The following is a 230686-nucleotide window of genomic DNA, read 5'->3' on the forward strand; positions in this document are numbered from 1 at the left end:
GGCAAAGTTTCCGGAGGAATGTGTTACTACTCCTTTTTCTCGGGCTTCTTTTGGTAATTGTAGGATTGCATTGGCGGCGCCGCGCATTTTAAAGGCACCCATACGTTGAAAGTTTTCACACTTGAAAAATAGTTGTGCTCCAACCATAGCATTCAAAAGACGGGAGGTTAGTACAGGGGTGTTATGAATGTAAGGTTTGATGCGTTCGTGGCAATCTATCAATTCTTGTTTTTCCATCCTGAGGACATTATTTCCCCTAAAGATAGAAAAGCAACCCAAATGGGTCTACCAGAAATGCGAACCCTTTAATTATAAAGTGCGCTCTCTTCCTCTACTGGTGGAGATATTCCGTTCATGCCGAGTTCCGGAATTACGAATAATGGTATCTGGGTATGGAAAGCTGTACGCTTTACAATGGGCTCGCGAGTCATTTTTTCCATATAGCTGTGCTGATAGTTCAGCATGGCCAATAAATGAATTTCCAGCTCTTCCGAGAACATCTCGAGCGTATGGGAAACTGAATTAAGCTCAGATACGGTATGAACATAATGCTCCGTATCCTTCATATAGCGCCTAAGCATATTCAGATTGAACTGCTGTAACTCTGAAAGCGCCTTCAACTTATATTGTACATGAACAATACGGATGGTAGCCTTGAACATTTCGGCCAAATCCAATAAGGGTTGCAGTTCTGAACTACTGTAGAAACGGTTAAAATCCGTGGCAAAAGCAATCTCCGAAGGAGTTACAAAATCGAAGTGCTGCGGAATGGCCAGAACAGGACATTTTTTGGTGTTTTTGATAATTCGAACAGTATTGCTACCCATAAAGACCTCTTCAATACCCGAAGCACCCTTGGTTCCAGTAATTACTAGATGGATGCCAAACTCTTCAACAACATCCTTGACCTCCTCTACCAACAAGTTAAAGGAAGAAATAGTTTCAAAAGTATGGTTAGGATTGTTGAACTCTTTTTTGACACGTTCAACAGTTTGTTGAAGGCCTTTTTCCGAAGCATCTCTCACAGCATCCACTATGCGGACACCATCCACTGCATTAGCCATAAAACGACTATTTGGAATCACCGGTGTATAGGTGTTTAGAAAGTAAAAAGTACACTTCCGGTAGCGGAACAAGTGCATGGCGTACGTAATGGCATTCCACGCATTTTCCGAAAAATCTGTAGGTATAAGAATCTTTTGCATTGTTCCAATAGTAAAAACAATGTAAAAGTAGAGTAGTCGTTAAAGGCGTACTATGACATTTGTCAGCTTCTTGGATTAGAAACCATCCACAAGTTCTTGAAGCTTCTTCTCATCTTGAATTCCAATCTTTTTGCCTGAGGTATGGATAAGACCTTTTTTCTTGAATTCAGATATGATTCGAATTGCGGATTCCGTGGCGGTTCCTACCACATTGGAGATATCTTCACGGGAGAGTGTCAGCGTCAGGAAACCATCTTCATCTTCTCCAAAATTGTTCTTTAAGTAAAGAAAAGCCTCTGCAACCCTTTGTTTTACCGTTTTTTGGGACATGTTTACGATAACATCATCGGCCTCCTTAAGATCGTGGGCCATGTGGCGCAGTACCTCCAAAGTAAAGTTGGGATTGCTTTGAAGTGTGGTATTTATACTTTCTTTCGGAATGAAACACAGTTCCATATCAGAAACCGCAATAGCCGATAAATTAGCAGACTCTTCCGCAATTACCGAGCGTTGTCCGATAACCTCGCCTTTGGTGGCCAGTTTTACAATTTGGTCCTTGCCGTTAGCGCTCAATTTGGATAGTTTGGATACTCCATTGCGGACACAAAAAACGCCATTGAGTTTTTCACCTTCTTCAAAAAGAGGCTCCCCCTTTTTGATTGTTTTGGTCGTCTTGGAATCGGAAACCTTCTTAAGCTCTTCTTTGCTCATGGCACGAAGAGAATTAAACTGCCTTATGATACAATTCTCACACCTGCTATTTTCCATAATTTGATTTTACCTGACCCCTAAAAATACGGTTTCTTTGGGAGAAAAAACCTGTAATTTTTTAGGAATTATGACGCCATAACTTCCAATCCTGATTTGGACAAAATGTATAATTCCCTTTTTTTGGTGTCAATTAGCCCTAAACCTCTGAACTTCTTCAGTAAATTGATTATATATTCTGGCGATGTTCCCAATACCGTCGCCATATCATCTCGCTTTAATTTTACGTTAAGCTTTCCATTCTCGTTGGTGCCAAACTTGTTCTGTATGTACAAAAGAAGTTTCGCCAATCTGGACTTGATATCTTTGCTGGAATGGAACAGCATTCGTGTGGATTCATTAATATCAGCATCGTTAATCAAGGAGTCCAAAAAATCCTGACAAAACTTTGGATTTTCTTCCAAATTCTTTTGTATTTCCAATTTATCCAAACAGCATAGCTCGGTTTCTGTCAGGGCGATTGCACTTACCCGAGCCCCCAAGTTGGTGACCACTGACCTTTTGCCCATTGCTTCACCCTCTCCCAAAAAACGTAAAATGTGCTCTTGTCCAGAGTTATCCATTTTACTGAACTTGCAAGCCCCTTTCTTAATACAAAAAAGCTTGTTCAACAACTGGGTTTCTTTAAACACTAGACTGCCTTTGGGGAGTCTTATGGATTCCGAGGTCGACCAAAGACGTTCTCTGGCTTTTTCGGAAAGTGAATCAAAGTCATTCAATTGCTTGTTCTGTATTTTGGAGCATTTTACCATGTAGCAAAGATACTTTGGGGCAATTCTGTAAAAGCTGACATAAATCATATTTTACCTGAGGCACATATACCACTTTTGTGTTAGGTAAAGCAAAAGTGTATGTTGGACGATACGTGCTATCATTGTGGGGATTCCTGCGAGAGCAATCCAGTCCATTTTGATGAAAAGGTTTTTTGTTGTCATGGTTGTAAAACCGTTTATGAAATCTTTTCCGATAATGGACTTTCCTACTTCTATGAGTTGGAAGCAAAAGCGGGTTCTACTCCCAATCCCATTCAGAAAAAATATGATTTCTTGGATAATCCTGAAATCGTTTCCCAATTGGTTGAGTTTGATGAAGAAGGAGTTCAAGTAATCAACCTTAACATTCCAAACATCCATTGTAGTTCCTGTATTTGGCTGTTGGAAAACTTGAACAAGTTGCATGAGTCCATTTCAGTCTCCCAGGTCAACTTTCCAGCAAAAACCATTCGGGTCACCTATAAAACGGATGGTTTTTCTCTAAAAGTATTGGTGCTTCTATTGGCAAGTATTGGATACGAACCCTATCTCTCTTTGGAGGATTACGCCAAAAAAGGGAAGAAGGTGGATAGATCTCTCCTATATAAATTAGGTGTGGCAGGCTTCGCCTTTGGGAATGTGATGTTGCTTTCCTTTCCGGAGTATTTTGAAGTTGAAGAGTTTTGGTTGGAACAATATAAGGTGGTGTTCAGATGGCTCATGTTCGCTTTCTCCATTCCAGTGGTTTTCTATGCAGCTCAAGATTACTTCAAGTCTGCCATTAAGGGATTACGGTCAAGAATGTTAAATATAGATGTGCCCATTGCCTTGGGTATATTGGTTCTTTTCCTAAGAAGTTCTGTGGACATTGTTTGGGATTTGGGTTCTGGTTTTTTTGACAGTCTTACCGGATTGGTGTTTTTCTTGTTATTGGGCAAGTTCTTTCAGCAAAAAACCTATGCCTTCCTATCATTTGAAAGAGATTATAAATCCTATTTCCCCATCGCGGTCACTCGTTTAGGTACCAAAAATGAGGAGGAAAACATTCAGATATTCAATGTGAGGAAAGGAGACCGTCTACTGATTCGTAATCAAGAGATTTTACCAGTGGATTGTGTTCTTATCAAAGGTGTGGCGGAGATTGATTATAGCTTTGTTACTGGAGAATCGAAACCCGTGACTAAGGAAAAAGGAGAAAGATTGTTTGCTGGGGGTAAGCAACTTTCTGGTGTTTTGGAAGTGGAAGTGCAAAAATCCGTGTCACAAAGTTATTTGACCCAGTTATGGGGAAACACTGTTTTTTCAAAGGACAAAGCCAGTAATTTCCAGACCTTGACGGATGGTATTGGTAGAAGGTTTACCCTGGCTGTGCTCACTATTGCAGTTTTGTCATCAATCTACTGGTTGGTTTTTGAGCCAAGTTTGGTTATGAACGTCTTCACGGCGGTCCTCATAATTGCATGCCCCTGTGCCATTGCATTGGCCGCACCCTTCACTTTGGGCAACATGCTTCGTATTTTCGGAAAACACAAGTTTTATCTCAAAAATACCAACGTTATCGAACGTTTGGCGAAGATTGACTCCGCCATATTTGATAAGACAGGAACCATAACCACAACCCAACAAGATGCTGTTTTTTATGAAGGCATTGAACTTACTGAAGCCGAAAAGAACATGCTCAAAACCACTTTACGTGCTTCGAGCCACCCATTGAGTCGTTCATTATATTCCATTTTACAATCCAATGATATTGTGACCTTGGATGAATTTCAAGAGTACGAGGGTAGGGGATTGGAAGCCAAGGCAGACCAGCGGACCATAAAAGTAGGTTCTGCTTCTTATGTTGGCCATGAGCAAAAATCAAAAGCATTGAATACCTCGGTGTATGTAAGCACGGATGAGGAAGTAAAAGGAAGGTTTGTATTTAAGAATCACTACCGGGAAGGTGTGGATGAAATGTTCAAAGAACTGCAGCAATCCATGGAATTGGGGATACTCTCAGGGGATAATGATGGCGAGAAACCGAGACTTCAAAAAATCTTACCACCCAATGCTAAAATAGCTTTCAATCAAAAACCTGAAGATAAACTGAATTTCATCAAAGGTCTGCAGCAATCCCATAAAGTCTTGATGGTAGGTGACGGGCTTAATGATGCAGGTGCATTAGCTCAAAGCGATGTGGGAATTGCTGTGTCCGAAAATATAAATGTGTTTTCTCCGGCCTGTGATGGTATTTTGGATGCAAAGGCATTGGATAGGTTGCCCCTGTTTATAGAACTGTCCCGAAAGTCGATTAAAATTATCAAGATAAGCTTCCTTTTATCGCTCTGTTACAACTTGGTTGGATTGTATTTCGCGGTAACAGGACAGCTTCAACCCGTTATTGCTGCTATTCTTATGCCTCTGAGTTCCATAAGTGTTGTGGCGTTTACTACGGTGTTTGTCAATTTGTTAGGAAGGAAATTAAAATAATTATAAAGCTGATATATGTCATTTTTTGACCGGTTGTGCGAATGTAGTTTTACACCAAATTCAGGTAGGTATGAGTGTTATTTATGTATTGCTGGCCATTAGTATATGTGTGGCTCTCGTGTTTTTTTTGGCCTTTATACGCTCGGTAAAAGCAGGCCAATATGATGACTCATACACTCCTTCCGTTCGCATGCTTTTTGAGGATGAATTGGTCCAAAATGAAGACGATGTACAGTTAAAAAAGTCGAAAAAAACGAATCAAATTAAAGATACTAATCAATAAATATGGAAATAGAACAGTTTCGGTACGATAACAAAATCGTTCAAAAGTTTTTGTATGCCACCATGCTTTGGGGCGTGGTAGGTATGTTGGTAGGTCTTTTGTTGGCCTTCATGTTTTTATTCCCTAACATCACGGATGGGATATCATGGTTAAGTTTTGGGCGTCTACGTCCATTGCACACCAATGCTGTGATTTTTGCTTTTGTGGGGAATGCCATTTTCGCAGGAGTTTATTATTCACTCCAGCGCTTGCTTAAAGCAAGAATGTTCAGCGATGCGCTAAGTAACATTAACTTTTGGGGATGGCAATTGATTATTGTGGCAGCAGCTTTGACGCTTCCGCTAGGATATACAACCTCAAAAGAATATGCGGAATTGGAATGGCCTATTGATTTGGCCATAGCAGTGGTCTGGGTGGTTTTTGGTTGGAATATGATTGGAACCATCCTAAAACGAAGACAACGCCATTTGTACGTGGCCGTTTGGTTCTACTTGGCCACCTTTGTTACTGTGGCTGTGCTGCATATTTTCAACAGTCTTGAGCTTCCTGTAGCCGCTTTGAAAAGTTATTCGGTATACGCCGGTGTTCAAGATGCTTTGGTACAATGGTGGTACGGGCACAATGCCGTGGCCTTTTTCTTGACCACACCCTTCCTGGGGTTGATGTACTACTTTGTTCCGAAAGCAGCAAATAGACCGGTCTATTCCTATAGATTATCCATCGTTCACTTCTGGTCCTTGATTTTTATATACATCTGGGCTGGACCACACCACTTGCTTTATTCAGCATTGCCAGATTGGGCACAAAACTTAGGTGTTGTCTTTTCCGTAATGTTGATTGCTCCTTCTTGGGGTGGTATGATTAATGGATTGTTGACCCTAAGAGGGGTATGGGATAAAGTAAGAAGTGACGCCACCTTGAAGTTTATGGTTGTTGCCATCACAGGTTATGGTATGGCCACCTTTGAAGGCCCCATGCTTTCCCTGAAAAACGTAAACGCCATTGCACACTTCAGTGACTGGATTATTGCCCACGTGCACGTTGGAGCCTTGGCATGGAATGGGTTCTTGACCTTTGGTATGATCTATTGGTTAGTACCCAAAATGTTCAAAACAACCTTGTACTCCAAAGGATTGGCCAACTTCCACTTTTGGATAGGCACCTTGGGAATCGTACTGTATGCCCTTCCTATGTATGTAGCTGGGTTTACCCAAGCCCTGATGTGGAAAGATTTCAATCCAGATGGAAGTTTGGTCTATGGTAACTTCTTGGAGACCGTGACTCAAATCATACCTATGTATTGGATGAGAGCCATTGGAGGTAGCCTTTATATAGTAGGTATGCTCATAATGGTGTACAATGTTGTGGTAACTATAAGAAAAGGAAGTAGTGTGGAGGATGAATTGGCAGAAGCAGCTCCACTTACCAAAGTGTCCAAGAGAAGACTAGCGGGAGAAACCTTCCACAACTGGTTGGAAAGAAAGCCTGTACAATTGACAATTTTGGCTACGGTGGCCATTTTGATTGGGGGAATCATTCAGATTGTACCTACCATTTTGGTAAAGTCCAATATTCCGACCATTACCAGTGTCAAGCCCTATACGCCACTTGAGTTGGAAGGTAGGGACCTCTATATCCGTGAAGGATGTGTGGGATGTCACTCCCAAATGATACGACCCTTTAGGAGTGAAGTGGAACGCTACGGCGAATATGCTAAAGCTGGCGAGTTCGTTTATGACCACCCATTCTTATGGGGAAGTAAACGAACAGGACCTGATTTGCTTCGCGTGGGAGGAAAGTACTCGGACAATTGGCACTTAAATCACATGTACGACCCTCAAAGTACATCCGCAGGTTCCATTATGCCGGCATACCAGTGGTTAGTGACCAATGAGCATGACAGGAGTGCCGTTCAGGCCAAGATGAGGGCTATGGTCAAATTAGGTGTTCCCTACACGGACGAAGACATAGAAATGGCCCAAGAGTCAATGGCGGAACAAGCTTTGCAGATTGAGAAGAACCTCTATGCCGACCCAGAATTTGTGAGAACCTATGAAGCTGATAAGAAGTTTGCCCAAGAGAATGGAGAAGAGTTTATCGATATGCGGGATAGGGAAGTTGTGGCTTTGATTGCATACTTACAACGTCTAGGGACGGATATTAAGGTGAAGGAAACAGATGAATTAATCTCCCAAAACAAATAGTCATGTTGAAATACGTAAAAAATCATATGGATAGTATTGAGGGAATTGCAAATTATCCCATGATATCCTTGCTTATATTTTTCATCTTCTTCGTTTTGTTGTTCTGGTGGGTGGCTACGGCCTCCAAAGAGCACATCAAAGAAATGGGAGAATTACCATTAGATAACGATTACAACAACAAACCATAAAATTATGAGTACTAGAACACCTTGGTGGATTCGCATACCGGTATTATTCTTTTTAATATTTGGCTTGATGGAGTATTTCATCGATTCTGGAGATAAACCGGCCATTATAGAATATCCCATTACCCAGTTTTTCATGCTGATGGTATTGATGATTCTTATTGCCATCGAACTCATTTTGAAGTCTATAGAAAATGTAATGTTCCAAACGCTTTCGGAAGAGGCAAAAGAACGGTATCTCCTTTCAAAAAATAAGAAAAGAGAATGGACTTGGGGTAAACAGATGTATCAAAGATTGACCCGTAGCCGAGCTATTGAAAAAGAAGAGGAAATCATACTGGACCATAATTATGATGGTATCCGGGAACTGGACAACGTACTGCCGCCCTGGTGGGTATATATGTTCTATGTAACCATCATTTTTGGAGTAATCTATTTGGTGCGATTCCATATTGCAGGAGATTATGATCAGGCATTGGAATATGAACAGGAGGTAGCTGCGGCAAAAATTGCCATTGAGGAGTATAAAAAAACCGCGAAAAACCTAGTTGATGTAAATACGGTTGAATACTTGACAGATGCTTCCGACTTGAATGCAGGGGAGAAAGTTTTCACAACAAATTGTGTGGTTTGCCACATGGCAGATGGAGGAGGGGGAATTGGCCCCAACCTTACCGATGAACATTGGATATTGGGTGGTGGCATAAAAAATGTCTTCAATACCATTTCCGAAGGAGGTAGAGATGGTAAGGGAATGGTGGCCTGGAAACAAAGTCTTAAACCTGTGGAAATGGCTCAGGTAGCCAGCTACATTTTAACATTGGGCGGAACTACACCTGCCAACCCAAAAGCGCCAGAGGGTGAAATATGGATAGACCCTGATGCTGAAGAAACAGAAACAGAGCTTCCAGAACAAGCGGTTGATTCTGTCGATGTGAGTTTGGAGTAGGAAGGCTTTAGGATTGTTTATCCGATTTGCTCGAAAAGAAATTAGGAAATGGAAGAAAACTTTAGGGATTCCATAGGGACGATTACAGAAGAAGGGAAGAGGGCATGGATATATCCTAAAAAGCCTAAGGGCAGGTTTTATGATTACAGAAAGTACGTGAGCTATACCCTTCTGCTTTTCCTTTTTGCTGCTCCTTTTATAAAAATCAATGGACATCAGTTTTTGATGTTCAATGTTCTGGAAAGGCGATTCAATATTTTTGGTTTCCCTTTTTGGCCGCAAGATTTTCATTTGGTAGTAATCTCCATGATTGCGGGAGTGATTTTTGTAGCCCTCTTCACGGTGGCTTATGGACGTATCTTTTGCGGATGGATGTGCCCTCAGACCATTTTTATGGAGATGGTTTTTCGTCGCATAGAGTATTGGATAGATGGCGATAGAGGAGCTCAGATGCGATTGGATAAATCACCTTGGAATGGAAAGAAAATTCGAAAAAGGGTTTTAAAGTGGAGTGTTTTTTTCATTATTTCTTTTCTTATCGCCAATATTTTTCTGGCGTATTTAATTGGAAGTGATAGGCTTATTCAATACATAACAGACGGCCCCGTAACCCATATGGGGACAATGATTCCACTACTCATATTTACAGGGGTCTTTTATTTCGTGTTCGCTTGGTTCCGGGAACAAGTATGTATTATCGCTTGTCCCTATGGCAGACTTCAAGGGGTTCTTTTGGATGATAAGTCCATTGTGGTTGCGTATGACCATAAAAGAGGGGAAGCCGAAAATGGCAGGAAAAAGTTCAGAAAGAATGAGGATAGAGACGCTCTAGGTTATGGAGATTGTATAGACTGTTTTCAATGTGTAAATGTTTGTCCTACAGGAATTGATATACGAAACGGTACTCAATTGGAATGTGTCAATTGCACCGCATGTATTGACGAGTGCGATCATATTATGGATAGTATCAACAAACCAAGGGGACTTATCCGATATGCCAGTGAGGATGAAATAACCAAAAAGGAAAAGTTCAGGTTTACTCCAAGAATGAAAGGCTACACGGCCGTGCTTGGAATTTTGATATCCGTTTTGATAGGAATGCTTTTTCTTAGAAATGAATTGGAGGCCAACATCTTGAGACTTCCCGGACAGCTTTATGAGCGAAAGGAAAATAACATTATCAGCAATGTATATACATACAAGCTCGTGAACAAAACCACTAAGGACATTGGGGATGTAAGCTTTAAGCTTTTGTCCCATAAAGGAACCATTAAACTGGTGTCCAAAGATAGCTTTGAGGTACCTGCAGAGGAATTAGCGGAGGGCACACTCTTTATAGAAATAAATAATTCAGCATTAAATGGCGACAAGGACCGATTGAAAATTGGGGTATACAGCGGTGAAGAACTCATCGAGACAACAATTACCCAATTCCTGGCACCGCGTAGCTATAATTAAAATATAAGGATATGAAAATAAATTGGGGAACAGGAATAGTTATTGCTTTCATCGCGTTCATCGCGTTCATTCTCTATTTTGTTGTTAGGATGAGCATGGATGACAGTGCCAATCACGACCTGGTCACAAAAGACTACTACAAAAGGGAATTAGCGTATCAAAAGGAAATTGACGCGGCAAATTCGGCATTGAAAAGCGAAGCAAAACTAAAAGTCGAAAAAACGGACGAAGGCGTGGTTATTGTATTCCCGAAACAATTTGATTTCAAAAAGATTACTGGTAAAGTGTCCCTATATAGACCGTCTAACAAGCACTTGGATTTTGACTTTCCCATAAGTTTGTCCAATACACATTTGCTCATACCTGACAATCGCTTGGTGGACGGTCGCTGGGACATTACTGTATCTTGGAATTACAAGAAACAGGTTTTTTTACATAAAGAAAAACTCACATATTAAATGTTGATTCTTACCGCAGTTGTATTTGGTTTTTTGGGAAGTCTGCACTGCCTTGGCATGTGCGGTCCAATAGCCTTTTTGCTTCCGGTGGATAAGAAAAACAACTTTCGCAAAGCAGGCCAACTTGCACTTTACCATGGAGGGAGACTCTTGGCTTACGGCATCATTGGATTGCTCTTTGGCTTTTTGGGTAAAAGTTTGGCCCTTTTTGGAATCCAACAGAAGTTGTCCATTGCAGTTGGCGCCATAATGGTCATTCTGGTATTATGGCCAAGAAGTGGTAGACAAACCAGTAAGCTGGCAGCTCCGGTTTACCGACTAATAGGAAAGGTAAAATCCAAATTGGGCACGGAACTTAAGAAGAAATCGGCAGACACTTTTTTAACCATAGGCTTTTTAAATGGTTTTCTACCATGCGGATTGGTTTATATGGCCACTCTAGGAGCAATTGCCATGGGAAATGAGCTTCAAGCAGGTCTTTATATGGTTTTGTTTGGAGCTGGAACTATCCCTTTGATGACTCTGGTGGTTTTTTCCAGCAAATGGTTAAAAGGACCCATCAAGGCAAAAGTTAAAAAAGCTATCCCTGTTTTTGTGATAGTAGTTGGTCTGTTGTTCATTGTTCGTGGTTTGGGTTTGGGGATTCCTTATGTTTCTCCAAAAATTTCCCAAAACAATATAACAACTGCAAAAATTGAATGCCATCAACCCTAAAAAACACGTATGAAAATTACATCGGCTGAAGAAGCGGTCCAACAGGTAAAATCTGGGGACCGTGTCTTTTTACAAGGGGCTGCTATGACCCCAAATGAACTCATAGATGCACTCTGCAATCGTCATGAAGAACTGGAGGATATTGAAATTGTCTCCATCCATACTGAGGGATCAGCTAAATACGTACAAGAGCCGTATTACAACACTTTTAAACTAAGTTCATGCTTTGTAGGAGGTAATGTTAGAAAAGCGGTAAACACTCCAAATGCGGGTTATATACCTATTTTTTTAAGTGAAATTCCTTGGCTTTTCAAGAATAACATTTTGCCTTTGGATGTAGCGATTGTCCAGGTCTCAAGCCCTGATAAACACGGATTTTGCTCGTTGGGGGTTTCAGTGGATGTCGCTTTGCCTGCAGTCAGAACAGCTAAAAAGATAATTGCACAGATTAATCCGCAGGTTCCTCGAACCCATGGAACAGGAATCATACATATTGATGAAATTGCAGCCGCTACAGAGGTTGATAGGCCCATTCACCAGCATGAAGCTGGAGAACTGTCTGAAGTTGAAAATAAGATTGGATTGAACGTAGCTTCGTTAATTGAGGATGGAGCAACATTGCAAATGGGAATTGGAAACATTCCCAATGCGGTACTTTCCAATTTGGAAAATCACAAGAATTTGGGTATTCATACGGAGATGTTTTCGGACGGCGTGTTGCCCCTGATTGAGAGTGGAGTGATTAATGGTGCTGAAAAAAAGATAAAAATGGGTAAAATTGTAAGTTGTTTTGCCGTAGGGTCACAAAAATTATATGATTTCATTGATGACAACCCCATTTGTGATTTTAGGGATTCTGGCTACACAAACGATACGGCCCGAATTCGAAGAAACCCCAAGGTAACGGCAATCAATAGCGCCATTGAAATCGATTTAACAGGTCAAATCTGTGCAGACACCATTGGCAGTTGGCAGTTTTCTGGAGTAGGGGGGCAAATGGATTTTATCCGGGGAGCTTCTTTATCAAGAGGAGGAAAACCGATTTTTGCAATGCCCTCTACAACAAACAAGGGAGTTTCCAAAATAGTTCCCTTTTTGAAAGAGGGTGCTGGTGTAACGACAACGCGTGCCCACGTGCATTATGTAGCCACAGAATATGGTGTGGTTAATTTATATGGTAAGAATCTTCAGGAGCGGGCCTATGCACTGATTTCAATAGCAAATCCTGATTTTAGGGAAGAATTGGAACAAGCGGCTCACAATCGGTTTAATGGAGTATAAAAATAAAAGGGAGGCTAAAAGCCTCCCTTTCTTGTTGAACTACTACTTAAATATTAAACTAACCAACCAAAAAAAGTTCAACCATTAGATTTTGAATGTTATTACAGGAATATTGGAGTGATTGGCTACATCTTCTCCAATGCTTCCCATGAAAAAGTGCGTCAAGCCTCTTCTCCCGTGAGTGGGTATACCGATTAAATCGGCACCAACAGTTTCACTGTAATTCAATATGCCTTTTTCAACTGAATAGTCATTGTAAATCTCCACGTTAAGGCCCTCTTTGGCAAGATTCAAGAACTTGGAAATTCGGTTGGAGATATCCTCTGTGCTCAAGAACTCGTCTCCTGGAGTATTGATATAAACCAACTTCAGGTCAGCTCCGAAAAGTTCGGCCATTTGCTTGGCCTTTTTCAAAGCGGGAATGCTCTCCTCCTTATAGTCACAAGCAAAAACAAAATTGCTCAAATCGAATTGCTCTATTTCTCCTTTTATTACCAAAACAGGAATCTCTGAGCTTCTAACCACGCGTTCGGTGTTGGAACCGATGAAGATTTCTTTTAATCCATCCGTACCATGAGAGCCCATCACAATTAAATCGGCATCATGCTTTTTTGCTATCTCATCAACTTCTTGGAAAACCTTGTAATGTTTGATTATGGGAACAATTTTAATGTCCTTTAAATATGGTTTATCCAAAAAGTCGTTGAATCGTTTTTCACCGATTTTGATGAGGTGCACCACTTGCTCTTGTGCAATGTATCCTGACTCACTCATAATGGATGGGGAGAGTTCCAGCATATGTAGCACAAATAGTTCGGCATCATGTTTTTTAGCCAAGGAAGCGGCTACCTTTAATGCATTCTCTGACTGTTCTGAAAAATCGACTGGGACAATTATACCTTTCATTTTTATGGTTTTTAAGTTAAACGGTCATCGAAAACAAACGTGTTTCCGGTTTTTTTCTATGTAATTTTAGGTCAAAAGCCATACAGATGTTTCTTATGTAGGGCCTTCCTTTATCAGTTACTTTTATCGTATTGGACTGTATCTTCACCAAGCCATCATCCACCATTTCTTTCAAGTTTTGTTTGATTTGCTCAAAAGCTTCTGAGTGATTTTCCTCTTCATTTAGGTCGGTTTTATATCTGCACATCAAATCAAGAATATGCTTTCGTATCAATTGATCTTCGGTGTTTAGGATATGACCCCTAAAAATAGGAAGAAGACCATGCGATGTCAGATTTTGATACTCTTCCAAACTCTTCACATTTTGGGCAAAACCATACCAGCTATCGCTGATGCTTGAAACGCCCAGGCCAATCATTAGGTTGGTCTTAGAGGGTGTGTAGCCCATAAAGTTTCTATGAAGTTTTCCTTGAACCATAGCTACGTGGAGGTTATCCGTAGGTAATGCGAAGTGATCCATACCAACGTCGCTATACCCATAATCTGTGAGCATTTTTTTGCCCATTTCATACTGAGCTCTTTTTTCACGACCACTGGGAAGGTCCTCATCCCTATAACCCCGTTGACCATTTCCTTTCATCCACGGAACATGGGCGTAACTATAGAAAGCAATTCGGTCAGGCTTTAACTCTTGGGTCATCAAAACCGTCTGTTCCACATCTTCCAAAGTTTGAAAAGGCAGTCCATAAATTATATCATGTCCTACGGATGTGTAACCTATTTCCCTAGCCCACTGAGTAACCCTTTTTACATGCTCAAAAGGTTGAATTCTATTTATAGCTTTTTGTACAGTTTCATTATAGTCTTGCACACCAAAACAGACTCTTTTGAACCCCACATTAAAAAGAGCCTGTAGGTGTGCTTTGGTTGTATTGTTTGGATGTCCTTCAAAACTGAACTCAGCATCTTCGGTCTTTTTTCCCTTTCTTAGAATTCCCGAAATCAATGTTGTAAGATTTTCAGGTGAGAAAAAAGTGGGTGTGCCCCCACCAAGATGTAATTCCTTTATCCTTGGTTTATCTTCCAAAAGATTCGTGTATAGCTCCCATTCCCTGAGTACCGCTTTAATGTAAGGTAATTCTAAATCATGCCTTTTGGTGATTCGTTTGTGGCAACCACAAAAAGTACACATGCTCTCACAGAAGGGGAGATGAATGTACAGACTGATACCTTCATCCTTATTTTCGTTGTAGACTTTGGTCACTGTAGACTTCCAGAGTTTCCCCGAAAAACCCTCCAAGTTCCAATAGGGTACAGTGGGATAACTGGTATACCGTGGTCCTGGCACATTATATTTTTGAATCAGATTGCACATAAACTATATTTTATTGAGCTAAAATAGTCTTGTGGAAATTGACAAAACATGACAATTATCATTAGGCGCTTCTTCAGCTATCTTATCATAAAGTTGATAGGGATGGCATATGAAATTTTAGTTGCCTTTCCACGTTGCATTCCTGGTTTCATTGTAGGTAGAGAAGCAATTAGGCGTTCTGCCTCATCCTCTAGCAAACGGTCAGGCCCTCTTTTTTGAATGTTGACCACTCGTCCTTTCGAATCAATATCGAATTGTATAAATACACGACCTGATATACGCATTTCTAGTGCAGAGGGAGGGTATTTTAGGTTCTTCCTAATATGTTCCTGTACCTTTTGATTGAAACACGCCCGTCTTTCTTCCTCTGTGGGACAAGTATCACAACCAGGAAATATCGGAGCATTTTCTATAATGGCGAAAGGAACCGATATTTCTTCTTCCTCTTCTCCAACTTGAACATCATCTATTTTTACTACGGCATCTTCAATATAAAGATCTTGACTACTCTCCGTACTTTCTATGACGGTCTCCTCAACATCTTCCATATCTTCAACAATCTCAATGACATCCGGTGCGGAAGGTGGAGGTGGTGGAGGTGCAGTAATAACATTTTTGGTAATGGGAACTTCTTCATCAAGATTGTCTGCAACCTGAACGACATCTAAAACTTCGGTCTCTTTTTCATATACTTTTACTTCTAGCGCTTGCCAGGTAACGAATAAAATCGAAGCTAGGCCTATCATGAAATAGAGGCTACTATTTCTGCCTATTTCTGCGTTGGGATTCTTTTTTGGTTTCATGACATTTAATATTTAATAACATAAATTTAACTATGTTGAAGAGCTTAAAACATGATAATCATCAGTTTACGGAAATCGGTTGGCCTACACCTTATCTTTAGGTTCTCCTTTTTTGGTAAAATCCTTCTGTCCTGAAACTATGTTTGTTTTGAAATGAATTCCCATTCGGGAGATGTTTTTTTGACAACTAGCGAAGGGGTTTAAGATACCCGAAGTCAACCTTTAGGTTTTGTGAAACCTTACATCCTATACCTATTATATATATGGGTCTTGTTGAAGAAGTTTTTATTGAGGTTTACGAATAACGCATCAAAGAGTTTTAGACAAACTCCTTCGTGCAGGTTTTGCATAAACTGTAATCTATAATGAACCTAGGAATTGAAGTGTACAGCTTGCTGTCGAGGTATTCAGCTATTTTCCAATATGCAGTGTTGAATAAATGGAGACCCTAATGGTTCTACGCCAAAAAGCTTTGGCTTTCACGGGCAAAGTTTTCGATTTTTAATATTGTGACAAATATCAAATTGTATTGGAAAGGTTTTAACTTTAGGAATGATTTTCCCAAATTAAAGCTGCAGCGCCACAGATTGCTGCGGTTTTACCCTGCATGCCAGAATGCATCAGTTTTACTTTTCCTTTGTAAACCTCCAAAAGAAATTCATTGAAGTACCGTTCCAAGGGTTCCATTATCCATTTGCCGCTATTAGTAAGTCCACCCATGAGAACAAAGGCTTCAGGTTGGGTAAATGCAGTAAAATTGGCAAGAGCTTGTGCCATAATTTTGGCAGTATAATCAAACGCCATCAAAGCAATTTCATCTCCTTCCTCGGCCGCTTTGGTGATATCTTCTCCATGTAGGTCGTTATATGCAATACTTCTAAACCGGCTGTCCACAAGATATTTCGCCTGCATATGCAAAATGGTCCTTTTTAATCCGGTGGCAGAAACATAAGCTTCCAATCCGCCCTTTACGCCCAATCCTGTTAACCTTCCGTCTCCCATGGTCATGTCCACATGGCCCAATTCTCCTGCAAAACCATCAAAGCCATCAATCAATTTTCCATTGGCCACAATTCCCGCCCCAAAACCGGTACCCAAGGTTATGGCAATAAAATCAGTCATGTCTTTTGCACTCCCAAAAAGCATTTCACCCAAGGCCGCGGCACTTGCATCGTTCATAATGCGCATGGGCATGGGCATTTTTTCGTGGAATTTTTCAATAAAGGGGACACTGCCCTTCCAAAGAAGGTTACTGGCGTTTTCAATAGTGCCATTTTTGCTGGATGCATTTGGTGCTCCAATTCCACATCCTAAAATGTTCAAGGGTGTATCCACACTACTGATAAGATTTTCTGAAGTCTTCTTCAGCTCATTCAGATAGTCGTCCAAGTCTGGAAACTCCTTAGTGCGGAAAAACGTTTTTTCGATACATTCTCCTTCTTTATTAACCAAACCTATTTTGGTTTTTGTACCTCCTATATCAATTCCGATAACAATATCCATTGTAGTAAAGCTGCCGATTGTTTATGTCTTAAAGGTAGCCAATTATCGAGCCAAAAAAAATGGTAAACCGCATAGAAAACAACCAAAAAGCAATCTATAATATTGAAGGTATGACTAAAGCTGATTTCTGTCATGTTTTAGGTCGAAGGGCAGATTTACATTTGATGTAAATATTAAAACTATTAGGTATGAGTACTATAAATAAAATTCTGATTCCCTTTGATTTCTCTGAAGCTTCCGTGAATGCATTGGAGTATACCATGAACTTTGTTGGTCCCAATAGGGATACCGATATTCTTGCTCTTTACGTTGGGGTAATTCCTTCGACTGAAAATGAAGAAAAAGAGCTAAAAGAGAATTTTAGGAAGGTCTTGGGTTCATTTAATGTGAAAACCAAAAAAGAACCTGTCTTTAACAGTGTTTCGGGAAATGTTATCGAAACAATTTTGGTCACGCAAATCAATCAGAAGACAGACTTGATAATTATGGGTACCATGGGAGATAAAACCACGGATGAAGCCATTACCCATACTTCAAAACTTGTTTTGGAGGCAAATTGCCCAGTAATATCCATTCCTTATGGATGTGAAATAAAACAACCGAAACAAATTGCCTTGGTTATGGGCAAAGAGGAAATTGAGGATAAAGAGGTGCTGAATATGCTGTTGAACGTGGCCAGAACGTTCAATTCCAAAGTTCATGTACTCACTATTTATAAAGAATCGGTATATGCGGAAGAAGCCATAGTGGATAGAACTGAAAATCTTTTAGAGTATTATTTGGAGCACTTCTATACGGAGCATTCATTTAGTAAGAATGAAGATATTGAGCAAGGGATACTGGATTATATCAATGGTAAGGACATTGATTTACTGGCCATTTTGCCAAGAAACCACTCTGTGACCGGTTCACCCTCTGAAGGTCGTTTGACAAAGCTCCTTACGCTTCATTCGGAGATTCCGGTACTGGCCTTGGACTGATTTATTCCATATTGTAATGTATACACTGCTGGTAATACTAGGTATTACGATTTTACTTTTCATTTGGGGAAAGTTCCCACCTGATGTAGTAGCACTAATGTCCATGATTTCGTTATTTCTTTTCGGAATCTTGGACATTGAAGAAACCCTGACCGGCTTTAGCAATACAACTGTGATTATGATTGCTGCTCTTTTCATCATAGGGGAGGGATTGGCAAGGACAGGTTGGACAGCGGTTTCGGGACGCTACTTTGTACAATGGGCTGAGAAAAATGTGCCTAGGCTTTTGGTGATTATCACAACTGGTTCCAGTTTGTTATCAGGATTTGTAAGTAACACCGGTACCGTGGCAGCGTTACTTCCTGTAACCGTTGCTGCCGCATGGAGTGCTGGGAGCTTACCTTCAAAATTGCTAATGCCGGTAGCATTCGGTTCTAATACAGGAGGGCTTTTGACCCTAACGGGCACACCTCCAAACATTATTGTGAGTAACTCATTGGTAGAAAATGGTTTTCAAGGATTTTCCTTTTTTGAGTTTAGTTTAATCGGTCTTCCCTTGTTGATTATTTCAATACTGTATTTCAGATATATCGGGTACAAGCTTTTACCAAGCCACACTACTGAAAATAGACCAGTGGCCATTGACGAAGAAATGCATAAATGGATAGAAAATTACAGTATAGCTGACAGTATTTATCGCCTAAGAATTCGTTCTATGTCCAACCTAATAGGTACTCAGATAAAGGATTGGGATTTTGAAGGCACTTATGATGTGTCGTTGATGCGATTAAAAAGAAGACACCCCAAACCACTAAGGGGAATACCAGAGTTTGTGGAAATGCCCGGTCCGGAAACGGAGATGCGCTATCACGATATTATCACCGTCAAGGGAGATGCAGCAGCAATTGACAGATTGATGCAAACCTTTCAGTTAGGGATTATCCCCCTTAAACCAGAGATGGATACGCTTAAAAAGGAATTCATAAACCAAGAAGTGGGTATGGCAGAAATGATCATTACCCCAAAATCGATTTTAGTTGGCAAAACCATTGGCCTCGGCTACTATCTCAATCAAATGGAAGTACAACTTTTGGCAGCATCAAGAAATAATAGACCCCTTAAAGGAAGAATTAAAATTGAAGCAGGGGATGCCTTTATTATTCGAGGACAATGGAAAAAGATTGAAAACTTGAAATCCCTATATGAAAATGTTGTGATTTCGGGAAGTCCAGAGGCACTTTCAAAGAATGTGGATACGCTTACATTCCGAAGCTACATTGCCTTAGGTACTTTAATTCTAATGGTTTTGCTTTTGGTGTTGAATATCCTTCCCGGTGCCATTGCGGCCCTAATTTGTGCCGGCATTATGATGCTTACCGGTTGTGTTCCTATTTCAAAAGCATATAAGGGAATAAGTTGGACCAGTGTGGTGATGATTGCGGCTATGATTCCTATGGGGTTGGCCCTTCAAAAAACAGGGTTGGCCCAAATAGCTGCTACCAGTTTGGTAGATACTCTCGGTGCATTGAGTCCGGTAGCTCTATTGGCGGGGATTTTCCTTTTGACCACCATGTTCAGTCAAACAATTAACAACTCGGCAACAGCGGTGTTAATGGCACCGATAGCAATAATGGCATCCACAACACTAGGGGTGTCTCCGGAGCCTTTTATGATAGCCGTGGCAGTAAGTGCTTCCACTGCTTTTCTGACCCCGGTAGGTACAACCACCAATGCGATGGTGATGACTGCTGGCGGATATCAATTTATGGATTATGTGAAGGTAGGAGGTCCATTGCTCCTTCTATTTTTCATTGCAACAATATTTCTGGTTCCATGGATATGGAGCTTCTAATCTTTTAAAACAATAGTTATGAGTCAAGTTATGGAAAAAGCAAAAGATTTAACCAAGTATGGTTTAGAGAACGTAACGGCGCATTGGAATCTAGATGCCGAGACCTTGCAAAAAATCACTCTTGAAAAAGGGATGGGAGTGGAGACTGAAAACGGGACATTGAGTATTAACACCGGAAAGTTTACGGGGAGGTCTCCTAAAGACCGATTTTTGGTGAAGGATGATTATACGAAAGACAGAATTTGGTGGGGACGCATAAATAAGCCCATTTCTCCTGAAAATTTTGACAAACTTTATAATGAGGTGGTTAACTACATGTCCGGAAAAGAAATCTATGTTAGGGATGCAGCGGTGTGTGCCGACCCTGAATACAGAACTAATGTGCGTACAATTACGGAGTACCCTTGGTCCAATTACTTTATAAAGAACATGTTTTTAAGGCTTCCTGAAGAAGAATTAAAAGGTTTTGATGAAGATTGGCTGGTTCTTTGTGCACCTGGTTATGAGTGCCCAAATCCCTCTGAATTTGGAATCATTGCTGGCAACTTCTCTATTTTGAACTACACTAGAAAGGTAGCGCTGGTTGGAGGGTCCGAATATCCCGGAGAGATGAAGAAAGGGGTCTTTACCGCTTTAAATCTAATTCTGCCAGTAGATAGGAACGTACTTCCCATGCACTGTTCTGCCAATGTAGGAAAAGATGGGGATACCGCCATTTATTTCGGACTTTCAGGAACGGGTAAGACCACCCTTTCTGCAGATCCGGATAGAAAACTGATAGGGGATGATGAACATGGTTGGACCGCAGACAATACCATCTTTAACTTTGAAGGAGGTTGCTATGCAAAAGTAATTGACCTGACCGAAGAAAAAGAACCGGATATTTATCGCGCAATTCGACCTGGAGCATTATTGGAGAACGTGGTTTTCAAGGAAGGTACCAAGGAAGTGGATTATTTTGATAGCTCCATTACACAAAACACACGTGTAAGTTATCCAATTGACCATATTGACAACATCCAAAACCCTTCTTATGCGTCCAATCCAAAAAATATCTTTTTCTTAACCTGTGATGCATTTGGAGTTTTACCCCCTGTGTCTAAATTGACACCAGGCCAAGCTGCCTATCACTTTATTTCTGGATATACGGCCAAGGTGGCGGGTACAGAGGCAGGTATTAATGAGCCAGTGCCTTCATTCTCCGCTTGTTTTGGGGAACCCTTTATGCCATTGCACCCAGCAGTTTATGCTGAAATGCTCAGTAAGAAAATGATGGAAGCAGGCGTGAACGTTTGGTTAATAAATACAGGTTGGAGCGGTGGCCCTTATGGGGTAGGTTCTAGGATTAAGCTTAAATATACCAGAGCTATGATCTCTGCCATTCTGGACGGAAAGTTGGATGCTGTGGAATATGAAGCACACCCAATCTTTGGGTTGTATATGCCAAAATACTGTCCTGGAGTTCCTACAGAAATGTTAGATCCAATGAATACGTGGCTACAGAAAGGTGCATATGTAAGTAAAGCCATCCAATTGGCACATTCGTTCCATATAAATTTTGATAAATTCGCAAGTGAGTCTTCTGAGGAAATTCTTAATGGTGGACCTCTTATTGACTCGCATCATAATTTGAATGAAGTTTTTTAATCTAAAAATCACTTGAAAGGGAATATGGAATTTCAAAACAGAAATTTAGGTATCCCAAAATTTAAATCTCCCCTGCAGCTCAGCACTGTCAGGGGAGATAAAATTTTCAATTTTGTGGGAGAAGAGGAGAAATTTGTTTTCGACCTTTCAAATGACAACTACACCCAATGCCTTGAAAAAGGTGTAGAACCTCTTTGCTTGGAGAAAGCAGGGCCAAGGCAGGATTTGTTTTTTGACCCTTCCAATACCACAGCTGCCATAGTGACTTGCGGGGGTCTTTGCCCAGGAATAAACAATGTAATTCGAGGCATAGTGATGGCATTGCATTATTTCTATGGCATAAAAAGAATATTAGGAGTTCCCTACGGTTATGAAGGCCTTAATCCCGCTATGGGTCATGGTTTTGTAGATTTAACACCTAATAAAGTAAAGGACATTCACTTATTTGGAGGTACGTTTTTAGGGTCTTCCCGGGGTGCTCAAGATGTGTCGCTTATGGTGAATACCTTAGCTGAAAACAAGATTGACATTCTGTTTGCCATAGGAGGTGATGGAACCTTGAAGGGAGTGGATGCCATTGGTGAAGAGATTGCCAAACAGGGCTTGGACATAGGTGTGGTGGGAATCCCTAAGACCATAGATAATGATATTGATATTATCGATAAGTCTTTCGGATTTGAAACATCCTTTGATGTGGCTGGGTCCATTTTAAGGGATGCGCATAATGAGGCTGCTGGTGCCTATAATGGCATCGCGATTATCAAATTAATGGGAAGGGATAGCGGTTTTATAGCTGCATCTGCGGCTTTGGCCATGCCAGTTGTCAATCTAGTATTAATTCCTGAGATGGAGTTTCACTTGGAAGGACCCAATGGTTTTTTTGAAGTGCTTGAACAGCGTCTTTCAGAAAAAAGGCACGCGGTTATTGTTGTTGCCGAGGGTGCGGGACAACACTTGTTTGAAAAGAAGGATGTGGTTAAAGATGCTTCCGGAAATGTGCAGCATCAAGATATAGGTCTTTTCTTGAAGGATAGAATCAAAGAGCATTTTAAAGACACCTCAGTCACCATAAAGTATATAGACCCTAGCTATATCATTAGAAGTGCTCCGGCCAATTCAAGTGATAGTGTGTATTGCAGCAGGTTGGCCTATCATGCGGTACATGGAGCAATGGCTGGTAAGACGCGCTTTGTGGTTAGCAAGGTCAATAATCAGTATGTGTATGTGCCCATTTCCCAAGTGACACAAAAAAGAAAAAAAATAGACCTGGAAAGTGAATTTTGGTTCTCCGTATTGCAAAGTACAGGTCAACCTTTCCACCTTGGATAATACCATAAACTGACAATTGTCATTTCTTTTCGGTTGTTTCCCGTGTAGTTTTGAGTGTATTTAAAATCAATAACAAATGGTAGTCAACATTCAGTATCAAAAAATGAGTACAAGTGAATCCTTAAACAAGCTTTTATTGAAGAAGTTGGATAGGCTTGGAAATAAATATCAGTGGGTGATTAAGGCAAATGTGCTTTTTAAGGAAGAGAACGATAGAACTGGAGAGGGAAAAGTGTGTGAAATTGAACTGAGTGCTCCAGGGCCAAGATTGTTTGCCAAAGCAAATACGGATAACTTTGAAAAATCTATGGCCGAGACCATTAACGACCTTAAAAGACAACTTGAGAAAAGGCAAGGTGTGTTTGTAAAGCATTGATATAATTAAAAGAATCAAAAGAATCCTGAAATGAAATATTTTGTCATAACCCTAATAGCAGTTCTTTTTTTAGGTTGCGCTTCCCCAAAACTGATAAGCTCTTGGAAAAGCCCAGATGCGGATTCCTATGCGGTTTACAAGGTGTTGGTAGTGGGAATGACACAGGATGAAGAAGTTAGAACAGCTTTTGAGACTCGGCTACGCGATGCTTTGCGAGCCAAAGGTTTTGAGGCTGAAAGAAGTATGGAGTTGTTTGACAAAGAATTCACAGCCTCGGAAAAAACCGAAGCAGACTTGAATGAAGTCGAACAGCGCTTGTTGGCTGAAGGTTTCGATGCCATTCTCTTGACCAAAATAATAGGTTCGGAGAACAGAGAAACCTTCAGACAACGTATTGGGAATATAGATAATCTATACAATCAATTCAGTAATGATTATCTAGACAACCAAAGCGTGTATTACGACACGGATTATTACGAGACTTTCAAAATATATACGGCCGAGACCTCCCTTTACTGTATTTGTTTGGAAAGGGAACGGGCTTTGGTGTGGAGAGGCAATATCAACGTTGCTGAGCCTGTTAAACTTGAAAAAACCATCGATTCTTACATAAAGGTCATTGAAGACGCAATGCAGAAAGAGGATATCCTATTTTAAGCTATAGAAGGCCAATTAAATCGAGCAAAATACAGACGGGGATTGCCACAAGTATTACAACAAGAACAAAGACCATAAGACGCAAAAATCCCACCAGCAACTTGTTGCCAAAAGAAATTCCATCATTCATAATAGTGTAATTTTCATCAATTTACGGAATTATTCGGTTATGGATTGTGGTGTAGACGAGCTAATTCGACCAACGGTGTTGTTTTACGTTTGTAGTGTAAAAATTGGATTAGACTTCCTCTCTACTTAGACTTTTTCCGAGTTCTTCAAGACTGATTCCTTTCGTTTCCGGCATCATGAAGAAAACCCAAAGCAGTTGTAAAATCATCATGAATGCAAAAAATCCAAATACAACGCCAGGACCTATCTCTCCAAATAGAAAAGGTACAAAAGACGGAATCAAAGCAGCGAGAACCCAATGTGTGGAGCTACCAAAAGCTTGGCCTGAGCCCCGTAGGTGATTTGGGAATATTTCCGAAATGAACACCCAGATTACTGCACCTTGCCCAATGGCATGCGAAGCGATAAAAACAAATAAAAAGATGGGCACGGCCATCCCCGTCCAGTTGAAAAAGAAAGCAGCAGAAACCAACGATAAAGAAACAATGTAACCAACGGATCCAAAATACATTAATTGCTTTCTTCCCAACCTATCAATAAGATAGATGCCGATGAGTGTAAACAAAAGGTTGGTTACACCGATGCCAATACTGCTCAATAACGCAGTACTTTCACCCAAACCGGCCAGCTCAAAAATTCGGGGAGCATAATATAAAAACGCATTTATTCCGGACCATTGGTTGAAAAAAGCTATCAGGAAAGCCAAGATTAATGGCAAACGATATTTTTTGATAAAAATGGTTTCACTGCTACCGGCGGAAACTGTATTGGTCACGTCTTTTTTTAGTTCATCCAAACTTAGGTCTAATATTAAGGATTGAATCACCTTCTCAGCTTCATCAAATTTGCCTTGAACCACCAGCCAGCGTGGACTTTTGGGTACATAAAAGACTAAAACGGTATATAAGATGGCAGGAATGGCTTCAGCTCCAATCATAAACCGCCAATCCTGGTCGCCGATTCCACTCAATAGATAGTTGGACAAATAGGCTATCAAAATTCCAAACACAATGTTGAATTGGTACATGCCCACCAGTTTACCTCTATTTTTGGCTGGAGCAATCTCGGAAATGTATGCTGGAGCAGCAATTGTAGAAGCTCCAACACCCAAACCTCCTATAAATCTGAAAACTGCAAAACTAATTGGGTCGTTTGCTAAAGCAGAACCAAGCGCGGAAATGGAATACAGAATGCCAATCCATATCAAGGTTTTTTTTCTACCTAACTTATTTGTTGGAATAGCACCAAAAAGCGCTCCAATTACAGTGCCCCATAGTGCCATGCCCATTACAACCACACCGTGAAATGTATTTGAGGAATTCCAAAGTTCCTGTAGTTTTTTGTCCGCTCCTGAAATTACCACGGTATCAAAGCCAAAAAGAAATCCAGCAAGCGCCACGATAATGGCAATCCATAAAATTTTGCGTTCCATAATTGGATGGTTGATTTTTTTAAAGCTAAGGAAAATTATAGAATCGAATGGATATGCTCCATAATCTGTTTTGAAGCACCTTGCTTGCCCTTGATATAAGAGGCGTTTATCTGACCCGTTTCCGATAAAAAGATGGTCTCGTTCAAGAATCTAGACATTAGTTCGGTAAATGAATCGAGTGTATCAATAGAGAAGATTCCTTTTTTCTCAACCAATTCTTCCGCTTCTTTAAATCCAAGATATTCAGGTCCGATGATTACGGGAATCCCAAAAACTGCGGGCTCCAAGGTGTTGTGCAGCCCTGTAGCAAACCCTCCTCCTACGTAGGCAATGTCTGCATAACTATATATTTTGGTGAGTAGTCCTATCGTGTCAATAATCAGAACATTAATAGTGGAAACGTCCCTTGATCCCAACTCGGAGTATTTTATCACAGGTTTTGAAATACTTTGGACCAGTTTATCCAGTTGGGCAGCTTTCATTGTATGCGGGGCTAGAATAAACTTTATGGCTTCATTGCTGGAATTAATGTATTCGACGAGGATTTTTTCATCTTCGGGCCACGTACTTCCAGCTACGAAACAGGGTCGTTCTTTCTTGAAGGTATCCATGAAATCCAATTGATTGTCCCTATTCAAGATTTCAGACACTCTATCAAAACGAGTATCCCCGCTAACAGATACATTATCCAAATCAATCGATGCAAGAAGCTTTTTGGAATTTTCATTCTGGACGAAGAAATGGTCAAAAGCTTTAAGGGATTTACGCATAAATCCACCGTAGGATTTGAAAAAAATCTGCCTTTCAGAAAATAAAGCAGACACTAGTAGCACCGGAATTTTTCTTTTCTTAAGCTCTTTTAATTGATTGGGCCATATTTCATATTTAATAAAAATGGCCAAGGATGGACTGACCAAGTCCAAAAAACGTTTGGCATTAGAACGAGAATCCATAGGGAGGTAGGCCACAACATCTGCTGACGTACTATCTTTCTTTATCTCATAACCTGATGGAGAAAAAAAGGTCAATACTATTTTAAAATTAGGATAGTCTTTTTTGATGCGTTCCAGTACGGGAAGTCCCTGTTCATATTCACCTAAGGAAGCGGCATGTATCCAAATAACTTTGTCCTGTTCCCTTATGTTATCCCTTAGGATAGAATAGGTTTGCTTTCTGCCTGAAACGAACAATCGAATCTTTTCATTGAACAAGGAAACCACGTTAAGTGCAAACCAAACAATTGGGATAAGAAGATTATAAATCAATCGCACTGAAAGGTATTTTCCGCTAAAATACATTCTTTCCCACTTAGGTGATTACCGCATCTTTATTTCTTAATTTTGAGCCACAAACCTTTTTCATGAAAAAAATACAGATGGTTGACCTCAAGGGTCAATATGAGGAAATCAGGGAAGAAGTAAATAACTCGATTTCAGAAGTTTTAGATTCTTCAGCATTCATCAACGGACCCAAGGTTCATGAGTTTCAAAAAAGTTTGGAGGAATATTTAGGTGTGAAACACGTTATTCCCTGCGCCAATGGTACGGATGCACTTCAGATTTGTATGATGGGTTTAGGTTTGAAACCTGACGACGAGGTAATCACAGCTGATTTTACCTTTGCAGCCACCGTGGAAGTGATAGCTCTACTCAATCTTACACCGGTTTTGGTAGATGTTGACAAGGATACATTCAATATTGATATAAAGGCCATTGAAAAAGCGATTACCCCAAAAACAAAAGCGATTGTTCCTGTACATCTATTTGGTCAGTGTGCGGATATGGACGCTATTCTGGAATTGGCCGAAAAACATGATTTGTATGTGATTGAAGACAATGCCCAAGGAATTGGAGCGGTCCATACTTCAAAAGATGGCACCAAGCAAAAAGCGGGAACCATTGGGCATGTGGCCTCTACATCTTTTTTTCCGTCGAAGAATTTAGGTTGTTATGGTGATGGTGGAGCTATTTTTACGAATGATGATGATTTGGCACATACTATCCGAGGAATGGTCAATCATGGTATGTATAAGCGCTATCATCATGATGTTATTGGAGTGAATTCCAGATTGGATTCTATTCAGGCAGCGGTTCTAAATGCAAAATTGCCTAAGCTTGATGAGTATAACAACAAACGACGGGAAGCTGCTCGTAAGTACTCAAAAGCATTGTCCGGTCAAGAGCATATTGTCTTACCTAAAACTGTAAATGGGTGTGAGGGTATTTGTGAAACTTGTGATTGTCATGTATTTCATCAGTATACTGTAAGAATTTTAAACGGAAAAAGGGATAGTTTGGCACAACATCTCTCTGAAAACAACGTTCCTTGTGGAGTATATTATCCAATTCCGTTGCATAGGCAAAAGGCCTATATAGATGAGCGTTACGATGAAGCGGATTTCCCCGTAACCAATCAGTTGGTGAAAGAGGTTATTTCCTTACCAATGCACACCGAACTGGATGACGAACAGATAGAATTCATAACCGGATTAGTCATTGACTTCGTAAACGCATAACTATGAAAATATTGGTAACCGGCGGTTTGGGATTTATAGGTTCCCATACCGTAGTTGAACTTCAAAACAAAGGTTTTGAAGTTGTCATTATAGATAATCTTTCCAATTCTTCAATAAATGTATTGGATGGTATTGTGGCCATCAGCGGAAAGAAACCACTTTTTGAAAAGATGGACTTAAGAGATAAATCGGCAGTCCAAAGTTTTTTCAAGAAACATGGGGATATTGAGGGTGTTATTCATTTTGCGGCTTCAAAAGCTGTAGGTGAAAGCGTGGAAAATCCCTTGTTGTACTACGAAAACAATTTGGGGGTTTTGGTCTATATCCTTCAAGAATTGACCAAGAAAGATAGGGCAAGACTTATTTTTAGTTCCTCATGTACGGTTTACGGTCAGGCGGATGAAATGCCTATTACAGAAAATGCTCCTGTGAAACCGGCCGAATCTCCTTATGGAAACACTAAGCAGATTGGAGAGGAAATCATAAAAGATACCTGTAAGGTTAATCCATCCTTGGCTACCATAGCTTTACGTTATTTTAACCCAATTGGCGCCCACCCTAGTGTTGAAATAGGTGAATTACCCATAGGAGTACCTCAAAATTTAGTACCATTTATTACCCAAACGGGTGTGGGTCTTAGAGAAGAATTGTCTGTATTTGGTGATGATTATCCTACTGAGGATGGGACCTGTATTCGTGATTACATTCATGTGGTAGATGTTGCAAAGGCACATGTTGTAGCACTGGAGAGATTGCTTGAGAATAAAAATGAAGCAAATTACGAGGTCTTTAATCTGGGTACGGGAAAGGGAAGTTCGGTTTTGGAGGTTATACACAGTTTTGAAAAAGTATCCGGACAAAAATTGAATTACAAAATTGCAAATAGAAGACCAGGAGACGTGATCCAAGCTTATGCTGATACTCAAAAAGCCAATGAGATATTGGGCTGGAAAGCATACTCCTCTTTAGATGAAGCCATGAAATCCGCTTGGGACTGGGAGCAAAAAATAAGAGCGTAGCCTTAATTTATAAACTCGCTGAATAGCGAGTTTTTTTGTGCTTGTTATTTGTTTTCCTTCTTATCTTAGTTGGATGTATTTACCCAGTTAGGTTTTTAATAATTGTGCAAATGGCTAGCTCTCAATTTGAAGATAGCATACGTGTTCTTGAAGAAGCAAAACGTTCAAAATTATATGAAAAACTGGTAGCCCAGTTGAAAAAAGATTTTGAATTGGCCAATATCCGTTTGAATATTTCAGACAATCCTTCACCGGAAAAGCTTAAAACCGAACTTCATGAAAAAGTATACCGTCTTATTTTGGAACAATTTCCAGAGTATCTTAACCTGCTATACATCGTGGACGTTTCGGAAGATAAGGTGAAACAGATTGAAACGACTGATGTGGTCGATATGGCTGGGGCAGTTTCTTTTCTGATTTTGAAAAGGGAGTGGATGAAGGTTAGTTTGAGACGGCGGTTTGAAACATAAAGTTTTATTTGTCACTAAGTTTGTTCAATAACCACGGGTATTTATTGTATTTTTGTGTTAATTTTTTAGATTGATTTTAGTTAAAGGCGGTCAATGGATAAATATTCCTTTTTAAACGCTGCACATACTTCTTTTTTTGCAGAGTTGTATGACAGATACCTAACAAGCCCGGATAGTATTGAGCCCAGTTGGAGGGCTTTTTTTCAGGGATTTGATTTCGGATTGGAAAGCTCTTTGGATGAGTTGGATTTGGCATCTTCCAATGGAACTCTGGCACTTTCCAATGGACAACAACTGGAGGTCCCTCAATCCCTTCAAAAAGAATTTCAAGTTATCAAGCTTATAGATGGCTACCGTTCCAGGGGGCATCTATTTACCCAGACCAACCCAGTTAGGGAAAGAAGAAAATACGAACCCACTTTGGAGCTAGCCAATTTCGGACTATCTGAGGCTGATTTGGAAACCACCTTTGATGCAGGAAAGGTCATTGGAATCGGGCCGAGCCCACTTAAAAATATTATTGGCCATTTAGAACGTATATATTGCGATGCCATTGGAGTGGAATACATGTACATCCGTACCCCAGAGCGTATCCAATGGATTCAGGATTGGCTCAATGTAAATGACAATCATCCCAATTTTTCTGCGGATGAAAAAAAGAATATTCTGCGCAAATTGAATGAGGCGGTATCCTTTGAAAGCTTCCTTCATACAAAATACGTGGGTCAAAAAAGGTTCTCTCTGGAAGGTGGAGAAACTTTGATTCCTGCTCTGGATGTCATCATTGAAAAAGCTGCGGATGCTGGTGTAAAGCAATTTGTGATGGGAATGGCCCATCGGGGTCGCTTGAATGTATTGACGAATATTTTTGGGAAGTCTCCTAAAGATATTTTTAGTGAATTTGATGGAAAGGACTATGAAGAAACCATCTTTGATGGGGACGTAAAATATCACCTCGGATGGACTTCCAGAAGAGAAACGGATTCAGGTAAGATCGTCAATATGAACATTGCGCCCAATCCTTCACACCTGGAAACCGTAAACTCCATTGTTGAAGGTATAACAAGAGCAAAACAGGACAGGGACCATCAAGAAAATGTATCCGAAGTGCTGCCTATTTTGGTCCATGGAGATGCTGCTTTTGCAGGCCAGGGTGTGGTTTATGAAGTGATTCAAATGGCACGTTTGGATGGATATCAGACAGGGGGTACCATCCATATTGTGGTGAATAATCAGATAGGTTTTACTACTAATTATTTGGATGCCAGGTCATCAACTTATTGCACGGATGTGGGGAAAGTAACTCTGTCGCCCGTACTTCATGTTAACGCTGATGACGCTGAGGCCGTGGTGCATGCATCAACCTTTGCTTTGGAATATCGTATGCGGTACAAACGAGATGTTTTCTTGGATTTGTTGGGATATAGAAAGTATGGACATAATGAAGGGGATGAACCTAAGTTTACTCAACCTTTATTATACAAAGCGATTTCAAAACACAAGAATCCAAGAGACATTTATGCCGAGAAATTATTAGCCGAGGGGATTATTGATGCTGATTATGTAAAAAATCTTGAGGTTGAATACAAAAAGAATCTGGAAGAGGATTTATTGGATTCCCGAAAAATAGAGAAAACCGTTATTACGCCTTTCATGCAAGACGAGTGGGAAGGTTTTGGACAAGTGGTGGAAGATACCATGCTGGCTCCAATGGACACTTCCTACGATTTGAAAAAGTTGGATGAGGTCGCGCAAAGTATTACCGTTCTTCCAGAAGGAAAAAAATTCCTGAGAAAATTGGAGCGGTTGGTACAAGGACGGCATAAGATGTATTTTGACGATAATCAGTTGGATTGGGCGATGGGAGAACTATTAGCCTATGGTTCCTTAATTGAGGAAGGATTTGATGTTCGAATGACAGGCCAGGATGTGGAACGGGGAACGTTCTCGCACCGTCACGCGGTGATCAAAACTGAAATGCATGAGGAAGAGGTTACCCTATTGAATGCTTTAGGGGAAAACCAAAACGGTAAGTTCCATATATATAATTCACTGCTTTCGGAATATGCGGTAATGGGCTTTGATTATGGCTATGCCATGGCTAGTCCAAAAACCTTGACCATTTGGGAGGCACAGTTTGGGGATTTCAGTAATGGAGCCCAAATCATTATTGACCAATACCTTTCGTCAGCAGAAGACAAGTGGAAATTGCAGAACGGATTGGTTTTGTTGCTGCCACATGGATACGAAGGCCAGGGTGCAGAACACTCTTCGGCCCGAATGGAAAGATATCTTCAACTTTGTGCCAAGGACAATATGTTTGTGGCTGATGTCACTACCCCAGCAAATATGTTTCATTTGTTACGCAGGCAAATGAAAGCGGATTTTAGAAAACCATTGGTGGTGTTCACGCCGAAAAGTTTATTGCGTCATCCAAAGGTGCTTTCAACCAAAGAAGAAATGGCCAATGGAAGTTTCCAAATGGTAATTGATGATAAGGAAGCAACAGCTTCAAAAACCAAAACCTTGGTATTCTGTACCGGTAAATTCTATTATGATTTGCTGGATAAAAAAGAAAAGTTGGAGAGGGACGATGTAGCCTTGGTTCGTGTGGAACAATTGTTTCCGTTACCAGCAGAAGAAATCAGAAAAGTCATTAAGAAGTACAAATCAGCTAAAGATATTGTTTGGGCCCAAGAAGAACCACGAAATATGGGAGCTTGGGGGCATTTGTTGATGCATTTGGATGAGGCCAAACAATTTAGAGTAGCTTCACGAAGATTTTACGGAGCACCCGCCGCAGGAAGCGCGGTTCGTTCTCAAAGACGCCATGCTCAGGTATTGGAATACGTTTTTGATAAGAGTAAGGACAATATGTTAATTCAATAATATAAAAGCATAAACACATATAGGAATGGTTTTAGAAATGAAAGTCCCTTCACCGGGAGAATCCATAACCGAGGTTGAAATTGCAGAGTGGTTGGTGCAGGATGGCGATTACGTCGAAAAAGATCAAGCGATTGCTGAAGTCGATTCGGATAAAGCGACTTTAGAACTTCCTGCAGAAGAAAGCGGGATTATCACCCTAAAGGCCGAGGAAGGTGACGCGGTAGCAGTTGGAGAGGTAGTTTGTCTTATTGATACTAGTGCTGCAAAACCAGAAGGAGGAGATTCGCCTAAAACTGAAGAAAAGGAAGCTCCAAAAGAAGAGCCCAAAGCCGTTGAGCCTTCTAAACCTGTTGAAACGAAAACGGAAACCTACGCTTCAAGAACACCATCACCTGCGGCAAAGAAGATATTGGACGAAAAGGGAATTGAGCCTTCATCGGTAAGTGGAACGGGCAGGGATGGTAGAATTACCAAAGAAGATGCCGTACAGGCAGTGCCTTCCATGGGCACACCTACTGGAGGTAGTAGGGGAGAATCCCGTTCCAAACTTTCCATGCTCCGTAGGAAAGTGGCTGAAAGATTGGTCTCCGCTAAGAATGAGACGGCTATGTTGACCACTTTCAATGAGGTGGATATGTCGCCAATTTTCGCACTACGTAAACAATACAAGGAAGAGTTCAAGGAAAAGCATGGTGTTAGCCTGGGCTTTATGTCATTCTTTACCAAAGCGGTTATCCGAGCCTTGCAAATGTACCCGGCCGTAAATTCCATGATTGATGGGAAGGAGATGATTACCTACAACTTCTGTGATATCAGTATTGCCGTATCTGGTCCTAAAGGACTTATGGTTCCCGTAATCAGAAATGCGGAAAATCTGACTTTCCGTGGAGTGGAGGCTGAGGTGAAACGTTTGGCGCTTCGTGCACGAGATGGTCAAATTACCGTTGACGAAATGACTGGAGGAACCTTTACGATTTCCAATGGAGGTGTATTTGGTTCCATGCTTTCCACACCTATTATCAATCCTCCACAAAGTGGAATTTTGGGTATGCATAATATCGTGGAGCGACCTATCGCCAAAGATGGGCAAGTAGTTATCGCGCCGATTATGTATGTAGCATTATCCTATGATCATAGAATTATCGATGGACGTGAATCCGTTGGTTTCTTGGTGGCGGTCAAAGAAGCCTTGGAAAATCCAGAGGAATTGCTAATGGATAATAATATCAAAAAAGCATTGGAGCTATAAATCAATTGTCATATCGAGCGCAGTCGAGATATCCCTACAGGCTGGGCCATTTTAGTTCTCGATTCTGCTCGAACTGACAACTTACTTTGTCCTCAAATACAGGCATTGTTTATCATAATCGATTACAGCTTTCCCTTTTCTGAGAATATCCGCACCAATAATTCCGTCAACGGGAAGGGTATTATGTGAAGTAAGGGCCTGATTTACGTGCACTAAATCAAATACAACAACTTTTTGTTTTTTCTTGGACCAATTTCCAATCTGAATTCGGTTTTTATTGGAGATTAAAGTTTCCATCTCAGTTGCTCCTGCTCCAGCCGCTTTGATATTACTGGTTTTTGAAACCATCTTAAAGAATTCCACTTTGTCCATATCCACACAGGTATTGGATGCACCTGTGTCCAAAATGAATCGACCTTGTACTCCGTTGATTCGGGCAGGGATTTCAAAATGATTGGTCTCCGTAAGCGTTAGAGGGACACTTTCATAACCTTTAAATTTTAAAAACTTCTTTAGCGATTTCATCTTATGGATTTCTTCAGACTAATGGTTAAGAGAACGAAGATAAACCTATTTTTGCTTCATGATGATTACAGATACCCATACCCATTTATATAGCGAGGCTTTTGATGACGATAGAGACAATATGATGCAAAGGGCCTTGGATTCTGGCATTCAACGTTTTTTTATCCCCGCTATAGATTCAACCTACACCCTACGCATGTTTGACTTGGAAAAAGCTTACCCAGATAATGTTTTTTTGATGATGGGTCTTCATCCAACCTCGGTAAAGGAAAACTACAAGGAAGAGTTGAAGCACGTAGAAGAAATGTTGACTCAACGAAAGTTTTATGCGGTTGGTGAGATTGGCATTGATCTATATTGGGACAAAACCTTTTTGAATCAACAGCAAGAAGCGTTTAAGTATCAGATTGAATTGGCAAAAAAGTATCAACTACCTATTGTGATTCATTGCAGGGAATCTTTTGATGAGATTTTCGAAGTTTTGGAAGAGGCAAAGAGCGAAGATCTATTCGGAATCTTTCATTGTTTTACAGGAACCTTGGAGCAGGCTCATCAGGCCATATCTTTCAATATGAAGTTGGGAATTGGGGGAGTGGTCACATTCAAAAATGGAAAAATAGATAAATTCCTAAATGAAATACCCTTGAAACACATTGTGCTTGAAACAGATGCACCCTATCTTGCTCCAGTTCCTTATCGTGGAAAACGAAATGAGAGTGCATACATAATTAAAGTTTTGGAAAAACTGGAATCTGTTTATGGAGTGGATAGGGAACACATAATAGGGGTAACCACAGAAAACTCCAAGGCTATTTTTGGCATATAACAATATGGGTAAAAAGACAAACATACTTTTGATTTATACTGGTGGAACAATTGGTATGGTCAAGGATTTTAAGACTGGGGCACTTAAGGCCTTTAACTTTAATGAATTGATAAAAAACCTTCCAGAATTGAATCATTTGGATTGTGAACTAAAAGGGATTTCATTTGAGCAGCCCATAGATTCATCCAATATGAATCCAAAGCACTGGATTACTATTGCCAAAATCATTGAAGACCATTACGAACAATTTGACGGCTTTGTGGTATTGCATGGAAGTGATACCATGGGCTATTCGGCATCTGCGCTAAGTTTCATGTTGGAGAATTTGATCAAACCGGTCATCTTTACGGGTTCTCAGCTACCCATTGGTGATTTAAGAACGGATGCAAAGGAGAACTTGATCACTTCAATTCAGATTGCCGCTTTATGTGAAAATGGCAAGCCAGTGGTGCAGGAGGTAGGGCTATATTTTGAATATAAACTATATAGGGGCAATCGTACTACAAAAATCAATGCAGAACATTTCCAAGCATTTGCCTCTTTGAACTACCCAGCTCTGGTTGAATCAGGTGTACATCTAAAAGTAAACCATTCAGGTCTTTTTCATCATAAAAAAATCGATGAACCTTTTAAGGTGCACATGAACATGGATAACAATGTGGCCGTTTTAAAACTGTTTCCAGGAATCAACAGCTCTGTATTGGATGCAATTCTTAACGCCAAAGGACTTAAAGCTCTAATATTGGAAACCTATGGAGCTGGAAATGCCCCAACCGATGAGTGGTTTTTGAAAGCTATGGAAAATGCTATTGCTGGAGGTTTGCATATTATCAATGTAACACAATGCTCAGGGGGTAGTGTAGTGATGGGTCAATATGAGACAAGTGCAAGACTTCGGGACATGCAAATGATTAATGGTAAGGACATTACTACAGAAGCCGCCATAACAAAGGCCATGTACCTTCTGGGAAGGCCCGATACCAAAGGTAGATTCAAGGAATTTTTCGAAACTTCACTGAGGGGCGAGATGCGTCAAAATTAACGCCTCAAATTTCCTTAAATAATTATTTTTTCGTTTATTGGTCGGCTCATTATTGAAAATTAGAGAGGTGGCCGAGTGGTCGAAGGCGCACGCCTGGAAAGTGTGTATACACCAAAAGTGTATCGAGGGTTCGAATCCCTTCCTCTCTGCTACGTAATTGCTTTTTCAATTATAAAATTTTTATATCTTTAACATTATTAACTAACTAAATTTAAGTTTGAACAAAATGAAAAAAATATCCTTTACTCTGGCTACTGCCGGAATGTTTGTTTTGGGAACTACGTCAGCATCTGCTGCAATGTTGCAAGAGAACGCTGAAGCCAGCAAAGGCTTTACCCAAGTACTAAAAGAACAGTTCATTCAGGGTGGTCCAGCCTTTATGGGAATTGTACTTCTTTGTTTGATTTTGGGATTGGCCGTTGCCATTGAAAGAATCATCTATTTGAATTTGGCAAGCACCAATTCAGCCAAACTGAAGCAACAAGTTGAAGATGCTTTGGCTTCTGGAGGAGTTGAAGCTGCAAAAGAAGTATGCAGAAATACAAAAGGCCCCGTTGCTTCAATCTTCTACCAAGGTTTGGATAGAGCTGGAGAAGGATTGGAATCCGCAGAAAAAGCTGTTGTAGCTTACGGTGGTGTGCAAATGGGACAATTGGAGAAGAACGTTTCTTGGTTATCCCTATTCATCGCTATTGCTCCGATGCTTGGATTCATGGGTACGGTAATCGGTATGATTGCAGCCTTCCAGAAAATTGCTGCGGTTGGTAACTTGAGTGCCTCTTTGATTGCGGGAGATATCCAGGTTGCACTTTTGACAACTGTATTCGGTTTGATTACGGCGATTATTCTTCAAATTTTCTACAATTACATTATTGCAAAAATCGATAGTATCGTAAATGACATGGAAGACTCCTCCATATCCTTGATTGATATGTTGGCGGCTCACAAGAAATAATTACGAATTTAAAATCTATCGAGAATCATGAATAAAGTAATTAAAATAGCTCTTATAGCCATCGGATTGTTAGCGGCCGTGCTTTGGTTCTCGCTACCTTCTGGTGATGATCCAGATGCCATTAATAGTGGCTCGATGAACTTTATGTTCATTATTATGTATATACTTTTGTTGGTTGCTGCAGTATCAGCTATCGTTTTCGGATTGAAAAAACTGTTTACTACCAAGGGAAGTATCAAAAAGGCTCTGTTCGCCATAGGTGGATTAGCTATTATTGTAGCAATATCCTATGGTTTATCCTCTGATAATGCAGCCGTTGTTGAGACTATGGCGCAAAGAGGTGTGGAAACTACAGAGGGCACTGTAAAGAATGTTGGAATGGGGTTGAACGTTTTCTTCATCCTTTCTGCGGTTGCAGTAGTTCTTATGGTTTTCCCTGGACTGAAGAAATTATTTGTTAAGTAAAAAAGGGAGATTATGCCTAGAAGAAAAGGTGCACCGGAAGTAAATGCCGGGTCAATGGCGGATATCGCCTTCCTTCTGCTTATCTTTTTCTTGGTAACCACTACCATTGAAACAGATGCAGGTTTGGATCGTATGTTGCCGCCTATTGAACCGCCTGATACAGATGTAATTATCAGACAGAAGAACATATTCACCGTAAATATCAATAAGAACGGTCAATTATTGGTCGAAGACCAATTGATGGATTTGAAAGATTTACGGGAGGCTGCAATAGCATTTTTGGAAAATGGAGCTGATGGAAGCTGTAACTATTGTAAGGGAAGAAGAGATGTTTCTTCCTCAGACAATCCCAGTAAAGCTATTATTTCTCTTAAAAATGACAGGGAAACCAAGTATAGCACTTATATCACAGTGCAAAACGAACTGGTTGGCGCCTATAATGATTTAAGAAATAGAGAAGCTCAGCGTCTTTATAATAGGGACTTTACGGATATGGAATCTGAATACCTCAATCCAGAAACACCATCCAGTATTAGGGATGATTTGAAGGATAAGGTGAAAAGAGTTCAGGATATGTTCCCTCAAAAATTATCCGAAGCAGAAACAACAAGTAATTAATAGTATTTAGATTATGGCAAAATTTGCAAAAAAGAAAGATGGTGATTTACCAGCGGTTTCTACTGCGTCGTTGCCTGATATTGTTTTCATGTTGTTGTTTTTCTTTATGACGGTAACAACTATGAAAGACAGTTCTTTGTTGGTGGAGAATACGCTTCCCAATGCCTCTGAGATAAAAAAGTTGGAGAAAAAGGACAGGGTTATCTACATCTACGTGGGTAAGCCTACTAGGGAATATCAGAAAGTTTTTGGTACGGAGCCTAAAATACAGCTTAATGATAAGTTTGCCAGTATTGACGAAGTAGGGTCATATATTCTGGCGGAAAGAGCTAAGAAGCCTCAAGAACTTCAAAATGTTTTGACCACGGCATTAAAGGTGGACAAAAATGCTAATATGGGACTAATTGCCGATATCAAACAAGAATTGAGAAAAGTAAACGCCTTAAAAGTAAATTACACTACTTACGAAGGAAACGCTTTCAACAATCTACAATAGGCAATAACTTAGATTTAGTGAAAAACGCTCCGGAAATATTCCGGAGCGTTTTTTGTTTTGTAATATTCTATTGTTCAGATGGGTGCAAAGGTTTTGGAATGGTTCTTGAGGTCTGCTAGGTACTAACAGAATCAACAGATTCATCAAAACTTTGTATTATGGGTAGAAACAGAGAAGTCCCTGAAATCAATTCGGGGTCAATGGCGGATATTGCCTTTTTATTGCTTATTTTCTTCTTAGTGGCAACAACAGTCCAAAATGACAAAGGACTGATTCGTAAACTTCCTCAAAAACAAAATGAAACCCTTATCGATATTAATGAACGTAATGTTTTCAGGGTGGTTTTGAACAAAGAAAACCAGTTGATGGTAGAAGGAGAACTACTTCAGATAGAGAATTTGGAGGAAGAAGTCGTCAACTTTTTGGATAATGGTGGGGAAACCGGAAAATGTGATTATTGTATGGGGTCAAAATCCAAGGACTTGTCCGATAGCCCGTCAGACGCTGTAATCTCTTTTAAAAGTGATCGAAAAGCACTTTACGGCAAATATGTTGAGGTTCAGGATAAGTTCACAAAAGCTTACCGCATTCTTAGAAGTCGTGAATCCAGCAGGTTATATGGGATGGATTTTAAAAGCTTGGAAGAGGAATATGCAAAACCGGAAACCACGCAAGAGATGAGAGAAATATTAAAGGAGCGAATTAAGACCATTAGGGAAATGTATCCCATGCAGATTTCAGAAAGTGAATTGATTTTTAAATCATAGGTAAGATGAGAAAGACAAAAAAAAGAATACCGTCCGTATCCACAGCATCACTTCCCGATATTGTCTTCATGTTATTGTTCTTTTTTATGACGGTAACCACTATTAAGGACACTGAAATGTTAGTGGAGAATAAGCTTCCTGAGGCTACCGAACTATCGGAACTGGATAAAAAAGACCGAATCATAGAGATATTCGTAGGTAAGCCGACAGCTAAGTATAGCAATGTTTTAGGCACCGAACCAAAAATACAATTGAATAAAAAACTGTTCAATATTGAGGATGTACGAACATACGTATTGTCTGAATTGGCGAAAAAACCTGAGGGAATTAGAAATTTGGTCACGGTTTCATTAAAAATTGATGAGAATGTACACGTTGGTTTGGTTTCAGATATTAAAAAAGAGTTGCAGGATGTCAATCTTCTAAAGATAAATTATGCTGCGATTCAAGGTAATTACACTTCAGTGTTAGATTAGTTTTAAAAGATTTAGACGAAGACAATCCAAATGTGTATTTTGGGTTGTCTTTATTTATGACATACATGAAATATAATCTTTGGGTACTCTTGTTTATATTATGCCAGTTTGCTGGAAATTCTCAACAGGAAAACAGTAGTGAGATTAGTAGATATTTTGAAGACCAATTCTATATTGGGACAGGAATTAACTTCTTAACGGAAAGGCCAACTGGTGTTGTTCAAAATAGCCTGTCTTATAATCTTCAGTTGGGCTTTATCAAGGATATACCTATAAATAAGGCGAGGAATTTTGGCTTGGGCCTTGGATTGGGTTATGCCACCAATTCGTACTTCAGTAATATTAGAGCAGACAATTCCGGCGGAGAGATAGCGTATTCCATTTTGGATTCGGATGATTTTAGACGAAATAAATTGGAGACCCATGCTATAGAAATGCCCTTAGAAATTAGATGGCGAACTTCAACGGCCACGGAGTATAAGTTTTGGAGAATTTATGGCGGTCTGCGATTTGCATACATTTTTGCAGGAAGTTCCAAATTGGTTTTGGAAACTGAGAATTCATTGAATATAACAGATGATACAATTCGCTTTTCAAATAGTGATATAAGGGACTTTCAATATGGGCTTACGTTGAGTTTTGGTTATAATACCTTCAATATTCACTCTTACTATAGTCTGAATCCACTTTTAAACGATGGAGTGGTTTTGGACAATGGCGAATCCATAGATACCAGAGTGTTTAGAATAGGGATTATTTTTTATATACTATAGCCAGTACTTCAGAATTAACATCTGGGATAAAACACCTATAAAAAAACCGATTAAGAGCTCCATTTTACTGTGAGCGTTCAAGTACAGTCTTGAAGTGGCCACTAGGCCAGTAAGTAGGGTAAACAAACTAATGGCCAAGGTTATATTTATTTCGAAGTGAATACTCAAACCAATCATGAACATTAGGATACTTCCCATTCCCAGGAGATGAATACTGGTCTTGATCCGCAGAAATAGTAAAATCAATGTTGCCCCTATGGCCATAAGCAGACCTAAAAAGAAATAGAAAAGCTCAGGCACATAGTTGTTGGGAATCACTTTGTACAGGATCATGAAAATGATGATCGCATTGATGTACAAAGGGTACTTTCGTTCTTTGAGGGTAGGCAGAAAGATGGAATTGATGATTCCCAAATTCTTAAGAATCAAAAAAAAGATAATTGGAATAATAACCGTAAGAATAAAAATGGGCAAAATATTGCCACTTTGAATTTCTAACGAAGTGTATTTTGGGGTAATCAAAAAATAGATGAGCGTTCCACCAATTGGAACAAACAAAGGGTGAAAAACATAGGAAACAATGTTCAGGAAATGGCGCATCAGATTTGTTTTCTGAGCCTGGCCACCGGGATGCCCAATTGCTCCCTGTATTTTGCCACGGTTCTCCTGGCAATGGGATAGCCTCGCTCCTTCAGGATTTTGGCTAATTTATCGTCGGTCAAAGGCTTTTTCTTCTCTTCATCACCAATTACCGTTTCCAATATCTTTTTGATTTCTCGTGTAGATACGTCCTCCCCTTGTTCATTTTTCATGGCCTCAGAGAAAAACTCCTTAATGAGTTTGGTGCCGTAGGGGGTATCCACGTACTTACTATTGGCCACCCTCGAAACTGTGGAGACGTCCATCCCAATTTGGTCGGCAATATCCTTTAAAATCATGGGACGAAGTTTACGTTCGTCTCCAGTTATAAAGTATTCCTTTTGGTAGTTCATTATGGTGCTCATGGTCACAAACAGGGTTTGTTGACGCTGTTTTATGGCATCAATGAACCATTTGGCGGCATCCAGTTTTTGTTTGATGAACATCACGGTATCCTTCTGTGCTTTAGACTTTTCCTTAGCACTCTTATAACCTTCCAGCATATTGCTGTACTCTCTGGATACATGAAGTTCCGGAGCGTTTCTGCCATTTAGGCTTAGTTCCAGCTCACCATCTACGATTCTTATGGAAAAATCTGGGACAATGTGCTCAATGATTCGTGTACTGCCCGCATAAGAACCTCCGGGTTTGGGATTTAGCCTTTCAATTTCTGAAATGGCATCCTTCAAAGCTTCTTCATCCACCTGATGTTTTTGAAGAAGTTTAGCGTAGTGTTTTTTGGTGAACTGCTCAAAAGACCTTTCCAAAATATCAATAGCCAGTTCATTTGAGTCAGTATTTTCTTTTCGTTTAAGTTGAAGGATAAGGCATTCATCCAAAGATCTGGCAGCTACCCCGGGAGGGTCTAGCTGCTGAACTATTTTGAGGACTTCTTCAATTTTATCTTCTTCAGTATAAATGTTTTGGGTGAATGCTAAATCGTCCATAATATCACTAAGAGGACGACGAATATATCCACTCTCATCAATGCTTCCCACCAGAAACTCGGCTATGGACCATTCTTGATCATCCAAATGCACTGTATTTAACTGATTGAGCAAGTATTGGTTGAAAGAAATTCCGGAAGCGTAAGGGATGCTCTTTTCATCATCATCAGCACTGTAGTTGCTCACTTGAGTGCGATAGTCAGGAACCTCGTCATCGCTCAAATAGTCATCAATATTGATGTCATCCGTCGCAATGGATTCACTATCTCCAGATTCTTCATAGGTATTGTCAAACCCGTCATCCAAGGAATCGTTCTCTGCTTTACCACTTTCAAGCGCAGGGTTCTCTTCCAATTCTTGTTTTAGACGTTGTTCAAATGCCTGCGTAGGCAATTGAATCAGCTTCATCAACTGGATTTGCTGGGGAGACAGCTTCTGGGAAAGCTTAAACTGAAGATGCTGTTTTAACATGGAACTATTACTCTTCCTTTTCCTATAAATTTAAGCAATCGAATTAAAATTCTGCGTTTTGAGGTGTTCTGGGATAGGGAATCACATCTCGAATATTGCCCATACCCGTAGCGAAAAGCACCAAACGTTCAAAACCAAGTCCGAAACCGCTATGGACTGCCGTGCCAAAGCGTCTTAAGTCCAGATACCACCAAAGCTCTTTTTCGTCAATTCCCAGTTCTTCAATTTTTTGTTGTAACACTTCTAGACGTTCTTCACGTTGAGAACCTCCAACAATCTCTCCAATTCCGGGAAAAAGAACATCCATAGCCCTTACAGTCTTGCCATCTTCGTTCAATCGCATATAGAATGCCTTTATTTTGGCTGGATAATCAAACAAAATAACAGGACACTTAAAATGTTTCTCTACCAAAAAGCGTTCGTGTTCACTTTGAAGGTCAGCTCCCCATTCGTTGATTGGGAATTGAAACTTTTTCTTTTTATTGGGTTTACTGTTCCTCAAAATTTCAATCGCCTCGGTATAGGTAACCCTTTTAAAGTTGTTGTCCACAACAAATCGTAACTTCTCAATAAGGGCCATTTCGCTACGCTCGTTTTGCGGTTTGGTTTTTTCCTCATCCAAGAGTCGCTTTTCGAGAAAGGTCAAATCATCCATGCAATGATCCAACACATACTGGATAGTATATTTAATAAAATCTTCGGCCAAGTCCATGTTGGCATCCAGTTCATAAAAGGCCATTTCAGGTTCAATCATCCAAAACTCTGCAAGATGCCTTGAAGTATTCGAGTTTTCTGCCCTAAACGTAGGCCCAAAGGTGTATACTTTTCCAAGTCCCATTGCATAGGTCTCAGCTTCTAACTGACCCGAGACAGTAAGGTTGGTCTCCTTGCCAAAAAAGTCATCTTCGTATTTCACCTCACCCTCATTTGTCAACGGAGGATTTTTGGCATCCAAAGTGCTTACACGGAACATTTCCCCTGCTCCCTCGGCATCCGAACCTGTAACGATGGGTGTATGCATGTAGAAAAACCCGTTCTGTTGAAAATAACTGTGAATCGCGTAAGAAAGGGCTGAACGGACACGCATTACCGCAGAAAACGTATTGGTACGAACCCTTAAATGGGCTTTTTCCCGTAGAAATTCAAAGGAGTGTTTTTTGGGCTGAATAGGATAAGTATCCGGGTCAGCCGTGCCATGAACAAAAACGTCTTCCACCTGGATTTCCAGGCTTTGACCTTTCCCTTGACTTTCCACAAGTTTGCCTTTTATTCTTAAAGCTGAACCAACCGTGATAAGTTTGATGACGGATTCATCAAAATTTTCAAAATCAATGACACACTGAAGGTTATGAATTACAGAACCATCATTTAAAGCAATAAATCTGTTGCTTCTAAAGGCTCTTACCCAACCTTCTATTTGAACGGTATCTCCAATTGGCTGTTTTTCAAGCAATGATTTTATGGAATGTGATATCATTTTGGCTTCACTGAAATTAAGCCGTAAAGATAGTTTTTTGGTCAAAAAAGAGGACTATACACCTAGGTTTTATGACGAAATATCTATTTGTCTTCGGTATCCTTTATCTCTTCCTTGGGTAAAATATCAATTTGAGGTTTTTTAAGTACTTGTTTGTTGGCAATACTCCTTTCCAACGAAAGTAACAGAGATGGTAACAAAATCAAGTTGGCCAACATGGCAAAGAGAAGGGTTGCAGAGACCAATCCTCCAAGCGCTTTGGTGCCTCCAAAATCTGAAATGATAAACACGGAAAAACCAAAAAATAGCACTATAGAGGTGTAGAACATACTCACTCCGGTCTCACGTAAAGCGGCATAAACTGATTTTTTTATGTGCCATCTATGGGTGGTAAGTTCCTGTCTGTATTTGGCCAAGAAGTGTATTGTATCATCCACCGAAATACCAAATGCAATACTAAAGACCAGAATGGTTGAAGGTTTAATAGGTATGCCCAAATATCCCATGAGGCCCGCGGTGATGACCAAGGGAAGTAGGTTTGGTACCAGTGAAATGATTATCATCCGAAAAGAGCGAAATAGATAGGCCATGAATAAGGAAATGAGTCCAATAGCCAAGGCCAGCGAAATCAATAGGTTTTTGACTAAGTACCGAGTTCCTTTAAGGAAGAGCAAAGCTTTTCCGGTCATGAAAACATTATACCGTTCTTGCGGGAAGAATTTGGTAATTGCTTTTTGTACATCCATCTCAATCTCTTCCATCCGGTCGATTTTCACATCCCGCAGAAATGTGGTAAGGCGAGCGGTTTGTCCCGTGCTGTCCATAAAGCTTTCCAGTAAGTCGCCATCTGCGGAAGACTTCCTTACCATGTCCATTATGAAGGTATTCTCCTGTGATGTAGGTAGTTGATAGTATTTTGGGATGCCGTTGTAAAATGCTTGTTTGGAATACTTCACCAAATCTACTACCGAAACTGGGCGGGACAACTCTGGTGTTTCCTCAATAACTTCCCCCAGTTGATTCATACGCCGTAGGGTGGCGGGTCTAAACGCACCATTTTTTCGTTTGGTATCCACTACGATTTCCATGGGCATTATTCCGTCGAACTCCTCTTCAAAAAATCGAATGTCCTTAAAATAATGTGTGTTCTTGGGTAAATCTTCGATTCGACTTCCTGTAATCTCAATTTGATAAATACCGATGATGCTCAACACCAAAATGGCCACTGAGGAAATGTATACCCCAATTCTATGGTCACGAACCATACGCTCCATCCAGTTCACGAAGAAATCTATCCACCTTTTGTTGAGATGTCTCAAGTGCTTTGTCTTGGGCAAGGCCATGAAACTGTATATGATGGGTATAATTAAAAGGGATAGCACAAAAATCCCAACAATATTTATTGAGGCCACAATACCGAACTCTTTGAGGAGGTCACTATCCAGAATGATGAAGGTGGCAAAACCGGAAGCAGTGGTAATATTGGTCATCAAAGTTGCATTTCCTATTTTGGAAATTACCCGTTGTAGGGAAAGTGCTTGATTTCCATGTTTTTTTACCTCTTGCTGATATTTGTTTATTAGGAAAATACAGTTGGGGATTCCAATAACAATTATCAATGGCGGAATCAGCGCTGTAAGTATAGTAATTTCATACTGAAGTAATCCCAAGATACCAAAGGCCCACATTACCCCAATGATAACAACACACATTGAAATAAATGTGGCACGAAAACTCCTAAAGAAGAAAAAGAAAATCAATGAGGTGACCAGAAGGGCCGCAACGATGAAAATGCCTATCTCATCCACGATGGATTTGGTATTCCAAGTACGTATGTAGGGCATACCAGAAACATGCATATCCAGATTTGTCTCAGCTTCAAAATTCCTTACCAAATCCCTCAGGTCGTTTAGAATAAACTCATTCCGGACAGATGTGTTTACAATGTCTTTATCCAAATAGGCAATGGTTTGGATGGTCTCGCTTTCAGGATTGTATATCAACCCATTGTAAAAAGGAAGTTCATTTAAAAGATAATCCTTCAACTGATTCACCTCTTCCAAAGAAGTAGGGTTTTCCTTTATATAATCTTCAATGACAAATTCTTGTTTTTCATTGTCCTTGACCAATACCTGAAGATTATCGGTAGAAACCACAAAATCAACTTCGGGAAAAGCGTCAAGCTGCTTGCTGAACTTATTCCAACGGTTAAAATTTTCAGGCTCGAACAGTTTAGGATTTCTGACAGCAAAAACTATAGCATTCCCCTCCTCTCCAAAAAGGTTGGTAAAAATATTGTAGTTAATGGTGGCTTCATGGTCGTCTGGAAGAATATTGACCTCGGTATTTGATAATTGGATGTTTTTCCATTGTAAAGCCAAAAAAACTGTCGCGGCCACAACAAGAAGAAGTATAAGAATCCGGTTTCTTAATATTATTCGGGCCACGGCAGGCCAGAAACCTTGGGTTAGCTTTGCTACCATACGTGTTCTGTTGGGGGCAAAGTTAGAAAATGATTGGCTGTACTCCTAAGAGATGAACGGTGTAAAAACAATTGAATCAGACCTTCATGATTTCTGCCTCCTTTACAGTAAGGGTGGCATCCACTTTTTTGATGTAGGAATCGGTCAATTCTTGAACATCAACTTCTGCATTGCTTTTAAGATCCTCGGAAATCTCAAGCCTCTTCAACTCTTTGTTTGCTTCCTGTCTGGCGTTCCTTATGCTGACCTTAGCGTCTTCGGCTTCACCCTTGGCTTGCTTTACCAACTGTATCCTGCGCTCTTCCGTAAGAGGTGGCACATTAATAATTACCATTTCCCCATTGTTCATAGGATTAAAGCCTAGGTTGGCATTCATAATAGCTGTCTCAATATCCCCTAAAATACTTTTTTCCCAAGGTTGAACTGATATCGTTCTGGCATCTGGAGTGTTGATGTTGGATACTTGGGAAAGAGGGGTAGGAGAGCCGTAGTATTCCACCATTACAGTTGATAACATAACAGGACTAGCTTTCCCAGCACGTATTTTGACCAAAGCTTTTTCCAAGTGGGAGATGCTTCCATCCATGCTCTCTTTGGCAGCGTCAAGTATAAAGGTTACTTCTTCGTTCATACACTTACATTTTTAAGGTTTGGTCGCAAAAGCTCTGCCAAATTATATATTGACAACTGTGCCTATGCTCTCTCCTTGAACTATTTTCATGAGATTTCCCCTTGTGTTCATATCAAAAACCACAATAGGGAGCTCATTTTCCTGACTCAATGTAAAGGCTGTGGTATCCATTACCTTCAGCCCTTTGGAAATTACATCGTTAAATGAAATTCTATCAAATTTAGTTGCTGTCTTATCTTTTTCTGGGTCTGAGGTGTATATACCGTCAACTCTTGTGCCTTTCAAGATTACATCTGCCTTGATTTCAATAGCTCGAAGAACCGCAGCTGAATCTGTGGTAAAATAGGGGTTCCCTGTTCCTCCACCAAAAATGACGACCCTACCTTTTTCGAGGTGGCGCATGGCCCTTCTTCGAATAAATGGTTCGGCAACCTCATTGATTTTTATGGCGGACTGCAATCGAGTTTCAACACCATGTTGTTCCAAAGCGCTCTGCAAAGCAAGGCCATTAATAACGGTTGCCAACATACCCATGTGGTCACCTTGAACACGATCCATGCCTTGACTGGCCCCTGAAAGACCTCTGAATATGTTTCCCCCACCAATGACGATGGCTACTTCAATACCTTTTTCAACTACAGCCTTGATATCTTCAGCGTACTCCGCCAAACGTTTTCCATCAATTCCATATTGTTGTTCACCCATTAAGGCTTCTCCACTGAGTTTTAAAAGAATTCTTTTGTATTGCATGTAGGCCGAGTTGAAATCCGGACAAAAATAATCAAAAATATTTACGCCATGAGTCTAGAAAACTCAATGATTTCATAATAAAATGAAGAAAAAAGAATACATTTTGTAACCTTTTGAATTTAGGACAGTATTCCCTTAAACGAACCTAAAATAACGGACAACTTGCAAGATCTTACGGACAACTCTCTTATGCTTAAAGTCAAAAAAGGAGACCTTGATAAACTGGGGCTATTGTATGAACGGCATAAAAATAAACTATTTGGTTTCTTCTATAATCTGGGAAATAATCCATCCGTAAGTGAAGACCTTGTTCAGAATGTTTTTGTAAGAATGTTGCAATATCGGAGTTCGTTCTCAGGGAATGGAGCTTTTGGGGCATGGATGTTCAGAATGGCTAGAAATGTGAATTATGACTATCATAAGAAAGCTGCAAAAACCGAGGTGTCAAGTAGTTCTTCAAATATTGAAATAAGGGATCCGATGAACGACGAGTTGAACGAGGGGATTGAGACTGAGGGGAACAATGCTCTTTTAAGAAGAGCGATGGCTCAATTGTCGGAAGAAAAAAGAGAACTGTTGATATTGACGAAGTATAAAGGATTAAAATTTTCTGAATTGGCTGAAATAATTGGTTGTTCCGAAGGAGCAGCAAAAGTAAGGGTGCACAGGGCACTCAAAGAATTGAGAGGTATTTTTTTAGAATTAGAAATAGGATAACATGGATAAGGAAACATTTGAGATAATGGTGATGGATTACTTGGCTGGTGAAATGACCGTGAGTGATAAAGACATGTTCGACACGCTTCTAAAGGAGAATCCGGAATATCAAAAAACATATTTGGATTTGGAAGCATCTTGGCATTCGATTCAAAAGCTTAATTCACCAGAACCTTCAAAAAAGATGGATGATTCTTTCTTCAACATGCTTTCCAAAGAAGTGGAAAAGAATCAGGCAAATACATCTAAGAATATTGTAGACGAGTGGTTTGGATGGTTCAGGCCACAATTTGCACTGGGAGCATTGCTACTGCTTATTGGTTTGGGATTGGGCTACTTTTTGTCTCCCAAAGAAGAGGCATCAACAGAAAATAATGTTGTGGACATAGAAACGGAAGAAGTAAGACAAAAATTGGTGCTTACTCTTTTGGAACAGCCGTCGGCTAACCAGAGATTGCAAGGGGTAGGTGAGGCCAATAAAATTGCCAAAGTGGATGAAATAGTAATAAAGGCGCTTTTGAAAACATTGAACAGTGACACTAATGTGAATGTGAGACTTGCCGCCGTGGAATCTTTGACCAATTATGTGGATAATCCTTTGGTGCGTCAAGGTTTGGTGCAGGCCATTCCCAATCAGGAGTCTCCTATCATGCAGATTACTCTAGCAAATCTAATGGTGGCCCTACAAGAAAAAGCATCCATTGAACCTTTCAAACAACTATTGAAAGAACAAGAATTGGATACTACAGTAAAAAAGAAAATCAAGAATTCTATTGAATCTATCATATAGGAGTTTATTTATCAATCTGTCCTTTTATAAGGACCAAATCAAATTACGAACAGTTAAAATGTATTTAAAATGAGAAAACAGTTAATTGTAATACTGTCATTAAGTGTGGGGATATGTGTCCAACACATGACCGCGCAAAAGAAGGAGTTCACCGAGGTGATTCAAAAAGAAGTGGAGGTAGGAAATGCTTCTGAAAGTAACTTAGTGGTTAAAAATGTCTTTGGTTCCATCGAAATTGTGGGATATTCCGGAAGAACCGTCCAAGTGGAGGTGGAACGTAGCATTCTGGCTGAAACCAAGTCAGATTTGGAATTGGGAAAATCTGAACTTCAATTGAAGATTACGAAGTTACCCAACAAGATAATAGTTCGTCCAGATGCCCCCTATATTGATTTTGATGAGGAGAAACTGAGATATCGGTGGTGCGACAATTCGTATGACCTAAGCTATGAGCATAAACTGGACATCAAAGTAAAGGTTCCGAATACCATGATCATTGATGTGGGGACAGTTAATGATGGTGAGGTTTTGGTAGAGAACACTCGAGGTAAGTATCTGAAAGCTGAAAACATCAATGGGGGTATTACACTTACCAATGTTACAGGAAAAACCAAAGTAAACTGTATCAATGGACCAGTTACCATATCTTATGCAAACAATCCCACGGAAGCATCTGAGTATTATTCGTTGAATGGAGATATCAATATCTCCTATCAGAAATCACTTTCCGCCAATATTTCTTTTAAAAGTATGAACGGAGATATATTTACGGATTTTGATATCAACAAACAGTTTACGCGAACCAATAAATCCATTGGGGAAGGAAGTAAACCAAAGTTTAAGTTTGAATCGCGACCCGTGGTTCAAATTGGAAAAGGTTCTGTGGATTTTGATTTTGAAACTTTAAACGGAAATGTATACATCAAAAAAATATAGTACAATGAAAAAGATAAAATATATAACAATGCTCTTTGCTTTTTTGGCAATAAACGGACTAATAGCTCAGGAGGACAGTATCGATTTGTTTTCGGTTCCTTTAAGTAATCCGAACAATCCGGGCAAATTGGTGGTAGATCAAATAGCGGGCTCTATCAAAGTTGAAGCATACGAAGGGAAGGAAGTGGTAATCAAGGCTTCTTTCGGAAGTAAAAAACAGCATTACAAAGATGACAGTAAAGAAAAGCCAGGAATGAAGCGTATTTCAAGTACATCATTAAACATTGGGGCAGAGGAAAAGGATAACGTTGTCCGAGTGATTAATGAACAATGGAATAGAATCACCAATCTGGAAATTAAAGTTCCAAGGAACTTTTCCTTGAAATTATCCACTGTTAACGATGGAAACATCTTTGTGACGGGAGTTAACGGCGAAATGGAAATTAGTAATGTAAATGGAGAAATAACTTTGGAAGGGGTTAGCGGGTCAGCTTCCACCGATACAGTTAATGGGGATATCAAAGTAAATTTCAAGAGTATAACCACAGATGCGAATATGGCATTTAGTAGTCTTAACGGCGATGTGGATATCACTTTTCCCAGTTCTTTGAAAGCAGATGTAAAGGCAAAGTCGGATATGGGAGAAATTTATACAGATTTTGATATGGCCGTTTCTGCAAACCAACCAGAAGTGAGCGATAATAGGTCATCGGGCACCTACAAGGTGAAAATAGAGCAATGGGTGCGGGGTAAAATTAATGGTGGAGGGCCTGAAATGCTATTCAAGACTTTCAATGGAGATGTATACATCAAGTCGAAATAGTAATATTATACCAATGAAACAAAAAGGCCGCTCTAAAAGCGGCCTTTTTTATTGATGAAATATGTATTCTTATCCCAATGCTACTCTCTGGAATCCTGTGATTTCCAAACCGGAATCTACAGATTTTACATATTGAGCAACACTTTGCTTGCTATCTTTAATAAAAGCTTGATTAATCAGTGTATTGTCTTTGAAGAAACGCTTCAGTTTACCTTTTGCAATATTTTCCAGCATTGCTTCTGGCTTTCCTTCTTGACGTAATTGATCTTTGGCAATTTCAATTTCCTTGTCAATTGTAGCTTGGTCAACACCTTCCTCATTCAATGCAACAGGGTTCATTGCGGCAGCTTGCATAGCTACGTCTTTTGCAGCTTGAGCAGCACCATCAACGGAAGCGGAAAGACCCACCAAAGTGGCAATCTTATTTCCAGCATGAATGTATGAACCTACAAAAGGAGCATCCAATTTTGCAAAACTTCCAATTTCAATTTTCTCCCCGATTACACCGGTTTGTTCCGTAAGCTTCTCAGCAACGGTCATCCCATTGTATGCTGCATCTAGGAAAGCATCTTTACTATCAAAATCCAAAGCAAGCTCTGCTAATTCATTGGCCAAAGAAACAAAGCTGTCATTTTTGGCAACGAAGTCGGTTTCACAATTCAATGAGATAATGACCCCACTGGATTGATTCCCATTAACTTTAGCAATTGCAGCGCCTTCTGAAGAATCACGGTCTGCTCTTTTTGCAGCCACTTTTTGACCTTTTTTTCTAAGGATTTCTATTGCTTTTTCAAAATCACCTTCAGCTTCAACTAGGGCTTTTTTACAGTCCATCATTCCGGCCCCGGTCATTTTTCTAAGTTTATTTACATCTGCGGCGGTAATCTTTGCCATTTTTTCTGTGTTTAAAATTTATATAAAATAAAACAGTGTTGCGGTATTTCGCTTTAGGACAATGTTAATTAAAGGATAGATTATTCAACCCCTCCTTTAGCCTTGTCCTGCCATTCTTTAAGTTCGTCCCATTTGCCATCTGCAGCCATTTGGGCTTGTTTCCCCCAACTTGTTGGATCCAAATGAGCCATTCTAGAACTCGCTTCGGTCAAAATCTCTTTGATTTTTTCAGCATCCGTTTTTGCCAAAATAGCGTAGGTGTTTATTCCTTGGTTACTAAGCGCTTCAGCGGCTTTTGGCCCAATTCCTTCAATTTTGGTTAAATCTTCCACTTCGGCCTTGGCTACTGCGGGAGCCTCTTTAGGTTCTTCAACTACTTCTACCGGAGTTTCTTCTACAACGGTTTCTACTTCTGTAATCGTTTCCTCTTCTTTAGCCGGAGCTTCCTCAACGGCAGCTACAACTTCCTCTTGTGGAGCTTCAGCAGTCTCTTTTGCTTCTGCTTTTTCTTCTTGCTTATCGTTTTTACGATCTGCCAAACCTTCAGCAACAGCGCTGGTAACTTCTCCTAAAATGGCTTCAATCGATTTACCTGCATCATCATTTGCTGGAATTACATAATCAATGGGCCTTGGATCGGAGTTGGTATCCACCATGGCGAAAATAGGAATGTTCAATTTTTGGGCTTCTTTCACTGCGATATGCTCTCTCATAGTGTCCACTATGAAAATAGCGCCAGGAAGACGGGTCATGTCAGCTATTGAACCTAAGTTTTTCTCCAACTTAGCTCTCAAACGGTCCACTTGCAATCTTTCTTTTTTGGAAAGAGTATTGAAGGTACCGTCTTTTTTCATCCTATCGATAGCTGCCATTTTCTTGACTGCTTTTCGAATAGTAACAAAGTTGGTCAACATTCCACCGGGCCACCTTTCAGTGATGTATGGCATATTGACTTTGGATACCTTATCGGCAACAATGTCTTTTGCTTGTTTTTTGGTAGCAACGAAAAGAATTTTTCTACCGGAAGAAGCTATTTTTTTCAATGCTTCTTTGGCCTCGTCTAATTTTGCTACGGTCTTGTAGAGATTAATCACGTGAATTCCGTTTCGCTCCATGTAAATGTATGGGGCCATGTTGGGATTCCACTTTCTTGTTAGGTGTCCGAAGTGCACACCTGCTTCCAATAAGTCTTTAACTTCTGGTTTACTTGCCATCTTTTGTACTTAGTTTACGTTCCGTTGTATTAGCAATGAAAGGGTGGTCACCTGGGTTCGCCCCTTTCATTTAGATGCTAAACTAGTATCCAAAAAGTTGATGTTTGCTCTTTGGAACAACGACAACTTGATTAAAAATTTAACCCTGAATGGTTTCAGGGTTTTCAATGAACTTATAATTGTGGACAAATAATGTCCGGTATTCTTAACGTTTCGAGAATTGGAATTTCTTTCTCGCTTTCTTTTGACCAAACTTCTTACGTTCAACCATTCTTGGGTCTCTAGTTAGTAGGCCTTCCGGTTTAAGAACAGTTCGGTTTTCTTCATTTATTTCGCACATAGCTCTTGAAAGGGCTAAACGAATAGCTTCGGCCTGACCTGTAATTCCACCGCCGTATACATTAACTTTTACGTCATATGTATCTTCGGTACCGGTCAAAGCAAATGCCTGTTGAATTTTGTATTGCAAAGGAGCAGTTCCAAAATAATCTTTGTAATCTCTTTTGTTTACTGTGATGTTTCCTTTTCCTTCAGAAACATAAACCCTTGCTACTGCAGTTTTTCTTCTACCTATTTTGTGAACAACTTCCATTATTTGTAGTCGTTTAAGTTTATTGCTCGTGGTTTTTGTGCATCGTGGCCGTGCTCAGTACCTGCATACACTTTTAAGTTTCTAAAAAGATCGGCGCCCAATCTGTTTTTTGGAAGCATTCCTTTTATAGATTTTTCAACAATGCGCTCAGGGTGCTTGTCCAACATTTCTGTTGCAGTTGTTTCACGCTGACCTCCAGGATAACCAGTATATCTTTGGTATGTCTTTTCGGCCCACTTGTTTCCAGACAAGCTTACTTTTTCGGCATTAATGACAATTACATTGTCACCGCAATCCACATGGGGAGTAAAGCTAGGCTTGTGTTTTCCTCTTAGCAACTTAGCCACTTTGGAAGCTAACCTACCCAATGTTTGTCCTTCTGCATCTACCAACAACCATTCTTTGGTAACGGTTGATTTGTTTGCGGAAATTGTCTTGTAACTTAATGTATCCACTGTGAGAATATTAATCTTTTAATAACCTATCCGTTTTTAACGGGCTGCAAATGTACAATTATTAGATTGAATTACAAATGGTTGTTATTGATTATTTTTTAATTTTTGAAAGAGTCTCGAGCAACATCAAAGTTTTGGTCAAGATATGTTAAAGTCCAACTAAAATTGAGGCAAACTGTAACTGATTTCATTTTTGCTGGTCTTTAATTTAACTATCAAATCAAAAAACGGAAACAGTGAGACGACCAACCCTTTTACTGGCCCTGCTTTTTCTTTCTATTTGGGCAAGCGCACAAGACTCAACAGAAGTAGTTCCTATAAAAATTTATGTAACCAAGGCCATTGAGCAGAATCAACCACCTTCCATAGATGGACTACTTAATGATCAAGTATGGAATACCGTAGAATGGACAGGAGATTATGTAGAGTTGCAACCCGATGAAAATACCCCACCGAGCTATCAGACAAAGTTTAAGATTGTGTATGACACTAAGTACCTATATATTGGAGTACGTTGTTATGATGCAGAACCCGATAAGATTGTAAAAAGATTATCACGTAGAGATGGGTTTGATGGAGATTGGGTGGAATTCAACATTGACAGTTATCATGATAAACGCACTGCATTTTCGTTTACGGTTACCGCTGCAGGAGTTAAGGGAGACGAGTTTGTTTCAAACAATGGCAGTAACTGGGACGGAAGTTGGAACCCAATCTGGTATACCAAAACCAATGTGGACGAAGAGGGTTGGACAGCCGAGCTCAAAATTCCTTTAAGTCAATTAAAATTCAGTGGAGCCGATGATCAGGTGTGGGGACTTCAGTCGACAAGACGGTTTTTTAGGGCCGAAGAACGCTCCTTGTGGCAGAGAAAACCCATAGACCAACCTGGATGGGTAAGTGAGTTTGGTGAATTGCATGGCCTCAAAAACATTGAACCCCAAAAACAATTGGAGATACAACCGTACACGGTAACAAGTGGGGAAACATATGAAGCCGAGGAAGGAAATCCTTTTAGGGATGGAAACGACAATGATGTAACTGTAGGACTGGATGCAAAGATTGGTATTACCAACGACTTAACTTTGGATTTGACAGTAAATCCAGATTTTGGTCAGGTTGAAGCCGACCCTTCTGCCATTGCTCTTGATGGTTTTCAAATTTTCTTTCGAGAACAACGCCCGTTCTTCGTAGAAAACAAGAATATTTTCGATTTTAATGTATCACAATCTGAAGCTGGAAATACCTTTGGATTTGATAATGTCTTTTATTCCCGTAGAATAGGAAGAAGCCCTCAAGGGTCTCCCGATACTTCGGATGATGAATTTGTAGACCAACCCGCCAACACTCCCATTATTGGTGCTGCGAAGTTTAGTGGCAAAACTAAGGATGGATGGGCCATAGGGGTTTTGGAAAGTGTTACGGCACGTCGCTATGCTTCAATCGTGAATGAAGAAGGGGATGGAAGAAGGGAAATGGTGGAGCCGTTGACCAACTATTTTGTAGGAAGGCTTCAAAAGGATTTTAATGATAGAAATTCCTATATCGGAGGAATTTTTACTGCGACCAATAGAGACAATCTAACGGAGCAACTTGACTTTTTGCATCGCTCCGCTTATACCGGTGGAGTGGATTTTAAACATCAATGGCACAACAGGGATTGGTATGTGGAAGGAAATCTTATTCTAAGTCATGTACAAGGAAGTCAAGAGGCTATCCAGAATACTCAAGAATCCATTACCCATCTGTTCCAACGGGTGGATGCTGAACATGTGGCTGTGGACCCAAATAGAACTTCTTTGACAGGGAGTGCCGGGAACCTTCAAATAGGGAAAATTGGTAGTGGCCATTGGAGATTTGAGACAGGAGGTACATGGAGATCTCCAGAATTGGAACTGAACGATATCGGATTTCAAAGACAATCCGATGATATTCGACATTATACTTGGGTAGGTTATCAAACGCTCAAACCGGACAAAACCTTTAGAAGGGTAGGAATCAATTATAATCATTGGAGTGCGTGGGATTTTAACGGAAACCATAATATTCTCCGTTTCAATACCAACAGTTGGCAAAATTGGCAAAATAACTGGTTTAGCAATTTTGGATTCAACTATGGACCAAGACGGTACGATAATTTTGCTTTACGCGGGGGACCTAGGTTAAAACGCTCCCCAGACGTAAGTTTTTGGAACTCAATACGGACGGACAACAGAAAAAAGCTACGTTTCAATTTCTTCCATCGTGGGCAAAAGGCGGTTGATGACTCCTATAGGTCTTATTTTATTGAAGCAGGATTGGTCTATCAACCGGTAAATGCCATCCGTGTTTCTGCTTTTCCATCTTTGAGCATTAATAATGATAAGCTTCAGTTCATTGAGAACTTTGAAGATATAAACGGTTCCCCAAGGTATTTGAATGGTGAAATTCAGCAACGTACCCTTAGTATGTCATTCAGATTCAATTATACCATCAATCCCAATTTGACGGTTCAATATTGGGGGCAGCCCTTCATTTCAAGGGGACGCTATTCCAATTTCAAACATGTCACCGATGCCACGGCCCAACGTTTTGAAAATCGTTTTTTGGCCTATACGGACAATGAGGTTACTCTTTCGGATGGCACGTATGCTGTGGATGAAAACGTAACGGGTTCAACAGATTTTAGTTTTGACGATCCGGATTTTTCTTTCGTGCAGTTTCGCTCCAATTTGGTGATTCGATGGGAGTATATTCCCGGTTCGGAAATCTTTTTGGTATGGTCCCAGGATATTTCGCAAAGTGGTGACCCATCCCAAGGTCTTTTGGACGGATTGAGTGATAATATTTTTGGACAGCAACCTCAAAACATATTTCTCTTAAAAGCGACATATCGTTTTGTCCTCTAAATTTCAAGGTGTTGTGATACTTTTTTGATGCTTTTTGCGTTATTCCCGCAATAACCTCACAAACAAAATCATGAAAAAGATAGTATTGTTTCTTGCTGTTGTTACCTTATCATTTTCTTGTTCCAATGATGCGGATGACAACGATGCAATGGGTTCGGAAAACCGTTTGGTAGGTACTTGGGTATTGACTGACTTACGTATTGATAGTGGAGTCGACAGTGATGACCTTGACTTTGCCAAAGAAATTGTTGCATTTCTTCAGGGAATTGACTGTGACCTAATCACATTCACATTTAATGAAGATGGTACGGTTACATCTGTAGATAGAGCTAGTTTTATTTCCATTAATGTTGGAATGAACGGATTGGATATCCCATGCCCTACAGAAAGTGACACTGAAAATTCAATTTGGTCCTTGGAAGGGAATCAACTTACCTTCATCAACGAAAATTTGGAAGAGGAGACCATAACCATAGCCTTTGAAGGAGATAACACTTTAATTATTGCGGGCGAGGACATTGATGCTCAGAATTTCACTGGAGCTGGTGCAATATTCACCAGACAATAATAGAGCTAAAAACCTAAAAGAAAGAGGCTGTCTAAAAAGTATGGTTTCGTCAACCTGAACTTGTTTCAGGTTCCCTTTAAATACTTGTATTTCAAAATATTGAGATTCTGAAATGAATTCAGAATGACAACTCTTACTCTTTTTTAGACAGCCCCTTTATTTTTTCTAGGGCTTTCACCAAGGCTTCATTTGCTTCTTGAGTGCCTATAGTTATACGTACTTTTCCGGGAGCACCAAACTGTGAAACAGGGCGAACCATAACACCCTCGTTCATGAGAAAATCGGTAAATTCAAATTCTGGTATGGGTGGGTCTATTATAAAGAAGTTGCCCTGTGAAGGCCAATATGTAATTCCCAGTCTTTGGAATTCATTTTCCAAGAATCCTCTTCCTTCTAGAACGGTTTTGACCGTTTCGGCAACAAATTCTGAATCATTCAAAGCACCGATGGCAGCTTCCAAAGATGTTAGTGGTAAAAGAAAAGGTTTATGGATTTGACGAATGTAGTTGGCAATTTTAGAAGTAGTATAGCAATAACCCACACGTAAACCGGCCAAACCATAGGTTTTGGAAAAACTATTAATGGCAATAACATTATGGCCAGCTTTTACATAGGGTAGGGCTGAGGTATAATCTTCGGCATTCGCAAAATGTCTGTATACCTCATCAAAAACAATAACGATATTCTTTGGAATTCGGTCTAGGAAATCTTCAAGTACGTTTTTGGGAATATAGGTTCCTGTGGGATTATTGGGACTGGTTAAAAAAATTACCTTGGTCCTAGGGGTGATAGCATTCAAGATACCTTCAACATCTAAGGCGTAATCGGTACCCTTAAGGCGAACATCAATCAATTTAGCCCCATACCATCTTGAAAAAACTGAATAGGGCAAAAAACAGGGATTGGAATAAATTACCTCATCCCCTTCATTGATGAAGGCCCGTAACAACATATCAATAATTTCCGACCCACTGTTACCGCAGATAAATTGGTCCACCTTTAACTGTTGGTCAAAGTCAGCTACCAGTGTCTCTCGTAATCGAATATCGGTTTGGTCTGGATAGATGGCCACATTGGTAGCCGCCTGTATAAGAGCCTCAGTGGCTTTTGGAGACTGCCCCAATGGATTCTCATTTGAGGAAAGCTTGTATATTTTTTTGTTGGATTCCTTCGGAAGATTTTTTCCCCCTTTGTATACTTCCTTCGGCTCTAAATGGGGTTTGAAAATGGATTCGATTCCTTTTTCCATGTCATAAGGTTTCAGTATACATTAGCAAGGCCATGGCCTTAGTAGTCTCTCCATCCTCTAAAATTCTCTGTGCCAACCAGTGCAATTGGCTTTTCAATTTTTCCGAAGCTCCTCCTAACTTTTTAATCATCATTTGTACTTCGTCATCTTTTTGGATGGAATTCAAATCATCCTGGCTGGGTAAAGCTTCAAGGTTGCCAAGGCGTCCCAGATTGTTTCCGGTTAAAACCTCACTTTCACGAATCCCCTTGGGCAATGCGTCAACTCCAATACCTTTGGTTCGAATAGGTTTGGGAATTTCAAAGAGTGCACTTTCCGAAGCTCTCACGTACCAACTGCCTCCCATTCTTCCTACCAAATTCAGTTTTTTAGTGTCAAGCTGCCCATCGGTCAAATATTTTTCACTTATGTGGATACGTTCTACTTTCGCAATTACCAGGTTTCCAGCACCCGGTTCTTCTGCAAGCTCAATGGTTTGCTGCACTTTACACTCAAAGGAAACTGGAGCCTCTCCAACTCTTGGGGGTCTTACTGTTTCACTTGGAATTTGGGTAAGTCCGGCTTTTTCGAATTCATTTACCCCCCGTTCATATGCCGTGCTTGCAAGGGACATTTGTTCTACAATAGTATGGTTGACAATATTGATGACCACTTCTGGAACTTCCTTTACATTTAGATAGGAATGCTTATGGGTGTTATCCCGCCCACTTCGAGCAGGTGAAAAAATAAGCACCGGTGGATTGGAACTGAAAACATTGAAATAGCTGAACGGGCTTAAATTTACATTTCCAGCAGCATCGATGGTGCTTGCAAAGCAAATGGGACGAGGCGCTACTGCTGTGAGCAAGATGCCATGAAGGTCCTGTTGCGAAATGCAAGTCGGGTCTATGGTTTTTGTCATATTAGTTCTTTATACGTCATTTCGAACGAATGTGAGAAATCTATTTTAGATTCCTCGTCACTTCGCTCCTTCGGAATGACATTTCACTTTTATTTTGGTGGTAGAACTTTTGATGAAACTTCACCAAATCCAACACGAATATCGCCTTTTTGAGCATAACCACGCATGTTCACCGTATCTCCGTCGTTAATGAACTTTCGTTCCGAGCCATCTTTCATTTTGAGTGGTTTGGTTCCCATCCAAGCTAATTCCAACATAGACCCATAAGAATCTTCACTTTTACCTGAAATGGTCCCCGATGCCATCATATCACCAACATTAATATTACATCCGTTCACGGTATGGTGAGCCAATTGTTGAGCCATATTCCAATACATATATTTGAAATTACTCTTACAAATAATGGTTTCTTCGCTGTTTTCAGGTGTGATACCTACTTCTAAGTTAACTTCGTAATTCTTGTCTCCTTCATATTCCAAATAGGAAAGAACTTTGGGTTCCTGCTTTGGTCCAGAAACACGAAAAGGCTCCAACGCTTCCAAGGTCACTATCCATGGTGAAATGGAAGAAGCAAAATTCTTGGCTAAGAATGGACCCAATGGTACATACTCCCATTTTTGGATATCACGTGCGGACCAGTCATTGAATAAAACCAGTCCGAAAATATAATCCTCAGCATCTGATGTGGAAACCGATTCACCCATTTGGGTATTTTTTCCACATACGAACCCCATTTCCAATTCAAAATCCAAACGCTGTGAAGGGCCAAAAACAGGTGTACTTGAATCTTTGGGTAGCGTCTGTCCTTTAGGACGATGAATGGGTTCACCACTTACCACAATGGAACTTGCTCTACCGTGGTAACCCACGGGGATATGTTTCCAGTTGGGCAATAAGGCATTTGCGGGGTCGCGAAACATTTTACCTACATTGGTGGCATGCTCAATGCTTGAATAAAAGTCCGTGTAATCACCAACATAGACGGGCATATGCATTTGAGCATCCTTTTGTAAGACAAAAAGTTCAGGTTTTCCAGCTAGGACAGATTCATCATCTTTGAGCCAATATTGAATATCCTTTCTAACCCTGGAAGTGATTTCCTTTCCCAAAGAGATAAAATCGTTCAATACATCTTTCTCAAAAACGGCTGTGTTGAAATCAAATACATCAAGTTCAGCCAGTGCTGCCAAATCCAAGATATGCTCCCCAACGGCCACTCCAGCTCGTGGGCTCCTATCTTGGGTTGAAAATATTCCGAAAGGAATGTTATGGATTGAAAAATCTGAATTTTCAGGTATGTTTATAATCATGTTTTTGGTGCGTCATTCCTGCGAAAACAGGAATCTGTTTTTAAATGGATTCCCGCGCAGGCGGGAATGACAAATTGATTTAATTAATCCAACCAAGATTGATAATATTCACCATCATCAATCTTCATGGCATTTTCGGTAACTTGTAAAGGTTTGAAGGTATCTATCATTACCGCCAATTCCTCTGTGCCCTTTTTGCCAATACTTCCTTCATATGTTCCGGGATGTGGCCCGTGTGGAATTCCAGCGGGATGCAAGGATATGTAACCAGGGCCAATACCCTTTCTGCTCATAAAATCCCCATCTACATAATACAAGACTTCATCAGAATCTATGTTGGAATGGTTGTAAGGCGCAGGAATGGCCTTTGGATGGTAATCGTACAAACGAGGGCAGAACGAACAGATAACGAATGCACCAGTCTCAAAAGTCTGGTGCACAGGGGGTGGTTGATGTACCCGACCTGTGATGGGTTCAAAATTGTGAATTGAGAAGCCGTAAGGATAATTGTAGCCATCCCATCCCACAACATCAAACGGATGTGTTGCGTACACCAAGCTGTGCAACATGCCTTGTTTTTTTATTTTCATCAAAAACTCTCCCGTCTCATCGTGACTTACCAAATTCTGGGGTAATTTATAATCCCTCTCACAGAATGGGGAATGCTCCAAAAGTTGGCCAAACCAGTTTCGGTATCGTTTTGGGGTATAAATCGGATGGAAGGATTCAGCATATAAAATGCGGTTATCCTCTGTATCAAATTCAATTTGGTAAACCATTCCTCGTGGAATGATAAGGTAATCCCCATATTCAAAAGGAATGTCCCCTACAAAAGTTTTTAGGGTCCCGGAGCCTTTGTGAATAAAAAGCATTTCATCCGCATCTGCATTCTTATAAAAATAAGATGTCAATGATTTTCTAGGGGCGGCAAGGCCAACGTGTACGTCACTATTGACCAAAAGGGGTTCTCGCGCATCCAAAAAATCATCTTGTGGTTTAACATCAAAACCGATTAGCTTACGGGAGGTGATGTTTTTTTCCACGGCAATTTTTGGACTCACATCTATGGGTTCACCTACTTTTTTTACCTGAGTGGGGCGGTGAATATGATATAAGAGTGAAGACATGCCATCAAAACCAATAGTGCCGAACAGTTGTTCATAGTATAGCGTGCCATCGGTTTTCTCAAATTGCGTATGTCGCTTTTGCGGAATTTTTCCGAGTTTATGATAAATCGGCATAAAATATAATTTTTAGTGCAGTGTACCTCTAACTTCTTGTTCTCTTTCAATCGCTTCGAACAATGCCTTAAAGTTACCTTTTCCAAAGGATTGCGCCCCTTTTCTTTGAATGATTTCAAAAAACATGGTAGGCCTAGGCTCTACGGGACGAGTGAAAATCTGAAGTAAGTACCCTTCGTCATCTCTATCTACAAGGATACCCAACTCTTTCAATGGAGCAATGTCTTCATCGATTTTGCCCACCCTATCAGTAACGGCATCGTAATAGGTGTCGGGAACCCTCAAGAATTCAACACCTCTGCTTCTAAGAGCTTTAACGGTCTTAATGATGTCATCTGTAGCAACGGCAATGTGTTGTACACCTTCACCTTCATAGAAATCCAAATATTCTTCCACTTGGGATTTCTTTTTGCCCTCCGCAGGTTCGTTTATCGGGAATTTGATACGCCCGTTGCCATTACTCATTACCTTGCTCATAAGCGCGGTATACTCCGTGGAGATATCGTTATCATCAAAAGAAAGAATGTTTACAAACCCCATGACCTTTTCGTAGAATTCTACCCAATGGTTCATTTTATTCCATCCCACATTTCCTACCATATGGTCAACGTATTTTAAACCTACCGATTCTGGATTGTAGTATGGTGTCTCCCACTTTATATAACCTGGCAAGAAAGTGCCGTGGTAGTCTTTTCGTTCCACAAAAATGTGCACGGTCTCACCGTAGGTGTAAATGCCCGCTCTCACCACTTTACCGTCCTTATCTTCTTCAACAACAGGCTCCATGTAAGATTTTGCGCCTCTAGCAATTGCGGTTTCATAAGCATAGGTAGCATCATCCACCCATAAAGCGACTACTTTTACACCATCGCCATGAGCATCAATGTGTTTCCCTATTTCTGTCCCACTTTTTAAAGGGGATGTCAATATCAAACGAATTTTATCCTGTATTACCACGTAGCTTTCTCGGTCTTTTAATCCAGTCTCAAGTCCAGCATAGGCATAGGATTGAAAACCAAATGCAGTTTTGTAGAAGTGTGCGGCTTGCTTTGAATTACCCACATATAGTTCAATATAATCCGTGCCATTTATAGGCATGAAGTCTTTGGCTTCATCGTGAATTTTAGGGATTGTGGAAGTTTCCATAGTGTGCGTTTTTATATTGTAATATTATTATTGTTGTTAGTGCAACAAAAATACATATTTTTGTATTACCAAAGTATATTTGTAGGTAAAATTCAAGTTAAAAATGCTCAATCAAATAGACAAAATATCGGGAATAGGATTACACTTGGATTTGGTGTTGCGTAAAATCCAAGATGCCTATCTACGCACCTTTGAAGAATTGGGAGTGGATATGACGATTGAGCAGTGGGTGGTTCTGCATCGTATTTATGAATTGGGGGATGAAGCTTCACAAAGGGAAATCGTGCGAACCAATTTCCGAAACCGGGCCACGACCTCTAGAATTATTGGTCGGTTGGAAGGAAAAGAATGGATTTTCAAAACACGATTTGAGGGTGACCAAAAACGGTTTAAGCTGGAGCTTACCCTTAAGGGTAAAGAGGTTATCGACTTAGTATTGCCTTATGCTGTAAATCTACGTAAGCAAGCCATTAAAGATTTAGATGTTATGGAATTTGAGACCTTCTTAAAGGTTTTGGACCAGATTGGAGAAAATTATAGCTCCAAATAGGCTGTTTTACCACCGTTTCTGTGTCATTTTATCTGAGCAAATTCTTAAAATCTATGTTTTAGGGTAATTTAGCATAGAAATAGGGTAATATTGTTGTTTTGGTGTGGTAAGGATAAGGGGAATTTTGCGACTCATTTGTCTCAAAACAAAACAGTAGCATGAAAAAGTTGAAACATTATCCTACGGTTTGGCAGACGTACCCATTTTCTATGGAAATGTTTGCCCACTTTGAAGAAGATGCCAAGAGGGCATCTGAAAGAAGTGAAGTTAAAAAAGCACGAAAGTCAAAATTAAAACTGGCTTTTGGCTGGTAAGTAAAATGTAATACACTTGAAAAGGCGTCCATTGGGCGCCTTTTTTATTTTTACTTTATTTTTCCGTCATGGAAGCCTGCTCTCTTCCAAGTTTCATTTTCATAAACCCACAAATTGGTAATTCGGTATTTATTTTCTTTTGAGCCAAGACTATCTTTAACCTTCACGCTAACCTTGCCTGTCACAATAGCTGAATTACCGAAATACTCAATTTTGGTTTCATCCAATTTGTAGTTCAAAACTTCTATTTCCCCAGATTGGAGACGTTTACTTCGTTTTTCCAAATAGTTGAACCAACCCTTTTTCCCAATTACCTTGGAGCTACCATTGGTGTGTAGATAGTTTGCTGTGGTCATGGAATCAAGAACCTTCAAATCACCTTCGGAAAAAGCTTTATTGAACGTTTCAATAGATGTCATTAGCGCATTGTGGTCAACGGAGTTTTTAGGTTCACAACCTAGAAGGTAGATGCTGATTAAAACTAGGATTGATTGGTGAATTTTCATAGGAACTGTTTTAATGGGCCTCCAACCAATTATCCCCAATACCCACTTCCACATCCAAGGGTACGGCGAGTTCGTAGGCCTTTTCCATTTCTGTTTTTATGAGTGTCTTCATTTCTTCCAACTCAGGTTTGTAGCAGTCAAAAACCAGTTCATCATGTACTTGAAGCAACATTTTGGTCTTGTAATTTCCTTCTGAAAGCTTTTTATGGATATTGATCATCGCGATTTTGATGATATCCGCGGCACTTCCCTGAATTGGTGCATTAACAGCATTTCGTTCTGCCGCCCCACGAACCACCTGATTCCCGGCATTGATATCTTTTAGATATCGTCTCCTACCTAAAACGGTTTGTACATAGCCATTATCTCTGGCAAAGTCTACTTGCTCACTCATATAATTGCGAAGCTTTGGATAGGTCTTGTAATAGGTATCTATAAGCTCCTTGGCCTCAGAACGACTTAAATCCGTTTGATTGCTCAATCCAAATGCAGATACCCCATAAATGATTCCGAAGTTTACGGTTTTTGCATTGCTTCGTTGTTCACGGGTTACCTCGTCAATAGGAACATTGAAAACTCTTGAAGCCGTTGAGGCATGAATGTCCTCCCCGTTTTTAAAGGCTGAAATCATGGTGTCTTCTTCACTTAAAGCCGCAATGATTCGCAATTCAATTTGGGAATAATCCGCCGCCAACAAAACATAATTCTCATCCCTGGGTACAAAGGCTTTGCGTACTTGGCGACCTCTTTCCGTTCTGATGGGAATGTTTTGAAGATTAGGATTGTTGCTACTCAATCTTCCTGTTGCAGCCACCGTTTGCATATAGTCCGTATGTACCCTGCCGCTGTGTTGTTGTACCTCATTGGGTAGAGCATCCACATAGGTGCTTTTTAATTTGGATAGCCCTCTAAAGTCCAACACATTTTGAATGATTTCATGGTCTTTTGCTAGATAGGACAACACTTCTTCCGATGTGGAAAATTGACCCGTTTTTGTTTTCTTGGGTTTGTCCACCAATTTCATTTTGCCAAAAAGTATTTCACCCAATTGTTTTGGAGAGGCGATATTGAACTGCTCCCCGGCTTGTTCGTAGATTTTACTTTCCAGGGTTTTGATGTCGGCATCCAATTCAGTGGACAAGCTGTTGAGGTAGCCCTCGTCCAAATTGATACCTTCACTTTCCATGTCTGCCAATACACGCAGCAAGGGGACTTCAATCTCTTCGAAAAGTTTGTCGGTTTTAGCTTCTGAAAGCTCTGGTCTGAAGTGTTGCGCCAATTGATAGGTAATATCGGCATCCTCTGTAGCGTATTCGGTCTGTTTCTCTAAAGGAACTTGACGCATACTCAACTGGTTTTTCCCTTTTTTTCCAATAAGCTCTGTTATAGATACCGGGGTGTAGTTGAGATATGTTTCCGATAATACATCCATATTGTGCCGCATATCTGGATTAATAAGATAATGTGCCAACATGGTGTCAAAAAGCTTACCCTTTACTTCAACATTATAGTTTTGCATCACCTTGATATCGTACTTCAAGTTTTGCCCCACTTTCTCAATGGCTTCCGATTCAAAAAAGGGACGCAATTTCTCAACAATTGATTGGGCGGTTTCTTTATCTTCAGGAACAGGTACGTAAAAGCCTTTTCCAGCCTCCCAACTGAATGCAATCCCCACCAATTCGGCTTCTAGAGGGTTTATGGATGTAGTTTCCGTATCAAAACAAACCGAAGTTTGAGCCATTAATTTTTCCAAAAAAAGTTCTAACCCAAGACCATGACTCACCGTCTGATAGAAATGCAGAACATCCTTTACTGTTTTTCTGCTATTGACATCTTTAATTGTTGCCGCCGCATCAGCAGGGTCACCACCAAATAAAGTAAATTGGCCGCTACCTGCTACTTTGGCTTCTTGTTTTGCAGTTTCAGTACTGCTTACTTGGGTTACTGTTTCTGCTTCGCCGGAAAAGATTTTAAGAAACTGTTCTTTAAGTCTTCTAAACTCTAGTTCTTCAAAAATTACTTGGACTTTTTCACTGTCTGGTGGACACATTTCAAAGTCTTTTTCATCGAAGGTTACTTCACAATCTGTTTTGATTTCTGCCAATTTTCTGGAAAGACGCCCCAACTCGGCATTGTCTTCCACTTTTTCCTTCATTTTTCCTTTCAATTGGTCCGTGTTGGCCAAAAGTCCTTCCATGGAACCAAAGTCGGCAAGGAATTTCTTTGCGGTTTTATCTCCAACACCTGGCAATCCTGGAATATTGTCACTAGCGTCGCCCATCATCCCCAGATAATCTATGACCTGTTCCGGGCGTTCCACTCCAAAACGTTTCTGAACTTCGGGAATGCCCCAAATCTCAATACCATTTCCCATTCTTGCTGGTCGGTACATAAAGATATTCTCTGATACCAACTGCCCAAAATCCTTATCTGGGGTGACCATGAAAGTTTTGAACCCTTCTTTTTCCGCTTGCTTGGCCAAGGTGCCTATTAAGTCATCGGCTTCATACCCTTCCAACTCAACTACAGGAATTTTCATCGCATTCAAAATGGATTGGATATAGGGAACCGCAATTTTTATGGCTTCTGGAGTTTCATCCCTGTTCGCTTTGTATTCCTCAAACATTTCTGTTCTTTCCACACTACCTCCCTTATCGAAGGCCACGGCCAAATGGTCCGGTTGTTCGCGTTTGATTACATCAAATAGGGAATTCATAAAACCCATTATGGCACTGGTGTCCATGCCTTTGGAATTGATTCGAGGGTTTTTTATCAAGGCATAATATCCTCTAAAAATCAAAGCGTAGGCATCTAGTAAGAAAAGTCGTTTTTGGTCAGACATTGTCGTACATATTGAAGAAAACCAAAACTACGAATTAATGCTAAACGAAACCGAGGGATACGAGTAACAAAAGTGTTGATTTCTCGTCTAATGGCTTGAGTAGGTTAAAAACTTCTAAAGAATAGAAGTGGAACAACCTTAAAAAAATACCTTTGCAAAAAAATTGGCATGCCACGCTTTTTTATAGTTCTTTCCATTTTTTACATTTTTTCGGTCTTTTATGGATTCCAGGCCTTTCGAACCTTGTTCAAAAACCCTTGGGCACAATGGGGGTACGGTATTCTGTTTTTAGGAGCTTGGATTTATTTCATAATTAAACTCAATTCATATCAACCCGGCTCGGCCATGAGCCCATCTACCGCAATTGCCGGAGGGATTTTTATGTCGTTCTTTGCTTTGGGATTGGTTCTCGGGTCATTTATGATTTTGGAAGATATCGTTCGTTTATTTGTTGGGGGATATCGAAAAATAACCGGAGTCACTGAAAACCAAACTTACCTTCCTTCAAGAAGAGCATTTGTAAGCACCTTGGCTCTAGGTTTGGGAGCCCTCCCTTTTGGAGCTTTGCTCTATGGCATGTACAAAGGGAAGTACAATTATAAAGTTTTGAAATATGCCTTGGAGTTTGATGACTTACCCGATGAATTTGATGGGTATCAGATAACCCAGATTTCTGATGTGCACAGCGGTAGTTTTGATGATTATGATAAAGTGGCCTACGGGGTTGATTTAATCAATCGACAAAAGAGCGATGTCATTCTCTTTACAGGTGACATGGTCAATAACAAGGCCGAAGAGATGAAGCCCTGGGCAGAACTTTTTGAGACGCTTGATGCAAAAGATGGCAAGTATTCCATTTTAGGTAATCATGATTATGGGGATTACGCTTCCTGGCCCTCTCCGGAAGCAAAGGCCCAAAACCTGCAGGATTTGAAAGACCTTCAGAAGGATATGGGCTTTGACCTACTGTTAAATGAACACCGATACCTGGAAAAAGATGGAAAGAAAATCGCTTTGGTTGGTGTTGAGAACTGGGGCGCCGGTGGATTCAAAAAAGCAGGAGACCTTAAAAAAGCGGTTGAAGGAATAGAGGGCAACGACTTCAAGATTTTGATGAGTCATGATCCATCGCATTGGGAACAGCAGGTTGTTCATGATGACTATCACTACCATCTTACTTTAAGTGGGCATACCCACGGTATGCAGTTTGGAATTGAAATCCCAGGTTGGGTCAAGTGGAGCCCTGTAAAGTGGCGTTACAAATATTGGGCTGGGATTTATGAAGAACTCGGACAGTTTATCAATGTGAATAGGGGTTTCGGATTTATTGGGTATCCCGGTAGGTTTGGAATTTGGCCCGAGATTTCGGTCATCACTCTTAAAAAGAAATCTTTAACTTGAATTTAACGTAGCTGAAACCCTTGTATAGCTTGCGTTCGAGTTAATTTTAACAAATTTTCTTACTTTTGAGATACAAACCCAATGTACGCCTATGTCCAAATTTGGTGAACTTATCGATTTAAACATTCCAGTACTGCTTGACTTCTATGCAGAATGGAATGAGCCTTCTACCTCCATGCATCCAGTTCTTAGAGATGTTGCCGCCGCTTTGGGAGACAAAGGAAAGGTGATTAAAATTGATGTTGACAAGAATAAAGAACTTTCGCAGGCACTTCGTATCAAAGGACTACCAACCCTAATGATTTATAAAAAGGGTGAAATGGTATGGAGACAAAGTGGAGAGCAGGATGCCAACACCCTTATTGGCATTCTAAATGAATACACCTAAAAGCAAAGACCTGCAGTCGTTGGCAGGCCTTTTAATCTGTATTTCTTAGTTACTAACGACTTTGTAAGAATCTCAAAATTTCCTTTGGGTCGAGTCTTTGTGTATAATCCTCCGGAACAAAATCGTAAATCACGTTTTTGTTTTTGTCAATTACGTAAGTTGCTGGCATAGGAAGCTCATAATCGTTGTTCCCGTTATGCTCATCAACATGTAGTCCAAAAGAATGATAAACTTCCCTCAGATTTTCAGGCATTTGAAAAGCCAAGTTCAACTGTTTTGCATATTGATTGTCAATATCGCTCAGTATTTTGAATTGCAACTCATTTTTTTCAGAAGTGGTCAATGAATTGTCTGGAGTTTCCGGGGATATGGCCACCAAGTTTGCCCCATGGTTTTTGAAGTCTTCAGAAAATTGTTGCAGGGCGCGAAGCTCCATATTACAATAGGGGCACCAGCCACCTCGATAAAAAGATATGATCAAATAGTCATCTTGGAGCATCTCACCCAAAGTAACCTCCTTTTGGTTCTCATCGGGGAGTATAAAGTCAGGAAGTATGTCACCGGTTTGTATGGCCTTCTTTGAAATCTCTGCATCCAATAATTCCTTGGTACTTCGTTTCATGACTTCATATTTATCCTGAGGGATTACTCTGGCTGAGTTCTCCCGTTTTTGTGTAAGTTCTTCTGTAAGCGTCATCACTAAATTTCATTTTCTTATAGCGATGTAGTCGAACAAAAGAGCTTAAGCTTTCCTTTGGAAAGAATAATTAGTTGGTAAATTGGACTACTGCACTGAGTCCGGAACCGTATCCATTGCATTTATACTGTCCAATGGAACGGAATCCAACATATCAGGGTCCGGAGCCGGTTCTTCAAAGAAATCATCTTCCTCGTCCCCTACAAACTGAGAAAACTTATCAATAAAAGTGTTGAAGGTAATGGTTTCTTTTTCAGCATAGTCCCTGTCATCGTTTTCAATCAGAATGTCAATATTACGTCGGTAGGCTTGCATATCCGAAAGGATATCATCAATTTTTTCATATTGTTCGTCCAATGGGGCAGCAGCATAATAATCCAACCGTTCTTGATACACTTTTCTAAGTTTTTCATACAGTTCCCTGGCTTTTTCCGTCTCTCCTACTTTGAAATATCCATCCACGAAAGGTTCAATAAAAGCATAAAAACCAAAGTACTCAAAAGGCAGATTGGTCATGGCAATATTGATTACATCCTTAGCTTTATCAATTTTGTTTTCGGCAATCAAGGTTTCCGTTAGTCGTGCTAGATTACTCCTAAAAGAAAGCCCTTGGGAACGCGTTTGGGGGTCATGGTAAATCTCGGTACTTCCCGAATTGCCCCAGTCCCAATTTTTTACAATGTCATACATCAAATCACTGTCTATCCGACCCATTTCAAAGCTGTTACGATTTTCGGTACGAATAGGAACAAGTTTATATACTAAGCCGTCCAATTGTAGATAATCCTTCATCCAAATGTATTCCGCCTTGTCAAAACTACCTCCCGAGAAATAGATGGGTCTTTTCCAATCGTTGTTGGCGATTAGGTCCAGCATCAAAATCCTATTCTTGGGAAGTGCACTTTGTGGAAGGTCAATGTCTATAAAATCCACAATCAAATCCGCATCTTTTTCTTTAACCAAACCACTTTCCAAGACATTTTGTTTGTTGACTGGGATTCTGATTTTGTTGGTAGGATAGTAGACAATATCCAAAGTACCTTCAGAATACTGGCTCAAGTCCGCTCCCTGTTTTTCAAAAAGATACTTTAGTTTGGTTTGGGGCTTATCGCTACCTACCCAATTGATAAAATCCTTGATGCTCCATCGGTTATCAGTGATAGGTTGATGATATATGGCATCTCGGGCTCCATAATGGTATTTATCATGGGTCAGTTGGGAAGGTATCGGTTGACTTTCGTAGGCCATACGCTTCATTTGATCAATGTACCAATCCGTGGCGAAAAGACTTGTGTTCACGATTCGAACATCTGTGCGGTAACCTTCAATTTCCTGGGCATACCATAAAGGGAAGGTGTCATTATCTCCAATAGTGAACAATATAGCACCTGCATCTTCCTGACAAGAATCCAAATATGCTTTTGCAGCAGATTGTGCCGTATATCTTCCGGAACGGTCATGGTCATCCCAATTTTGAAAGCCCATAAGTAGAGGAACTGCGAGTAAGCATATAGTGGTAATAGCGGGTGCAGCTATTTTTGCTGAAAGCAGTTTTCTGAATTCATCGAACAACCCATACACACCCAAACCAATCCAAATACAAAATATAAAGAAAGAACCTACCAAAGAATAATCCCGTTCTCTCGGTTGAAAAATGTAGGGGTTGGTATAAAACTGTATCGCCAAACCGGTAAACATAAAAAAGACGAACAAGACCCAAAACTGCTTAGGGTCTCTAGAAATTTGAAATACAATCCCGATGATACCCAGAATGAGCGGGAGGAAGAAATACGTGTTTCTGGCCTTGTTGTTTTTCCAGTCGCTTGGTAAATTCTTTTGACTACCTAAACGCAGGCTATCTACAAAACCAATACCGCTTAACCAATTCCCGTTACCATCGTAGCGGCCTTGCACGTCGTTTTGGCGTCCCACAAAGTTCCACATAAAATAGCGCATGTACATATAGCCAAACTGGAACTCGAAAAGATATTGAATGTTCTGCCAAAGTGATGGGGGCTCTACTTCTATATATTCACTGAAGTCCCGCAAAAAGCGAATGTATTGGTCGGTATCCAGTTCACCTTGTGCATGGGCTGCCTTAAACTGGGCCACCGCTTCACGTAGTTCATTGTTTGAAATATAATCAGATTTTATCCGAAAGTCCAACGTTCCAAAATACCGCATATAGTTCTCGGCGTGTTGATCACTCCATAATCTTGGCAAAAGTCCCACATGCTTTGCATTTGGTCCTTGAAGGGCATTTTTATAATTATTGACAATCACATATTTACCCAGTTTTTCATCTTTTTCATATTTGGGCCTATCATCAATATCATCTCCTGCTGGAGCAAAGGTGTCAGAGTAATATGCCCCATAGAAAGGACTTTCCACACCGGGATATTGTTCCCTATTGTAATAGGCCAAAAGTGAACGTGCATCAGAAGGGTCGTTCTCGTTTACAACCGTCTTGGCGTTTGCTCGAATGGGGAGCATCAACCACGAAGAGAATCCCAATATCAAAAACATGAGACAAAGTACAATGGTGTTGCCTGAGTAGAATTGATTTTTTCTGGTATACCGCAACCCAAAGTAAAAGGCAGCTATAAAAAGAATACCCATAATTATAGTACCTGAATTGAAGGGTAATCCAATAGTATTGATAAAGAAAACCTCACTCCATCCAAATAGTTTGAGCACATAGGTCAAGGAGAATTTATACACCAATATTAATAGGGTAACCACTACAATATTGGCCAAAAGAAAATTCTTGACGGTTGTGGTCTTGTACTTTTTAAAGTAATAAAGCAAGCCTATGGAAGGAATCGCTAAAAACCCCATAAACTGTATCCCAAAGGTAAACCCAACCAAAAAGCAGATGAGCAAAAGCCATCTATTGCCCCTTTTATCTTCAAGGCTGTCTGTCCATTTTAAGCCCAACCATAGTAATAAGGCCATAATAAAACTAGCCATAGCATAGACTTCGGTTTCCACAGCGTTGAACCAAAAACTGTCAGAAAATGTGAAGGTAAGTGCGCCAACCAAGCCACTTCCCAAAACAGCGATAGCTTTGCTATTGGATAACGGTTTCTTTTTGACTACCATTTTTCGTGTTAGGTTGGTAATAATCCAAAATGTAAAAAGTACTGCAAAAGCACTCGAAACTATTGAAACCGAGTTTACCATTAAAGCCACTTTAGAAGTGTCTCCAAAAGCAAACATCGCAAAAAATGCACCTATCATTTGCAATAAGGGAGCTCCAGGTGGGTGGCCCACTTGTAGTTTGGCCGAAGTGCTTATGTATTCCCCTGCATCCCAAAAACTTCCAGTAGGTTCAACGGTAAGCGCATAAACCATAAAGGCTATTACGAAGGAGACCCAGCCTAGAAGGGTGTTCCATTTTCTAAAGTCTTTTGCAAACATATAGTTGGTGATTACCAAGTTGGGGCGAATTTAGTAAATCTCACAGAGACCCATACCTCTTTTTGGAAAAGCTTTAACAGGTGTTGTGACGAGAATTATCGGTGAATCTTATCAAAATATTTGCCCAACAAAAAGTTTGTCTTAAATTTGCACGCTCAAAAGTGGTACTGGCCTATGGTGTAATTGGCAACACTACTGATTTTGGTTCAGTCATTCTAGGTTCGAGTCCTAGTAGGCCAACAACGAAGCTCTGCAGATTAATCATTTTCAAATGGTTGTGTCGTAGGGCTTTTTTTAACGTCTACATGCCACTTGAAAAGATTTAGAATTTAACGTATTGAAAGCATTGGTCACTATTTAGTTTGGCCCCCTGCTCCCGCTAGTTCGTAACTAGTGGTTACAGTAAGAGTAAGAATAGAAACCACATCAGTTTTGTTGTGGTTTTTTTAGTGACCACCAGTTTTAAACTAGCCTTAGCAAGGGGGCGGTCAGGTTCTTTGCCGAGTAATTGTGCGAATGATAGAGGATTTGAATAAAAACACCTCTTGTTTTCTAATGATTTCTATTTTTGATTTTCCCCGAATCTATTAACACTAAAGATGAAATTATGAAGAAAGTGATTTTAGTATTTGGGGTTTTCGGTGTTCTGTCTTCGTCGCTCAAGGCCCAAGAAGGAGGTTATTTTTCAATGGAATGGGGTTTACTACAAGTAGATGGCACCCTTTCTGAAAACTCTAATCAAGGTTTGTTTACGTATACCAAATTTACGGGTGACCATTTTGGTTTTCAAGGAGGTGTTGGTATGGCGGGTTTTGACAACAGAGACTTTGTTAATTTTGAAGCTTCTGCGTTGTATGCCCTAGCCAATAAGAGAATTTGGACTTTTGCAGGACTTGGTGCCAATGACATTGCACTGACACCAGTTCCTTTGGCCGGTATTCGAATTAATGCCCTGCGAACCCAAAATTTGAATGTATATACAGGGTATCGCCATCTATTTCGGCAAACCTCCGAGGGATATTTTAGTTTGGGAGTTATGGTTTCTTTGCCAGCTAAGACCAGATCCTCTGCTGTTGCCAGTCTGTAAGTGGTGTTTTCAGCAAGAGTAAGCATACAAACCACGGCAAAAGTGTCGTGGTTTTTTTGTCATTTTTAGTTACCATCAGTTGTAAACTGTAGGTAGCGAGGCAAAGCTCTCTTGTTAATTTTTTCGAACCTTAGATTGAAAGATATACCCATCATTCAACAGAAATTAATCTTTCTTAATTTAACTGTGATTAGAGAGGTTGGATGTTGGATAAAAGAGGGTCAAAATGGAGGACGGTCAACAAACTATAAATTATGAAAATTTCCCAAACCCGATTAAGATACTTTGTAAAAATCTGATTTAAAGAGTATTACAAAACAATAAATCTTTTATAAAAGTTCATATTATCCTGATAGGCCAACAGTACAATGATAAACTCCCTTAAGTAAGGGAGTTTTTGCTTTTTATAGGTTAAAAGGGCACTAGTATCTTGATAAAAGAAAATTTAGACAAACAAAACATCCTTAAGAATCCGGCCAACCTTTTCAATCCCCAAACTTGGGCTCTGTGATTTCCTTTTTGAGTTTTTAATGGCATTCGGAAAGTAGCTTACCAACCTTTCTTGTGGTGCTCATTTTTTTCTGAAATATATCTTATTCCATTGCGATTTCAATCACTCGAACTTAGTAAAAGCACGGGTTTAAATTACCTATGGTACTGATGCATATCATTTCGAAATTTGGCTTTCAAGGATACTTTTGACCATCAAAAAACGTGAAAATCATGAGAACACTAACACTACTTTTTTCCTTGTTTGTTTTGGGCATTACGTATGGTCAATTCAATGAACAGCAAGCAAAGGAAACTACCATTGGTTTTGAATTAGATGCCCTGCCCTATGTTACTGGTGGATACTACGGCTCTATATGGGTTGGTCACAACCATTTTAGATATCGGGTTGTCATTGCAAACCTTGAAACACCCGATTTTTTTGTTGAGGATGGTTTTACCAACAACGAGATACAAGCATACGCTGCTATCGTAGACTACTTTTTCAAACCTGAATTTAAAGGTTGGTGGGTTGGCACGGGTTTGGAATATTGGGACAATGAAATACAAACTGATGCAGAATTGGAAACTGCTGAATACAACAATACAGTGTTCACGCTGGGAGGTGGTTATGTATGGAAGTTCCATAAGAACTTTTATTTGAATCCTTGGGTGGCTGGACATTTTAGGATTGTTGGTGATAAAGATGTACTTGTTGATGATAGCCTTTTTGAGACACCGGCATTCACTCCTGAAATATCATTGAAACTTGGGTGGCATTTTTAAAAATGACCCTGATGAAAATACGAATACTGATAACCGCCGCCGTCATCATACCAAGTTAACTGATATTAAATTCCAATGTTTCTGAATATGAACACAAGAGCATTTAGATTACTATCAATTTGTCTGATTTTATTAACAATTCAATGTTGTACTATGGTTAAGGTTTCTAAAAGCGAAAAAAGAAGTGGCAGTCCTCATTCAATCATCCTAAGGGAAAATGCCAAGCTCACTACTTGGGGCGCCATTAAGGTGAACAACTCGCATTTTTTTCCTTCAAGCTTTCAACTAAAGGCAGGAAATCAAATAGTTTATATCGACCCTGTGGAAGTTGAAACTTCCGAAAAAGCAGATTTCATACTTATCACCCACTCGCATCCGGACCATTTTTCACTGAAGGACATCAATAGCCTTCTAAAACCAGAAACAAAAATAATTTGTTCTAAAGGGGTGGCTAAAAAGCTAAAAACAATCAAAAATGAGATTCATGTTGTTAGACCTCATGATACTTTAGTGTTCAACGGACTGCGAATAGATACCATGGCCGCATATAATACAAAATCAGTATTCCTTTGGATAAAGGCCCATCCAAAATCCAAGGAAAATGTAGGATTCATAATAACCCTTGAGAATGATTTAAAGATATATCACGCCGGCGATACTGACTCTATTCCAGAAATGGAAAAAATTGGAAACATCAATTTTGCATTGGTGCCCATTGGTGGGGATAATTTGACGATGAATGTGGAAGAGGCGGCGGAAATTGTCAATAGGATAAAACCAAAAATCGCGATACCGATGCATTATGAATTGAACGACAGCAATGATCTGAAGAAATTCGGTGAATTGGTTGAGGATGGAATAGCAGTTAAATCATTTAGATAAGCAGCAATTTCAAAAATCCCACTTTGGTGTCTTTTTTAGACTCTAGAGTACTTGTAAGGGAGAAGTTGTATTGTGGGGAACTAGATAAAATTCATCTTTTCAAGAACTTTTAAAAAGTTCAGTTCGCTATACTCCAAATTTTGGATTTCAGTTTCTAAAAAACAATATAGATTTTATGAGCTTTTTATAGATGATTTTTATGAACCATCAGTGCAAGAAAACGCTCTATATCATAGATTGCACTATGTGCTGATGGGGAGATTTTTGGCAAGATTAAATCAAATGCGTGATCGGTCTGTGACAACATGTGCAAAACTGCTGGTACCTTTTTCTCAATCAATTCGAAATATAACTCCAGAGTGGCTTTTGGTGAAGTAATAATATCATGTTCTCCCTGTATCAACATCGTATCAGGGCAGTCTTTGTGCACATATGAAATTGGTGAAAACTGAGCATATGCCTCCGATTTTTTCATGGGAGACCCATCTAACATGGGTTCGAGCATACCAGGTTCAACATCCTTGTCAAAACCCAATCGACGAATTTGTTTTCCGACCATCTTTTGAACCCAAAGTGGTATCTCTGCCGTTTTCTCCATTTCTTTTTTTTGCGATTTCTTCTTGTGGACCATGTCTTGACCACAATGATAATAAGTGGCAACCAAATCTGTAGGGCCGTAAAGAGAAATGACACCGCTCACGCTTAAATCTAGTCCCTTTAAATCTGATGGCGAAAAAACATCATTTCCACTAGTATAAGCAGCCAATAGTGCTAGGTGTCCCCCGGCTGAAGCACCTCCTAGAACTATACGGTTGGGGTCTATACCATAAATATCGGCATGGTTTTTCATCCAGTTAACAGCGTGTTTGACATCATGTACCATTCCCATAAAATTCGTTTCGGGAAAGAGCAGGTAGGCCACGTCCATTATAACATGGCCCTGGGCCGTTAAATGTCTGAACAGTTTACGGGTGCCACCATCTTTGTCCCAAACAGCCCATGCACTGCCGTGCAAATAGATAAATGCCAATCCGGAAGGTTCTATATGGCTGGGCGGCTGCCAAATATCACATAGAAGTTTCCGCTCGGAATTTGGCAAAGTATAAAATGATATATCCGCTTCGAAATTGGCTTCAGGTGATTTTGGGAGCCATAGCACATATCTTTTAGGAAGAAAAAATGATTTTCTATTCTTTGGGATTTTGGTTACATATTCCCTACCAAATGTATTTTCAAAACCTGTTGAAGGTGATTGGGTTATTTTGGTGATGTGTACAAGAAAGAGTAAGGCACCGCTTCCTCCGATTGCAATTAAGAGACCGGAAGGAAACACTATTCCGAGAACAGCAATCAACAATCCTGTCAAAAAAAGAAACGGTGATAACGCGGAGGCAAATATCTTGATGGCCCAAAGGATCATAGATGTTGGTTGCCGCAAGCGATAAAATATAAGGAAAGCCATCAGGAGATTCCCCAACCCCACAAAAATCAATATATTTTCCAAGTTCAATTGGATGGAATTTAGGACTTTGAGAAATAATTAGTATTTGGTTCAAAAGTAGTTGTCAACGAGATTCGCATCAATGATGTTAATCAATTCGGTTAATTATGCGCTCACTGAACTCATTTAAGTCATTTTTGAAAAATGTCACAGATTCCCGTATTGATTTCAAATGGTTTAAGAATTTAAATCGTACTATGAATCTTGAAGAGCCCAAACTTTATCAAAACGCCCAAACATTTATCTTAACTTAGTTGCATACACCGAGGATGTGTAGATTATATCGTCTATGCAAAACAGTTGTAGGCAGTATAGATTTATCCAAAAAAATATGAGAAAAAATACCTTCATTCTTCCTCTTTTCCTAGCGCTGTTAATTAGCTGCCAAGCCGATTTGAAAGAAAGAACCAAGAAAGACCAAAGTAAAACTGAAAGCTTCATTTCCAACGACTATCAGGATTTGGTTTCTCTATTCAAAGAATGGAGAACATTTGAAAAACCACCTTTCCTTGATGGTGCTCCGGACTATACATTAGAAACTTTTGAAAAACGCTGGCCACGGTTTATCGACTTGCAGAAAAGCCTAAAAAAAATAGACACTACGAATTGGCCTGTCGAAAACAAAGTAGACTGGATGATTGTTTGGGCCGAGATGAACGGTTACGATTTTAATCACCGCATCTTAAAACCATGGACGCGCGATCCTGCATTCTACAAGTCAGTTTGGACCTATAGAAGTGATGTGCCAGCTCATGAAGGCCCCACGCACCATGGAACAACGGAACTATGGACATATGAATTTCCCCTGTCCATGGAGGAAAGGGAACGGCTTATAGCAGACCTAAAAGTTATTGCCCCACTCAATGCCCAAGCAAAGAAAAATCTAACTGGAAATGCCAGAGACTTATGGGTAGCCGGAATCAGGGATATTCAAACTCAAGCTAAAGATCTGGAGGAACTGAAAATGGAAAAATCCCTTCAGGATGATGACGAGTTATTGGAGCTTATTGATGAAACAATCTTATCCACTATGGACCTGGCTTCCTGGTTGGATACCGAATCCAAATCAAAAACAGGTCCTTCAGGGATAGGCAAAGAAAATTATACGTGGTATATGCAGTATGTACACCTTGTCCCTTTGACCTGGGAGGACGAAGTAATGATTCTGAAACGTGAACTAGCTCGTGCCTGGTCTTCCTTGAAATTGGAAGAACACAGAAATAGGAACCTACCTGAGTTGGTTGATGCCAACTCTCCGGAAGCCTATGATAAAATGGCCGATGCAGCCGCCAAAAGCCTAATGTACTTTTTAGACGAGCAGGACATCGTTACCGTGAAACCCTATTTTGACCCTGCCTTACGAGAGCATTTAGGAGTGTATATTCCAAGGGAGGAGCGTAATTTTTTCAGGATTGGCCAACATTACGACCCCAGACCTTTGTTCTCACATTTTTACCATTGGTTTGAATTGGCCCGGATGGACATTGAGCCTCACAAAAGTGAAATCAGAAGGGGTCCTTTATTGTACAACATTTTCGATTCAAGAAATGAGGGTATGGCAACAGCCGTTGAGGAAATGTTTATGCAGGCTGGTTTGTACGATGAGAGTCCAAGGACTAAAGAAATTATATACATAATGATAGCACAACGTGCCGCAAGAGGTTTGGGTTCACTATATGCCCATGCCAATGAAATGACAATGGAAGAAGCCGGAGGGATTCACAGTGAATATACTCCTCGTGGATGGATGAAAACGGAAAAAGATTTGCTCATTTTTGAGCAACATTTGTATTTACGTCAACCGGGATACGGCACGAGTTATATTACGGGTAAATATTTGTTGGAGAACACTATGGCAGAATATGCAAGAATACAAGAGTCTCAAAACAAACCATTTGTTTTGAAAGACTTTTTTGACATGCTAAATGGTATTGGAAACATCCCAATATCATTAGGACAATGGCAAATGACTGGCTTAAACGATCACATGAAAACCATAAATGATTGAAAAGTTAAAAGTTCACCAAAAAGGAGGATTAATGATGTGTATTGGTAATATCGGGAGGCAACATTCCCTTTAAGACTGTAATAAGAGTTCAAATAAATGATTTCATGAATAAAGCTACTATATTCAACTTGCTGTTAACACTGATTATGCTATTCGGTAGTACATCCCTAAAAGACTCTAGGTTCTATTCAAACGGTAAGTATTAAAGCCTTCTCCAAAGGGATTTAGTCTCGGTTTTACCTTAATATAGTTTGAATTTTTTTGAAATTGATTCCTTGTCAAGTAATAGTTCGGAAGGTGTTTTCCCGGAAATGGCTTTAATCTCCTTAATAAAGTGAGATTGATCATAATATCCAACCTGATGAGCAACCGCTGCAAGATTATCTTTGGCTTCAGGTTTTTCAAGCAGTTCAATGGTATGATTGAATCGCATTAATTGAATTAGTCGTTTTGCTCCCATTCCTATATGATTCCTAAATAAGGTATTCAAGTGTCTTTCACTGCAACCTAGCCAAGAAGCGACCTCTTTAACACTTATATTTTCATATTTGGTCTCAATCATCTTTTTATAAATTAAAGAGAGATCTTTCTTGATGGGATTTATATTTAATTGATGAATGATATGGTCCCCGATAATCTGAACTATATCAATTTCGGATTTATCGGAAATATCAATATTGTATAATTCATGAACTTTTTTGGTTTTACTTTTTATCTGGTCAAGCCCGCCTTTAAAAATCAATCCTAAATGAACAGGATAGATTGCGGCACCTATAACCAACATTTCTTTTCGCTCAAACTCAAGCAGGGAGGTTAAATAGGTACAGTAAAATCCATTTTCAATTTTAACTGTATCATTGGATTCAGGGTAGGTGGCTTTAAAACTTTCTGAGGTTCTCATATGAAAGATGTAGCCCAAACCGCTTGGCAACATATAGTCTTTTGGAATCCCTTCATTTCCACACTTTAATACCCAAAAGCATTTAATATATTTTTTGAGGTGGTCATCTACCGGTAGTTCATAATATTCCATTTAACAAAGAAAGTAAAGTAGGATTAAATTTTGATTTGACAACAAAAATATGTGTCGACAGGCATGTTCTATGGTAGGCATTACCATATATCCAATGTTCCGATTTTTACAATACTGGTATTTGAATTAATTGCAGTTTTACAGTAGTAATTTGCTGTTGTCAAAATCTAAACAATGAGCGTTTGAGTTGCGAGTGCATTAATCTTGAACCTTATCCCAGAATTTCAAAAAATCACACCTACATAACGGGGGACCAACTGGGTAGAATAGAATATTAGTTGCTATTATGGGAAGCTAAAGTGTCCCTATACAGACTACACTTTAGAGCACTTTTGAAGGCTGTTTCGTTAAAAAGTAAAGTTAATTCTTATAAAGCCATATTTAATTTAAAATCAGAAAGTTATGATAAATAAATCCTTGATTGTTTCATTATGGTTCTCTTTTTTGTTCCTTACATTTAGCTACTCACAAAAGAGTGAGGAATATGATGATTTGGAAATAGCTCTGGCGAATCCTGAAAAAGTGTACCGTTTATATTTTGAGGAAGAAATCAATCAAATGCCAGACTCCTTTTTGAAATTGGTGAATTTGGATAGTCTGGTTTTCGCAACAGATACTTTTGAATCCTTTCCGGAGATAATTTTTGAATTACCCAAATTGAAGTATTTGGAAGCTGAAGAAGACATGGGTATTGACTTGATTCCTGGGTCTATTGGTAAAGCAATCTTATTGGAAAAGTTGTCTTGGATAGACAATCAAGTGAAATCTATTCCTTTTGAACTTGCTAAATTGACGAAGCTCAAGGAATTGTTACTATCGGCTAATGAAATAGTTGAGATCCCCGAATTTTTTGGAGAACTCACTCAGCTTGAAATAGTTCAACTGGAAGAAAACCAAATTCAAATTTTACCGGAATCGTTCGGGAAACTCACTAAACTCAAGGAACTAGATTTAAGTGATAATCAAATTCAAACCTTACCAGAATCATTTGGCAAACTCAAAGAATTAAAAGAACTGTATTTAACAGGAAATCAGGTCCAAATTTTACCAGAATCGTTTACTGAACTGATTAATCTAGAGGAGTTGTATCTCTATAACAACCAAATCAGTGTTTTTCCGGATGTCATCACCAAACTTTCCCAACTGAAAACTCTTCATTTAAGAGGCAACCAAATCGAAACCTTACCAAGAAACATTAGAGAGCTACAAAACTTGGAAAGACTGTACCTAGAGGATAATAAGATCACCGTTTTTCCAGATTTTGTTCTTGAGCTACCCAAACTACAAAAAGTTCATATTGGCAATAGTTTTTCAAAAGAAGAAAAGGAACGGGTCAAAAATTTGGACACCAAAAACATTATCAAGTTTTATTAATAAAAAAGGGGTTTGAGGTCAGTTATCCTGAATACCCTTCAGATATTATAAAAAGAAAAAGCTGGGAGTTTGATTATAGGATTCCGAAGATTTTTCATTTGTAGATATTAAACTGGGAAACTATTTCGACCCGAATTGTTCTATTTGAGCAATAAAAAGATTTGGCTCATCAACAAACACAAGGTGATGGCTATTTTCGAAAACCATATACTTTTTCTCACCTTTATAAAGGTCAAACGTTTTTTCCACCGTTTTCGGTGGGACCGTTGCATCATTTCTGCCCGCAATGAAGAAAATAGGAGTTTTTATTTGATTTATTTCTTCATCGATTTTCACTTCATTCAACGAATCAAACATTACCTTAGCAACCTCCATAGCCATCAATTGCCATTCCTGTTTCAACTCTTTTATACCTGAATCACTCAATATTTTTGGAATTGAGATGTTCTTGGCAATTCCGCCAAATGCTTGGCTTGCCCATTTGCTTTTTACCAATACCTTATCAAAGGTATCCACAGGAGGTTTGGCATACGCTTCCAATTCCTTAATGGCCTGTTCATTTTGTTGTTCTTTCGCCCATTCCATTGTATATGAATAGCTTTCCCGACTATTTTCGCTAAAATTGAAGGGTGATGCTACGGCAATAAAACGTTCAATTTTGGATTCATCTCGTAATAGGTACAAGGTGCCTAGAAGTCCTCCCCAAGAATGCCCCATCAGAATTACCTTGTTCCTATCCATTTTATCAACCAGAAAATTGATAACGTTATCAACATCATCAATATGATTTTCTAAGGTTTGTGTGCTAATGTTCACGGGCTTTGATTTGACCATCCCTCTTTGATGAAAATAAGCCATAACAAAATTCTTCTCAAGCTCCTTTCCGACATAGGTCTGAAAAGGGAACAGGCCGAAAACCACATCACCAGGTCCTCCATGCAGGAACAACATTATCGGCTTTGTCCGATCCTCTCCTTTAACCTCGACATAAAGTTGTGCACCATTGCTTTCAATAAAAAAAGTTTCATTTATCGATTCTTTCTTTCCAACCTCTTTGAACTCTGAAAGGCCACTTGTATTTCCTTGCACACTTTCACATCCTAAAAAGATAAATGCAAGGATAAAAATTATCGATACGTTGGCTCCAAAACAACTACGAAAATTAGAGACTATGTTTTTTTTCATAATGCTGAGTATTCTTATTAACAATGAAGATTAGAAACGGTTTTAGCTGTTCAATTGGCTAACAACTTAGAAATTTCAAATTTTCACCACAATTAGGTATTTGTAAAGTAACTACATATCACCTTCAATACATTTATTTTCATATTCTATTTCTTCTATCGGACTTTAAACTAAAACTTGTATACCCTAAAACCACCAACTAAACATATTATTCACTTTCTGTTATTACTAAAATTTATTCAATATACTTACAAACGAAATAACAATTCTAAAGGTAGAAGCCTACAGTTATATCTTAAAAGGCAGCAACCCAAATAATGTAATGCTGCCTATTAACAAATATCCTATCCGTATCAATGGGTGCCCAACTTAATTTTGTTGTTAAATACAATGTTTTTACCTGAAACCAATACCAAACGGTAGTATTGTTTTTCAGATCCGTCAAAATCCAAAATGATTCCAGGTGTCAAACCATTACCAAGCTTGATGTTTTTCACAACGTTTCTTTGTTCATCGTATATCTTGACTACTACTTTAGAACGTTCCGCGTTAAAAAGTGAAACCTTTACTTTGTTCTCTTCTGTTCGTACTCTGACATCTTCTTTGCTGTCACTTGCCAATATTGTGCTATTGATGCTACTCATAACGATAAGAATTCCAAGGGCGATAATTAATTTAAATGTTTTCATACTCTTTTACTTTTAAGATTTTACCCAAATCTATGTTGGAAGTGCTGCTTATAAACGTAAAAGATGCCATAACCCCTTTGTACTGATACGTAGGAATAAAAACAATGCGAAAATCCTAAGAATACAATGGCGGCGAAAAGAATACTGTTGTATTGAATTGATTTTGTGCTGTTTACGATAACCTTTTTATAATGGTTTAGGCCTGTAGGGTAATTTCATATTAAGAAAGACCGCATTTGTCATGCTTAATATAGCTTTCATCCAAACTCATAATGTTTTAAATGAAATAAGGTAATTATAATTGCTATGTAGGACAGCGGACGGCGTAAACCTAGTAATTAATGCCCAAAAAAAGGATGACTTATGATGTCTTTTTTTCATCTTTAATCAATATAAGTGAACTTTATATCCATATAAATAAGTTGTTTTGCTCTTAGGTAAAAGCATGAAAATAATCAAATACTCTGAGCTGGATAAAGAAACAAAAAGTCAGCTCAATCGCTTTATAGATGAGGAATTTGGACATATCCCTATTGTAATGCAAACTGAATGGGCAACACCTGATTGGACAGTTATCCTCTATCAAAACAATGAAATCGCTACTTTTTACAACATTATTGATAGAAAGATCATAATAAATGACATCGAAGTAAAAATAGCTGGGGTTAATAATGTAATAACTCCAAAAAAGTATAGGGGAAATGGATATGCTTCAAAAGCATTGAGAGAAACTAAAGACTTTGTTTTTAACGAACTAAATTCAAAATTTGGCGTGCTTCTATGTGCGGAGGCTTTAATCCCGTTTTACGAGCAATTGGACTGGTATAAAGTCAATTGTCCAGTATATTTTGAACAATCAGACGGAAAGAAGTTATGGAAAGCCAATACAATGTTGCTAACCAAAAAAAACAAGCTGAACCCTAAAAAAATAGATCTAAACGGGTTGCCATGGTAATAGAGGAGAAACATGCTGGTCCAATTAAAAAGGTACCACAATCAAATACTACTTCCCCTATACTTTTTTGTTAATGGTTTTCAGGTATATTTCCGTTCAAGGATCCTTTGGTCTTTGATGTGTGCTTCGGAATGAATAATTTCGGAAAAAAGGACATGCTAAGAATTCCGGTCTTTTTGGTTTCTTTACTTTTTACTGTCTCTGTAGTGGGACAAACATTTAGTGCACAACAGCTTGATAGTCTTGAGAGTTTACTTCCTGTCCTTAAAACAACCAAAAAAGTGGATTTACTCTGCATGCTTACCAAAGGCTATGACGGTATTGATTCGTCCAAGACTTTTGGGTATGGTTATCAGGCCTTGAAGCTTAGCCGCAAACTCGGTTATGATTTGGGTATAGCGCATGCCAATTTTGTGATTGGCAGGGCCCATATGTACGATAGACCCGAAGTAGCGTTGAAGTTTCTACAAAAGGGAGATTCCTTGGCCAACTTATTGATGCAGAAAGATTCTTCAGTCAAACTAAAAAAGATATGGACTTCAGGAAAGTATAATCTTGGTATAACGCATGGGTTCCTAGGAGAGCATGAAAAGGAACTGGAAATCACCTACGAGGTTCTTCCTATGGTCAAGGAAATTGAGGATAGCTTTCAACTGGCGAACATTTATACCAACCTTGGGATAAAAAACATCAACTTAGGAGACTATTCCGAGGCAAAGAACAGTCTTTTACTAGGGCGAGAAATATACCGAAAGCTTAATGACCCAAAGGAACTCACATTTAATTTAATACAACTAGCCTCAGTGTATAAAAGCCTAGACTCCCTTGAATTGGCACAAAGGTTTTTCAAGGAGGCGAAGTCCCATTTGGAAGGTTACCCAAACAAATTTGATGCTTTTCATTTTCATCTTGAAAAAAGTCAGTTTGACTTGGAACAGCGTAGGTTCGAATTGGCGCTATCCGAACTCGAGCAAAGTATGGCTTTGATTCCAAACGATACACTCTCCTTGCAGTACAGTTTAATCGTGCAACGTATGGCCAAAATTCATAGTGCAATGTATGACCATAACAAGGCCAAGGAATACATAAATTTGTACATTCGGAATTCCTCGTTGCGCAATGACGGAATTGGAATCTTTAAAGGCTATTACCAAAAATCCAAGTATGAGGCGGCGGCCAAAGACTACAATGGGGCGTACAAAGACCTTTTAAGAGCTCTGGATATCTATGACAGTGTAGAGACAGAAAATACCGTGCGAAAAATTAATGACCTGGAACTTCAGTATAAGTCTGCGGAGAATGAAAGAGCTCTGCTTGAACTGAAGAGCGAAAAAGATAGAGCAGACCTTGCCCTGGAAAGGCAACGTGCCAACGGATACCTATTGGCGCTGATTATTGGAGTCTTGGTATTCACTGCCTTAATGGCCTATTTGTTTTATAGGAACAAACTTCGGAAAGTTCGTCGTATGGAACGAATACGAGAAAGCGAACTGGAGCGCTTAAAGCAAGAACAGCAGAACAAGATATTTTCAGCCATGATAGAAGGTCAAGAGAAGGAGCGTAAGCGCTTGGCCATTGACCTCCATGATGGTCTTGGGGGTAGGTTGTCCGGTATCAGCCTTAACCTTTCCAAGCTTGACAAAGACCAACCCGCCAAGTATCCTAAGGAACGTTTAAAAAAGGTTGTTGACGACCTGGATGCATCCTTACAAGAACTTAGGACCATTGCCCGTAATCTAATGCCCGAGACTCTAGTTAAGTTTGGATTAAAAGCAGCATTAAATGACTATTGTAGCAATATGACAGGTGGCGGGACCACAGTTATGCTTCAATATTATGGTGAAGAAGAGGGGATACCTCTTTCACACCAGGTAACTATCTTTAGAATCATTCAGGAACTCATAAACAATGCTGTAAAGCATGCAGGGGCATCCGAGGTACTCATCCAATACATTCGTGATAGCAAACAGGTTCATATTACAGTTGAGGATAACGGGATAGGAATTCCGGACGAAGTGTTGGCTGAAAATGAAGGCAAGGGCATGGGGCTTGGTAATCTTAGGACACGGGTGGCTTATCTAAAAGGAAAACTTGATTTCCATAGTGATGAAACCGAAGGTACAACGGTGAACATTCATTTTGAATTGGATGCAGCATAAACCAATCGAAATATTGATTGTGGATGACCATCCGATGGTCATCGAAGGTCTAAAGGCCTTATTGGACGATGAGGAAGGCATACTGGTAAAAGAATGTTTTACGGATGGAAAGAGCACACTTACCTATTTGGACTACAATGTGGCAGATGTGATACTGTTGGACGTCAATCTACCTGATATAAACGGTGTGGACATGGTACAACCGATTCTGGACCGACGGAAAGATATTAAAATTCTTGTCTTGAGCACCTATAACGAAGGTAGTATCATCACAAAGGTGATTAATAATGGCGTCAAGGGGTATCTACTGAAAAACGTAGGAGCGGACGAGCTAACCACTGCAATTTACCGAGTATTTAAAGGAGGGGTATACTATGCCGAATCCGTACAGATAATACTAGAGGAATCCGCGGCCCAGAAAACTGTGCAGCTGCCCAAGCTCACACGCAGGGAAAAACATGTGCTCAATCTCATTGCACAAGGAAAACGAACCAATGATATTGCCGAGGAACTTTTTATTAGTCCACTTACCGTTGAAACGCATCGTAGAAATCTGATGCAAAAATTGAAGGTCTCCAATGCGGCTGCTATGGTCAGGTTTGCCATGGAGAACCATTTAATTTAACTCCTTGCGAAGTACTTATTAAAGCGGATTGGGATGCATGGCTGTACCTAATTGTTTTCTAGTATTTCAGGTGAAATTTGGTGGTTTTCAGGTATTTTTTGGACGTCTCAATATGAATACTTTAGGGTTTTACAAATAGCCGGTCTCGATGATACGGGGCCACAACCCTAAAACACTTTAAAATGAGAAAAACACTTCTTTTGTCGGTTCTTTTGATTGGTACATTTTTCTATTCGAAGGCTCAGGTCTACACGGGAGCTGTGGGACTAGGACTTGATCTTGGTGATGGTTTTACCTTTGTAGGCCCCAGTGGAAAGTACTTCTTTGCAGAGAATCATGCAGGCCAATTCGACCTAGGTTTTGAGGATGGTGCAACAGCTTTGACATTTCTCTATTCTTACCACAGCGAGTTTGATGGCGCTGATGGCCTGCAATGGCTTGCAGGAATCGGGCCGACTATAGTCTTGGTGGAAGATGCGGATACCCAATTTGCTCTGAGGCCCCATGCTGGACTTGATTTTAAAATCCCTGAAGTGCCACTCGCTTTCTCTGCAAGTTGGAGACCAGTGATTCTTTTGAGCGAGGTAGGTGAGGGCGATAGACTGGAGGCCGGTTCTTTTGCTTTAGGCTTTCGGTATGCCTTCGATTAAGTAGTTGTGATTTGTGTTCGTCTTAGTAGTTAGTTTGTTTACAGGGGTCTGTATCAATAAAAGATAGTCGGCCCCTTTTTTATTTTGGTAATAAAAGCACAAAACAATACGTCTAAAACTCTTTTTTTAAAACCTTGAGGAATTCACTATTGAGATTTTCGGTCCCGGGTTGGGTCGTATTCCTCAATGGTATAATTCTCATGAAAGCCTAAGTCGATGGCATAAATCTTATTGTTCACCACTACAGAGAGAAATGCGGACCTTGCCTTTAGCATTGACCCTACAGTTTTCCAACTGTCTTGGGAAATGACATATTCCTCCACACTGCGCTTCTCCGGGCCAAAGTTATCACCTCCCATAACGTAAAGTCGTCCATTAACCACCTGTGACTCTGCACTGGCTCTTCCATCACCAGTGAAAAAAGTTTCGGTCCATGAGCCACCTTCCCCAATAGGAACAGAATAGTCATATATCCTTACCCTAGTTTCAAAAGTACTTGTACCCGACCGAAAAGAACCAGAAAAATATACCTTATTGTCGAAAGCACTTACCGTTGAACGACTAAGATGGGGAAATGGACTGGTGTTCCCCTGTGACCAAACATTGGTCGTTGTGTTTAAAACCCATACTTCTCCATTTCTGGTAGTTCGAATGGGGAAGAACAAAATGTTATCATCAATATTTGCCATATAGCATTGAATTCCAGCGACATTAAAGTTCAGTTCAGGTCCAGATTCCCAAGAACCATTCAGGGGATCATATATTAGGATGGCATTGGCTTCAGGTCCTGTAGTTCGTACAATATAGATTTTATCATCTATCACAAATGCCTCATAGTTAAGATTGAAAATTGAGACCCCATCCCTAATTTGATATGTTAATTCCTCCGGGGTTTGCCCAAATTCTTCCCAAACATCACTTTCCGGGTCATAGGTATACATTTGGCGAGAGTTATTGGAATCGACATCCAAGCCTCCAAAAAAGTAGATTTTACCGTTCCAAGGGGCCGCAGTGGTCGTTCGAAAAGGTTCCGGCAAGGTGGTTTTTTCCACCCAAGGGGGTAATGAAGGAACAAAACCATCATCAGCTGAAAAGGAGGTAGCAGCTAGTCCTATCTCCAAACGAGAATCAAAGGTGGTAGTAAAACCTCCTCCTTGGTCAAAAACGTTTCTATTTAGATTATAGCCCACTGGACCTATCCCTGCTTTGAAAAAATCATTTACCCGTATTGTGAACGCTTCATCATTGGCACAAATACGCTCTCCGGCAATCACCTCACAGATAGTCTGTCCTTCTTGATACGATGCTGCTATTGCATCGGTCTCAATGAATTCGTTTTCTAATTCGGTACTCAGGGCAGTAATGGTAGCTTCTTCATCAAAACTGGCAAAAAATCCACCACCCTTCCAAATACCGTCTTGGGCGTTGAATATGGTGTCAAGTACTGTTCCATCCATCGATCCTAAAAGCACATTGTCCTGGGATGCCAAATAGGCCCATCTGGGACCTGGATAAGCTTCAAGGTTGTTTCCAGTAATCTCCAAGGCAAAGGCTTCAATTTCCCCAATCATTCTTGACTCCTTCAAAGTAATCCTAAAACTTCCATTATCACTACTTGTAGATATGTCACCCTGGGCACTTGTGACTATTTCTTCAAACCAATAGAATTCCCAAAAATCACCTATGGAAAACTCAAGTTCGAAACCCTCGATTTCAGGATTATCAACAACATCGTTGTCATTTGATGGGTCGTTTTGGCCATCCAATGGTGGATTGTTTGGTACCATTCCGTTTTCACTATCACTGCTACAGGAGAGAAAAATCAAGAAGTTGACAAGACATAAGGTTATCAGGGCTAAACTGGAATATTTCATGGTTTACAGATATTGCTTCAAAACTAATCTCTAGTTTCACCTAGCTTTATCACATATGTTACCGGTAATAACACTAGGGTTACATCCATAAATTAGATCTCGTTCCAGCATTAAATAGGACCATATTGCTTTATGCAAATGATTCTAAAGTTTCATCTATTCCTGTTTACATGTTTCTGAAGTAGTCGCTTTGCTTCTATTTGTACCAAGGGATGTTTCCGATGGCCCCATATTTTGTCGCGGGCAGCTTTCGAACTTTGTTTTAAATCCACAATGGGTTCTGGGTAATCTGACCCAATTGACACTTTATAAAATTTCTGTTCCATCTCGGTCATTTTCCATGGTTCATGGATATGGCTTTCAGGTATGTTGGCCAACTCTGGAACCCATTTTTTAATGAAAATACCTCTTGGGTCATGGTCTTGGGAATTCCTTATGGGATTGTACAATCTAATCGTGTTTATTCCGGTTGTTCCTGCTTGCATCTGAAATTGAGGATAATGGATGCCAGGCTCATAATCCAAAAATTGCTTTGACAAATGATAGACTCCTTCTCGCCAATCTTGATCAAGATTATGGGTAAAAAAGGACACCAACATGGCCCTCATCCTAAAGTTTATCCATCCTGTTTCAATCACCGCCCTCATACAAGCATCAACAAGTGGGTACCCAGTCTTGCCGGTTTTCCAAGATTGGATATAAAATTCATTTCTTTTATGTTCAAGCAACTCGTAACCTTTATTGATACATTGCCTCTCATAACTGCACTCCATTTCAAATTTTTGTATAAAATGGCAGTGCCAGAATAAACGGGTAAGCATTCCAGAAAAGGCCCTTCTATGACTTTTAAATCTAGGATTGACTTTTATAAACTGGTATACTTGTCTGATACTTAAATTGCCCCAAGCAACATAAGGCGATAAACGACTGCAGGTTTTCCTACTTTCGTATGGCTTAGAAATGAACCTGTTATAGTCTTTACCCCTTTCCTCAACAAATGATTTTAAGTATCTCCATGCATTTGGCTCCCCGGCGGGCTGAAATGCTTTTGGATAGCTCCTTAGTTTTAACAGAAGATGGTCGGGCAAATGAAATGGATGTTCCCACTTTTTTAAGTTGGTTACCGAAAAGGTATTTTGGACAATAGGTTGGTGCATTTTTGCGTACCATGCTTTTTCCCAATTGTTCCTATTATCAATCCCTCTTATTATTCCGTCCCGTTGGGCTTCCCTCCAAATAATTTGATTTTGCTCACAAAATTGGATAATTTCTTTATCCCTTTGCCACGAAGTCCATGTTCCGCTTTCCTGATAGCTAAATAAATAATTGATATGATAACTCGATTTGATGTGCTCAAAAGCTGTTCTGGCATCTCCATAAAAAAGAATTATTTCGCGTTCAGAGTTTGATAAACGCTTGTTCATTGATAAAAGTGAATGATATATGAATTGTAGATGTCGAAGACTTGTATCGGGATATTCGATTATTGTTGGCTCGAAAATGTAAATGATTATGTATGGAATTTCAGCTAACTCAGCGTTGTAAAGGGGCTCATGGTCATTTAACCGGAGGTCACGCTTTAACCAAACAATGTTGATGTGTTTTTTTTCCAAGATTTGAATTTCAAGGTCAATCGTCGAACCAACTTATTTCTGCCCTATAATGGTCTATTCCTTCTCCATCTTCCTTGAGCCTGACGACATGGTTGATAAGTTCATAGTCAAAGCTTATCCCTTGGAATTTTTGTTTTACGATACTGAGGTATTCCTTAATGATAAAAATAATGTCGGAAGATACTTCCGTAAATAGATTGATAAGTCTGTTTCTTTGCACATCTGAGGCTGGGTACATTTTAACAACAACCGGGGGTCGCATGTGTCCATTCATCATTCTTTGCCATGCTTCACGATAATGATAGGTAATGGTAACTAGATTACCATTTGGTATAAGACGTTGTTCATATTCCGTTTTCATGTTTTTTATGTAAAGATACAAAGGAATATTATTGTTTAATAATTTTGATATATAGTTAAACAATATTTTTATAGCGACAGCCATTCAATCAAAATTTATAGATTAGAAAAGGATTTTGTATCTTCCATATGCAAGGCTTTTTGCTAACTTTTTTCTTTTTAACCCAAATTGCTATGGATTTTTACAACACTTATTTTATTGGTTTCCTGATTGTTATGTTAATCACTTTTTCAGTTACTGCCCTATTGAGAAAACGCCCGGAGCTAATCGATTCAGTTATTGATTACATCGTGTTTCCTCTTATCGCCATTTTATTTTTTTATGCATGTTTTACTACGGATTGGAATGTTGTGAAAAAAAGACTTTCGAAGGATTTAAGGGAGTATAGGGAAACACAACAAAATATCTTGAAACCTTAACCAACTTGAGGTCGTACCATTCTTGTGTGGATTATCAAGTTCACAAAAAATCTTTATTTAGGTTCTTTTAAAAAAGAAGCCTCAACCAAACGATTTGACAGTGTAATTCTTTAGAAATGATTTTTTTTACTGTGAGTTTTATAGGGTGACTTAACGTAAGAGTATACTCTAAATTGGTTTGAAGGTCTTTCAAAAACTTCGTATACTCCCTTTTCTTTTCATCTATCTTCATCCTGTTGACCAAGGTTTTTTGGAATACGCCTCTTTCTCTTGTGATTACCATTCTCAAACAAAAATCAAAGGAAAATTGTGAGCTGCCTTAGTTCTTACGATAAGATGTTAACAAAATATTAAATTAAACAAAAAATGTAGTAAATTACTGATGAATTTTAACCTATTTATTAACGTAATTCTACATTTTATGAGACGAATTAAAATGGTCTCTGGTGCCTTAATTGTGCTTTTTGCCCTAAATGCATGTGATAAGGACTCCATTGACACACAGCAAACCCCGCAAACTACTATTGGAGAAACCGTTGAAGTATCTGAAGCCCCAAAACTGGTGGTAACAGAAGAAGTTACCGATGTGTTCAAAAGCAATTATTTTAATGTTGGAGAAATTAAGATTGTTGATTTCCACTTACCAGATGGCACAGTGGAGCAACGATATGGCATAGAAGATGACATTGCCATTTCCAGAGAACAATATGAGCATATTGCTTCTTTGGACCGGTCGGTAGGACAATATCACACCAACAACCTTGTAAATCCTCGTACATTGACAATCATTGGTTATACTGGTAGTCCATTTGCCCTTTCGAGCAAAGAACGTACAGCGTTACAGTGGGCCGTTAACAATTATAACCGATTGAATTTGAGTATAAGACTTGATTTGACCTTTGGAACCAACTTTGGCGATAAGGATATGGTAGTATATAACAATACAGTAAACAACCCTGGTGTGAGCGGGGGCGTAGCTGGTTTTCCAAGTGGTGGAAACCCTAACAAGTTCATTCAGATTTATGGGTTGAGCGGATTTTCAACAAATGTCAATGAGCATGTAATTACACACGAAATCGGACATTCGATTGGATTTAGACACACTGATTGGTTCAGCAGACAAAGCTGCGGTGAAAATATCAATGAAGGCGTGGCCCCTTTTGGAGCTAATCCAATTCCCGGAACACCTACAGGCTTTGACCCAACATCTCTCATGTTGGCTTGTTTTAACAGTGGGGTAGATGGTGAGTTCAATAACAATGATGTTATCGCCCTAAACTTTTTGTATTAAGAATTAGGCATTTTTGAACCATGGTGTTTTATTAACATATCATCACCACTAAACGGATAATTGGATTGATGAGGGGACTTTGAGTCCCCTCTTTTATTACCTCTATATGATTCTATGGTAAAGTAAAAAAACACCGAATTATTGGATAAATCCAAAGCAATTAAAAATATTCAAAACTCCGTCTAAGAAATTAACTGCGGGGAGATTTTATTAAATGAAGTCAAGAGAAAAAACGACAATTATATTCCCTAAACCCATCATTCTAGATGGTTACTATTGCTCCAAAAAGGATTCTTATGCCAAAAGAACCTTTTGGAGACATCTTATTCAATATTTAGGTAAATCTTTTTTAAAACCTTGTAGCACGCTCCAGAATTGAAAATTAGTAATACCAAGGGTTAGTATTTTTCATGTTTTTTGTTGCTTCATTTTAGGTCTGAAATTGTATTTTTCTTTCAAAACCATAGGAAGGTATGAGTTTGATAGAAATGAAGCATCTAAGATTAATAGATACAATCCACCAGGTAGGGTCGCTTAAAAACGCTGCAGAGAGATTATATCTAACACAATCCGCATTAAGCCACCAGCTCAAGGAACTTGAAAGTCGTCTAGAGACTAGGATTTTTCATCGAGTTAACAATAAGTTGGTTTTTACACCTTCTGGAAAAGCAATCAGGGATGCGGCCAAGGAGGTCCTTGAAAAGATGCAGGCTTTGGAAAATGCCATCCAAGAAACCAAGAAGGATAATCTCAAGGACTATATTCATGGATATTCCAAAGCCGAGACTGTACGATTGAACAATCAGGCCAAATCGGTCGAGCAGATACTGCATTGGGATTCGAAATGGGACAGCGGCTCATTGATTCTTGAGGCCGGTTGTGGTGTTGGGTCACAGACCATAATCATTGCTCGGCTAAATCCCGAATCACGTTTTGTCAGTGTGGACCTTTCTTCTAGGTCGCTAAAAAAAGCACAGGAGTCTATTGACCAAAACCAAATTGAAAACGTAGCCTTTCAGCAAGCTGATATTCTCAAACTTCCCTTTGAAGATGATTATTTTGACCATATTTTCTTGTGCTTTGTACTGGAACATCTCTCCAAGCCAATGGACGCCGTTCAAGAATTGAAACGGGTGCTAAAACCCAAAGGGACCATTACCCTTATAGAAGGTGACCACGGTTCCACCTATTTCTACCCTGATAGTATAAACGCCATGAAAGCTGTCGAGGCTCAAGTAAGACTACAAAAAATGAAAGGGGGCAATCCCAATATAGGTAGGGAACTATATCCCATACTTGATAAATCTGGATTCACGGATATTGTAGTATCACCCAGACAGGTATATGTGGATGATTCCAAACCTGAACTTGTGGAGGGATTCATTAAGAACACCTTTACGGCCATGATTGAAGGTATTTCGGATGAAGCACTTGCCCAAAAAATCATCGATAAAAAGGAGTTGGATTGCGGGATTGAAGACTTATATCGAACAGCTGATGGCGGGGGAACATTTTGTTATACTTTTTTCAAGGCACAGGCTAGTTTATAGCTCGGTTTTCGACAAAATCCATAACGGAGATTGAGCTATCTTTATTCTCGAATTTTCCATAACCGTAGTCCAGGCGATACGGTAGGTACGCAAATCACAAACCTTAGGGTAACGGTTTTTTATCTCTGGAAAAAGAAGCATAACTTCAATTTAAATGCTATTCAATTATTTAAAAACTTAGCTATAGAGAACAGTCACGAATCAACCATTACTTTAGGGCATAGTTGGAGTTTTTAGGATGTGTTTTTAAGTTGGACAGTCGTTTCAAAATTGGTAAACCTTCTTGCTGGAGAATACTTTGGAATAAACCTAAATATTATTGTATATTTGCACCACTGAACGGATAATGGTATTCATGAGGGGACTTCGAGTCCCCTCTTTTATTACTTGTATTTGATTCTATGCTGAAGGAAAAAGTCACAGAATTATTGGACAGGGCACTGGAAGAGCATCCTTCCTTATTCTTGATAGATTACACGGTAGGAGGTGATAATACTATCAAAGTGGTCATTGATGGTGATGAAGGAGTAAATTTGAAAGATTGCATGAATATCAGCCGTGCCATTGAGCATAACTTGGATAGGGAAGAAGAGGATTTTTCCTTGGAAGTGACCTCTGCGGGAGCCACTTCGCCACTTCAGCTACCAAGACAGTATAAGAAAAACTTGGGCAGAAAATTAAAGGTTAGGACTACCAATGGGGAGTTTGAAGGGAACCTGGCCCAAGTGACCGAAGCACACATTACCCTCGAATGGAAAGCCAGAGAGCCCAAACCTGTGGGTAAAGGAAAAGTTACGGTTCAGAAACAACAGGAGATTGTTTTTTCTGACATTGAAGAAGCGAAAGTTGTATTAAAATTTTAATTGTAGTTCAAAAATGGAAAACCTAGCGCTCATCGAATCCTTTTCGGAATTTAAGGACGATAAGTTTATTGATAGGGTTACCCTAATGGCAATTTTGGAAGAAGTGTTCCGAAGTGCCTTAAAGCGGAAATTTGGTTCTGATGAGAATTTCGATATCATCATCAACCCCGATAAAGGGGATTTGGAAATTTGGAGAAATCGTATTGTTGTTGAGGATGGAGCGGTTGAAGAACCCAATGAAGAGATTTCATTGAGCGAGGCAAGAAAGATTGAGCCTGATTTTGAAGTGGGGGAAGATGTGTCCGAGGAAGTAAAGTTGATGGATTTGGGACGTCGTGCTATTTTGGCCCTTCGTCAAAATCTTATTTCCAAGATTCATGAGCACGATAACACAACTATTTACAAGCAATTCAAAGACCTTGAAGGTGAGATTTACACTGCAGAGGTACACCATATTCGCCACAAGGCCATTATTTTGTTGGATGATGAAGGGAATGAAATCATTCTTCCAAAGGAAAAGCAGATTCCTTCCGACTTTTTTAGAAAAGGGGATAATGTGCGTGGGGTGATAGAAAGTGTCGAATTAAAAGGAAACAAACCGGCTATTATCATGTCGAGAACGTCTCCTTTGTTCTTGGAGCAATTGTTCTTCCAAGAAATTCCAGAAGTTTTTGATGGATTGATTACCATTAAAAAAGCAGTTCGTATTCCAGGTGAAAAGGCCAAGGTAGCGGTGGATTCCTATGATGATAGGATTGACCCGGTTGGTGCCTGTGTGGGTATGAAGGGTTCCAGAATCCATGGAATTGTCCGCGAATTGGGCAACGAAAACATAGATGTTATTAATTGGACCAATAATTCCCAATTGATGGTAACACGAGCTTTAAGTCCGGCAAGAGTATCTTCAGTTAAATTAAATGACGAGAAGAAAACAGCTCAGGTCTACCTAAAGCCAGAGGAGGTTTCCAAAGCAATAGGTAGGGGAGGTCACAATATTCGATTGGCCGGGCAACTGACGGGTTATGAAATTGATGTGTTCCGTGAAGGCGTAGAGGAAGATGTGGAATTGACCGAGTTTTCTGATGAAATAGAAAGCTGGGTTATTGAAGAGTTCAAAAAGATTGGACTGGATACGGCAAGGAGTGTATTGGAACAAGATGTTGAGGATTTAATAAAACGAACTGATTTAGAAGACGAAACCGTATATGATGTAGTTCGTATCCTCAAAGAAGAGTTTGAAGATTAAACTAGTATATTAGCACCGAATTAAAGGGCAGGAAAAAGTATTTATGGCAGGAAACCCAACAATACGACTTAATAAAGTTCTAAGAGAACTGAACATTTCATTGGATAGAGCAGTGGACCATCTGGCTTCAAAAGGCCATGATATAGATGCGCGTCCTACCACTAAAATCAGTAATGAGGTGTATCAGGTCTTGTTGGATGAATTCCAGACGGATAAGAGCAAAAAGGTTGCTTCGAAAGAAGTGGGGGAAGAAAAGCGAAAGGAGAAGGAAGCTCTTCGTATCCAAATGGAACAGGAACAGGAAGAACGCCGATTGGCTCGCGAGCGCAGAAATGCCGAGAGCCAGGTCATTAAGGCAAAGGCAGAACTTTCTGGACCAAAAACTGTGGGTAAGATTGATTTGGAAAGTAAACCTTCGACGCCAGAAAAGGTTGAAGAAGTCACACCGGTGGAAGAGACCAAGCCGGAAGTGGAAACTGTTCCAGAGCGGCAAGAGCCTGTAGCTAAAGAAGAGGCTCCAAAAAAAGAGCCTAAGGTTGAGGAAAAGCCCCAGGAGGAAGAAACCCCGGCTGAACCGGAAACCATCCAAACACAATACAAAAAGCTTTCTGGACCTAAAATAACTGGCGATAAAATTGATTTATCAAAGTTTGAAAGGCCTAAAAAGAAAAAAGAAGAGAGCAAAGACAATGCTTCCGCTGGAAATTCGGCTACGGACCGAAAAAAGCGAAGAAAGCGTATTGTCAGCAAAACAGGTCCTCAACCCGGAAACCGCAATGGAAATCGTGGTAATAATGGACAAAATAGAAGGGGAGGACAAAGAAGTACCGCTCCAAAGGTAGAGCCTACCGAAGAAGAAGTACAAAAGCAGGTTCGCGAGACCCTTGAAAAGTTGCAGGGAAAGACCAGCAAAGGAAAAGGAGCCAAATACCGAAGGGAGAAAAGAGATCAGCATAGGCAACAGACTGAAAAGGACCTCGAGCAACAAGAACTTGAGAGCAAAATCCTCAAGGTTACGGAGTTCGTTACCGTAAATGAAGTGGCCACAATGATGAATGTGTCAACAACTGATATTATTTCGGCATGTATGTCTTTGGGAATCATGATGACCATGAACCAAAGGTTGGATGCTGAAACACTTTCTATTGTTGCTGATGAGTTCGGATACCAAGTTGAATTCGTTACTGCAGAAATAGAGGAGTCCATTGAGGAAGTGGAGGATGCTCCAGAAGACTTGAAACCAAGGGCGCCTATTGTAACTGTAATGGGTCACGTAGACCACGGTAAAACGTCTTTGTTGGACTACATTCGAGAAGAAAATGTAATCGCCGGAGAAAGTGGTGGAATTACCCAACATATCGGGGCCTATGGGGTTACCTTGGAAGACGGTCAGAAAATCACATTTTTGGATACTCCAGGACACGAAGCCTTTACGGCGATGCGTGCACGTGGGGCGCAGGTAACAGATATTGCTATAATCGTGGTTGCTGCGGATGATGATATAATGCCTCAGACTAAGGAAGCCATAAGTCACGCACAGGCCGCAGGTGTTCCGATTGTATTTGCCATTAATAAGATAGATAAACCCACAGCCAATCCAGATAAGATTAAGGAAGGCTTAGCGTCTATGAATCTTTTGGTTGAAGATTGGGGAGGAAAAATACAGTCTCACGATATTTCTGCAAAAACAGGACAAGGGGTGAATGAACTCCTAGAAAAGGTATTATTGGAAGCAGAACTATTGGAACTTAAAGCAAATCCTGATAAACTAGCTTCAGGTACCGTAGTGGAAGCTTTCCTGGATAAAGGTAGAGGATATGTATCCACGGTATTGGTGCAAGCAGGAACCATCGAAATTGGAGATTATGTCTTGGCTGGTACGTGTAGCGGAAAGGTAAAGGCCATGCAGGATGAGCGTGGAAAAAATATCAAAAAGGTAGGTCCTGCTACTCCGGTATCCATTTTGGGTCTGGATGGGGCGCCTCAAGCGGGTGATAGGTTCAATGTACTGGATGATGAGCGCGAGGCCAAGCAAATAGCTGCCAAACGTTCGCAATTGCAACGAGAGCAATCCGTTCGTACACAACGTCATATTACCTTGGATGAAATTGGACGTAGAATCGCATTGGGCGACTTTAAAGAATTGAACATTATCCTTAAAGGTGATGTGGATGGTTCTGTTGAGGCGTTAACAGATTCATTCCAGAAGTTGTCCACTGATGAAATTCAAGTGAATATTATCCATAAGGCCGTAGGGGCCATTACCGAATCCGACGTTCTTCTGGCCAGTGCGTCAGATGCAATCATCATTGGATTTAACGTAAGACCTATGGGTAATGCGCGAGCCGTTGCGGACCGTGAGGAAATTGACATCCGTATGTATTCCATCATTTATGATGCAATCAATGATTTGAAGGATGCAATGGAAGGTATGCTATCCCCTGAAATCAAGGAAGAGATTACGGGTAACGCTGAAATTCGCGAAACCTTCAAGATTTCCAAGATTGGAACTATTGCAGGATGTATGGTGACCAGTGGAAAGATTTTCAGAAATTCCCAAATTCGATTGATACGGGATGGGGTAGTAATTCTTACTGGAGAACTGGCATCTTTAAAACGATTCAAAGACGATGTGAAAGAAGTCTCGAAAGGATATGATTGTGGACTTCAAATCAAGAATTATAATGATATAAAGGAAGGGGATATAGTAGAAGCCTTCCAAGAGGTAGCAGTCAAGAAAACACTGTAAAAAAGAAAATCCGCGAAAGCGGGTTTTTTTATTTTCTATCCTTTTTTTCTGGCTTTAACAGCATAGCATCAGGATACTTTTTTCGTACCTCCAAATATTTGCGTTCTGCTTCCAATTGAGTTCGAAACTTACCCAAACGTACCCGATATGTAGGGGATTCAAATTCTATTTTAGAGTACCAATCCGGGAAATCTTGTTCCACCTGTGTCTTCAGATTTTGAGCTTTCTGATAGCTCCCAAAACCCACTTGAATTTGGTAAAATTCCGCCTTTGAATTGACGTTTGCATACATTTTTAACAACTCATCAATTTTAGGGTCTTGTTCAATAGTGATACTACCATTTTGGGCGCAAACACTAGCACTGAAAACCGTTACAATCCCTAAAAACACTAGACTTTTCATAAGAAGGAGTTTTAATAAAATTTAGCGTGCACACAAATGTAAATTTTTAATAATTAAACAAGTAGCGACCTTATTATTTAGAATAATTATAAATTATGGTTTATAAATCCCTTAACATTTCAAAAAATCGCGCTATGTCTTACTTTTGTGTCCAATTTTTAATACGGAGAAACTCTCTCTTTATTGCTGTAAAGTAGAAAAAACCGTACCAAAAATTTCGACAGAAATTACGCAAGTATGAAAAAGGTTTTATACCGCCAACTATTAGTAAAAGCTTTAGGTCTTTCTTTCCTACTTTTTTCAACTTCATTTTATGCACAAGAGGAAACTGCGGCAGAAGAAACTGCTGTAGAGGAATCCAGTGCTGCTGGAGGTGATGCCGCCAAAGGAAAACAACTGTTCAATCAGAATTGTGCAGCTTGTCATGCTTTGAATCGAAAAATGACAGGGCCTGCATTAGCAAATGTGGAAACAAGGCTGTACGAAGATGAGGGATTGGACAAGGAATGGTTGTATGCATGGATCAAGAACAGTGCTGGAATGATTGCTTCTGGTGATGCTTATGCCAACAAGATATATGCAGAGTACAATCAAGCGGCTATGACCGCATTCCCAACCCTAAGCAATCAAGATATTGATGATATTTTGGCATATACCGCCGCGCCACCACCTGAGCCGGTAGTTGCTACTGTAGCTTCCGCCGATGGTGAAGGTGGAGGAGCCTCTGGTGGAATTTCGAATGAAATTATCCTTGGTGCTCTTGCCTTAGTTTTTGGTCTTTTGGTCATCATGTTGATTTTGGTCAACAATACCTTGCGACGCATTGCAGAGGCCAATGGTGTTGTATTGGAGAAGGCTAAAGCCGAAAAAAGGTTGCCGCTGTGGAAAGCCTTTGCACAAAATCAATTTTTAGTTTTGGTGAGTGCCATCTTTTTACTTTTGGCCAGTGCTTATTTTGCATATGGCTGGATGATGCAAGTTGGGGTGGACCAAGGGTATGCGCCGATTCAGCCAATACATTATTCACACAAAATACATGCGGGTGACAATAAGATAGAATGTAAATACTGTCACTCCTCGGCCAGAGTATCCAAGCATTCCGGAATTCCTTCTTTGAATGTTTGTATGAACTGTCACAAATCCATTTATGAGTATACCGGAAATCCGGAAGGGCCAAGTGATGAAGATTTGGCAAATGGCTACACCAACGAATTTTACACCGCTGAAATCAAGAAACTGTACAAAGCAGTAGGATGGGATGAGGAAAACCAACGTTACACAGGTGAATCCCAACCTGTGGAATGGGTGAGAATCCATAACCTTCCTGATTTTGCTTACTTCAACCACTCTCAACACGTTTCAGTTGCTGGCATTGAGTGCCAGACCTGTCATGGTCCCGTGGAGGAAATGGAAATTATGTACCAATATTCGCCACTTACCATGGGCTGGTGTATAAACTGTCATAGGGAAACCAATGTGAAAGTTGAGGGCAATGAATATTACGAAGCTATCCACGCCGAGCTTTCCAAAAAGTATGGTGTAGAGGAATTGACTGCCGCTATGATGGGTGGTCTGGAATGTGGAAAGTGTCACTATTAAAAAAGAAGATAAATCTCAGAGATATCGTATGGCATCAAACAAAAAATATTGGAAGAGCGAAGCGGAATTAAATCCGAACGATTCCATTGTTGAGACGCTAAGACAAAACGAATTCACGGAACATATCCCGGTTGATGAGTTTTTGGGAGACAAAGAAAATTTGTCTATTTCAACAACAAACCGAAGGGACTTTTTGAAATATGTTGGTTTTAGTACCGCTGCAGCAGCTGTGGCAGCTTGCGAAGGACCTGTGCATAAGTCGATTCCTTACGTTTTTCAACCTAATAATATAGTACCCGGAGTAGCCAATTACTATGCTACCACAATTGCAGATGGATATGACTTTGCCAGTATTTTGGTAAAGACTAGGGAAGGTAGACCCATCAAGATTGAAAATAACACGGATGCCAAGGTGAACGGAGGTGCAAATGCCAGGGTTCAAGCATCTGTATTGAGTTTGTATGATAGCACTCGGGTTCAAGGGCCTACTGCAAATGGAGAACCTGTAGAGTGGAAAGTTTTGGATGCCACAGTTAGGGCGAAATTGGGAAGTTTGGCCAATTCCAACAAACAAATTGCCTTGATGACCCAAACCTATGCGAGTCCATCTACCGCTCGTTTGATTGCTGAATTCAAAGAAAAATATCCTAATACCAACCATGTAGTTTACGATGCGATTTCAGAAGATGCTGCTTTGAATGCGTTCAATGCGATGCACGGGGAGAGGGCATTGGCAGACTACGATTTTGAAAAAGCTGAGCTAATTGTTTCCTTCGGTGCTGACTTCCTTGGAGATTGGCAAGGTGGAGGATATGATAGCGGTTATGCAAAGGGACGTGTTCCAAAAAATGGAAAAATGTCCAAGCATATCCAATTGGAAGGTAATATGTCCCTTACCGGTGCAAACGCCGATAAAAGGTATCCAATGACTTCTGCCAACCAAAAAATTGCTTTGGCCAAGTTATACGGTAAATTGAATGGGAGCAATGTTGGTGGTGGAACTTCGGATGTAGATGGAGCTGTTGATGCCATTTTAGCCCAAATACGCCAAGCGGGAAGCAAGGCGGTTGTGGTTACTGGATTGAATGATGTCAATGCACAAATGGTTGTTTTGGCTATCAACAAGTTGCTTTCAAGTGAGGCATTTGATTTTGAGAATCCAAAATTTGTTCGTCAAGGAGATTCTGCCAAGGTAGCCAAGTTGGTTGCAGATATGAATGCAGGAAGAGTAGGTGTCTTGATTACTGACGGTGTTAACCCAGCATATACTTTACCAAATGCCGAAGAATTTGTCAGCGGTTTGGAAAAAGTAGATGTTTCGGTAAGCTTTTCCTTTAATAATGATGAAACAGCTCAGGCATCTAAATATGTGGCTGCCTCTTCTCATTACTTAGAATCATGGGGAGATGTTGAGCTTAAAAAAGGACACTATAGTCTTACTCAGCCCGCTATTCGCGAGTTGTTTGATACAAGACAATTCCAAGCTGCCCTATTGACTTGGATGGGTAGTGATAAAACATATTACGATTATATTCGTGAGACTTGGGATACAGAAATTCTGCAAGGAGAAAGCTGGAACAAGGCATTGCAAGATGGTGTTTTTGCGGCAATGGCTCCCACTTTAGTGGATGAAGTTGCTCAAGAAACCGCTTCAGTTGAAGAAACGGAAGAAGTGGAATCTACCGTAGCACCAATTACCGCAGCAGTTCGTTCCTTGGTTAACTCTACAGGTAACGGTACCGAGTTAATTTTGTACTCTAAAGTAGGTATGGGTGACGGAAAACAAGCAACCAATCCATGGTTGCAAGAGTTTCCCGATCCAATCTCTAGAGTTTCATGGGATAACTATGTAACGGTTTCTAAAGCTGATGCCACTGAATGGGGCTTGGAAAATGAAAATGTGGCCAACGGAGGTTTGGATGGTAGCTACGTGAAGTTAACCGTGGATGGAACTGCTCTTGAGAACGTTCCTGTGATTATTCAGCCAGGTCAGGCACCCGGTACGGTTGGTCTTGCTTTCGGATATGGTAGACAAGCTGGAATGAAAGCCGAAATGGCCACTGGGGTCAACGCGTTTTCTTTATACAAAAACTTTGTCGAGACACAATCCGTAAGTATTGAAAAATCTTCTGGGATGCATGAGTTTGCATGTGTTCAGTTGCATAAAACCATGATGGGCCGTGGGGATATTATCAAAGAAACCACGCTGGAAATCTTCAACACAAAAGATAAGCACGAGTGGAACCATATTCCTGAGGTAAGCCTAAACCACCAAGAAATTCCGGTTACTTCTCCCGATGCTGATTTGTGGCAGGAATTTGACCGTTCTATTGGACACCACTTTAATATGTCCATTGATTTAAATGCCTGTACCGGTTGTGGAGCTTGTGTTATTGCTTGTCACGCAGAAAATAATGTTCCTGTTGTAGGGAAAGAAGAAGTTCGACGCTCAAGGGATATGCACTGGTTGCGTATTGATAGATACTATTCCTCAGAAGATACTTTTGAGCAGGATAATGAAAAGAAAGACAATCTTGAAGGACTTTGGGGTGATAACGGTGCTCTAGGTGGTTTTGGTGAGATGGAAGATCCATCTGCCAACCCGCAAGTGGCTTTCCAGCCTGTAATGTGTCAGCACTGTAATCATGCACCTTGTGAAACGGTTTGTCCGGTTGCTGCAACAGCGCACAGTAGACAAGGTCAAAACCATATGGCGTACAACCGCTGTGTGGGAACAAGATATTGTGCCAATAACTGTCCGTATAAAGTACGTCGCTTCAATTGGTTCTTGTATAGTGATAATGATGAGTTTGACTTCAACATGAACAACGATTTGGGTAAAATGGTAATTAACCCAGATGTCAACGTCCGTTCTAGAGGGGTCATGGAGAAATGCTCATTGTGTATTCAAATGACGCAAAAAACAATTTTGGATGCTAAGCGTGAAGGTCGAGTTATCAAGGATGGAGAATTCCAGACAGCGTGCTCATCTGCTTGTAGCTCCGGAGCTATCATTTTCGGAGATATTAACGACGAAGAGAGTAAGGTGGCGGAATTGAAGGAAGATGATAGAATGTATCACTTGTTGGAACATGTAGGAACCAAACCAAACGTATTTTATCACGTGAAAGTGAGGAATACAAACGAGGCATAATCAATAAATAAGAAAGTAACTATAAAATAAATTATGGCGTCGCATTACGAAGCACCTATTCGAAAGCCCCTAGTACTGGGAGATAAGGGATACCATGATGTAACTGTGGATATTGCCCGTCCTGTTGAAGGAAAGGCCAATAAACACTGGTGGATTGTATTCAGTATCGCTTTAGTAGCCTTTTTATGGGGTCTAGGTTGTATTATCTACACGATTTCAACCGGAATCGGAGTTTGGGGTCTCAACAAAACAGTAAACTGGGCTTGGGATATTACCAACTTCGTATGGTGGGTAGGTATTGGTCACGCAGGTACCTTGATTTCCGCTGTACTACTTTTATTTAGGCAAAAATGGAGAATGGCCATTAACCGTTCTGCAGAGGCGATGACCATTTTCTCGGTGATTCAAGCTGGATTGTTCCCCATTATTCACATGGGAAGACCTTGGTTGGCATATTGGGTATTGCCCATTCCAAACCAATTTGGTTCTCTATGGGTAAATTTCAATTCTCCATTGCTTTGGGACGTATTTGCGATTTCTACGTATTTATCGGTATCATTAGTATTCTGGTGGACAGGGTTGTTGCCTGACTTTGCCATGATTCGTGATAGAGCGGTAAAGCCGTTCCAAAAGAAAATATACAGCTTGTTAAGTTTCGGGTGGACTGGTAGAGCTAAAGACTGGCAACGTTTTGAGGAAGTCTCCTTGGTTTTGGCTGGTTTGGCTACACCACTTGTACTTTCCGTACACACCATTGTATCATTTGACTTTGCCACATCGGTAATTCCAGGATGGCACACTACCATTTTCCCACCGTATTTCGTTGCAGGTGCGATTTTCTCCGGATTCGCCATGGTACAAACGCTGCTCATTATTATGAGAAAAGTATGTAACCTGGAAGCTTATATTACGGTACAGCACATCGAATTGATGAACATTGTAATCATGATTACAGGTTCCATTGTAGGTTGCGCCTATATTACAGAGCTATTTATTGCATGGTATTCTGGAGTTGAATACGAGCAGTATGCCTTCTTGAATAGAGCTACCGGACCATATTGGTGGGCGTATTGGTCTATGATGACCTGTAATGTGTTCTCACCGCAGTTCATGTGGTTCAAAAAACTGCGAACTAGCATTATGTTCTCATTCTTTATTTCGATTATAGTAAATATTGGGATGTGGTTTGAGCGTTTCGTAATTATTGTTACTTCGTTGCATAGGGATTATTTGCCATCCTCATGGACAATGTTCTCTCCTACTTTTGTAGATATCGGAATATTCATTGGAACCATTGGATTCTTCTTCGTATTGTTCCTCTTGTATTCAAGAACATTCCCAGTAATAGCACAGGCAGAGGTAAAATCTATATTGAAATCTTCCGGAGAACGTTTCAAGGTACTTCGTGATGCAGGGAAACCATTATATACCAAGCCAACCAATGGTGTAATCATTGAAGTGGATGTCGAAGAAACTGAGGAGGAGACGGCAGAGGCTACTGGTGGTTTTTCAGGAGCACCGGTTATGCAACTGTTGAGTTCCATTGGTAGTTTTGATACCAACACTCAGAGTCCAGACGATTTGAAAAAAGTAAAAGGAATTGGTCCATTAATGGAAAAGACCTTGAATAAAATCGGAATTTTTTCCTTCCTTCAGGTAAGCAAGATGACTGAAAAAGAGTACAATCTTTTGGATTCCATTACGGGTTCATTCCCAGGAAGAGCACAACGTGATGATTGGGCTGGACAGGCAAAAGGATTAATCAATTTAGATAAGTAATCATGGCAGCAACAACATTCAAAGCGATATATAACGACGATGACGTGTTAATGAACGCTGTCAAAAAGATTCGTTCCGAAAAATACCATATCGAAGAAGTGTACACGCCCTTCCCTGTTCACGGTTTGGACAAGGCTATGGGGCTGGCGGATACGCGTATAGCTATCACTTCCTTTATGTATGGATGTTTGGGTCTTACGGTGGCCATTGTTATGATGAACTATATTATGATTGCCGATTGGCCCCAGGACATTGGTGGGAAACCTAGCTTTAGCTATTTGGAGAATATGCCGGCATTCGTGCCTATTATGTTTGAGATGACGGTTTTCTTTGCGGCACACCTTATGGTTATCACCTTTTACCTGAGAAGTAGAATGTGGCCCTTTAAAAAAGCGGAAAATCCTGATGTGAGAACTACGGATGACCACTTTTTAGTTGAAGTTGAAGTGGGTGATGATGAGGAAGCGTTAAAAAGTTTATTGTTGGAAACCGGTGCCGTAGAGGTACATGTTCCCAAAAAAAAGTAATATGATGATTAAAACTTTTGGTAAAGTACTTTTTGTTTTGGCTTTTGTTCTTCTATTGAGCTCATGTTTCAATAAGAACAGTCCAAATTACCAATACATGCCGAACATGTACGAATCTGTAGGGTATGAAACTTACGAAGGAGTGGATAATGGTCTTTTTCCTCAAGGAACCGAGGCTATGCTGCCGCCTGATAATACCATAAATAGAGAAACGCTACCTTACGAATTTGACAATAGCATTGAGGGAAAGGAATTGGCCAGATTGCAGCCTAGTCCTTTGGATTCTCTCCAAAAAGAAGGAAATCTAGCTAAAGGTAAAGAGCTCTACGATGTCTATTGTGCTATTTGCCACGGAAACAATGGTGCTGGTCAGGGGACTTTGGTAAAGCGCGAAAAAATATTGGGTGTACCTAGTTATGATGATGTTGCACGTAACATAACCGTAGGTAGCACATACCACACCATGTATTATGGATTGAATTCCATGGGTTCCTATGCTTCGCAGATGGAAAACGAAACAGAGCTATGGCAAGTAGCCGAATACGTGATGAAATTAAAGGAAGACCTAACAAAATAATTGGATAGCAGACTATGTACACGTTTTCAAATAGATTAAAACTAGGTTCTTACATTGCTATGGCCATCGGATTGATTTGCCTCGCAACGGGATTTCTTACAGCGCCTAGCAACGTGGAGGAAGCAAAAGCAATGGTAGCTTCGGCTCATGGTGATGGCCACGGAGGCCATGGAGAAGAAGCAGGTCATCATGGTGCGGAAGGAGAAAAGGAATATATGCAGGAGTCTGGTCACGGAGAGGAATCAGCACATGGTGGCTCTCACGATGCTTCGCATGATGAACATTTGTTGCACCAACTTCAGAACAGACCTTGGGCTGCATTGTACGTAGCTGCGTTTTTCTTCTTTATGATTGCCTTGGGAGTGTTGGCCTTCTACGCTGTTCAGCGAGCAGCACAAGCTGGATGGTCACCCTTACTTTTCAGGGTAATGGAAGGGATTACGGCTTACTTGGTGCCTGGAGGAATTATTGTATTTGTCATTTTGGTGTTGTCTGTTCTTCACATGAACCATATGTTCGTTTGGATGGACGCAGATGTGGTTGCCCATGATAAGTTGCTGCAAGGAAAAGCAGGATATTTGAACCCTACTTTCTTTTTGGTTAGAGCAGCTATTTTCTTGGGAGGATGGATTTTTTATAGAGAGTACTCGAGAAAATTATCCTTGGCACAAGATGAATCCGATGACAATTCAAATTTTGTAAAGAATTTTAGATGGTCTGCGGCCTTCTTGGTGTTTTACTTGGTAACGGAATCCATGATGTCATGGGATTGGATTATGAGTCTCGACCCTCACTGGTTCAGCACCTTATTTGGATGGTATGTGTTCGCAAGCATGTTTGTATCTGGAATTACAACTATTGCGATTATTACCATTTATTTAAAATCCAAAGGATATTTAGAGCAAGTGAATGATAGTCATATCCACGATTTGGCAAAATTCATGTTCGGTATCAGTATTTTCTGGACATACCTTTGGTTTGCTCAATTTATGTTGATTTGGTACGCAAACATTCCTGAAGAAGTAACCTATTTTGTCGCACGTTTCCAAGATTATCAATTACCTTTCCTTGGTATGGTCGCTATGAACTTTATTTTCCCATTGTTGGTGTTGATGAACAGCGATTACAAACGAGTGAATTGGTTCGTTATCATGACGGGAATTGTAGTGTTATTGGGCCACTATTTGGATGTTTTTGTAATGGTGATGCCGGCAACAGTTGGAGACCAATGGTATATAGGTTTACCTGAAATTGGTGGAATCCTGTTTTTTGGCGGGTTGTTCACTTTCTGGGTGTTTAACACTCTTACCAAAGTGCCGTTGCAACCAAAACGCAACCCGTTTGTTGAGGAAAGTAGACAATTTCATTATTAATACGATTTAAGTTTCTAGATAGATAACAATGACTGCATTATTAACATTGACCGTTTTAGTCCTGGTAGCAATCGCCATCTGGCAGATGACCAAGATTTTTGAATTGTCTCAACTCAAAACAGAGCAGGCTACGGCGGAAATTGCTACAGATTCTGACAATAAATACAATGGTTACTTATTGTTCGGTTTCCTGATATTTATATATGGAATAACAATTTTTAGTTTTGCGAAGTACACCAAAGTACTCCTTCCGGAAGCATCTTCTGCTCATGGAGGGGAGTACGATCAATTGATGTGGGTGTCTTTTGCCATTATCTTTTTTGTACAAACGATTACCCAAGCTTTATTGCACTATTTCGGGTATAAGTACCGTGGAGAAAAAGGGAAAAAGGCGCTGTTCTTCGCGGACAATGATCGTTTGGAATTTATTTGGACTATTATTCCTGTGATTGTTTTGGCGGGATTAATCCTTTGGGGATTATATACTTGGACAAACATCATGGATGTAAATGATGAGGATGACCCATTAATCGTGGAATTATATGCCCAGCAGTTTAACTGGACGGCACGATATGGGGGAGAGGATAATGTTTTAGGGAATGCAAGTGTGCGACTGATTGATATAAACAGAGCCAATGTTTTAGGATTGGATGAATCCGACCCTAATGCTTCGGATGATATTATTGTAAAGGAATTGCACTTGCCAGTTGGTCGTAAAGTTAACTTTATGATGCGTTCCCAAGACGTTTTGCATTCGGCGTATATGCCTCACTTTAGAGCTCAAATGAACTGTGTGCCTGGAATGATTACTCAGTTTTCGTTTACGCCAACTGTGACCACTGATGAAATTCGTTTGAATCCAGATGTAGTGGATAAGGTGAAACGCACCAATGCATTGAGAGCCAAATGGGCGGCAGAAGGAAGACCCGACTCAGACCCTTGGGAATTTGATTATGTGTTGTTATGTAACAAGATTTGTGGAAAATCACACTACAACATGCAAATGAAGATTATAGTGGAGACGGAGGAAGAATTTAATAAGTGGTTGTCGGAACAAACTACATTTAAGGAGACAGTTTCCGTAAATCCTTAATATCTTTATAGAAAGCTAGAAAAAGAAAAATAAATAATTAAAAATTAGGTTATGTCTGTAACAGCACATGCACCAGCCCACGTAGATGATCATGCACATGATGACCACGGTCATCACCATAAAGAGACTTTTGTAACCAAATATATATTTAGCCAAGATCATAAGATGATTGCAAAGCAATATCTTATTACAGGTCTTATCATGGGCTTTATAGGGATTGCTATGTCTCTTTTGTTTAGAATGCAGTTGGCTTGGCCCGGTGAATCTTTTCCAATTTTTGAGGCCTTGCTTGGAAAATGGGCTCCAGATGGCGTAATGGATGCGGACATTTATTTGGCATTGGTTACCATTCATGGTACCATAATGGTGTTCTTCGTATTAACCGCAGGTTTAAGTGGTACATTTAGTAACCTTTTGATTCCGTTGCAAATTGGAGCAAGGGATATGGCCTCAGGCTTTTTGAACATGCTTTCATACTGGATGTTCTTCATTTCTTCAGTGATTATGGTAATTTCCTTATTTGTGGAAGCAGGACCAGCAGCAGCAGGATGGACCATTTATCCACCCTTGAGCGCATTGCCAATGGCCCAGCCAGGTTCTGGAGCGGGGATGACGCTTTGGTTAGTCTCTATGGCCATCTTTATAGCATCGTCTTTATTGGGATCATTGAACTATATCGTAACAGTGCTCAATCTTAGAACAAAAGGAATGTCGATGACGCGTTTACCATTGACAATCTGGGCATTTTTCGTTACTGCCATTATCGGTGTGATTTCTTTCCCAGTATTGTTGTCTGCAGCCTTGTTGCTTATCATGGATAGAAGCTTCGGTACATCCTTCTTTTTATCCGATATTTTCATACAAGGAGAGGTATTGCACTACCAAGGAGGTTCACCTGTTTTATATGAACATTTGTTCTGGTTCTTAGGTCACCCTGAAGTATACATCGTATTGTTGCCTGCACTTGGAATCACTTCGGAAGTGATGTCTACCAACGCTAGAAAACCTATTTTCGGATATCGTGCTATGGTGGCATCTATATTGGCAATTGCATTCCTTTCTACCATTGTATGGGGACACCACATGTTCATCTCAGGGATGAATCCTTTCTTGGGATCGGTGTTCACCTTTACTACGTTGTTGATTGCAATTCCTTCGGCAGTAAAAGCATTTAACTATATAACCACCTTATGGAAAGGGAATCTGCAATTGAATCCGGCTATGCTGTTCTCAATTGGTTTGGTTTCCACGTTCATAACAGGAGGTCTTACCGGAATAATTCTGGGGGACAGTACTTTAGATATAAACGTTCACGATACCTATTTTGTAGTAGCTCACTTCCACTTGGTAATGGGTATATCGGCGCTTTATGGATTATTTGCTGGAGTCTACCATTGGTTCCCAAAGATGTTCCAAGGCCGTATGATGAACAAGAACCTGGGATATGTACATTTCTGGATAACCGCAATCTGTGCCTATGGGGTGTTCTTCCCAATGCACTTTGTCGGAATGGCAGGGGTGCCTCGTAGATATTATCAAAACACAGCTTTCCCAATGTTTGATGAATTGACCAACGTGCAAGTGCTAATGACCGTTTTTGCTATCATCGCGGGTCTAGCTCAGTTGGTCTTTGTATACAACTTTGTAAGAAGCATATTCTATGGAAAAAGAGGGCCTCAAAACCCTTGGGGGTCCAATACATTGGAATGGACTGCACCTCAAAAGCACATTCATGGAAACTGGCCTGGAGCAATACCTCATGTACACCGTTGGGCTTACGATTACAGTAAGACCTATGAAAACGGAGAGTACATAATTCCTGGACAGGATTTTGTGCCTCAGGATACGCCTCTTCAAGAAAATGAAGAAGAATTGAACCATTAAGTTCAATACCATAACAGTTTACAAAACCCATCCCTAAGGATGGGTTTTTTGTTTTAGCACTTTGGTATAGCTATTGTTGCATCAAATTATAATACCTTTAAGTGCCTATCAAAACGAACACCTATGAAGAAAGTATTTCTTTGCAGCTTGATATTGATTCCAATGTTGGTCATGTCTCAACGTAAACCAAAAATCAAAGGGAGTAGAATTGTGACAGAGGTGAATGAAGAATTACCTCCTTTCAATGCAATACAACTTAATGACAATTTGGATATTGTTCTTAAAAAGTCCTTTGGGCCAGGATATGAAATTATTGCGGATGATAACTTGATTGATATTTTAAAGTTTAAGGTGGAAGATAATACCTTGGTCATTACTTCGTTTTATACGGTCTCTTCCAAAAAACAATTCGATATAACGGTGAACTATACAGACCTTAAAGCAATTACGGCGAAAGAAGGGAGTATTGTGTCCAAAGAAATGATAAACAGTGATGAGCTTTTTGTTGACGGTTTTGCCAATACAAAGCTTACTTTGCAAGCTAGTGCGTCAGTAATGGACATTAACTTGGAGGATACTAGTAAATCCGAATTTAACTTAGATGTGGATTCCCTAAATGTGACCATGAACAAAAGGGCTGAAACCTATATTTATGCGGTTACTGATGCAAGCATGGTGAACTTGGAAGAAAATGCCTCGTTTACTTTTGAAGGAACTGCAGACAGAATGCAACTGGAAGTTATTGGGAATGCCAAGTATAAAGGGGAGCGAATGGAAGCAGGTTCGGTAAAGGCCAACCTGGAGGGTGCCGCCAATGTCAGAGTCAATTCCTATCGGGATTTGGAACTATCCTCAAAAGGAAACGCCAAAACACAGCTTTATGGAAATCCAAAAATCACAATTCTTGAGTTTTTGGATACCTCTCAATTGATTAAGAAAACGGAATGAACATTTACTGGGCTATGGGAGCGCTCATGCAATGTTTAGGTATTCCAAAACCATCCACCAACACTTCAATATGAGGCCTTAGTTCAGTACAAAGACGTTCAACTCGCTGTCTGATTGCTTTGGACTTAGTACTTCCAATATAACCTTGCTCCAAATACCATCGCGCTTCGCTATTGATTTCGTCAAGAGCATATAACGTTCCCAATTTTTCAAGAAGAGATTTATACTCCTCATCCTGAATCGACTCACAAAAATTGGAATACGTATTATATGCCAACTCTACACTGTAAGCTTTCCCAAGTGCAATCAAATGGGTTTGCACCTTTAGAAAAGCTTGATATGCCGGAATTCCTTTTTTAATGTAATTACGTATCCGCATTGCTAGAGTGTAGGTCAATCTTCGAGTTCTGTACTGAAAAGCATGCTTATGGAATTTAGGATTGTAGAGGTGGTCTGCGTCCACTTTATTGGCATATACTGGATTCAAAGTATTCCATCGGTCTGATAGTTGGGTGCGAAGCAGTTTAAGGACCGAAGCAAAACCAGCGCTGTTGAATTCGGCCTTAAAATCGGATAGGACCCCTTTTGCCGCCAGCTGCAACAATACCGTGTTGTCGCCCTCGAAAGTAGTAAAGATGTCCACATCGCCTTTGGAATCACCAATTAGGTTTTCCAACAAATACCCCTTTCCGCCACAAGCTTCCCTGCATTCTTGAATAGTAGAGTTACCGAACCAGGTAATGATTGATTTTAAACCTGCCACCTGAGTTTCGATTTCCCTCTTATCCGTTTGTGATTCGTCACTATAGGATTGCATCATCTCTTCTAAAGTGACATGATATACATAGGCGCTTGCAATGGCAGGGGTCAAGCGTACCTGATGTGTTGGATAATCCATTATCAAGTCCTCTTGAATTTTGACATTGTCATTGAATTGCCGTCGATTCAGGGCATGTTTTACAGCAATGGCCAAAGCCATTTTAGCCCCTCCCAGCGCACCACGCGCCACACAGATTCTACCACCTACCAAAGTGCCCAACATAGTGAAAAAACGTTTGTTCGGATTTTTAATGGGGGAAGAGTATTCACCTTTATCGGTTATACTGCCGTACTTGTCCAAGAGGTTTGCTCTGGGTACTCGCACTTGATTGAACCATATTTTTCCATTATCAACACCATTCAGTCCTATTTTGTATCCATTGTCTTCAATAGTTATTCCATCAAAAACTTCATGCTTTTCATTTCTAAGGGGAACAAGAATAGCATGAACCCCTTCATTTTTTCCATCAACAATTAACTGGGCAAAAACGGTTGCTATTTTGGAATGCAAAGCATTTCCAATGTATTCTTTGTTATCATTTTTTCCGGGGGTGTGAATTACGATTTCATCCGTTTCTCTATCATATGTGGCGGTGGTTCGTATACCGCGTACATTGGAACCATGGCCGGTTTCCGTCATAGCGAAACAACCTAACAATTCAGCAGTTCCTGCATCCTCTAAATAAAGGTCGTGATGGCGTTTGGTTCCGAGCTTTTGGATGCTACCACCAAAAAGTCCAAATTGAACCCCAAACTTTACGGCTAAACTCCCATCAACAAACATCAAATGTTCAAAAATAGCTCCATAGGCAGGCATATTCCCTTTACCTCCATATTCTGAAGGATAAGCATAAGCTCCGTAACCATGCTTACCCAACAAGCTAACCTGTTTCAGCACCCTATTGCGGTAATCCTCCTTATTGCGTAAAACTTGTCCATTGAAAACGTCTTGATTCAAGAAATCCCGAAAACTATCCACAGAAGCCGTATGTTGGCCTTTTAATAGGGCATCCAAAACACGGGCGTCATATTGTTTCGAAGTTTTCTCATGTACAACTTCTACATCAAACAAATGATTATAATGATTGGGTTGAATACCAAGGTTGAGTTCAATGTTTTTTAAATAATCATTGAATTCACATTCACCACAATACGTATTTCCCAGCCTTTGACTCAAAGAAGTAAGTGGATAGGTGTCACTTTCAATAAGCTTAATTTTGGAATTGGAAATGGTTTGCTTCCAGTTTTTGAATTCATCTTCAGGAGGTGGATTATTCCGGTCCAACCATTCCAATAACTGTTCTTTCTCGTTTTCAGAGAGGTGGGTGTCATCGTTAATCGTTTTTTGAATTACCGAGATTTCGGAAGCAGAAAGCAAATCGTCCGACCAAATGACATAAAAGAATGGGATATACTGTAAAATTCCTGGAGAGTAATCTACTACTATCATAAAGTTTAGAATGAAGCTGAACGTATCAGACTTTTGATGTATCTAAGTTAAGTCTTAGATTTTGAAAAAGGAATCAATTGTTGATGTGTTCTTAGATTTGCTCAAAACAGTTTTAGGCGCATTTCGTTTTCAACTATATTTGTTTGAAGATGAATGAGAATTTAGACCCAACATCCGAAGGCTTTTCCCAAGAAGAACTTGATATTGAAAGAGCATTGCGCCCCATCACTTTTGATGATTTCACGGGACAAGAGCAGGTTTTGGAGAATTTGAAGGTTTTTGTACAAGCTGCCAACCTTAGAGGAGAAGCTTTGGACCATACCTTGTTCCACGGTCCACCAGGACTGGGCAAAACTACCCTGGCCCACATTTTGGCCAATGAGTTGGGGGTTGGAATCAAGATTACTTCGGGCCCTGTGCTGGATAAACCCGGTGATTTGGCAGGTTTGCTTACCAATTTGGAAGAACGGGATGTCCTTTTTATTGATGAAATTCACAGATTGAGCCCCATTGTTGAAGAATATCTCTATTCTGCAATGGAGGACTATAAAATTGATATCATGATTGAGACAGGCCCCAATGCACGTACCGTTCAAATCAATTTAAGTCCTTTTACCTTGGTAGGCGCTACCACACGTTCTGGGTTGTTAACCGCCCCTATGCGTGCCCGTTTTGGGATTCAGAGTCGGTTACAATACTACAACACCGAGCTGCTATCAACAATAGTGGAACGTAGTGCGGATATTCTGAAGGTACCCATAACTAATGAGGCGGCGATAGAAATTGCAGGAAGAAGTCGAGGTACCCCCCGTATTTGTAATGCTCTGCTTCGTCGAGTTCGGGATTTTGCGCAGATTAAGGGAGACGGAAACATTGATTTGAATATTTCCAAATTTGGTTTGAAAGCACTGAACGTAGACGCCCATGGATTGGATGAGATGGACAACAAGATTCTAAGCACCATCATTGATAAGTTTAAAGGTGGACCAGTTGGAATTACCACTTTGGCCACGGCAGTATCAGAAAGTGCCGAAACTATTGAAGAGGTCTATGAACCCTTTTTAATTCAGCAAGGCTTTATTATGCGAACCCCTCGTGGTAGGGAAGTAACTGAATTGGCCTATAAACATCTGGGTCGAATAAAAGGAGGGACGCAAGAAGGACTGTTTGGATGAAAAAACTACCCCACGTTTCTGCGCTTAAAGTATTAAAGAACAGCAGGCAAATTCTTAAGAATCCACTTCCCTTTCATTATGAGAATTTTGAAAAACTAGGCGATACCTTCCGGATTTCAATTCCAGGAGAGGGGAAGGTAATTTTTTCAAGAGACCCGGAATGGGTAAAACAGGTGCTTCAAAAAAAACACCGGTCATATTCCAAATCCAAGCTTCAAACCAAAGATTTGGCAAAATACATTGGTTATGGTCTCCTAACTTCCGAAGGGGAACATTGGCGCACACACCGTAGAATGATTCAACCTGCCTTTCATCGTCAAAAGTTGAAAGGACTACTGAGCATTATGCACAAAGCTATTGTGGATGAGTTGGAACGCATTGCGCCAAATACGGACGAAGATGTTTTTGACAAAATGGGTGATTTGGCTTTTCAAGTAGTGGCAAAATCCCTTTTTAGCAGCAACGATATCCGCGAATCCATGTCGGAGCTCAAATCCATTACGGAGGAGAACCAAAGGATGTTAATAAAGGAAATGCGAAGACCCTATCTTAAGACATGGTTCGGATGGTCGGGTGAAATCAAGAAACATTTGGATGAAGCGAAGCGCGGTCGGGATTTGCTCAATGATTTGATTGAAGAAAGATTAAAAGAAGAAGAGCGCAATAGTTTTGATTTATTGGACATGTTGTTGGAAGCTACCTATGAGGATGGAACAAAAATGTCGAGAAAACAATTGATAGATGAAGTGCTGATACTCTTTACCGCGGGACACGAGACTACGGCAAACGCCCTATCTTTCCTCTTATATTTTTTGGCAAAAGATGAAAACCTTCAAGAGTCCCTGCACCAAGAAGTTACTTCGCATAAATCAGGTAAATTCTCTTTTGAGGACATGCCTAAGTTTCCTTTGGCGCAATCTTGTATTAAGGAAACCATGCGGATTTACCCTCCTGCATACTTCATAGATCGAGTAGCAATCGAAGAAACCGAAATAGGCTCGTTCAATCTAAAGAAAGGAACATTGGTGTTGCTTTCTATTTATGAATTGCATAGGCATAAATCCTTTTGGAAGGATGCCGAGCACTTCGTTGCTGACCGTTTTGTGGATTTGGATATGAAACAGGCCGCGGATTATTATTATCCATTTGGTGCAGGCCCAAGAATGTGCATCGGAAATGCCTTTGCCGACTACGAAATGCTGATGGTATTGATTGAAATTGTGAAGAAATATCATATTACAACCAAGATGGACAAGGTAGAAATCAACCCTATGATTTCGCTTAAACCCAAAGAAGTAGTCTTGAATTTTAAACCAAGATAAATGTCAAAATCCCGTTATACAAAACTGATTAGGGACGAAGCGAAGCGTCTCGGTTTTTTGTCTTGTGGGATTTCCAAAGCTGAATTTTTGGAGGAGGAAGCCCCACGACTTGAAAAGTGGCTCAATGCTAACATGCATGGCGAAATGACCTATATGGAGAATCATTTTGATAAGCGTCTTGACCCTACCAAATTGGTTGAAGGCTCCAAATCGGTCATCTCGTTACTGTTGAATTACTTTCCATTGGAGGAACAAAATCCCAATTCCTACAAAATCTCAAAATATGCATATGGAACCGATTATCATTTTGTGATAAAGGACAAGCTAAAGCAATTACTTCATTGTATCCATGAAGAAATCGGGGAAGTGAATGGAAGGGCTTTTGTTGATTCTGCTCCAGTAATGGACAAAGCATGGGCGGCTAAAAGTGGTTTGGGATGGATGGGTAAGCATAGCAACTTATTAACTCAGCAAGTAGGTTCTTTCTATTTTATAGCCGAATTAATTGTTGACCTGGAATTGGAATACGACCTTCCTGTAACGGACCATTGCGGAACGTGCACGGCCTGTATTGATGCTTGTCCTACGGAAGCCATTGTGGAACCTTATGTGGTGGATGGTAGCAAGTGCATATCCTATTTTACGATTGAACTGAAAAGCGAAATCCCGACCGAGTTTGAAGACAAATTTGAAGATTGGATGTTCGGGTGTGATGTGTGCCAAGACGTGTGCCCATGGAACCGTTTTTCAAAACCCCATAGTGAACCCCTGTTCAATCCAACTCCAGAGCTGCTTTTCTTCTCGAAAAAAGACTGGGAGGAAATTACCGAGGACGTTTTCAAAAAAATCTTTAAAAAGTCACCTGTGAAAAGAACAAAATTCTCTGGACTTAAAAGAAACATTGATTTTGTAAAATAGGATTTTCACAAAATTCAAACGTTTTCGTTTGGAATAATTGAATTTTCACTAGGTACTTTTTAAAGAACACTCAAGAAAATGCTATATTGAAACAATGAAAGGGCCATATGCAAAGGGTCAAATACCACTAAACTAACTCAATACGAATGAAAATAAATAAACCAAAATTGAGTTTCTGGCAAATCTGGAACATGAATGTCGGATTCTTGGGGATACAATATAGTTTTGGATTACAGCAAAGTGCCATCAATCCAATTTTTCTTTTTTTAGGAGCTGCCGAAGAGATTTTGCCAATTTTGAATATTGCCGGTCCCATTACCGGACTCATTGTCCAACCAATTATTGGTGCAGTTTCTGATAAAACCTGGTCACCACGTTGGGGAAGAAGAAAACCCTTTTTCTTGATTGGGGCCATTTTAGGTAGTTTATGTCTTTTTGCATTTCCATTAAGTCCTGCCCTTTGGTTTGCAGTTGGGTTACTTTGGATTTTGGATGTGGGTAACAACATGGCCATGGAACCTTATCGCGCTTTTGTTGGAGACAAACTTCCAGACAGCCAGTTAAGTATTGGATACCAAATGCAAAGTCTTTTTGTGGGTGCGGGTATTCTTTTGGCCAATGCATCTATTTTTCTCTTTCAAGATTGGTTTGGGGGCGGAGAAGAAGTAGCTGGACAAATTCCGAAATGGTTGTACTATTCATTTTTTATCGGTTCGTTCTTATCTATAACCACTATTTTATGGTCTGTATTTAAGACTCCAGAGATACCTCCCAGTGATGAGGAATTAGCCGAAATCAACAGACATAAAACTCTTCCCTTTATTGAACGGTTTAAGCTCCCTTTTATAGAAATAAAACATGCCGTAAAGGATATGCCCAAATTCATGTGGAAACTGTCTGCTGTATACCTTTTTCAATGGTATGCACTTTTTGTGTATTGGCAGTTTATCACACCTCTGTTTAGAACCACGATGGGATATGACACTTCACAAGCTGCGGCCCAAGCTGCCAAGATGAGCACAACCTATAACATTGTTACCGCGGTAGTAGCGTTAATATTGGTCCCATTAACCATTCGATTTGGAGGAAAAAAGATTTACGCGCTCAGCCTTTTTGGAACCGCCTTGGCCTTGTTTGCCATTCCAAACATTACAGACCCCGTATATGTCTTGTTTCCAATGGTATTGTTTGGTATTGGATGGGCAGCAATGATGGGGATTCCCTATAGTATGGTTTCCAAAATTGTTCCCCAAGAAAGAAGGGGAGTTTATATGGGTATTTTAAATATGATGATTGTGATTCCAATGGGAATTCAGACATTGACATTTGGACCTATATTCAAAAACATTTTAGGAGGAAACGCTGCAAATGCAATGCTCTTCGCAGGGACATGTTTTGTAATTGCATCCATATTGGCAATGCGCTTAAACGTAAAAAAGGAGAACTCCACTGAATCTTGATATAAACGTCTTTTAAAAATTTAACTGGAAACAAAAGATAAGGGTATTCACTAGTTGGCGAATACCCTTACCTTTGCCCATTATTTCAGAACTATCTATATGAGCAAAGAAAAACAACGTAGGGAAGCCTTGTTGTACCATGCCAAACCACAACCAGGAAAGATAAAGGTGGTCCCCACCAAACCCTATTCTACCCAAAGGGATTTGGCATTGGCCTATTCCCCTGGAGTTGCAGAGCCTTGTTTGGAGATAGAAAAAAACAAGGACGATGTTTATAAGTATACCGCAAAAGGAAATATCGTAGCGGTGATTTCCAACGGAACAGCTGTTTTGGGTTTGGGTAACATAGGACCGGAAGCATCCAAACCGGTTATGGAAGGAAAAAGTCTACTATTTAAGATTTTTGCCGATATCGATGGAATCGATGTAGAATTGGACACTACGGATGTGGATAAGTTCATCGAAACCGTGAAAATCATTGCTCCCACTTTTGGAGGAATCAACCTGGAAGATATCAAAGCTCCTGAGGCATTTGAAATAGAGCGAAGGTTGAAGGAAGAACTTGATATTCCGGTAATGCACGATGATCAACACGGTACTGCGATTATTTCTGCAGCAGCTTTGTTGAATGCACTTGAGTTGACCGGCAAAAAAATGGAAGATGTAAAAATTGTCGTCAGTGGTGCAGGTGCAGCTGCGGTTTCCTGTACAAGGTTGTACAAAGCTTTTGGTGCTAGAGCAGAGAATATTGTGATGCTGGATAGCAAAGGGGTTATTCGAAAAGACAGGGACAACTTGACCACCGAAAAACTGGAGTTTGCTACGGAAAGGAAGATAGATACGTTGGAAGAGTCGCTTCAAGATTCAGATGTATTTATTGGTTTATCCATAGCTAATATTCTAACTCCTAAAATGCTTAAATCCATGGCAAAGGATCCCATTGTATTTGCCATGGCGAATCCCGACCCCGAGATTGAATATAATTTGGCTTGTGACACTCGAGATGATATCATTATGGCTACGGGGCGTTCTGATCATCCCAACCAAGTGAACAATGTTCTGGGCTTTCCCTTTATATTTCGGGGTGCATTGGACGTTCGTGCCACCAAAATCAATGAGGAAATGAAAATGGCTGCTGTACGGGCCTTGGCTGATTTAACTAGGGAGCCAGTACCGGAGCAGGTGAACATTGCATACGATACCACAAGGTTGACTTTTGGAAAGAAATATATTATTCCAAAACCCTTCGACCCACGGCTCATTACAAAAATCCCACCAGCCGTGGCAAAAGCAGCTATGGAATCGGGTGTGGCCAAAGCACCCATAAAAGATTGGAAAAAGTACGAGGAAGAGCTTTACCAAAGATCAGGAAACGATAACAAAGTGGTCCGCTTGCTACATAACAGAGCCAAGGTAAATCCAAAGCGAATCGTATTTGCAGAAGCCGAATTGTTGGATGTTTTGAAAGCCGCTCAAATTGTTCATGATGAAGGTATTGCTCAACCCATTTTACTTGGAAATAGGGAGACTATTGAAAAGTTGAAAAAAGAACTGGAATTTGACGCTGACGTACCAATCATAGATCCTCGTGCTGATGAGTCCAAAGAAATCAGGACCAGGTATGCCCATAAGTTATGGGAATCTCGCAAACGAAAAGGGGAGACAGAGTACAGCGCACGAATCAACATGGGTAAACGAAATTACTTTGGCTCCATGATGTTGTTGGAAGGTGATGCCGATGGCATGATTTCTGGGTATTCCAGAGCGTATCCGAAGGTATTAAGGCCTGTTTTTGAAGTAATTGGAAGGTCCAAGGGTGTAAAGAATGCCTCTACGGTAAATATTATGATAACCGAAAGAGGGCCTTTGTTTTTGGCAGATACCTCAATCAATATAGACCCAAGCGCTGAGGAACTGGCAGAAATTGCTTTAATGACCGCAAATGTGGCCTCAACCTTTGGTTTCAATCCGGTTATGGCACTTTTATCTTATGCTAACTTTGGCTCGTCCAGCCATCCCAATGCGCAAAAGGTAAGGGAAGCTGTCCGAATTTTGCATGAAAGAAATCCAGATTTGGTAGTGGATGGGGAGATTCAAACGGATTTTGCCCTAAGTCAAGATCTTTGCCACAATAATTTTCCGTTTTCCAAACTAGCGGGCAAAAAAGTGAACACCTTTGTATTTCCAAATTTGGAATCAGCCAACATTACCTATAAGCTTTTGAAAGGGCTTCACAACGCCGATTCCATAGGTCCAATTATGGTTGGTTTGCGTCGTTCAGCTCATATACTACAGCTGGGTGCCAGCGTTGACGAAATGGTAAACATGGCTGCGGTTGCCGTTATCGATGCACAAGAGCGGGAAAAACGCAAGAAAGCCAAAACGGGAGAAGAATAACAATCAAAACCCCAATCAACCAATGATAAACCATTTAAAGGGAAAATTAGTAGAGAAGAATCCCACCTTCGTTGTTGTGGAATGCAACGGAGTAGGGTACTTTTTAAACATTTCGCTTCACACTTTTTCTTTGATAAAAGACGAGGAAAACATTCAAATTTTCACGCATCTTCAAGTACGTGAAGATTCCCATACACTTTTTGGGTTTATAGAAAAATCGGAACGGGAAATTTTTAGACTTTTGATTTCAGTATCTGGAATTGGTTCCAGTACGGCACGTACAATGTTATCCTCTTTAACACCCCAACAAATAAAAGAAGCAATTGCCAATGGAGATGTCCCTTCCATCCAGGCAATCAAGGGGATAGGAAGCAAAACTGCCCAGCGTGTCATTTTGGACCTCAAGGATAAGATTTTGAAAGTGTACGAAATGGATGAAGTTTCCCACATCTCAAACAATACTGGCAAAGAAGAAGCGTTATCTGCTTTAGAGGTTCTCGGTTTCACCCGGAGGCAATCTGAAAAGGTGGTCGACAAGATTGTGAAAGAGGATACTTCGCTAAGCGTAGAGGACATTATTAAACAGGCGCTTAAAAATTTGTAACTAGTTTGAAAAGAGGGGCAAAACCAATACTTAATCCGACAGGATTTAAGTGCTTTTTCATGTGTATCTGTTTTATGTTCGTTTCCGTGGCATTTGCCCAGGAAACCGATGAACAGGCTCAAGACTCTACCAAAACAGGAGTTGCCCTAGGTCGTCTCAAGTTGGAGAACCCTAAAAGCATCGTCTCAAAATACACTTACGACCCCACTCTTGACCGATATATCTACTCTGAAACTATTGGTGAATTCGATATTTCTTACCCTATAATCCTAACCCCGGAACAATTTTTTGAACTGGTACGAAGGGAAGGGATGAAATCCTACTTTAAGGATAAAATTGACGCCTTCACGGGAAAAAAAGAAGGAAGCGAAGAAGCACGTAAAAATCTTTTGCCCAATTTTTATGTGAACAGTAGCTTTTTTGAATCCATTTTTGGCGGAAATACAATCGAAGTGATTCCCCAGGGTTCCGTTGCAATGGACTTGGGAGTCCTTTGGCAAAAAAATGACAACCCGGCACTTTCTCCCAGAAACCGAACCAATCTTTCCTTTGATTTTGACCAACGAATCAGTCTTAGCCTCTTGGGAAAGGTGGGTGAGCGACTTCAGGTAACGGCAAACTATGATACGGAAGCCACTTTTGACTTTCAGAATCTAGTGAAGTTGGATTATACACCTACTGAAGATGATATTCTTCAAAAAATAGAGATCGGTAACGTAAATATGCCCTTGAACAGTTCCCTGATCACTGGCGCTCAGAGCCTATTTGGGGTAAAAACACAGCTGCAATTTGGTAGGACTACGGTTACCGCTGTTTTTTCGGAACAGCGTTCTCAAAACAATACTGTGGTAGCCCAAGGAGGAGGAACTGTTAATGAGTTTGCATTGACCGCTCTGGACTACGACGAAGACAGACACTTTTTCTTATCCCAGTTTTTTAGGGATAGCTATGATGAAGCCCTGCAAAACTACCCCTTCATCCGAAGTCAAATACAGATAACCCGTCTAGAAGTATGGGTGACCAACAGGAATCAGCAAACCCTAAATGTAAGGAACGTGGTTGCGATTCAAGATTTGGGTGAAGCAGAATTAGGAAGAAATGGAGATGAAAAAACAAGAGTGGGTATTGCTGGAGGAGACCCTGCAGGATTTTTTAATATAGCAGGAACTGAAGTTTTTCCTCAGAATAGTGTAAATGATTATGACCCGTCCCTTATTGGAAATGGTGGTGTGCTTACCGAAGCTGTTCGCGATATAGCGACGGTGGATTCAGGATTCAATTTTTCAACGGGCTACTCGGCAAATCAAGGATTTGATTATGCCATTTTGGAAAATGCCAGAAAGCTTGAAGAGGGTAGGGATTACCAACTAAATACCCAATTGGGATATATCTCCTTGAATCAGCGATTAAGTAATGATGAGGTTTTAGGTGTGGCCTATCAATACACCAATACTTTGACCGGTGAAGTGTTTCAAGTAGGGGAGTTTGCCAATGGAGGCATAGATGCTACGACCGTTTCGGGAGTTGGAGTCAATCCAATTATTGAAAACAATACTTTGATTCTTAAGTTGTTGAAGAGTAACATCACCAATGTGGAAGATCCTATTTGGGATTTGATGATGAAGAACATCTACTCCACGGGAGCTTTTCAATTGACACAAGAGGACTTTCGGTTAAACATCCTATATTCCGACCCTACACCCAGAAACTATATAACACCAGTGGTTGATTTTCCAGCTCCCGAAGCTGGACAAAAGCCTTTGGAGGAAAGGATATTATTGGAAGTATTCAATTTGGACCGACTGAATGTGTATAATGACGTCCAACCAGGAGGAGATGGATTCTTTGATTATGTACCCGGAATAACCATAGATACGCAATCGGGAAACATCATATTTACCAAAGTGGAACCTTTTGGGGAATTTCTTTTTGAAGAATTACGAAGCAGCGCCACTGAAATCTATGATGTGGATAATGATGTGGGCTACAATCCCAATCAGGAGCGCTATGTATTCCGAAATATGTATGCGCTAACCAAGGCGGCTTCACTCCAAGATGCAGAGAAGAATCGTTTTCAATTGAAGGGACGGTATAAGTCTCAAGGAAATAATGGAATCCCGATTGGCGCATTTAATGTGCCTCAAGGTTCAGTGAGGGTTACTGCTGGAGGAAGGCAACTACAGGAAGGAATAGATTTTACGGTCAACTATCAAGCAGGGACCGTACAGATTTTGGACCCAAGCCTGCAGGCATCCAATACACCTATCAATATTTCTGTGGAAAATAACGCGGTGTTTGGGCAACAGACGAGGAGATTTACAGGAATTAACGTTGAGCATCAATTCAGTGAGAACTTTCTGCTGGGAGGTACTTTATTGAATTTGAATGAAAGGCCACTTACCCAAAAAGCTAATTTTGGGGTAGAACCTGTGAACAATACTATTTTTGGTCTGAATGGAAATTTTAGCACCGAAATTCCCTTTTTGACCCGTTTGGCAAATAAGTTGCCCAATATTGATACTGATGTGCCTTCCAATCTTTCAGTTCGTGGAGAAGTGGCATTTTTACAACCCAATTCACCTAAAAATGCAGATTTTCAAGGAGAGACGACCAGTTATTTGGATGATTTTGAAGGGGCACAGGCATTGATTGATATTCGCTCTTCTTTGGGATGGACCTTAGCAAGTCCACCAGTGGAATTCATTCAAGACCGTACCGATATTGATGTGGGCTTTGAGCGTGCAAAGATGTCCTGGTATACTATTGACCCTATCTTTTATACCAACCAAAGACCAGCAGGTTTAAGTGACAATGATATTTCCTTAAATTCAACACGAAGGGTTTTTATTGATGAGGTGTTTACCGAGACGGATATAGCACAGGGGCAGACCCAGGTGCAGGGCACTTTGGACATTGTGTACTATCCAAATGATAAAGGACCCTATAATGCCAATCCTAGTTTTGAAACCGAAACACCCAATGAGAAATGGGCCGGTATCATGCGACCCTTGAGCAGTACAAATTTTGAGCAATCCAATGTGGAATTTGTGCAATTCTGGGTATTAGACCCTTACATTGATGGAGAGACCAACGGCGGTAATGTTGGAGAATTGGTATTGAACCTAGGTAATATATCGGAAGACATTTTAAAAGACGGAAGAAAACAATATGAAAATGGACTTCCAGCGAGCACCAATAACGAAATTCCTAGGCCAACCATATGGGGACAAGTGCCATCCACTCAGTCTTTGGTATATGCATTTGATGCGGATGAAACCAACAGAACCCAACAAGATGTAGGTTTTGATGGATTGAACGATGCTGAAGAACAAGCTATTTATAACGGACCGGCTGAAGACCCTGCCTTGGACAACTACATATACTATTTGAATAGGGAGGGGAGCATTTTGGAGAGATATTTTGACTTCAACAATCCTGATGGAAACTCCCCGGTTGAGGTAACCAATACCAATCGTGGGTCTACTACTTTGCCAGATGTTGAGGATATAGACCGTGATTTGACCATGAATACTGTGGACAGTTATTACGAGTATCGAATTCAAATACGGCCCAACACAACAATTGATGACCAATATGTAACCGATATTCGAGAGGGACAGACTCCTCAACTACCCAACGGTACGACCCTAAATAGAAGATGGATTCAATATAAAATCCCATTAAGCGATTTTACTGAAGCCGTAGGTGGTATAACGGATTTCCGTTCCATTAGTTTTATGCGAATGTACATGACAGGATTTTCAGATGATATTGTACTACGCTTTGCAACTTTGGATTTGGTGCGTGGCGATTGGAGAACATTCACCAACTCCCTGCAACCTGATGTGGATAATGATCCTTCGGACGATGGAACGATAACCGATGTGAACGCAGTGAACATTGAGGAGAATTTTGCACGTCAACCTATACCCTATGTGTTGCCTCCGGGAGTGATAAGGGAACAATTGAACAACAACAATACGATTATCCGTCAAAATGAGCAGTCCCTATCTTTTGTGGTGGAGAACTTGGAATCTGAGGATTCGAGGGGAGTTTTCAAGAATGTGAATATTGATATGCGTCAGTACGAGCGTATAAAAATGTTCATGCACGGGGAGAAAATATTGAATGGGGACTATTCGGACGATGATACCCCTTTGGTTGGATTTCTAAGGATTGGTACGGATTTCTCGGAAAACTTCTATCAAATAGAACTTCCGCTGCAGTTCACGCCCTTTGGTTCGGTTACTCCAGAAGACATTTGGCCTGATGTGAATGAAATTGATTTAGCTCTTTCAGATTTGAACAGAGTTAAATCAGCCGGGATAGCAAGTCAGACTTTAAATCAGGTGGTTTTTTATGAGGTTGTTGATGGTGAAGTGATTGAGGTGGATGAATTTGCGCCGCGAACTTTGGGAAGATTACGAATTGGGATAAGAGGAAATCCGTCATTGGGAAGCATACGCTCCATGATGGTAGGGATTAAAAATATTGATGACCTACCCGCTAGAGGCGAAGTTTGGTTTAACGAGCTTCGTTTGGCGGGATTGGATAATAATGGAGGTTGGGCTGCAGTGGCCGCCTTAGACGCAAATATGGCCGATTTTGCCAACGTTACGGCAACTGGAAGCCAAAGCACCTCAGGTTTTGGTTCCATAGACCAAAAACCAAATGAACGTTCGCGGGAAGATGCCATCTCATACGACGTGGTGACCAACGTGAATGTTGGACAACTTTTTCCTAAAAAATGGGGGCTTCAGATACCTTTCAATTACGGAATTTCAGAAACCTTGATTACACCAGAATTTGACCCCGTTTTTGACGACCTTAAACTGGAGGACCGGATAGATGCAGCAGAAACCGCAGAGGACGCCGAAACTATTCGGGAACAGGCTGAGGACTATACAAAAAGAACGAGTATTAATTTAATAGGAGTAAGGAAGAATAGAGGCGAAGAAGCCAAGGAAAACTTCTTCGATATAGAGAATTTCACGTTTAACTATTCTTATAACGAAACGGACCATAGAGACTTTCAGGTGGCTGAACTTCGAGATCAAAATGTGAATACCGGATTTGTATACAATCACAATTTTAAACCAGCTCCTGTGGCGCCTTTTGCCAAAAAAGATTCTTTGTTTACCGGAAAATATTGGCAATGGTTGAAAGACTTGAATTTAAACCTTCTCCCAACTAGTCTATCAGTAAACGCCAACTATAACAGAACATTTAATCAGCAACGTTTTAGGGATGTTTTGGAACCTGGGGTGGAAGCATTGGATTTGCCTTTGTTGCAACAGCGAAACTATCTTTTTAACTGGCAATATGCCCTTAATTACAGTATCACGAAATCGCTTCGGGTCAATTTAACCTCATCAAACAATAACATAGTTAGGAATTTCTTCAACGAGGAAGGTAATCGCGATTCAGGAATCAATGAGACCTTGGATATTTGGGATGGCTTCTTTGATGTAGGTGAGCCCAATAGACATTCGCAACAAATGCAACTAAACTATGAGCTTCCTTTCAGTAAGTTTCCTTTCTTGAATTTTATCAATGCCCAGTACACCTATACCAGTAATTTTGACTGGCAACGTGGAGGGGACGCTTTGAACGAGGTAGTTCAAGAAGAAAACCCTGGAGAACAAATTAACACCGTTCAAAATGCAAATACACATAACCTTACGGCCAATCTCAGCATGCAACGGTTCTATGATTTTCTTGGTCTGAAAAAAAGGGACGGAAAAGTAGCTGCCAACCAACAGCCAAGAAGGGATAAGGATGGGAATCCTGTTGACGAGAAACCTATCAAGAAAACCAGTAAGACCTTCAACACTTTGGTGGACTTTTTCACCATGGTGAAGCGTGTGAACGTAAACTACAGTGAAAACAATGGTACGGTCTTACCTGGATATACACAGTCCATTGGATTTTTGGGAACAACACGACCTACATTAGGTTTCGTTTTCGGAAGCCAATCGGATATTCGCTTTGAGGCGGCAAGAAATGGATGGCTAACGGATTTTTCTGGATTTAACTCCCAGTTTTCAAAGGTAACCAACAGGCAATTGAATATTACAGCTACGGCACAACCTACTCAGGATTTGACAATAGATTTGATAGCAGACAGACAGTATTCAGAGAATTTCCAGGAAAACTTTAGAATTGAAGATGGGGAATATGTGCCATTGGCGCCCAATACGTTCGGGAACTTTACCATATCCACTTTAATGATTTCAACGATTTTCTCTAAAAGTGATGAATTCGATTCCGAGACCTTTGATGAATTCAGAGATAATAGAATAATCATTGCCAACCGATTGGTTTCGGACAGGGGTGAAACCCCAGGGGCTTTGGATGAAGAAGGATTCCCAGAGAGGTATGGAAAAACGCAACAAGATGTGCTACTACCGGCATTCTTTGCGGCATATACAGGTCAAGACGCAGAGCGGGTAAATTTGGATGCCTTTAGGCAGATTCCGATACCTAATTGGAACATTAAATATACCGGTTTGATGAAGAATCGATGGTTTAAAAAGAAATTCAAACGATTTTCATTAAGCCATGGATACCGTGCGGCCTATAGTGTCAATTCATTTCAGACCAACTTGGAACGTCAAAATACGGACGTCAATCCTGATAACGGGGATGTGCTTCCGGAAAACATTATTAATAGCGTTGTGTTAACAGATCAGTTCAATCCTTTGGCACGGGTTGATTTTGAAATGAAGAATTCCTTTAGCTTTTTGGCCGAGGTGCGAACGGATAGAACCTTGTCCCTGAGTTTTGATAATAGCCTTTTGACCGAAATTAATGGCCAGGAATATACGGTTGGATTGGGGTATCGTTTTAAAGATGTAAAGTTTGTAACCAATATTGGTGGTGAGCGAACTAGACTTAAAGGAGACTTGAATTTAAAAGCGGATTTTTCTCTACGGGATAACATCACAATTATCCGCAATCTAGATATTGACAACAATCAGATTACTTCCGGACAGCAACTGATTTCGTTTAAGTTTACTGCTGATTATGCATTGAGTAGAAATTTCAACGCCCTGTTTTTTTACGATCATAACTTTTCCCAATTTGCTGTATCCACAGCTTTTCCACAGACTACGGTCAATGCAGGATTTACGTTGCGCTACAATTTTGGGAACTGATTCTCCTTCCACTTTTTCATGTTGATTTTGTTTAAGAAAAATCTTGAAAAGCTATGCCCAATCCGTTACATTTGTGACAGGACTAAAACTTTTTGAAACAAATGAACATACCAGCAGAACTAAAGTACACCAAAGACCATGAATGGGTAAAAGTAGACGGCGATGTGGCCACAGTGGGAATCACAGATTTTGCCCAAAGTGAGTTGGGAGACATTGTTTACGTTGAGGTGGAGACTTTAGACGAGACCTTGGACCAGGAAGAGGTATTCGGAACCGTGGAAGCCGTAAAAACTGTTTCTGATTTGTTTCTGCCCTTGAGCGGTGAAATAATTGAATTCAATGAATCTTTGGAAGATGAACCTGAAAAGGTGAACTCTGACCCTTACGGTGATGGTTGGATGATTAAGATTAAGATTAGTAATCCTTCAGAGGTGGAAGGTTTAATGAGTGATGCAGATTACAAGACCTTAATTGGTGCTTAAAAAAAACGTATTTACCATATTGTTCATAGGCTGGTTGATTGTTATTACATCACTCAGCCTATTTTCTTTTTCTGGGTTGGATACAGGCTCAATATCTATTCCATATGCCGATAAAATAACGCATTTTGGTTTCTATTCGGGTTTTGTGGTTTTAGGCTGTCTTAGCGTTTGGGAGTGGAGACGCGAAAAAATTACCTTGAAAAAGGCACTATGGATCATGGTGATAACAGCCATATTTTATGGCATGGGAATTGAGGCGTTACAATATAGTATGACGAAAGACCGTATGGCAGAATGGGGAGATGTATTGGCCAATAGCATTGGAGCGTGCATAGGAGGACTAGCCATCTTGTGGTATTTTACTAAGAAAGAGCCGTTAAAATGGAAACTTTAATTGCTACTTAAACAAAAAAAATTTTAAATTAGCGAATACTAAACTCAAAAAAATGGAATTAAAAAAGAATCCGAAAGCTGATGTAGGAAAAAACAGCACCCTCTATTTTGTTATAGGGCTAGCAGCTGTTTTAGGATTGGTCTATGGGGCCATGGAATGGAAAAAGTATGATAAAGCGAATGACTACGACATTTCTTTAAATGTTGAAGATCAGTTGGATGAGGAGGTGCCGATGACGGAGCAAATTAAGACGCCACCGCCACCACCGCCACCAGCAGCTCCAGAAGTAATTGAAGTTGTTGAGGATGAGGAAGAAGTTGAAGAGACTGTGATAGAATCAACTGAAACCAGCCAAGAGGAAGAGGTTATGGAGGTTGAGGAAGTTGAGGTTGAAGAAGTTGAAGAAGATATTTCGGTTCCTTTTGCAGTAATTGAAGACGTACCCGTTTTTCCAGGATGTGAAAAAGCAAGTAATAAAAAGCAATGTTTCCAAGAGATGATGCAGAAGCACATCCGTAAAAACTTCCGTTACCCAGAGATTGCCCAGGAAATGGGAGTGCAAGGAAGGGTAAATGTGATTTTTGTAATCCAAAAAGACGGTAGTATCGGAAACATTAGGATGCGTGGACCGGATAAAAACTTAGAAGCAGAAGCTTTAAGAATTATTAAAAGGTTGCCTAAAATGACTCCAGGGAAACAAAGAGGTAGAGCGGTAAAAGTTCCATTTAGTATTCCGATTACCTTTAAGTTGCAGTAAGAGATTCTAAGAAATTATAAAAAAGCCCCGGCAGTTTTGCTGGGGCTTTCTACTTTTTAGCAAAATCATGAGTCACATCCTAGTGCTAAAAGGACTTGCTTTAATGACACTTTAAAAATGAAAAAAACCTTATCAGCTCTTTTAACCGTTTCCGTGCTGATTATTCTTTTTATTGGTTTTGTAATTGTTGCGGTTGTAAGTCAGATGCAGGGAAGCGAAGAAAAGCGGAAGGATTTTATTGAACTTTTAGATAAGACCAACTACTACTTTGTTGGGGAAGTGAGGCTAATAGAAAAAATCCACAAAGGAGTGGGGTTCATCTGTCTAGAGAAGCATGAGTTTAATGAAACGGGAGAGAAGCAATTGGTTTTTAATAATAATATCGTATCCATGTTAAATGATAAAGGTTATGTGGTTCAACTTGGTCAAATTTCCTTTAGGTCAAAAGATAACAAAGAACTAAATGTGAAAGTTGGAGATATTGTAAAGTATAACTTTGACAATAGTGGTCTTTATCAGGTGTTTAGAAACGATACTTTAATTTATGAAGATCATGCAATAATCGATAATCCAACATTGCAAAAAAGGTTTTTGCAATTTTTTCAAAACTCATGTAAATAAAAAACAGAACCCAATTACCTTGGTTTCCAATTGTTTCTCACAGGAAGATAGTCTAACAAAATATACCGACAATAACCATAACAAAAGCTGGGGTAATTCGTTTTTTTAAGATTCTTCCACTGTAATAGCCCGGTTTATAGTTTTTGATGTTATTCTTAAGAGCAAACTGTTCATTAAGAAAACCTAAAAAGTAAACAAACCCACCTAAGCGGTTGGAAAAGAAGCTTTCCAGCGTTATCTTTGCGCCCCAATAAACGTTGTAGATGAAGTCGGCCGTAGGTTCCTTAAAAAGTACATCTCTTGCTCTGTTCTATTCTGATTTTAAGGAAATCACGAAAGCTAAATTGGCGGTCAGCGTTGTTTTCTCCTCCATTGCCGGATATTTTTTGGGAGCCTATCAGATAGACCTTTGGTCTGTTTTGTTGTTGGCCTTTGGAGGTTACTGTATGGTGGGGGCTTCCAATGCCTATAACCAAGTAATTGAACGCGACCTGGATGCGCTCATGAAGCGAACGCGGAATCGGCCCATTCCTTCAGGACGGATGACGGTAAACATGGCGATGACCATTGCCATTGTGTTGACCTTATTGGGTGTTTTGGCATTGTATGCCTTGAGCCCAAAGACAGCTCTTTTCGGTGCCATATCCATCTTTTTATATACCAGTGTTTACACCCCGTTAAAGACAAAAACGCCACTTGCGGTTTTCGTCGGGGCTTTTCCTGGTGCCATACCCTTTATGTTGGGTTGGGTTGCGGCCACCAACGATTTTGGTATAGAGCCTGGGACCCTTTTTATGATTCAGTTTTTTTGGCAGTTTCCCCATTTTTGGGCACTGGGTTGGATGTTGGATGATGATTACAAAAGAGGAGGGTTTAAAATGTTGCCCACAGGGAAAAAGGATAGGAGCACCGCTTTGCAGATTATATTATACACCTTTTGGATGATTGTGATTTCGATAATGCCTGCTTTTGGGTTTACGGGACGACTCCATCTAACAATCCCAGCTGCTGCTTTAGTCTTGCTTTGCGGATTGGTGATGTTGCTTTTCGCATTTAACCTCTATATCAAAAAGGATAATCCTTCCGCGAGGAAGTTGATGTTGGCCAGTGTGACCTACATTTCGTTGATTCAGATAATTTTTGTTGCAGATAAATTGATTAGTTGATAGTATGGATTTGACCCAAGGAACCGCAAAACAGAAGAACGACCGCGCCAAAAAAATGATGCTTTGGTTCGGTATTGTGAGTTTGATCATGGGATTCGCAGGATGGACCAGTGCCTACATTGTAAGTAGCAAACGAACCGATTGGATTAGTGATTTGGACTTGCCCCAAGCTTTTTTGTGGAGTACTGCCACAATAATTTTGAGCAGTCTCACTTATATTTTGGCCAAAAATTCAGTAAAAAAAGATAACCAAAGACAAGGGACTTCATTTCTTTTGGCCACATTGGTACTTGGAGGGATTTTTATAGCATTACAATTTGTTGGTTTTTCGCAAATGTTGGAAAACGGCTATTATTTTACGGGTCCTACGAGTAACATCAAAATGTCCTATGTATTTTTGATTGCAGCGGTGCATATCGTGCACGTAGTGGCTGGTATTATTTCGCTCTTGGTGGTGCTTGTGCAACAATTGCGTTCAAAATACACACCAGAGAATATGTTGGGCTTGGAATTGGGTGCTACATTTTGGCATTTTTTAGATATTTTGTGGGTGTATTTGATACTTTTCATGTATTTCGTAAAATAATTTTTTTGAAGGGGAGTTTTCATTCCACTTTGCCTTTTGGAATACAGTAAAAGGTGTATTTTTGCTAAAGTTTTATTAAAACGAACATATTTATGGATTCTACGGTTACAACCGGTGCAGAAGATAACGTTTGGGGAGGCGGCAACCGCCCACTAGGCGCAAGCTACGGAAAATTGATGATGTGGTTCTTTATTGTCTCGGATGCTTTGACCTTTTCGGGTTTCTTGGTGTCTTACGGCTTTTCCAGGTTCAAGTTTATAGAGACTTGGCCTATCGCCGATGAGGTGTTTACCCACGTTCCTTTCTTCCATGGTAATTATCCAATGTACTATGTGGCCTTTATGACCTTCATACTGATTATGTCTTCTGTGACCATGGTGTTGGCTGTGGATGCAGGGCATAGAATGATGAAGAACAGAGTAATCCTGTATATGTTCCTTACCATTATTGGAGGTGCTATTTTCGTCGGTTCACAAGCTTGGGAATGGGCCACTTTCATTAAGGGTGATTTTGGTGCCTTAGAGACAAAGGGAGGTAGAATCCTTCAGTTTGTAAATGCTGAGACTGGAGAGCGCGCCGCTTTGGCCGAGTTCTCAAAGACTTTACCCGAAGAACGAGTAAAACATGAAGGTTCCAACGGAATTTGGTATCAAAAAGAAGGTTACAAAACATCGTACTCTTTAAATGAAGTGATTGAAGGATTCAAAGCGAGTCCAAACATTCTGATTCGTACGGAAACCATCAATGAAGAGGGTGAAAAAACGTTACTTACCCGTCAAGAATCTTTGGCAAAATTGAAAGATGCCAAACTGGTGGTGGAAGGAGCTAATTTGATTCGCAATGAATATGGTAGTCGCCTATTTGCCGACTTCTTTTTCTTCATTACTGGATTCCACGGTTTCCACGTATTCTCAGGTGTGGTTATCAATGTGATTATCTTTTTCAATGTGATTCTTGGCACCTATGAGCGCAGAGGCCACTACGAAATGGTGGAAAAAGTTGGGTTGTACTGGCACTTTGTAGATTTGGTCTGGGTTTTTGTATTCACATTCTTTTATTTGGTTTAATTTTCTATGTCATTCCTGCTCAGGCAGGAATCTATTAAAAATAGTATTGTAAATATGGCACACGAACATAAGTTGGAAATTTTCAGAGGACTTTTGAAGTTCAAATCCAATACCCAAAAAATTTGGGGTGTATTGATATTTCTTTCCATAGTAACTGCTGTAGAGGTGGCTTTGGGTATCCTTAAGCCAGAAATTTTGACAAAGAATTACTTTTTGGGAATGAAGCTCCTAAATTGGATTTTCATCATCCTTACCTTGGTAAAGGCCTACTATATTGCATGGGATTTTATGCACTTAAGGGACGAAAAAAGTTCTTTGCGAAGGGCTATAGTCTGGACGCCGATTTTCTTGGTCAGTTACCTGATTTTCATTCTCTTGTTCGAAGCGGATTATATTTATAACGTATTCAAGGAAGGATTCCTTTCCTGGGATTTCTAAGAAAGTATTAACATTTGCAAAAGGCGGTTTCAAAACCGTCTTTTTTATTTTTGCAAGAGTATTGATTCCATGAAAAAAACTTTTGTTTTAGTCGTTCTTTTCATATTTCCTTTAGTGGCATATCTCTTTTTTGCCTCAGGGGTCAACAACTTCGGAAAACTACCTGTCTTGACTGAAAATGTTCCTGAACCCATCCAGTTTTCAGGAGATAACCAATTGACAGATAAAATTACCATCTTAGGTTTTTTGGGTAAGAATATTGGCAAAAAGAAAGGAAACGCCTTCAATCTCAATCAAAAAATATATAAACGGTTCAGTGAGTTCAACGATTTTCAAATGTTGATGATTGTTCCAAATGGACTTGAGGATGAAGTGGGCGCCTTAAAAGAAGAATTGGGTGCTCTATCCGAAGTGGACAAATGGAATTTTGCCTTTGGGGAAGAAGGTGATGTCCAAAACTTCTTTAGAAGTCTAGGGACCAATTTGGAGTTGGGACAAGATTTTAGCACACCTTATGTTTTCATTATTGATAAGGACAGAAACCTTAGGGGTAGAAATGATGATGAGGACGAAGGGGTAAAGTTTGGGTTCAACACAACATCGGTGGCTGAGCTCAACAATAAAATGGAAGATGACGTAAAAATCATTTTGGCTGAGTATCGATTAGCTTTAAAAAAGAACAATGCCAACAGGAGCAAATAGCAAGAAAAAATACACTTACGTTTGGGTATCTGCCATAATTTTGATTTTCGGGACTTTCGCTGTGTATGAAATTTCCAAAAGATTAAAGGAAGGTACCGTTGTAGAAAACGATAGGATGAGCATTCCCAATCTTGGAAAAGAAGTTGGTTTTGTGGTAAACGAAGGTAAAAAACGTAGGGTACCCGCATTTTCGTTTAGAAACCAAGACAGTGTTCTAATATCTGACAAAGACTATTTGGGAAAGGTCTATGTGGTCGAATTCTTTTTCACGACTTGTCCCACCATCTGCCCCATAATGACCAAAAATCTGGTGGAACTACAGGATACTTTTAAGGAGTATGAAGATTTTGGAGTTGCTTCGTTTACCATTAACCCTAGATATGATACACCTTCAGTACTAAAGGCTTATACCAAAAAGTATGGTATAGAAGATAAAGATTGGCACTTACTAACAGGAGATAGGGATTCCATTTATAGTTTAGCACAAGAAGGATTTTATCTTCCGGCCATTGAAGACTCCAGTGCTCCAGGGGGGTTTGAGCATTCTGGTATGCTAGCCTTGATAGATAAACAAGGAAATATTCGAAGTAGGGAAGATAATTATGGAAACCCCATTATATACTATCGTGGAACGGTCACCGAGGAACAAGGTGTCAACGAAGAAGGAGAACCTCAGCAAATAACCATGTTAAAAGAAGACATTAAAAAATTATTACTCGAGGAATGACGCAGGAAATTTCACTTAAAACGAAAAGATACAACCGATGGATTACAATTGTTTCCATCGTAATTCCGGTGGTAGTTGCTCTATTGTTTGGTTATAAGATTCCCAACGCGGAGCCCCTATCTTTTTTACCTCCCATTTACGCCACGACCAATGGAATAACAGCTATACTTTTGGTTTTCGCAGTCCTAGCTATCAAGAATGGAAAAAGGAAACAGCATCAAAATCTGATGACAACCTGCATCATTCTCTCTGTTTTGTTTTTGGTGATGTATGTGGCTTACCATATGACTTCGGAGAGCACAAAATTTGGAGGCGAAGGGATTTTACGATATGTCTATTTCTTTATTCTGATTAGCCACATTGTGTTGTCCATAATCATTATACCTTTGGTATTGATAACCTATTCCAAAGCCTATTTAAAGGATTTTGTTGCTCACAAAAAATGGGCGAAATATACATTTCCCATTTGGCTTTATGTTGCTGTGACAGGCGTTGTAGTCTATTTAATGATTTCTCCTTATTATGTGCATTGATTTATGAAAACCAAGATTTCCATAGTACTACTTTTTTTGGTTTTTCTTACGCCACAATTTGTGGATGCACAGTGCGCTATGTGTAGGGCGGTTGTGGAAAGCGAGGGTGATCCGGAATCTGCTGAAGCCCTTAACGATGGCATAGTCTATTTGATGGCTATACCTTACATTTTAGTAGCAGGGCTCTTCTTTTTTATCTATCGAAAGATGCGTCGATAAAGGGGTTACTTAAAAATTAACATTTTTTTTACGCATTTAGTGTAACATTAGGATTTACTTGTCGTCGTATAAGTGTACGCTTGCGTATTTCATCAATCACCAAACACCAACCACATGTTCGATTTAGAAAGGTGGCAAGAAATATTTGACACCATACGAAAGAACAAATTACGTACTTTCCTTACCGGACTATCCGTAGCTTCCGGGATATTCATATTGGTTATTTTATTAGGATTTGGTCAAGGCATGCAAAATGGCATTGAACAGGAGTTCAAGCAAGATGCATCCACAAGTGTTTGGGCCTGGCCAGGGGTTACTTCCAAAGAATACAAAGGACTAAACCCTGGAAGAAGAATCCAGTTTATAAATGACAATTTCGAAACGGTGAGTTCTATGTACAGGGAAGACATAGAATATGAATCCGCGCGAATCTTTGTTAGGGATATCACAGTAAACTATGGAAAAGAAGCACTTGTATATAGCGTGCAAGGAGTGGCTTCTGACTTTCAGTTCATAGAAAATACCGGAATGATTGAGGGACGTTTTGTCAATTTCCAAGATGAAATGTCGATGGGAAAAGTAGCCATTATTGGAAAAAAAATACGGAACGATGTTTTCAACAAAATAGATTCCCCGCTTGGTGAATACATTGATATTTCAGGAATTCCCTTCAAAATTATTGGTGTTTTCAAAGAAATGAATGAACGGGAAGAAGAACGAATTTATATTCCAATAACAACAGCACAGCGTGTTTTCAATGGTGGTAATAGGGTAAACAATCTATCTTATACACTTCCCCCAGTTGAGAATTTTGACCAAGCAGTTGCCCAGGCTGTAGAGTTTAAAGAGAACTTGCAAAGCTATTTGCAACAAGCGCATACTGTAGCACCAGACGATAATGGCGCCATGGAGGTATGGAGTGCCATGGAGGAAGCGAAGCGCTATTATGGACTAACGGGCAACATTAAGATTTTTTTCTGGTTTGTTGGAGTTTGCACGATTGTAGCCGGAGTTGTGGGGGTGAGTAACATTATGCTGATTGTGGTTCGGGAAAGGACCCGAGAAATTGGGATTCGGAAAGCATTGGGAGCGAAACCCTGGTCCATTGTAGGAATGATTTTGCACGAGTCCATTTTTGTAACGGCCATTTCAGGTTTTGCTGGACTTATTTTTAGCATGGCATTACTTGAAATAGTTGGACCCAACGTAGAAGTGGATTATGTGGTCAACCCCTCGGTGAATTTCAACGTGGCTTTCGCAACTGTGCTGGTACTCATATTGGCAGGAACCCTTGCGGGATTTGTTCCAGCTTGGAGAGCGGCAAAAGTTCAGGTGATAGAATCATTGCGAGAAGAATAAAAGGATAAAGCAAGCACAGAAATGTTCAACAAAGACAGATGGAAAGAAATACTTGAGGTACTGACCAGCAACGTTTGGAGGACAATTTTTACTGCCTTTGGTGTCTGTTGGGGAATCTTCATTCTCATTGTATTGCTAGCTGCCGGTAAGGGATTGGAAAATGGAATTAAAAAGGATTTCGGGGATATAGCCACGAACACAATGTTCATGTGGACCCGAAGTACAACTAGGGCCTACGAAGGTCTTCCCAAGGGACGAAGCTTTGAATTTAGAACAAGCGATGTTCAGGCGATTCAAGATAATGTCCCAAATCTCCGGTTTATTTCACCACGTAACCAACTAAGCGGATTTAGGAGTGGTGGAAACAATGTAGTTCGTGGCATACGAACCGGTTCCTATAACATATATGGTGATTACCCAGAGATTATCAATCAAGACCCTATGACGGTCACTTCGGGGCGCTTTATCAATTATAACGATATCAACGAAAAAAGAAAAGTAGCGGTCATTGGTAGGGGTATAAAAAGTGACCTCTATGAAAAAGGTGAAGATGTTCTTGGTACCTATATCAAAATTCAAGGTGTCAATTTTATGGTGATAGGCACCTACAAAAAGAACAGTAATGATGGGGATGGAGAGGAAGCCCAAAAAGAAATCTTTGTTCCCTTTACATCTTTTTCCCAAGCTTTTAATAGAGGGGAAGAAGTAGGTTGGATGGCGATTACTGCGCATGATGGCCATTCAATTTCGGTTTTGAAAGAGGATATTGTGGGTGAAATGAAGAAAAGGCACAAAGTACATCCAGAAGATAATAGGGCCATTGGATATTTTGACCTTTATGAACAGTATAACCGTGTTGAGAGCTTGTTCGGAGCCTTAAAGGCGGTAGCTTACATTGTAGGTATTATGGTTTTGCTTTCCGGAATAATCGGTGTGAGCAATATTATGCTGATTGTGGTAAAAGAAAGAACCAAGGAAATAGGTATACGAAGAGCATTGGGGGAATCCCCATGGTCCATTAAACTGCAAATACTGATGGAGTCCATTTTCTTGACAATAATATCTGGAATGACCGGTATTATTCTTGGCTCGTTGGTCATTTATGGAATCAATTCCCTGTTGGATAGTGTGGGCCCAGTAGATATGTTTTTAAATCCCAGTGTAAGTGTTGGAGTAGTTAGTGGAGCTTTGATGATTTTAATGATATCAGGATTACTTGCTGGATTTATTCCCGCTAACAGTGCCATACGCGTGCGACCCATTGAAGCTTTAAGAACTGAATAAAAAATCAATCAAATCAAACTATAGAAAAAAATGAAAAAATCAGTAACCATTGTCATTCTGGTCTTAATTCTAGTAATATTTGGAGGGTCAATGTATTATCTGTACCAAAAGAATGCAGAAGATCCAGTAGTCTATAAGACGGAGCAATTGTCCAAACAGAGTATTGTCAAAAAAGCAGTGGCCACAGGTAGTATTCTTCCTTTGGAAGAAGTATTGATAAAACCGAACATTTCGGGAGTCATTGATGAGATTTATGTGGAAGGTGGAGACTATGTGAAATCGGGCGATTTATTGGCTAAAATAAAAGTTGTCCCCAATTTAACAGCATTGAATGATGCCCGGAATGCTATCAATGAAGCCAAAATAAATCTGGAGGATCAAAAAAGAAATTATGACCGTCAATTAGCCATTTTCAACAAAGGGGTAATCCCACAGGCCGATTTGGAAAGAGCCCAGGTCACTTATGATCAAGCCAAACAATCTTATAGAGCTGCAAACGAACGGTACGATATTGTAAAAACAGGTACCACTAGAGGTTTAAGTAGTGCTGCCAATACCTTGATTCGTGCTACGGTAAGTGGTATGGTGCTCGAAGTACCAGTTGAGGTAGGGAATCAGGTAATTGAAAGCAATAATTTCAATGAAGGAACCACTATTGCTGCCATTGCCGATGTGGAAAAGATGATATTTGAAGGGAAGGTTGATGAGTCTGAGGTTGGAAAAATTAAAGAGGACTTGCCTTTGGAGATTACTGTTGGCGCTATAGAGAATAGAATTTTTGACGCTGTTTTGGATTACATAGCTCCCAAAGGAAAAGAGGAGAATGGGGCTATCCAGTTTGAAATTAAAGGGACTTTGACCAAAGAAGACACAACATTTATTAGAGCTGGACTCAGCGCAAATGCCTCCATCATACTGGCTCGCGCGGACAGTGTTCTTGCACTAAAAGAAGCTCTTGTGCAATTTGATGACAATACCAAAGAGCCCTTTGTTGAAATTGAAACTTCGGATCAGCAATTCGAACGTAGGGACATTGAGTTAGGGGTGAGTGATGGTATATTTGTTGAGGTAAAATCCGGACTAGGTGCTGATGATAAAATCAAGGTTTGGAACAGTGTTGAAGAGGAAGAAAACGCTAACTAATCTGGTCCGAAAAAAAAGTAATCTATTCTTGTAACAAAACATCAAATTATAAGTCCTATAACGGGAGTTATAATCCTGATAGCTAATAACACCAATCATGATAGAAATCAAAGATCTTCATAAATCCTATAAAATGGGTAGCAACTCCCTCCATGTACTTAAGGGAATCAATTTTTCGGCAAAGGCCGGGGAGCTTGTTGCCATTATGGGTTCATCAGGTTCTGGAAAATCAACCTTACTTAATATTTTGGGAATGTTGGATGAGGCAGATTCTGGAGAGTACACCTTGGATGGTGTTCCTATCAGGGACTTGAGCGAAACCAAAGCTGCCCAATATCGCAATAAGTTTTTGGGCTTTGTTTTTCAATCATTTAACTTAATCAATTATAAAAGTGCCATGGAGAATGTGGCACTACCATTATACTATCAAAGAGTTGCCAGAAAGGAGCGTCAGGAAAAGGCACTCAATTATTTGGAACGCGTGGGCTTGAAAGAATGGGCCGAGCATTTACCAAATGAACTTTCAGGGGGTCAAAAACAGCGAGTAGCCATAGCTAGGGCCATGGCAGCAGAGCCTAAGGTACTTTTGGCCGATGAGCCTACAGGTGCCTTGGATAGTAAAACATCATATGAGGTCATGGACCTTATCCAAAAAATCAACGATGAGGGGAATACCATTCTCGTGGTAACGCATGAGGAGGACATTGCCCATATGTGCAAACGGATAGTGCATCTAAGGGATGGGGTAATTGTTGAAGATAAAAAAGTTGAGCAAGTAAGAGCTTCAGAATATGTTCAGTAGGGATACCTGGAAAGAAATATTTGATACCATCAAGAAGAACAAACTACGTACGTTCTTATCAGGATTTACGGTTGCTTTAGGTATTTTTATTGTGGTTATTTTGGTGGGTTTCACGAATGGACTGCAGAACACCTTTGACGAGTTCTTTAGTGATGATGCAACCAATACTTTCTTTCTATTTCCAGGACGAACTTCCGAACCCTACAAAGGCTACAAATCTGGGAGACGTATAGAATTTGATAATTCTGATATAGCGGATATCAAGGAAAACTTTCCCATGTTCTTGGAATATATAACCCCAAGAACCACACGTAGTGCTTTGGTAAAATACAAAGGGGAATCGAACAACTATACTAACCGAGCAGTAGGCCCTGCGCATCAGTTCAATGAGAAGACCATTATGATGAAAGGCAGGTATATCAACGAAACGGATATTCAAGATAAGGCCAAACATATTGTTATTGGAAGATTGGTGGAAAAAGACCTCTTCAAAGGAGAGGATGCCATTGGAAAATATGTGGATCTAGGAGGTAGTGCCTTCAAAATTGTTGGTGTGTTCCAAGATGACGGTGGGGATAATGAGGAACGATTCATTTACATGCCTTATACCACAAGACAACTTATTGAGAAAAGCACGGATGAGGTAGGTCAGATTATTTTGGCCTTTAAACCAGAGATCGGTTACGCTGCAGCTCTGACCTTTGAAAAACAATTGGACAAATTTCTTCGTGATAAAAAATTTATTAGTCCAGAAGATGAAAATGGAATTTTCATTAGAAACGTAGCAGATAACTACAGACAGAACCAACAGTTTGCCGTTGTTTTGGGGATTATTTCTTCGGTTTTTGCCTTAGGGACCATTATAGCGGGAATCATAGGTATCAGTAACATAATGGTTTTTGTGGTTAAAGAGCGCACAAAAGAATTGGGAATCCGAAAAGCTATGGGGGCTACTCCGGCTTCGGTAATTGGAACTATACTCATGGAGTCAATTGTAATCACCGCCTTTTCCGGTTTTGTGGGAATGATGATAGGGGTTGCACTTTTGAGTTCGTTGGGAGAAAAATTGGAGGATTTCTTTATCAAGAATCCCTACATAAATATGGGTTTTGCAATTTTTGCAACTCTCGTGTTGATTGTATTTGGCGCACTGGCTGGTTATGTCCCAGCGCGGCGGGCCGCTAAGATAAAGCCCATTGTGGCACTAAGAGACGAATAGAATGCGATTTTTATTTGATAGAAATACTTGGCAAGAGATTTTTGGTTCCATCAGTAAGAACAAAATCCGTACGATAATTACGATTATTGGGGTACTCTGGGGAATCTTCGTGTATATCGCAATGTCTGGAGCTGCCAAAGGTTTGGACAATGGGTTTGAAAGAGAGTTTGAAACAGTGGCAATGAACAGCCTTTTTGCATGGGGACAAAGCACCAGCAAACCCTACGAAGGATTTAAAACAGGAAGACAAATCAGATTGCAACTAGGAGATGTGAGTGTATTACAAAATCGAATTCCTGAGATACAGTATATAGCGCCAAGAAATGCAAAAGGAGTTTTTGGTGATGGCACACCACCGTTAATTGTGAGAGGACAAAAGTCAAACAATTTTGCGGTGTATGGCGATTTCCCAGTTTTTACAAGCATTGCGACAAAAAAGATATATGATGGTGGTCGTTTCATTAACGACGACGATATAGAACAGGCTAGGAAGGTTTGTGTAATAGGAGAGCAAACGCAAAAGGAACTTTTTGAAAAAGATGAAAATCCTATTGGTCAGTATATTCGAGTGGACAACATTTATTTTCAGGTTATTGGAGTCCACAAATTTGTTCCAGGAGGAGGATTTGAAACGGATGGAGATATCTATATCCCTTTCACAACCTATCAAAGGTTGTATAACACCGGTGATGAAATCGATTGGCTCACCATTGCTGCCTATGACGATGCCGACGTCGTTCAAGTGGAAGAAGATGTTAAGACAGTTCTGAAAAGAATACATAAAGTGGATCCTACTGATGAACGTGCTTTCGGCTCTTTCAATCTTGGTGAGATTTTCAACAGAATCATGGGCTTTTCCAAGGGATTGACTTTTTTGTCATTCGTTATCGGGATAGCAACCATTTTGGCAGGTGTCATCGGAATCGGAAACATTCTGTTGATTTCCGTAAAAGAAAGAACAAAGGAATTGGGAGTACGAAGAGCACTCGGAGCGACCCCTCGAGAAGTTCGGTCTCAGATTATTTTAGAGTCCGTATTCCTGACTTTCATAGCAGGAATTATCGGGATAATTTTAGGTGCGGCCACCCTAAACTTGGTCAACAATCTAACTCAAGGGATAGATTTTCCATATACAAATCCAACCGTTCCCATACCCTATGTGGTTGGAGCCATGTTGTTAATGGTCATCTTGGGAACATTAATTGGGCTTATACCTGCACAACGTGCGGTTAGTATTCGTCCCATAGACGCATTAAGAGAAGAATGATAGCTAATAGTAAACTAAATAAACCATCACGATGAAAAAGATTTTGAAATGGGTAGGTATATCTGTATTGGTTCTTGGAGCCATGTGGGCTGCTGTGTTTTTTATCAAATCAAACAGCAAGTCCGCCATTACTTATGAAACCCATAAACCTTTCATTTCGAGTATAGAAAAGAAGACTGTTGCCACTGGTAAGGTAATCCCCCAGGAAGAAGTGGAGATAAAACCACAGATTTCTGGAATTATTGAAAAAATCTATAAAGAAGAAGGAGAGCCTGTAAAAGCGGGAGACCTAATTGCGATAATCAAGGTAGTTCCCAATGAGCAGTCTTTGTATGCTGCGAGGGGTAGGGTGAACAATGCAGAGATTGCCCTGAACAACACAAAAATTGAATACGACCGCAACAAAACCTTGTTTGATAGAGGCGTGATTTCCAGTCAGGATTTCAACAATCTACAGTTGCAGTATGACCAAGCTGTGCAAGAGCTGAAAAACGCTCAAACCGATTATCAGATTATTCGTGTAGGTTCCGCAGGCGGGTCTACTTCTGCTAATACAAATATCCGAGCAACGGTGAACGGAACTATTTTAGAGATTCCAGTTGAAGTAGGTGACCAGGTTATTCAAAGTAACAACTTTAACGATGGTACTACAATTGCCTCTATTGCCGATTTGGGGAAAATGATATTTGAAGGAAAAGTAGACGAGGGTGAAGTAGGTAAACTGGAATTGGGTATGCCATTGAAAATTAGTCTTGGTGCCATTGAAGACAAGGAGTTTGATGCTAACCTTAAATTCATTGCTCCCAAGGGTGTAGAAGAGTCTGGGGCAGTTCAATTTAAGATTGAAGGCGATGTATCCGTCGAGGATGACTTTCTGATTAGAGCTGGGTACAGTGCCAACGCATCTTTGACTTTGGAAAAGAAGGATAGTATTCTGGTAATTCCAGAAGCACTTCTGCAATTTGATAAAGAGACCGAAGAACCCTACGTTGAAATTGCAATTGGAGAACAAGAGTTCGAAAGAAGAGATATTGAAATTGGGATATCCGATGGAGTAAATGTTGAAATAGTTTCAGGACTGGATGAAAGTGATGAAGTCAAGCAATGGAACAAAACGGAACCCATCAAAAAAGGCTTAGAAGAGGAAGAGGACGGTGAGGAAGATGCCTAATCTAAATAACGAACCAAAAATCAAAAAACGAATGAAAAGTAAGCTAATAATCATCATAGCACTGTTTACCATTTCCTTGTCTCAGGCCCAGTTAAGAAAGTGGACTTTGCAAGAATGTGTGGAATATGCGGTTGAAAACAACTTGACCGTTGAGCAATTTGAACTCGATTTGGAGAATGCAAAAATCGATAAGTCCGATGCAATAGGAGCCTTATTGCCAGATTTAAATGGAACTCCAAGATTGACAGAAAACATTGGTCTTTCGTTTAATCCAACTTCTCAAGAGCCGGTTAACACCCAGTTGAACTATACTGGCGATTTAACCTCTACGGTAACTATTTTTGATGGATTACGTAACTATAATAGGCTAAATAGGGCGAAATTAAATGCAATTGCCAATCAATATAGACTGGATGACCTAAAGGATGATATTCGACTTAATGTTGCAAATGCCTACTTACAGGTGCTTTCCAACAAAGAACAGTTGAAGACTTTTGAAGCGCAATACGCCGTTACCGAACAAGATTTGAATAGAACTAAAGAGTTGGTAGCTTCTGGGGTAGTGCCACGAGGAGATTTGCTCGAAATAGAGGCTACTGCAGCTAATCAGGAACAACAAATAGTAAACGGTGAGGGTCTAGTGTTAATTTCTAGAGTGAGTTTGGCCCAATTACTTCAAATTACGGACTATGAAAATTTTGACATAGCCGACGAGTCTTTTGAGATTCCTCCCTCGGATATTCTTAAGAATTCTCCTAAGGTCATTTTCGACAAAGCGTTGTCTTTTAGGAACGATATTAAACTTTCTCAAGCCAATGTAGAACTGGCAGAGAAAGATGTAGATATTGCTAAAGGAGCTTATTATCCAACCTTAAGTGCCTTTATAAACTACAACACAAGGTATTCCGATCAAAACCTTGACCCAACCGATCTTTCCATCATCCCATTTACGGACCAGTTATGGATTTTTGATGGATTGGCTTATGGTCTTCAGATGAACATTCCCTTTTTCAATGGTTGGAGTGCTCGAAATGGTGTTAAGCGTTCCAAAATCACTCTTGAAAGGGCAAAGCTCCAATTTGAACTGGACAAATTGGATTTGGAAACTACTATTCAACAAGCCTACGTGGATGTGACCACCTTCAGAAAGGCATATGATGCCGCTGAGAAGACTCTGGAAGCAAGACGGTTGGCTTACGATTATGCCAAAGAGAGATATGATGTAGGGCTCATGAACGCCTTCGACTTTGGTCAGGCTCAGGCGAGGGTGGACAATGCGGAGGCTGATGTAATTCGTACTAAGTATGATTACATTTTCAGGTTGAAAATTTTGGAGTTCTACTATGGCATCCCCATTAAGCTAAACTAGTATCTTTGTGGCCCTATGGCCCTGATACTAAATTTAGAGACCGCTACGACCAATTGCTCGGTCAGCATATCGGAAAACGAGAAAACAATCCTATTAAAAGAAAACAATGCAGTTGAATATTCGCATTCTGAACAACTGCATGTTTTTATTAAGGAAACTTTGGAAGAGGCTTCTCTTTCATTTTCAAATTTGGATGCTGTTGCCGTAAGCAAAGGACCAGGTTCCTACACTGGGTTACGTATTGGTGTTTCCGCTGCCAAGGGATTGTGCTTTTCTTTGGATATTCCACTGATTTCCATACCTACCTTACAAAGCATGGCAAGGAAGATCAAAATTGAGGGGAATGAGGTGGTTATTCCTGTTTTGGACGCACGGCGCATGGAGGTGTATTCAGCGGTTTATGATGAGACCAACAAAGAAGTACGGGAAACAAGGGCAGAAATAATTGATGCGTCTTCTTTTGAGGAGTTTAGCACGTATGAAAAGGTTCATGTGGTTGGAAGCGGTGCTGCCAAGTGTAGCGAAATCCTTCAATATGCCAATTTCACTTTTGATGCCTCTCTGATGCCTTCAGCCAAAGAAATGGCTTTTATTTCATATCAAAAGTATCAACAAAAGCAATTTGAAGACGTGGCTTATTTTGAGCCGTACTATCTTAAAGATTTTGTTCTACAAGGCAAAAAAAACTAATCCGTAGCGGCTTCGTGAACCACACGTTGCGGGAATGGAATCTCGATTCCGGCTTCATCAAATCTCAATTTTGATTGCTCTATTAGGTTGAAACGTGCTGGCCAAAAAACATCATTGGGTGCCCAAAACCGTAGGGTAAGATTTACAGAACTATCACCAAGACTGTCTACATACACTTCCGGGGCAGGATCTTTAAGGATACGTTCATCCTCTTCACAAATGGCTAACAGTATGTCTTTGGCTGTTTTTATATTGGAGTTATAACCAATGCCTACTTTGTAATTCTCTCTTCGATTGGGTTCACCATTATAATTAACAATACTTCCATTGGATAGCTGACCATTAGGAATAATAGCAATCTGATTTCCAAAAGTATTGAGTTTGGTACTGAAAATGGTGATTTGCTTTACGCTTCCATCCAAACCCTGAGCGGATATCCAATCTCCAACTTTAAATGGCTTGAATATTAAAATAAGTACACCTCCAGCAAAATTTGCCAATGACCCTTGCAGTGCCAACCCTATGGCAAGTCCGGCAGCTCCTATCATTGCAACCAAGGAAGAAGATTTTACTCCCAACTGGGTGACTACAACAACAAATAGAAGAACCTTTAGAGAAATGTTTATGAAACTCTGGATGAAGCTTTCCAATGTTGGTTCATAATCCTTTTTATCAAAGAACCTGGCAACCACCTTGTTTATAAATCGTACCATCCACCAGCCAACAATAAAAATGACTATGGCCAGGACAAGATTTGGGATAAAATCCCAAAACCATTCAATGGCATTCTCCAAGTGCTTCTCAAAATTCTTTAACTCTTCCATGACTTCATTGTTTGTTGCAAAGCAAAATTAACTTCTTGGTCCGAACAATAGAAAAGTGTTTAAACTTTTATTAATTCTTAAGCTGTTCAAAAACGGCTTTAGACGAATTGACGGGAAGCTTACATGCTCCTTCAATGCACACATAGATAAGTGTCTCACCCTCGTTGTAACGGTTTTGCAATAAATCCAGTTTTCCTTCTTTTTTAGATCCTACCAAAATACTATTGGGAAGGTATTTTTTGGCAATTTCTCTACCCATCTTTTTGTAGTCTTCACCCACAATCGCTATTTCGTGAAAATTTTGCTGTTCATATAGCACCAAATGGAGCCAGTTGGCATACCCTTGTGCACTCCTTTCAAAATCCTCTTGAACGTTTTGCAACATTTCTTTGGCCAAATCACCATATCCTTCATTCGGGAAAAGCTTGTGAAACTTTAGAAGGTTTTTGGCCATTATCGAATTTGAGGCAGAGATGACATTGTCATTAGTTTCTATACTTCTCCGGATAAGGGATTGGTCTTCATCCGAAGTGAAATAGAACATTTTGGAGGTTTCATCCAAAAAGTGCTTTTGGGAATAACCGAGTAGATTTTTTGCGTGGTCCAACCACTTATCCTCAAAAGTCACCTGGTATAGATTCAAAAAGGCTTCAATAAGGGTGGCGTAATCTTCTAAAAAAGCATTGATATTGCTTTTTCCGTTTTTATGATTCCGGAAAAGGGAATAATCCTCCTTCATCATGTTTTCTTCAATAAACTTTGCATTTTCCAATGCCAAATCCAAATACTGCTCATTTCCAAGATATCGATAGGCATCCACTAGTCCATTCAGCATCAGCCCATTCCACGATGTGAGAATTTTATCATCCAATCGAGGTTTTTTTCGTTTGGTACGTTCCTCTTTTAGTAGAGCAAGGGCTTTTTCCATTCTTTCCTTAAGATAGGACACATCTACCTTAAGCTCATCAGCTATTTCTATATCTGATTTGTCTCGAATCAAGACATAGTTCCCTTCTTCCCACAGACCATAGGAGTTGATGTTGTAATATTCCTTGAATAGCAAAAAGTCGTCGCCCAAGATGTTTTTAAGTTCTTCTTCTTTCCATACGTAGTAGGCCCCTTCTTCCAAATGTCCATTCTCATCCAAACTATCTGCATCTAATGAGGAATAAAACCCTCCGTTTTCATCCTTGAGTTCCTCTATCACAAAATCAATGGTCTTCTCAACTACTTCTTTGTAAACATCGTTTCGTGAAACGGCATAGGCTTTTGAATAGAGACTTACCAGCTGTCCATTGTCATATAGCATCTTTTCAAAGTGTGGGACGTGCCATTTGGTGTCTACCGCGTATCTTGAAAATCCCCCGCCAACATGATCAAAAATTCCGCCATAGGCTATTCGCGTTAAGGTAGTGTCTACATACTCCATCATTTCAGGCTCTATAGACGTGGCGTAATGCAATAAAAATTCCCAATTGTTGGGCATCATAAATTTTGGAGCCCTTTTGTATCCTCCTAAAAATGTGTCGAAAGACTGCGACCATTTTCTGATAGCAACATCCAACTGCGCTAAACTATAAATCGAAGCGTTTTCTTGGGTTTCAACCAAGTTGACTGCGGTTATTCCTTGAGAGAGGCTATTTGCGTATTCCTCTACTCTGGAACGTTCATTTTTATACAAATCGGTGAGTTGTTCTAGTGACTTTATCCAATTATCTTTTGGCACATAGGTAGCACCCCAAAAGGGTTTGCCGTTGGGTAAAGCAACGATGTTTAAGGGCCACCCCCCTTGGCCAGACATCAATTGGATGGCATCCATATAGATTTGGTCTACATCTGGTCTTTCTTCTCGGTCAATTTTTATGTTAATGAAGTTCTTGTTCATGGTTTGGGCCACCTCTTCATCTTCAAAGCACTCATGTTCCATTACATGACACCAGTGACAGGCCGCATATCCGATACTTATAATCAATAATTTATCCTCTTTTTGGGCACGTTCCAGTACTTCGGGTTTCCATGCTTCCCAATTCACGGGGTTGTGTGCATGTTGTAGCAAATAGGGACTGGTTTCGTGAATAAGGTCATTTGTAAATTTGTGGGTCACTTCTTTGGATTTTTGGGTACAACCTAGTAGTATAAAAAATAGAAATTGAACCGGTATGAAAGGTAAGTACTTCAATATTTTATCCTTAACAGTAAAAAAAGCGCCAATTAGGCGCTTTTACTTATCGTACTACCTTTGAATTTACTTTACTTCAAAGGTAATCTTGACATTTACGCGGTAATCATCAATTTTTCCATCCTTAACGGAGGCACTTTGTTCATTAATATACACCGAGCGTATATTTTTCACGGATTTAGAGGCTTGTTCCAACGCATTTTTCGTTGCGTCTTCCCAACTTTCATCCGAATTCGCCAATACTTCAATTACTTTTAGAACTGCCATGGTCAATGTTTTTAAAATTTATTGAAGTTAGTGAAAAATGAGCATTTTTTCTCTGCCTAAGAGCTGGTAATTAACCATTTATGGCAACAACTTCGTTGACCTTATCACCCATCATATTCTTTAACATGGTCTCAATACCATTTTTAAGGGTGAAAGTGGAAGAAGGGCAACCGCTACAGGCACCTTGTAGTATTACATTGACTGTTTTGCTGTCTTCTTCATAAGATTGAAAAAGAATGTTTCCCCCATCACTAGCTACTGCGGGTTTTACATATTCTTCCAGAATGTCTATTATTTGAAGCGAGGTGTCATCATAATCCTTACCCAAAGCTGCTGTGTTGGAAGAGTTTTTGGTAACCTCCATAGCTTTTTCGGATACCACTTCTTTTCCATCAGCAAGGAAATTTCGGATAAACTCACGAAGTTCCAAGGTTACATCTTCCCATTCGGCCATATCATATTTGGATACCGAAACATAGTTTTGGTCTATAAAGACCTCTTTAACAAAGGGAAAATGGAAGAGTTCCTGAGCCAATTTAGAGTCCTTGGCCTCATCAATATTTTTGAATTCGTAGATGGTCGGGACAATTTTTTTGTTGGCCACAAACTTCATTACGGCTGGATTGGGAGTCACTTCTGCATACACCGTAATAGCTTCTTTTTTGTTGGTTGTTTCCTCATTCACCACAAGCTGTCCAGCATTCAGGTATTCCACCAATTGTTGGGCCACTTCGTCCTTAACATCTTCCCATTCCACAATGTCAAAACGTTCCAAGGCCACGAAATTCCCAGAAACATATACTGTTTTTATGAATGGAAGATAAAACAGCTGTTGGGCAAGAGGTGATTTTTGGGCTTCATCTATATTTTTGAACTCATAATTTCCCTTTACCAAGAAGTGATTTGCCTCAAACTTTAGTATTTTGGGGTTATTGGTTTGTACGACAGTTATATTGTATTCTTTCATAGCTGAGAATTTGTACAAAAATACCAAAGTAAAAGATGAAGGACAAGCTGTATAATAATGTAGTACTTATACCGTTATTACAATGTTTGATTGCGTATATATCAACCATAGCCCCAAACATTACATGAGACGCTGTTTAATACTTTCAACCTTCGTCCTATTCTGTTGTGTCTTTACTTCAAAAGCTCAAGAAGGTATTCCTGTTTATTTTGATTACCTGGCAGATAACTACTATTTGGTCTATCCATCCATGGCGGGTATAAGTGAAGGAACCAAAATTCGTTTAACAGCAAGGCAACAATGGTTTGATGTGGAAGACGCACCAAATCTTCAAACATTGAATATCAATTCTCGAGTAGGGGAGAAAAGTGGTATCGGAGGAATTATATTTAATGATGCCAATGGTTTTCATTCACAAACGGGTTTTAAGTTTACCTACGCACACCATTTGCAGTTGGCAGGGGATTTCAGAACCTTGAACCAGTTATCTTTTGGATTGAGCGGAACAGCATTGCTAAGCAGTGTGGATGAGACCGAATTTAGGTCTGTTGCTTTTGACCCCGCTATTGCAGGTTCAAAGATTACCAGCTCATATTTCAATTTTGACTTGGGTGTGTCCTATAATTATCGTGAGTTTTATTCTCATTTTACCATACTTAACGTTCTGGCATCAACACGTGAAATATACCGTATTGGTAGAGCGGATGATCCGGATAATCTTGTTGTGCCAAGGGTGGATAATTTGAGGAGATACCTGTTCTCTGTAGGATATGTTTTTGGAAGAAAAACTAGGATAGAACCTTCAGTTTTATTGCAATTGACAGAATTTACGGAAGAGGCCACTGTTGATTTCAATGCCAAGGTTTATAGAGATGTTGAGTTTGGTACCATTTGGGGCGGACTTTCATACCGCAGAAGTTTTGATGGGGCCCAATTCCAGCAAGACGGAAGTTTTGGAGAGCAACGATTACAGCTCTTTACTCCAATTGTGGGTATTAATTACAAGAATTTCTTGGTTTCCTACAACTATTCGTATCAGTCAGGTGATATCCGATTTGACAATGGAGGCTTTCATCAGATTACCTTGGGGTACGACTTTGGTCAGAACGATCAGGAAAAAAGATACGATTGTTATTGCCCTGCGGCCAATAATTAAAATGGCCCGCTGTTACCAACGGACCATTTTTCAGCAGCTAAACCATTCAATCAATCCCACGTATAATTCTTCTTAGCCGCTTGATTTTTAATAGCATTCAACAAAGCATTTTCTAATTCGCCTTTTTCCTGTTTTTGGTTTTTAGCTATATAGGCCTCTCGCTTCACGTTCAAATCTTGTATTTCTTTCTGAATGCGTTTGCGCTCTTCTTTTTTACTTTGGATGTATTCCTTCATTTCCTTTTCTGATTTTCCGCGCAGCTCCTTGGGTAAATCTTCTTCTTGGATTTCATCCAATTCCACTTCGGCTTCCTCCACAGCATCTACCAAATCCCATTTGGAGTTTTTATAAAGCCTTGAACTTTTACTGACGGAACGCTTTACCGCAACACCTTTGTTCACATTATAGGCTTCAGAGTCCTGCGCAGCCTGGGATGCCACTTTTGCCGCTCCCAATGAACCATACGAGATATACGTATTGTTCAATTGCGTATTCAGTTTGATAATAACATCGTCATACGGGGTGTCTATATGGACTACCTGTCTGTTATGGTCAATGGCCATGTATTCCCCACCGGTCAATGTGGCTCCATTTTTCCACTTTGTGGAAATACCTTGTTGATAATTTCCACAGAATATGGTATTAACAATGATGTCTTTCTCTTTGGCATTCAGAGCTGCATCCTTATAATTTAGCTTGCCTTGGGTAAAGGGTTCGTTTCCAGCAATAAAAATCATTTTCAAATCATCCGCATTTTTTCCCCAGTCCAACTGTTTTAAGGAAGTGTGGATAACCTCTCCACAGAATTCCTCTCCACCATTGGTGGTTAGCGAAAAGAGTTTTTCCGAAATCTCATCCAAATCACTACTAAAGCCCAATACCTGTCGAATATATCCCTCTCTTGCAGAAAGATTATCATTACCATATTCATATAGAGCAATTTGCAGGGAAGGTCTTACTTCATTTCCGCATCGAGCATAGGTGAATTCATTCACAATGTCCCAAAGCTGGGATTTTGCTTGATTGATTAGTCCATCCATACTATTGCTGGTATCTAATAGCAGGGCAAGCTTTACATATTGCTTGGCTGGTTTTTCCGATATGTAATTAGTGGTCAGTGCTATTTTTTCAGAAGTGTTGGATTTGAGGTTGCACCCATATAGATTTCCCAGAGTGAATGCAAACACGGTTATTCCAATAAAAAGTTGTCTTCGTTTCATGATTAAATCTTTAAAAAATTCAAGCTAAAAGTATCTCCATCTTTTTGGTTTAAAAATCAGTAATGAGTGAATCGTCTCTTTCGGTGAGCGAATGGTTTTTCTTGCTTCGTAAGACCGGAAATTTTGGTATATACTAGCTGGTTTGACACTTTTCATCATTTTTTAAACCCAGCAATATGAACTAAGTTTACAGGGTATTCTCTTAGAATGAAACATGTAATACACATAGTATTAACGCTACTGTTAGGGTGCACTTGGGGATGGAGCCAGATTGAATCCAGCAGGTCACCTATCACCATAGAAGGTTCGGTAAGGGGTAAGGAAAACTATACTCCTATAAGTGGGGTTGAAGTATCCACAGATAAGGGAGAATATACACTTACCAATGCCTTGGGAGAATTCAGAATCAAAGCAGCGATAGGGGATATCATTATTTTTGAAAGCCCCGAGTTTGAAACCGTTGAGCATCGTATCACTTCGGGTGAAGATGTGGATGTTTTGGTCGAGGGATATGCAGACTCTAAAGCGGGTTCGGTTTCAAAAAAGAGAGTGTCCAGAGGTGTTCTGAATCATCAAAGGTATCTGGATTCCGCTATTTTTTATAAGACTACGGACCTTGAGAAAAGTATTGACTTTATAGCCAAATCTATTGCCGATTTGGGTAGAAGGGGTAATAAAAATGAGCTTTCAGAATCACTTACTGCTCTAGGGGAAATCTATTCCTATCATCAACAATACGACTTAGCCATTGCCAACTTTAAAGACGCCTTGACAGCAAAAAAGAGCTCGAAGACCACATTGCTATTGGCTAAAGCCTACCTAGATAACATGGAATATGGCAAAACTGAAGCTGAGTTAACCCCTTTAATCAAGGTCAAAAATCTTACCGCAGTGCAACGCATAGAACTTTATGAAACCTTAGGGGATGCTTACAATGGATTGTCTGATTTTGGAAAAGCAGAAGATTTTTATCGTGAAGGTTTGAAGATTGCCGAAAAAAATCAGCTGTCCTCTAAAATCATAGACCTTAACTCAAAAATTGGGGACAGTTTTGCGAAACAGAATAAGGTTCTTGAAGCTGAAGGTTTTTACACCAATTCACTTAACTTATCACGAAGTTCGGCACCGTCAAGGGTGGTAAAGGAAAATGAAAAGGTAGCCGATTTTTACAATGACAAGAATAGATTTGATGAGGAGATTCAACTAAGAAAACAAAGCTTGGACGAGTTGGAACAGTTGCCCAAGGAGAATAATAGAGGACTCGTTTCAGAAGTCGGTAAAGATTCTATTACCGCTCAGCGAATCAATTATAAGATTGCCAATGCATACATAGCCCAAAATAAGTTGGATGAGGCAATACCGTATTTGCAAAAAAGCATTGTTGAAGCCGATACGGAAAACGATCTGGTGGTAAAAAAGGATGCCACACGGAAGTTATCTGAAGTGTATCGTTACAAAGGGGATTTTACCAAAGCTTTGGAATCCTATCAGAATTATGTGGCAGTTGTAGATAGCTTATATATCCGAAAAGAACAAGAGATTTCTAGAGCTGCACGTTTTAATCGGGAGATAGCTACCAGTCAAAATCGAATCTCAAGCTTGGAGCAGGAACGGCAATTGTCCCAAAGTAAATATGACCTTGCGTTGACCGAACAACAATTGTTCGAGGAAACCAGTAAGAGACAAAAATGGATAATTTATACCCTCCTGATGGGAATCCTGTTATTGGGTTCCACCGCCTTTTTCTTTTATCGGAGCAACAGGCAACAGAAACTTGCCAACAATCTTCTAGCGTTGAAATCACTTCGTACGCAGATGAATCCCCATTTCATCTTTAATGCGTTGAATTCAGTGAACAATTTTATTGCAAAAAGTGATGAACGAAGTGCAAATCGATTTTTAAGTGAGTTTTCAATTTTAATGCGCAGCGTATTGGAGAACTCAGAAGAAGATTTCATTCCTTTATCCAAAGAGCTGGAATTGCTGGAGCTCTATGTGAAACTGGAACATTCTCGATTTGAAGACAAGTTTGATTATCAAATTGATATTGACCCATCCATAGACATAGAGGCTTTTCAAATACCCCCAATGTTGTTGCAGCCCTATATTGAAAATGCGATATGGCATGGGCTTCGATACAAAGAGGAAAAAGGCATGCTCAACATCAAAATGAATTCGTTGGATGCGGATACTCTTAAAATTGAAATTACCGACGACGGAATAGGAAGGAAAAAGTCGGCCAAACTCAAAACGCAGCATCAGAAAAAACAAAAGTCCAAAGGGATGGGCAATATTAAAAGACGTCTGGATATTTTGAACGGGATGCATGGTAACCAAATTGAGGTAGAGGTGAATGATTTAAAAACAGATGGTTCAGGTACAAAGGTTACCCTAAAATTGAAGAAGAGATGAGCGAATTAAGAACCATAATAGTCGAGGATGAGGCTACCAGTAGGGAAATATTGCAGAACTATTTGACCAAGTATTGTCCGTCTGTACAGGTTTTGGGAGAAGCTCCCAACATAACCGAAGGTATGGAACTGATAAGGAAATATAATCCTGATTTGGTTTTTTTAGATGTGGAAATGCCATTCGGCAACGCGTTCGACCTCTTGGATAAAATTCCCGACCGCACTTTTGAAACGGTTTTCGTCACTGCATACAATCAATACGCCATGGATGCCCTGAACAATCATGCTGCATATTATTTGATGAAGCCCATAAACATTGACGAATTGGTCAAGGCTGTGGATTACGTAGTTGATATCAAACAAAAGGAAAATGCATTGGAAGGTCAGGTGCTGAAGGCAAAATCCGGTAAAGCAGAAGGTAAGATTACGGTACCACAACAAGATGGTTTTCAGGTGCTTGATGTCTCGGAGATTTTCTTTTGCAAGGCAGATGACAACTACACAGAAATTTTTTTGGAAAACAAGAAAATACTGGTCAGTAAGACCTTAAAGTATTTTGAAGAAGCTTTGATGGAGTATCCCTTTGCGCGTATCCATAAATCATATCTTGTAAATGTTGGGGAAGTGGTACGATATAGGAAAGGAAAAGGGGGTAGTGTAGTATTGTCAAATGGAAAAGAGCTTTCAGTTTCAGCATCAAAAAAATCGGCATTGTTGGCCTATTTTCAATAAAGAAGTATGATAATAAAATCAGTTCGGGGTAAAACCCCTCAAATGGGTAAAGAATGTTTCATTGCAGAAAATGCGGTGATTGTGGGTGATGTTTCTATGGGGGATGAATGCAGTATTTGGTACAATGCTGTATTAAGAGGGGATGTGCACTATATTAGAATTGGTAACAAAGTAAATGTCCAAGACGGGGCTGTGGTTCATTGTACGTATAAAAAATCCCCGACGAATATCGGAGACAACGTTTCCATTGGTCACAATGCCATAGTGCACGGATGTACCATTAAGGATAATGTACTTGTAGGAATGGGCAGCATTATTATGGATGACTGTGTAGTGGAAAGCAATTCAATTATAGCGGCAGGAGCGGTGGTCACCAAAGGAACCCATGTCGAATCAGGAAGCGTTTATGCTGGAATGCCTGCCAAAAAGATAAAGGATGTAAGTCTCGAATTGATGTCGGGAGAGATAGATAGAATCGCAAACAACTATGTAAAATATGCAAGTTGGTTTAAGGAATAATGCGTGCCAAAAAATCCCTACTTTTATAACCAACTAAATAAACACCAATGAAGGCATATGTTTTTCCTGGACAGGGAGCGCAGTTTGTGGGAATGGGCTTGGATTTGTATGAAAACCATCCTGTAGCACAAGATTTTTTTGAACAAGCAAATGATATTTTAGGATTTTCGATTACGGATATCATGTTTGAAGGTACTGCCGAAGAACTGAAACAGACCAAAGTTACGCAACCCGCTATCTTTCTCCACTCGGTGATATTGAGTAAAGTATTGGGAGATTCTTTTACGCCAGATATGGTCGCAGGGCATTCATTGGGAGAGTTTTCCGCTTTGGTGGCCAATAATGCTTTGAATTTTGAAGATGCCCTTAAATTGGTTTCCCAAAGAGCGATGGCCATGCAGAAAGCATGTGAATTGAAACCTAGTACTATGGCGGCTGTATTGGGATTGGATGATGAGGTTGTGGAAAAAATTTGTGAGGAAACCCCTGGTATTGTTGTGGCAGCAAATTATAACTGTCCTGGCCAACTGGTCATATCCGGGGAGGTGGATGCGGTGAATGCAGCATGTGAAACTTTAAAAGCTGCTGGAGCACGAAGGGCTTTATTACTCCCAGTGGGAGGAGCATTTCATTCTCCGCTTATGGAACCAGCTCGTGAAGAGCTGGCTGCTGCTATTGAGGCAACTACCTTCAATACACCATCATGTCCAATTTATCAGAATGTGACTACAATAGCGGTGAATAAACCAGAGGAAATCAAGACGAATCTAATTGCACAACTGACAGAGCCTGTAAAATGGACCCAAAGTGTTCAAAATATGGTAAAGGATGGTGCGACATCGTTTATCGAAGTAGGTCCAGGCAAGGTTCTACAAGGGTTGGTGCGAAAAATCAGTTCTGGAATGGATACTGCTTCGGCAACGGTATAAAACTTCATATGAAATGTAATACGTAGTTTACCTAATAAACTTAGATTTAAACTACAAAGTTGGGCGAATCCTCCTTTTTTTAGTAATATTGGCTCCCTCCCAAATTTTGAATAATTACTTGTGCAGGCCCAATTAAAATAAATGGACTAGGTCTCATTTTATGCTAAATAAAACCTCAAATCAGGATAATTTTTGCCTGGCAAAAAGGCTTCTTCTAGCCTTTATTTTTTTCTTTTTTGCCTATTACGGGTATAGTCAGACAATCAGCATCAACGATGTGACCCTGGCTGAGGGAAATGCTGGCACGACGGACTTCATCTTCACGGTGAGCGTGGACGGCGGCGGCAATGCGGGCACAGACATAGATTTTACGGTGAACACGGTCAATGGCACTGCGACTTCCGGGACGGACTACGTAGCGATAACGGGCGGTTCGGGCACGATAGCTTCGGGCACTCCCAGCACCACGATAACGGTTACGGTCAACGGTGACACGGATGTTGAGGGGGACGAGGAGTTCTCGGTTGTGCTCAGCGGAATTACGGGCGGCACTGCGGGCGATGACACGGGGCTTGGCACGATCACCAACGACGACGTGGCGCCCCTTGACGCGATCAGCATCAACGATGTGACCCTGGCTGAGGGAAATGCTGGCACGACGGACTTCATCTTCACGGTGAGCGTGGACGGCGGCGGCAATGCGGGCACAGACATAGATTTTACGGTGAACACGGTCAATGGCACTGCGACTTCCGGGACGGACTACGTAGCGATAACGGGCGGTTCGGGCACGATAGCTTCGGGCACTCCCAGCACCACGATAACGGTTACGGTCAACGGTGACACGGATGTTGAGGGGGACGAGGAGTTCTCGGTTGTGCTCAGCGGAATTACGGGCGGCACTGCGGGCGATGACACGGGGCTTGGCACGATCACCAACGACGACGCATTTGTTGCCACTATTACGGCAAACGATAACACTGCTGCGGAAGCAGGTATAGATACGGGCCAGTTCACAGTAAGTTTGGATGCGGTGAATAACACGGGCAGTGCGATAACCGTGAATTACAACGTAGGAGGTACCGCTGCTTCAATAGATGACTTTGCTGCACTTTCTGGCAGCGTTAATATCCCCAATGGCCAAGATACGGCCACAATAACCCTTATCCCTGTTGATGACAACGATGTAGAGGGCAACGAGACGGTCATCTTGACTCTTGGCACAGGAACAGGCTATACGATTGGGACAACTTCCAGTGCAACGGTAACAATAACCAGTGATGATATAGCTTCTATCAGCATAAACGATGTCACTTTATCCGAAGGAGATGCTGGCACAACTGATTTTGACTTTACCGTAAGTGTGGATGGTGGAAATAATGCAATAGGTGATATTGACTTTATAGTGAACACCAATGATGGGTCAGCCCAAGCTGGTACGGACTACACGGCGATAGTAAACAGTCCTAGAACGATAACAAATGGCACTTCGAGTACAACTGTTACAGTTACAGTAAATGGGGATGCGGATATAGAAGGGAATGAAGATTTTACGTTGGTTCTCAGTGCTCCGAATAACGCTACCATTAATAATGGGACTGGGATAGGGACAATCGTGAATGATGATTTTGCTGGTCCCTGCAACGCTGGAAATGTGGCTCCAGCCTTGGATACTTCTCAACCCTTGGAGTTTTGTGATGTGGTCATGGCCGACTTAAATGACTATGTCACAAATACAGCACCACCAGGAACCGTACTTACTTGGAGCACTTCTTCCGATATAACAAACACTGGAGCCTTTTTTGATGGGATTGTTGTGGCAGCCTCATCCTATTTTGGTTTTTTCTACGATGAAGTTAATCTGTGTGCCAGTCCAATCCTAACCATTACCTTGAGCAGAACGATTACACCATCTGTTCTGACTACAACACCTGCATCCCGCTGCGGGGAGGGTACTGTAACCTTAAGTGCTACTTCTAGTGAAGGTACATTGGCTTGGTATGCCAGTGCGTCAGGAGGAACAATTCTGGGTACAGGACCTTCTTTTGTAACGCCAAGCCTTACAACGACGACATCTTTCTTTGTTGAAGCAACTTTGAATGACTGCACCTCCCCTAGAACCGAAGTGGTGGCTACGGTCAATAACAATCCTTCTCCTGGAACCCCCACAGATACCTTCGCTTGCAATGTTGCTGGCAACGGAGGTCCGACCATAATCGATTTGGATGATACGCTGACGGGTGCTGAACCTGGGGTTTGGGCTGTGATAACACAGCCAACAGGTGGTACAGTGGTTATTGGTTCTGGAAATGCTACAAATTTTGAAGGGCAACCTAGTGGAGATTACGTATTTGAATATACCACCAACAGCGCGGTACCCCCATGTGTTGACAGCTCAGTTCAGGTTACCATTTCTGTAAGTGCTTGTATTGTGGATAGTGATGGTGACGGACTCAGGGATTCTGAGGAGTTGAGCCTAGGAACAAATCCAAACAACCCAGATACGGATGGAGATGGTTTAACAGATGGTGAAGAGGTGCTAGTTGTGGATGACCCTAGTACAACGGCCATTCCTGAAGTGGCAACTGATCCTTTAGATCCATGTGATCCATTCTTAATTCCTTCTTGTAACCCTTTGCCCATTGATTTAGCAATTACCAAAGAAGTGGTTAGCGGAAGTGTGACACCTGTATTGGGTTCGAATGTAACCTTTAGGATTACCTTAGAAAATGCCATGATGAGTCGAGTGTTGAATGTTGTGGTCAATGACCCAATTCAACTAAACCCAGGATTTCAATATGAATCAGATAACGCTTCTATAGGAAGTTATGATGATGCAACAGGTCTTTGGACCATTCCTGAGCTTTCAGGGGATGAGGAATCAGTGACTTTGGAAATAACCGTTAGAGTCTTGGTGATAGGACAATTATCAAATACAGCTACTATTGATTCATCCTTCCCTATAGATGATAATGCCACAAACAATACCGCTACGGTCTTAATAAACGTATCCCAAAGTCCATGTTTGGAACCTGGTACTTTATGTAATATATTTTCTCCCAATGGGGATGGGATAAATGATACCCTAAGGTTTGTCGACCCGAACAACGAATTTCCCAACAATAGATTGGAAGTGTTTGATCGATATGGTAACAGTGTATTTGAGGCAAATGGCTACGACGGCTCATGGGATGGGACAGGAAGTAATGGAAATTTACCCTTAGGTACGTATTTCTACGTCTTGGATTTGGGTAACGGAACCGAACCTCAAAAAGGATGGATACAAATAATAAGATAGGATGATGATGGAGAGGATACATTTAATACAAAGCGCTCTTGTCGCATTTTTGGTTTCCATAAGTTTTTGCGTTGCGCAACAAGAACCCCAGTATACGCAATACATGTACAACGTTGGTAGTTTCAATCCAGCCTATGTGGGTACGGTTGAAACTATGGATATTTCCGGTTTGTACAGAGCACAATGGATAGATATTCCCGGTGCACCAACTACTATTCGATTTGGAATAAATGCTCCGCTCAATAATGAAAAAACCGGGCTTGGATTTAATGTAATAAATGATGCCTTGGGACCTTCAGATCAGACGTTTATAACCGTTTCGTATTCGTATCAAATCAATCTATCTGACGCAACTAAATTGTCTTTTGGTCTTTCTGGAGGAGGGTCCTTGCTGAATTTGGATTTTTCCGAAGGAACTTTTAATGATCCAAATGATCCCGCAACTACAGGTGAAACCGTAAGTAATTTTTATCCCATTGTTGGCGCAGGCTTGTTTCTTTACGAGGATAATTGGTATACTGGAGTTTCGGTGCCAAATTTCCTTACCAATGGTTTGTATAATGATGAAGTGGCCACAGTGATTGAAGACAATTTACAGTTTACCTTTATCGGAGGGTATGTTTTTGATATATCAGATAGGACCAAGTTTAAACCCGCCTTTTTGGTGAACTACCTGGAAGGATTGCCGGTAACAGTTAATCTGTCGGCCAACTTTCAATTTTTGGATGCCTTTACCATTGGGGCTGCATATCGTTTTGACAACGCAGTCAGTGGTCTAGCTGGCTTTCAGATATCCAATAGTCTTTTTGTAGGGTATAATTATGACTACAATACAAATGGATTGGGGGATTTTAGTGGAGGTTCACACGAAGCCATTGTTAAGTTTTATTTGGGTAGAGGAGGTTCCAATTCAAGAGGTTCTAAGAATAGGGATAAATCACTCAAAGGCAAACCGAAACAAATAGATTCACCAAGATTCTTCTAATATGACTCTTCAAAGAAACATACACTTGTTTTTGGTCCTTGGTTTGATGGCATGTTCATTGTTTGGTCAGGAGAAAAGACTAAAGGCGGACGATTACTTTTTTCAATATGCCTATAAGCAAGCTATCACTTCATATGAAAGTGAACAGGCCAAAGGGACTCTATTGACGGAAAGACAGACATTGAATCTGGCGGACTCCTATTACAAAGTGGGAAGATTTGAAGAAGCATCAACAGTTTATTCACGGTTATATGAAAAGGATAGCTCCTTGTTGAATAGTCTTCAATTTAACATGATGTTGCAAAGTCTTTCTGTAATGTTTGATTTTAACAAAGTAGATTCCCTTTTAAGCAAAAAAGCTACCTCATTTTCTAAAGAATTATTTGAAAATAAAGAATTCAATGTATCTCTTTTGAGCCAACAAGACCAGGCGGAAGGCTTAGAGTATGAAATATTCAATGCTCAGGTCAATAGTCCCCAATCTGATTTTTCTCCCACCTTTTTTGGGGATGAGATTCTTTTTTCCAGCGATAGAAATCAAAATACAAAGAAAAAATATGCTCCCACTGGAGCAGGATACCTTAATATTTTTAAGGCTGATATCCTAAATGATGGTCAAGTGAATAACCAAAAAGTGTTTTCGGATATACCTGCTTCAAATTTCCATAAAGCGACACCTTCTTATTCGGAGGATTTGAAAACTGTTTTTTATGTTGCCTCGAATACAGATGATGGCGAGTTGGTCTTCAATGAGAATGGCAAAAATGCACTCTCCATCGCCAAAATAGCCCTGGGTGGTAGACCGCAACTTTTGTTCAGGGATTTAAGCACGTCTTTCTACTATCCATTTTATGAAGAGGCTACTGGAAGGCTATATTTCGCTGCTGATTTTGAAGACGGGTATGGCGGCACGGATTTGTATTATGTGGCTACCAATAACGGTCAGATTATGTCGGCCCCTGTTAACTTAGGGCCTCGCATAAATTCTCCTGGAAACGAGATTTCCCCTTTCATTTTTGAGAACAGTTTTTACTTTGCATCGGATGTTTTTTATGGTCTTGGGGGAATGGATATTTATCAGAGTACTATTGAAACAGGGGATGGATTTAGCATACCTGTAAATTTAGGTTCTGGAATCAATTCGGTACATGACGATTTTGGAATGGTCATACGAAATGAAGGAGCCGGGCTTTTAGGATATTTTGCTTCAAATAGAAAAGGAGGAAAAGGGGGTGATGATATCTATGGTTTCCGGGTGGAGGAAAAACCAGGGTTGAAAACAATAACTGTAAAGGGTAGGGTGGTGAAAGCTTATGATTCTACTGAAAATATAAATAATGCATCAGTGCAGTTGTTGGGAGCTAGTGGAGAGGTTCTGAAAGAAACCATATCGGACTTAAATGGAAAGTATAGGTTGGAAATACCATGGCAAGACTCAATTACCATAAGGTCAACCAAAAACCGTTTTTCCAGTTTTGTAAAGAATTTGAAAGGAGAAGAAATTGAAACCGTGCTGAAAACTGATTATAACATAGGATTGGCATTATATGATGATTTGGTAGAAGAAAGGGAAGGCCAAAAGGTAGTCAAGTTTCAAAAGTTTTTCTTCGGTAGGGGGCGTACCAACCTTGATGCGAGCATTACTGTGGAATTGGACAAAGTAGTTGATTTCATCAATAATTTTCCATCAGCTCAATTACGGATTGAGACGTATACCGATAGTCGAGGAGGAAACAGTACCAATTTTAGACTTACCCAAGCTAGGTCAGATGCTGTGAAGAAGTATTTGATTGATAATGGAGTTCCAGCTTCCAATATACTTTATAGTTTGGGCTATGGGGAACAGAAAATTCTAAACAACTGTACAAATGGAGTGTACTGTTTGGAAGTTCTTCATAGAAGGAATCAAAGAACCTTAATAGTCGTCTTAAATGACAACATTCTTTTCAGTGAGTAATCAGTTCACGATCAACCAGCAATAGTAAATCGCAAATAAAGAAAGAAAAAGAATGCCAGAATAGGTAAGGATTTTTAATCCAGTCCTTGGGTGGTGTTTCTTGGGCATTTCTTTGCTTTTAACGGCTTTCAGGTTCATCCATCCCACAATGGGGGCCATAACGAAGGAAACAAATGTGGCAAGAGCCACCAAATCTCCCATGTTGGAGCCAAAAGCAATAATCACAGTCCAATTAACAAGAGCCAGAAGTATAATTCCAACAGTAAAGGAGCTTTTACTCTTAAAAGTGTTATTGCTTGGGGCTAACTTCTTCAATACGTCTATACTGACCCGAGTAACTGCATCGTGAGCTGTCATGCAAGTGCTGAACATCGTGGCGAAAGCAGCAATGGCTATAAGACTATAGGTCCAACCTCCAATATGTGACGTAAATAAAGTAATGACTTGGTCTGCAAAAACAACCGCGCTTCCACTTAATTCGGTTCCTGTACCGTATAGGGTGAGCCATCCAATAATTAGGAAGAAAATGGCAAGGACGCCCGTTAAAACATATCCTAGATTAAATTCTTGCAAAGCAATCTTTAAAGAAGGTTTATCCCTTTGGGTACTCTGATTCTCAATACTCCATAGGCTTACCCAGCCTGAAGCTTCGACTGCAGTTGGCATCCAACCCATCAAGCTAATGAGAAAAAGAATGCCAACCTCATTGAATATCTCAGGAGCCTGATAATTTGCTATAGGACTTACTGGACCTTTTTGAATTACTAAAAATGTTGTAATCAGCAGGGCAATAAAAAGAACCGTAATCACCGCTTTCAAAGAATCCTCCAAAAATTTATAGCGTCCAATAATCAGAATACCACTGATAAATGCAAAAAGTCCCAAGGAAACCAAGCCAATATTTAGCGTACTCAATTGAAATAGGTTCATGAAAAGCCCGGTGGTAACAATGTACAGAGCAGCTAAAATGGTAAATGTGGAAACTAAGGTAACAAAGGCATATACCCATAGATAACCTCTGCCCATATTTAAGTAGCCTTCAATCAAGCTTTTTTGCGTAACCGTTGTATATCGGATACCGAATTCAAAAAAAGGATACTTGAGTACGTTTGCCAGTACAATAGGTATAATCATGACCCAACCATATTGTGCGCCTGCTTTGGTAGAAAGTACAAGATGGGAAGTGCCAATGGCCATAGAGGCAAAAAGCAGACCTGGTCCAAGGTACTTGACTAGTGTTTTAAATTTTGTCATCAACGACCTAAAAGTACGTTTTACGAAAATAGTATATTTAAGGAATCGCCAATGCAATAATGAAAACGTAACTGGTTAAACCTGTTTTATGAAGTTTTTGAAAAAGGTTTTTAAGGGAATATTATGGGTGATAGCACTTTTGGTGATTCTCTTTCTTGTGGGTCCTGAAGTAGAAAAACCCAATTTGGATACCACTTTGCCCACTGTGCCTTCTAATTTGTTGGCCTTGGAAGAGATGATTATGGCACGGGAAAAAGAGATGCCCAATATTAAGGCCGATAATGAAGCAAGAATTGTTTGGTATGATAGTGTACCACAAAAAACAGAGTATAGCATTGTCTACTTGCATGGCTGGTCCGCGAGTCAAGCAGAAGGAAATCCGTTGCATATAAAGACGGCAAAACGGTATGGCTGCAACCTATATTTGCCTAGGTTGGCAGGCCATGGATTGGAGGAAGAAGAGCCGATGCTAAATTTAACCGCCAATGAGCTCATTGCATCCGCAAAGGAGGCGATTGCGGTTGGCAAGAAATTGGGAGAGAAGGTAATTCTTATTGCTACATCCACGGGAGGCACTTTGGCATTACATTTGGCAGGAGGGGACGAAGATATTGCTGGATTGATTCTATATTCGCCTAACATTGAGATTTATGACCAGAATGCCAAAGTATTGGCGGGACCATGGGGTCTTCAACTGGCTAGATTGGTCAAGCAAGGAGATTACCATGAATTTGAGGCCAATGAAATTAAAAGGAAGTATTGGACATCAAAATATCGGGTTGAAGCCCTGACCCATCTTCAGGCTTTGGTAGACCATACTATGAAACCAGAAACCTTCCAAAAAGTGACCCAACCCGTTTTTATGGGCTATTTTTTTAAAAACGATTCCATTCAGGATAAGGTAGTTTCAGTACCGGCTATGCTAAACATGTACAAAGAGCTTGGAACGCCAAATAGTTTAAAACGCAAAAAGGCTTTCTCCGAAGTTGGAGATCACGTTATTGCTTCAAATATTACTTCAAAAGATTTGGATGCTGTTGAAAAAGAAACCAACGGATTTATTAAGGAGATTCTTGGAATACAGCCAAAAAAATAAAGGACAAAACGACTACGTCCTGTCCTTTAACTGTCTTATAAACAATGAAAACTGATTTTAAGGAACCTTCAAAGCCTCCAATACAATAACATTTGCAGTTCCAGAAATGTTCAACGTATTCCCTGTTGGATTTCCAAAATTTTCTTCTCCTACGTTAAGGCTGTAAGAAAAGGTCAATCGGTTGGTTTCGGAATCAAAAGTAATGTCGGTAATGTTAAAATCATTGACTGCATTGTCAAAAGGAGAAAACGCACTGTCCATTATAAAATACTTGTTATCCTCTCCAATAACGGCATAGTTCTCAATGGTGAAAAAACTAAAAGCTTCCAAAAGCTCTTCACTTTCTTCACCAATGTTCTCAATCCTCAAATCAAAGCGAACATAAGATTCTTGGTAAATATCATCCGCAGCGCTAAAAAAACGCTGAAAACCTAAATCATAAATCATGGTATCGTCGACTTCGCTAATGGTCAAGTCATTAAAATCTTCCAAATCAGATCCGTCTATGGGAGTAAACCTAAAGGAAGTGGAATCCCTAAAGGCCACATTGTCCGCACGTGTACCTTCCATGACCATGGAGATGTACCCATACTCGGCCACCTCGTCAAAACCTGCACCGTTCTGACCGTTGGCTCCATTAGCTCCGTCATTACCATCTATGCCGTTTGTTCCGTTAGTGCCATTTGTACCATTAGCACCGTCCATTCCGTCCTCGCCATCAGAGCATGAGCCCATCAATACTCCTAAAGCGATGCATAGGATATATAAAATATTATTTCTCATAACTACTTAAAATTGAGTGAATATCCATATCTTATTAAAGACCCTGTACCTCTTGCAATACGATGACATCAACAGTTCCGGAAACATTTAGGGTATTTCCTGAATCATTAGATTCGCCATCTACAATAAAACGGTAATCAAAAGTCAGATTATTGGTCTCTGGATTAAATGCAATATCGGAGAATTCAAACTCGCTTACCCCATCAATGCCTGACTCAAAGGAATCGCTTAAGGTAAAATATTTGTTATCTTCTCCAACCACGGCGTAGTTTACAATTTGAATATTGGCTAACGTCACGGTCTCATTTTCTTCCCCCAAATCTTGAATGGTTAGAGCCCAATCAATATAAGAATTGTTGAAAGCATTATCAGGTGAACTTAGAAAACGCCGGAGATCAAAATCATGCACATTATTTGTGATGTCCAGTTGATTGATAAAAGAGATATCAGATCCTTCAACTGAAGTAAATTTAAAGGCCGTGGAATCCCTGAATACTTGAAAATCGGGTCTTGTGCCTTCCAAAACCATGGTAATGCTACCAAAGCGAATGAGCTCATCATAGCCCACGCCATTTGCTCCGTCTGCCCCGTCAGCTCCATCTTCACCATCTGTTCCATTAGTTCCGTTGGTGCCGTTTATACCATTTATTCCATCTGCACCATCTGCACCATCCTCTCCAGAACAGGAAACCAGTGCCAGGGCAAACACTAAGCTAAATACATAAAGTAAATTGAATTTTCTCATAATTTATTGTTTGATATTTTGGCGAAACTACCAAATGGCTAAAAGGCCGAGGAACACGGTTTGATGGATGCTTTATTTGAACTAACGGATGAAGGATTCAATTTGATATTGATTTCTGACATGGAGAACCGAATATACTTTTGAGCTCTGTAAGTATGTATAACCTGTCAGTGAACAATTTGTTAGTACACTTCTTATTAGTTTCTAATCATCCAAAAAAGAACAACTTAAAAAAAGCCAGGTAGGGTTTTAAAGCTTCCAGTTTAAATAATTGATTCGATAGATTATGCCGTGTTGAGAAACTTCAGCATTTAGGAAATTGAGGTTTTCAATAGTTTTTGATAAACGTGGGTGGAGTGCACGCGGTTTTGATTAAAGATTGTTTTATAAAAAAAGCCTGGACAAAGTCCTGGCTTTCATTTAAAATGGTGGAGAAAAATAATAGCTATTTTCCCTTGTCACTCACATGTCAATGTAGTTTTTAAACCCTTCCAGTTTTTTCTTCACAGTTTCTTCATAGTCCGTCCCCTTATATCTTTCAAATGTCTTTTGAGAAATTCCTTTGTACCATACGTTTTCAGTGAGTTCTAACGTAGACCCTGAAGTTAACTTGCGTTGGATATAGAGCATTCCAGTGGGAAGGTTATAGCGCAGGGTATAGGATTCCTTCTCAACAATGTCAACAATTTCAATATTATAGATTTGTCCAGATTCTACGATGACTTGGCAGTTTTCTCTCTTTTTAAGCTCGTCTGGGCAACGGACATCTACTATATTACTATCCCACTTCTTGAAGCTGGAATAATCCATAAGGGCATTCCATACGTTTTCTGGGGTGTTGTTGATTTCAACAGTGTGCGTAAACTGTTTCTTTTGAGCAATTCCTGGGCTTATTGTGAACAGCAAGATCATAACGGACAGGGCGGATGGAATTCTTTTCATGATACAGTGTTTTGGTTCTTATTTCGAGTTATACCCTAAAATTCGAATCTAATACATGAAAAAGCTGTGTCATTTGACACACTAACAAAATTTTAAGAAATCTTAGGCAGCTGCCAGTTTTCGCCGAATACGGTGAAGCGTTTCTCGTGAAGTGCCTATTAGGGAGGCGAGAATTTGAACAGGAACTTCTTGAACCATTTTGGTATGGTTTTCAAGTAAATCCAAATATCGCTGTTCAATGGTCATTCGCGACTTTTTATTAGCTTCAATGACCTTGGCGGATAAAATTTGTTCTACAATGCTTTGAATGAAATTACTGAGTTCCTTGTTTTTAGATTTAATGGCCTGATAGTTTTCTCTTTTCAGTTCGCAAAGCCGAACCGAACTCAGGGCCACACAATAATCACTGCTGGGAACATGGTTTACGAAGCTGTCCATCATTGTCCAGCAATAATTTGCTTCTACTACTTTTAAGGTAACCCGCTCTCCAAAATCGGAATAGGTATAGTAATGGAGAAATCCTTCTTCCAGAAAGTAAACGGCATCTACATCTTGATTGGGTTTTATCAACTCAGTACCTTTAGGAACTTCAAGACTTGTACAATGGCTTAATAGAAAATCCATATTTTCAGATGAAATATCGCCAAATCCCTTAAAGTAATTCCTAAGCATTTGCATGTACTAAAGTTACTTATTTTTAAGTGATTTTATAAACAATTGGAGGAGCAAAGGACAGAAACTAATTTTTTGGGCATTGGACATTCGCAGTATTGCCCTTTTATGAGAAAACCCCAGTTTTTTTAAGGTTTTTATTTAGCTCTAATTCTTTGTAAATCATTAACTTGACTATCCAATTAGTTCCCCATTGTTTCAATTTTTTAAAACAGATAATATGCCAGATATTAACTTCGGATGGTGGAACCTCCAGAACTTTTTTGATACGGATGACGACCCAATTTCAAATGATTTTGCCTTTGGAAACTCAGATTTTTATACTGAAAGTGTTTTTAACGCGAAGAAGACAAATCTTGCAACGGGCTTGGAAATGATTTGGCCCAATGAGGGAATCGATTTATTGACTGTATGTGAGATTGAGAAAGATTCCCTATTACAAGATTTGGTTGATCTTGTTGGGAATTCAAACCTTCAGGTTGTCCAAGACCTATCAGGAACGAATGATTTAAGAGGTATAGATGTAGCCATGGCATTCAATCCAAACAAACTTTCAGTAGTTTCGGTGGAATCTCATTTGGTTCATCTTAGATACCGAACTAGGGACCTTTTTGAAGTGGTCTTTAGGGTAAATCAAACTAATGAAGAATTTACAGTAATCGCTTGTCATTGGCCATCAAGAAGTCAAGGTCGGTATGAATCGGAACCTTTGCGAATTGCTGTCGCCGAACATGTTGCTTATTTGGTTGAGGACTATGTGAAGGTGACCCCAGAGGAATATGCCAATCTAAAAAATGCCAACAATCTGCAACCTGTGATTGATAAATGGGAAGGCAAAGTTATTGTGGTGGGTGACCTTAATGACGAACCATTTGACCGAAGTGTGGTTCAAAATCTTAAGGCCACCTGGGATCTGGACCGTGTTAAAGGTGCCACGAATGATATAGATGGCTTTAAGGACCAAGTTTCCCAATATCGCGGACAAGATGTATTCCTTTACAATATCAGTGCTGCGGCGCTAAGGGATCCTCTTGGGGGGACAGGTACCTATTTTTTGGATGGGCTTAGAGGAGGGGGGAAGATGTCTAACCGCTACCAGGTCTTGGACCAGTTGATTGTTACACGAGGACTTTTATCGGGAAATGGACTTACCGCTAATTTGGACACTTTTGAAATCATAGCGGATGATCCACTGGCCACTTCTTCAAAAAGGCCCAAGAGATTTACATTTAAAAAGGATTTGAACAACCCAGACCCTAAAGGTTTTTCGGACCACTTGCCATTACGGATAAAACTGAATTTTTGAGGTAAGAAAGAAGTTGTTGTGCGATTTGTAATGTTGAATACGATATGCATACCTTCTAAAAATAAAAAACCCTGAAAATCATAGGATTAACAGGGTTTTGTAGTACTCGAGGCAGGAATTGCCATCCGGCGAGTCCCTCTTCGAACCTGTTGATAATGAAAAAGCAATTCTGAAAGAATTGTTTTGGTTGAAACAAAATTTCACTCAAACCAGTTTGGTTCATTTTATTCCATAAAAAAACCAAGGAAACTCCTTGGTTTTTCATTAATTGGTACTCGAGGCGGGACTTGAACCCGCACGGCCACAATGGCCATTGGATTTTAAGTCCAACGTGTCTACCAATTCCACCACTCGAGCCAGACTTAAACAAAAAAACGCTGCAAGCAGCGTTTTGGAGCGAAAAACGGGATTCGAACCCGCGACCTCCACCTTGGCAAGGTGATGCTCTACCAACTGAGCTATTTTCGCATTTTAAAGAACTTGCACCCATTTTCAAAGATGCGGATGCAAATTTAATACATTTCTGTAAATAGAAAAGCTTTTTAAGAGGAAGCTTTTTTCTTTTTAGTAAGAAGGCGCTTAATTTCGTTGAGTTTCATCAAGGCTTCCACTGGGGTTAAAGTATCGATGTCAAGATGCAATATCTCATCTCTGATTTCTTCCAAAAGAGGGTCATCCAGATTAAAAAAACTTAGCTGCATTTCATCGGCCGAAGCTTGTTCCAGTTTATCCGTAATCTCCTCACTGGAATGTGATTTTTCCAGTTTTTTCAAGATTTTTCCAGCTTTTTGGACCACTTGTTGGGGCATTCCGGCCATTTTGGCCACATGGATACCAAAACTGTGCTCACTTCCACCAGGAACCAGTTTGCGCAAGAACAGCACATTGTTTTTGACCTCCTTGACCGAAACACTATAGTTTTTGATTCGGGAAAAGGTTTTGGTCATCTCATTGAGTTCGTGATAATGGGTAGCAAAGAGGGTTTTTGCTTTGGCCGGGTGTTCATGCAGATACTCCGAAATGGCCCACGCAATGGAAATACCATCATAAGTGCTAGTACCCCGACCAATTTCGTCCAACAATACCAAGCTTCGTTCCGAAAGATTGTTCAAAATACTGGCAGTTTCGTTCATTTCCACCATAAAAGTGGATTCACCCAACGAAATATTGTCACTGGCACCAACACGGGTGAAAATCTTATCGACCATTCCAATTTTAGCAGAAGATGCGGGCACGAAACTTCCCATTTGTGCCAATAGGGTAATTAAAGCAGTTTGACGGAGTATGGCCGACTTACCGCTCATGTTTGGTCCAGTAACCATGATGATTTGCTGCTCTTCTCGATTCAAAATCACATCATTGGCAATATAGCTCTCCCCAGGAGGAAGTTGCTTCTCAATTACTGGATGCCGCCCATCCCGGATTTCCAAAGTGGTGGAATCGTTCATTTTGGGCAAGCTATAGTTGTTGTCTTGGGCCAGACAAGCAAAACCGCAAAGGCAATCCAATTGAGCTACTAATTGTGCATTTTTCTGTACAGGGGCAATATATTCCTGCATCCATACCAACAATTGCTCAAAAAGCTGCTGTTCCAAACTATGGATGCGCTCTTCGGCTCCCAATATTTTGGCTTCGTATTCCTTGAGTTCTTCGGTAATATAGCGTTCTGCGTTGACTAGAGTCTGTTTACGAATCCAAGATTCCGGCACCTTGTCTTTATGCGTATTGCGTACTTCAATATAGTAGCCAAATACATTGTTGGAGGCAATCTTTAAGGATGTGATGCCTGTTTCTTCCATCTCCCGGGCCAGCATCTTGTCCAAGTAGTCCTTACCAGAGAATGCAAGATTTCTCAACTCATCCAATTCCTCAGAATACCCTTCGGCGATAACATTCCCTTTGGCAACTTGAATGGGAGCCTCTTCATTTAAAACCTCCTTGATTTTGGTGCGCAAAGCATCACAGGGGTCCATGGCATTTCCCAATTGTGATAATGCTTCGTTATCGCTTTCCAAAGCAACTTCCCGCACGGGAATCAAAGCTTCAAGACTGTTTTTAAGTTGAATTACCTCTTTAGGGTTGATTTTTCCTGTTGCCAATTTGGAAATCAAGCGCTCCAAATCTCCCATGCCGGATATCCAGTGTCGGATTCTTTGAAGTGAAGTTTCTGATTCCTTTAAATGCGCCACAATCTGATGTCGCTCCCGAATCGTGTCTATATTTTTTAAGGGTAGCGCCAGCCATCGTTTCAAAAGTCTACCGCCCATTGGCGACAAAGTCTTGTCTATGACATCTATTAGGGTAATGGCATTGAGGTTATGTGAATGGTACAATTCCAAGTTGCGAATGGTAAATCGGTCCATCCACACATAATCTTCCTCTACTATCCGTTGAATTTTATTAATGTGCTGCAGACGGGTATGCTGTGTTTCAGAGAGGTAATGCAAGACGGCTCCGGAAGCTACTATTCCATCTTTTAAGTGGTCAACTCCAAAACCTTGTAAAGAACGTGTTTTGAAATGTTGGGTAAGTCTTTCATGGGCAAAATCATCCTGAAAAATCCAATCTTCCAAAAAGAATGTATGATATGTGGAACCAAAATGCTCCGCAAACTCTCTTTTATGGCTTTTGGAAATCAGGACTTCATTTGGGGAAAAGTTCTGGAGCAATTTATCCACTTGCTCCATAGAGCCTTGAGAGGTCAGAAACTCTCCCGTGGAAATATCCAAGAACGCGATACCAAATTTTTTGGGTCCATAGTGGAGGGCACATAAGAAATTATTGCTCTTCGAGTTGAGAATGTCATCATTTAAGGCCACTCCCGGGGTAACCAATTCAGTCACTCCACGTTTTACGATGCTTTTTGTTTGTTTTGGGTCTTCCAGTTGGTCACAAATGGCCACACGTTGGCCAGCTTTTACCAATTTGGGCAAGTATGTATTCAAAGAGTGATGGGGAAAACCGGCAAGTTCAGTTTTGTCACCTCCATTGTTTCTATGGGTAAGAATGATGCCCAAAATCTTAGCGGCTTTGATGGCATCTTCACCAAAGGTTTCATAGAAATCACCCACTCGAAAAAGCAATAAAGCATCAGGATGCTTCATCTTAATGGCATTGTATTGCTGCATTAAGGGAGTTACTTTTTTGGATGGTTTTTTGGTTGCCAAGGCGAGTGTATTCGTTTAATTTTGCTCAAAATCGGTACAGACGAAAATACCTTTTTCCCCAGACCTCAAAAATTTTTGTTGATATTTTGAATCCTAAAGTTGAAAAGTAAATATGCGAAAACTGCAGAACAGTGAACTGGAAAGGTTGAACGTGGAGGAATTCAGACAAGCGGTAAAAATGCCTGTAATTGTTATTTTGGACAATATTCGCAGTTTGAACAATATTGGTTCGGTTTTTAGAACTGCTGATGCTTTTCTTGTAGAGAAGATATTCTTGTGCGGAATTACCGCCACGCCACCACACAAAGATATTCGAAAAACGGCGTTGGGCGCCACACAAAGTGTGGAATGGGAATACCGGGAAAATACTTTGGAGGTTGTTGAAGAACTAAAGAAAAAGGGTGTTCGAACCGTTGCCATTGAACAAGCGGAGCAAGCTACCCATCTTCAGGATTTTAACCCGAAAAAGCAAGAACAAATTGCATTGATTTTTGGAAACGAGGTAAAGGGAGTTTCTCAGGAAGTGGTCTCTGCCTGTGACCTAGTTTTGGAGATTCCGCAGTTTGGTACAAAGCATTCTCTTAATATCTCGGTTAGTGCAGGGGTAGTGGTCTGGGACGTATGGACCAAACTCAATGCACAAAAAAAGCCCTGAAATTTCAGGGCTTCAACATATAGTTCGAGTTAGTTAGTTTCTCTTAAAGAGATGGCTAATAAAATAAAACCATTCGTTATATCCAAACATTTTCCAAAAATTCTCTTAAAAACGGGTTAAAAGAATCTTGTTTTCCAGTTGTTCCAAGATAGACTCATAATCGGATGGTCTGGATACAAAATCCATATCACTTAAATCCAGTATGATACTGTTTTGCTGGGGATGCCCCTTGATGAAGTCCATATAGCCCCTGTTTATTTTTTCAAGGTAATCAAAGGGTATATTTTGCTCATAAGACCTACCTCTTTTTTTTATGTTTTCCAATAATCGCTCTGTGTTTTGATAGAGATAAAGGTAGATATCCGGTTTCTTTACCTCCTTGTACATGAAATTGAAAACCTTTCGGTATAGATTAAATTCATCTTCTTGCAAAGTGATTTTGGCAAAAATCAAGGATTTGAAAATATCATAGTCACTCACCATAAAATTTTTGAAGAGATCAAATTGGGTGGTGTCATCCGTAAATTGTTGATACCTGTCTGCCAAAAAAGACATTTCCAAAGGAAAAGCATACCTGGCCTGGTCTTCATAGAACTTGGGTAAGAAGGCGTTATCTGCAAAACGCTCCAATACCAATTTGGCATTGAATTCATTGGCTATCATTTTGGACAAGGTGGTCTTTCCTGCACCAATATTTCCCTCAATGGCCAAGAAATGGAGTTGCGCAAATAAGGAACTACGGTCCTTGAAAAACTTTAAGGGACTTTTACGCAATTTTTCCCGTCCCTTGGTCTGCTGTAATAGATTTCGAATATCCTTGTTTTCCTCCGGATGATAATACTGGGGGGCAATATCTGCCAAAGGCTTCAAAACGAAGGCCCTTTCATGCATTTTGGGGTGGGGGACCACCAAAGTATCCGTATGGATTATTTCATTGTTGTACAGCAGTAAATCAATATCCAGTGTTCTGGATTCATAGCCTTCACTCTGTTTGCGCTCCCTTCCAAAAGAACGTTCTATGGAAAGTATCGTTTCCAACAAACTTAAAGGTTCCAGTTCCGTCTGGATAAGCAAGCAAGCATTTAAAAAATCCTCTCCTTCAAAGCCTTCCGCAGGGGTTTCGTAAATGGAAGAAATCTTTACTACCTTTCCACCTCTACGGTTGATTTCAAAGATAGCCTTTTGGAGCGTGTAAAAACGATTTCCCAAATTGCTGCCCAATGATAAATATGCTCTGTTTTCCTTACTCATAATCAGCTTGGCAAAATAAGCAAAACAATACAACATTAGTTATCTTTGGCATCGATTAAAATGTTAGGGAATGAAGTTTTTGAGGAATCTTTTGGCGTCTATTTTGGGAACCCTTTTGGCATTTGGCATTTTGTTTGTCATGTTCTTCATTTTTACGCTGCTTATAGGAGGGTCGGACAATGGAGTTGTGGTCAGAAAGAATTCGGTGCTTGAGCTTGGTTTTACTAAGCCTATTAAAGATTATGTGGGGCGTGATGAAGCCGACCCGTTTGGAGGTTTATGGGAAGAGGGTGTGGGCCTGGATGTTATTCTTCATGCCATTGAAGAGGCCAGTAAGGACGATAATATCAAGGGTATTAGTTTGACCACTAGTTTTCTGCAAGCCGGATTGGCTCAGACACAGGAAATACGTAAGGCGCTGTTGGATTTCAAATTATCTGGGAAATTCATTTTTGCGCATTCAGATTTTTTCACGCAAAAAGATTATTACTTGGCCAGTGTGGCCAACAAAGTATACCTTAATCCGGTAGGGGCCATGGATTTTAAAGGATTGGCTTCAGAAGTGCTTTATTATAAGGATTTACAGGAAAAGTCGGGAGTTAAAATGGAGGTGATTCGTCATGGTAAGTATAAAAGTGCCGTGGAGCCCTATTTGTCCAATAACATGAGTGAAGAAAATCGGACTCAAATTCGTGAATTGATTTCTTCGATTTGGAACACCATGATAAATGATATTTCCAATTCCAGGAGTATCAACCAAATCAATTTGAACACTATAGCGGATACTCTTGGGGCACGTACACCAGAGCATGCTTTGGCATCTGGATTGGTGGATGACTTATTGTTCCATGACGAATACGAGGAAGTTTTAAAAATTGAATTGGGCCTTGAGGAAGATGACAAACCCAACTACGTTAACTTCTTTGATTATATGGATAAGGTCAGAAATAGAAACTTAAAATCGGGGCAGGACAAAATAGCCGTGATTTATGCTCAAGGGGAGATTTTTTATGGGGAAGGCGATAAAGAATTCATAGGTCAAGGCCTTATCAACAAATCACTGGAAAGAGCCGTAAAAGACGACAACGTTAAGGCAATAGTGCTAAGAATAGATTCGCCCGGGGGAAGTGCTTTGGTTTCCGATATCATTTGGCGTCAAGTGGAAGTCTCCAAAAAAAGCAAACCTGTAGTCGTTTCCTTTGGAAACGTTGCGGCATCTGGAGGTTATTACATTGGTGTTGGTGGCGATAAGATTTTTGCCGAGCCCACCACCATTACAGGTTCCATCGGTGTTTTTGGAACAATCCCCAACATAAACGAATTGGCGGATAAGGTTGGAATCAATGCAGAGCAGGTGGGTACCAATCAGAATTCGGTGGATTATTCATTTTTTGAACCCATGACGGATGGTTTTAGGGGTGTCTTACGTGAGGGTATAGAAGATACCTACAACACTTTTTTGGAGCGTGTTTCTGCAGGTAGAAATATGACCGTTGAAGAGGTAGATGCAGTTGCTCAAGGACGGGTTTGGAGTGGGGTCGAAGCCCAAAGATTGGGATTGGTGGATGAGTTGGGAAGTTTGGATGATGCCATTGATGCTGCGGCGCAAATGGCAGATTTGGATTATTATGGTATCCGTAAATATCCGAGGTACAAATCGGGTTTTGAAAAGTTTATGGAAGATTTTAGCAATGCAAGGGCCAAAATTGGCTCGGCTATTATTGAAGAAGAAATTGGCTCTGAGGCCTACATGATTTTAAAGGATTTTAAACAGTTTTCGGAAAAAAAGGGCATACAAGCCAAAATGCCCTTTAGCTTAAACATTAGATAGGGAATGACGCAAAAAGACAAACGGGTTGCCTTTTCTATCTATTTGTATCTAGGCGCTTTGTTCATCACTTCCTTAGTGGTGTCCAATCTTATTTTTCAAAAGTTTTTTTATTGGAAGCCCTTTGGGGACATCACTATTTTTGGTGCACCATTGTTTGAAATATCAGTAGGTATTTTGCCTTATCCACTTACCTTTTTAATTACAGATTTGATTTCGGAGATTTTTGGAAAGAAAAAGGCCAATCAAGTGGTAGTTGCAGGTATTTTTGCCTCCTTTTTTTCGTTGGGTATTGTTTATACATCATCCGCGGTCTCAGCAACAGACTGGTCCCCGGTCTCGGATGCTATGTTCAAAGATGTGTTCGGAAATACCATTGTGGCCGTCTTTGCCTCCATGATGGCTTATTTGCTGGCCCAGTTTGTAGATATTCAGATTTATCATTTCTGGAAAAGGGTCACTAAGGGTAAATATTTATGGCTACGGAACAATTTTTCTACATTTTCATCCCAGTTTATAGATACTTTCACTGTGGTACTGTTGCTGTGCTCTTTTGGTGAAATCCCTTGGAGTCTTTTTTATGGATTGGTGATAAGTGGATTCGTCTTTAAAGTATTTATTGCCTTCTTGGACACCCCTTTGCTCTATTTCTTCGTATATCTATTACGAAGAAGATTTAACTTAAAAATAGGGGAAGAGATACTGCTGGATTAATCCCTTCTCTTTTACTTTGTTATCTCAAATCTTAAAGCATGAAAAAAAAGCTCCTTAAAATCACGGGAATTACTTTGGTAGTTCTTATTGCTTTGGTGGTTGCCCTTCCTTTTTTCCTACAGGGCAAGATTGCCGAAATCATTAAAAATAAAGTAAACAATAGTATTAATGCCACTTTGGATTTTGAGGAGGCCAATTTGAGTCTTGTCAAAAGCTTCCCGAATGCCCATGTATCACTTAAGGGGATTGCGTTGACAAATCATGCCCCTTTTGAAGGGGATACCCTTTTTGCTTCTGGGGAGGTGGAACTTAAAATGGCCATAAGTGAACTTTTTAAAGGTACTGAGGACCCCATTTCCATTAAAGCTCTAAATATTTCGGATGCACAATTGTCCATTAAAGTAGACGAAGCGGAAAACGCAAACTACGATGTATCCAAAGATACCGGAGGTACAGTTGAAGAATCGGATTCTTCAGAGGGCTTCACATTGGCTCTGGAATCATACAGTATCACCAATACCGACATAAGCTATGATGATTTTGTAAGTGGCATGCATCTGGAGATCACTGAAATGAACCATGCCGGGTCTGGAGACTTGTCTTTGGAAACCTCTGAGCTTAAAACGACAACGAATGCTTTGGTCTCTTTTGAATTGGACAGTACACGTTATTTGAATAAGAACAAACTCTTTTTGGATGCTTTAATAGGTATCGATTTAGCGAACAGCAAATACACGTTTTTGGAAAATAAGGCTTTGGTCAACCAACTGCCACTGGTTTTTGATGGTTTTGTTCAGGTAAACGAAGACAATCAAGAAGTGGACATCAGTTTTGCCACCCCCTCTTCCGATTTCAAGAACTTTCTGGCTGTGATTCCTGAAGCCTACTCAAAAAACATTGAAAATGTCCAGACCACTGGTGAATTCAAGGTAAATGGCGAATTCAAGGGTATTGTTGATGAAGAGCATATTCCGAAGTTTTCCATTCAGATGAACTCTACCAATGCATCCTTTAAATATCCTGATTTACCACAAACCGTAAGGAACATAATGATTGACGCCCTGGTTGAAAACAAAACTGGAATTACGGAAGATACCTTTGTGGACATCAAAAAACTTTCCTTTGCCATTGGTCAAGATAGGTTTAATCTACGTTCAAGAATTACGGATTTGTTGGGGAATACCAAGGTAAATGCGCATGCAGATGGAAAAATCAATTTGACAAACCTTTCCCAGGCCTATCCTATGCCGGAGGATTACAACCTAAAAGGACTTTTAAATGCTGATGTAACCACTGCTTTTGATATGGCTTCTGTGGAAAACAAACGGTACGAAAACACCAAAACTTCGGGCAATATGGAAGTTAGTGGTTTTGAATACAAGAGCGAGGAGCTCAAAAATCCTATAGTGATAAATCAAGCGTCAATGACCTTCAATCCCGAAACGGTTTCTTTAAACTCATTTGATGGCAAAACGGGGCAGTCCGATTTTAAAGCCTCTGGCACTTTGACCAATATATTGGGGTATCTTTTTAATGAAGAACCGATTGAAGGTAATTTTGATTTGACTTCGAACACTTTTGCTTTGAACGATTTTATGGTTAATAGCGAGGAGGGAGAGGAAAGCTCACAAACCTCTTCTGATGATGGCGAAGTGATGAAGATTCCATCTTTTTTGGATTGTACCATTAATGCCAAAGCTGGGTCAGTTCTGTACGATAATCTTAATTTGAAGGATGTAGAGGGCACTTTGGTAATTAAGGACGAGCGTGCGGTACTTAAAAACCTGCAATCCAATCTTTTTGGAGGCCAACTTGGGCTGCAAGGTGTAGTTTCCACCAAAGAGGAAACTCCTGTTTTCGACATGAGTCTAGGAATGGAAAATTTCAATATTGGCGAATCTTTCCAAGCTCTGGAATTGTTCAAGGTAGTTGCTCCGATTGCTAGCGCACTTCAGGGTAAACTTAACTCGGACATTAAACTTTCTGGAAATCTTAAAAAAGATTTGACGCCAAATCTAACTTCACTTTCTGGAGATGTCTTGGCTGAGCTTCTGGCCACTCAGGTCAATACCGAAAAAGCACCATTATTGTCAGCTTTTAACGGGCAATTAAATTTTCTGGATGTTAAGGACCTTAACTTGAGTGACTTAAAAACGGCATTAAGTTTTGACAATGGTGCGGTAAAAGTCAAACCTTTCACTGTGAATTATAAGGACATTGCCGTTAATGTTTCAGGAAGCCACAATTTTGAAAAGGAATTGCAATACCAAGCCACCTTGGATGTGCCAGCAAAGTATTTGGGTACTGAAGTGAACAGCCTCATTGCCCAACTGGATGATTCGGAAATGGAAAATCTTACCATTCCAGTGGTCGCTAATATTGGAGGGAATTACACGAATCCCAAGGTTACCACAGATTTAACGTCTGGGGTGAGTAAGTTGACCAATCAATTGGTAGAGATACAAAAGCAAAAATTACTCAATAAAGGAAAGGATTCTGCCAAGGATTTACTATCCAGTGTTTTGAGTAAAGAAAATGATTCCACGGGCACAAAAAAGTCAACAACAGGTGAAGTGCTTGGTAGTCTGTTGGGAAAATCCGAGAAAGGCAAAGACTCTACACAAGCTGAGGAAGACCCGGTAAAGAATACCGCTAAGTCCCTTTTGGGAGGATTGTTGGGGAAAAAGAAGAAAAAGGATTCGGTCAAATAATTCAGTTAATGTCGATGCCGACGTAGTATCCTTCGTGAGCCCTAACATTGAAGACAGTAGAATCTTCAAAAATGAGATATTGTCCTTTTATACCTTTTAAAATACCGCTATGTTTTGGTATTTTTTCTAGGTTGACACTTTTCACTTTTTCAGGATATTGCAAAACGGGAAAATCCAAATGGGTTTCGCCATTCGATTCGATAAAATAATCAGCAACTTCCTCCGGAACATACGACTTCAACTTTTGTCGCCATTCAATTAAATCAACATCCTCGAGGTCATTTTTCAGCATTTTCTGCCAGCTGGTCTTGTCGCTCACATGGGCTTTAAGCGCTACTTCTGTAATTCCTGCCAAATACCGGTTGGGGACTTCTACAATTTCAATGGCCTCGTGGGCACCTTGGTCTATCCAGCGCGTGGGAACTTGGCTTTTACGGGTAACGCCTACTTTTACATTGCTTGAATTGGCCAGATAGACAATATGTGGCTGTAGTTGCACGCGCTTCTCGTATTCCAAATCACGGTCCTCTATGTCCAAGTGAGCCTTGCTGAGTTCGGGTTTCATAATCCAATCACCTGCTGCCGCGGACTCAAAAAAATAGGATTTGCAAAACCCCTGACGGTAGATGGGTTCATTTTTTCCAGTGCCAAGGCATTGGTATTTGATAAACTCTATTTTGAGCTTTCGATTCAAGACTTGGTTCATGTTTATAAAATCGTTCTCAAAAACCAAAAAGTATTGGATAGGACTTCCTAATTCAGTTTGCATTTTTCGTATCACACCTTCGTACAGCATAGAGAATTTTAATTGTTTTTAGTTGATTTGATAATGAGATTAGGATGCGCTATTTTAGCTTTTAGACCTGTTATCGATATAGGTCAAATATACCTAAAATGCCAATACCTTTATTCAATAGCATCGCTTCTTGGTTGTTGAAAAAGCGCTATCATCAAATAGAACTTTTTTTAAAATATCCCTTGGATGTACAAAACGAAGTGTTGCACCAGCTCATGGATTTTTCAAAGGATACGGCGGTGGGCAGGCAATATGGATTTTCTGGAGATTTAAAATATGACGAGTTTAGGGAACGGGTACCATTGGTGAACTATGAAGACATCGCCCCACTGATTGAAAGATCCAGAAGAGGGGAACAAAATCTGTTTTGGCCCACGCCAATCAAGTGGTTCGCAAAGAGCAGTGGAACAACCAATGCCAAAAGCAAATTTATACCTGTAAGTTCCGAGGCACTTGAGGATTGCCATTATAAATCCAGTAAAGATTTGTTATGTCTTTATCTGAATAATAATGAAAACTCACAGTTGTTTCTCGGCAAAAGCTTAAGATTGGGAGGGAGCAAGGAACTTTATGAGGATAATGGCACTTTCTTTGGTGATTTATCGGCAATTCTAATTGATAACATGCCCTTGTGGGCCGAATATAGCAGTACGCCGAGTAGTAAGGTTTCCCTAATGAGTGAATGGGACATGAAGTTGGAGGCTATTATCAAGGAAAGCATAAATGAAAATGTTACCAGTTTGGCCGGAGTCCCTTCGTGGATGCTTGTATTGTTGAACGATGTCTTGGAGCGCACCCAAAAGGCTCACATTTTTGAGGTTTGGGAGAATCTGGAAGTATATTTTCATGGTGGTGTAAGCTTTACACCATACAAAGAGCAGTACAAAAAACTACTGCCTCGGAAGAGCTTCAACTACTATGAGACCTATAACGCTTCGGAAGGTTTTTTTGCCATACAAGACCGTAATTGCTCTGAAGACTTATTGCTCATGCTGGACTATGGTATATTCTATGAGTTTATTCCGGTAAATCATCCTGGGGAGGAACGTGCCATTCCTTTATGGGAAGTTGAGGTAGGAGTGAACTATGCGGTGGTTATCACGACCAATGCAGGATTATGGCGCTACAAAATTGGCGATACCATTCGTTTTACTTCCAAAAACCCCTATAGAATCCGAATTACAGGACGGACAAAGCATCATATTAATGCTTTTGGCGAAGAACTAATTATTGAGAATGCGGAAGAGGCCTTAAAGCAGATATGTATCAAGACCGATGCTGAAATCATGGATTATACCGCGGCACCAATTTTTATGAATGGTTCCGAAAAGGGAGGGCATGAGTGGCTCATCGAATTCAGAAAACCTCCTTTGGATATAGCCTATTTTACAGAGTTTCTGGACAATGCCCTAAAATCCTTGAACTCAGATTATGAAGCAAAGCGCTATAATAACATGACCTTGGCCATGCCAAAAGTACATTTGGCCCGTAAGAATTTATTCCATGATTGGCTTAAATCCAAAAACAAATTAGGGGGGCAGCACAAGATTCCCAGATTGTCCAACGAACGCGCTTACATCGAAGAATTACTTCAAATGAACAATTAATTGTGTTTTTTCCGTTGTTTATTGAGAACTTTCTTGAACGAAATCTTAATTGAAGTAATCAAACAAACTGATAATGGCTGAGAAACTCGTTGTAATTTCTGATATGTGGGGTGTAAAAAAAGGAATGTGGATCACATCCTATTTTGGATACCTTCAGCAATATTTTGATATTGTTTTTTACGATGCACAACAGCTTGGAAATTTGGATGTTACTGTTTCCACTGAAGAAAATATACACAATGCTTTTGTACAAGGCGGAATTGATACAGCTGTGGCGCACTTGCTAAAAAAGGAAAGCCAACCTTCTCATTATCTAGCGTTTAGTACCGGTGGTACCATTGCATGGAAGGCAGCCCTTAGAGGTCTTCCTATGAAATCATTGACCGCTGTTTCACCCACTCGTATTCGTTTTGAAGAAGAAAAACCAAACATTCCCACCCGTTTGATGTTTGGAGAATGTGATGAGTTCAAACCAGGGCTAAAATGGGCCAATCATTTGGGAGCAAATCTGGAAATCGTATCTGGATTTGGACACGACCTATACTCCGATGAAAAAATAATTTCGGATATAAGTCTTGGACTGTTGCAAAAAGCCACAAGTTCAATAAGTAAATAAGCTGATTAAGAAACCGCCTTTAACTTTTTGATAGTCTCATGCGAAAGCTTTTCTTCCGCATAGGCTTTGGTGACTTTAAACTCGTTTTCTTCACTGCTGGGCAGGATAAACATGGCATCCGTGAAAACGGCTTCACATAGAGAGCGAAGCCCTCTAGCTCCCAACTTATATTCTACAGCCTTCTCAACGATGTAATTTAGCGCCTGTTCCGTAATACTGAACGTAATGTTATCCATAGCAAACAATTTTTCATATTGTTTGATGATGGCATTTTTGGGTTCAGTAAGAATAGCACGTAACGTTTTGGCATCCAAAGGATTCATATGGGTAAGAACTGGAAGTCTACCAATGATTTCCGGAATTAATCCAAATTCTTTTAAATCCTTTGGGATTATATATTGAAGAATGTTTTTACTGTCTAGGCTATCTTCAGCTTTGGATGCACTATATCCCACAGCTTGCATATTGAGGCGTTTGTTGATAATGCGTTCAATACCATCAAAAGCTCCACCAGCAACGAACAGAATGTTCTCTGTGTTTACTTCAATGAACTTTTGGTCAGGGTGTTTTCTTCCTCCTTTTGGCGGAACATTGACAACGGTACCTTCCAGAAGCTTAAGCAACCCTTGCTGTACGCCTTCACCTGAAACGTCCCTTGTAATTGAGGGATTGTCACTTTTACGCGCAATTTTATCAATCTCGTCAATGAAGACAATACCTCTCTCGGCCTTTTCTAAATTGTAATCTGCTGCCTGTAATAATCGTGTCAGAATACTTTCTACATCTTCACCTACGTAACCTGCTTCCGTAAGGACTGTGGCATCTACAATTGCCAATGGTACATTGAGCATTCTTGCAATTGTCTTGGCAATAAGGGTCTTACCCGTTCCAGTTTGCCCTACCATTACAATATTACTCTTCTGAATTTCAACCCCGTCATCATTTCCTTTAGGTTGAAGAAGTCTTTTGTAGTGATTGTAAACCGCAACCGACATTACCTTTTTGGTGCGTTCCTGTCCTATTACGAAGGTGTCTAGGAAATCCTTGATTTCCAGAGGTTTTTTCAGAATCAATTCTGAAGATAAATCCTTATTGTTGGATTGTTTGGATTCTTCAGAAACAATACTGTATGCCTGTTCAATACACCTGTCGCAAATATGGGCGTCTAAACCAGCAATCAATAGATTGGTCTCTGATTTTTTTCTCCCACAAAAAGAACATTCTAAATTTTCCTTTGCCATATAACCTTGAGGTTCAATACACAATAACGTAAAAAATGTGGTAAATCATACGTTTTTTACGTTGTTTTTTGAATCTTGCTTTTAAGTCAGTGTTATTTTTCCCTAGCTAAAACTTCATCAATCATACCGTACTTTTTGGCTTCTTCAGCCTTCATCCAAAAATCTCGATCACTGTCTTCATACACTTTGTCGAAAGTCTGGCCAGAATGATTGGCTATAATTTGATAAAGTTCGTCTTTGATTTTCAGTACCTCCTTGGCAGCAATTTCGATGTCACTTGCCTGTCCTTGGGCACCTGAAAGAGGTTGGTGAATCATTACCCTAGAGTGGGTAAGTCCGCTTCTTTTTCCCTTTTCTCCTGCACATAAAAGAATGGCAGCCATGGAAGCTGCAATCCCAGTACAAATGGTGGCCACATCGGGTTTAATAAACTGCATGGTATCGTATATTCCAAGACCCGCATAAACGCTTCCTCCGGGAGAGTTAATATATATCTGAATGTCCTTGGAGGCATCGGCACTTTCCAAGAACAACAATTGGGCCTGAACAATATTTGCCACTTGATCGTTGATGCCCGTTCCCATAAAAATGATTCTGTCCATCATCAATCGGGAGAAAACATCCATGGCAATTGCGTTCAATTGCCTTTCCTCAATAATATTGGGTGTCATATTAACGGGGTACATGCTACTGATGATTTGATCATAGTACATGCTATTTACTCCGTGGTGTTTGGTGGCGTATTTCTGAAATTCACTAGCGTAATCCATAGGATATCGTTCAATTTAGCTTTAAAAAAAAGGTGCCGAAAAGTTTAACTTTCGGCACTATAAAGATACTTAAATTTCTTTTAGCGGAAATTTAGCCGTAAACCTCTTTTACAAAGTTGTCGTAAGAAACCTCTTTTACCTTTAAATTGGCCTTTTCTTTAAACAAATCCAGAAGTTTTTGACTCATCAATTGTTCCGAAAGTCGCTTTACTTCATCTTGATTGCCCAAAACTCGATTGGCCACATTTTCAAGTTCTTCCTCTTTAGGGTCCAAATGACCGTATTGGGCCATCTGTGATTTGATAAAACCTTTGGCAAATTCTTTTAACTCATCAAGTTGCACTTGCAGGTCATTGTCTTTTATGATTTTTCCTTCAATTAATTGGTACCTCAATCCTTTTTCAGATTTATCATATTCTTCTTTAGCTTGGTCATCCGTCAATAGATTTTCACCACTTACCTGAATCCACTTGGTCAAAAATTCCGCAGGAAGTTCAAATTTTGTATCCTCAATGAGTTTTTCGGTAACATCGTTTAAAAGCTTCTGGTCCGACTGTTGTTCGAACTGTTTTTCAGAATCCTCTTTGATTTTGTCCTTAAGTTCTTTTTCGGATTTCACATTGTCCTTTCCAAAAAGCTTGTCGAACAATTCTTGGTCCAATTCTGCAGGCTGCCTCTCATTGATTTCTTCAATGGTAAAAATTACATCAATGTTAAGCTTTTCAGCCTTTTCCCTGTCTATGCCCAAGGAACCGATCAAAAGATAATCCTCTTTAAATAATCCCTTGGTATTCAAAGTGACAGTTTCTCCCGTTTTTTTACCCACCAAAGCATTGATTGCTTTTTTACTTTTTACCTTGTCAAGTTCAATAGTGGTTTTGTTTTCAATCTCTTCATCTTCATTTTTGAAAACTCCAGTTACCTCATCTTTGGTGCCTATTTCCGTCTTGGAAACCAATTTTCCATATTGTTTTTGAATACGCTCAACTTGCTCATCAATCATTTTTTTGTCAGCAACAATCTTGTATTGGGTAATGGCCTTTTTGCTTTTCAGTTTTACGTCAAAATTAGGAGCTAACCCCAACTCAAACTCAAAGTCCAAAACCTCATTGTCCCAATTAAAGTTGTCCTGCTGTTTTGGCAGCGGATTGCCCAGAACATCCAGCTTTTCTTCGGTAAGATATTTGTTGAGGTTGTCTTGCAACAATTTGTTCACCTCATCAACCAAAACCGCTTTTCCATATTGCTTTTTAATCAAACCAATTGGAACCTGACCTTTTCTAAACCCTGGAATGTTTGCTTGTTTTCTGTAGTCTTTTAGGATATTGTCAACCTTTTCTTGGTAATCTTCCTTGCTTATGGCAACTTTTACAACTGCATTAAGCTCATCAATCTGCTGTTTAGTAATATTCATCTGCTACCTAAATAATTTCTATTGAAAAATGGGTGGCAAAAGTACGGTATTTTCCGTATCACAACAACTTTTTAAGTTACTGAATACCAAAGTCTATGATTTCTTTTTATCATCCTTTAAAAGGGAATGCAGAATGGACTGAAGGATAGACAGTAAAACACTGAATATTATAGCCCATAAAACACCGTCTACTTGAAATCCAGAAATAAAGTTTGCGGCAATCAGAATAATAATTGCGTTGATAATTAGTAAAAAGAGTCCCAGAGTTATAATGGTTATGGGCAGTGTTAGAATAACCAATAGAGGTTTCACCAAGAAATTAAGAACACCTAATACGATAGCTACAATAAGAGCGGTAACAAATGAATCCACTCCAACGCCGGGTAGGGCGTAGGCAAGTATTATAACGGCTAGGGCATTGAGCAATAGTCTGAGAATAAGATTCATGATAGAAGAAATTCAATTAATAAAAAAAGCACCACATCAAGTGGTGCTCTTAAGATAAGTCTTTTTGTGATTAATCGATGTACAATCCTGTAAAATCCAAAGGATTGACACCGGGTAGATTAGAGCCATAGGTTTCGTTGATGGCTTCTACAAAAGCATTGGCCAAAATTGCATATCCTCTTGGTGACGGGTGAACCCCATCCAAAGAGAAACCTCCTCCGGTTGCAAAAGTTGATGTCACTACACTTCCGTCTGCTTGAGGCAAACCATTGGCATTAAGTTCAGCTAACAAGGCATTGGCATCAACGAAGGCTAGACCAAACTGGTCGGCAATTGCTTCTATGGTCTGATTGTACGCCGCTAGTGCTGTGGCAATTGCTTCTTGTTCTTCTGGGGTAAGCACCCAACGGTCCTCCAAAGGAACAGCTAATCCATTAACAGAAGTTGGATCGTTAGGGTTGGCTAAAGTTCCTATGAAAGTTCTTGAGGTCAATATTAACAGATCGTCAGATGTTGTCTGTCTTAAATTGACCAATGCGGGATTTATACCCGTTAAATTAGTTAAATCCTCGTCCAGTATAACTACCGGATTGGATTCTCCGGCTGTAAAGGTAATTGTTCTCGCTGCCAACTCATCCGCATCTATGGCATTGCCCGCGAATGCTAATTGCAAGCCACCATTGTAAGCGGCATATGCACCATTGAGTGCGGCGGCCGTAGCCTCATCTAGGGGCGCCGGATTAAATGGTACCGTAGTGAAAAAAGGAATATCCGTAACATCTGGTAAGTTGGCAATAACACCACCGGCTCCATTAGCCGTCATGGTTTGTACAATTGCTCCTAGTGCATTGGCCAAAAGACCTGGGTCTGTAATGTCATTTCTATCATATTCCAAAGGGTTCGGATTACCCGTTCTGTCCACTCCTGAACCTCCATTGGTAGCGTATAGCAATATGTCATTGGAACCTGCCCATAGAGAAAAGAATGTGGCGCCCTGTGCTGCGGCATCTCCAAGCACTGAGGCACTTTCAGAAGAGGAAAAACGCACAAAGTATGGATTGGCGGTACCCATTAAAAGTCCAGCTACACTGCCATATCCCTCTGCCAATAATTCATAGCTCTTTGCCCCAGGCAATCCCATATTATTAAAGGTTCCAGATAATTTTTCGGTGATTTCAGTTGTTCCTTGCCCAGGCACGGGAGTTGGTGCGGGACCATCCGCAGTAAAGGCCAAGAAAAGACGATTTCCAATGTCTGGACTTCCATCCATATCTAAGTCAGTCAGGCCATTTATCGTAGCACCACCTAAATTGTCAGCCATAAAGGGGATATTAAAATCACCACCACCGGCTAAAGCGAAGTTTGAAGCTAACATGTTGGGAAAAGAAGCCTCTTGTCCGGCAATGAAAAGTGCGTTATCCGAAAATCCTGCGGTAAGGGAGTTTCCGATGGAAACATAATTTGAAAAATCTGCCGTACCGGATGTAAATACAATAGGGTCCGGATCTGGAGTAGTGGTTTGAGCATCATCATCATCCGAGCATGCTATCAGCAATAACCCTAGTAAGGGAAATAGGGCATAGAATTTTTTCATAAGTAATTTAATTAGAGTTAGTTTAAGTTAACCTTACAGTTAAATCAGTATTAACCAAATCTAGAGGAAATTTGTTATACAGACAATTAAATGGGTAAAAAAATTATGCATGCATAATAAAAAGGGGTGAATTTTAAGAATTCAGAAAGTTTGCCGCCTTTTCAAAAAACTGCTTTGGATTCTCAGCATGAAGCCAATGTCCTGCTTTGTCAATTGTTTTGATATCTGCTTGAGGAAAGTGTTTTTGTATTTCCGAGTAATCGTTGGGCAGGATATATTCAGATCGGTCGCCCCTTAAAAAAAGCGTTGGGCCTTCAAAAGTGGAAGTGGCTGGGATACTCTCTCCTATTTCCTCCATTCTGTCTTTAAGTACATCAAGGTTAAATCGAAGACCGAGTTTTCCCTGTTCTACCCAATATAGATTTTTCAATAAAAACTGCCGTATTCCAAAATCCGCCAGATGTTGGGATAATATCTCGTCAGCTTGTTTTCTACTGCCAATACTATTAAAATCCAGTTGGGTTAATGCGTTAACGATATATTGGTGATGCGGGGGATAATATTTGGGCGAAATATCGGCAACAATCAATTTTGAAACATGGTTTGGATGGGAAATGGAGAATTTCATTGCAGTTTTTCCTCCCATGGAATGACCTATGATATTGGCCTCTGAAACTTGGTAATGTTCCATGTAATTCGATAGGTCTTGACTTAAGATTTCATAGTCGAACTCATCAGAATGAAAACTCTTTCCATGATTTCGTTGGTCTATTAGGTGAACCTGAAAACCATCATTGGCAAACTGATTTCCCAAAGTTTTCCAGTTATCGGACATGCCCAAGAAACCGTGCAGAATCAAAAGAGGCTTACCATCACCCAAAATTCTAGAGTGGAGTAGTTCCATTATCTTAATCGATTTAAATACATGTTCACTACGTTTTCAAGCCCAAGATAAATAGATTCACAGATAAGAGCGTGTCCGATGGATACTTCGAGAAGATCTGGCACGTTTTCCTTGAAAAATTTGATATTATCCAAACTTAAGTCGTGCCCTGCATTTAATCCCAAACCGGATTTTTGTGCTGCAATCGCAGCATCCGTGAACGGTTTTACCGCCTCATCCGTTTGACCCATTGCAAACTTTTGAGCATAGCTTTCAGTGTATAATTCAATTCGGTCAGTTCCCGTTTTAGCTGCACCTTCTACCATTTCTATTACAGGGTCTACAAAAATAGAGGTTCGAATACCTTCGTTTTTGAAGATTTTGATTACATCGACCAGAAAATCCTTATGCTTCAAAGTGTCCCACCCTGCATTGGATGTAATGGCGTCTTCCGCATCTGGGACCAAGGTTACCTGTGTTGGTTTTACTTTAAGGACTAAATCGATAAACTTCGGAATTGGATTCCCCTCAATATTGTATTCGGTGGTAACCACTTCCTTTAAATCGAGGGTATCTTGGTATTTTATATGACGCTCGTCGGGTCTTGGATGTACTGTAATTCCTTGTGCACCAAAGGATTCAATGTCTTTAGCGGCCTTTAATAAATCAGGGGCATTTCCTCCTCTTGAATTCCTTAAGGTGGCCAGTTTGTTAATATTGACGCTCAACTTTGTCATATATTCATTTTTAAGGAGTCAAAATTAAACAATAGGCATGCCTTTTGCTATATAAAATTAGTATTTTGCACCTTAGAGTGTTGCTATGCAAATTCAAGATAAAATCATATCGTCAATTCCTGTTTTTGAGGTTTCAGAAACCTTGAAGGAGGTAATTCACTTTTTTGAGGAAACAACCTTTTCGCATGTTGCGATTACGGAGAACGGTGAATATTTAGGGGTTTTATCGGAAAATGATCTTCCTTGTTTTGAACCGGATAAGGGCATAGAGAAGTTTAGATTTGAAATGGAACGGTTTCATGTAAACAAAGAAACTATGTGGATGGATGTTTTGGAAATGTTTTCCAGAAACGAAGCCAATGTTATACCTGTTGTTGACGATAACCAAATGGTTGCCGGATATTATAATCTGGAAGAAGTAGTTGATTACTTTATCGACACTCCCTTTTTTAAAGAACCGGGAAGTATCCTGGTTGTATCCATCGGAATTAAGGATTATTCCTTTAGTGAAATTGCGCAAATTGTAGAGGGCAATAACGCTAGATTGTTGGGGGCATTTATTTCTGAATCCCTCAACGACATTGTTCATGTTACCTTGAAGATTGGTTCGGAAAACCTAAATGAAGTAGCACAGACTTTCAGGAGGTACAACTATACGATTGTATTCGGGAACAGTGATGATAAGTTCATTGAGGATTTGAAGGAACGTTCCGATTACCTGGAAAAATATCTCAATATATAATATGAAGGTTGCCATCTATGGCCAGAGCATCGTGGAGCAGGACAGAATCTTTGTTCTGGAGCTCCTAGCTGAGCTTAAATCCGTTGGTGCAGAGACTTTTATTGAATCTGGTTTTCAGCAAATTCTTAATGGCTTGGGTGTTACCTCAGAGAATGAAGAGTTTACCCAGTCTTCAGGTCTTGATAGCTCTTTTGATTTATTTGTGAGTTTCGGGGGGGACGGCACCATGCTTAGAGCGGTAACCTACGTAAAAGATTCGGGCATACCCATTGTTGGGGTTAATACAGGTAGGTTAGGTTTTTTATCCACTTTTAAAAAAGAAGATGTTCGCAAAGTGGTTACTGAATTTATGTCAGGGGCGTACTCTGTAGAGGGTCGTTCACTGGTTGAAGTCTCACTGAGCTCGGGATTAAGAGAATTTGACGGATTAAATTTTGCCCTCAACGAGATTACCGTAAGCAGAAAGGATACCACTTCTATGATTACGGTAGAGACCTATTTAAATGATGAATACTTGACCTCTTATTGGGCGGATGGCTTGATAGTTTCCACGCCTACGGGTTCTACGGGATATTCGTTGAGCTGTGGAGGGCCGGTCATTGCACCGTCCACTAAGTCTCTTGTGCTTACGCCAATTGCTCCACACAATCTAAATGCAAGACCTTTCGTAATTTCAGATGATACGGAGATACGTCTAAAAGTCTCTGGTAGGGAGGAGAATCATTTAATATCGCTGGATTCCCGAATTGCCAGTATTCCCAACGGACAAGAAATTAGAATAAAAAAATCAGACTTCACCATTAATATGATTGAGTACAAATCCGGAAGTTTTCTCAAAACACTTCGCAATAAACTCCTCTGGGGCGAGGACAAACGCAATTGATTTATTTGGAAACAATAAAAACAGCTAAAAACTGTTTAACAAAGGAGAACATATAAACCCGGAATTATATAGACTTTCCTTTACTTCTTTTAGGTTAACATTTTTGATGGTATGCGAATAGTTTTTGCTATTTTTTTGTGTGCAGCGTTTGGATTGAATGCCCAAACCTATGAGGTGGGGTTATTTGCAGGTGGTGCGAATGTTATTGGCGATGTGGGGAGGACCAATTATATTTTTCCTTCAGGACCTGCCGTGGGTGGTCTTTTTAAATGGAACAAAAGCAAAAGATATGCATGGCGCGCCAGTGTAATCTATGGAAGTTTTACAGCGGATGATACAAAATCCTCCAAATCTTCAAGGGAACAAAGGGGTTTTGTAATCGATAATTCGGTTCTGGAAGCTTCTGTAGGACTAGAATTTAACTTTGTAGAATACAATCTTCACAAGCTTGGACCCGCCTTTACCCCCTATCTTTACACGGGTTTAACCTATTTTAGGTACGATTTCAATTATTTTGATGCACAACAAGTGCAGGATATTAACCAAAAAGAAGGTAGTTTTGCAATTCCAATGACGGTAGGGGCCAAGTATCGTTTGAATCAGTTTCTTATTCTTGGAGCTGAGATTGGGGCAAGATATACCTTTACGGATAATCTAGATGGGAGCAATCCCGAAGGTTCCAATTTTGAGCAGTTTAGATTTGGAAACATTCTAAGTGATGACTGGTACGTCTTCTCAGGTATAACCTTAACCTATACCTTTGGACGCAAACCTTGCCAGGATTGCTTTGAGTAAATGCTAACACTAGAGGACGTAAACAAGGATAGATTGCCTAAACATGTTGCCATTATTATGGATGGTAATGGACGTTGGGCAAAACAACGCGGAAAGCTTCGTGTTTTTGGACACGAGAATGGTGTTGATGCCGTTAGAAAAACGGTTGAGTCCTGCGCAAAACTTCAAATAGATTTTCTTACCCTTTATGCATTTTCAACAGAAAATTGGAACAGGCCCAAGCTGGAAGTTGAAACCTTAATGAAACTTTTGGTATCCTCACTTCGTAAAGAATTGGATACCCTTAACAAGAACAACATCCGCTTGAGGGCTATTGGAAATATAAATACATTACCATCCAAAGCACAAAAAGAACTATCTGAAGTAATTGCAAAAACCGAAAAAAATTCGGGAATGACTTTAACCTTGGCATTGAGCTACGGTTCTCGAGAGGAGCTGAAAACCGCAATAAAAGAGATAAGTTCCAAAGTTAAAAATAATATAATTTCACTTGAAAATATTGACGAAGCCGTTATAAATACTCATCTTTACACGCACTTCATGCCAGATGTAGACTTGCTTATTCGCACCAGTGGAGAGTGTAGAATAAGCAATTTTTTACTTTGGCAGATAGCGTATGCCGAATTATATTTTATTGACGTATTTTGGCCTGATTTTAGTGAGCATCATTTGGTAGAAGCAATATTAAGTTACCAAAATAGAGAAAGACGATTTGGAAAGACTAGCGAACAACTCAATTAAAAGGACCACCAAAACTTTACAACCTTACCTTACATTACTACTTCTTCTCCTTTACTTTAACCCGAGCTTAGCCCAGGACACTTCTTTTGAAAATGGCAAGAGATACATTTTGGGAGGTTTGTCGGTAACGGGACTACAAAGTTACAATGAGCAGACAGTAAAAACCTATACAGGACTTCGAGTTGGTCAACAAATAACGGTTCCTGGGGACGAAATCAGTGCTGTTATCAAAAAGTTATGGAGCTTGGAGCTCTTTAGTGATGTTAGTATGTATTATACCAGAATTGAGGGAGATAAAATATTCTTGGAGCTCAATATTTTGGAACGACCTACATTATCTAAAGTAACAATCTATGGTGTTAAAAAGCGAAAAGTTGATGATATCATTAATGATACTGACCTAAAAAAAGGGAAGAAAATTACGGAAAGCTTAATAGCAAACACCAAGAATTATCTTCAAAACAAGTACAAGAAACAGGGCTTTTTAAATGCAAAAGTAAACATCGCTACAGCAAAAGATACCTCTGATACCAATACGCAAAGTATGGTCATTAATGTGAACAAAGGTGACAAGGTTAAAATCAGAAGCATTGTTTTTGAGGGTAATGAAAAACTGTCCAACAAACGCCTGAAAAAAGCCTTAAAAAATACCAAGAAGAAGAAACTGTATCGTTTCTGGAAAAAATCAAAATATATAGAAGCCGATTTTGAAGAAGATCTTTCCAATCTTATCGATACTTACGCGGAAAGAGGATACCGTGATGCTCGAGTACTTTCTGATACTTTTATCAAGGTAAATGAAAACAATATTGATTTAAAAATAAAGGTAGAAGAAGGGAACAAGTACTATTTTGGCGACATCAATTTTGTGGGCAATTCGGTTTATACGGATAGACAATTGAATCAGGTATTGGGTATTCGAAAAGGAGAAACCTATAATGGGGTTTTACTTAAAAAAAGAATAGCTGATGATACCAAACCGGATGCTATCGATTTGACTAACCTATACCAAAACAATGGTTATCTCTTTTCAAGTATAAACCCGGTTGAGGTTTCTGCTGTGAACGATACAATTGATTTTGAAATTAGAATCATTGAAGGAAAAGAGACCTTTCTGAACCATGTTACTGTAGTAGGAAATGATAAGACCAATGACCATGTTATTTTTAGAGAGCTCCGCACAAGACCAGGTCAAAAGTATAGTAAGGACAATATTGTGCGAAGTATCCGTGAACTTGGTCAGCTAGGTTTTTTCGATGCGGAACAGATTGCTCCTGACATACAGAATCCAGACCCAAATGCGGGGACAGTGGATATCAAGTATAGTCTCGTTGAATCCGGTTCCAGTCAAATAGAACTGCAAGGAGGATTTGGCGGTGGTGGATTTATTGGTACACTAGGGCTTTCCTTCAATAACTTCTCGTTGCAGAATATATTTAATGGTAAAGCGTATAAGCCAGTACCTATGGGTGATGGACAAACCTTTGCTTTGAGATTGCAGGCGAGTAGGTCATTTAGAGTGTACAGCTTAAACTTTTCCGAACCTTGGCTTGGGGGTAAAAAACCTGTACGTTTTAACTTATCGTTATCCAGAACACAACAGTTCGCTACAAACTTTGACAACAGGGGTAGAATAGATGTGGATAGAAGTAGAGGATTTGCAATTACCGGTGTTTCCTTAGGATTGGCCAAAAGAGTTCAATGGCCCGATGACTTTTTTACTGTTTCCCATGCATTGAGTTATCAGTTATATGATTTTAACGATTTCAATAATGGACTTTTTAATTTCGGAAATGGTAGTTCTAATTCATTGAACTATACTTTTGGTATTTCAAGAAGTTCCCAAGGTCCAAGTAGAATATTCCCTTTGAGCGGTTCCAACTTTGAATTTACAGCAAAATTTACCCCGCCATATTCTCTGTTTTCAAACAAAGATTTTAGAGCAATACGAACAAGGATAGACGAAATAACCCAAGATCTTTTTGATATAGGACCAAACCCTGGAACAATTGAAGAGCAACTTGAGTTTGAAGACTTAAGTGACGAATTGGAACGCTTGGAAGAAGAACGTTTTAAGCTTTTGGAGTTTTATAAGATAAAATTTAGGGGAGATTGGTACACACAGCTTGTTGATAAACTAGTGCTTAGAACCAATGCCGAGTTTGGTTTTTTGGGAAGTTATAACAATGATATTGGAGACGTTCCATTCGAACGATTCTTTGTAGGGGGAGATGGTTTAGGAAACTTTACATTGGATGGTAGGGAGATTATTCAGCTTAGAGGATATGAGAATAGTTCCTTGACTCCTTTTATTATAAATCCAATTACTGGTCGTCAAGAACAAGATGGGGGCACTATTTACAACAAATTTTCTTTGGAACTTAGATACCCGTTAACTCTAAAGCCAGCAGCTTCAATTTATGCACTATCATTTTTAGAAGCTGGTAATGCTTTCAACAATTTTAGTGATTTTAATCCGTTTGAATTAAAAAGATCTGCCGGAGTGGGGCTTCGTATTTTTATGCCGGCATTCGGTCTATTGGGAATTGACTTTGGTTATGGTTTCGACACAGATGCCAGACCAGGCTCCGTAGGACCCAGTGGCTGGCAAACACACTTCATTATCGGGCAGCAGTTTTAACCATGTGGAAATACAGCCAACACTCTGTTCGTAAACACCTGAATTTCAGTAATGTTACTATTTTGGCACGATATTTTCTTTTAAAAAGCGGAACAAGGATGAACAGAAAAGTTCTTTTGGCATTATTGGTTTTGTTGGTTTCGGCTCAAACGTTTTCTCAGAGGGGTGTGAGGATAGGATATGTTGATATGGAATATATTCTTGAAAATGTAGAGGAATACCGAGATGCAAGCACTCAATTGGAGGCAAAGGCACAGAAATGGAAACAAGAGATAGAGCTGAAGCGAAGCGTCGTAGAGCAAATGAAAAAGGATTTGATGGCAGAGAAAGTGCTATTGACAGATGAGTTAATTGCTGAGCGAGAAGAGGAAATCCAAGTGTTGGAAACGGAAATGATTGAATATCAACAAGACCGTTTTGGCCCTCAAGGGGATTTGGTTTTGCAGAAAAAGCTATTGATTCAGCCTATCCAAGACCAAGTTTTCAGCGAAGTACAAAAAATTGGAGGAAATAAAAGATACGATTTTATTTTCGATAAATCAGCAGATGTCGTAATGTTGTACTCCGAAAAAAGACATGACATTAGTGACTTGGTCCTTAGGGAAATAGCTCGTACTAGAAAAGTGAGCAAATCCAATAAGAAACAGCAAGAAAAAAACAGGCTGGACAAGTTTAAAGCGGAAGAAGCTGAGGCTGATAAGGAAATAAGCGAGGCTCTTAGACAAAGGCAAGAAAATGCTGAGAAGTCTAGGGACGAGAAGGCAAAGGCAGCAGAGGATAGAAGAGCAGAGCAGTTACGATTAAGAGAAGAACGTAAAAAAGCATACGAAGCAAGAAGAAAGAAATTGTTGGAAGAACGCGAGGCTAGAAGGCAAGCGAAATTGGAGGAGCGTAAAAAAGCCCAAGAACAACCGAAAGATTCTATTCAGCAATAAAATAAAAACACTAAAATTAACATTCAAATAGTAACTCAGATTATGAAAAATGTAAAGAAGATGGCTGTAGCCCTGGTTTTGTTTGTAGCGGCTACAGGATTTATTAACGCTCAAAACAATACTGCCCACATCAATGTGCAGCAATTGTTGTCTGAAATGCCGGAAATGAAAGCGGCCCAAGCTGAGCTTAAGAAATTACAGGAAACTTATAGAGCTGACATAGAGAGTTCTATGACTGAGCTCAAGAATAAATACACGCAGTATTCAAACGAGGCGACATCTAAGTCGAAAGAGGAAAATGAGAAAAGAGCTCAAGAGCTTCAAGGTTTTGAAAAGAACATACAAGAGGCAGAACAGGCTGCAGTCCAAGAAATGCAGAAAAAGCAACAAGAATTGTTTGCTCCCATTTCGGAAAAGGCTAAAGCGGCCATTGAAAAAGTGGCTGCCGCAGAAGGTATCAATTACGTAATGGATGCCAGCCCAGGTCTTGGGCTTATCGTGGCCAATGGAAAGGATTTGTTACCAGCCGTTAAAAGAGAGTTGGGCTTCTAAAAATCTTTACTTCTAATAAAATAAAAGCCGTACTTCACTTGAACGTACGGTTTTTTGTTTTCTGCAATCTAGTTATTTTTAAACATGCATAGACCTATAGGGATTTTTGATTCAGGTATAGGAGGTACGTCCATTTGGAAGGAAATCCGAAAAAAACTCCCATTTGAGGATACCATATATCTAGCTGACAGCAAAAATGCGCCTTACGGTACTAGATCAGAAGTTGAAATTCTAGAGCTTAGTAAGAAAAATACTGAGTTATTGCTTGCCAAAGATTGCAAACTTATCGTTGTTGCCTGCAATACGGCTACCACTAATGCAATAAGTTACTTAAGGAAAAACTATTCAGTTCCCTTTATCGGAATAGAACCGGCCATTAAGCCGGCAGCTTTGCAAACCAAAACCAAGAAAGTAGGGGTGCTGGCCACAAAAGGCACATTGTCCAGCTCACTTTTTCATAGTACTTCAAGGCTCCATGCCGAAGGAATTGAAGTCATTGAACAAGAGGGAAAGGGTTTGGTAGAATTGATTGAGGAGGGGAAGGAAAATACCGGGGAAACAGAAGCGCTATTGCAATCCTATTTGGAACCTATGATACTGGCCCAAGTGGATTGCTTGGTCTTGGGTTGCACCCATTATCCCTATCTTATGCCCTTATTGAAGAAGATACTCCCAGAACACGTTCAAATCATAGACTCTGGTGAAGCAGTGGCCAGACAAACCAAAGCAATACTTGAGCAGGAAAATCTCTTGACTACATCAACCAAAAAAGGGGAATTCAAGTTTTACTCCAATGCTGAAGTAAAAGTGCTCCAAAGTTTTGTTCAAGAGTATTGGACATCGGTAGACTATTTGGACTTTTAGTCTATTTTCTTTTGAAGGTCTGATAGGTAAAATCAAACTTATGACGATCATCCTTGGGATGATATTCCTCGTCTACTAGTTCCCATTTTAAGGTGTCTATATCTGGAAAGAAAGTATCCGCTTCAAAGGAGCTATGGATTCGAGTGAGCTCGATAGAGGTTGCAATTTCCATGGATTGCTTATAAATCTCTCCACCTCCGATAATAAAGGCACGTTCATTTGGTCCAACTACAGAAACTGCTTCTTCAATGGAATGTGTTATAACACAAGGGAATTTGGGTTTATAGGAAGTGTCACGGGTAACTACAATATGCTCCCGATTGGGCAATGCCTTTGGAAAGCTCTCCAGTGTTTTTCTCCCCATAATTATTTTATGGCCAGAGGTAAGCGCCTTAAAACGTTTAAAATCATCTGGGAGGTGCCAAGGTAAATCATTGTTTATGCCAAGGGCGTTGTTTTCCCCAGAAGCTGCGATGATGATAAGTTCCTGCACTATTCTTTTTTTTTATTGATGGAAGATAGCGGAAAGTCGGTCTCGATTTCCTTTTGAATCTCGGAAATGCGTTTTTTCTGCTTGGCTACAAGGATTTCCCGTTGCCTGCGCTCCCAATCCTGTCCCATAAACTTATGGGTTACAAAAACATTGAAGGCATGGAGCACAAATAGAAAAGCCCATGCCAGTATCGCCCAAACAAACCAATCATATTGTTCCCCATACTTTAATATTTTGTTTATCAATACAAGGAATACGCTCCCAATCAGAAAAATTACAAAATGGGAGAAAAGACGCTTTTTTTGAGACACACGCTTTTGCGCATATTCCAAAAGTTCGTGCTGTTCATGGTCCACTGGATTGGATTTCTTTTTTCGAAAGGAGAGCATGGGAATGGCTATCTTTAGCAACAAAGATAATTGAATTGTGAGCAATACTTCTGAATTGGAAAAGGTGCGCGAAAAATTCCCAGCCCTTCAGGAATGCATTTATGCCAACACCGCTGCTACAGGACTTCTTAGTACAGATTTGTTCGAATGGCGAAGAGAGCATGACCAACAGTATTTGCTGGGAGGGAGCCATATGAAACAAAAAAGTTTTGAAAACACGCATTTAATTAATCAAACTGTTGGGGATTTTTTTGGATGCAAAAAAGAAAATGTCGCATTGGTTCCCAACTTTTCAATTGCGTTGAACTTGCTTCTTGAGGGAATGCCAAGAAAACAGCATGTGTTGCTTTTAAAGGATGACTACCCATCTCTAAATTGGGTTTTTGAAACAAGAAACTACGAAAGAATATATCTGGACGTTGATGAAAGACTAGAGGATAAGATATATAAGGTCGTAAAAGAAAATGATATTAATGTGTTGGCGCTGAGCGTGATTCAATGGATAAACGGCATAAAAGTAGATTTAGATTTTCTTAAAAGACTTAAAAATGAGTTTCCTGAACTTATGATAATTGCTGATGGAACCCAATTCTGCGGTACACAGGTATTTGATTTCGAAGATTCAGGAATTGATATTCTTGGAGCTAGCACATACAAATGGTTACTATCCGGATATGGCAATGCCTTTGTTTTAGTAAAAGACCAAATCAAACAAAGGTTTGATCTCAAAGCCATCGGCAATGGTTCTGTGGACAGGGATATTACCAAAAGAAATTCCATTCCATTTTGCAAGCATCTTGAGCCCGGCCATTTAGACTCGCTTAATTTTGGAAGCCTACAGTTTTCTTTGAAATTTCTTCAAGATGTTGGATTGGATAAAATAGAAGAACGTCTAAAAAAACTATCCCAAAAGGCCCATACCGAGTTTTCTAGATTGGGGCTCTTGGAAGAATCCGTTCAGCAAAGAAAAGAACACAGCACCATTTTTAACATCAAAGGAGATCAAAAACTTTTTGACACTTTGCAATCAAAAGGTGTAGTCTGTGCGCAGCGAGGAGCGGGTATACGGCTAAGTTTTCATTTTTATAACACCGAAGATGAGGTAGATACCATTGTGGATATTCTCAGGTCCAACTGACGAGAATCATATTTTCCAAAAAATAAATCGGCTATTTTGCCAAAATAAGGCAATTGTAAAGTTCATTTTATCAATATGATAAATCGACCTTAACTTATTGTAAATAAGAGGTTTTATATTTTGCTTTGCTCAGTATTTAAAAAACAAAATTTAGTACCATGGCAATAAAGAAACAATATCTAAAAAGTAAGCCGATTTGTAAAGTAACTTTTACTGTACCAGCTGAAGAAGCTAAGAAAGTAGCTGTAGTAGGAGATTTCAATGAGTGGAATCCAAAAGGCAGTTTGTTGAAAAAACTTAAGAATGGAACCTTTAAAGGAACCTTCGACCTACCTAAAGAGAATTCCTTTGAGTTCCGTTATATCGTTGATGGAAACTATGTGAACGATGAGGCGGCGGATCGTTACCAATGGAACGATTTCGCAGGTACGGAAAATGCAGTGATAGAACTGTAACCAAAAATTTGGTCACCATTGGGGACTATTCCTCGATGGTGACTCCCTTCCAAAAAGCTACTCTTCCTTTAATTCCCTTAGCCAACTCACTGGTCTCTGGATAGTACCAAGCGGCATCTGCATTTTGCTTGCCATCAACATCTAAAGTGTAATAGGAAGCCACACCTTTCCAAGGACAGGTGGAATGTGTTTCACTGGACTTAAAGTATTCTTTTTTTAAACTTTCAGGAGGAAAATAGTGGTTGTTCTCTACCACTAGGGTATCATTGCTCTCTGCAATAACGGTGTTGTTCCAAATAGCTTTCATAGCTTATTTTTTAAATACATAGTTTTTATAATTGTCCTCAGCATCAGAAAAGGAGGTGACCACAGTTAGACCTGCCTTTTCGGCCAACCACTCTACAACTTCATCATCATATTTTTGGGAAATTTCGGTATGTATCGTTTCCCATCGCTTCAGTCGGATATTGAGCTCTAAACTTTCAATATTGACTTCTTGGGCTTCTTTGGATACTAAATAGCTTTTGGCCGTTCCACTTTCGGGGTCGTATACTTCCCAATGCAGAAAATTGTCTGTATTGAAGTTGCCACCCATCTCTTTGTTGATTCGGGTGAGAACGTTTTTATTGAATGCCTCGGTAATTCCAGTCTTATCGTTGTAGGCGTCCAAAATGACCTGAGGGTGTTTTTTTTGGTCAAAGCCCATGAAAATAAGGTCTCCTTCATTTATGGAATCTCGCATATTTTGAAGAAATTCAATGGCCATTGGATGTAATAGATTCCCAATATTGGAACCCAAAAACAGAATTACCTTTCTCTTTCCATTGGCACTTCCAATGTCCCGCAATGTTTCAAAATAAGTGCCTTGGAGCGTATTGATGGTAACTTCAGGAATTTCTTTTTTGATAGCATCCTCCAATTGCTTCAATACATTATGACTTATGTCTATGGGGCGATAGTCAAAATCTGCTTTTGAATCAACCAACTGTTTTAATAAAACCTTGGTCTTTTTTCCATCGCCAGCCCCCAATTCGAATAAACTGAAGGGAGATCCGTCATTTATAAAATGTTGAACAATCTTTTTTTTGTGTTCTTCAAAAATGTCGAACTCACAATTGGTGAGATAATATTCCGGCATGGCCATGATATCTTGAAAGAGTTTATCTCCAATTTCATCATAAAAGTACTTTGAAGATAAATACTTGGGATAGGCGGTTAAGCCTTCATAAACCTCTTGCTCAAAAACTGAGGCAAAAGTTGGGATTTCCTTGTTATGCATGTTTGTGTTTAGGATTTATCGAGCCAACCGGATTCCGGTAAACTGCCATCTCAAATTGGGGTGGAAAAAGTTTCGATACGTAAATCTAGTATGTTTCTCGGGTGTAGCAACAGAACCGCCACGGAGTACTTTTTGGCTAACCATGAATTTGCCGTTGTATTCGCCTAGCGCACCATCGGCCTTTTGATAATTGGGGTAGGGCAAGTAGGCACTTTCTGTCCACTCCCATCGCTTGCCCCAGGGATAAAAAGACTGTGCCGCCTCCCATTCAAACTCTGTTGGCAATCGAAATCCTTTCCATTGGGCGTAGGCAAAGGCTTCAAAATAAGAGACATGGGTTAAGGGAGCATGTGTATTCACTTTTTCAAGACCTTTAGCCGTATAATGATGCCATTCACCATCAACTTTGTGCCAATATAAGGGAGCTTGTATTTGATTTTGTTGAACCCAATCCCAACCTTCAGCATGCCATAAATCAAAACGTCCATACCCACCTGCCTCTATAAATTGGATGTATTCTTCGTTGGTTACCAACTTATTCGATATTTCATAATCTTGAAGGTATACCTTATGTCTTCCCAACTCATTGTCATAACAAAACTCCTCAGAATCATGTCCTATTTCATAAATTCCAGCCTGCATCCCAAGCCAATCCTGTTGATGGGTTTCCACCGGATGGTCTTGAAAAGTATTTGAATAAGCGGGTAATAATGGATTGTTACCCAAAATATATTTGATATCCGTAAGTAACAACTCTTGGTGCTGTTTTTCGTGATGTATCCCAATTTCAAGCAGGGTATTTAGATTTTTTTCCTGATTCTGGGAAAAAAGCTTTTTGATTCCCGCCGTAACATAGGCCCGATACTCGTATACTTTCTTTACAGAGGGCCTGGAAAGATTTCCTCTGTCCGAACGAATCACCCTTTTTCCCACGGTCTCATAATAACTATTGAAGACAAAGGAAAAATCCTCATCAAATTGGACATAATCTGGACTATGGGGTTTAAGGATAAACTCCTCAAAAAACCAAGTTGTATGTCCCAAATGCCATTTAGGTGGACTTACGTCGACCACAGGTTGGACTACGTAATCTTCTATTTCCAGGGGTTCACAAATGATTTCTGAATGTTTGCGGGTTTCCAAAAAGAAATCCAGCAAGGAATCGGTCAGGATCATAAAAAGATTTTGTTCCTTAAAGATAAGGAATTCTCGCCTTAGCCTATTGTGTAAACGGGAAGACTAAAACTAAAAGCTGTGCCCTCATTGGGTTCACTGAACACTTTAATCCGCGAATCGTGAATTTCCATGATTTTGCGTACAATGGCCAACCCAAGTCCAACTCCTTCTTTTTGTTCCCCTGTTTTGGTTTGACGGTATCGTTCAAAAATCAAGCTTTGGTTTTCTTTTTTGATACCTGGGCCTGAATCTTGGATAATCACTTCCACATTCTGCCCCTCTGCTTCAATTCTAACTGTGACTTCTCCGCCTTCTGGGGTGAATTTCAAAGCGTTGTCCATCAGGTTTTGGATAGCACGCTCCACCAGGGAAATATCGGCAAAGACCAAAGGAATGTTCTCTTTCATGGAGAGTTTAAGGTCTATATTCTTTTGCTCTGCCAGAATCATGTAATTCCTGTGAATATCATTGGCCAGTTCACTGATTAAAAAGGGCTCCTTTTCAGGTTCTATTTGGTTGGCCTCTAGTTTTGAATACTCAAAAAGCTGTGCAACCAACTTGGAAAGGCGTTCACTACTTTTGGTTACGCGTTGCAAATATTCATTTCGTTCCTCCTTTGATAGCTCCGAATCCTTCATATGCAGGGTTTCAATATACCCTTGGATTATGGCAAGTGGGGTACGTAGGTCATGGGAAATATTGGCAATCAACTCACGCCGCAATTGCTCAACGGATTTTAGTTTTTCAATGTCTGAGAGTATGGTGTCTGCCATATGATTATACGTGGTTGCCACGTTGGCCAAATCCGTTCGCTCCGCATTTTCAATCCGATATTGCAAATCTCCCTGTTGGAATCTCTTTGCAGCATAGATAATCTTTCGCAAGCTTCGGGTTAGGTACCAAATGGCCAAAACACCCAATAAAGTGGCAAAAACAAGGGTCAACAAAGAACCTCCAAGGCCCAAACGCATAAAATAACTATTAAACAAGTCGCTTCGGGTAGCTAAAAAATCTTCACCGGCCAAAACGATATAGACGTAGCCTTCACGACCTTCGGAGTTGAACTTGGCCGCGGAAAAAATGGTTTGCTGGCTGAGGTCCTTGGGATCATCTCCCAAGGTGTATGAAGCACCATCTTCGGCAATAAACTTTTGTATAGGTTCCAGATTTACCTTTTTCTGTTGCGTTTCCGGCGCATCATGGTCCAAGACCACTGAATATTGCACATTTCCCTCTATATCCAACAGATAGACCTCAATGGCCCTGTTCACTGCCATCATATCGTGCATAATATCCCCAAAAAGCGCTTTGTTCACCTCACCAGATTCCGTAAAAGGGCGATTGTTTTTAAATTTCTCTTCAATGAGATCTTTAGCTAGATTGGCATGGAGGCGTTGAGTGGTTTCGTAAAAGTATTTGTTGGATAAATAAATGGAAGTAATGGTATAACCGATTCCTGCCAGCAGTAGAATGGCTAGGAAAGAAAGCGATAATTTAATGACAAACCTTGTGGTCAAAATACTGTTTTTCATATGCTGTTTTTAGCTTTCGGCAAGATCTTCGTTGAACTTATATCCAACGCCCCACGTAGTGAGTATAAATTTAGGGTTGCTCATATCTGGCTCAATTTTGGACCTAAGCCTATTTATATGTGAATTGACCGTATGTTCGTATCCCTTAAAATCATATCCCCAAATCATATTTAACAATTGGGTACGATCATAACTTTTACCTGGGTTGGAGGACAGGAGTACCAACAATTCGAATTCCTTGGGGGAGAGATCTATTTTTTTACCATCCAAAAGTACTTTTCGCATTTCAATGTTTATGGATAAAATGTCAAACTCAATCAATTTTGCATTTTGTTCAGATTTCGGCGCCCCATCATCCATTTTTTGCCTTCTGAAAATAGCCTTCACCCTAGCAATGAATTCACGAACGCTAAAAGGTTTGGTCAAGTAGTCATCCGCGCCAACCTCTAATCCCAGAACTTTATCGATCTCCTCAGAACGGGCTGTAAGCATCATGATAGGAGAGGTAATGTGATTGGCCCTAATTTTTTGACACACCTCAATACCGTCCATTTCTGGCAACATTACATCCAAAATGACTAAATCTGGATTTTCATTTATGGCTTTCCTCAACCCTTCGGCTCCATTGGAACTGGTCAGGACCTTGCAGCCCAAATCCCTGAGGTGAATTTCCAAAAGATGTATGATTTCGGTATCGTCTTCAACAATCAGTACTTTTTTCATGCGCAACGAATTAAGTGGTAAAGTATCACGAAATGTTCACCGATATCTTGGGATTTTGAACAGGATACCCTTATTAAAGTCCATTTTTATTGAAATTCTTTACAGATTTACAATCTTTTTATTGTAATATTTTGAAAATGAGGGAATAATGAATGTTGACTTTTGTGTGATACTTCTGCAATGAATCACATATTTCTTTGTGATTGAAACTAAAAGAACACATACAATGAGCAACTTAAAATCTTTCTTGTCTTTGCTGGGTCTGGGAATTATCCTAGTCTCATGCAATAAAGGGGAAACGGACGACACCCCGGTCGAACTGAATGCTGGTACACTATCTGGTGGGCCTTACACCTTTGTCGTGGATGGAATTCCTGATATGGTAAGTACTATCACTTTAGATGCCAGTTCATTACTAGGTAGTAATCGAACTTATGTCATTACGGATGACTCAAATAACATTTTGGGGATACCTCCCACTTTGGAGGCGGTGATGGGTGTTGATTTTGATGAAGCAGGGGTAGGTACCTGCTACATTTATCACTTGGTATACGAAGATGGGTTGGCGGGTCTTGAAGCCGGAGCCAATCTGGATAATTTGGAAGGGCGGTTTGACTTGTCCAACTTTGTGGTTGTTGTACGAAATGGTCTAAATGCTGGTACGCTTTCTGGCGGACCTTACACATTTATAGTAGATGGGACACCAGATATGGTAAGTACAATTGCTCTTGATGATACGGAACTTACGGGAGATATGCAGACCTATGTAATCACCGACGATTCGAACAACATTTTGGGCGTTCCGCCAACATTGGAAGCCGTCAAGGGGGTTGATTTTGATCAGGCAGGCGTTGGAACATGTTACATTTATCACCTTACCTATTCGGGTGAAATCTCTGGATTGGAAGGAGGCCAAAATGTAAACGACCTGTCCGGAAACTTTGCGCTATCCAATTTTGTGGTAGTAAATCGTATAGGGTTAAATGCTGGAACCCTTTCTGGAGGACCCTATAATTTTGTTGTGGATGGTATTCCGGATATGGTAAGTACCATTGCTTTGGATAATAGTGAACTAACTGGAGACGTCCAAACTTATGTAATTACGGATGATGCCAAAAACATTTTAGGCATTCCACCAACCTTGGATGCAGTAATGGGCGTTGATTTTGATGAGGCAGGTGTAGGCTCTTGCTATATTTTCCATTTAACTTATTCTGGCGAGGTAAATGGCTTGGAAGGAGGTCAAAATTTGGCGGACCTTTCTGGAAACTTTGCCCTATCTAATTTTGTGGTGGTAAACCGAAATCCTTTGCATGCTGGAAAAATAAGCGGAGGACCCTTCACCTTTAAGGTAGATGGCACACCCGATATGGTAAGCGGTATTGCTTTAGACGATTCTAAGTTGAACGGAAGCATCCAAAGATGGGTAATTACAGATGACAAAAACAATATATTAGGCCTACCGCCAACGCTGGAGGCCGTGGAAGGGGTAGATTTTGATGAGGCTGGCGTTGGGGTTTGCCTTATTTGGCACATTACCTATGAAGAAGGATTGCAGGGTCTTGAGCAAGGCAATAACCTGTTGTCTGGATTGGAGGGCTACTACGCTGTTTCCAATTCCATTCGGGTAACACGTAATGCAGTACATTGATCAATATGAAAAAGAGGATTAGTATTTGATTTAGCCGGCTAAATCAAAAAGCACCCAAGCGAAATCTTGGGTGTTTTATTAACTATTCTTTTGGTTTATTACCCTTTAAAAATCAATCCTTTAGGATTTTTTTAAGAGAAGAATTTTTATCTTCAAAAAGTTAAACTTCTCGTTGCCAAATCTATGAAAAAGTCACTTTTACTTTCCCTATTGATCATCCCATTTTTTGTCCAGACCTTGAGTTCCCAAAGCGGAAAATCATATGCCCGGAATATTTCAAAAGGACTCAGCGCGTATAAGACTACATGGTCTCCAGAGAAGATTTTTATCAATACCGATAAAGTTCACTATTCCCAAGATGAGACCATTTGGGCAAGTGTATATTTAGTAGATGGAATTACCCATACGAAAAGTTCGAACAGCAATGTGGTCTATGTAGAGGTGGTAGACAGCGATGGAAACGTAATGTCCAAGAAAAAGGGTTTTGCGGAAGAGTTAATATGCTCTATGAGCTTCCACATCCATAGAAATATACCAGATGGGGTGTATACAATGCGTGCCTTTACTAAGTATATGCAAAACGATTTGAAATCCTTCGATTATGAGCGTGAGATATATATCGGCGATGTGGATTTGCCCATGGAATTAGGTTTAAATGAGCAGAAAGAAGCTTATCAGGATGAAAGCAGCAATGTGGAGTTGTCCTTTTATCCAGAGGGAGGTCAATTAGTGTATGGAATCATGGGTGAACTTGTAATCAAAGCACTGGATTCCTCAGGAAAACCGGTTGAGATTAAGGGCGAGGTGGTTAATAATCTTGGGAATGTCGTTACCACTTTTGATACTGGAAAATATGGATTGGCCAAATGTGCTTTTACTCCCATAGCTGGAAATACTTATTTCGCAAGATTCAATGAGGGACTCGTTACATGGGAGCAACGTATTCCTGATATCCTGAAAAACGGGTATACACTCAGTTTGGAGAATATGGGCGAATATTTAGTGGTTAAGGCCGAGACCACGGTATCCGAGGGTCTGGATGGTACCACCATGGTAGGTCATGTAAGGGGTGATAGGTTTCTCTGGTTTCAAGGCGATGAGACCCACGGTTCCAAATATATTGTTCGGGTCCCCACTGACGAAATGCAGGACGGCATTGCCCATATTACCCTGTTCACTAATAAGGGTAAGCCCGTTTGTGAACGTTTGGCGTACGTTCAGAACCAAGTAAACGCAACTAAACTTTCGTTAGCTGGCACAAGACAAGTTTCGGATGGAGAATGGTCTTTGGATTTTGAACTTACAGATAAAAAGGGCATACCTGCCAAAGGTAATTTTTCCATAAGTGTTTTAGAGACCGATGCTAAAGACGATAAAAGTGCTCATCTCAGCAATATTGAAAATTGGCTAGAGTTATATTCAGATTATGATAAATCTCATCAGGCCAATGAGGTGTTGAAAGAAGAAGATGCTATTCGACGTAGAAATATCTTAGACGCCTTGATGGTAACCAATAGCTGGAAAAGGTTTTCTTGGGATGATATTTCTAAAGAAAGACCAATTGACCAATATATGGAACCGGAGAAGGGAATCTTCATAAAAGGGAGGACTGAATCTTTGGATAAGAACAGAAAAGGAGTTCCCTCTATGGTATCTTTGGAACTTTTAGGGGGAGAATTATACCAGGCCAAAAAGCAGACCGACAAAGATGGTAGGTTCGTTTTTGGACCGTTCAACTTCAACGATAATCTTTCCATGGTGCTCAAGGCTTCAAGTCTTAGTGGTCGCAATGAGCTGGCAAAACAGAAGGTAGTTATAGTTTTGGAAGAGGAGGCGGATTTCTATTTTTCAAAAGAAAGCGAAGATTTGGATGAGGAAAGGTATGTGGCAAAACGAAAAAAAGTAAAAAGGGAGAATACAATCCGTGTTGCGCGATATGATTCACCTTCTAGGGAGACCTATGATTTTGAGACCGGGAAGAAGATAACCCAATTAAACGAGGTTGTTGTCACTGAGAATAAAAAGACCCAAAAAGAACTGATAGAGGAGCAGTTGGAAACTATAACACCTTATTACAACAGGCCGACAAGTAGGGTGTTTGCAGACTCTCTCTCACAAAATGGGATAAATACAGCAATGAATATTTTGAGATTCATGCCAGGTGTTCAGGTTAATCAGCCGGCGGAAGGACCTCCAGTTATACGAATACGATGGGGGGCTACTAGCATTCTCTCATCTACCGAACCACTTTTTTTGATTGATGGTGTAACCGTTGATTTGGGAGCAGTGGCGAATTTACCCATTGCAGAAATCCTAATGGTGGATGTGCTCTCGGGAACAGATGCCGGAGTCTATGGGTCAAGAGGTACTAATGGGGTAATTGCTGTGTATACCAATCGTGGGTCCGGATTTAATTACAATGGAAAAGGTAAATCAGTAGGGGCCGACGGACGTAGGTCCCCCCATATTCTTACCATGACCAAAAAAGGGTTTGATACCTCTGAACCTTTCAAATTAGAGGAATGTGACTCTCCGGTTATGGGCAAAATACCTGCTCCTGTGGCAAAAACAGTTCTGTGGGAACCTGATATTGAAATCTTTGGAAAAAGACATAAGACATTGACTTTTTGTCCAGATGATTTGGCCCAGGGGAATTACCTTATTCGTGTTGTGGGTCTTTCCGAGGATGGAAATCCCATTAGTGAAGAGTTTGTTTTGCCCCAACCTGAATTTTAATCAATACTTCTATGTTGGGGTAACGAATGGAAGGGGAAGTTTAATGGCTTCCCTTTATAATTGAAGAATCTCCTTTTAAAACAGAAAACGGTACGCAATAACAGGATAGATCTTATCGGTGTTTCCAAATAAAAAATGCCGTATAGTTAATTTAGGAAGGATACCTATGGCCTTCCCTAAATGCTAGAAAAGAACACATCCTTTTTTTTGTCTCTGCTCTGTTTGCTTATGTTTTTTATATCGACTGCCCAAGAAAGCAATCAGGGAATGGCAAATGTTTACAAGTCATTGGGCGCTTATGGGAGAATATGGACCCCAGAAAAGATATATGTTCACACAGATAAAAAAATATACAGACCCGGCGAGACCATTTGGGCCAAAGCCTACATTCTGGATGGAATAACCCATAAAAATGGCACAAACAGCAATATTTTCTACTTTGAGATATTGGGCCCGAATGGAAATACCATATCAAAGAAGAGGGTTTTTAGGGATAAACCTGGAGCAGAGATAAGTTTTGAAATTCCCAATAATGTTGCCAGTGGGACCTATACAATCCGTGCATGCTCAAAATTCATGTTGAACGATTTGGAACCATTTTATTTTGAACAGGAGCTGTTTATTGGAAATTCCCGGGTGGGCTATGTTGAGAAACTTGAAAATCGAACTTCACCAGATACTGATGCGAAAACCCAACTAAGTGATATCCAATTGTCCGTACATGCCGAAGGAGGACATCTGATATATGGCATAAAAGGGGCAATTGGGGTAAAAGCGAATGACAGCTTTGGCAGACCGGTTTCCGTAAGGGGAGAGATTATTAATGACTATAATGAGGTGATAACCAGTTTTGATACCGGAGACTATGGCTTGGCCAAATGTGTTTTCAAACCCATCAAAGGCAATATTTATTTTATAAGAACTACATCAGATTCAGAAGATGGAAAATACCCACTTCCAACAATTCTTGACTCAGGATATACCCTTCAGATTGAAAACTTGGGACCACAAATGATTATTTCTGCCAAGACCAATCAACCCAATGGCTTGAAAGGGACCGTGCTAGTGGGTCATACGCGCGGGGAACGGTTTCTATGGTTCCAGGGAACCCAGATACACAATTCAGAATACAATATCAGAATTCCATCAGACCCATTAAATGATGGCATAGCCCATTTTACACTTTTCACCGAAAAAGGAGAACCCGTATGTGAACGTTTGGTGTATGTTGAAAATACTGGAAACCCTCCAAAACTTAAATTTACGAATCAAAAGCTCTCTGAAAACGGGGAGGTTAGCCTTCAATTCACGCTTTCCGATTCTGATGGAGCGTACACCTCGGGTGATTTTTCAATTAGCGTTTTGGAAAACCAAACGGAAAGCAACAAGAACGACTTGGACCTAAGCATGAAGGACTGGCTCAACTTGCTTTCAGATTTGGGACATGAACCCTTGGCTTTCGCGATTCTTGCAGAACCCCATCCAATTAAGAGAAGAAAAACTTTGGACGTGCTTTTACTCTGTAGTAGTTGGAAAAGATTCTCCTGGAAAAATTGGGTCCATGAAAGGCCCATCGATACCTATATTGCCCCAGAAAAAGGGATAGTCATAAACGGGAAAGTAACCTCAATATCGAATCCTTTACAGATTGTTCCTGCCATAATCTCTTTGGATATCCTTGGTGCGGATTTTTATCAGACACAAAAAAGAACAGATTCCGAGGGAAGATTCAAGTTTGGCCCCTTTGATTTTACCGATAGCATAACTATGGTATTGAAAGCCTCCAAACTGAGCGGAAGGAGTAAATCAGAAAGGCGGAAAGTAGTGATTGACCTGGATGAGGATGGTCCATTTGAGTTTCCTGTAAAAGTGACGAAATCCAGAGATTTTGGGAAACAAAGTGAGAGTGCCGATAAGGTAGCGCCTGCCACTACACAAAAAAGATACGCTCCTGGGGATTATGATTTTGAAACTGGGAAGGACATTACGAAATTGGAAGAGGTTGTGGTCACCGAAAAAAAATTAACGAAAAAAGAGTTGATTGCGGAACAAATCAAAAAAATCACCCTGTACAATCGACCGAGTTTTCGTGTTTTTGCAGACTCTTTGCCCTATACCGGTATCCGAAACGTGCTCGACTTGTTTCGAACCTTACCCGGGGTGCAAGTTAAAGGTCCAATAGGAGGTGAAACGGTACGAATTCGCTATGGTGTAAATAGTATTCTTTTGCCCACGGAACCCATTTATTTGGTTGATGGTGTTCAGGTTCCTCTTGATGCGATAAAAATCATGAATAGCCTAGATGTGATGTTCATAGATGTCTTGAAAGGCGCGGAGGCATCTATTTATGGGATAAGAGGCGCCAACGGCGCTATTGCGGTGTATACTCGAAGGGGAACTGGACTGGATTATGCCGGTGGCCAAGGGGATATTGGCAATGGAAATCGAGCATCACCTCATATGTTGACCTTTACACAACCTGGTTTTGATAGCGCTAAGGTATTTTTAAATCTTCCGTGTCCAACTTCCCAAACCATAAGCACCCATAGCACCGTGTTTTGGGAACCTAATGTGCGCATTATAGGAGCTAAGCATAAGACCTTGCGTTTTTGCGCTGGAACCTCCGATGCAAAAAGTTACCATGTTCGGGTGGAAGGCATTACCGAAGACGGGAAGGCTATCAGCGAAATTTTTACACTCAATTTAGATTGAGCTATTCGCTCACCAAGGCGATAATCCTAAGAGGCGCACCACTGCCACCTTTAATTTTCATGGGAAGCGCTACAACTTCAAAACCTGTTTTGGGCAGTTGGTCCAAGTTGGTCAAGTTTTCAAAGGCGGGAATATTGTGCGAAAGCAAAATCACATGACTTTTAAAAAATTGGGATTGGCCATAATCTATACTTGGGGTATCCAATCCAATAGCATTGATGTTTCGGTTGTTGACCAGCCATTCTGCCGCTTCTGGGGATAAACCTGGGAAATGCATCAATTTTATAGCAGCGTTACCCCTTAGGGCAGTACCCATATATCTCACCTTGTCCGGGTAGTACGTTGAAAAACCGGTTTGGAGTAGCACAATAGAACTATCCGGTACTTCAAGTTTTTGTTCCACTTCCCAGTCCAAAAAATCCTGTACGCTGATTAAATAATCGGGGTTGTCCATTGCTTTGTCTGAAACATCAATTTTTATGGCATGACCGACCAAACGTTCCAGTGGGATTTGATCCACCGTTTGTTTGCCTGCCGCAAAATGAATAGGTGCATCAATGTGCGTACCCCCGTGTTCGGCCGTAGCAATATTGTATGCAGAATAATAGTACCCTTTTTCGGTCTGTCCCTCAAAAACTGTGTCCAGCTCAAATTCCTTTGCAGTGACCCAATAGATGGTCTCTTTGGAATAATCGTGGGAGAGGTCCACTATTTTTTGAATGGGTGCGCTCTCTTCTTTATTTTCTTCGGGTTTTGGGGAACAACTGCAAACAAGAAGAATACAAAGGATGGAATAGAGCTGTTTCATATTTGAAAAGTACCAAAAAAATCAAAAAAGTGGGTTATGGTCCGATAGATAGGGCTACAAAATCCAAAAATTAGAATGAAATTTGGGGTATGGTCTCAAAGCAACAATTGGAGCGTTTAAATCATCTAGTTAAAGACACCTACGGAACTCCTGAAGCTCTAGCCCAACAATTGAATTTGACCGTAGAAATGTTGTTTTATCTAGAGGATAATGCCTTTACCAAAAGAGAAGTGCAAAACGTAGTGGCTGCGCTACGGGATGTAGTTGGGGTGTTGAGGGGGTGAATCCTTTTTAGATTCTAATATCAATAATAAACTTTAGATGCTTTTTTGTATGTACTCTAAATAATCTTGAATATTTCAGGCCAATCATACTCCTCTTCATTTTTCCATGGAGCACCAATTTCAACGCTGTTTACCCTTCCAAATTCTACATTAAGTGTTAGCCAATTTTCATCATTGCCATGAGTATACCAAAAATCATATTCGTCTATTTCCCAATTTTTAGTTAGTTCTCCGAAAACTTTATTTTTTACAAAGTTGGCATCCTGATTTATTATCTTGAGTCCATTGAATGTTAATTGTGGATTTGCAGAAAAAATATATCCTAAACGATTTTGTTCATTCTTATAGATAGTTAATCTTAGTTTTTGTTTGTTATACTCGAGATATATATTATCTGAATCCTCTTCATCCTCACGAACTCTATCGGGTATTCCAATCGCCTCATATATCATCTTTTGAAACATTCCAAACTCTAATTCTCCGATTCCAATGTTAGGTTTAAGCTCCATTTTAAAAGTTGTCCACAGCTTCTTGATATAGATGCAAAACACATCCACATACCCTCTAAGATATCACAAAAACACCAACTTCTACACTACTGAATCCCATAATACATAAACACCAAGGCAATCGTATCAAAAAAACCGTGTATGGCAATACAGAACCAAAGGTCGTACTTACGGAAGTGGAAAATAGTGGCCATGGTGGTCCCAATAATACCTGTGATTATCTGGCCGGTTATACCCTGGTAGGCGTGTATCCATCCAAAAACAGCTGACAAGAGGATAATGTTCAGTATTAGGGCTATTCTGCTATCCCCAAAGAACTTGATAAACTGACGCATCAGATAACCACGGAACAGGATTTCTTCCCCAAAGGCAGCGGAGGCCCAGATATAGACAAAAAGACCTAAAATAGCAGGTAGTTTGCCTTCATAGACTTTGAACGCGGAAAAATCTATGGGTTGCCCGGTAAGATAGGTGATGCCGGGTATCAGTACGTACAGATATAAGGCAAACATAACGCCAGCTACCAAGGGAGCAACTACCAAAAGGTTTAGGGCTTTTAATCTATGGCGTTGAAAACCTAAGGAGGTAAATAACCCCCTGCCATATTCTATGCCACTGGCTGCAATTACGATTAGGGCCGCAAACAGTACTTGAAAATACCCCAAAAAATAGAGGGCAACGCATAAAAGTAGGGCCACTATGGGCGTGAGTGTGGATTTTAAAACGTTTGTTTTCATCATTTTTTGATTTTAAAGTTTGAAACAAAGAAATGATGGAGAAGCTGATGTAACCCCAAGAAATGCTGGGTTTTTACCTGAATGGTATCAAAGAAATTGCTGAATGGTCGGTGGATATTACAACTTGTTTTCGAACCAATTCAGGAATTCCTGCCTTTTATACCTGCTTATGTTGATTTCTTGAGCTCTTTCTTGTGATAGGTCAGATTTGAGCCGCACGGATAGCTTACCGTTTTCTATGGCTTGTACTTGCTCAATGGCCGAGGCGTGGAGAATGGTTTGTCGGTTGGCCCTATAAAAGCTATGGACGTTGATTTTGTCTTCAATTTCATTTAATGTAAAATCTGTGTATACTGAACTGCCATCGGTTTTTACGATGTAGGCGATTTTGTTTTCGGTATAAACAAACGCAATTTCATTATAGTTCACCAGGGTAATTTTGCCTCCATGTTCCACCTTAAGTTTGCCCTCTATGGATGAGAACCGATACAGTTGGTACAACTCTTTTGCAAATAAAAGCGCAATGGAGATAACACTAATCAGCAGCGTTACGAAAAACCCAGTAAGGAAATAATAAATGCTATACCCTTCAACGCCGTTGACAATTGCAACAACTACCAAGTAAAAAAGGCTATAAAAAAGGGATAAATACCCTAATGTGGACAGCAAAAAACGCAAAAGTAGTCGCACATTGATTTCTTCAACAAAATACTTTTTTTTGAAGTAGTCAAAATTCAATTTGGCAATGCCAATGATTACACTACCCAACACGATTGAAATAAGAATGGATAACCAGGGAAATTTATAGGATTCGTTGAGAGGGAAGCTTTCCGGTAGGGCCAGATGGTTTACCACAACGGCGATAATGACCACGGCAAGGCCATTACGGACCCAAAAACTTGATAAGCTGAATTTTTTGGTGAAAAAGTCAATCAATGAACGCATTTACGTTGTGAATCTGTTTTTGTATAGGAATGTAAATTACATCCATATACCCCTAAAATAGTACAAAAACAGAAAACTTCTATACTGCCACAACTCCTTTTATATGAGGATGCGGGTCATAGTTGAGCAATTGAAAATCGTCAAAAGAAAAGTCAAAAATGTTCTTTACTGCTGGGTTGAGTTTCATGGTGGGCAAGGGACGGATTTCACGGCTCAGTTGCAGTTCTACTTGCTCTCTATGGTTGTTGTAAATATGCGCATCACCAAAGGTGTGTACAAACTCACCAGGTTCATAACCGCATACCTGGGCCATCATAAGGGTGAACAACGCATAGGAGGCAATGTTAAAGGGAACACCCAAAAATATATCTGCACTACGTTGATACAATTGACAAGAAAGCTTGCCATCCGCTACATAAAATTGAAAGAATGCATGACAGGGTGGGAGCGCGGCCTTTCCATTGGCCACATTCTCCGAAAACGATACCGAAGTATCCGGCAACACACTGGGATTCCAGGCAGAGACCAACATGCGTCTACTATTTGGGTTTTGTTTTAGAGTACGAATTACCTCTTTTATCTGGTCGATTTCCTCAGAATTCCAATTGCGCCATTGATGACCATAGACTGGACCCAAATCACCATTTTCATCGGCCCACTCATTCCAGATGCGCACCCCGTTCTCTTGAAGGTATTTTACATTGGTATCTCCATTCAAAAACCACAGCAATTCGTGGATGATGGATTTAAGGTGTAACTTTTTGGTGGTCACCATGGGAAACCCCTCTGCAAGATTAAATCGCATTTGATATCCAAAAACACTTAAAGTGCCCGTACCCGTTCGGTCCCCCTTTTGGTTACCTTGTTCCAATACATGTTCGAGTAAATCGTGATATTGTTTCATTGGATGTAACAAAAAATAAATCCATCTAAAATAGTTTAAACCTAAAGGAAAAATGAAAAGAAAGTGGATGTACTTATAAAGAATTTATCAACCGAGAATCATCCCTGCAATAGTAGCTGAAAGTAGGGAGGCCAGGGAACCACCGAGAACGGCCTTCATACCAAATTCAGAAAGGGTTTTACGTTGACCTGGAGCCAAAGAACCTATTCCCCCAATCTGAATTCCAATAGAGGCAAAATTGGCAAAGCCACAAAGCATGTAAGTAGCCATAATTACAGATTTGTTATAGGTGAAATGTAGAGTATTGGTCATGGTTTTAAGTTCCGCAAGTTGGATGTACCCTATAAATTCACTAGCGGCCAATTTAATCCCGAGTAACTGCCCCATAAGCATAACATCTTCACCATTTACACCAATTAACCACATGAGTGGAGCAAAAACAGTTCCCAAAACAGCCTCTAAAGAAAAACTATCATAAGGAGAGTTGGCTGCAATCCAATTGTTAAAAGTGGTTAGATCTCCAATCCAACCCAAAATACCATTTATCATGGCTATAAAAGCTACGAATACCAACAGCATAGCTCCTACATTTAAGGCCAACTTTAAGCCTTCAGTGGTACCATTCGCGATGGCATCCAGAATATTGGCCCCAATTTTCTCCGAAGAGACTTTTACGTCCGTATTTACGTTTTCGGTCTGTGGATATAATATCTTCGAAACTACGATTGCCCCTGGCGCCGCCATTACGGAAGCAGCTAATAAATGTTTGGCAAAGACCAATCGTAAAGCAGGATCATCCCCACCCAAAAATCCGATGTAGGCGGCAAGTACGGCACCAGCAACAGTGGCCATACCTCCAATCATCACCAAAAGGATTTCTGAACGATTCATTTTTTCTAGATAAGCCTTTATAAGTAAAGGAGCTTCGGTTTGTCCCAAAAAAATATTGCCAGCAATGGAAAGGCTTTCTGCACCCGAAATACCTAGGGATTTGGTAAGCAACCATGCCAACGCGCGCACCACTTTTTGGATAATGCCCAAGTAAAATAGAACAGAGGTCAATGCCGAGAAAAAGATGATTGTAGGGAGTACTTGAAAGGCGAAAATGAACCCAAAGGTATCCATATCAACAACAAGGCCTTCAAAAAGGAATTTGCTGCCTGCTCGGGTAAAGTCTAGAATACTTACGAAGACCTCCCCAATTTTTTCAAAAATCAATTTTACAAAAGGTACTTTCAATACCCCTATTGCGATTAAAAGCTGCAGGGCCAATCCAATACCCACGGTTTTCCAGCTGATAGCTCTTTTATTGGAACTGAACAAAAAAGAAATTAACACCAGAACCGCCATTCCCAAAGCACCACGCCACAGACTGTTCATGGAAAACCCTTGGTTGGGAACCAGTTCCGGGGTTTCGTTCACTGTTAGGTCATCAATAATGGTAGTGTCCACTGACAGGTTCAGCGAATCTATGGGAAGGGAATTTTGTCCAAAAGCATGAGAACATATCAAAAGGAAGAGTAAAAGAAAACCTCTGTGGTATTTACCCATATATGTTGGCTATTTTCGCTTGGAGATTTCGTCTCGAATTTTTGCCGCCTTTTCGTAGTCTTCATTGGCTACGGCCTTGTCCAATTCTTTATGAAGTTCTTCCAAGGTAAGTTCTCGATATCCTTGGGAGGAAGCACCGGATTCTATCTCTACGGTTTCTCCTTCTTGAAGAATCTCATCCACAACGATACTGTCGTCGTCATTTTCCTCTTCGTCCTTGTTGGAAAATTTCAGGAAGATTCCAGCTTTGTCCAAAATGTTTTTATATGTGAATATAGGAGCATCAAAACGTAGTGCCAAGGCAATGGCATCACTAGTTCTTGCATCTATAATCTCTTCAACTTTATCCCTTTCACAAATAATACTGGAATAGAAAACTCCATCTACCAGTTTATGGATAATTACCTGCTTGATAAAAATCTGAAACCTGTCCGCAAAATTTTTAAAAAGGTCGTGTGTAAGTGGTCTAGGGGGTTTGATTTCTTTCTCCAAGGCAATGGCAATGGATTGGGCTTCGAAAGCCCCTATCACAATGGGTAGCTTTCTGTCTCCATCCACCTCATTCAAAATAAGGGCATAAGCACCATTTTGGGTTTGGCTGTATGATATCCCCTTTATCTTTAAACGTACTAAACTCATAATCTCCTCCTAAAACCAAAAAAGGCCGTTCAAATAAGTGGCGGAACCAGTTATCTGAACAGCCCCTTAAAGTGGGCAAATTAACAAAATTTAAGCGTTCTGGGCTTTAAATTCCTTTAATTTTTCGATGAGTTTGGGTACTACTTCAAAAGCATCGCCCACAATACCATAATCAGCTGCCTTAAAGAAAGGAGCTTCAGGGTCAATATTGATGACCACTTTGGTTTTTGAGGCACTTACCCCAGCCAAATGCTGAATGGCGCCTGAGATGCCTATGGCAATATATAAATTGCTGGCGACGGGCTTTCCTGTTTGGCCTACGTGCTCTCCATGGGAACGCCATCCCAAATCAGAAACAGGCTTGGAACAAGCGGTCGCTGCTCCTAAAACATCAGCCAATTCTTCAATCATGCCCCAGTTTTCAGGTCCTTTTAATCCTCTACCTCCAGATACAACCACATCGGCATCAGCAATGGTTGCTTTTCCAACTACTTTGTCCACCTCAACGGATTTGGTTGTGAAGTCAGAATCACCCAAAGTAGGACTAAATTCTTCCACAGAAGCGGATGTACTATTTTCTATCGTTCCAAACGCATTGTTGGATACCCCTATGATTTTCGTTTCTGATTCAATTGCGGTGAATGCAAAGCCTTTGTTACTAAATGCGGTTCTTTTTACAACAAACGGTGACGTGCTCTCTGGAGCCGCAACTACATTGGGTACATAGCCTGCATTCAGTTTGGCAGTCACAATAGGCGCCAAAAACTTGGTATCGGCGCTCGAACTAAAGATAACAACTTTGGCACCTTCGGCTTCAGCGGTTTGGGCTATTACGTTTGCATAGGCTTTGGCATTAAAGGTTTCCAAATCTGAATTGGATACGTTCAAGACCTTTGAAACTCCATAGTTCCCCAAGGAACCAGCATCCTCTGCGTTTATCGAGACCGCTGTAACGGTCTCACCCATTTGTTGGGCAACAGCATGTGCGTATGAAGCTACTTCAAATGCATTTTTTTTGAATTTTCCTTTATCGGATTCTGTATATACGAGTACTGACATAATTCTTTTGGATTAGATAACTTTTGCTTCGTTATGTAATAAGTTGACCAATTCTTCCACATTTTCGGCATCTACCAACTTAACAGGTCCTTTTGGCGCAGGTTTTTCAAATTTTTGGTCTTGGGTAGGAATAGGACCATCTACGGGGTCTACTACATTGAGTGCTTTCTTTCTAGCCATCATAATACCTCTCATATTGGGAATACGCAGATCACTTTCTTCGACCAACCCTTTCTGCCCTCCAATTACCAAGGGAAGCGAGGTGCTTATTTTTTCTTTTCCTCCATCAATTTCACGCATGGCCGTGGCATTGTTTCCATCAATTTCCAAACCGATGCAGGTGTTTACAAAGTTCATGTCCAAAAGGGTGGCCAAAATACCGGGAACCATCCCTCCGTTATAATCAATGGATTCCCTTCCAGCGATTACCAAGTCATATCCTCCGTTTTTTACCACTTCGGCCAATTGTCTAGCTACATAAAAACCATCTGTAGGCTCAGCATTGATTCGTATGGCTTCGTCTGCACCTATGGCCAGAGCCTTGCGTATTGTGGGCTCGGTTTGAGGTCCTCCAACCGTAGCGACGTGAACAGCCGCGCCCTGCTTTTCCTTGAACCACATAGCTCGTGTTAAGCCGAACTCATCATTGGGGTTAATAACAAACTGGACCCCGTTGGTATCAAATTTGGTATCCCCATCCGTGAAGTTGATTTTGGATGTGGTGTCGGGTACGTTGCTAATGCAAACTAAAATCTTCATATACTTTTACATTTTGACCTTTCAAAGATAGCTATAAAATCCGAAATTTATTATGCATGCATAATAAATTTTGTTCTTTTTTTTGCTTTTTACAAAGGTGGTTCTTCTTTTATTATTTCCTATTTTTGCTTGCCTTTTTAAGTAGAATCGAATAATTAAACCTTTCAAACTACTCAATGAAAACATTACAATTCAGAGAGGCCATAGCTGAGGCCATGTCCGAGGAAATGCGAAGAGATGATTCCATTTATTTGATGGGAGAGGAAGTTGCTGAATATAACGGAGCTTACAAAGCTTCAAAAGGAATGCTGGATGAATTTGGTCCAGACAGGGTAGTAGATACCCCTATATCTGAATTGGGCTTTGCCGGTATTGGTGTAGGTTCGGCGATGATAGGAAATCGACCTATCATTGAATTCATGACGTTTAATTTTTCGTTGGTTGGTATAGACCAAATTATCAATAATGCGGCCAAAATAAGACAAATGTCTGCTGGCCAGTTTCCTTGTCCAATAGTATTTAGAGGTCCAACGGCCTCTGCGGGTCAATTGGCAGCTACACACTCACAAGCCTTTGAGAGCTGGTATGCCAACTGTCCAGGTTTGAAGGTGGTAGTTCCCTCAAATCCTGCAGACGCAAAAGGGCTTTTGAAATCCGCCATTCGTGATGATGATCCAGTTATCTTTATGGAATCCGAACAGATGTATGGCGATAAAGGTGAAGTGCCAGAAGGGGAATATACCATTCCTTTAGGGGTTGCCGATATCAAAAGAGAAGGAACTGATGTGACCATCATTTCCTTTGGAAAAATTATCAAGGAAGCCTATAAAGCTGCTGACGAATTGGAGAAGGAGGGTATCAGTTGCGAAATAATAGATTTGCGTACCGTACGGCCTATGGATCATGAGGCCATTCTAAACTCTGTAAAAAAGACAAACCGCATGGTTATCTTGGAAGAGGCATGGCCTTTTGGCAATGTGGCCACCGAAATTATTTATCATGTACAGGATAAAGCTTTCGATTATTTGGATGCCCCCATTGTAAAATTGAATACTGCGGATACTCCCGCACCTTATTCGCCTGTATTGTTAGCAGAATGGTTGCCAAATGCCCAAGATGTGATAAAGGCTGTTAAGAAAGTGTTATATAAGTAATCCAGACAAAAACTAACGTATATTTGTATGGTACATTAGCCTCATCGACCTTTAGGTTGATGAGGCTTTTTTAAAGGAACGGTATTTGATAAGAAATTACCTTAATTCTAAAATGACCAAGAAAAGACTGAAAATGCAATGCAGTGTTTTTAGTTGACATAGCCATTAATACATGAAAAAGTTCCTTTTCTTCTTTTTCCTGATTTTTTCAAGTACCATTTTTTCACAAACCAAGGTTGGTGGAATCGTTGTTGATGATTCAGGCTCACCTATTGCATTCGCTAATCTTGTTTTCAAAAATTCTTCTGAAGGGACGATAACCAATGATAATGGTAGGTTCTATATGGAATCGGATGATACCTACAATACTTTGGTAGTGTCATTTATAGGATACGAAACCTTGGAGATAGATTTATCGCAAAAGGTAAATTATAATATGAGGATTGAACTTGTCGAATCCACAGAACAACTGAAAGAAGTAGTGGTTTATACGGGAAAACAATCTAAAAAGAACAATCCAGCAATTGATATCTTGAAAAAGATATGGGCTAAAAAAAGGGAAAATGGTGTTCGCAAGTTCAAGCAGTACAAATATGACAAATACGAAAAAATAGAATTTGACCTGAATACCATTGATAGCAACGTGATTAAAAGCAAACTCTTCAAAGGATTGGAATTTGTTTTTGATGATTTGGATACTTCCCGAATCACAGGAAAGACCTATCTGCCCTTATTTTTAAACGAGAATTTCTCCAAGGTCTACGGGGACAATGTTCTGAAAAAAGAAAAAGAGGATGTTTTAGGAAACAAAAATTCAGGATTTCAAGGAAATCAGGCAATCACAGCATTTGTTGAAGATCTTTATTCGGATTACGATATATATAACAACTACCTCAAGTTTTTCGATAAGAGTTTTACCAGTCCACTGTCCAAAACCGGAGTTGACACCTATAATTATGTGCTTTCGGATAGCACTTTTATTGATGACAAATGGTGCTACAACATTATATACTATCCAAGACGTAAGAACGAACTCACGTTTAAAGGGGATTTTTGGGTGAATGATACCACTTTCGCTATTAAAAAGATAAATCTTCAGGTAACAAAAAGTGCCAATATCAACTGGGTCAAGGAGATTTATATTGAGCAGGATTTTGATGTGGTAAACGATTCGATTTTTTTACTGAAGAGGGATTACATGCTGAGTGATTTCAGTTTTTCCAAAAAGGAAAAATCTAGAGGAGTGTATGGAAAGCGTACAACGGTTTATGATAATTACGAATTTAATTTACCCCGAGGAGAAGCTTTCTACAAACAGGTAGCCGACCCGTACGACCCAAGGGTCTTTAACAGGGACAGTGTTTTTTGGAAAAACGCTCGTTTAGAAAGACTTAGTGAAGACGAATCTGGGATATTTAAGTTATTGGATACGCTCAAAACTGTTCCTAAATTCAAAACCTATTACAACATTGTCAGCGTCTTAGGTTCTGGATATATCGAAATAGACAAATGGAACCTGGATATCGGGGATATCTACAGCACTTTTGGCTTCAACGATGCTGAAGGCTATAGGTTGAGGGCAGGGGCACGTACGTATTTTGGACAAAACGATACTTGGCGTTTGGAAGGCTATATGGCCTATGGTTTTAGGGATAGAAAATTCAAACATGGTCTTTCAGGGAAGTTTTTATTGGACCGAAAAACCCGACTCATTCTTTCCGGAGGGAATAGACGGGATATAGAACAATTGGGATTGAGTCTTACCAGCACCAATGATGTTCTAGGGCGAAGTATAGCATCGTCATCCTTGGTAACCGTAGGTGCCAATGACAGACTGACCAATATCAACCTATCTACACTCAATTTTGAAATTGAACCCGTTACCAATCTCAGGTTTCGCTTGGGAGGGTCTTTTAGGACTTTGAGCTCAGCTTTGCCAGAAGCGTTCAATTTGGATTATTTGGACCCTACTTCTCCAACAGGGATTTCATCCGAAGTAAAGCAGTTCGATATCAATTCCACATTAATATATACTCCAGGTAAACGAACCATTGGATATGGCGTGGAACGGGTAAATATTAATGATAACCACAGTATCCTACTCTTAAACTATACCAAAGGTGTGGAGGGCTTTCTTGAAAGTGATTTTGATTATGAACGCCTGCAGTTTTCATATACACAACCTTGGCAAGTGGGAGGTTTTGGTAGATTGACCAGTACCATTGAACTGGGAAAGACCTTCGGAGAGGTTCCCTTGAGCTTGTTGAGCGTGGTTCCAGGAAACCAGACATTATTTTCCATCTATAACACCTTCCCAAACTTGGATTTCTATGAGTTTGTTACGGATACGTACGCCACAGTGCATTTAGAGCATAATTTCAATGGAAGATTATTTTCCAGAATCCCCTTGCTTAGAAAACTAAATCTTAGGGAAATTTTTGGTCTCCGCGGAGCATGGGGACAACTGTCTGATGAGAATATCGCTCTTAACTCACCTTCCAACATCCCACTCATAGCACCAGACGAGCAGATTTATTGGGAATATTCGTTTGGTATTGGAAATATATTTAAAATCCTAAGGATAGACTTCAACTTCAGAGGTAATTACTTGGATAATCCAGATGCAAGGCGGTTTGGTGTGACCGGTTCTTTCGGATTTAAATTTTAGTTAACAATCATCCGGGAAAATTAGGCTGAAATCTCAACAAACTGGCTACTTTTGCAAAAAATAAAAGTATGGCCAAGAAGCAAGTAACTTTTGATGTGCTCATTGAAATCCCTAAGGGAAGTCGTAACAAATATGAATATGATTTTGTCCTAAATAAAATCCGTTTTGATAGGACGCTTTTTTCATCCATGATGTACCCTGGAGATTACGGTTTTGTTCCTGAGACACTCGCATTGGATAAAGATCCATTGGATGTCCTCGTTATGGGTACTGAGCCCACCTATCCTATGGTGGTCATGGAAGTCAAACCCATTGGCGTTTTCCATATGACAGATGAAAAGGGGCCTGATGAGAAGATTATTTGTGTACCGGTAAACGACCCCATCTGGAGCAAGAGAAATGATATAAGTGACCTGAATCCCCATCGATTGAAGGAAATTGAACATTTCTTTCAGGTATACAAAGATTTGGAGGAAAAGAAGGTTGACACTGGCGGCTGGGGTAATGTGGATGAAGCCGTTGAAATATATCACCAATGTGTGAAACGATACGAGGAAAGCGACCACAAAAAGAACAGGACATTTACGATTTAGATAAAAATAAATAGGCCAAAAATGCGCTTTTGAAACCCAAAAGCGCATTTTTTTTATTAGTGGGTATTTTACTACTTTTGCCTCCATTAAAAAATTCTTAAATAACTAAATAACTATGGATTTATTGATACAGTTTCTGCCCGTATTCGGTGTTTTGGCACTACTGTATGTTTTTATTAAAAACGTATGGGTTTCAAAACAAGAGGTTGGCGATGATAAAATGGCAAGAATTGCCAAAAACATTGCCGATGGAGCCATGTCTTTCCTTAAGGCAGAATACAAAATACTGAGCATCTTTGTTGTGGCTGTGGCCGTTTTGCTCTTCTTTAAAGGAACCAATGAAGAAGGGTCCAACGGAATGGTTGCCGTTTCCTTTATTGTTGGTGCCATCTGTTCTGCTTTGGCTGGATTTATTGGAATGAAAGTAGCCACCAAAGCCAATGTGAGAACCACAAATGCTGCAAGAACTTCTTTGGGGAAGGCTTTAGAGGTAGCATTTGCTGGTGGAGCTGTTATGGGTCTTGGTGTTGTAGGACTTGGAGTATTGGGTCTTAGTGGACTTTTCATGATTTATAGTGGTCAAGGATGGGCTTTAGGAGAAGTATTGAACGTACTTTCTGGTTTCTCCCTTGGAGCTTCTTCCATAGCACTTTTTGCCCGTGTAGGAGGTGGTATTTATACCAAAGCGGCCGATGTTGGTGCTGACTTGGTTGGTAAGGTTGAAGCTGGTATTCCTGAAGATCACCCTTTGAACCCTGCTACAATTGCTGATAACGTAGGGGACAATGTTGGGGACGTTGCCGGTATGGGTGCTGACCTTTTTGAATCTTATGTAGGTTCTATTATCGGTACTATGGTTTTGGGAGCAGTGTTTGCTACCTTACCCGAGTTTCAAG

At 40.1% G+C, this 230686-nt stretch carries 198 protein-coding genes, 4 tRNA genes and 1 pseudogene (2 of these 203 only partly in view); 126 read left to right on the plus strand and 77 right to left on the minus strand.

Features of this window, described 5'->3' with window-relative positions; translation table 11 throughout:
- From CLV81_RS07995 to CLV81_RS08010, 4 genes are all read right to left on the minus strand, one after another.
- Positions 1-237 carry the 5' portion of a threonine ammonia-lyase gene (locus CLV81_RS07995; RefSeq protein ID WP_106144497.1) on the minus strand. 699 nt of this gene lie to the left of the window's left edge, so 237 of the gene's 936 nt are visible here — the first part of the coding sequence; it begins with the start codon at positions 235-237; its stop codon lies off the left edge, out of view.
- 68 nt (positions 238-305) lie between these two features.
- The gene (locus CLV81_RS08000; protein ID WP_106144498.1) at positions 306-1205 is read right to left on the minus strand and encodes a universal stress protein; all 900 of its coding nucleotides are present in this window, start codon (positions 1203-1205) and stop codon (positions 306-308) included.
- 75 nt (positions 1206-1280) lie between these two features.
- Complete coding sequence (locus CLV81_RS08005) at positions 1281-1973, minus strand: Crp/Fnr family transcriptional regulator (RefSeq protein WP_106144499.1); 693 nt, start codon at positions 1971-1973, stop codon at positions 1281-1283.
- 68 nt (positions 1974-2041) lie between these two features.
- Complete coding sequence (locus CLV81_RS08010) at positions 2042-2773, minus strand: Crp/Fnr family transcriptional regulator (protein WP_106144500.1); 732 nt, start codon at positions 2771-2773, stop codon at positions 2042-2044.
- Between the two features lie 51 nt (positions 2774-2824).
- On the opposite strand from CLV81_RS08010, the gene CLV81_RS08015 reads away from it, so the two are divergent.
- The 9 genes from CLV81_RS08015 to CLV81_RS08055 all read left to right on the plus strand — a co-directional run bounded on the left by CLV81_RS08015 (position 2825) and on the right by CLV81_RS08055 (position 12729).
- The gene (locus CLV81_RS08015; protein WP_106144501.1) at positions 2825-5197 is read left to right on the plus strand and encodes a heavy metal translocating P-type ATPase; all 2373 of its coding nucleotides are present in this window, start codon (positions 2825-2827) and stop codon (positions 5195-5197) included.
- Positions 5198-5267: 70 nt separating this feature from the next.
- On the plus strand, positions 5268-5480 hold the full coding sequence (gene ccoS, locus CLV81_RS08020; protein ID WP_106144502.1) for a cbb3-type cytochrome oxidase assembly protein CcoS: 213 nt from the start codon (positions 5268-5270) through the stop codon (positions 5478-5480).
- 2 nt (positions 5481-5482) lie between these two features.
- Positions 5483-7684, plus strand: coding sequence for a cytochrome-c oxidase, cbb3-type subunit I (ccoN, locus tag CLV81_RS08025; protein ID WP_106144503.1), 2202 nt, complete (start codon positions 5483-5485; stop codon positions 7682-7684).
- Positions 7685-7686: 2 nt separating this feature from the next.
- Positions 7687-7872 (plus strand): CcoQ/FixQ family Cbb3-type cytochrome c oxidase assembly chaperone, encoded by a 186-nt coding sequence (locus CLV81_RS08030; RefSeq protein ID WP_106144504.1) that lies wholly within the window; start codon positions 7687-7689, stop codon positions 7870-7872.
- Positions 7873-7876: 4 nt separating this feature from the next.
- The gene (locus CLV81_RS08035) at positions 7877-8818 is read left to right on the plus strand and encodes a cbb3-type cytochrome c oxidase N-terminal domain-containing protein (protein WP_106144505.1); all 942 of its coding nucleotides are present in this window, start codon (positions 7877-7879) and stop codon (positions 8816-8818) included.
- A gap of 48 nt (positions 8819-8866) precedes the next feature.
- Complete coding sequence (ccoG, locus tag CLV81_RS08040; RefSeq protein WP_106144506.1) at positions 8867-10276, plus strand: cytochrome c oxidase accessory protein CcoG; 1410 nt, start codon at positions 8867-8869, stop codon at positions 10274-10276.
- A gap of 11 nt (positions 10277-10287) precedes the next feature.
- A complete protein-coding gene (locus tag CLV81_RS08045; protein WP_106144507.1) occupies positions 10288-10734 on the plus strand; it encodes a FixH family protein in 447 nt (148 codons plus the stop codon).
- 3 nt (positions 10735-10737) lie between these two features.
- Entirely contained in the window at positions 10738-11448 is a 711-nt protein-coding gene (locus CLV81_RS08050) for a sulfite exporter TauE/SafE family protein (protein WP_106144947.1), read from the plus strand.
- 9 nt (positions 11449-11457) lie between these two features.
- Complete coding sequence (locus CLV81_RS08055) at positions 11458-12729, plus strand: acetyl-CoA hydrolase/transferase family protein (RefSeq protein WP_106144508.1); 1272 nt, start codon at positions 11458-11460, stop codon at positions 12727-12729.
- An 84-nt stretch (positions 12730-12813) separates the two neighbouring features.
- Here CLV81_RS08055 and CLV81_RS08060 read toward each other — a convergent pair whose 3' ends face one another.
- The 4 genes from CLV81_RS08060 to CLV81_RS08075 form a co-directional block, all read right to left on the minus strand.
- Positions 12814-13635 (minus strand): universal stress protein, encoded by an 822-nt coding sequence (locus CLV81_RS08060; protein ID WP_106144509.1) that lies wholly within the window; start codon positions 13633-13635, stop codon positions 12814-12816.
- A gap of 16 nt (positions 13636-13651) precedes the next feature.
- On the minus strand, positions 13652-15010 hold the full coding sequence (gene hemN / locus CLV81_RS08065) for an oxygen-independent coproporphyrinogen III oxidase (RefSeq protein WP_106144510.1): 1359 nt from the start codon (positions 15008-15010) through the stop codon (positions 13652-13654).
- 77 nt (positions 15011-15087) lie between these two features.
- Positions 15088-15813 carry an energy transducer TonB gene (locus CLV81_RS08070; RefSeq protein ID WP_106144511.1) on the minus strand — a complete coding sequence of 242 codons (726 nt, stop codon included), beginning with the start codon at positions 15811-15813 and terminating at the stop codon, positions 15088-15090.
- 546 nt (positions 15814-16359) lie between these two features.
- A complete protein-coding gene (locus tag CLV81_RS08075; protein WP_106144512.1) occupies positions 16360-17316 on the minus strand; it encodes an ROK family protein in 957 nt (318 codons plus the stop codon).
- A 188-nt stretch (positions 17317-17504) separates the two neighbouring features.
- Between CLV81_RS08075 and CLV81_RS08080 the strand changes: the two genes are divergently transcribed.
- The 6 genes from CLV81_RS08080 (at position 17505) to CLV81_RS08105 (ending at position 24157) form a co-directional block, all read left to right on the plus strand.
- Entirely contained in the window at positions 17505-18296 is a 792-nt protein-coding gene (locus CLV81_RS08080; RefSeq protein ID WP_106144513.1) for a universal stress protein, read from the plus strand.
- A 16-nt stretch (positions 18297-18312) separates the two neighbouring features.
- The gene (locus CLV81_RS08085; RefSeq protein ID WP_106144514.1) at positions 18313-20148 is read left to right on the plus strand and encodes an SLC13 family permease; all 1836 of its coding nucleotides are present in this window, start codon (positions 18313-18315) and stop codon (positions 20146-20148) included.
- An 18-nt stretch (positions 20149-20166) separates the two neighbouring features.
- Positions 20167-21795 (plus strand): phosphoenolpyruvate carboxykinase (ATP), encoded by a 1629-nt coding sequence (pckA, locus tag CLV81_RS08090; protein ID WP_106144515.1) that lies wholly within the window; start codon positions 20167-20169, stop codon positions 21793-21795.
- A gap of 24 nt (positions 21796-21819) precedes the next feature.
- Positions 21820-23124: an ATP-dependent 6-phosphofructokinase gene (locus CLV81_RS08095; protein ID WP_106144516.1), complete on the plus strand. Its 1305-nt coding sequence runs from the start codon at positions 21820-21822 to the stop codon at positions 23122-23124.
- Positions 23125-23200: 76 nt separating this feature from the next.
- Positions 23201-23500: an HPF/RaiA family ribosome-associated protein gene (locus CLV81_RS08100; protein ID WP_106144517.1), complete on the plus strand. Its 300-nt coding sequence runs from the start codon at positions 23201-23203 to the stop codon at positions 23498-23500.
- 30 nt (positions 23501-23530) lie between these two features.
- A complete protein-coding gene (locus CLV81_RS08105) occupies positions 23531-24157 on the plus strand; it encodes a hypothetical protein (RefSeq protein ID WP_106144518.1) in 627 nt (208 codons plus the stop codon).
- A gap of 238 nt (positions 24158-24395) precedes the next feature.
- Here CLV81_RS08105 and CLV81_RS08110 read toward each other — a convergent pair whose 3' ends face one another.
- Positions 24396-25718, minus strand: coding sequence for a sugar porter family MFS transporter (locus tag CLV81_RS08110; RefSeq protein ID WP_106144519.1), 1323 nt, complete (start codon positions 25716-25718; stop codon positions 24396-24398).
- A gap of 35 nt (positions 25719-25753) precedes the next feature.
- On the minus strand, positions 25754-27016 hold the full coding sequence (locus CLV81_RS08115; protein ID WP_245911959.1) for a 3-deoxy-D-manno-octulosonic acid transferase: 1263 nt from the start codon (positions 27014-27016) through the stop codon (positions 25754-25756).
- Positions 27017-27078: 62 nt separating this feature from the next.
- Here CLV81_RS08115 and CLV81_RS08120 point away from each other — a divergent pair, with 62 nt between their 5' ends.
- From CLV81_RS08120 to odhB, 5 genes are all read left to right on the plus strand, one after another.
- Positions 27079-28233, plus strand: coding sequence for a DegT/DnrJ/EryC1/StrS family aminotransferase (locus CLV81_RS08120; protein ID WP_106144521.1), 1155 nt, complete (start codon positions 27079-27081; stop codon positions 28231-28233).
- A gap of 2 nt (positions 28234-28235) precedes the next feature.
- A complete protein-coding gene (gene galE / locus CLV81_RS08125; RefSeq protein ID WP_106144522.1) occupies positions 28236-29252 on the plus strand; it encodes a UDP-glucose 4-epimerase GalE in 1017 nt (338 codons plus the stop codon).
- 110 nt (positions 29253-29362) lie between these two features.
- Entirely contained in the window at positions 29363-29722 is a 360-nt protein-coding gene (locus CLV81_RS08130; protein WP_106144523.1) for a hypothetical protein, read from the plus strand.
- Between the two features lie 93 nt (positions 29723-29815).
- Positions 29816-32611, plus strand: coding sequence for a 2-oxoglutarate dehydrogenase E1 component (locus CLV81_RS08135; RefSeq protein WP_106144524.1), 2796 nt, complete (start codon positions 29816-29818; stop codon positions 32609-32611).
- A gap of 25 nt (positions 32612-32636) precedes the next feature.
- Positions 32637-33860 carry a 2-oxoglutarate dehydrogenase complex dihydrolipoyllysine-residue succinyltransferase gene (odhB, locus tag CLV81_RS08140; protein WP_106144525.1) on the plus strand — a complete coding sequence of 408 codons (1224 nt, stop codon included), beginning with the start codon at positions 32637-32639 and terminating at the stop codon, positions 33858-33860.
- Between the two features lie 81 nt (positions 33861-33941).
- Here odhB and CLV81_RS08145 read toward each other — a convergent pair whose 3' ends face one another.
- The gene (locus tag CLV81_RS08145) at positions 33942-34385 is read right to left on the minus strand and encodes a retropepsin-like aspartic protease (protein WP_106144526.1); all 444 of its coding nucleotides are present in this window, start codon (positions 34383-34385) and stop codon (positions 33942-33944) included.
- Positions 34386-34443: 58 nt separating this feature from the next.
- Here CLV81_RS08145 and CLV81_RS08150 point away from each other — a divergent pair, with 58 nt between their 5' ends.
- The 10 genes from CLV81_RS08150 to CLV81_RS08195 all read left to right on the plus strand — a co-directional run bounded on the left by CLV81_RS08150 (position 34444) and on the right by CLV81_RS08195 (position 40803).
- A complete protein-coding gene (locus CLV81_RS08150) occupies positions 34444-35211 on the plus strand; it encodes a TatD family hydrolase (protein WP_106144527.1) in 768 nt (255 codons plus the stop codon).
- Between the two features lie 4 nt (positions 35212-35215).
- Positions 35216-36253 carry an asparaginase gene (locus CLV81_RS08155; RefSeq protein ID WP_106144528.1) on the plus strand — a complete coding sequence of 346 codons (1038 nt, stop codon included), beginning with the start codon at positions 35216-35218 and terminating at the stop codon, positions 36251-36253.
- A gap of 61 nt (positions 36254-36314) precedes the next feature.
- Positions 36315-36402: transfer RNA gene (locus CLV81_RS08160), tRNA-Ser, on the plus strand.
- 77 nt (positions 36403-36479) lie between these two features.
- Positions 36480-37208 carry a MotA/TolQ/ExbB proton channel family protein gene (locus tag CLV81_RS08165; RefSeq protein ID WP_106144529.1) on the plus strand — a complete coding sequence of 243 codons (729 nt, stop codon included), beginning with the start codon at positions 36480-36482 and terminating at the stop codon, positions 37206-37208.
- Positions 37209-37235: 27 nt separating this feature from the next.
- Positions 37236-37673: a hypothetical protein gene (locus CLV81_RS08170; RefSeq protein ID WP_106144530.1), complete on the plus strand. Its 438-nt coding sequence runs from the start codon at positions 37236-37238 to the stop codon at positions 37671-37673.
- A 12-nt stretch (positions 37674-37685) separates the two neighbouring features.
- A complete protein-coding gene (locus tag CLV81_RS08175; RefSeq protein WP_106144531.1) occupies positions 37686-38291 on the plus strand; it encodes an ExbD/TolR family protein in 606 nt (201 codons plus the stop codon).
- A gap of 13 nt (positions 38292-38304) precedes the next feature.
- The gene (locus tag CLV81_RS08180) at positions 38305-38787 is read left to right on the plus strand and encodes an ExbD/TolR family protein (protein ID WP_106144532.1); all 483 of its coding nucleotides are present in this window, start codon (positions 38305-38307) and stop codon (positions 38785-38787) included.
- A gap of 158 nt (positions 38788-38945) precedes the next feature.
- Positions 38946-39554 (plus strand): ExbD/TolR family protein, encoded by a 609-nt coding sequence (locus CLV81_RS08185; protein WP_106144533.1) that lies wholly within the window; start codon positions 38946-38948, stop codon positions 39552-39554.
- Between the two features lie 5 nt (positions 39555-39559).
- A complete protein-coding gene (locus tag CLV81_RS08190) occupies positions 39560-40030 on the plus strand; it encodes an ExbD/TolR family protein (RefSeq protein ID WP_106144534.1) in 471 nt (156 codons plus the stop codon).
- Positions 40031-40095: 65 nt separating this feature from the next.
- Entirely contained in the window at positions 40096-40803 is a 708-nt protein-coding gene (locus tag CLV81_RS08195) for a porin family protein (RefSeq protein WP_245911961.1), read from the plus strand.
- Here CLV81_RS08195 and CLV81_RS08200 read toward each other — a convergent pair.
- From CLV81_RS08200 to pyrH, 6 genes are all read right to left on the minus strand, one after another.
- On the minus strand, positions 40798-41403 hold the full coding sequence (locus CLV81_RS08200) for a hypothetical protein (RefSeq protein WP_106144536.1): 606 nt from the start codon (positions 41401-41403) through the stop codon (positions 40798-40800). The two genes, CLV81_RS08195 and CLV81_RS08200, sit on opposite strands and share 6 nt — an antisense overlap.
- Positions 41403-42860, minus strand: a complete 1458-nt coding sequence (gene rpoN, locus CLV81_RS08205; protein WP_106144537.1) for an RNA polymerase factor sigma-54 — start codon at positions 42858-42860, stop codon at positions 41403-41405. Before rpoN ends, CLV81_RS08200 begins: the two co-directional genes overlap by 1 nt.
- 43 nt (positions 42861-42903) lie before the next feature.
- Positions 42904-44337, minus strand: a complete 1434-nt coding sequence (gene asnS, locus CLV81_RS08210) for an asparagine--tRNA ligase (protein WP_106144538.1) — start codon at positions 44335-44337, stop codon at positions 42904-42906.
- A gap of 83 nt (positions 44338-44420) precedes the next feature.
- Positions 44421-46820 carry an efflux RND transporter permease subunit gene (locus tag CLV81_RS08215; protein WP_106144539.1) on the minus strand — a complete coding sequence of 800 codons (2400 nt, stop codon included), beginning with the start codon at positions 46818-46820 and terminating at the stop codon, positions 44421-44423.
- 76 nt (positions 46821-46896) lie between these two features.
- Entirely contained in the window at positions 46897-47451 is a 555-nt protein-coding gene (frr, locus tag CLV81_RS08220; RefSeq protein WP_106144540.1) for a ribosome recycling factor, read from the minus strand.
- Between the two features lie 42 nt (positions 47452-47493).
- Complete coding sequence (pyrH, locus tag CLV81_RS08225) at positions 47494-48201, minus strand: UMP kinase (protein WP_106144541.1); 708 nt, start codon at positions 48199-48201, stop codon at positions 47494-47496.
- 189 nt (positions 48202-48390) lie between these two features.
- Here pyrH and CLV81_RS08230 point away from each other — a divergent pair, with 189 nt between their 5' ends.
- The 4 genes from CLV81_RS08230 to CLV81_RS08245 all read left to right on the plus strand — a co-directional run bounded on the left by CLV81_RS08230 (position 48391) and on the right by CLV81_RS08245 (position 51467).
- Entirely contained in the window at positions 48391-48918 is a 528-nt protein-coding gene (locus CLV81_RS08230; protein ID WP_211297992.1) for an RNA polymerase sigma factor, read from the plus strand.
- 1 nt (position 48919) lies between these two features.
- Positions 48920-49708: a HEAT repeat domain-containing protein gene (locus CLV81_RS08235; RefSeq protein ID WP_106144543.1), complete on the plus strand. Its 789-nt coding sequence runs from the start codon at positions 48920-48922 to the stop codon at positions 49706-49708.
- A gap of 69 nt (positions 49709-49777) precedes the next feature.
- Entirely contained in the window at positions 49778-50644 is an 867-nt protein-coding gene (locus CLV81_RS08240; protein ID WP_146129863.1) for a DUF4097 family beta strand repeat-containing protein, read from the plus strand.
- A gap of 4 nt (positions 50645-50648) precedes the next feature.
- The gene (locus CLV81_RS08245) at positions 50649-51467 is read left to right on the plus strand and encodes a DUF4097 family beta strand repeat-containing protein (protein WP_106144948.1); all 819 of its coding nucleotides are present in this window, start codon (positions 50649-50651) and stop codon (positions 51465-51467) included.
- Between the two features lie 69 nt (positions 51468-51536).
- Here the strand turns inward: CLV81_RS08245 and tsf are convergent, their stop codons facing one another.
- The 4 genes from tsf to rplM form a co-directional block, all read right to left on the minus strand.
- Complete coding sequence (gene tsf, locus CLV81_RS08250; protein ID WP_106144545.1) at positions 51537-52361, minus strand: translation elongation factor Ts; 825 nt, start codon at positions 52359-52361, stop codon at positions 51537-51539.
- 80 nt (positions 52362-52441) lie between these two features.
- The gene (gene rpsB, locus CLV81_RS08255) at positions 52442-53575 is read right to left on the minus strand and encodes a 30S ribosomal protein S2 (RefSeq protein ID WP_106144546.1); all 1134 of its coding nucleotides are present in this window, start codon (positions 53573-53575) and stop codon (positions 52442-52444) included.
- Positions 53576-53780: 205 nt separating this feature from the next.
- Positions 53781-54167, minus strand: a complete 387-nt coding sequence (rpsI, locus tag CLV81_RS08260; RefSeq protein WP_106144547.1) for a 30S ribosomal protein S9 — start codon at positions 54165-54167, stop codon at positions 53781-53783.
- The gene (rplM, locus tag CLV81_RS08265; RefSeq protein WP_106144548.1) at positions 54167-54622 is read right to left on the minus strand and encodes a 50S ribosomal protein L13; all 456 of its coding nucleotides are present in this window, start codon (positions 54620-54622) and stop codon (positions 54167-54169) included. Before rplM ends, rpsI begins: the two co-directional genes overlap by 1 nt.
- A 236-nt stretch (positions 54623-54858) precedes the next feature.
- Between rplM and CLV81_RS08270 the strand changes: the two genes are divergently transcribed.
- Together CLV81_RS08270 and CLV81_RS08275 are read left to right on the plus strand one after the other, a co-directional pair.
- A complete protein-coding gene (locus tag CLV81_RS08270) occupies positions 54859-57510 on the plus strand; it encodes a DUF5916 domain-containing protein (protein WP_245911962.1) in 2652 nt (883 codons plus the stop codon).
- Between the two features lie 70 nt (positions 57511-57580).
- Positions 57581-58078, plus strand: coding sequence for a lipocalin family protein (locus CLV81_RS08275; RefSeq protein ID WP_106144549.1), 498 nt, complete (start codon positions 57581-57583; stop codon positions 58076-58078).
- A gap of 133 nt (positions 58079-58211) precedes the next feature.
- Here CLV81_RS08275 and hisC read toward each other — a convergent pair whose 3' ends face one another.
- The 5 genes from hisC to hppD all read right to left on the minus strand — a co-directional run bounded on the left by hisC (position 58212) and on the right by hppD (position 63925).
- The gene (hisC, locus tag CLV81_RS08280) at positions 58212-59327 is read right to left on the minus strand and encodes a histidinol-phosphate transaminase (protein WP_106144550.1); all 1116 of its coding nucleotides are present in this window, start codon (positions 59325-59327) and stop codon (positions 58212-58214) included.
- A gap of 1 nt (position 59328) precedes the next feature.
- Positions 59329-60228 carry a flavin reductase family protein gene (locus CLV81_RS08285; RefSeq protein WP_106144551.1) on the minus strand — a complete coding sequence of 300 codons (900 nt, stop codon included), beginning with the start codon at positions 60226-60228 and terminating at the stop codon, positions 59329-59331.
- A gap of 89 nt (positions 60229-60317) precedes the next feature.
- The gene (gene fahA, locus CLV81_RS08290; RefSeq protein ID WP_106144552.1) at positions 60318-61538 is read right to left on the minus strand and encodes a fumarylacetoacetase; all 1221 of its coding nucleotides are present in this window, start codon (positions 61536-61538) and stop codon (positions 60318-60320) included.
- A gap of 83 nt (positions 61539-61621) precedes the next feature.
- Positions 61622-62779 carry a homogentisate 1,2-dioxygenase gene (locus CLV81_RS08295; RefSeq protein WP_106144553.1) on the minus strand — a complete coding sequence of 386 codons (1158 nt, stop codon included), beginning with the start codon at positions 62777-62779 and terminating at the stop codon, positions 61622-61624.
- 12 nt (positions 62780-62791) lie between these two features.
- On the minus strand, positions 62792-63925 hold the full coding sequence (hppD, locus tag CLV81_RS08300) for a 4-hydroxyphenylpyruvate dioxygenase (protein WP_106144554.1): 1134 nt from the start codon (positions 63923-63925) through the stop codon (positions 62792-62794).
- Between the two features lie 103 nt (positions 63926-64028).
- On the opposite strand from hppD, the gene CLV81_RS08305 reads away from it, so the two are divergent.
- Together CLV81_RS08305 and CLV81_RS20550 are read left to right on the plus strand one after the other, a co-directional pair.
- On the plus strand, positions 64029-64475 hold the full coding sequence (locus CLV81_RS08305) for a MarR family winged helix-turn-helix transcriptional regulator (protein ID WP_106144555.1): 447 nt from the start codon (positions 64029-64031) through the stop codon (positions 64473-64475).
- A gap of 158 nt (positions 64476-64633) precedes the next feature.
- Positions 64634-64789, plus strand: a complete 156-nt coding sequence (locus CLV81_RS20550; RefSeq protein ID WP_158259099.1) for a hypothetical protein — start codon at positions 64634-64636, stop codon at positions 64787-64789.
- 50 nt (positions 64790-64839) lie between these two features.
- On the opposite strand, the gene CLV81_RS08310 is transcribed toward CLV81_RS20550, so the two are convergent.
- Positions 64840-65295 (minus strand): nuclear transport factor 2 family protein, encoded by a 456-nt coding sequence (locus CLV81_RS08310; protein WP_158259100.1) that lies wholly within the window; start codon positions 65293-65295, stop codon positions 64840-64842.
- A gap of 10 nt (positions 65296-65305) precedes the next feature.
- A complete protein-coding gene (polA, locus tag CLV81_RS08315; protein ID WP_106144557.1) occupies positions 65306-68140 on the minus strand; it encodes a DNA polymerase I in 2835 nt (944 codons plus the stop codon).
- Between the two features lie 168 nt (positions 68141-68308).
- Between polA and CLV81_RS08320 the strand changes: the two genes are divergently transcribed.
- A complete protein-coding gene (locus tag CLV81_RS08320) occupies positions 68309-69541 on the plus strand; it encodes a metallophosphoesterase (protein ID WP_106144558.1) in 1233 nt (410 codons plus the stop codon).
- Between the two features lie 91 nt (positions 69542-69632).
- Positions 69633-69929: a thioredoxin family protein gene (locus CLV81_RS08325; RefSeq protein WP_106144559.1), complete on the plus strand. Its 297-nt coding sequence runs from the start codon at positions 69633-69635 to the stop codon at positions 69927-69929.
- Positions 69930-69981: 52 nt separating this feature from the next.
- Here the strand turns inward: CLV81_RS08325 and CLV81_RS08330 are convergent, their stop codons facing one another.
- Together CLV81_RS08330 and CLV81_RS08335 are read right to left on the minus strand one after the other, a co-directional pair.
- Complete coding sequence (locus tag CLV81_RS08330) at positions 69982-70626, minus strand: peroxiredoxin-like family protein (protein ID WP_106144560.1); 645 nt, start codon at positions 70624-70626, stop codon at positions 69982-69984.
- A gap of 87 nt (positions 70627-70713) precedes the next feature.
- Complete coding sequence (locus CLV81_RS08335; RefSeq protein WP_106144561.1) at positions 70714-74046, minus strand: glycosyltransferase family 117 protein; 3333 nt, start codon at positions 74044-74046, stop codon at positions 70714-70716.
- 168 nt (positions 74047-74214) lie between these two features.
- Between CLV81_RS08335 and CLV81_RS08340 the strand changes: the two genes are divergently transcribed.
- From CLV81_RS08340 to CLV81_RS08355, 4 genes are all read left to right on the plus strand, one after another.
- Positions 74215-74286 (plus strand) — tRNA-Gln (locus CLV81_RS08340).
- 367 nt (positions 74287-74653) lie between these two features.
- Positions 74654-75133, plus strand: a complete 480-nt coding sequence (locus CLV81_RS08345) for a hypothetical protein (protein ID WP_106144562.1) — start codon at positions 74654-74656, stop codon at positions 75131-75133.
- A gap of 723 nt (positions 75134-75856) precedes the next feature.
- On the plus strand, positions 75857-76408 hold the full coding sequence (locus CLV81_RS08350) for a hypothetical protein (RefSeq protein ID WP_106144563.1): 552 nt from the start codon (positions 75857-75859) through the stop codon (positions 76406-76408).
- Positions 76409-76561: 153 nt separating this feature from the next.
- Positions 76562-77290, plus strand: coding sequence for an MBL fold metallo-hydrolase (locus CLV81_RS08355; RefSeq protein WP_158259101.1), 729 nt, complete (start codon positions 76562-76564; stop codon positions 77288-77290).
- Positions 77291-77474: 184 nt separating this feature from the next.
- Here the strand turns inward: CLV81_RS08355 and CLV81_RS08360 are convergent, their stop codons facing one another.
- A complete protein-coding gene (locus tag CLV81_RS08360; protein ID WP_211297993.1) occupies positions 77475-78710 on the minus strand; it encodes an alpha/beta hydrolase in 1236 nt (411 codons plus the stop codon).
- A gap of 412 nt (positions 78711-79122) precedes the next feature.
- Between CLV81_RS08360 and CLV81_RS08365 the strand changes: the two genes are divergently transcribed.
- On the plus strand, positions 79123-80799 hold the full coding sequence (locus CLV81_RS08365) for a hypothetical protein (protein ID WP_106144565.1): 1677 nt from the start codon (positions 79123-79125) through the stop codon (positions 80797-80799).
- 241 nt (positions 80800-81040) lie between these two features.
- Here the strand turns inward: CLV81_RS08365 and CLV81_RS08370 are convergent, their stop codons facing one another.
- Positions 81041-81832: a helix-turn-helix domain-containing protein gene (locus tag CLV81_RS08370; protein WP_106144566.1), complete on the minus strand. Its 792-nt coding sequence runs from the start codon at positions 81830-81832 to the stop codon at positions 81041-81043.
- A 402-nt stretch (positions 81833-82234) separates the two neighbouring features.
- On the opposite strand from CLV81_RS08370, the gene CLV81_RS08375 reads away from it, so the two are divergent.
- Positions 82235-83206, plus strand: a complete 972-nt coding sequence (locus CLV81_RS08375) for a leucine-rich repeat domain-containing protein (protein WP_106144567.1) — start codon at positions 82235-82237, stop codon at positions 83204-83206.
- 120 nt (positions 83207-83326) lie between these two features.
- On the opposite strand, the gene CLV81_RS08380 is transcribed toward CLV81_RS08375, so the two are convergent.
- The gene (locus CLV81_RS08380) at positions 83327-84391 is read right to left on the minus strand and encodes an alpha/beta fold hydrolase (protein ID WP_106144568.1); all 1065 of its coding nucleotides are present in this window, start codon (positions 84389-84391) and stop codon (positions 83327-83329) included.
- A gap of 353 nt (positions 84392-84744) precedes the next feature.
- Complete coding sequence (locus CLV81_RS08385; protein WP_106144569.1) at positions 84745-85080, minus strand: hypothetical protein; 336 nt, start codon at positions 85078-85080, stop codon at positions 84745-84747.
- A gap of 445 nt (positions 85081-85525) precedes the next feature.
- Between CLV81_RS08385 and CLV81_RS08390 the strand changes: the two genes are divergently transcribed.
- The 4 genes from CLV81_RS08390 (at position 85526) to CLV81_RS08405 (ending at position 89469) form a co-directional block, all read left to right on the plus strand.
- A complete protein-coding gene (locus CLV81_RS08390) occupies positions 85526-86035 on the plus strand; it encodes a GNAT family N-acetyltransferase (RefSeq protein WP_106144570.1) in 510 nt (169 codons plus the stop codon).
- Between the two features lie 155 nt (positions 86036-86190).
- Entirely contained in the window at positions 86191-88194 is a 2004-nt protein-coding gene (locus CLV81_RS08395; RefSeq protein WP_158259102.1) for a tetratricopeptide repeat-containing sensor histidine kinase, read from the plus strand.
- Positions 88184-88819, plus strand: a complete 636-nt coding sequence (locus tag CLV81_RS08400; protein WP_106144572.1) for a response regulator — start codon at positions 88184-88186, stop codon at positions 88817-88819. The genes CLV81_RS08395 and CLV81_RS08400 overlap by 11 nt, the downstream gene beginning before the upstream one ends.
- A gap of 182 nt (positions 88820-89001) precedes the next feature.
- Complete coding sequence (locus CLV81_RS08405; RefSeq protein ID WP_106144573.1) at positions 89002-89469, plus strand: hypothetical protein; 468 nt, start codon at positions 89002-89004, stop codon at positions 89467-89469.
- A gap of 146 nt (positions 89470-89615) precedes the next feature.
- Here the strand turns inward: CLV81_RS08405 and CLV81_RS08410 are convergent, their stop codons facing one another.
- From CLV81_RS08410 to CLV81_RS08420, 3 genes are all read right to left on the minus strand, one after another.
- A complete protein-coding gene (locus CLV81_RS08410; RefSeq protein WP_106144574.1) occupies positions 89616-91343 on the minus strand; it encodes a Kelch repeat-containing protein in 1728 nt (575 codons plus the stop codon).
- 152 nt (positions 91344-91495) lie between these two features.
- Positions 91496-92956: a cryptochrome/deoxyribodipyrimidine photo-lyase family protein gene (locus CLV81_RS08415; RefSeq protein WP_106144575.1), complete on the minus strand. Its 1461-nt coding sequence runs from the start codon at positions 92954-92956 to the stop codon at positions 91496-91498.
- A gap of 16 nt (positions 92957-92972) precedes the next feature.
- On the minus strand, positions 92973-93317 hold the full coding sequence (locus tag CLV81_RS08420) for a hypothetical protein (protein WP_146129864.1): 345 nt from the start codon (positions 93315-93317) through the stop codon (positions 92973-92975).
- Between the two features lie 840 nt (positions 93318-94157).
- On the opposite strand from CLV81_RS08420, the gene CLV81_RS08435 reads away from it, so the two are divergent.
- From CLV81_RS08435 to infB, 5 genes and pseudogenes are all read left to right on the plus strand, one after another.
- On the plus strand, positions 94158-95027 hold the full coding sequence (locus CLV81_RS08435; protein WP_106144579.1) for a M57 family metalloprotease: 870 nt from the start codon (positions 94158-94160) through the stop codon (positions 95025-95027).
- 488 nt (positions 95028-95515) lie between these two features.
- Positions 95516-96331: pseudogene (locus CLV81_RS08440) on the plus strand (methyltransferase domain-containing protein); the annotation flags it as partial.
- A gap of 647 nt (positions 96332-96978) precedes the next feature.
- Complete coding sequence (rimP, locus tag CLV81_RS08445) at positions 96979-97440, plus strand: ribosome assembly cofactor RimP (RefSeq protein WP_106144581.1); 462 nt, start codon at positions 96979-96981, stop codon at positions 97438-97440.
- A gap of 13 nt (positions 97441-97453) precedes the next feature.
- Complete coding sequence (gene nusA, locus CLV81_RS08450; RefSeq protein WP_106144582.1) at positions 97454-98686, plus strand: transcription termination factor NusA; 1233 nt, start codon at positions 97454-97456, stop codon at positions 98684-98686.
- Between the two features lie 43 nt (positions 98687-98729).
- Positions 98730-101435, plus strand: a complete 2706-nt coding sequence (infB, locus tag CLV81_RS08455; protein WP_106144583.1) for a translation initiation factor IF-2 — start codon at positions 98730-98732, stop codon at positions 101433-101435.
- 28 nt (positions 101436-101463) lie between these two features.
- On the opposite strand, the gene CLV81_RS08460 is transcribed toward infB, so the two are convergent.
- A complete protein-coding gene (locus tag CLV81_RS08460) occupies positions 101464-101838 on the minus strand; it encodes an SPOR domain-containing protein (protein ID WP_106144584.1) in 375 nt (124 codons plus the stop codon).
- A gap of 237 nt (positions 101839-102075) precedes the next feature.
- Between CLV81_RS08460 and CLV81_RS08465 the strand changes: the two genes are divergently transcribed.
- From CLV81_RS08465 to CLV81_RS08505, 9 genes are all read left to right on the plus strand, one after another.
- Positions 102076-103437 (plus strand): c-type cytochrome, encoded by a 1362-nt coding sequence (locus tag CLV81_RS08465; protein WP_106144585.1) that lies wholly within the window; start codon positions 102076-102078, stop codon positions 103435-103437.
- Between the two features lie 28 nt (positions 103438-103465).
- Complete coding sequence (locus tag CLV81_RS08470) at positions 103466-106591, plus strand: TAT-variant-translocated molybdopterin oxidoreductase (protein ID WP_106144951.1); 3126 nt, start codon at positions 103466-103468, stop codon at positions 106589-106591.
- 33 nt (positions 106592-106624) lie between these two features.
- Complete coding sequence (gene nrfD / locus CLV81_RS08475; protein ID WP_106144586.1) at positions 106625-108370, plus strand: NrfD/PsrC family molybdoenzyme membrane anchor subunit; 1746 nt, start codon at positions 106625-106627, stop codon at positions 108368-108370.
- 2 nt (positions 108371-108372) lie between these two features.
- The gene (locus CLV81_RS08480) at positions 108373-108897 is read left to right on the plus strand and encodes a DUF3341 domain-containing protein (RefSeq protein WP_106144587.1); all 525 of its coding nucleotides are present in this window, start codon (positions 108373-108375) and stop codon (positions 108895-108897) included.
- Positions 108898-108901: 4 nt separating this feature from the next.
- Positions 108902-109474, plus strand: a complete 573-nt coding sequence (locus CLV81_RS08485) for a c-type cytochrome (RefSeq protein ID WP_417935421.1) — start codon at positions 108902-108904, stop codon at positions 109472-109474.
- 14 nt (positions 109475-109488) lie between these two features.
- Positions 109489-110847, plus strand: coding sequence for a quinol:cytochrome C oxidoreductase (locus CLV81_RS08490; RefSeq protein WP_106144589.1), 1359 nt, complete (start codon positions 109489-109491; stop codon positions 110845-110847).
- A gap of 28 nt (positions 110848-110875) precedes the next feature.
- Complete coding sequence (locus CLV81_RS08495) at positions 110876-111940, plus strand: cytochrome c oxidase subunit II (protein WP_106144590.1); 1065 nt, start codon at positions 110876-110878, stop codon at positions 111938-111940.
- A gap of 51 nt (positions 111941-111991) precedes the next feature.
- Positions 111992-113824: a cytochrome c oxidase subunit I gene (locus CLV81_RS08500; protein WP_106144591.1), complete on the plus strand. Its 1833-nt coding sequence runs from the start codon at positions 111992-111994 to the stop codon at positions 113822-113824.
- Between the two features lie 123 nt (positions 113825-113947).
- Positions 113948-114772, plus strand: coding sequence for a GIN domain-containing protein (locus CLV81_RS08505; protein ID WP_106144592.1), 825 nt, complete (start codon positions 113948-113950; stop codon positions 114770-114772).
- Positions 114773-114776: 4 nt separating this feature from the next.
- Here the strand turns inward: CLV81_RS08505 and CLV81_RS08510 are convergent, their stop codons facing one another.
- Positions 114777-117041, minus strand: coding sequence for an acyl-CoA dehydrogenase family protein (locus CLV81_RS08510; RefSeq protein ID WP_106144593.1), 2265 nt, complete (start codon positions 117039-117041; stop codon positions 114777-114779).
- 149 nt (positions 117042-117190) lie between these two features.
- Here CLV81_RS08510 and ruvB point away from each other — a divergent pair, with 149 nt between their 5' ends.
- From ruvB to tsaB, 28 genes are all read left to right on the plus strand, one after another.
- Positions 117191-118216 (plus strand): Holliday junction branch migration DNA helicase RuvB, encoded by a 1026-nt coding sequence (ruvB, locus tag CLV81_RS08515; RefSeq protein WP_106144594.1) that lies wholly within the window; start codon positions 117191-117193, stop codon positions 118214-118216.
- On the plus strand, positions 118213-119538 hold the full coding sequence (locus CLV81_RS08520) for a cytochrome P450 (protein WP_106144595.1): 1326 nt from the start codon (positions 118213-118215) through the stop codon (positions 119536-119538). Before ruvB ends, CLV81_RS08520 begins: the two co-directional genes overlap by 4 nt.
- Positions 119539-120456 (plus strand): tRNA epoxyqueuosine(34) reductase QueG, encoded by a 918-nt coding sequence (gene queG / locus CLV81_RS08525; protein WP_106144596.1) that lies wholly within the window; start codon positions 119539-119541, stop codon positions 120454-120456.
- A 146-nt stretch (positions 120457-120602) separates the two neighbouring features.
- A complete protein-coding gene (locus CLV81_RS08530; protein WP_106144597.1) occupies positions 120603-121916 on the plus strand; it encodes an MFS transporter in 1314 nt (437 codons plus the stop codon).
- A 99-nt stretch (positions 121917-122015) separates the two neighbouring features.
- Positions 122016-124313, plus strand: coding sequence for an NADP-dependent malic enzyme (locus CLV81_RS08535; protein ID WP_106144598.1), 2298 nt, complete (start codon positions 122016-122018; stop codon positions 124311-124313).
- Between the two features lie 22 nt (positions 124314-124335).
- Positions 124336-124917 (plus strand): Holliday junction branch migration protein RuvA, encoded by a 582-nt coding sequence (gene ruvA, locus CLV81_RS08540; RefSeq protein ID WP_106144952.1) that lies wholly within the window; start codon positions 124336-124338, stop codon positions 124915-124917.
- A gap of 5 nt (positions 124918-124922) precedes the next feature.
- Positions 124923-132074 (plus strand): T9SS outer membrane translocon Sov/SprA, encoded by a 7152-nt coding sequence (gene sov / locus CLV81_RS08545; protein ID WP_470299657.1) that lies wholly within the window; start codon positions 124923-124925, stop codon positions 132072-132074.
- A 101-nt stretch (positions 132075-132175) separates the two neighbouring features.
- Positions 132176-132556 carry a glycine cleavage system protein GcvH gene (gcvH, locus tag CLV81_RS08550; protein ID WP_106144600.1) on the plus strand — a complete coding sequence of 127 codons (381 nt, stop codon included), beginning with the start codon at positions 132176-132178 and terminating at the stop codon, positions 132554-132556.
- A complete protein-coding gene (locus CLV81_RS08555) occupies positions 132549-132950 on the plus strand; it encodes a VanZ family protein (protein ID WP_158259103.1) in 402 nt (133 codons plus the stop codon). The genes gcvH and CLV81_RS08555 overlap by 8 nt, the downstream gene beginning before the upstream one ends.
- A 52-nt stretch (positions 132951-133002) precedes the next feature.
- Entirely contained in the window at positions 133003-133707 is a 705-nt protein-coding gene (locus tag CLV81_RS08560) for an energy transducer TonB (protein ID WP_106144602.1), read from the plus strand.
- Positions 133708-133824: 117 nt separating this feature from the next.
- Positions 133825-134328, plus strand: coding sequence for a hypothetical protein (locus CLV81_RS08565; protein WP_106144603.1), 504 nt, complete (start codon positions 133825-133827; stop codon positions 134326-134328).
- Between the two features lie 263 nt (positions 134329-134591).
- Positions 134592-135494 (plus strand): heme o synthase, encoded by a 903-nt coding sequence (gene cyoE / locus CLV81_RS08570; RefSeq protein WP_106144604.1) that lies wholly within the window; start codon positions 134592-134594, stop codon positions 135492-135494.
- Between the two features lie 4 nt (positions 135495-135498).
- Positions 135499-136080, plus strand: a complete 582-nt coding sequence (locus tag CLV81_RS08575; RefSeq protein ID WP_106144605.1) for a cytochrome c oxidase subunit 3 — start codon at positions 135499-135501, stop codon at positions 136078-136080.
- Positions 136081-136172: 92 nt separating this feature from the next.
- Entirely contained in the window at positions 136173-137147 is a 975-nt protein-coding gene (locus CLV81_RS08580) for a cytochrome c oxidase subunit 3 (RefSeq protein WP_106144606.1), read from the plus strand.
- Between the two features lie 54 nt (positions 137148-137201).
- Positions 137202-137585: a cytochrome C oxidase subunit IV family protein gene (locus CLV81_RS08585; protein WP_106144953.1), complete on the plus strand. Its 384-nt coding sequence runs from the start codon at positions 137202-137204 to the stop codon at positions 137583-137585.
- Positions 137586-137654: 69 nt separating this feature from the next.
- The gene (locus CLV81_RS08590; RefSeq protein ID WP_106144607.1) at positions 137655-138287 is read left to right on the plus strand and encodes a hypothetical protein; all 633 of its coding nucleotides are present in this window, start codon (positions 137655-137657) and stop codon (positions 138285-138287) included.
- Complete coding sequence (locus tag CLV81_RS08595) at positions 138268-139014, plus strand: SCO family protein (protein ID WP_106144608.1); 747 nt, start codon at positions 138268-138270, stop codon at positions 139012-139014. The genes CLV81_RS08590 and CLV81_RS08595 overlap by 20 nt, the downstream gene beginning before the upstream one ends.
- The gene (locus CLV81_RS08600) at positions 139011-139547 is read left to right on the plus strand and encodes a DUF420 domain-containing protein (protein ID WP_106144609.1); all 537 of its coding nucleotides are present in this window, start codon (positions 139011-139013) and stop codon (positions 139545-139547) included. Before CLV81_RS08595 ends, CLV81_RS08600 begins: the two co-directional genes overlap by 4 nt.
- 3 nt (positions 139548-139550) lie before the next feature.
- Complete coding sequence (locus CLV81_RS08605; protein ID WP_106144610.1) at positions 139551-139766, plus strand: hypothetical protein; 216 nt, start codon at positions 139551-139553, stop codon at positions 139764-139766.
- A gap of 114 nt (positions 139767-139880) precedes the next feature.
- On the plus strand, positions 139881-141125 hold the full coding sequence (locus tag CLV81_RS08610; protein WP_106144611.1) for an ABC transporter permease: 1245 nt from the start codon (positions 139881-139883) through the stop codon (positions 141123-141125).
- 21 nt (positions 141126-141146) lie between these two features.
- Positions 141147-142409, plus strand: a complete 1263-nt coding sequence (locus CLV81_RS08615) for an ABC transporter permease (RefSeq protein ID WP_106144612.1) — start codon at positions 141147-141149, stop codon at positions 142407-142409.
- 30 nt (positions 142410-142439) lie between these two features.
- A complete protein-coding gene (locus CLV81_RS08620; protein WP_106144613.1) occupies positions 142440-143552 on the plus strand; it encodes an efflux RND transporter periplasmic adaptor subunit in 1113 nt (370 codons plus the stop codon).
- A 97-nt stretch (positions 143553-143649) separates the two neighbouring features.
- Positions 143650-144354 (plus strand): ABC transporter ATP-binding protein, encoded by a 705-nt coding sequence (locus CLV81_RS08625; RefSeq protein ID WP_106144614.1) that lies wholly within the window; start codon positions 143650-143652, stop codon positions 144352-144354.
- Positions 144344-145573: an ABC transporter permease gene (locus CLV81_RS08630; RefSeq protein ID WP_106144615.1), complete on the plus strand. Its 1230-nt coding sequence runs from the start codon at positions 144344-144346 to the stop codon at positions 145571-145573. The genes CLV81_RS08625 and CLV81_RS08630 overlap by 11 nt, the downstream gene beginning before the upstream one ends.
- Position 145574: 1 nt before the next feature.
- Positions 145575-146840 (plus strand): ABC transporter permease, encoded by a 1266-nt coding sequence (locus CLV81_RS08635; RefSeq protein WP_106144616.1) that lies wholly within the window; start codon positions 145575-145577, stop codon positions 146838-146840.
- Positions 146841-146871: 31 nt separating this feature from the next.
- Entirely contained in the window at positions 146872-148011 is a 1140-nt protein-coding gene (locus CLV81_RS08640; RefSeq protein ID WP_106144617.1) for an efflux RND transporter periplasmic adaptor subunit, read from the plus strand.
- Between the two features lie 31 nt (positions 148012-148042).
- A complete protein-coding gene (locus CLV81_RS08645; RefSeq protein ID WP_106144954.1) occupies positions 148043-149380 on the plus strand; it encodes a TolC family protein in 1338 nt (445 codons plus the stop codon).
- Between the two features lie 15 nt (positions 149381-149395).
- The gene (gene tsaB, locus CLV81_RS08650) at positions 149396-150070 is read left to right on the plus strand and encodes a tRNA (adenosine(37)-N6)-threonylcarbamoyltransferase complex dimerization subunit type 1 TsaB (RefSeq protein WP_106144618.1); all 675 of its coding nucleotides are present in this window, start codon (positions 149396-149398) and stop codon (positions 150068-150070) included.
- Here the strand turns inward: tsaB and CLV81_RS08655 are convergent.
- The 4 genes from CLV81_RS08655 to CLV81_RS08670 all read right to left on the minus strand — a co-directional run bounded on the left by CLV81_RS08655 (position 150067) and on the right by CLV81_RS08670 (position 154307).
- The gene (locus CLV81_RS08655; RefSeq protein ID WP_106144619.1) at positions 150067-150894 is read right to left on the minus strand and encodes a mechanosensitive ion channel family protein; all 828 of its coding nucleotides are present in this window, start codon (positions 150892-150894) and stop codon (positions 150067-150069) included. The genes tsaB and CLV81_RS08655 overlap by 4 nt on opposite strands.
- 70 nt (positions 150895-150964) lie before the next feature.
- The gene (locus CLV81_RS08660) at positions 150965-152998 is read right to left on the minus strand and encodes a thioredoxin domain-containing protein (RefSeq protein WP_106144955.1); all 2034 of its coding nucleotides are present in this window, start codon (positions 152996-152998) and stop codon (positions 150965-150967) included.
- Positions 152999-153139: 141 nt separating this feature from the next.
- On the minus strand, positions 153140-153340 hold the full coding sequence (locus CLV81_RS08665; protein ID WP_106144620.1) for a dodecin family protein: 201 nt from the start codon (positions 153338-153340) through the stop codon (positions 153140-153142).
- Between the two features lie 70 nt (positions 153341-153410).
- The gene (locus CLV81_RS08670; protein WP_106144621.1) at positions 153411-154307 is read right to left on the minus strand and encodes a NifU family protein; all 897 of its coding nucleotides are present in this window, start codon (positions 154305-154307) and stop codon (positions 153411-153413) included.
- 124 nt (positions 154308-154431) lie between these two features.
- Between CLV81_RS08670 and CLV81_RS08675 the strand changes: the two genes are divergently transcribed.
- Positions 154432-155463 carry a PorP/SprF family type IX secretion system membrane protein gene (locus CLV81_RS08675; RefSeq protein WP_106144956.1) on the plus strand — a complete coding sequence of 344 codons (1032 nt, stop codon included), beginning with the start codon at positions 154432-154434 and terminating at the stop codon, positions 155461-155463.
- 50 nt (positions 155464-155513) lie between these two features.
- Here CLV81_RS08675 and CLV81_RS08680 read toward each other — a convergent pair whose 3' ends face one another.
- On the minus strand, positions 155514-156683 hold the full coding sequence (locus CLV81_RS08680) for a vWA domain-containing protein (RefSeq protein ID WP_106144622.1): 1170 nt from the start codon (positions 156681-156683) through the stop codon (positions 155514-155516).
- A 207-nt stretch (positions 156684-156890) separates the two neighbouring features.
- Here CLV81_RS08680 and CLV81_RS08685 point away from each other — a divergent pair, with 207 nt between their 5' ends.
- From CLV81_RS08685 to CLV81_RS08715, 7 genes are all read left to right on the plus strand, one after another.
- Positions 156891-159095, plus strand: a complete 2205-nt coding sequence (locus tag CLV81_RS08685) for a tetratricopeptide repeat-containing sensor histidine kinase (RefSeq protein WP_106144623.1) — start codon at positions 156891-156893, stop codon at positions 159093-159095.
- On the plus strand, positions 159092-159826 hold the full coding sequence (locus tag CLV81_RS08690; protein WP_106144624.1) for a LytR/AlgR family response regulator transcription factor: 735 nt from the start codon (positions 159092-159094) through the stop codon (positions 159824-159826). Before CLV81_RS08685 ends, CLV81_RS08690 begins: the two co-directional genes overlap by 4 nt.
- Before the next feature lie 6 nt (positions 159827-159832).
- A complete protein-coding gene (locus CLV81_RS08695; protein WP_106144625.1) occupies positions 159833-160345 on the plus strand; it encodes a gamma carbonic anhydrase family protein in 513 nt (170 codons plus the stop codon).
- A 47-nt stretch (positions 160346-160392) separates the two neighbouring features.
- Complete coding sequence (fabD, locus tag CLV81_RS08700) at positions 160393-161274, plus strand: ACP S-malonyltransferase (RefSeq protein WP_106144626.1); 882 nt, start codon at positions 160393-160395, stop codon at positions 161272-161274.
- 160 nt (positions 161275-161434) lie between these two features.
- Positions 161435-164572, plus strand: coding sequence for a Calx-beta domain-containing protein (locus tag CLV81_RS08705; protein ID WP_106144627.1), 3138 nt, complete (start codon positions 161435-161437; stop codon positions 164570-164572).
- 1 nt (position 164573) lies between these two features.
- Positions 164574-165557, plus strand: coding sequence for a PorP/SprF family type IX secretion system membrane protein (locus CLV81_RS08710; protein ID WP_106144628.1), 984 nt, complete (start codon positions 164574-164576; stop codon positions 165555-165557).
- 1 nt (position 165558) lies between these two features.
- Positions 165559-167514, plus strand: coding sequence for an OmpA family protein (locus CLV81_RS08715; RefSeq protein ID WP_106144629.1), 1956 nt, complete (start codon positions 165559-165561; stop codon positions 167512-167514).
- Here CLV81_RS08715 and CLV81_RS08720 read toward each other — a convergent pair whose 3' ends face one another.
- Positions 167515-168768, minus strand: a complete 1254-nt coding sequence (locus CLV81_RS08720) for an NRAMP family divalent metal transporter (RefSeq protein ID WP_106144630.1) — start codon at positions 168766-168768, stop codon at positions 167515-167517.
- Between the two features lie 88 nt (positions 168769-168856).
- Here CLV81_RS08720 and CLV81_RS08725 point away from each other — a divergent pair, with 88 nt between their 5' ends.
- The gene (locus CLV81_RS08725; protein WP_106144631.1) at positions 168857-169864 is read left to right on the plus strand and encodes an alpha/beta hydrolase; all 1008 of its coding nucleotides are present in this window, start codon (positions 168857-168859) and stop codon (positions 169862-169864) included.
- 57 nt (positions 169865-169921) lie between these two features.
- On the opposite strand, the gene CLV81_RS08730 is transcribed toward CLV81_RS08725, so the two are convergent.
- From CLV81_RS08730 to CLV81_RS08745, 4 genes are all read right to left on the minus strand, one after another.
- Positions 169922-170647, minus strand: coding sequence for a hypothetical protein (locus CLV81_RS08730; RefSeq protein ID WP_146129865.1), 726 nt, complete (start codon positions 170645-170647; stop codon positions 169922-169924).
- Between the two features lie 34 nt (positions 170648-170681).
- Positions 170682-171392 carry a collagen-like protein gene (locus tag CLV81_RS08735; RefSeq protein ID WP_106144633.1) on the minus strand — a complete coding sequence of 237 codons (711 nt, stop codon included), beginning with the start codon at positions 171390-171392 and terminating at the stop codon, positions 170682-170684.
- A 462-nt stretch (positions 171393-171854) separates the two neighbouring features.
- Positions 171855-172334 (minus strand): SRPBCC family protein, encoded by a 480-nt coding sequence (locus tag CLV81_RS08740; RefSeq protein WP_146129866.1) that lies wholly within the window; start codon positions 172332-172334, stop codon positions 171855-171857.
- A 102-nt stretch (positions 172335-172436) separates the two neighbouring features.
- On the minus strand, positions 172437-173006 hold the full coding sequence (locus CLV81_RS08745) for a Crp/Fnr family transcriptional regulator (protein ID WP_158259104.1): 570 nt from the start codon (positions 173004-173006) through the stop codon (positions 172437-172439).
- 220 nt (positions 173007-173226) lie between these two features.
- On the opposite strand from CLV81_RS08745, the gene CLV81_RS08750 reads away from it, so the two are divergent.
- Positions 173227-174312 (plus strand): endonuclease/exonuclease/phosphatase family protein, encoded by a 1086-nt coding sequence (locus CLV81_RS08750; RefSeq protein WP_106144636.1) that lies wholly within the window; start codon positions 173227-173229, stop codon positions 174310-174312.
- Positions 174313-174581: 269 nt separating this feature from the next.
- Here the strand turns inward: CLV81_RS08750 and CLV81_RS08760 are convergent.
- From CLV81_RS08760 to mutS, 3 genes are all read right to left on the minus strand, one after another.
- Positions 174582-174669 (minus strand) — tRNA-Leu (locus CLV81_RS08760).
- Positions 174670-174704: 35 nt separating this feature from the next.
- A tRNA-Gly gene (locus tag CLV81_RS08765) sits at positions 174705-174780 on the minus strand.
- Between the two features lie 74 nt (positions 174781-174854).
- Positions 174855-177440: a DNA mismatch repair protein MutS gene (mutS, locus tag CLV81_RS08770; protein WP_106144957.1), complete on the minus strand. Its 2586-nt coding sequence runs from the start codon at positions 177438-177440 to the stop codon at positions 174855-174857.
- 151 nt (positions 177441-177591) lie between these two features.
- Between mutS and CLV81_RS08775 the strand changes: the two genes are divergently transcribed.
- Positions 177592-178134, plus strand: a complete 543-nt coding sequence (locus CLV81_RS08775) for an RNA methyltransferase (protein WP_106144638.1) — start codon at positions 177592-177594, stop codon at positions 178132-178134.
- Positions 178135-178239: 105 nt separating this feature from the next.
- Here CLV81_RS08775 and folK read toward each other — a convergent pair whose 3' ends face one another.
- A complete protein-coding gene (gene folK / locus CLV81_RS08780; protein ID WP_106144958.1) occupies positions 178240-179385 on the minus strand; it encodes a 2-amino-4-hydroxy-6-hydroxymethyldihydropteridine diphosphokinase in 1146 nt (381 codons plus the stop codon).
- A 70-nt stretch (positions 179386-179455) separates the two neighbouring features.
- Between folK and sppA the strand changes: the two genes are divergently transcribed.
- Genes sppA through CLV81_RS08795 form a run of 3 tightly spaced genes read left to right on the plus strand, consistent with a single transcriptional unit; the run spans position 179456 to position 184638 of the window.
- On the plus strand, positions 179456-181216 hold the full coding sequence (sppA, locus tag CLV81_RS08785) for a signal peptide peptidase SppA (RefSeq protein WP_106144639.1): 1761 nt from the start codon (positions 179456-179458) through the stop codon (positions 181214-181216).
- Between the two features lie 3 nt (positions 181217-181219).
- A complete protein-coding gene (locus CLV81_RS08790) occupies positions 181220-181927 on the plus strand; it encodes a queuosine precursor transporter (protein WP_106144640.1) in 708 nt (235 codons plus the stop codon).
- A 38-nt stretch (positions 181928-181965) separates the two neighbouring features.
- The gene (locus tag CLV81_RS08795; protein ID WP_106144641.1) at positions 181966-184638 is read left to right on the plus strand and encodes an AsmA-like C-terminal region-containing protein; all 2673 of its coding nucleotides are present in this window, start codon (positions 181966-181968) and stop codon (positions 184636-184638) included.
- 1 nt (position 184639) lies between these two features.
- Here the strand turns inward: CLV81_RS08795 and CLV81_RS08800 are convergent, their stop codons facing one another.
- Positions 184640-185434 carry a DUF2797 domain-containing protein gene (locus CLV81_RS08800; protein WP_106144642.1) on the minus strand — a complete coding sequence of 265 codons (795 nt, stop codon included), beginning with the start codon at positions 185432-185434 and terminating at the stop codon, positions 184640-184642.
- Between the two features lie 98 nt (positions 185435-185532).
- Here CLV81_RS08800 and CLV81_RS08805 point away from each other — a divergent pair, with 98 nt between their 5' ends.
- On the plus strand, positions 185533-187041 hold the full coding sequence (locus CLV81_RS08805; RefSeq protein WP_106144643.1) for a GH3 auxin-responsive promoter family protein: 1509 nt from the start codon (positions 185533-185535) through the stop codon (positions 187039-187041).
- 73 nt (positions 187042-187114) lie between these two features.
- Entirely contained in the window at positions 187115-187657 is a 543-nt protein-coding gene (locus CLV81_RS08810) for a hypothetical protein (protein WP_106144644.1), read from the plus strand.
- A 5-nt stretch (positions 187658-187662) separates the two neighbouring features.
- Here the strand turns inward: CLV81_RS08810 and clpX are convergent, their stop codons facing one another.
- The 7 genes from clpX to CLV81_RS08845 all read right to left on the minus strand — a co-directional run bounded on the left by clpX (position 187663) and on the right by CLV81_RS08845 (position 194743).
- Positions 187663-188898, minus strand: a complete 1236-nt coding sequence (clpX, locus tag CLV81_RS08815) for an ATP-dependent Clp protease ATP-binding subunit ClpX (protein ID WP_106144645.1) — start codon at positions 188896-188898, stop codon at positions 187663-187665.
- A gap of 92 nt (positions 188899-188990) precedes the next feature.
- On the minus strand, positions 188991-189668 hold the full coding sequence (gene clpP / locus CLV81_RS08820; RefSeq protein WP_106144646.1) for an ATP-dependent Clp endopeptidase proteolytic subunit ClpP: 678 nt from the start codon (positions 189666-189668) through the stop codon (positions 188991-188993).
- A gap of 91 nt (positions 189669-189759) precedes the next feature.
- Positions 189760-191082: a trigger factor gene (gene tig, locus CLV81_RS08825; RefSeq protein WP_106144647.1), complete on the minus strand. Its 1323-nt coding sequence runs from the start codon at positions 191080-191082 to the stop codon at positions 189760-189762.
- A gap of 93 nt (positions 191083-191175) precedes the next feature.
- The gene (locus CLV81_RS08830; RefSeq protein WP_106144648.1) at positions 191176-191529 is read right to left on the minus strand and encodes a phage holin family protein; all 354 of its coding nucleotides are present in this window, start codon (positions 191527-191529) and stop codon (positions 191176-191178) included.
- 70 nt (positions 191530-191599) lie between these two features.
- Positions 191600-193123, minus strand: coding sequence for an SGNH/GDSL hydrolase family protein (locus CLV81_RS08835; RefSeq protein ID WP_106144649.1), 1524 nt, complete (start codon positions 193121-193123; stop codon positions 191600-191602).
- A 133-nt stretch (positions 193124-193256) separates the two neighbouring features.
- Positions 193257-194027, minus strand: coding sequence for an alpha/beta fold hydrolase (locus tag CLV81_RS08840; protein ID WP_106144650.1), 771 nt, complete (start codon positions 194025-194027; stop codon positions 193257-193259).
- Positions 194027-194743: a pyridoxine 5'-phosphate synthase gene (locus tag CLV81_RS08845; protein ID WP_106144651.1), complete on the minus strand. Its 717-nt coding sequence runs from the start codon at positions 194741-194743 to the stop codon at positions 194027-194029. The genes CLV81_RS08840 and CLV81_RS08845 overlap by 1 nt, the downstream gene beginning before the upstream one ends.
- Positions 194744-194828: 85 nt before the next feature.
- Here CLV81_RS08845 and CLV81_RS08850 point away from each other — a divergent pair, with 85 nt between their 5' ends.
- The 8 genes from CLV81_RS08850 to murI all read left to right on the plus strand — a co-directional run bounded on the left by CLV81_RS08850 (position 194829) and on the right by murI (position 202896).
- Positions 194829-195485: a CBS domain-containing protein gene (locus tag CLV81_RS08850; protein ID WP_106144652.1), complete on the plus strand. Its 657-nt coding sequence runs from the start codon at positions 194829-194831 to the stop codon at positions 195483-195485.
- A gap of 1 nt (position 195486) precedes the next feature.
- Positions 195487-196368, plus strand: a complete 882-nt coding sequence (locus tag CLV81_RS08855; RefSeq protein WP_106144653.1) for an NAD kinase — start codon at positions 195487-195489, stop codon at positions 196366-196368.
- Between the two features lie 111 nt (positions 196369-196479).
- Positions 196480-197163: a type IX secretion system protein PorG gene (gene porG / locus CLV81_RS08860; protein ID WP_106144654.1), complete on the plus strand. Its 684-nt coding sequence runs from the start codon at positions 196480-196482 to the stop codon at positions 197161-197163.
- Positions 197164-197904 carry an isoprenyl transferase gene (locus CLV81_RS08865; protein ID WP_106144655.1) on the plus strand — a complete coding sequence of 247 codons (741 nt, stop codon included), beginning with the start codon at positions 197164-197166 and terminating at the stop codon, positions 197902-197904. It abuts the gene before it with no gap.
- Complete coding sequence (locus CLV81_RS08870) at positions 197876-200545, plus strand: BamA/OMP85 family outer membrane protein (RefSeq protein ID WP_106144656.1); 2670 nt, start codon at positions 197876-197878, stop codon at positions 200543-200545. Before CLV81_RS08865 ends, CLV81_RS08870 begins: the two co-directional genes overlap by 29 nt.
- Before the next feature lie 98 nt (positions 200546-200643).
- Positions 200644-201480 carry an OmpH/Skp family outer membrane protein gene (locus CLV81_RS08875; RefSeq protein ID WP_106144657.1) on the plus strand — a complete coding sequence of 279 codons (837 nt, stop codon included), beginning with the start codon at positions 200644-200646 and terminating at the stop codon, positions 201478-201480.
- Positions 201481-201522: 42 nt separating this feature from the next.
- Positions 201523-202032, plus strand: a complete 510-nt coding sequence (locus CLV81_RS08880) for an OmpH/Skp family outer membrane protein (RefSeq protein WP_106144658.1) — start codon at positions 201523-201525, stop codon at positions 202030-202032.
- An 84-nt stretch (positions 202033-202116) separates the two neighbouring features.
- Positions 202117-202896, plus strand: a complete 780-nt coding sequence (murI, locus tag CLV81_RS08885; protein ID WP_106144659.1) for a glutamate racemase — start codon at positions 202117-202119, stop codon at positions 202894-202896.
- A gap of 1 nt (position 202897) precedes the next feature.
- Here the strand turns inward: murI and CLV81_RS08890 are convergent, their stop codons facing one another.
- Positions 202898-203389 carry a dihydrofolate reductase gene (locus tag CLV81_RS08890; protein WP_106144660.1) on the minus strand — a complete coding sequence of 164 codons (492 nt, stop codon included), beginning with the start codon at positions 203387-203389 and terminating at the stop codon, positions 202898-202900.
- Entirely contained in the window at positions 203389-203778 is a 390-nt protein-coding gene (locus CLV81_RS08895; RefSeq protein WP_106144661.1) for a 2TM domain-containing protein, read from the minus strand. Before CLV81_RS08895 ends, CLV81_RS08890 begins: the two co-directional genes overlap by 1 nt.
- Positions 203779-203815: 37 nt before the next feature.
- Between CLV81_RS08895 and CLV81_RS08900 the strand changes: the two genes are divergently transcribed.
- On the plus strand, positions 203816-204916 hold the full coding sequence (locus CLV81_RS08900; RefSeq protein WP_245911964.1) for an aminotransferase class V-fold PLP-dependent enzyme: 1101 nt from the start codon (positions 203816-203818) through the stop codon (positions 204914-204916).
- A gap of 158 nt (positions 204917-205074) precedes the next feature.
- On the plus strand, positions 205075-205371 hold the full coding sequence (locus CLV81_RS08905; RefSeq protein ID WP_106144662.1) for an isoamylase early set domain-containing protein: 297 nt from the start codon (positions 205075-205077) through the stop codon (positions 205369-205371).
- Positions 205372-205396: 25 nt separating this feature from the next.
- Here CLV81_RS08905 and CLV81_RS08910 read toward each other — a convergent pair whose 3' ends face one another.
- Genes CLV81_RS08910 through CLV81_RS08930 form a run of 5 tightly spaced genes read right to left on the minus strand, consistent with a single transcriptional unit; the run spans position 205397 to position 210081 of the window.
- Positions 205397-205678: a DUF427 domain-containing protein gene (locus CLV81_RS08910; RefSeq protein WP_106144663.1), complete on the minus strand. Its 282-nt coding sequence runs from the start codon at positions 205676-205678 to the stop codon at positions 205397-205399.
- A 3-nt stretch (positions 205679-205681) separates the two neighbouring features.
- A complete protein-coding gene (locus tag CLV81_RS08915; protein ID WP_106144664.1) occupies positions 205682-206650 on the minus strand; it encodes an L-histidine N(alpha)-methyltransferase in 969 nt (322 codons plus the stop codon).
- Between the two features lie 15 nt (positions 206651-206665).
- Positions 206666-207826 carry an ergothioneine biosynthesis protein EgtB gene (gene egtB, locus CLV81_RS08920; protein WP_106144665.1) on the minus strand — a complete coding sequence of 387 codons (1161 nt, stop codon included), beginning with the start codon at positions 207824-207826 and terminating at the stop codon, positions 206666-206668.
- 38 nt (positions 207827-207864) lie between these two features.
- Positions 207865-209358 carry a sensor histidine kinase gene (locus tag CLV81_RS08925; RefSeq protein WP_106144666.1) on the minus strand — a complete coding sequence of 498 codons (1494 nt, stop codon included), beginning with the start codon at positions 209356-209358 and terminating at the stop codon, positions 207865-207867.
- A 9-nt stretch (positions 209359-209367) separates the two neighbouring features.
- Positions 209368-210081, minus strand: coding sequence for a response regulator transcription factor (locus CLV81_RS08930; RefSeq protein WP_106144667.1), 714 nt, complete (start codon positions 210079-210081; stop codon positions 209368-209370).
- 226 nt (positions 210082-210307) lie between these two features.
- Here CLV81_RS08930 and CLV81_RS08935 point away from each other — a divergent pair, with 226 nt between their 5' ends.
- The 3 genes from CLV81_RS08935 to CLV81_RS08945 all read left to right on the plus strand — a co-directional run bounded on the left by CLV81_RS08935 (position 210308) and on the right by CLV81_RS08945 (position 217180).
- Entirely contained in the window at positions 210308-211732 is a 1425-nt protein-coding gene (locus CLV81_RS08935; protein ID WP_106144668.1) for a hypothetical protein, read from the plus strand.
- A gap of 183 nt (positions 211733-211915) precedes the next feature.
- Entirely contained in the window at positions 211916-214468 is a 2553-nt protein-coding gene (locus CLV81_RS08940) for a TonB-dependent receptor (RefSeq protein ID WP_106144669.1), read from the plus strand.
- 267 nt (positions 214469-214735) lie between these two features.
- Positions 214736-217180: an MG2 domain-containing protein gene (locus CLV81_RS08945; RefSeq protein WP_158259105.1), complete on the plus strand. Its 2445-nt coding sequence runs from the start codon at positions 214736-214738 to the stop codon at positions 217178-217180.
- Between the two features lies 1 nt (position 217181).
- Here the strand turns inward: CLV81_RS08945 and CLV81_RS08950 are convergent, their stop codons facing one another.
- Entirely contained in the window at positions 217182-217988 is an 807-nt protein-coding gene (locus tag CLV81_RS08950) for a cyclase family protein (RefSeq protein WP_106144671.1), read from the minus strand.
- Positions 217989-218077: 89 nt separating this feature from the next.
- Between CLV81_RS08950 and CLV81_RS08955 the strand changes: the two genes are divergently transcribed.
- Complete coding sequence (locus CLV81_RS08955) at positions 218078-218272, plus strand: hypothetical protein (RefSeq protein ID WP_106144672.1); 195 nt, start codon at positions 218078-218080, stop codon at positions 218270-218272.
- 56 nt (positions 218273-218328) lie between these two features.
- On the opposite strand, the gene CLV81_RS08960 is transcribed toward CLV81_RS08955, so the two are convergent.
- The 8 genes from CLV81_RS08960 to CLV81_RS08995 all read right to left on the minus strand — a co-directional run bounded on the left by CLV81_RS08960 (position 218329) and on the right by CLV81_RS08995 (position 225375).
- A complete protein-coding gene (locus CLV81_RS08960) occupies positions 218329-218781 on the minus strand; it encodes a hypothetical protein (protein WP_106144673.1) in 453 nt (150 codons plus the stop codon).
- Positions 218782-218867: 86 nt separating this feature from the next.
- Positions 218868-219521, minus strand: a complete 654-nt coding sequence (locus CLV81_RS08965; RefSeq protein ID WP_106144674.1) for a CPBP family intramembrane glutamic endopeptidase — start codon at positions 219519-219521, stop codon at positions 218868-218870.
- 114 nt (positions 219522-219635) lie between these two features.
- On the minus strand, positions 219636-220463 hold the full coding sequence (locus CLV81_RS08970; RefSeq protein ID WP_106144675.1) for a LytR/AlgR family response regulator transcription factor: 828 nt from the start codon (positions 220461-220463) through the stop codon (positions 219636-219638).
- A 79-nt stretch (positions 220464-220542) separates the two neighbouring features.
- Complete coding sequence (locus CLV81_RS08975; RefSeq protein ID WP_106144676.1) at positions 220543-221367, minus strand: thymidylate synthase; 825 nt, start codon at positions 221365-221367, stop codon at positions 220543-220545.
- Between the two features lie 87 nt (positions 221368-221454).
- Complete coding sequence (locus tag CLV81_RS08980; RefSeq protein ID WP_106144677.1) at positions 221455-222918, minus strand: NupC/NupG family nucleoside CNT transporter; 1464 nt, start codon at positions 222916-222918, stop codon at positions 221455-221457.
- Positions 222919-222927: 9 nt separating this feature from the next.
- Entirely contained in the window at positions 222928-223557 is a 630-nt protein-coding gene (locus CLV81_RS08985; RefSeq protein WP_106144678.1) for a bifunctional nuclease family protein, read from the minus strand.
- Between the two features lie 90 nt (positions 223558-223647).
- On the minus strand, positions 223648-224616 hold the full coding sequence (locus tag CLV81_RS08990) for an electron transfer flavoprotein subunit alpha/FixB family protein (protein WP_106144679.1): 969 nt from the start codon (positions 224614-224616) through the stop codon (positions 223648-223650).
- 12 nt (positions 224617-224628) lie between these two features.
- The gene (locus CLV81_RS08995; protein WP_106144680.1) at positions 224629-225375 is read right to left on the minus strand and encodes an electron transfer flavoprotein subunit beta/FixA family protein; all 747 of its coding nucleotides are present in this window, start codon (positions 225373-225375) and stop codon (positions 224629-224631) included.
- A 176-nt stretch (positions 225376-225551) separates the two neighbouring features.
- On the opposite strand from CLV81_RS08995, the gene CLV81_RS09000 reads away from it, so the two are divergent.
- From CLV81_RS09000 to CLV81_RS09015, 4 genes are all read left to right on the plus strand, one after another.
- Positions 225552-226529 carry a pyruvate dehydrogenase complex E1 component subunit beta gene (locus CLV81_RS09000; RefSeq protein WP_106144681.1) on the plus strand — a complete coding sequence of 326 codons (978 nt, stop codon included), beginning with the start codon at positions 225552-225554 and terminating at the stop codon, positions 226527-226529.
- A 172-nt stretch (positions 226530-226701) separates the two neighbouring features.
- Positions 226702-229197, plus strand: coding sequence for a DUF5686 family protein (locus tag CLV81_RS09005; protein WP_106144682.1), 2496 nt, complete (start codon positions 226702-226704; stop codon positions 229195-229197).
- 68 nt (positions 229198-229265) lie between these two features.
- A complete protein-coding gene (locus CLV81_RS09010) occupies positions 229266-229790 on the plus strand; it encodes an inorganic diphosphatase (RefSeq protein ID WP_106144683.1) in 525 nt (174 codons plus the stop codon).
- A gap of 115 nt (positions 229791-229905) precedes the next feature.
- Positions 229906-230686, plus strand: partial view of a sodium-translocating pyrophosphatase gene (locus tag CLV81_RS09015; protein ID WP_106144684.1) — the beginning only. The gene runs 1616 nt beyond the window's last position; only the first 781 of its 2397 coding nucleotides appear in the window; it begins with the start codon at positions 229906-229908; its stop codon lies beyond the right edge, outside the window.

The sequence above is a fragment of the Flagellimonas meridianipacifica genome (assembly GCF_003001695.1).
Taxonomy (GTDB): domain Bacteria; phylum Bacteroidota; class Bacteroidia; order Flavobacteriales; family Flavobacteriaceae; genus Flagellimonas; species Flagellimonas meridianipacifica.

Excerpts from the sequence above, each read along its gene's own strand:
- CLV81_RS08965 (WP_106144674.1), bottom strand. The coding sequence starts at position 219,521 with ATGATGAAAACAAACGTTTTAAAATCCACACTCACGCCCATAGTGGCC.
- CLV81_RS08970 (WP_106144675.1), bottom strand. The coding sequence starts at position 220,463 with ATGCGTTCATTGATTGACTTTTTCACCAAAAAATTCAGCTTATCAAGT.
- CLV81_RS08005 (WP_106144499.1), bottom strand. The coding sequence starts at position 1,973 with ATGGAAAATAGCAGGTGTGAGAATTGTATCATAAGGCAGTTTAATTCT.
- rpsB (WP_106144546.1), bottom strand. The coding sequence starts at position 53,575 with ATGGCAAGTAAACCAGAAGTTAAAGACTTATTGGAAGCAGGTGTGCAC.
- CLV81_RS08060 (WP_106144509.1), bottom strand. The coding sequence starts at position 13,635 with ATGAAAGGTATAATTGTCCCAGTCGATTTTTCAGAACAGTCAGAGAAT.
- CLV81_RS08620 (WP_106144613.1), top strand. The coding sequence starts at position 142,440 with ATGAAAAAATCAGTAACCATTGTCATTCTGGTCTTAATTCTAGTAATA.
- CLV81_RS08015 (WP_106144501.1), top strand. The coding sequence starts at position 2,825 with ATGTTGGACGATACGTGCTATCATTGTGGGGATTCCTGCGAGAGCAAT.
- CLV81_RS08940 (WP_106144669.1), top strand. The coding sequence starts at position 211,916 with ATGAAAAAGTCACTTTTACTTTCCCTATTGATCATCCCATTTTTTGTC.
- CLV81_RS08030 (WP_106144504.1), top strand. The coding sequence starts at position 7,687 with ATGTTGAAATACGTAAAAAATCATATGGATAGTATTGAGGGAATTGCA.
- CLV81_RS08605 (WP_106144610.1), top strand. The coding sequence starts at position 139,551 with ATGAAAACCAAGATTTCCATAGTACTACTTTTTTTGGTTTTTCTTACG.
- rimP (WP_106144581.1), top strand. The coding sequence starts at position 96,979 with ATGCTGAAGGAAAAAGTCACAGAATTATTGGACAGGGCACTGGAAGAG.
- CLV81_RS08505 (WP_106144592.1), top strand. The coding sequence starts at position 113,948 with ATGAAGAAAGTATTTCTTTGCAGCTTGATATTGATTCCAATGTTGGTC.
- CLV81_RS08465 (WP_106144585.1), top strand. The coding sequence starts at position 102,076 with ATGAAAAAGGTTTTATACCGCCAACTATTAGTAAAAGCTTTAGGTCTT.
- egtB (WP_106144665.1), bottom strand. The coding sequence starts at position 207,826 with ATGATCCTGACCGATTCCTTGCTGGATTTCTTTTTGGAAACCCGCAAA.
- CLV81_RS08150 (WP_106144527.1), top strand. The coding sequence starts at position 34,444 with ATGATGATTACAGATACCCATACCCATTTATATAGCGAGGCTTTTGAT.
- CLV81_RS08355 (WP_158259101.1), top strand. The coding sequence starts at position 76,562 with ATGGTTAAGGTTTCTAAAAGCGAAAAAAGAAGTGGCAGTCCTCATTCA.
- CLV81_RS08075 (WP_106144512.1), bottom strand. The coding sequence starts at position 17,316 with ATGGATATTGTTATCGGAATTGATATAGGAGGTACAAAAACCAAAATA.
- CLV81_RS08170 (WP_106144530.1), top strand. The coding sequence starts at position 37,236 with ATGAATAAAGTAATTAAAATAGCTCTTATAGCCATCGGATTGTTAGCG.
- CLV81_RS08165 (WP_106144529.1), top strand. The coding sequence starts at position 36,480 with ATGAAAAAAATATCCTTTACTCTGGCTACTGCCGGAATGTTTGTTTTG.
- CLV81_RS08795 (WP_106144641.1), top strand. The coding sequence starts at position 181,966 with ATGAAAAAAAAGCTCCTTAAAATCACGGGAATTACTTTGGTAGTTCTT.
- CLV81_RS08955 (WP_106144672.1), top strand. The coding sequence starts at position 218,078 with ATGGTCTCAAAGCAACAATTGGAGCGTTTAAATCATCTAGTTAAAGAC.
- CLV81_RS08135 (WP_106144524.1), top strand. The coding sequence starts at position 29,816 with ATGGATAAATATTCCTTTTTAAACGCTGCACATACTTCTTTTTTTGCA.
- CLV81_RS08180 (WP_106144532.1), top strand. The coding sequence starts at position 38,305 with ATGGCAAAATTTGCAAAAAAGAAAGATGGTGATTTACCAGCGGTTTCT.
- CLV81_RS08615 (WP_106144612.1), top strand. The coding sequence starts at position 141,147 with ATGTTCAACAAAGACAGATGGAAAGAAATACTTGAGGTACTGACCAGC.
- odhB (WP_106144525.1), top strand. The coding sequence starts at position 32,637 with ATGGTTTTAGAAATGAAAGTCCCTTCACCGGGAGAATCCATAACCGAG.
- CLV81_RS08935 (WP_106144668.1), top strand. The coding sequence starts at position 210,308 with ATGAGCAACTTAAAATCTTTCTTGTCTTTGCTGGGTCTGGGAATTATC.
- CLV81_RS08435 (WP_106144579.1), top strand. The coding sequence starts at position 94,158 with ATGAGACGAATTAAAATGGTCTCTGGTGCCTTAATTGTGCTTTTTGCC.
- hisC (WP_106144550.1), bottom strand. The coding sequence starts at position 59,327 with ATGGAAAAAGGAATCGAATCCATTTTCAAACCCCATTTAGAGCCGAAG.
- pckA (WP_106144515.1), top strand. The coding sequence starts at position 20,167 with ATGAGTCAAGTTATGGAAAAAGCAAAAGATTTAACCAAGTATGGTTTA.
- CLV81_RS08995 (WP_106144680.1), bottom strand. The coding sequence starts at position 225,375 with ATGAAGATTTTAGTTTGCATTAGCAACGTACCCGACACCACATCCAAA.
- CLV81_RS08945 (WP_158259105.1), top strand. The coding sequence starts at position 214,736 with ATGGCAAATGTTTACAAGTCATTGGGCGCTTATGGGAGAATATGGACC.
- CLV81_RS08375 (WP_106144567.1), top strand. The coding sequence starts at position 82,235 with ATGATAAATAAATCCTTGATTGTTTCATTATGGTTCTCTTTTTTGTTC.
- CLV81_RS08640 (WP_106144617.1), top strand. The coding sequence starts at position 146,872 with ATGAAAAAGATTTTGAAATGGGTAGGTATATCTGTATTGGTTCTTGGA.
- CLV81_RS08510 (WP_106144593.1), bottom strand. The coding sequence starts at position 117,041 with ATGATAGTAGTAGATTACTCTCCAGGAATTTTACAGTATATCCCATTC.
- CLV81_RS08830 (WP_106144648.1), bottom strand. The coding sequence starts at position 191,529 with ATGAATCTTATTCTCAGACTATTGCTCAATGCCCTAGCCGTTATAATA.
- CLV81_RS08840 (WP_106144650.1), bottom strand. The coding sequence starts at position 194,027 with ATGGAACTACTCCACTCTAGAATTTTGGGTGATGGTAAGCCTCTTTTG.
- tsf (WP_106144545.1), bottom strand. The coding sequence starts at position 52,361 with ATGGCAAAGATTACCGCCGCAGATGTAAATAAACTTAGAAAAATGACC.
- CLV81_RS08670 (WP_106144621.1), bottom strand. The coding sequence starts at position 154,307 with ATGAAAGAATACAATATAACTGTCGTACAAACCAATAACCCCAAAATA.
- ruvB (WP_106144594.1), top strand. The coding sequence starts at position 117,191 with ATGAATGAGAATTTAGACCCAACATCCGAAGGCTTTTCCCAAGAAGAA.
- CLV81_RS08775 (WP_106144638.1), top strand. The coding sequence starts at position 177,592 with ATGCGAAAACTGCAGAACAGTGAACTGGAAAGGTTGAACGTGGAGGAA.
- clpP (WP_106144646.1), bottom strand. The coding sequence starts at position 189,668 with ATGGATTACGCTAGTGAATTTCAGAAATACGCCACCAAACACCACGGA.
- CLV81_RS08035 (WP_106144505.1), top strand. The coding sequence starts at position 7,877 with ATGAGTACTAGAACACCTTGGTGGATTCGCATACCGGTATTATTCTTT.
- rpoN (WP_106144537.1), bottom strand. The coding sequence starts at position 42,860 with ATGTTAAAACAGCATCTTCAGTTTAAGCTTTCCCAGAAGCTGTCTCCC.
- rpsI (WP_106144547.1), bottom strand. The coding sequence starts at position 54,167 with ATGGAAGTTGTTCACAAAATAGGTAGAAGAAAAACTGCAGTAGCAAGG.
- CLV81_RS08585 (WP_106144953.1), top strand. The coding sequence starts at position 137,202 with ATGGCACACGAACATAAGTTGGAAATTTTCAGAGGACTTTTGAAGTTC.
- CLV81_RS08380 (WP_106144568.1), bottom strand. The coding sequence starts at position 84,391 with ATGAAAAAAAACATAGTCTCTAATTTTCGTAGTTGTTTTGGAGCCAAC.
- CLV81_RS08975 (WP_106144676.1), bottom strand. The coding sequence starts at position 221,367 with ATGAAACAATATCACGATTTACTCGAACATGTATTGGAACAAGGTAAC.
- CLV81_RS08100 (WP_106144517.1), top strand. The coding sequence starts at position 23,201 with ATGGTAGTCAACATTCAGTATCAAAAAATGAGTACAAGTGAATCCTTA.
- CLV81_RS09005 (WP_106144682.1), top strand. The coding sequence starts at position 226,702 with ATGAAAAAGTTCCTTTTCTTCTTTTTCCTGATTTTTTCAAGTACCATT.
- CLV81_RS08745 (WP_158259104.1), bottom strand. The coding sequence starts at position 173,006 with ATGCTTAGGAATTACTTTAAGGGATTTGGCGATATTTCATCTGAAAAT.
- CLV81_RS08175 (WP_106144531.1), top strand. The coding sequence starts at position 37,686 with ATGCCTAGAAGAAAAGGTGCACCGGAAGTAAATGCCGGGTCAATGGCG.
- CLV81_RS08105 (WP_106144518.1), top strand. The coding sequence starts at position 23,531 with ATGAAATATTTTGTCATAACCCTAATAGCAGTTCTTTTTTTAGGTTGC.
- CLV81_RS08305 (WP_106144555.1), top strand. The coding sequence starts at position 64,029 with ATGCTCAATCAAATAGACAAAATATCGGGAATAGGATTACACTTGGAT.
- CLV81_RS08645 (WP_106144954.1), top strand. The coding sequence starts at position 148,043 with ATGAAAAGTAAGCTAATAATCATCATAGCACTGTTTACCATTTCCTTG.
- ccoN (WP_106144503.1), top strand. The coding sequence starts at position 5,483 with ATGGAAATAGAACAGTTTCGGTACGATAACAAAATCGTTCAAAAGTTT.
- CLV81_RS08530 (WP_106144597.1), top strand. The coding sequence starts at position 120,603 with ATGAAAATAAATAAACCAAAATTGAGTTTCTGGCAAATCTGGAACATG.
- CLV81_RS08800 (WP_106144642.1), bottom strand. The coding sequence starts at position 185,434 with ATGCTGTACGAAGGTGTGATACGAAAAATGCAAACTGAATTAGGAAGT.
- hppD (WP_106144554.1), bottom strand. The coding sequence starts at position 63,925 with ATGGAAACTTCCACAATCCCTAAAATTCACGATGAAGCCAAAGACTTC.
- CLV81_RS08045 (WP_106144507.1), top strand. The coding sequence starts at position 10,288 with ATGAAAATAAATTGGGGAACAGGAATAGTTATTGCTTTCATCGCGTTC.
- CLV81_RS08345 (WP_106144562.1), top strand. The coding sequence starts at position 74,654 with ATGAAGAAAGTGATTTTAGTATTTGGGGTTTTCGGTGTTCTGTCTTCG.
- CLV81_RS08630 (WP_106144615.1), top strand. The coding sequence starts at position 144,344 with ATGTTCAGTAGGGATACCTGGAAAGAAATATTTGATACCATCAAGAAG.
- CLV81_RS08595 (WP_106144608.1), top strand. The coding sequence starts at position 138,268 with ATGCCAACAGGAGCAAATAGCAAGAAAAAATACACTTACGTTTGGGTA.
- porG (WP_106144654.1), top strand. The coding sequence starts at position 196,480 with ATGCGAATAGTTTTTGCTATTTTTTTGTGTGCAGCGTTTGGATTGAAT.
- CLV81_RS08215 (WP_106144539.1), bottom strand. The coding sequence starts at position 46,820 with ATGGTAGCAAAGCTAACCCAAGGTTTCTGGCCTGCCGTGGCCCGAATA.
- tsaB (WP_106144618.1), top strand. The coding sequence starts at position 149,396 with ATGGCCCTGATACTAAATTTAGAGACCGCTACGACCAATTGCTCGGTC.
- CLV81_RS08930 (WP_106144667.1), bottom strand. The coding sequence starts at position 210,081 with ATGAAAAAAGTACTGATTGTTGAAGACGATACCGAAATCATACATCTT.
- CLV81_RS08845 (WP_106144651.1), bottom strand. The coding sequence starts at position 194,743 with ATGACAAAGTTGAGCGTCAATATTAACAAACTGGCCACCTTAAGGAAT.
- CLV81_RS08185 (WP_106144533.1), top strand. The coding sequence starts at position 38,946 with ATGGGTAGAAACAGAGAAGTCCCTGAAATCAATTCGGGGTCAATGGCG.
- CLV81_RS08460 (WP_106144584.1), bottom strand. The coding sequence starts at position 101,838 with ATGAAAAGTCTAGTGTTTTTAGGGATTGTAACGGTTTTCAGTGCTAGT.
- CLV81_RS08295 (WP_106144553.1), bottom strand. The coding sequence starts at position 62,779 with ATGCCGATTTATCATAAACTCGGAAAAATTCCGCAAAAGCGACATACG.
- CLV81_RS08790 (WP_106144640.1), top strand. The coding sequence starts at position 181,220 with ATGACGCAAAAAGACAAACGGGTTGCCTTTTCTATCTATTTGTATCTA.
- CLV81_RS08910 (WP_106144663.1), bottom strand. The coding sequence starts at position 205,678 with ATGAAAGCTATTTGGAACAACACCGTTATTGCAGAGAGCAATGATACC.
- CLV81_RS09000 (WP_106144681.1), top strand. The coding sequence starts at position 225,552 with ATGAAAACATTACAATTCAGAGAGGCCATAGCTGAGGCCATGTCCGAG.
- ruvA (WP_106144952.1), top strand. The coding sequence starts at position 124,336 with ATGATAAACCATTTAAAGGGAAAATTAGTAGAGAAGAATCCCACCTTC.
- queG (WP_106144596.1), top strand. The coding sequence starts at position 119,539 with ATGTCAAAATCCCGTTATACAAAACTGATTAGGGACGAAGCGAAGCGT.
- CLV81_RS08130 (WP_106144523.1), top strand. The coding sequence starts at position 29,363 with ATGGCTAGCTCTCAATTTGAAGATAGCATACGTGTTCTTGAAGAAGCA.
- CLV81_RS08235 (WP_106144543.1), top strand. The coding sequence starts at position 48,920 with ATGGATAAGGAAACATTTGAGATAATGGTGATGGATTACTTGGCTGGT.
- CLV81_RS08155 (WP_106144528.1), top strand. The coding sequence starts at position 35,216 with ATGGGTAAAAAGACAAACATACTTTTGATTTATACTGGTGGAACAATT.
- cyoE (WP_106144604.1), top strand. The coding sequence starts at position 134,592 with ATGAAGTCGGCCGTAGGTTCCTTAAAAAGTACATCTCTTGCTCTGTTC.
- pyrH (WP_106144541.1), bottom strand. The coding sequence starts at position 48,201 with ATGCAATACAAAAGAATTCTTTTAAAACTCAGTGGAGAAGCCTTAATG.
- mutS (WP_106144957.1), bottom strand. The coding sequence starts at position 177,440 with ATGCAGCAATACAATGCCATTAAGATGAAGCATCCTGATGCTTTATTG.
- ccoG (WP_106144506.1), top strand. The coding sequence starts at position 8,867 with ATGGAAGAAAACTTTAGGGATTCCATAGGGACGATTACAGAAGAAGGG.
- CLV81_RS08320 (WP_106144558.1), top strand. The coding sequence starts at position 68,309 with ATGCCACGCTTTTTTATAGTTCTTTCCATTTTTTACATTTTTTCGGTC.
- CLV81_RS08095 (WP_106144516.1), top strand. The coding sequence starts at position 21,820 with ATGGAATTTCAAAACAGAAATTTAGGTATCCCAAAATTTAAATCTCCC.
- CLV81_RS08810 (WP_106144644.1), top strand. The coding sequence starts at position 187,115 with ATGGCTGAGAAACTCGTTGTAATTTCTGATATGTGGGGTGTAAAAAAA.
- CLV81_RS08490 (WP_106144589.1), top strand. The coding sequence starts at position 109,489 with ATGTACACGTTTTCAAATAGATTAAAACTAGGTTCTTACATTGCTATG.
- gcvH (WP_106144600.1), top strand. The coding sequence starts at position 132,176 with ATGAACATACCAGCAGAACTAAAGTACACCAAAGACCATGAATGGGTA.
- CLV81_RS08245 (WP_106144948.1), top strand. The coding sequence starts at position 50,649 with ATGAAAAAGATAAAATATATAACAATGCTCTTTGCTTTTTTGGCAATA.
- CLV81_RS08285 (WP_106144551.1), bottom strand. The coding sequence starts at position 60,228 with ATGACAAAAACCATAGACCCGACTTGCATTTCGCAACAGGACCTTCAT.
- CLV81_RS08925 (WP_106144666.1), bottom strand. The coding sequence starts at position 209,358 with ATGAAAAACAGTATTTTGACCACAAGGTTTGTCATTAAATTATCGCTT.
- CLV81_RS08500 (WP_106144591.1), top strand. The coding sequence starts at position 111,992 with ATGTCTGTAACAGCACATGCACCAGCCCACGTAGATGATCATGCACAT.
- CLV81_RS08720 (WP_106144630.1), bottom strand. The coding sequence starts at position 168,768 with ATGACAAAATTTAAAACACTAGTCAAGTACCTTGGACCAGGTCTGCTT.
- CLV81_RS08485 (WP_417935421.1), top strand. The coding sequence starts at position 108,902 with ATGATTAAAACTTTTGGTAAAGTACTTTTTGTTTTGGCTTTTGTTCTT.
- CLV81_RS08055 (WP_106144508.1), top strand. The coding sequence starts at position 11,458 with ATGAAAATTACATCGGCTGAAGAAGCGGTCCAACAGGTAAAATCTGGG.
- CLV81_RS08590 (WP_106144607.1), top strand. The coding sequence starts at position 137,655 with ATGAAAAAAACTTTTGTTTTAGTCGTTCTTTTCATATTTCCTTTAGTG.
- CLV81_RS08865 (WP_106144655.1), top strand. The coding sequence starts at position 197,164 with ATGCTAACACTAGAGGACGTAAACAAGGATAGATTGCCTAAACATGTT.
- CLV81_RS08600 (WP_106144609.1), top strand. The coding sequence starts at position 139,011 with ATGACGCAGGAAATTTCACTTAAAACGAAAAGATACAACCGATGGATT.
- CLV81_RS08565 (WP_106144603.1), top strand. The coding sequence starts at position 133,825 with ATGAAAAAAACCTTATCAGCTCTTTTAACCGTTTCCGTGCTGATTATT.
- CLV81_RS08240 (WP_146129863.1), top strand. The coding sequence starts at position 49,778 with ATGAGAAAACAGTTAATTGTAATACTGTCATTAAGTGTGGGGATATGT.
- polA (WP_106144557.1), bottom strand. The coding sequence starts at position 68,140 with ATGTCTGACCAAAAACGACTTTTCTTACTAGATGCCTACGCTTTGATT.
- CLV81_RS08610 (WP_106144611.1), top strand. The coding sequence starts at position 139,881 with ATGTTCGATTTAGAAAGGTGGCAAGAAATATTTGACACCATACGAAAG.
- CLV81_RS08310 (WP_158259100.1), bottom strand. The coding sequence starts at position 65,295 with ATGAAAATTCACCAATCAATCCTAGTTTTAATCAGCATCTACCTTCTA.
- CLV81_RS08385 (WP_106144569.1), bottom strand. The coding sequence starts at position 85,080 with ATGAAAACATTTAAATTAATTATCGCCCTTGGAATTCTTATCGTTATG.
- infB (WP_106144583.1), top strand. The coding sequence starts at position 98,730 with ATGGCAGGAAACCCAACAATACGACTTAATAAAGTTCTAAGAGAACTG.
- CLV81_RS08740 (WP_146129866.1), bottom strand. The coding sequence starts at position 172,334 with ATGAAAAGAATTCCATCCGCCCTGTCCGTTATGATCTTGCTGTTCACA.
- clpX (WP_106144645.1), bottom strand. The coding sequence starts at position 188,898 with ATGGCAAAGGAAAATTTAGAATGTTCTTTTTGTGGGAGAAAAAAATCA.
- CLV81_RS08350 (WP_106144563.1), top strand. The coding sequence starts at position 75,857 with ATGAGAACACTAACACTACTTTTTTCCTTGTTTGTTTTGGGCATTACG.
- CLV81_RS08625 (WP_106144614.1), top strand. The coding sequence starts at position 143,650 with ATGATAGAAATCAAAGATCTTCATAAATCCTATAAAATGGGTAGCAAC.
- CLV81_RS08680 (WP_106144622.1), bottom strand. The coding sequence starts at position 156,683 with ATGAAACGAAGACAACTTTTTATTGGAATAACCGTGTTTGCATTCACT.
- CLV81_RS08715 (WP_106144629.1), top strand. The coding sequence starts at position 165,559 with ATGACTCTTCAAAGAAACATACACTTGTTTTTGGTCCTTGGTTTGATG.
- CLV81_RS08805 (WP_106144643.1), top strand. The coding sequence starts at position 185,533 with ATGCCAATACCTTTATTCAATAGCATCGCTTCTTGGTTGTTGAAAAAG.
- CLV81_RS08710 (WP_106144628.1), top strand. The coding sequence starts at position 164,574 with ATGATGATGGAGAGGATACATTTAATACAAAGCGCTCTTGTCGCATTT.
- CLV81_RS08405 (WP_106144573.1), top strand. The coding sequence starts at position 89,002 with ATGAGAAAAACACTTCTTTTGTCGGTTCTTTTGATTGGTACATTTTTC.
- CLV81_RS08655 (WP_106144619.1), bottom strand. The coding sequence starts at position 150,894 with ATGGAAGAGTTAAAGAATTTTGAGAAGCACTTGGAGAATGCCATTGAA.
- CLV81_RS08195 (WP_245911961.1), top strand. The coding sequence starts at position 40,096 with ATGAAATATAATCTTTGGGTACTCTTGTTTATATTATGCCAGTTTGCT.
- CLV81_RS08690 (WP_106144624.1), top strand. The coding sequence starts at position 159,092 with ATGAGCGAATTAAGAACCATAATAGTCGAGGATGAGGCTACCAGTAGG.
- CLV81_RS08635 (WP_106144616.1), top strand. The coding sequence starts at position 145,575 with ATGCGATTTTTATTTGATAGAAATACTTGGCAAGAGATTTTTGGTTCC.
- CLV81_RS08895 (WP_106144661.1), bottom strand. The coding sequence starts at position 203,778 with ATGCTCTCCTTTCGAAAAAAGAAATCCAATCCAGTGGACCATGAACAG.
- CLV81_RS08400 (WP_106144572.1), top strand. The coding sequence starts at position 88,184 with ATGCAGCATAAACCAATCGAAATATTGATTGTGGATGACCATCCGATG.
- CLV81_RS08200 (WP_106144536.1), bottom strand. The coding sequence starts at position 41,403 with ATGCGCCATTTCCTGAACATTGTTTCCTATGTTTTTCACCCTTTGTTT.
- CLV81_RS08685 (WP_106144623.1), top strand. The coding sequence starts at position 156,891 with ATGAAACATGTAATACACATAGTATTAACGCTACTGTTAGGGTGCACT.
- CLV81_RS08580 (WP_106144606.1), top strand. The coding sequence starts at position 136,173 with ATGGATTCTACGGTTACAACCGGTGCAGAAGATAACGTTTGGGGAGGC.
- CLV81_RS08880 (WP_106144658.1), top strand. The coding sequence starts at position 201,523 with ATGAAAAATGTAAAGAAGATGGCTGTAGCCCTGGTTTTGTTTGTAGCG.
- CLV81_RS08695 (WP_106144625.1), top strand. The coding sequence starts at position 159,833 with ATGATAATAAAATCAGTTCGGGGTAAAACCCCTCAAATGGGTAAAGAA.
- CLV81_RS08410 (WP_106144574.1), bottom strand. The coding sequence starts at position 91,343 with ATGAAATATTCCAGTTTAGCCCTGATAACCTTATGTCTTGTCAACTTC.
- CLV81_RS08725 (WP_106144631.1), top strand. The coding sequence starts at position 168,857 with ATGAAGTTTTTGAAAAAGGTTTTTAAGGGAATATTATGGGTGATAGCA.
- CLV81_RS08085 (WP_106144514.1), top strand. The coding sequence starts at position 18,313 with ATGTATACACTGCTGGTAATACTAGGTATTACGATTTTACTTTTCATT.
- CLV81_RS09010 (WP_106144683.1), top strand. The coding sequence starts at position 229,266 with ATGGCCAAGAAGCAAGTAACTTTTGATGTGCTCATTGAAATCCCTAAG.
- CLV81_RS08495 (WP_106144590.1), top strand. The coding sequence starts at position 110,876 with ATGACTGCATTATTAACATTGACCGTTTTAGTCCTGGTAGCAATCGCC.
- CLV81_RS08275 (WP_106144549.1), top strand. The coding sequence starts at position 57,581 with ATGAAAAAGATAGTATTGTTTCTTGCTGTTGTTACCTTATCATTTTCT.
- asnS (WP_106144538.1), bottom strand. The coding sequence starts at position 44,337 with ATGATATCACATTCCATAAAATCATTGCTTGAAAAACAGCCAATTGGA.
- CLV81_RS08850 (WP_106144652.1), top strand. The coding sequence starts at position 194,829 with ATGCAAATTCAAGATAAAATCATATCGTCAATTCCTGTTTTTGAGGTT.
- CLV81_RS08750 (WP_106144636.1), top strand. The coding sequence starts at position 173,227 with ATGCCAGATATTAACTTCGGATGGTGGAACCTCCAGAACTTTTTTGAT.
- CLV81_RS08835 (WP_106144649.1), bottom strand. The coding sequence starts at position 193,123 with ATGAAAAAATTCTATGCCCTATTTCCCTTACTAGGGTTATTGCTGATA.
- CLV81_RS08960 (WP_106144673.1), bottom strand. The coding sequence starts at position 218,781 with ATGGAGCTTAAACCTAACATTGGAATCGGAGAATTAGAGTTTGGAATG.
- CLV81_RS08080 (WP_106144513.1), top strand. The coding sequence starts at position 17,505 with ATGAGTACTATAAATAAAATTCTGATTCCCTTTGATTTCTCTGAAGCT.
- CLV81_RS08470 (WP_106144951.1), top strand. The coding sequence starts at position 103,466 with ATGGCATCAAACAAAAAATATTGGAAGAGCGAAGCGGAATTAAATCCG.
- CLV81_RS08535 (WP_106144598.1), top strand. The coding sequence starts at position 122,016 with ATGAGCAAAGAAAAACAACGTAGGGAAGCCTTGTTGTACCATGCCAAA.
- CLV81_RS08665 (WP_106144620.1), bottom strand. The coding sequence starts at position 153,340 with ATGGCAGTTCTAAAAGTAATTGAAGTATTGGCGAATTCGGATGAAAGT.
- fabD (WP_106144626.1), top strand. The coding sequence starts at position 160,393 with ATGAAGGCATATGTTTTTCCTGGACAGGGAGCGCAGTTTGTGGGAATG.
- CLV81_RS08875 (WP_106144657.1), top strand. The coding sequence starts at position 200,644 with ATGAACAGAAAAGTTCTTTTGGCATTATTGGTTTTGTTGGTTTCGGCT.
- CLV81_RS20550 (WP_158259099.1), top strand. The coding sequence starts at position 64,634 with ATGAAAAAGTTGAAACATTATCCTACGGTTTGGCAGACGTACCCATTT.
- galE (WP_106144522.1), top strand. The coding sequence starts at position 28,236 with ATGAAAATATTGGTAACCGGCGGTTTGGGATTTATAGGTTCCCATACC.
- CLV81_RS08120 (WP_106144521.1), top strand. The coding sequence starts at position 27,079 with ATGAAAAAAATACAGATGGTTGACCTCAAGGGTCAATATGAGGAAATC.
- tig (WP_106144647.1), bottom strand. The coding sequence starts at position 191,082 with ATGAATATTACTAAACAGCAGATTGATGAGCTTAATGCAGTTGTAAAA.
- CLV81_RS08420 (WP_146129864.1), bottom strand. The coding sequence starts at position 93,317 with ATGAAAACGGAATATGAACAACGTCTTATACCAAATGGTAATCTAGTT.
- CLV81_RS08010 (WP_106144500.1), bottom strand. The coding sequence starts at position 2,773 with ATGATTTATGTCAGCTTTTACAGAATTGCCCCAAAGTATCTTTGCTAC.
- CLV81_RS08110 (WP_106144519.1), bottom strand. The coding sequence starts at position 25,718 with ATGGAACGCAAAATTTTATGGATTGCCATTATCGTGGCGCTTGCTGGA.
- nusA (WP_106144582.1), top strand. The coding sequence starts at position 97,454 with ATGGAAAACCTAGCGCTCATCGAATCCTTTTCGGAATTTAAGGACGAT.
- murI (WP_106144659.1), top strand. The coding sequence starts at position 202,117 with ATGCATAGACCTATAGGGATTTTTGATTCAGGTATAGGAGGTACGTCC.
- CLV81_RS08360 (WP_211297993.1), bottom strand. The coding sequence starts at position 78,710 with ATGATCCTTTGGGCCATCAAGATATTTGCCTCCGCGTTATCACCGTTT.
- CLV81_RS08000 (WP_106144498.1), bottom strand. The coding sequence starts at position 1,205 with ATGCAAAAGATTCTTATACCTACAGATTTTTCGGAAAATGCGTGGAAT.
- hemN (WP_106144510.1), bottom strand. The coding sequence starts at position 15,010 with ATGTGCAATCTGATTCAAAAATATAATGTGCCAGGACCACGGTATACC.
- fahA (WP_106144552.1), bottom strand. The coding sequence starts at position 61,538 with ATGATTATAAACATACCTGAAAATTCAGATTTTTCAATCCATAACATT.
- CLV81_RS08905 (WP_106144662.1), top strand. The coding sequence starts at position 205,075 with ATGGCAATAAAGAAACAATATCTAAAAAGTAAGCCGATTTGTAAAGTA.
- frr (WP_106144540.1), bottom strand. The coding sequence starts at position 47,451 with ATGAACGAAGAAGTAACCTTTATACTTGACGCTGCCAAAGAGAGCATG.
- CLV81_RS08915 (WP_106144664.1), bottom strand. The coding sequence starts at position 206,650 with ATGCATAACAAGGAAATCCCAACTTTTGCCTCAGTTTTTGAGCAAGAG.
- CLV81_RS08985 (WP_106144678.1), bottom strand. The coding sequence starts at position 223,557 with ATGAGTTTAGTACGTTTAAAGATAAAGGGGATATCATACAGCCAAACC.
- CLV81_RS08395 (WP_158259102.1), top strand. The coding sequence starts at position 86,191 with ATGCTAAGAATTCCGGTCTTTTTGGTTTCTTTACTTTTTACTGTCTCT.
- CLV81_RS08705 (WP_106144627.1), top strand. The coding sequence starts at position 161,435 with ATGCTAAATAAAACCTCAAATCAGGATAATTTTTGCCTGGCAAAAAGG.
- CLV81_RS08145 (WP_106144526.1), bottom strand. The coding sequence starts at position 34,385 with ATGAAATCGCTAAAGAAGTTTTTAAAATTTAAAGGTTATGAAAGTGTC.
- CLV81_RS08330 (WP_106144560.1), bottom strand. The coding sequence starts at position 70,626 with ATGACGCTTACAGAAGAACTTACACAAAAACGGGAGAACTCAGCCAGA.
- CLV81_RS08480 (WP_106144587.1), top strand. The coding sequence starts at position 108,373 with ATGGCAGCAACAACATTCAAAGCGATATATAACGACGATGACGTGTTA.
- nrfD (WP_106144586.1), top strand. The coding sequence starts at position 106,625 with ATGGCGTCGCATTACGAAGCACCTATTCGAAAGCCCCTAGTACTGGGA.
- CLV81_RS08950 (WP_106144671.1), bottom strand. The coding sequence starts at position 217,988 with ATGAAACAGCTCTATTCCATCCTTTGTATTCTTCTTGTTTGCAGTTGT.
- CLV81_RS08575 (WP_106144605.1), top strand. The coding sequence starts at position 135,499 with ATGGATTTGACCCAAGGAACCGCAAAACAGAAGAACGACCGCGCCAAA.
- CLV81_RS08325 (WP_106144559.1), top strand. The coding sequence starts at position 69,633 with ATGTCCAAATTTGGTGAACTTATCGATTTAAACATTCCAGTACTGCTT.
- CLV81_RS08980 (WP_106144677.1), bottom strand. The coding sequence starts at position 222,918 with ATGGGTAAATACCACAGAGGTTTTCTTTTACTCTTCCTTTTGATATGT.
- sppA (WP_106144639.1), top strand. The coding sequence starts at position 179,456 with ATGAAGTTTTTGAGGAATCTTTTGGCGTCTATTTTGGGAACCCTTTTG.
- CLV81_RS08070 (WP_106144511.1), bottom strand. The coding sequence starts at position 15,813 with ATGAAACCAAAAAAGAATCCCAACGCAGAAATAGGCAGAAATAGTAGC.
- CLV81_RS08675 (WP_106144956.1), top strand. The coding sequence starts at position 154,432 with ATGAGACGCTGTTTAATACTTTCAACCTTCGTCCTATTCTGTTGTGTC.
- CLV81_RS08855 (WP_106144653.1), top strand. The coding sequence starts at position 195,487 with ATGAAGGTTGCCATCTATGGCCAGAGCATCGTGGAGCAGGACAGAATC.
- CLV81_RS08990 (WP_106144679.1), bottom strand. The coding sequence starts at position 224,616 with ATGTCAGTACTCGTATATACAGAATCCGATAAAGGAAAATTCAAAAAA.
- CLV81_RS08335 (WP_106144561.1), bottom strand. The coding sequence starts at position 74,046 with ATGTTTGCAAAAGACTTTAGAAAATGGAACACCCTTCTAGGCTGGGTC.
- CLV81_RS08390 (WP_106144570.1), top strand. The coding sequence starts at position 85,526 with ATGAAAATAATCAAATACTCTGAGCTGGATAAAGAAACAAAAAGTCAG.
- CLV81_RS08115 (WP_245911959.1), bottom strand. The coding sequence starts at position 27,016 with ATGTATTTTAGCGGAAAATACCTTTCAGTGCGATTGATTTATAATCTT.
- CLV81_RS08560 (WP_106144602.1), top strand. The coding sequence starts at position 133,003 with ATGGAATTAAAAAAGAATCCGAAAGCTGATGTAGGAAAAAACAGCACC.
- CLV81_RS08230 (WP_211297992.1), top strand. The coding sequence starts at position 48,391 with ATGCTTAAAGTCAAAAAAGGAGACCTTGATAAACTGGGGCTATTGTAT.
- CLV81_RS08730 (WP_146129865.1), bottom strand. The coding sequence starts at position 170,647 with ATGAGAAATAATATTTTATATATCCTATGCATCGCTTTAGGAGTATTG.
- CLV81_RS08370 (WP_106144566.1), bottom strand. The coding sequence starts at position 81,832 with ATGGAATATTATGAACTACCGGTAGATGACCACCTCAAAAAATATATT.
- CLV81_RS08735 (WP_106144633.1), bottom strand. The coding sequence starts at position 171,392 with ATGAGAAAATTCAATTTACTTTATGTATTTAGCTTAGTGTTTGCCCTG.
- folK (WP_106144958.1), bottom strand. The coding sequence starts at position 179,385 with ATGAGTAAGGAAAACAGAGCATATTTATCATTGGGCAGCAATTTGGGA.
- ccoS (WP_106144502.1), top strand. The coding sequence starts at position 5,268 with ATGAGTGTTATTTATGTATTGCTGGCCATTAGTATATGTGTGGCTCTC.
- CLV81_RS08365 (WP_106144565.1), top strand. The coding sequence starts at position 79,123 with ATGAGAAAAAATACCTTCATTCTTCCTCTTTTCCTAGCGCTGTTAATT.
- CLV81_RS08520 (WP_106144595.1), top strand. The coding sequence starts at position 118,213 with ATGAAAAAACTACCCCACGTTTCTGCGCTTAAAGTATTAAAGAACAGC.
- CLV81_RS08190 (WP_106144534.1), top strand. The coding sequence starts at position 39,560 with ATGAGAAAGACAAAAAAAAGAATACCGTCCGTATCCACAGCATCACTT.